Source organism: Paenibacillus physcomitrellae (assembly GCF_002240225.1).
GTDB classification, from domain to species: Bacteria; Bacillota; Bacilli; order Paenibacillales; family Paenibacillaceae; genus Fontibacillus; species Fontibacillus physcomitrellae.
Genome location: NZ_CP022584.1, coordinates 2076171 through 2306856, shown reverse-complemented (window position 1 = coordinate 2306856; position 230686 = coordinate 2076171). Strand labels below are relative to the sequence as shown.

General features: G+C 50.9%; 199 protein-coding genes, 1 pseudogene, 1 CRISPR repeat array, 3 riboswitches and 1 other annotated feature (1 of these 205 running past the window's edge). Of the genes and pseudogenes, 141 read left to right on the top strand and 59 right to left on the bottom strand.

Annotation, left to right across the window (positions count from 1 at the left end; all coding sequences use genetic code 11):
• Nucleotides 1-358: 358 nt before the first annotated feature.
• The 5 genes from CBE73_RS10400 to CBE73_RS10380 all read left to right on the top strand — a co-directional run bounded on the left by CBE73_RS10400 (nt 359) and on the right by CBE73_RS10380 (nt 6544).
• Nucleotides 359-1363 carry a LacI family DNA-binding transcriptional regulator gene (locus tag CBE73_RS10400; protein WP_094094176.1) on the top strand — a complete coding sequence of 335 codons (1005 nt, stop codon included), beginning with the start codon at nt 359-361 and terminating at the stop codon, nt 1361-1363.
• A 136-nt stretch (nt 1364-1499) separates the two neighbouring features.
• Nucleotides 1500-2480 carry an ABC transporter permease gene (locus tag CBE73_RS10395; RefSeq protein WP_094094175.1) on the top strand — a complete coding sequence of 327 codons (981 nt, stop codon included), beginning with the start codon at nt 1500-1502 and terminating at the stop codon, nt 2478-2480.
• A 14-nt stretch (nt 2481-2494) separates the two neighbouring features.
• Nucleotides 2495-3379 (top strand): carbohydrate ABC transporter permease, encoded by an 885-nt coding sequence (locus tag CBE73_RS10390; RefSeq protein WP_094094174.1) that lies wholly within the window; start codon nt 2495-2497, stop codon nt 3377-3379.
• 84 nt (nt 3380-3463) lie between these two features.
• Nucleotides 3464-5101, top strand: a complete 1638-nt coding sequence (locus tag CBE73_RS10385) for a type 2 periplasmic-binding domain-containing protein (RefSeq protein WP_244905540.1) — start codon at nt 3464-3466, stop codon at nt 5099-5101.
• Nucleotides 5102-5188: 87 nt separating this feature from the next.
• Entirely contained in the window at nt 5189-6544 is a 1356-nt protein-coding gene (locus CBE73_RS10380) for a glycoside hydrolase family 30 protein (RefSeq protein ID WP_094094173.1), read from the top strand.
• Nucleotides 6545-6705: 161 nt separating this feature from the next.
• Here CBE73_RS10380 and CBE73_RS10375 read toward each other — a convergent pair whose 3' ends face one another.
• Both CBE73_RS10375 and CBE73_RS10370 read right to left on the bottom strand, forming a co-directional pair.
• Nucleotides 6706-8268, bottom strand: coding sequence for a glycosyltransferase family 39 protein (locus CBE73_RS10375; protein ID WP_094094172.1), 1563 nt, complete (start codon nt 8266-8268; stop codon nt 6706-6708).
• A gap of 235 nt (nt 8269-8503) precedes the next feature.
• Complete coding sequence (locus CBE73_RS10370) at nt 8504-10300, bottom strand: glycoside hydrolase family 36 protein (protein WP_094094171.1); 1797 nt, start codon at nt 10298-10300, stop codon at nt 8504-8506.
• Between the two features lie 309 nt (nt 10301-10609).
• On the opposite strand from CBE73_RS10370, the gene CBE73_RS10365 reads away from it, so the two are divergent.
• From CBE73_RS10365 to CBE73_RS10340, 6 genes are all read left to right on the top strand, one after another.
• Entirely contained in the window at nt 10610-11665 is a 1056-nt protein-coding gene (locus CBE73_RS10365; protein WP_174704700.1) for a LacI family DNA-binding transcriptional regulator, read from the top strand.
• A gap of 76 nt (nt 11666-11741) precedes the next feature.
• Complete coding sequence (locus CBE73_RS10360) at nt 11742-13028, top strand: ABC transporter substrate-binding protein (RefSeq protein ID WP_094094169.1); 1287 nt, start codon at nt 11742-11744, stop codon at nt 13026-13028.
• A 15-nt stretch (nt 13029-13043) separates the two neighbouring features.
• Nucleotides 13044-14099, top strand: coding sequence for a carbohydrate ABC transporter permease (locus tag CBE73_RS10355; RefSeq protein WP_308420960.1), 1056 nt, complete (start codon nt 13044-13046; stop codon nt 14097-14099).
• On the top strand, nt 14077-14922 hold the full coding sequence (locus CBE73_RS10350) for a carbohydrate ABC transporter permease (RefSeq protein WP_157739490.1): 846 nt from the start codon (nt 14077-14079) through the stop codon (nt 14920-14922). The genes CBE73_RS10355 and CBE73_RS10350 overlap by 23 nt, the downstream gene beginning before the upstream one ends.
• 25 nt (nt 14923-14947) lie before the next feature.
• Entirely contained in the window at nt 14948-16336 is a 1389-nt protein-coding gene (locus CBE73_RS10345) for an alpha-L-rhamnosidase-related protein (protein WP_094094167.1), read from the top strand.
• A gap of 5 nt (nt 16337-16341) precedes the next feature.
• Nucleotides 16342-18033, top strand: a complete 1692-nt coding sequence (locus CBE73_RS10340; RefSeq protein ID WP_094094166.1) for an MGH1-like glycoside hydrolase domain-containing protein — start codon at nt 16342-16344, stop codon at nt 18031-18033.
• A gap of 128 nt (nt 18034-18161) precedes the next feature.
• Here the strand turns inward: CBE73_RS10340 and CBE73_RS10335 are convergent, their stop codons facing one another.
• A complete protein-coding gene (locus tag CBE73_RS10335) occupies nt 18162-18785 on the bottom strand; it encodes a GbsR/MarR family transcriptional regulator (RefSeq protein ID WP_229752833.1) in 624 nt (207 codons plus the stop codon).
• 218 nt (nt 18786-19003) lie between these two features.
• Between CBE73_RS10335 and CBE73_RS10330 the strand changes: the two genes are divergently transcribed.
• The 6 genes from CBE73_RS10330 to CBE73_RS10305 all read left to right on the top strand — a co-directional run bounded on the left by CBE73_RS10330 (nt 19004) and on the right by CBE73_RS10305 (nt 24275).
• Nucleotides 19004-19885 (top strand): carbohydrate ABC transporter permease, encoded by an 882-nt coding sequence (locus tag CBE73_RS10330; RefSeq protein ID WP_094094165.1) that lies wholly within the window; start codon nt 19004-19006, stop codon nt 19883-19885.
• A 29-nt stretch (nt 19886-19914) separates the two neighbouring features.
• The gene (locus CBE73_RS10325; RefSeq protein WP_094094164.1) at nt 19915-20757 is read left to right on the top strand and encodes a carbohydrate ABC transporter permease; all 843 of its coding nucleotides are present in this window, start codon (nt 19915-19917) and stop codon (nt 20755-20757) included.
• Nucleotides 20758-20834: 77 nt separating this feature from the next.
• Entirely contained in the window at nt 20835-22205 is a 1371-nt protein-coding gene (locus tag CBE73_RS10320; protein ID WP_094094163.1) for an ABC transporter substrate-binding protein, read from the top strand.
• Between the two features lie 36 nt (nt 22206-22241).
• Nucleotides 22242-23033, top strand: coding sequence for an HAD family hydrolase (locus CBE73_RS10315; protein ID WP_094094162.1), 792 nt, complete (start codon nt 22242-22244; stop codon nt 23031-23033).
• A 21-nt stretch (nt 23034-23054) separates the two neighbouring features.
• Nucleotides 23055-23378, top strand: coding sequence for a DMT family transporter (locus CBE73_RS10310; protein ID WP_094094161.1), 324 nt, complete (start codon nt 23055-23057; stop codon nt 23376-23378).
• Between the two features lie 6 nt (nt 23379-23384).
• The gene (locus CBE73_RS10305; RefSeq protein WP_094094160.1) at nt 23385-24275 is read left to right on the top strand and encodes a metallophosphoesterase family protein; all 891 of its coding nucleotides are present in this window, start codon (nt 23385-23387) and stop codon (nt 24273-24275) included.
• A gap of 143 nt (nt 24276-24418) precedes the next feature.
• Here CBE73_RS10305 and CBE73_RS10300 read toward each other — a convergent pair whose 3' ends face one another.
• From CBE73_RS10300 to CBE73_RS10275, 6 genes are all read right to left on the bottom strand, one after another.
• The gene (locus tag CBE73_RS10300; RefSeq protein ID WP_094094159.1) at nt 24419-24781 is read right to left on the bottom strand and encodes a hypothetical protein; all 363 of its coding nucleotides are present in this window, start codon (nt 24779-24781) and stop codon (nt 24419-24421) included.
• A gap of 109 nt (nt 24782-24890) precedes the next feature.
• Nucleotides 24891-26129, bottom strand: coding sequence for a cation:proton antiporter (locus CBE73_RS10295; RefSeq protein ID WP_094094158.1), 1239 nt, complete (start codon nt 26127-26129; stop codon nt 24891-24893).
• A gap of 1 nt (nt 26130) precedes the next feature.
• A complete protein-coding gene (locus tag CBE73_RS10290; protein WP_094094157.1) occupies nt 26131-26625 on the bottom strand; it encodes a cation:proton antiporter regulatory subunit in 495 nt (164 codons plus the stop codon).
• Between the two features lie 186 nt (nt 26626-26811).
• The gene (locus tag CBE73_RS10285) at nt 26812-27198 is read right to left on the bottom strand and encodes a hypothetical protein (protein ID WP_094094156.1); all 387 of its coding nucleotides are present in this window, start codon (nt 27196-27198) and stop codon (nt 26812-26814) included.
• Nucleotides 27199-27301: 103 nt separating this feature from the next.
• On the bottom strand, nt 27302-28216 hold the full coding sequence (gene murQ / locus CBE73_RS10280) for an N-acetylmuramic acid 6-phosphate etherase (RefSeq protein ID WP_094094155.1): 915 nt from the start codon (nt 28214-28216) through the stop codon (nt 27302-27304).
• Nucleotides 28216-29154 carry a BadF/BadG/BcrA/BcrD ATPase family protein gene (locus CBE73_RS10275; protein ID WP_157739488.1) on the bottom strand — a complete coding sequence of 313 codons (939 nt, stop codon included), beginning with the start codon at nt 29152-29154 and terminating at the stop codon, nt 28216-28218. The genes murQ and CBE73_RS10275 overlap by 1 nt, the downstream gene beginning before the upstream one ends.
• Nucleotides 29155-29475: 321 nt before the next feature.
• Between CBE73_RS10275 and CBE73_RS10270 the strand changes: the two genes are divergently transcribed.
• The 6 genes from CBE73_RS10270 (at nt 29476) to CBE73_RS10245 (ending at nt 35937) form a co-directional block, all read left to right on the top strand.
• Entirely contained in the window at nt 29476-30645 is a 1170-nt protein-coding gene (locus CBE73_RS10270; protein ID WP_094094153.1) for an exo-beta-N-acetylmuramidase NamZ family protein, read from the top strand.
• On the top strand, nt 30632-31777 hold the full coding sequence (locus CBE73_RS10265) for a serine hydrolase domain-containing protein (RefSeq protein WP_094094152.1): 1146 nt from the start codon (nt 30632-30634) through the stop codon (nt 31775-31777). Before CBE73_RS10270 ends, CBE73_RS10265 begins: the two co-directional genes overlap by 14 nt.
• 32 nt (nt 31778-31809) lie before the next feature.
• Nucleotides 31810-33108 carry an ABC transporter substrate-binding protein gene (locus tag CBE73_RS10260; RefSeq protein WP_094094151.1) on the top strand — a complete coding sequence of 433 codons (1299 nt, stop codon included), beginning with the start codon at nt 31810-31812 and terminating at the stop codon, nt 33106-33108.
• A 140-nt stretch (nt 33109-33248) separates the two neighbouring features.
• The gene (locus CBE73_RS10255; protein ID WP_094094150.1) at nt 33249-34190 is read left to right on the top strand and encodes a carbohydrate ABC transporter permease; all 942 of its coding nucleotides are present in this window, start codon (nt 33249-33251) and stop codon (nt 34188-34190) included.
• A gap of 16 nt (nt 34191-34206) precedes the next feature.
• Nucleotides 34207-35031, top strand: a complete 825-nt coding sequence (locus CBE73_RS10250; RefSeq protein WP_094094149.1) for a carbohydrate ABC transporter permease — start codon at nt 34207-34209, stop codon at nt 35029-35031.
• Nucleotides 35032-35091: 60 nt separating this feature from the next.
• Nucleotides 35092-35937, top strand: coding sequence for a MurR/RpiR family transcriptional regulator (locus CBE73_RS10245; RefSeq protein ID WP_094094148.1), 846 nt, complete (start codon nt 35092-35094; stop codon nt 35935-35937).
• Between the two features lie 159 nt (nt 35938-36096).
• Here CBE73_RS10245 and CBE73_RS10240 read toward each other — a convergent pair whose 3' ends face one another.
• Entirely contained in the window at nt 36097-37374 is a 1278-nt protein-coding gene (locus CBE73_RS10240; protein WP_094094147.1) for an ArsB/NhaD family transporter, read from the bottom strand.
• 399 nt (nt 37375-37773) lie between these two features.
• On the opposite strand from CBE73_RS10240, the gene CBE73_RS10235 reads away from it, so the two are divergent.
• From CBE73_RS10235 to CBE73_RS10145, 19 genes are all read left to right on the top strand, one after another.
• Nucleotides 37774-38085 carry a hypothetical protein gene (locus CBE73_RS10235; protein WP_094094146.1) on the top strand — a complete coding sequence of 104 codons (312 nt, stop codon included), beginning with the start codon at nt 37774-37776 and terminating at the stop codon, nt 38083-38085.
• A 141-nt stretch (nt 38086-38226) separates the two neighbouring features.
• A complete protein-coding gene (locus tag CBE73_RS10230; protein ID WP_094094145.1) occupies nt 38227-38901 on the top strand; it encodes a PspA/IM30 family protein in 675 nt (224 codons plus the stop codon).
• 4 nt (nt 38902-38905) lie between these two features.
• The gene (locus tag CBE73_RS10225) at nt 38906-39463 is read left to right on the top strand and encodes a PspC domain-containing protein (RefSeq protein ID WP_094094144.1); all 558 of its coding nucleotides are present in this window, start codon (nt 38906-38908) and stop codon (nt 39461-39463) included.
• A 2-nt stretch (nt 39464-39465) separates the two neighbouring features.
• Nucleotides 39466-40182, top strand: coding sequence for a PspA/IM30 family protein (locus CBE73_RS10220; RefSeq protein ID WP_094094143.1), 717 nt, complete (start codon nt 39466-39468; stop codon nt 40180-40182).
• Between the two features lie 176 nt (nt 40183-40358).
• Nucleotides 40359-41012 carry a cell wall-active antibiotics response protein LiaF gene (gene liaF / locus CBE73_RS10215; RefSeq protein WP_094094142.1) on the top strand — a complete coding sequence of 218 codons (654 nt, stop codon included), beginning with the start codon at nt 40359-40361 and terminating at the stop codon, nt 41010-41012.
• Between the two features lie 18 nt (nt 41013-41030).
• On the top strand, nt 41031-42104 hold the full coding sequence (locus CBE73_RS10210; protein ID WP_094094141.1) for a sensor histidine kinase: 1074 nt from the start codon (nt 41031-41033) through the stop codon (nt 42102-42104).
• Nucleotides 42094-42744: a response regulator gene (locus CBE73_RS10205; RefSeq protein ID WP_094094140.1), complete on the top strand. Its 651-nt coding sequence runs from the start codon at nt 42094-42096 to the stop codon at nt 42742-42744. The genes CBE73_RS10210 and CBE73_RS10205 overlap by 11 nt, the downstream gene beginning before the upstream one ends.
• 251 nt (nt 42745-42995) lie before the next feature.
• Nucleotides 42996-44327 carry an ABC transporter substrate-binding protein gene (locus CBE73_RS10200; RefSeq protein WP_094094139.1) on the top strand — a complete coding sequence of 444 codons (1332 nt, stop codon included), beginning with the start codon at nt 42996-42998 and terminating at the stop codon, nt 44325-44327.
• Between the two features lie 57 nt (nt 44328-44384).
• The gene (locus CBE73_RS10195; RefSeq protein WP_342351913.1) at nt 44385-45191 is read left to right on the top strand and encodes a Nif3-like dinuclear metal center hexameric protein; all 807 of its coding nucleotides are present in this window, start codon (nt 44385-44387) and stop codon (nt 45189-45191) included.
• A 37-nt stretch (nt 45192-45228) separates the two neighbouring features.
• A complete protein-coding gene (locus tag CBE73_RS10190; RefSeq protein ID WP_094094137.1) occupies nt 45229-47328 on the top strand; it encodes an alpha-glucuronidase family glycosyl hydrolase in 2100 nt (699 codons plus the stop codon).
• 224 nt (nt 47329-47552) lie between these two features.
• Entirely contained in the window at nt 47553-48515 is a 963-nt protein-coding gene (locus CBE73_RS10185; protein ID WP_094094136.1) for a carbohydrate ABC transporter permease, read from the top strand.
• Complete coding sequence (locus CBE73_RS10180; RefSeq protein ID WP_094094135.1) at nt 48512-49354, top strand: carbohydrate ABC transporter permease; 843 nt, start codon at nt 48512-48514, stop codon at nt 49352-49354. Before CBE73_RS10185 ends, CBE73_RS10180 begins: the two co-directional genes overlap by 4 nt.
• A gap of 117 nt (nt 49355-49471) precedes the next feature.
• Nucleotides 49472-51232: a cache domain-containing sensor histidine kinase gene (locus CBE73_RS10175; protein ID WP_094096245.1), complete on the top strand. Its 1761-nt coding sequence runs from the start codon at nt 49472-49474 to the stop codon at nt 51230-51232.
• Between the two features lie 132 nt (nt 51233-51364).
• Nucleotides 51365-52993: a response regulator transcription factor gene (locus tag CBE73_RS10170; RefSeq protein WP_068697718.1), complete on the top strand. Its 1629-nt coding sequence runs from the start codon at nt 51365-51367 to the stop codon at nt 52991-52993.
• 81 nt (nt 52994-53074) lie between these two features.
• Nucleotides 53075-54244 (top strand): Gfo/Idh/MocA family protein, encoded by a 1170-nt coding sequence (locus CBE73_RS10165; RefSeq protein ID WP_094094134.1) that lies wholly within the window; start codon nt 53075-53077, stop codon nt 54242-54244.
• Nucleotides 54244-55326 carry a Gfo/Idh/MocA family protein gene (locus CBE73_RS10160; RefSeq protein ID WP_094094133.1) on the top strand — a complete coding sequence of 361 codons (1083 nt, stop codon included), beginning with the start codon at nt 54244-54246 and terminating at the stop codon, nt 55324-55326. The genes CBE73_RS10165 and CBE73_RS10160 overlap by 1 nt, the downstream gene beginning before the upstream one ends.
• A 430-nt stretch (nt 55327-55756) precedes the next feature.
• Nucleotides 55757-56581, top strand: a complete 825-nt coding sequence (locus CBE73_RS10155) for a hypothetical protein (protein WP_094094132.1) — start codon at nt 55757-55759, stop codon at nt 56579-56581.
• A gap of 186 nt (nt 56582-56767) precedes the next feature.
• Nucleotides 56768-58321, top strand: a complete 1554-nt coding sequence (gene zwf, locus CBE73_RS10150; protein ID WP_094094131.1) for a glucose-6-phosphate dehydrogenase — start codon at nt 56768-56770, stop codon at nt 58319-58321.
• A gap of 239 nt (nt 58322-58560) precedes the next feature.
• Nucleotides 58561-60141, top strand: coding sequence for a peptide chain release factor 3 (locus tag CBE73_RS10145; protein WP_094094130.1), 1581 nt, complete (start codon nt 58561-58563; stop codon nt 60139-60141).
• A 56-nt stretch (nt 60142-60197) separates the two neighbouring features.
• Here the strand turns inward: CBE73_RS10145 and sspI are convergent, their stop codons facing one another.
• A complete protein-coding gene (gene sspI / locus CBE73_RS10140) occupies nt 60198-60425 on the bottom strand; it encodes a small acid-soluble spore protein SspI (protein WP_174704699.1) in 228 nt (75 codons plus the stop codon).
• Nucleotides 60426-60668: 243 nt separating this feature from the next.
• On the opposite strand from sspI, the gene CBE73_RS10135 reads away from it, so the two are divergent.
• From CBE73_RS10135 to CBE73_RS10125, 3 genes are all read left to right on the top strand, one after another.
• Entirely contained in the window at nt 60669-61343 is a 675-nt protein-coding gene (locus CBE73_RS10135) for a potassium channel family protein (protein WP_094094128.1), read from the top strand.
• 140 nt (nt 61344-61483) lie between these two features.
• Nucleotides 61484-62278: a TrmH family RNA methyltransferase gene (locus tag CBE73_RS10130; RefSeq protein ID WP_094094127.1), complete on the top strand. Its 795-nt coding sequence runs from the start codon at nt 61484-61486 to the stop codon at nt 62276-62278.
• Nucleotides 62279-62596: 318 nt separating this feature from the next.
• Nucleotides 62597-62854 (top strand): hypothetical protein, encoded by a 258-nt coding sequence (locus tag CBE73_RS10125; protein WP_068697702.1) that lies wholly within the window; start codon nt 62597-62599, stop codon nt 62852-62854.
• A 172-nt stretch (nt 62855-63026) separates the two neighbouring features.
• Here the strand turns inward: CBE73_RS10125 and CBE73_RS10120 are convergent, their stop codons facing one another.
• Nucleotides 63027-64238, bottom strand: coding sequence for an MFS transporter (locus tag CBE73_RS10120; RefSeq protein ID WP_068697701.1), 1212 nt, complete (start codon nt 64236-64238; stop codon nt 63027-63029).
• 207 nt (nt 64239-64445) lie between these two features.
• Here CBE73_RS10120 and CBE73_RS10115 point away from each other — a divergent pair, with 207 nt between their 5' ends.
• Nucleotides 64446-65030, top strand: a complete 585-nt coding sequence (locus tag CBE73_RS10115) for a TetR/AcrR family transcriptional regulator (protein WP_068697700.1) — start codon at nt 64446-64448, stop codon at nt 65028-65030.
• Between the two features lie 77 nt (nt 65031-65107).
• Here the strand turns inward: CBE73_RS10115 and CBE73_RS10110 are convergent, their stop codons facing one another.
• Together CBE73_RS10110 and CBE73_RS10105 are read right to left on the bottom strand one after the other, a co-directional pair.
• Complete coding sequence (locus CBE73_RS10110) at nt 65108-66922, bottom strand: response regulator (protein ID WP_229752826.1); 1815 nt, start codon at nt 66920-66922, stop codon at nt 65108-65110.
• A gap of 14 nt (nt 66923-66936) precedes the next feature.
• On the bottom strand, nt 66937-68799 hold the full coding sequence (locus CBE73_RS10105) for a sensor histidine kinase (protein ID WP_229752824.1): 1863 nt from the start codon (nt 68797-68799) through the stop codon (nt 66937-66939).
• Between the two features lie 354 nt (nt 68800-69153).
• On the opposite strand from CBE73_RS10105, the gene CBE73_RS10100 reads away from it, so the two are divergent.
• From CBE73_RS10100 to CBE73_RS10040, 12 genes and pseudogenes are all read left to right on the top strand, one after another.
• Nucleotides 69154-70080 carry an ABC transporter permease gene (locus CBE73_RS10100; RefSeq protein WP_094094126.1) on the top strand — a complete coding sequence of 309 codons (927 nt, stop codon included), beginning with the start codon at nt 69154-69156 and terminating at the stop codon, nt 70078-70080.
• A 124-nt stretch (nt 70081-70204) separates the two neighbouring features.
• A complete protein-coding gene (locus CBE73_RS10095; RefSeq protein WP_229752831.1) occupies nt 70205-71056 on the top strand; it encodes a carbohydrate ABC transporter permease in 852 nt (283 codons plus the stop codon).
• A 35-nt stretch (nt 71057-71091) separates the two neighbouring features.
• Entirely contained in the window at nt 71092-72705 is a 1614-nt protein-coding gene (locus tag CBE73_RS10090; protein WP_094094125.1) for an extracellular solute-binding protein, read from the top strand.
• Nucleotides 72706-72815: 110 nt separating this feature from the next.
• Complete coding sequence (locus CBE73_RS10085; protein ID WP_094094124.1) at nt 72816-75356, top strand: glycoside hydrolase family 31 protein; 2541 nt, start codon at nt 72816-72818, stop codon at nt 75354-75356.
• Between the two features lie 436 nt (nt 75357-75792).
• Nucleotides 75793-76662, top strand: a pseudogene (gene ltrA, locus CBE73_RS22405) (group II intron reverse transcriptase/maturase).
• A gap of 89 nt (nt 76663-76751) precedes the next feature.
• Nucleotides 76752-77531, top strand: coding sequence for a hypothetical protein (locus CBE73_RS10075; protein ID WP_094094123.1), 780 nt, complete (start codon nt 76752-76754; stop codon nt 77529-77531).
• Nucleotides 77532-77782: 251 nt separating this feature from the next.
• Nucleotides 77783-78019, top strand: a complete 237-nt coding sequence (locus CBE73_RS10070) for a hypothetical protein (RefSeq protein ID WP_068697684.1) — start codon at nt 77783-77785, stop codon at nt 78017-78019.
• A gap of 626 nt (nt 78020-78645) precedes the next feature.
• Complete coding sequence (locus tag CBE73_RS10065) at nt 78646-79017, top strand: reverse transcriptase domain-containing protein (protein ID WP_244905539.1); 372 nt, start codon at nt 78646-78648, stop codon at nt 79015-79017.
• Between the two features lie 100 nt (nt 79018-79117).
• On the top strand, nt 79118-79516 hold the full coding sequence (locus CBE73_RS10060) for a DUF2500 domain-containing protein (protein ID WP_229752617.1): 399 nt from the start codon (nt 79118-79120) through the stop codon (nt 79514-79516).
• Between the two features lie 22 nt (nt 79517-79538).
• Nucleotides 79539-79976: a hypothetical protein gene (locus tag CBE73_RS10055; RefSeq protein ID WP_068697682.1), complete on the top strand. Its 438-nt coding sequence runs from the start codon at nt 79539-79541 to the stop codon at nt 79974-79976.
• Between the two features lie 48 nt (nt 79977-80024).
• Nucleotides 80025-80552 carry a hypothetical protein gene (locus CBE73_RS10050; RefSeq protein ID WP_174704698.1) on the top strand — a complete coding sequence of 176 codons (528 nt, stop codon included), beginning with the start codon at nt 80025-80027 and terminating at the stop codon, nt 80550-80552.
• Nucleotides 80553-81154: 602 nt separating this feature from the next.
• Nucleotides 81155-81640 (top strand): DinB family protein, encoded by a 486-nt coding sequence (locus CBE73_RS10040; RefSeq protein ID WP_094094121.1) that lies wholly within the window; start codon nt 81155-81157, stop codon nt 81638-81640.
• A 122-nt stretch (nt 81641-81762) separates the two neighbouring features.
• Here CBE73_RS10040 and CBE73_RS10035 read toward each other — a convergent pair whose 3' ends face one another.
• The 6 genes from CBE73_RS10035 to CBE73_RS10010 form a co-directional block, all read right to left on the bottom strand.
• The gene (locus CBE73_RS10035) at nt 81763-83508 is read right to left on the bottom strand and encodes a class I mannose-6-phosphate isomerase (RefSeq protein ID WP_094094120.1); all 1746 of its coding nucleotides are present in this window, start codon (nt 83506-83508) and stop codon (nt 81763-81765) included.
• Between the two features lie 21 nt (nt 83509-83529).
• Nucleotides 83530-85992, bottom strand: a complete 2463-nt coding sequence (locus CBE73_RS10030) for a glycoside hydrolase family 38 N-terminal domain-containing protein (protein ID WP_094094119.1) — start codon at nt 85990-85992, stop codon at nt 83530-83532.
• A 23-nt stretch (nt 85993-86015) separates the two neighbouring features.
• A complete protein-coding gene (locus tag CBE73_RS10025; protein WP_094094118.1) occupies nt 86016-86834 on the bottom strand; it encodes a carbohydrate ABC transporter permease in 819 nt (272 codons plus the stop codon).
• 27 nt (nt 86835-86861) lie between these two features.
• Complete coding sequence (locus CBE73_RS10020) at nt 86862-87734, bottom strand: carbohydrate ABC transporter permease (protein WP_094094117.1); 873 nt, start codon at nt 87732-87734, stop codon at nt 86862-86864.
• A gap of 294 nt (nt 87735-88028) precedes the next feature.
• The gene (locus CBE73_RS10015) at nt 88029-89315 is read right to left on the bottom strand and encodes an ABC transporter substrate-binding protein (RefSeq protein ID WP_157739484.1); all 1287 of its coding nucleotides are present in this window, start codon (nt 89313-89315) and stop codon (nt 88029-88031) included.
• Between the two features lie 165 nt (nt 89316-89480).
• The gene (locus CBE73_RS10010; RefSeq protein ID WP_157739482.1) at nt 89481-90449 is read right to left on the bottom strand and encodes an ROK family protein; all 969 of its coding nucleotides are present in this window, start codon (nt 90447-90449) and stop codon (nt 89481-89483) included.
• Between the two features lie 470 nt (nt 90450-90919).
• Here CBE73_RS10010 and CBE73_RS10005 point away from each other — a divergent pair, with 470 nt between their 5' ends.
• The 9 genes from CBE73_RS10005 (at nt 90920) to cas2 (ending at nt 101217) form a co-directional block, all read left to right on the top strand.
• Nucleotides 90920-92002 carry an ROK family protein gene (locus tag CBE73_RS10005; RefSeq protein ID WP_157739480.1) on the top strand — a complete coding sequence of 361 codons (1083 nt, stop codon included), beginning with the start codon at nt 90920-90922 and terminating at the stop codon, nt 92000-92002.
• Nucleotides 92003-92137: 135 nt separating this feature from the next.
• Nucleotides 92138-92680, top strand: a complete 543-nt coding sequence (locus CBE73_RS10000; RefSeq protein ID WP_094094113.1) for a GNAT family N-acetyltransferase — start codon at nt 92138-92140, stop codon at nt 92678-92680.
• A gap of 564 nt (nt 92681-93244) precedes the next feature.
• The gene (locus CBE73_RS09995; RefSeq protein WP_094094112.1) at nt 93245-95680 is read left to right on the top strand and encodes a CRISPR-associated helicase/endonuclease Cas3; all 2436 of its coding nucleotides are present in this window, start codon (nt 93245-93247) and stop codon (nt 95678-95680) included.
• Between the two features lie 33 nt (nt 95681-95713).
• The gene (gene cas5c / locus CBE73_RS09990; protein ID WP_094096240.1) at nt 95714-96433 is read left to right on the top strand and encodes a type I-C CRISPR-associated protein Cas5c; all 720 of its coding nucleotides are present in this window, start codon (nt 95714-95716) and stop codon (nt 96431-96433) included.
• Nucleotides 96430-98370 carry a type I-C CRISPR-associated protein Cas8c/Csd1 gene (cas8c, locus tag CBE73_RS09985; protein WP_094094111.1) on the top strand — a complete coding sequence of 647 codons (1941 nt, stop codon included), beginning with the start codon at nt 96430-96432 and terminating at the stop codon, nt 98368-98370. Before cas5c ends, cas8c begins: the two co-directional genes overlap by 4 nt.
• A gap of 5 nt (nt 98371-98375) precedes the next feature.
• Complete coding sequence (gene cas7c, locus CBE73_RS09980) at nt 98376-99239, top strand: type I-C CRISPR-associated protein Cas7/Csd2 (RefSeq protein ID WP_094094110.1); 864 nt, start codon at nt 98376-98378, stop codon at nt 99237-99239.
• Complete coding sequence (gene cas4 / locus CBE73_RS09975) at nt 99229-99888, top strand: CRISPR-associated protein Cas4 (protein ID WP_094094109.1); 660 nt, start codon at nt 99229-99231, stop codon at nt 99886-99888. Before cas7c ends, cas4 begins: the two co-directional genes overlap by 11 nt.
• Complete coding sequence (cas1c, locus tag CBE73_RS09970) at nt 99885-100916, top strand: type I-C CRISPR-associated endonuclease Cas1c (RefSeq protein ID WP_094094108.1); 1032 nt, start codon at nt 99885-99887, stop codon at nt 100914-100916. The genes cas4 and cas1c overlap by 4 nt, the downstream gene beginning before the upstream one ends.
• Before the next feature lie 10 nt (nt 100917-100926).
• On the top strand, nt 100927-101217 hold the full coding sequence (gene cas2 / locus CBE73_RS09965) for a CRISPR-associated endonuclease Cas2 (protein WP_094094107.1): 291 nt from the start codon (nt 100927-100929) through the stop codon (nt 101215-101217).
• Nucleotides 101218-101384: 167 nt separating this feature from the next.
• Nucleotides 101385-102550: direct repeats of the CRISPR family, unit length 32 nt; unit sequence GTCGCACCCTATGTGGGTGCGTGGATTGAAAT.
• Nucleotides 102551-103153: 603 nt separating this feature from the next.
• Here cas2 and CBE73_RS09960 read toward each other — a convergent pair.
• Nucleotides 103154-103873 carry an AraC family transcriptional regulator gene (locus CBE73_RS09960; RefSeq protein WP_094094106.1) on the bottom strand — a complete coding sequence of 240 codons (720 nt, stop codon included), beginning with the start codon at nt 103871-103873 and terminating at the stop codon, nt 103154-103156.
• A 159-nt stretch (nt 103874-104032) separates the two neighbouring features.
• Here CBE73_RS09960 and CBE73_RS09955 point away from each other — a divergent pair, with 159 nt between their 5' ends.
• From CBE73_RS09955 to CBE73_RS09905, 11 genes are all read left to right on the top strand, one after another.
• Entirely contained in the window at nt 104033-105406 is a 1374-nt protein-coding gene (locus CBE73_RS09955) for a glycoside hydrolase family 1 protein (RefSeq protein WP_094094105.1), read from the top strand.
• Nucleotides 105407-105432: 26 nt separating this feature from the next.
• Entirely contained in the window at nt 105433-106356 is a 924-nt protein-coding gene (locus tag CBE73_RS09950) for an ROK family protein (protein WP_094094104.1), read from the top strand.
• A 30-nt stretch (nt 106357-106386) separates the two neighbouring features.
• Nucleotides 106387-107763 carry an MFS transporter gene (locus CBE73_RS09945; protein ID WP_094094103.1) on the top strand — a complete coding sequence of 459 codons (1377 nt, stop codon included), beginning with the start codon at nt 106387-106389 and terminating at the stop codon, nt 107761-107763.
• 394 nt (nt 107764-108157) lie between these two features.
• On the top strand, nt 108158-108541 hold the full coding sequence (locus CBE73_RS09940; protein WP_217349730.1) for a cupin domain-containing protein: 384 nt from the start codon (nt 108158-108160) through the stop codon (nt 108539-108541).
• 113 nt (nt 108542-108654) lie between these two features.
• Nucleotides 108655-108766: riboswitch (purine riboswitch) on the top strand.
• A gap of 73 nt (nt 108767-108839) precedes the next feature.
• Nucleotides 108840-109856 (top strand): EamA family transporter, encoded by a 1017-nt coding sequence (locus CBE73_RS09935; protein ID WP_094094102.1) that lies wholly within the window; start codon nt 108840-108842, stop codon nt 109854-109856.
• A gap of 264 nt (nt 109857-110120) precedes the next feature.
• Nucleotides 110121-111071, top strand: coding sequence for an ArsR/SmtB family transcription factor (locus tag CBE73_RS09930; protein ID WP_094094101.1), 951 nt, complete (start codon nt 110121-110123; stop codon nt 111069-111071).
• Nucleotides 111072-111314: 243 nt separating this feature from the next.
• On the top strand, nt 111315-112685 hold the full coding sequence (locus CBE73_RS09925; RefSeq protein WP_229752618.1) for an ABC transporter substrate-binding protein: 1371 nt from the start codon (nt 111315-111317) through the stop codon (nt 112683-112685).
• 76 nt (nt 112686-112761) lie between these two features.
• Nucleotides 112762-113652 (top strand): carbohydrate ABC transporter permease, encoded by an 891-nt coding sequence (locus CBE73_RS09920; protein ID WP_094094100.1) that lies wholly within the window; start codon nt 112762-112764, stop codon nt 113650-113652.
• Nucleotides 113652-114458, top strand: a complete 807-nt coding sequence (locus CBE73_RS09915; protein WP_094094099.1) for a carbohydrate ABC transporter permease — start codon at nt 113652-113654, stop codon at nt 114456-114458. The genes CBE73_RS09920 and CBE73_RS09915 overlap by 1 nt, the downstream gene beginning before the upstream one ends.
• 30 nt (nt 114459-114488) lie before the next feature.
• Nucleotides 114489-116930, top strand: coding sequence for a family 43 glycosylhydrolase (locus tag CBE73_RS09910; RefSeq protein ID WP_174704697.1), 2442 nt, complete (start codon nt 114489-114491; stop codon nt 116928-116930).
• A gap of 59 nt (nt 116931-116989) precedes the next feature.
• Nucleotides 116990-118750 (top strand): glycoside hydrolase family 2 protein, encoded by a 1761-nt coding sequence (locus tag CBE73_RS09905; protein ID WP_094094097.1) that lies wholly within the window; start codon nt 116990-116992, stop codon nt 118748-118750.
• An 85-nt stretch (nt 118751-118835) separates the two neighbouring features.
• Here the strand turns inward: CBE73_RS09905 and CBE73_RS09900 are convergent, their stop codons facing one another.
• The 4 genes from CBE73_RS09900 to CBE73_RS09885 form a co-directional block, all read right to left on the bottom strand.
• Complete coding sequence (locus CBE73_RS09900; protein WP_174704696.1) at nt 118836-119378, bottom strand: GNAT family N-acetyltransferase; 543 nt, start codon at nt 119376-119378, stop codon at nt 118836-118838.
• A gap of 41 nt (nt 119379-119419) precedes the next feature.
• Nucleotides 119420-120841 (bottom strand): CynX/NimT family MFS transporter, encoded by a 1422-nt coding sequence (locus CBE73_RS09895; RefSeq protein ID WP_174704695.1) that lies wholly within the window; start codon nt 120839-120841, stop codon nt 119420-119422.
• A gap of 50 nt (nt 120842-120891) precedes the next feature.
• Nucleotides 120892-121563 carry a FadR/GntR family transcriptional regulator gene (locus tag CBE73_RS09890; RefSeq protein WP_094094096.1) on the bottom strand — a complete coding sequence of 224 codons (672 nt, stop codon included), beginning with the start codon at nt 121561-121563 and terminating at the stop codon, nt 120892-120894.
• Nucleotides 121564-121779: 216 nt separating this feature from the next.
• On the bottom strand, nt 121780-122862 hold the full coding sequence (locus CBE73_RS09885) for a LacI family DNA-binding transcriptional regulator (protein WP_094094095.1): 1083 nt from the start codon (nt 122860-122862) through the stop codon (nt 121780-121782).
• 351 nt (nt 122863-123213) lie between these two features.
• On the opposite strand from CBE73_RS09885, the gene CBE73_RS09880 reads away from it, so the two are divergent.
• From CBE73_RS09880 to yunB, 9 genes are all read left to right on the top strand, one after another.
• The gene (locus tag CBE73_RS09880) at nt 123214-124548 is read left to right on the top strand and encodes an ABC transporter substrate-binding protein (RefSeq protein ID WP_174704694.1); all 1335 of its coding nucleotides are present in this window, start codon (nt 123214-123216) and stop codon (nt 124546-124548) included.
• A gap of 16 nt (nt 124549-124564) precedes the next feature.
• Nucleotides 124565-125440, top strand: a complete 876-nt coding sequence (locus tag CBE73_RS09875) for a carbohydrate ABC transporter permease (protein WP_174704693.1) — start codon at nt 124565-124567, stop codon at nt 125438-125440.
• Complete coding sequence (locus tag CBE73_RS09870; RefSeq protein WP_094094093.1) at nt 125427-126266, top strand: carbohydrate ABC transporter permease; 840 nt, start codon at nt 125427-125429, stop codon at nt 126264-126266. The genes CBE73_RS09875 and CBE73_RS09870 overlap by 14 nt, the downstream gene beginning before the upstream one ends.
• A gap of 53 nt (nt 126267-126319) precedes the next feature.
• On the top strand, nt 126320-127258 hold the full coding sequence (locus CBE73_RS09865; RefSeq protein ID WP_094094092.1) for an MTP-1 family protein: 939 nt from the start codon (nt 126320-126322) through the stop codon (nt 127256-127258).
• Nucleotides 127259-127326: 68 nt separating this feature from the next.
• Entirely contained in the window at nt 127327-128403 is a 1077-nt protein-coding gene (locus CBE73_RS09860; RefSeq protein WP_094094091.1) for a BtaManbiosPhlase, read from the top strand.
• A gap of 279 nt (nt 128404-128682) precedes the next feature.
• Complete coding sequence (gene treC / locus CBE73_RS09855; protein ID WP_094096234.1) at nt 128683-130401, top strand: alpha,alpha-phosphotrehalase; 1719 nt, start codon at nt 128683-128685, stop codon at nt 130399-130401.
• Nucleotides 130402-130526: 125 nt separating this feature from the next.
• Nucleotides 130527-132584 carry a PTS system trehalose-specific EIIBC component gene (gene treP, locus CBE73_RS09850; RefSeq protein ID WP_094094090.1) on the top strand — a complete coding sequence of 686 codons (2058 nt, stop codon included), beginning with the start codon at nt 130527-130529 and terminating at the stop codon, nt 132582-132584.
• A 122-nt stretch (nt 132585-132706) separates the two neighbouring features.
• Complete coding sequence (treR, locus tag CBE73_RS09845; RefSeq protein WP_373286357.1) at nt 132707-133441, top strand: trehalose operon repressor; 735 nt, start codon at nt 132707-132709, stop codon at nt 133439-133441.
• 174 nt (nt 133442-133615) lie between these two features.
• A complete protein-coding gene (gene yunB, locus CBE73_RS09840; RefSeq protein WP_094094089.1) occupies nt 133616-134614 on the top strand; it encodes a sporulation protein YunB in 999 nt (332 codons plus the stop codon).
• Between the two features lie 142 nt (nt 134615-134756).
• Here the strand turns inward: yunB and CBE73_RS09835 are convergent, their stop codons facing one another.
• Nucleotides 134757-135791: a M23 family metallopeptidase gene (locus CBE73_RS09835; RefSeq protein ID WP_094094088.1), complete on the bottom strand. Its 1035-nt coding sequence runs from the start codon at nt 135789-135791 to the stop codon at nt 134757-134759.
• Between the two features lie 219 nt (nt 135792-136010).
• Here CBE73_RS09835 and CBE73_RS09830 point away from each other — a divergent pair, with 219 nt between their 5' ends.
• A complete protein-coding gene (locus CBE73_RS09830) occupies nt 136011-136676 on the top strand; it encodes a YutD family protein (RefSeq protein ID WP_229752619.1) in 666 nt (221 codons plus the stop codon).
• A gap of 236 nt (nt 136677-136912) precedes the next feature.
• On the opposite strand, the gene CBE73_RS09825 is transcribed toward CBE73_RS09830, so the two are convergent.
• Together CBE73_RS09825 and ylbJ are read right to left on the bottom strand one after the other, a co-directional pair.
• Nucleotides 136913-137716 (bottom strand): NAD kinase, encoded by an 804-nt coding sequence (locus tag CBE73_RS09825; RefSeq protein ID WP_094094086.1) that lies wholly within the window; start codon nt 137714-137716, stop codon nt 136913-136915.
• A 250-nt stretch (nt 137717-137966) separates the two neighbouring features.
• The gene (gene ylbJ / locus CBE73_RS09820) at nt 137967-139199 is read right to left on the bottom strand and encodes a sporulation integral membrane protein YlbJ (RefSeq protein WP_229752633.1); all 1233 of its coding nucleotides are present in this window, start codon (nt 139197-139199) and stop codon (nt 137967-137969) included.
• Nucleotides 139200-139788: 589 nt separating this feature from the next.
• Between ylbJ and CBE73_RS09815 the strand changes: the two genes are divergently transcribed.
• On the top strand, nt 139789-140184 hold the full coding sequence (locus CBE73_RS09815) for a globin domain-containing protein (RefSeq protein ID WP_094094084.1): 396 nt from the start codon (nt 139789-139791) through the stop codon (nt 140182-140184).
• 41 nt (nt 140185-140225) lie between these two features.
• Nucleotides 140226-140924 (top strand): DUF2225 domain-containing protein, encoded by a 699-nt coding sequence (locus tag CBE73_RS09810; protein WP_094094083.1) that lies wholly within the window; start codon nt 140226-140228, stop codon nt 140922-140924.
• A gap of 56 nt (nt 140925-140980) precedes the next feature.
• Here the strand turns inward: CBE73_RS09810 and CBE73_RS09805 are convergent, their stop codons facing one another.
• Both CBE73_RS09805 and CBE73_RS09800 read right to left on the bottom strand, forming a co-directional pair.
• Nucleotides 140981-141211 carry a hypothetical protein gene (locus tag CBE73_RS09805; RefSeq protein ID WP_094094082.1) on the bottom strand — a complete coding sequence of 77 codons (231 nt, stop codon included), beginning with the start codon at nt 141209-141211 and terminating at the stop codon, nt 140981-140983.
• Nucleotides 141208-141369: a YycC family protein gene (locus CBE73_RS09800; RefSeq protein ID WP_094094081.1), complete on the bottom strand. Its 162-nt coding sequence runs from the start codon at nt 141367-141369 to the stop codon at nt 141208-141210. The genes CBE73_RS09805 and CBE73_RS09800 overlap by 4 nt, the downstream gene beginning before the upstream one ends.
• A gap of 104 nt (nt 141370-141473) precedes the next feature.
• Here CBE73_RS09800 and CBE73_RS09795 point away from each other — a divergent pair, with 104 nt between their 5' ends.
• Nucleotides 141474-143294, top strand: a complete 1821-nt coding sequence (locus CBE73_RS09795) for a M3 family oligoendopeptidase (RefSeq protein WP_094094080.1) — start codon at nt 141474-141476, stop codon at nt 143292-143294.
• Nucleotides 143295-143585: 291 nt separating this feature from the next.
• Nucleotides 143586-144005 carry an O-methyltransferase gene (locus CBE73_RS09790; RefSeq protein ID WP_094096232.1) on the top strand — a complete coding sequence of 140 codons (420 nt, stop codon included), beginning with the start codon at nt 143586-143588 and terminating at the stop codon, nt 144003-144005.
• Nucleotides 144006-144273: 268 nt separating this feature from the next.
• On the opposite strand, the gene CBE73_RS09785 is transcribed toward CBE73_RS09790, so the two are convergent.
• On the bottom strand, nt 144274-144495 hold the full coding sequence (locus CBE73_RS09785) for an alpha/beta-type small acid-soluble spore protein (RefSeq protein ID WP_094094079.1): 222 nt from the start codon (nt 144493-144495) through the stop codon (nt 144274-144276).
• A gap of 251 nt (nt 144496-144746) precedes the next feature.
• Nucleotides 144747-145715, bottom strand: a complete 969-nt coding sequence (locus tag CBE73_RS09780; RefSeq protein WP_094094078.1) for an aldose 1-epimerase — start codon at nt 145713-145715, stop codon at nt 144747-144749.
• Nucleotides 145716-145851: 136 nt separating this feature from the next.
• Nucleotides 145852-146099, top strand: a binding site (T-box leader).
• 80 nt (nt 146100-146179) lie between these two features.
• Between CBE73_RS09780 and trpS the strand changes: the two genes are divergently transcribed.
• Both trpS and cyoE read left to right on the top strand, forming a co-directional pair.
• A complete protein-coding gene (trpS, locus tag CBE73_RS09775; RefSeq protein ID WP_094094077.1) occupies nt 146180-147166 on the top strand; it encodes a tryptophan--tRNA ligase in 987 nt (328 codons plus the stop codon).
• 357 nt (nt 147167-147523) lie between these two features.
• Entirely contained in the window at nt 147524-148462 is a 939-nt protein-coding gene (gene cyoE / locus CBE73_RS09770; protein ID WP_094094076.1) for a heme o synthase, read from the top strand.
• A 111-nt stretch (nt 148463-148573) separates the two neighbouring features.
• On the opposite strand, the gene CBE73_RS09765 is transcribed toward cyoE, so the two are convergent.
• Together CBE73_RS09765 and CBE73_RS09760 are read right to left on the bottom strand one after the other, a co-directional pair.
• Nucleotides 148574-148930, bottom strand: coding sequence for a toprim domain-containing protein (locus tag CBE73_RS09765; protein ID WP_094094075.1), 357 nt, complete (start codon nt 148928-148930; stop codon nt 148574-148576).
• A 106-nt stretch (nt 148931-149036) separates the two neighbouring features.
• On the bottom strand, nt 149037-150191 hold the full coding sequence (locus CBE73_RS09760; RefSeq protein WP_094094074.1) for an MFS transporter: 1155 nt from the start codon (nt 150189-150191) through the stop codon (nt 149037-149039).
• Nucleotides 150192-150513: 322 nt separating this feature from the next.
• Between CBE73_RS09760 and CBE73_RS09755 the strand changes: the two genes are divergently transcribed.
• The 5 genes from CBE73_RS09755 to CBE73_RS22620 all read left to right on the top strand — a co-directional run bounded on the left by CBE73_RS09755 (nt 150514) and on the right by CBE73_RS22620 (nt 158606).
• The gene (locus CBE73_RS09755) at nt 150514-150972 is read left to right on the top strand and encodes a hypothetical protein (protein ID WP_229752620.1); all 459 of its coding nucleotides are present in this window, start codon (nt 150514-150516) and stop codon (nt 150970-150972) included.
• Between the two features lie 34 nt (nt 150973-151006).
• Entirely contained in the window at nt 151007-152146 is a 1140-nt protein-coding gene (locus CBE73_RS09750) for a transglutaminase domain-containing protein (RefSeq protein ID WP_094094073.1), read from the top strand.
• A 254-nt stretch (nt 152147-152400) separates the two neighbouring features.
• Complete coding sequence (locus CBE73_RS09745; protein ID WP_373286358.1) at nt 152401-154455, top strand: peptidoglycan D,D-transpeptidase FtsI family protein; 2055 nt, start codon at nt 152401-152403, stop codon at nt 154453-154455.
• A 344-nt stretch (nt 154456-154799) separates the two neighbouring features.
• Complete coding sequence (locus CBE73_RS09740; protein WP_094094072.1) at nt 154800-156875, top strand: peptidoglycan D,D-transpeptidase FtsI family protein; 2076 nt, start codon at nt 154800-154802, stop codon at nt 156873-156875.
• A gap of 174 nt (nt 156876-157049) precedes the next feature.
• A complete protein-coding gene (locus tag CBE73_RS22620) occupies nt 157050-158606 on the top strand; it encodes an oxidoreductase (RefSeq protein ID WP_094094071.1) in 1557 nt (518 codons plus the stop codon).
• Nucleotides 158607-158668: 62 nt separating this feature from the next.
• Here CBE73_RS22620 and CBE73_RS09730 read toward each other — a convergent pair whose 3' ends face one another.
• Complete coding sequence (locus CBE73_RS09730) at nt 158669-159133, bottom strand: nuclear transport factor 2 family protein (RefSeq protein ID WP_217349729.1); 465 nt, start codon at nt 159131-159133, stop codon at nt 158669-158671.
• 532 nt (nt 159134-159665) lie between these two features.
• Here CBE73_RS09730 and CBE73_RS09725 point away from each other — a divergent pair.
• Genes CBE73_RS09725 through CBE73_RS09715 form a run of 3 tightly spaced genes read left to right on the top strand, consistent with a single transcriptional unit; the run spans nt 159666 to nt 162598 of the window.
• The gene (locus CBE73_RS09725; protein WP_094094070.1) at nt 159666-160412 is read left to right on the top strand and encodes a Cof-type HAD-IIB family hydrolase; all 747 of its coding nucleotides are present in this window, start codon (nt 159666-159668) and stop codon (nt 160410-160412) included.
• A 5-nt stretch (nt 160413-160417) separates the two neighbouring features.
• Nucleotides 160418-160909: a DUF456 domain-containing protein gene (locus tag CBE73_RS09720; RefSeq protein WP_094094069.1), complete on the top strand. Its 492-nt coding sequence runs from the start codon at nt 160418-160420 to the stop codon at nt 160907-160909.
• Nucleotides 160910-160963: 54 nt separating this feature from the next.
• Complete coding sequence (locus tag CBE73_RS09715) at nt 160964-162598, top strand: putative polysaccharide biosynthesis protein (RefSeq protein WP_094094068.1); 1635 nt, start codon at nt 160964-160966, stop codon at nt 162596-162598.
• Nucleotides 162599-162775: 177 nt separating this feature from the next.
• Here CBE73_RS09715 and CBE73_RS09710 read toward each other — a convergent pair whose 3' ends face one another.
• Nucleotides 162776-164125: a DUF2515 family protein gene (locus CBE73_RS09710; protein ID WP_094094067.1), complete on the bottom strand. Its 1350-nt coding sequence runs from the start codon at nt 164123-164125 to the stop codon at nt 162776-162778.
• Between the two features lie 120 nt (nt 164126-164245).
• Here CBE73_RS09710 and CBE73_RS09705 point away from each other — a divergent pair, with 120 nt between their 5' ends.
• The 8 genes from CBE73_RS09705 (at nt 164246) to CBE73_RS09670 (ending at nt 173031) form a co-directional block, all read left to right on the top strand.
• Complete coding sequence (locus CBE73_RS09705) at nt 164246-164596, top strand: thioredoxin family protein (protein WP_094094066.1); 351 nt, start codon at nt 164246-164248, stop codon at nt 164594-164596.
• A gap of 213 nt (nt 164597-164809) precedes the next feature.
• Entirely contained in the window at nt 164810-165739 is a 930-nt protein-coding gene (locus CBE73_RS09700) for a COX15/CtaA family protein (RefSeq protein WP_094094065.1), read from the top strand.
• Between the two features lie 269 nt (nt 165740-166008).
• Nucleotides 166009-167832, top strand: coding sequence for a UbiD family decarboxylase (locus CBE73_RS09695; protein WP_094094064.1), 1824 nt, complete (start codon nt 166009-166011; stop codon nt 167830-167832).
• A gap of 29 nt (nt 167833-167861) precedes the next feature.
• The gene (locus CBE73_RS09690; protein WP_094094063.1) at nt 167862-168587 is read left to right on the top strand and encodes a Cthe_2314 family HEPN domain-containing protein; all 726 of its coding nucleotides are present in this window, start codon (nt 167862-167864) and stop codon (nt 168585-168587) included.
• Nucleotides 168588-168702: 115 nt separating this feature from the next.
• A riboswitch (SAM riboswitch) is annotated at nt 168703-168823 on the top strand.
• 204 nt (nt 168824-169027) lie between these two features.
• On the top strand, nt 169028-170116 hold the full coding sequence (locus tag CBE73_RS09685; RefSeq protein ID WP_094094062.1) for a methionine ABC transporter ATP-binding protein: 1089 nt from the start codon (nt 169028-169030) through the stop codon (nt 170114-170116).
• Nucleotide 170117: 1 nt separating this feature from the next.
• The gene (locus CBE73_RS09680; protein WP_094094061.1) at nt 170118-170786 is read left to right on the top strand and encodes a methionine ABC transporter permease; all 669 of its coding nucleotides are present in this window, start codon (nt 170118-170120) and stop codon (nt 170784-170786) included.
• Between the two features lie 135 nt (nt 170787-170921).
• Nucleotides 170922-171779, top strand: a complete 858-nt coding sequence (locus CBE73_RS09675; protein WP_094094060.1) for a MetQ/NlpA family ABC transporter substrate-binding protein — start codon at nt 170922-170924, stop codon at nt 171777-171779.
• Between the two features lie 475 nt (nt 171780-172254).
• Entirely contained in the window at nt 172255-173031 is a 777-nt protein-coding gene (locus CBE73_RS09670) for an SDR family oxidoreductase (protein WP_094094059.1), read from the top strand.
• Nucleotides 173032-173115: 84 nt separating this feature from the next.
• On the opposite strand, the gene CBE73_RS09665 is transcribed toward CBE73_RS09670, so the two are convergent.
• Nucleotides 173116-173361 (bottom strand): NifU family protein, encoded by a 246-nt coding sequence (locus tag CBE73_RS09665; protein WP_068697485.1) that lies wholly within the window; start codon nt 173359-173361, stop codon nt 173116-173118.
• A gap of 86 nt (nt 173362-173447) precedes the next feature.
• Between CBE73_RS09665 and CBE73_RS09660 the strand changes: the two genes are divergently transcribed.
• Nucleotides 173448-173708, top strand: a complete 261-nt coding sequence (locus tag CBE73_RS09660) for a YuzB family protein (RefSeq protein ID WP_094094058.1) — start codon at nt 173448-173450, stop codon at nt 173706-173708.
• A gap of 119 nt (nt 173709-173827) precedes the next feature.
• Here the strand turns inward: CBE73_RS09660 and CBE73_RS09655 are convergent, their stop codons facing one another.
• Both CBE73_RS09655 and mqnE read right to left on the bottom strand, forming a co-directional pair.
• Nucleotides 173828-174889 carry an NAD(P)/FAD-dependent oxidoreductase gene (locus CBE73_RS09655; RefSeq protein ID WP_094096228.1) on the bottom strand — a complete coding sequence of 354 codons (1062 nt, stop codon included), beginning with the start codon at nt 174887-174889 and terminating at the stop codon, nt 173828-173830.
• 110 nt (nt 174890-174999) lie between these two features.
• Nucleotides 175000-176106 (bottom strand): aminofutalosine synthase MqnE, encoded by a 1107-nt coding sequence (gene mqnE / locus CBE73_RS09650; RefSeq protein ID WP_094094057.1) that lies wholly within the window; start codon nt 176104-176106, stop codon nt 175000-175002.
• A 335-nt stretch (nt 176107-176441) separates the two neighbouring features.
• Between mqnE and CBE73_RS09645 the strand changes: the two genes are divergently transcribed.
• The 3 genes from CBE73_RS09645 to sda all read left to right on the top strand — a co-directional run bounded on the left by CBE73_RS09645 (nt 176442) and on the right by sda (nt 178441).
• Nucleotides 176442-176798 (top strand): HesB/IscA family protein, encoded by a 357-nt coding sequence (locus CBE73_RS09645; protein WP_094094056.1) that lies wholly within the window; start codon nt 176442-176444, stop codon nt 176796-176798.
• A 551-nt stretch (nt 176799-177349) separates the two neighbouring features.
• Nucleotides 177350-178012 (top strand): YheC/YheD family protein, encoded by a 663-nt coding sequence (locus tag CBE73_RS09640; protein WP_094094055.1) that lies wholly within the window; start codon nt 177350-177352, stop codon nt 178010-178012.
• 285 nt (nt 178013-178297) lie between these two features.
• Nucleotides 178298-178441, top strand: coding sequence for a sporulation histidine kinase inhibitor Sda (gene sda / locus CBE73_RS09635; protein ID WP_094094054.1), 144 nt, complete (start codon nt 178298-178300; stop codon nt 178439-178441).
• 193 nt (nt 178442-178634) lie between these two features.
• On the opposite strand, the gene CBE73_RS09630 is transcribed toward sda, so the two are convergent.
• On the bottom strand, nt 178635-179636 hold the full coding sequence (locus tag CBE73_RS09630) for an NAD(P)/FAD-dependent oxidoreductase (RefSeq protein WP_094094053.1): 1002 nt from the start codon (nt 179634-179636) through the stop codon (nt 178635-178637).
• 423 nt (nt 179637-180059) lie between these two features.
• Here CBE73_RS09630 and CBE73_RS09625 point away from each other — a divergent pair, with 423 nt between their 5' ends.
• Together CBE73_RS09625 and CBE73_RS09620 are read left to right on the top strand one after the other, a co-directional pair.
• Nucleotides 180060-181253, top strand: coding sequence for an NAD(P)/FAD-dependent oxidoreductase (locus CBE73_RS09625; RefSeq protein ID WP_094094052.1), 1194 nt, complete (start codon nt 180060-180062; stop codon nt 181251-181253).
• On the top strand, nt 181253-181510 hold the full coding sequence (locus CBE73_RS09620; protein WP_094094051.1) for a hypothetical protein: 258 nt from the start codon (nt 181253-181255) through the stop codon (nt 181508-181510). The genes CBE73_RS09625 and CBE73_RS09620 overlap by 1 nt, the downstream gene beginning before the upstream one ends.
• A 164-nt stretch (nt 181511-181674) precedes the next feature.
• Here CBE73_RS09620 and hemQ read toward each other — a convergent pair whose 3' ends face one another.
• The 5 genes from hemQ to CBE73_RS09595 form a co-directional block, all read right to left on the bottom strand.
• Entirely contained in the window at nt 181675-182424 is a 750-nt protein-coding gene (gene hemQ / locus CBE73_RS09615; RefSeq protein ID WP_094094050.1) for a hydrogen peroxide-dependent heme synthase, read from the bottom strand.
• A gap of 86 nt (nt 182425-182510) precedes the next feature.
• Nucleotides 182511-182849 carry a helix-turn-helix domain-containing protein gene (locus CBE73_RS09610; RefSeq protein WP_094094049.1) on the bottom strand — a complete coding sequence of 113 codons (339 nt, stop codon included), beginning with the start codon at nt 182847-182849 and terminating at the stop codon, nt 182511-182513.
• Nucleotides 182850-182986: 137 nt separating this feature from the next.
• Nucleotides 182987-183583 carry a TasA family protein gene (locus CBE73_RS09605; protein ID WP_094096227.1) on the bottom strand — a complete coding sequence of 199 codons (597 nt, stop codon included), beginning with the start codon at nt 183581-183583 and terminating at the stop codon, nt 182987-182989.
• 119 nt (nt 183584-183702) lie between these two features.
• Nucleotides 183703-184302 carry a signal peptidase I SipW gene (sipW, locus tag CBE73_RS09600; protein WP_308420933.1) on the bottom strand — a complete coding sequence of 200 codons (600 nt, stop codon included), beginning with the start codon at nt 184300-184302 and terminating at the stop codon, nt 183703-183705.
• Nucleotides 184303-184332: 30 nt separating this feature from the next.
• A complete protein-coding gene (locus CBE73_RS09595) occupies nt 184333-185814 on the bottom strand; it encodes a hypothetical protein (RefSeq protein WP_094094047.1) in 1482 nt (493 codons plus the stop codon).
• Nucleotides 185815-186229: 415 nt separating this feature from the next.
• Nucleotides 186230-186314, top strand: a riboswitch (cyclic di-GMP riboswitch).
• A 395-nt stretch (nt 186315-186709) separates the two neighbouring features.
• Between CBE73_RS09595 and CBE73_RS09590 the strand changes: the two genes are divergently transcribed.
• The 4 genes from CBE73_RS09590 (at nt 186710) to uvrC (ending at nt 192007) form a co-directional block, all read left to right on the top strand.
• The gene (locus CBE73_RS09590; RefSeq protein WP_094094046.1) at nt 186710-188218 is read left to right on the top strand and encodes a replication initiation and membrane attachment family protein; all 1509 of its coding nucleotides are present in this window, start codon (nt 186710-186712) and stop codon (nt 188216-188218) included.
• A 43-nt stretch (nt 188219-188261) separates the two neighbouring features.
• Nucleotides 188262-189215 (top strand): primosomal protein DnaI, encoded by a 954-nt coding sequence (gene dnaI, locus CBE73_RS09585; RefSeq protein ID WP_094094045.1) that lies wholly within the window; start codon nt 188262-188264, stop codon nt 189213-189215.
• A 209-nt stretch (nt 189216-189424) separates the two neighbouring features.
• A complete protein-coding gene (gene trxA, locus CBE73_RS09580) occupies nt 189425-189736 on the top strand; it encodes a thioredoxin (protein ID WP_094094044.1) in 312 nt (103 codons plus the stop codon).
• A 237-nt stretch (nt 189737-189973) separates the two neighbouring features.
• Nucleotides 189974-192007, top strand: coding sequence for an excinuclease ABC subunit UvrC (uvrC, locus tag CBE73_RS09575; protein ID WP_268237152.1), 2034 nt, complete (start codon nt 189974-189976; stop codon nt 192005-192007).
• Nucleotides 192008-192083: 76 nt separating this feature from the next.
• On the opposite strand, the gene CBE73_RS09570 is transcribed toward uvrC, so the two are convergent.
• The 4 genes from CBE73_RS09570 to CBE73_RS09555 form a co-directional block, all read right to left on the bottom strand.
• Nucleotides 192084-192896 carry an anti-sigma factor gene (locus CBE73_RS09570; protein WP_157739478.1) on the bottom strand — a complete coding sequence of 271 codons (813 nt, stop codon included), beginning with the start codon at nt 192894-192896 and terminating at the stop codon, nt 192084-192086.
• A 2-nt stretch (nt 192897-192898) separates the two neighbouring features.
• Nucleotides 192899-193465: an RNA polymerase sigma factor gene (locus CBE73_RS09565; RefSeq protein ID WP_094094042.1), complete on the bottom strand. Its 567-nt coding sequence runs from the start codon at nt 193463-193465 to the stop codon at nt 192899-192901.
• A 182-nt stretch (nt 193466-193647) separates the two neighbouring features.
• The gene (locus CBE73_RS09560; RefSeq protein ID WP_094094041.1) at nt 193648-194121 is read right to left on the bottom strand and encodes a plastocyanin/azurin family copper-binding protein; all 474 of its coding nucleotides are present in this window, start codon (nt 194119-194121) and stop codon (nt 193648-193650) included.
• Between the two features lie 15 nt (nt 194122-194136).
• Nucleotides 194137-195846 (bottom strand): cupredoxin domain-containing protein, encoded by a 1710-nt coding sequence (locus CBE73_RS09555; protein ID WP_094094040.1) that lies wholly within the window; start codon nt 195844-195846, stop codon nt 194137-194139.
• Between the two features lie 320 nt (nt 195847-196166).
• On the opposite strand from CBE73_RS09555, the gene CBE73_RS09550 reads away from it, so the two are divergent.
• From CBE73_RS09550 to CBE73_RS09540, 3 genes are read left to right on the top strand one after another with little or no spacing between them, the layout of a single operon-like run.
• Complete coding sequence (locus tag CBE73_RS09550) at nt 196167-197141, top strand: AAA family ATPase (protein ID WP_094094039.1); 975 nt, start codon at nt 196167-196169, stop codon at nt 197139-197141.
• Nucleotides 197141-198238 carry a DUF58 domain-containing protein gene (locus tag CBE73_RS09545; protein WP_094094038.1) on the top strand — a complete coding sequence of 366 codons (1098 nt, stop codon included), beginning with the start codon at nt 197141-197143 and terminating at the stop codon, nt 198236-198238. The genes CBE73_RS09550 and CBE73_RS09545 overlap by 1 nt, the downstream gene beginning before the upstream one ends.
• Entirely contained in the window at nt 198235-199689 is a 1455-nt protein-coding gene (locus CBE73_RS09540; protein ID WP_094094037.1) for a DUF4129 domain-containing protein, read from the top strand. Before CBE73_RS09545 ends, CBE73_RS09540 begins: the two co-directional genes overlap by 4 nt.
• A gap of 145 nt (nt 199690-199834) precedes the next feature.
• Here the strand turns inward: CBE73_RS09540 and CBE73_RS09535 are convergent, their stop codons facing one another.
• On the bottom strand, nt 199835-201547 hold the full coding sequence (locus CBE73_RS09535; protein WP_229752621.1) for a CPBP family intramembrane glutamic endopeptidase: 1713 nt from the start codon (nt 201545-201547) through the stop codon (nt 199835-199837).
• Between the two features lie 170 nt (nt 201548-201717).
• Here CBE73_RS09535 and CBE73_RS09530 point away from each other — a divergent pair, with 170 nt between their 5' ends.
• From CBE73_RS09530 to CBE73_RS09520, 3 genes are all read left to right on the top strand, one after another.
• Nucleotides 201718-203091, top strand: coding sequence for a TrkH family potassium uptake protein (locus CBE73_RS09530; RefSeq protein WP_094094035.1), 1374 nt, complete (start codon nt 201718-201720; stop codon nt 203089-203091).
• Nucleotides 203092-203135: 44 nt separating this feature from the next.
• Entirely contained in the window at nt 203136-203816 is a 681-nt protein-coding gene (locus CBE73_RS09525; RefSeq protein WP_094094034.1) for a potassium channel family protein, read from the top strand.
• Nucleotides 203817-203884: 68 nt separating this feature from the next.
• The gene (locus CBE73_RS09520) at nt 203885-205123 is read left to right on the top strand and encodes a nitric oxide synthase oxygenase (protein WP_229752637.1); all 1239 of its coding nucleotides are present in this window, start codon (nt 203885-203887) and stop codon (nt 205121-205123) included.
• 108 nt (nt 205124-205231) lie between these two features.
• Here the strand turns inward: CBE73_RS09520 and CBE73_RS09515 are convergent, their stop codons facing one another.
• Nucleotides 205232-206158 (bottom strand): LysR family transcriptional regulator, encoded by a 927-nt coding sequence (locus tag CBE73_RS09515; protein WP_094094032.1) that lies wholly within the window; start codon nt 206156-206158, stop codon nt 205232-205234.
• 301 nt (nt 206159-206459) lie between these two features.
• Here CBE73_RS09515 and CBE73_RS09510 point away from each other — a divergent pair, with 301 nt between their 5' ends.
• From CBE73_RS09510 to CBE73_RS09495, 4 genes are all read left to right on the top strand, one after another.
• On the top strand, nt 206460-207131 hold the full coding sequence (locus CBE73_RS09510) for a succinate dehydrogenase cytochrome b558 subunit (RefSeq protein ID WP_094096225.1): 672 nt from the start codon (nt 206460-206462) through the stop codon (nt 207129-207131).
• 15 nt (nt 207132-207146) lie between these two features.
• The gene (gene sdhA, locus CBE73_RS09505; RefSeq protein WP_094094031.1) at nt 207147-208895 is read left to right on the top strand and encodes a succinate dehydrogenase flavoprotein subunit; all 1749 of its coding nucleotides are present in this window, start codon (nt 207147-207149) and stop codon (nt 208893-208895) included.
• 16 nt (nt 208896-208911) lie between these two features.
• Nucleotides 208912-209673 carry a succinate dehydrogenase iron-sulfur subunit gene (gene sdhB, locus CBE73_RS09500; RefSeq protein WP_094094030.1) on the top strand — a complete coding sequence of 254 codons (762 nt, stop codon included), beginning with the start codon at nt 208912-208914 and terminating at the stop codon, nt 209671-209673.
• A 311-nt stretch (nt 209674-209984) separates the two neighbouring features.
• Nucleotides 209985-210587 carry a GNAT family N-acetyltransferase gene (locus CBE73_RS09495; protein WP_094094029.1) on the top strand — a complete coding sequence of 201 codons (603 nt, stop codon included), beginning with the start codon at nt 209985-209987 and terminating at the stop codon, nt 210585-210587.
• A 249-nt stretch (nt 210588-210836) separates the two neighbouring features.
• Here the strand turns inward: CBE73_RS09495 and CBE73_RS09490 are convergent, their stop codons facing one another.
• Entirely contained in the window at nt 210837-211646 is an 810-nt protein-coding gene (locus tag CBE73_RS09490; RefSeq protein ID WP_094094028.1) for a histidinol-phosphatase, read from the bottom strand.
• Between the two features lie 29 nt (nt 211647-211675).
• Entirely contained in the window at nt 211676-212578 is a 903-nt protein-coding gene (locus CBE73_RS09485; protein ID WP_094094027.1) for a LysR family transcriptional regulator, read from the bottom strand.
• 287 nt (nt 212579-212865) lie between these two features.
• Here CBE73_RS09485 and CBE73_RS09480 point away from each other — a divergent pair, with 287 nt between their 5' ends.
• The 6 genes from CBE73_RS09480 (at nt 212866) to tnpA (ending at nt 218532) form a co-directional block, all read left to right on the top strand.
• Nucleotides 212866-213321, top strand: a complete 456-nt coding sequence (locus CBE73_RS09480) for a chemotaxis protein CheX (RefSeq protein ID WP_094094026.1) — start codon at nt 212866-212868, stop codon at nt 213319-213321.
• Between the two features lie 85 nt (nt 213322-213406).
• On the top strand, nt 213407-214186 hold the full coding sequence (locus CBE73_RS09475; RefSeq protein WP_094094025.1) for an SDR family NAD(P)-dependent oxidoreductase: 780 nt from the start codon (nt 213407-213409) through the stop codon (nt 214184-214186).
• 164 nt (nt 214187-214350) lie between these two features.
• Complete coding sequence (locus CBE73_RS09470; RefSeq protein ID WP_094094024.1) at nt 214351-215799, top strand: DEAD/DEAH box helicase; 1449 nt, start codon at nt 214351-214353, stop codon at nt 215797-215799.
• 76 nt (nt 215800-215875) lie between these two features.
• Nucleotides 215876-216625: an ABC transporter ATP-binding protein gene (locus CBE73_RS09465; protein WP_094094023.1), complete on the top strand. Its 750-nt coding sequence runs from the start codon at nt 215876-215878 to the stop codon at nt 216623-216625.
• Nucleotides 216625-217845, top strand: coding sequence for an ABC transporter permease (locus CBE73_RS09460; protein WP_094094022.1), 1221 nt, complete (start codon nt 216625-216627; stop codon nt 217843-217845). The genes CBE73_RS09465 and CBE73_RS09460 overlap by 1 nt, the downstream gene beginning before the upstream one ends.
• A gap of 213 nt (nt 217846-218058) precedes the next feature.
• Nucleotides 218059-218532, top strand: coding sequence for an IS200/IS605 family transposase (gene tnpA, locus CBE73_RS09455; RefSeq protein WP_068693347.1), 474 nt, complete (start codon nt 218059-218061; stop codon nt 218530-218532).
• A gap of 416 nt (nt 218533-218948) precedes the next feature.
• On the opposite strand, the gene CBE73_RS09450 is transcribed toward tnpA, so the two are convergent.
• The 4 genes from CBE73_RS09450 to CBE73_RS09440 form a co-directional block, all read right to left on the bottom strand.
• Complete coding sequence (locus CBE73_RS09450) at nt 218949-219434, bottom strand: hypothetical protein (protein WP_094094021.1); 486 nt, start codon at nt 219432-219434, stop codon at nt 218949-218951.
• Nucleotides 219435-219860: 426 nt separating this feature from the next.
• Entirely contained in the window at nt 219861-219989 is a 129-nt protein-coding gene (locus CBE73_RS22265) for a YjcZ family sporulation protein (RefSeq protein ID WP_217349728.1), read from the bottom strand.
• A gap of 105 nt (nt 219990-220094) precedes the next feature.
• Complete coding sequence (locus CBE73_RS09445; RefSeq protein WP_094094020.1) at nt 220095-221390, bottom strand: aminotransferase class I/II-fold pyridoxal phosphate-dependent enzyme; 1296 nt, start codon at nt 221388-221390, stop codon at nt 220095-220097.
• Nucleotides 221391-221487: 97 nt separating this feature from the next.
• On the bottom strand, nt 221488-222108 hold the full coding sequence (locus tag CBE73_RS09440) for a pyridoxamine 5'-phosphate oxidase family protein (protein ID WP_094094019.1): 621 nt from the start codon (nt 222106-222108) through the stop codon (nt 221488-221490).
• 145 nt (nt 222109-222253) lie between these two features.
• On the opposite strand from CBE73_RS09440, the gene CBE73_RS09435 reads away from it, so the two are divergent.
• Nucleotides 222254-223996, top strand: a complete 1743-nt coding sequence (locus tag CBE73_RS09435) for an aminotransferase-like domain-containing protein (protein ID WP_425320414.1) — start codon at nt 222254-222256, stop codon at nt 223994-223996.
• A gap of 34 nt (nt 223997-224030) precedes the next feature.
• On the top strand, nt 224031-224819 hold the full coding sequence (locus CBE73_RS09430; RefSeq protein WP_094094017.1) for a helix-turn-helix domain-containing protein: 789 nt from the start codon (nt 224031-224033) through the stop codon (nt 224817-224819).
• A 466-nt stretch (nt 224820-225285) separates the two neighbouring features.
• On the opposite strand, the gene asd is transcribed toward CBE73_RS09430, so the two are convergent.
• Nucleotides 225286-226080 carry an archaetidylserine decarboxylase gene (asd, locus tag CBE73_RS09425; protein ID WP_094094016.1) on the bottom strand — a complete coding sequence of 265 codons (795 nt, stop codon included), beginning with the start codon at nt 226078-226080 and terminating at the stop codon, nt 225286-225288.
• A gap of 213 nt (nt 226081-226293) precedes the next feature.
• Nucleotides 226294-227427: a YheC/YheD family endospore coat-associated protein gene (locus CBE73_RS09420; RefSeq protein WP_094094015.1), complete on the bottom strand. Its 1134-nt coding sequence runs from the start codon at nt 227425-227427 to the stop codon at nt 226294-226296.
• Nucleotides 227428-227643: 216 nt separating this feature from the next.
• On the opposite strand from CBE73_RS09420, the gene CBE73_RS09415 reads away from it, so the two are divergent.
• From CBE73_RS09415 to CBE73_RS09405, 3 genes are all read left to right on the top strand, one after another.
• Complete coding sequence (locus tag CBE73_RS09415) at nt 227644-228834, top strand: glycosyltransferase family 4 protein (protein ID WP_229752622.1); 1191 nt, start codon at nt 227644-227646, stop codon at nt 228832-228834.
• 270 nt (nt 228835-229104) lie between these two features.
• A complete protein-coding gene (locus CBE73_RS09410; RefSeq protein WP_094096223.1) occupies nt 229105-229923 on the top strand; it encodes a glycosyltransferase family 2 protein in 819 nt (272 codons plus the stop codon).
• Nucleotides 229924-230050: 127 nt separating this feature from the next.
• Nucleotides 230051-230686, top strand: partial view of a glycosyltransferase family 2 protein gene (locus tag CBE73_RS09405; protein WP_157739476.1) — the 5' portion only. Its footprint extends 522 nt past the window's final position; only the first 636 of its 1158 coding nucleotides appear in the window; the start codon lies at nt 230051-230053; its stop codon lies beyond the right edge, outside the window.

Sequence of the window (230686 nt, the reverse complement as noted above, 5' to 3'; positions counted from 1 at the left end):
CGAGCCCATCGTGCCACAGCGAGTGGTCTATTGTTGCTATCGTGCAGAGTATGGACGGGGACGTCTCTTTCAAAGTCTTTGGTGCGCGCTTTGGGTACGATTGGCGCCGGCGGCTGCAGAATTAGTGATTAAGTTTTTAATGGGCTTATGGTTAAACTTAATAAAGCTTGTTAAGTAAGTATTAAGCTTAATGCGATCACTGTACGGGCCCGAGAGATAGGAAAAAAGCGGATGAGCCTGGAATTGTTCGAACTATGATTCGGATTAAAAAGATAATTTAAATATTTGGGTTGTAATGTAAACGCTTTTATGTTACCCTTTAGAACTATAAAAACGTTTTTATTTTGAGGTGAAAACTTTGGCAAGGATAACTATAAAAGATGTAGCCCGCGAAGCAGGAGTTTCCATCTCAACGGTCTCTAATGCATTGAATGATGTAGATGTACTTAATCCTGAAACGAAAATGCACGTACTTCAGGTAGCACAACGATTGAATTACGTCCCTAATCTCAATGGCAAGCTGCTAAAGTCAGGAAAAACACATATGATCGGATTCTTTACGACAAGTGTGACGGGACCTTACTTTTACAAGCTGGTAGAAACGATGGCACGGGAATGTGACCGCTACGGATACGGGCTTAATGTCTTCGTTACCCGGGATAAGCAGGTTATCATGAATAATATATTAGGCAGCCGGGTTGACGGAGTGATTATTTACGAAGAATTGCGGATAGATGAGAACGATATTGCTGTTATGAAGAAAGATAAAGTCAAAGCTGTTTTTCTGGATCGCGAGATTGAGGATGACACTATGGGCAGTATTATCTTCGATTCTTATATCGCCGGCTATGAGGCTACGAAATACTTGATCAGCTTGGGCCATAAGCATATTGCTTATATCTCCGGGGTTGAAACGATGTTTGACAGTGAGCAGCGGAAGGAAGGATACCTGGCTGCGCTTAAGGAATATCAGCTGCCAATCAAAGAGGAATATATTTTGCAGGGATATTTTGAAGAAGAAAGCACTTATAATGCCATTAAGTCTTTTATCTATCAACATTCTGAACAACTGCCGGACGCCTTTCTAGCAGGGAATGACTTGAGTGCTATCGGATGTATTAAAGCTCTTGAGAATCATGGTTATGAGGTGCCTGCCCAGGTTAGTGTGGTAGGGTTTGACGATATCGATATTGCTCCTTATTTCTCACCTCCACTGACGACAGTAAGGAATCAGATTGCGAGACAGGGGATTCTGGCGATTGAACAGCTGATCCGGATGATTGAGAAGAAGGAACAGGGACACAGCCAAAGGCTAAAGGGTGAGCTTGTTGTCAGAGGCAGCAGTCAGGTCAAGCTTCAGTAAAAATAAAATGGGCTGAACGAGTTGGATTCGGACAGGAGGAGGGAGTTTTAGGGGTTTTTTACATCAAAATAAAAACGTTTTTATCGAAAATGGTTCACTAATCAACAAGGTAAGAGCCTGGAGGGGAGAAGAGAATATGGCCAAATTAGCGGTGACAGAGCCGGTCAACGGCAAACCGAACGAGAAAACAACGATGGGGCAAAAAATCAAGGAATTTGCTGTAGATTTCTGGAGACAACGGGAACTGCAGTCGATGATCATTCCAGGCATTATTTTTATGATTATCTTTTGTTACATTCCTATTTATGGTCTGACTATTGCCTTTAAAAGCTATACGGTCATCGATACGCTGGATTCGGCTCCATGGGTGGGCCTGGAGAATTTCAAGATTATTATGTCCGACCAATATTTTTGGGACGCTGTAGTCAACACTTTGGCAATCAGCTTTCTGAAATTAGGTATTGGGTTCATCATTCCTATTATTTTGGCGATTATGATCTACGAATTGAGTTTCACACGCATGAAGAAATTTGTTCAGACGGTATCCTATTTGCCGCACTTTCTGTCTTGGATCGTACTTGGCGGCATGATGATCAACTGGTTCTCGACAACAGGGCTTTTTAATCAGATCCTGCTGGATCTAGGGATTATTTCAAAGGGCCAGAACATTTTGCTGGATCCGGGCAAATACTGGTGGATCGCCACTTTATCGGATATCTGGAAAGAAGCAGGCTGGGGAACAATCCTGTATCTCGCTATCATGGCCAAAATTGACCCTACCTACTATGAAGCTGCGAAGATCGATGGGGCAAGCCGAATTCGGCAAATCTGGAATATTACGCTCCCTAACATGAGATCCATCATCAGTTTAAACCTGATCTTGACTGTAAGCGGTTTATTGGGATCGAATTTGGACCAAACCTTGGTACTGATGAATTCGCAGAACCGGGAAACGGCGGAAGTCATCAACTCTTACGTATATCGTATGGGCTTGACGCAAGGGGATTTCTCGTACGCTACCGCTGTAGGTCTGGGCGTTTCCATTGTTTCCGTCATTCTGCTTGTCACAGCTAATAAAGTCACCAGTAAGCTGAACGATAATCAATCTGTTCTATAAGAGGAGGCATTTTCATGAATCGAAAGGCGATTAGAGAAGATTTAAACAGCCGCGTCTTTAATGCCTTCAATATAACGCTGCTTGTTATCATTACCCTTGTTATTATTATCCCTTTGTGGAATGTCATTATTTCCTCATTGAGTTCAGGGCAAGCGCTGGCAGAAGGTGGATTTATATTCTGGAGCCCAGAGTTTTCTTTGGAAAATTATCGTGCGGTATTCCAGGACGACAGCATTTGGCAGGCCTTTTTTATCTCGGTGTCCAAGACGGTGCTTGGCGTCGCCACCCACGTTTTCTTCTGTGCGATGATCGGTTACGCGCTTAGTAAACAAAATCTGCGTGGCCGCAAATTGTATGTCGCCATGGGCGTCATCACCATGTTTTTCTCAGGCGGTATGATCCCGATTTACCTGTTGATTAAGTCCTTGGGACTGTTAAACACCTTCTGGGTGTACATCATTCCTGCTCTCTTTAGTTATTACGATGTAGTTATCCTGATGAACTTCTTTCGGAATGTGCCGGATGCGCTTGAGGAATCGGCGAAAATCGACGGTGCAGGCGAGTGGCGCATTTTCCTGAAGATTTTTATACCTTTGTCCATGCCGGCTATGGCTACAATCGCCTTGTTTAATGGCGTCGGCCAATGGAACGATTTCTTGACTACCAAGCTGTACATTACAGATCAGGCCTTATACCCGCTGCAGATGAAGCTGTACGAGATCATTGTGCAGTCCCAGACGCAGTCGATGCAAAATGCTAGCTCGGCCGTGATCGAAACCACCACTAAAGGGGTTCAACTTGCGACAATCGTAATTACTACTCTGCCGATTGTTGTAATTTATCCATTGCTTCAAAGGTACTTTATCTCTGGCATTATGATGGGGGCGGTGAAGGAATAAAAGCATTCTGTACACTGAAACATGGAGTCTAGTCCAAGGGGTAAACGCTTTGATAAAAAAGGGAGGTAAACAAACATGATAAAGATGAGTAAAGTATTGCGGAAAAAAGGGGTTTCGCTGGGTGCCGTTCTGCTGGCAATCATGCTGACAATCACTGCCTGCGGTTCCGGAGGCGGAGGAGGTTCCAAGAGCGCTGCTCTTCCGGATCTGGATGGCCGCTATACACCGGACCCATCGACACCGGCATGGAAGCTTGATACGAAGAAGGAAACAACCGATCTGACCTGGTACGTTAATGCGGACTGGTGGAATACAGACTTCGGTAAAGATACAGTAACCAAAAAGATTAAAGAGGATTTGAATATCAACATTAAATTCATCACCGGTGACGATACAAAACTGAATACCTTCTTCGCCGGCGGAGATATGCCTGACATTATTACGGTCTTTGATTCCAATTCAGCCGTTGCGCAGAAAGCTTCCACATGGGCGCTGCCGCTTAACGATCTGGCCGAGAAATATGATCCATATTTCAACCAGGTAGCTGCTAAGGATACAATGAACTGGTTCCAGCAGAAAGACGGCAAAACGTACGGATACCCCGACTACTCCAATACGCAGGCCGATTATGACAGCGGTACCATTCCGGCAAAAACAGCCTTTATTATTCGCCAGGACGTGTATGAGGCAATCGGCAAACCTAGTATGAAAACACCGGAAGAATTTGAAAGTGCTATGGAGAAGATCAAAAGCCAGTTCCCGCAATTGATTCCGTTTGGCTTTAACTCGATTGGAACAGGTACAGGTTCGCTGGGCGATGTGCTTCAGGATTACCTGGGCGTGCCGCTGGAAGACAAAGACGGCAAGTTCTATAACCGCAACCTGGATGAAGATTACTTGACCTGGTTGAAAACGCTTAACACCGTTTACCGTAACGGCGATATCAGTGATGACAGCTTTGCCGATGACGGTACGGCTTTTGAAGAGAAAGTTAAATCCGGTAAATATGCAACGATCATGCTCGACGGTGTGCCACAGCAAGGCGGCAACCTGCAGACGTTTATGACCAACAACCCTGAGGATAAATACATCGCGGTCGATGGACCACAAAGCACGGTTGGCAACCAGCCAACGCTGAACCAATCGGGTATTACAGGCTGGATGATCAACTACATCACGAAAAAAGCTAAAGACCCAGCCAAAGCGATCCAAGTCTTTACTTATTTGCTGAGTGACGAAGGCCAGGCATTGGTGAACTTCGGTATTGAAGGCGAAACGTACAAGAAAAATTCGGACGGAACGGTAGAATTCCTGCCGGCTGTTAAAGAGCTGCAGTTGACTAACTCCGACAAGTTCAAAAAGGACTACCGGATGGGCGAATTCATTTTCTTCGGACACGACCGTTATAAAGCCCTTAACAAAGACTCCTCTCCTGAGGCGATCAAGCAAATGCAGGAATGGGGCAATGGCAAGCTGAAACCGCATTTCATTCTGGAAAATATCAACCCGGATCAAGGTACGGCGGAGGCACGTTCGTTGTCCGCAATTGACACAACTTGGAATACTACGCTGGTTAGTCTGATCAGATCTAAGACGGATGATGATTTCAATAAAACGCTGGATGCTTACAAGAAATTCCTGGATGATAACAACTGGAGCAAAATTGTAGACATTCGCAGCGAGAAAATGCAGGCTAACAGAGAGAAACTGGGAATCAAGTAATGAGCTAAATGGAGAAGGGCCTTGAAAAGGGCTCTTCTTTACCCTAATTTGTGCTTAACTCTAATTCGAGCATCAGGAGGCGACTTCATGTCCGAGCTATTGATTTACCAGTCCAAAGGAGAAGGCGAACTGTTCATTCAGCAATCCGCGGTGCAGCTGGCGAGCCGTTCTAAACCGGATGGAGAAAAGGTTACTGTAACTTTGGATGAGAAAGAAACCTTTCAGGAGATAGATGGATTCGGAGCATCCTTTACGGATTCGGCCGCTTATCTGATTCATCAAATTCTGGATGAAGGGCAGCAGGCGGAGGTTATGACCCGTTTGTTTGACCCGTCGGAAGGCATAGGATTGTCTGTATTACGAAATCCAATGGGAGCTTCGGACTACGCCAGATCCATTTACAGCTATAATGATAGGCCTGAAGGCGAGACCGATCCGGAGCTGGAGCATTTCTCCATTGCCCATGATGAAGGAGATATTATTCCTCTGCTGCACAAAGCCAGGAAGCTGAACCCTGAAGTGAAGTTATTTGCTTCACCGTGGAGCGCACCCGCCTGGATGAAGACCAGCGGTTCGATGAAAACAGGAGAACTGAAGAAAGAATATTATCCGGCTTTTGCCGAATATTTTGCGCGCTATATCCAAGCTTATAAAGATAAAGGTCTTGATATTTACGCGGTAACACCGCAAAATGAACCGCTTTATGAGCCAAGCCATTATCCAAGCATGAAGATGTTGGCCGAGGCGCAGGCCGAATTTGTTAGAGATCATTTGAAGCCTGCATTCGTCAGTCATGGACTCCATACCAAAATTCTTTGTTATGATCATAACTGGGATCGTCCCGATTATCCAACGACCGTGTTCGAGCAAGCGATGGAGCAGGTGGATGGTGTAGCTTGGCACTGGTACGGCGGGAAACCGTCGGCGCAAAGCGAAGTGTTCGAGAAATTCCCGGGCAAGGAAGTGCATTTCACGGAAGGCTCCGGCGGGGAATGGATTCCTCCTTTCGAACAAGCTTTTAGCAACGTGATGCGTACGGGAATTGAGATTCTGCGCAACCATAGCAAATCCTTTATTCTGTGGAATATGGCGCTGGATGAGCAAAATGGACCCACGGTCCCGGGATTTGGCAACAGCACATGCCGGGGAATCGTGCAGGTTAACCAGCAGACGCGAGAGCTTGTTTATACTTTGGATTATTATGCTTTGGCTCATTTCAGCAAAATCATTCGTCCGGGCGCTTTGCGAATCGCCTCTGAATCGAGTGAGGAAGCGATCCGTTCCGTAGCTTTTGTGAATAAGGATGCCTCCAAGGCTGTCGTTCTCTTCAATGACAGTGAGCAGGAAGAGACGGTTAGCTTAAAACTTAAGGGAGACGATGTGATCGCTTTCCCTATGCCGGCCAAAAGCGCCATCTCCATTCAAATTCCAGCCAGCTATTGATGGATCTTGGATAGAGGCTATGGATTTTGAAGCATTTTGAATCATAAGATAGATAAGTTAAAAACGCTGCATGGAGCCTATGAGGTTCTGTGCAGCGTTTTTGTATTTGCATGAAATGCAAAGCAGGAATAGATCAGATGGAGTGGAGAATAGACCTCTCATCATAAAACAAGCACCACCGTATACCGGCCAAACCGTTTAAAAATAAGGCCGCTGCTTGCTGGCGGAAGTGGGTCGCCTTCGTCAAAAATGTAAGCAGCTTGTTGAGCCTTGTGAAAGAAAGGAGTCCCAAACCGGTATCTTCCAAACGAAGACACTTGCTGAAAGTCTTGGCCGGGATTGGCATAGACCACACTTTTTATAAAGTCGGCTGTCCGGGTCTTTTCGTAAAAAAGCACATAAATATAAGGCATGTTAATTCTGTTTGTGATATAAATCGTACCCGGCGTCGAGGCGGAGGCAAAATCAATCGCATCACCTAAATGGTTGGCAAAAACAGTGCTGATTTGTTTCGGATAATCCCGGAAATAGACAGCTGCGAACGCTGAAAAGTAAATAAGAAATGCGGCTGCGCAAAGAATGCTTAACCCTTTCTTTATTCGGTGAAAGAACAGGACACCCCCGCAGATTAACAAGATAATCGGGTAAAATATAACATTAACCCGGTTAATATTTACCTCTATGATGAGAACCATCAGAACAGCAGAGCCCAGCCACAACAGGATGATGGCTTGAAGAGGCTCTCGGTTGCTGCGCAAAGCCCAGATGGATGCAATCAGACCGAGCAAAGCAAATGGAAGGCCAATAGGATATGCATACCCGAACGGTGAGATTGAATTCCAAGGCAAACCATCACTGCCCGACAGCAGAAGGGATATAAAGCTGTGTATATGCTCCCTTGCCGAGAGAAGGAAATGTCCATCGCTAAAAGTGGTAACGGTTTCAACGCGCGGCACAGTCAATCTGGGTATGGACAATAACGGAGTAATGATAGAAGGCAGATTCAGCCAGTTGATTAACAGAAATAATAGAATAGGTAAGCCTATTATGATAAACAGCAGGAAATTCAGCAGCAGCATTCTTAGGCTAAGCTGTTTGCGTTTGAACAACAAGAAGGCGATCAGAGTGAGGAACACCGGAACGAAGAAATAAGCTGTTCCATAAGCATACAGCGATATGGCCATAACAGTCGTAAAAGCATAGAACCAACGCGGCGACTGAAGCGCTTTTACCAGGCAGTAAACGGCAAACAAAACCAGAGTAGGGAACAAATTAGACTCCAAAGCCCATCTGGACATCATGATGTGCCAGGGATTTATAGCTATAAGCAGCATGGCGACCGGAGCTGCGGCTTGGGAACGGAAGAGATGCCGGGCAAGCAGGCAGAACACGGGCATGGCAGCAATGCCAGCCAACACGCCCAGCAGCCTTACAGACAGCGGAGTAAGACCCATAACCGCGATAAATGGCATGGATAAATAAGCATATAAGGCGTTCTGACCGCTTCCCCACGCAATTAAATGGACAGGCATAGGCATGCTGTTGCGGTCGATTCCATAATGAAGAATGGAAAAGGCATCATATCCGATAGAGGCTTCGTCCTGATTCAGCCCCGGAGGAATCGAGCCTAGCTGCAGAATCCGCAGGAGGACGCCAAGAACAAAAAATAATAGTGTATAACGGTGTTGTTGGCAAAAAGTATAGGCTTGAGATAATCCCCGCATCTTCCTTCACCCCTCCTTCCGGCAGTAAAATTCCCTTAGTTCGATAGAGAAGAATGGTAAGGACCCGGACGTAGATTCACTGGGAGCGTTCACCAGATCGTAAATCCCCCGATTCATAGAGAATAGGGGCCTCAGGCTGCGGCCAAGTTTCTCCTATCCCTGCCGCAGACAAGTCGGTCCACCTTGCAGGGTTATATTTCCTGAGGCACCCATGTCCCTTGCTGGAACGCCTCTCTTACCCCTCAGTTGCTGTAAAGCGGACCAGACCGGCTGAAGGAACGGCTATTTCATGCAGGCCTTTTGTCCAATTCCACGTTTGGGACTGCAGGGTTTGACCGCAGCAATCGAGAACCTCCATACGGCAGGTGATGGCTGAAAGGGAAGAACGGACGACCAATCGGTCTCCGGCTGTTCCGTTAACCACGATAAGCTGCTCAAAAGGGTCCTCGATGTTCACAATGGAATTGGCGTATACGGCAATAATCTGTTTGCCTCCGTTACGAGCTGAGACGAGAGGATACAGCAGTTCCGGATAGTCCGGGCGGAGTTCTCCTTCCAGGAGAACATCGCGGTGCTCCCTGCAGAATGCGGTCCAGAAGCGGAGCATACTCAGGTGCTGACTCCCGATCTGGTCCAGACGCACGGAAATTTGGGGAACGGAAAATAGAATATGGATCATTTGCATAGCCGCATTCGCAACCGAATCGCGGTGATTAAACATGATCATATCGGAATGAACGGCAGTACGGCCTGATAGTAAACGCAGATCCAGCGTGCGTACCCGATTTTGGATGAAATCGTTAGGGCAGTCGCTGGCGCGGAACATATTGCCGTACTTTCGCATCAGCGGACCAATATAGGTCTGCCGGAATTCGATCAGGATATCCGGCTTGATAGCTCTAAGCCGCTCCATCACATCAGTCATTAAGCGGTCAATAGCCTCCGGTACAGAAACGTCATCCTGTCCTGGATGCCCTGTGCTGCAGGCTGCGTGGTTTGAACTGTCATTCAGCCGGAAGCTGTCAACGAAGTCGAGCTTGAGCCCGTCAATGTTCCAATCCCTTACGGCCTGTTCATAGATCTGAATTAAATATTCTCTTACCTCCGGATAACGCGGGTCGAGTACGCCGGCATTCAGCTTCTCGTCAACGCTCAAGAGCTTGTCGGCAAATCGCCCCCAGGCCTTGCTGTTCCGCCCGATAAAGGGAACGGAATACCAGAGCATAAATTTCATGCCAAGCTGGTGAATGCTGGCGACATGTGCTTTCATGTCCGGAATTTTTGCGCTGCAAACCTCCCAGTCCCCGGTATAGGCATATCCCCGCTGATTATCTTCGGTTTGCCAGCCGTCATCGACAATGATCGTATCGCAGCCGATCTCTTTGGCGAGCCGGGCTTCCCGTTCCAGTTCCTCAGCCATTACTTCCTGATGAAACGAATACCAGGTGGAATACATCGGGTTCCAGGCTGTTTCAGGAACGTGGGCGGGTTGGAAGCCGGGCTGCTGTTCCCACCATTCGGTAACTCCTTTGAGCGCTTCATAGTAAGGAAGATCCCTGCAGTCCATACGAAGAGTGGCTGTATATTCATTCGAGCCCCGATTTGGCACTGGCGTTTCAAACAGCGTGATGGAACAGGTGAAGGAGGAGTCCTCCTCGCGGAGGCCGGCTTTAAGAGTTACCTCATTCAGAGCCTCTGTAAAAGCAAAGGTCAGCCGGTTTCGCCCTTCGTGGCTGAACAAGGAAACGACAGGAGCCAGCGATGTATTGCGGGACTGGAATCCTTCGTTCCAATCGATTTGAAAGGCTTTATTCCGGTCGGTGCCGGGATGCCACATGGAGTGGATATCGATGGCGGGGTAGGACCATTCCAGCCGGCAGACCGGAGGCTGTTCATCGCTCTGAGCGGTCAAATGGACATGAACCAGCCACAAACCTTCCTCAAGAGATTCGATTCTTTGGGAAACGGTAAAAAAGTTATCGGTGTTCTGAAACGATACGGTGGGATAAGAGTGAGTAAGCAAACTTTTCATAATGCCTCCTGATGATATCCATTTATTTTGTTCGTTTAGAGTATATATTTTACGAAACGTATAGTAAACAAAAATGCCGAAAAAACCATAAAAATTATATTTTCATAAAGATAAACGTTATAAAATATTTTGTAAGCGATTCAAAATAGGGGTATTGTCGAGAAATTTGATCTATGTTATATTGAAAACGCAATGATACTTCGATTTGTTTAGTAAACAAAAAGCGGATTTGATTGGCAAATTCTCGGCAACATTATAAAATAACAGTGAGGGGTGTTTCCCAAATATGAAGTGAAAAGGTGATTGATTTTGGCGACTATTCGTGATGTTGCGGGGCTCGCAGGCGTGTCTCCGTCTACAGTATCCCGTGTTTTAAATGGAGATCCGTCTTTGTCGGTATTGGAGGAAACGAGAATCAAAATTCTTTCTGCTGCTGAGCAATTGCAATATAAGGCGGTGCAGCGGAAGCCTGCCGTCAAAGCGGCGCAGTTGAAAGACTATAAAATTGGTCTCGTCACTTTCTGCTCCGAACAATTTGAATCCGAAGATCCGTATTATTTATCCATTCGCATGCAAATCGAGAAGGAGTTCAATCAATTGGGCCTTCATATTACCCGCACGATCCGCTGGGTCAATCACGAGTCTTATGAAAGCTTGTCAGGGCTGGATGGTCTTATCGTTATTGGTAAGTTTGAATTTGATCCCTATAATCTGTTCTTCAACCGGATTCAAAATGTCGTGTTCGTCGATTATTCGCCTGATGAGGACCGATTTGACTCTGTTGTAGTTGATTTTAATAAAGTGACGACCACAGCGCTTGATCATCTGATTGGTTTGGGATATACCCGAATCGGCCTGATCAGCTCACGTGATTTTATTAATCGTTTTGGCTCCGACTCAGGCATTGATTCCATTGACCAGCGGCAGAGCAGTTTTGAAGCTTATATGAAGCAAAAGAATTTATACAGGCCGGAGCATGTCCATATCGGAAGCGACTTCTCCATGTCTACGGGATATCAGCTGATGAAAGCAGCCGTTGAGAAAGGGAATCTGCCGGAGGCTTTCCTTATCGGTTCCGATCCTATGGCTATTGCTGCAGGCAGGGCGCTTAAGGAGGCCGGACTAAAGGTGCCCAAAGATGTGGCATTGGTTGGCATTGACGATATCGAAATGGCGGCTTATATGGATCCCCCGCTTACAACGATCAAGATTTACACCGAACAAATGGGGCAGACCGCCGTTAAAATGCTGCTTGAACGAATCGAGGGGAGAGAGGTGCCTCTCAAAGTGGTTCTTCCGTCCAAACTGATCATTAGAAACAGCTGCGGGGCGGAGCGAAAGTTGAAATCGACGGGCAGTGCATAAGCAATAAACAGCTTGCAACCGATAGAGCGGCTGTTATGACGACAGCCGCATTTCTACCATTAGGGGGAGATTATATATGAGAAAATGGTCTATCCTGGTTTTGTCTTTACTCGTTGTATGGGGTTTGACGGCATGCGGCAGCGGCTCGAATAATGCTTCGAACGATGCAGCTGGCAATGCAAATACCGGTAATCAAAGTGACGCTGGCGGTGCAGGGGCAGGCCCGAAAGGGAATATCACATTTGCCTTTTGGGGAGCTCAGACGGAAGCCGATGCCATCAAGCAGGTGATTGATAATTTCCAAAGCCACAATCCGGACATCAAGGTAGAAAGTCAGTGGATTCAGCAGGATTATTTGACCAAACTCCAAACGATGATCGCTGGCGGCACCACCCCGGATGTCATCTTGGTCTCCGGAGGAGATTTACCTGGATTTGCAAGCGCTTTCCAGGAGTTACAAATCGATCCTTCCGTGTTTAGCTCACAGTCCCTGGTTGATGCAATGTCCATTGACGGCAAAACCTATGCAGCGCCATTTATCATCAAACCGAAGGTTATGGCGATCAACAAAGACTTGTTCGCCAAGAACAACATCGAGCTTCCAAGCAAAACCGAACCGATGACGACGGAGCAATTCGACGAAATCGCCAAAAAGATTACCAGCGGCGAAGGCTCCTCCAAAATTTACGGCTCCGAGCCGCTCTGGATCGGCAACTGGATTTATGCCTTTGGCGGCCAATATTATTCCGATGATTTGAGCAAGTCCACGCTGGATTCGCCGGAGGCCATTCAAGCCGGAGAATATATCGTTTCCACGAAACAGGCCGGCACCGTGCCAAGCGATAACGAGAAACAGGGGCAGGACATGATGAACTGGTTCCTCTCCGGCCGAATCGGCATGTATACCGACTTTGGTCCATGGAGTATTCCGCAAATGGCCGATACTGAAGGTTTTGACTGGGACCTGGTTCCATTCCCAGGCAACGGCGGCTCCAAAGAAGTGGATGGCCTGGCGCTGAGCAAGGACAGCAAAAATCCGGATGCGGCCAAAGCCTTCATTACTTACCTGACGCAAAGTGATGAAGCCCAAAAGATTATTGGCGGAAATAAAAGCGCTTACGGCGTACCTGTGCTCGCAAGTGCCATGGATGCTTTCGAGCAAATCTTCCCGGACAAAAATCTGAACGCGTTTGTTTATGCCGCAGACAATCAACATATCCAGGAAGCGCAAAAACGCACGAACGAAATCAACAACGAGCTGAAAGCCATTGACGACCAGACGCCGATCGGCATCGGCAAGCAGGACGTCAAGGTAGTTTTCCCGCAGGTGGCCGAGAAGATCAACAAAATCCTACAACAATAAAGACAGGAGCGGCCTATGAACGGATTAATCGAAACACTTTACCGGTTTTATGAAAACATGGGGATGCCGGCAGTTCTGCTGCCGCTTCTCCCTTTCCTGACTTTGATCGTGATCCTGTACGCGGTTCTGTTTGCGGTTACGAGATTTTTAGTCAAGAAAAAAGTGATGCGGACCAAAACCGCCAGCTTTTATATGTTTGTGTCGGTGTGGGTCGTAGGTTTCCTTCTGTTTACGCTCGGACCGATGATTTTTTCGCTTTATATCAGCTTTACGCAATGGGAGGTCGTCAATCCGCCGGTGTGGATCGGGACCGATAACTACCGGATGTTGTTTAAGGACAGCATCTTTTACAAATCGCTCGGCGTGACTTTTTACTACACGCTGGTCAGCGTGCCGCTGCAGGTGGCTTTGTCCCTGCTGATCGCCCTGCTGATGAATCTGAAGCTGCGGACGATCTATCTGTTCCGGACCATCTATTATATGCCTACTCTGGTGCAGGGGGTTGCGCAGGTCGTGCTGTTTATTTGGATTTTCAATCCGAACGTAGGTCTGATCAATTCGGTGCTGAGAGTATTCGGCATTGAGGGGCCGGGCTGGCTGACGAGCCCTTCCTGGGCCATGCCGGCGATCATCATCATGAGCTTGTGGACGGTCGGCGGAAATATGATTATTTACCTGGCCGGCTTGACGGATATTCCGCAGAGCCTTTACGAACAAGCGGATATCGACGGCGCCACCGCCTGGCGCAAATTTTGGAACGTTACGCTGCCGCAAATCTCTCCTATTTTGTTCTTTAACACGGTGACCAGTATGATCGGCGCGTTCCAGACGTTTACGCAGGGTTTCCTGACGGCTGGCGGGCCAGATAATTCTTTGCTCTTTTACGCTTATTATTTATACCAAAATGCCTTTATGTGGTTCAAAATGGGCTACGGCTCCGCGCTTGCCTGGGTGCTGTTCGTCATCATCCTGATCTTTACGGCACTGGTCTTCCGCAGCAGCGCATTATGGGTTTATTACGAAAATGAAGTTGGGGGGAGGAAACGTCGTGTTCGCAAGCAAAAAGCGTAGTACCACCGTCAAGCGTATTTTGGCCTATCTCATTCTGATCGCCGGGAGCGTCGCTTTTTTGTATCCGTTTATCTGGATGATCGCAGCGTCTTTGCGCAGTCTGGAGGAAATCGCGAAATCCGGCATGAATGTGTGGCCGCAAAACTGGCGCTGGGATAACTATTCCAAAGCGTTGTCCTCCTTCCCTTTTGGCCGTTATCTGGTCAATTCTATTATCACCACCGTACTGCCGATTATCGGCACGGTATTCTCCTGTTCGCTGGTCGGTTATGCGTTTGCCCGCATGAAGGTAAAAGGCAGCGGCCTGCTGTTTGTGCTGGTGCTGTCGACTATGCTGCTTCCCGGCGAGGTTACGATGATTCCGCAGTTTATCCTATTCAAAAAGCTGGGGATGCTCGATTCCCTGTATCCGCTTATTGTTCCGACCTTTTTCGCCTCGCCGTTTTACATTTTTCTGTTTCGGCAATTTTATTCCCGGCTTCCGGTCGGGCTTGAAGAGGCGGCGATCATTGACGGCAGCGGCTACTTCAAGATTTGGCGCACCATCTTTCTGCCTTTGTCCAAACCGGCGCTTATGGCTGTAGGCGTTATGGTGTTTATGGGCTCCTGGAACAACTTTATGGGACCGCTGATTTATGTCAACAGCGATAAATGGAAAACGCTGACCCTCGGGCTGGCCGGGTTCCAGGGCACCTATTCGACAGCCACCAACCTGCTGATGGCAGCAGCTGTAGTGATTACATTGCCATGTATCGTTTTGTTCTTCACCGCACAAAAAGCATTTATGGAAGGTTTGACCTTCTCCGGTTCTAAAGAGAGCTAAATTACAGACAAGGGAGTGGAGTTTAGTGACAGACATTTTGAAGTTGAAAAAAGAGGCCGGCGTTATCGCTTTTCAATCATCGGACGCCGAGCTGAATGAAGGTTTCGTTTGGGCGAAAAACCAGGCTCTGGCTTACGCCCATTTCGGCGAAGACGCCGTCGGGCCTTGGTATGAAGCGGCCCTGCCCGGACGCGGAGCCTTCTGCATCCGGGACGTCATGCACCACAGCGCCGGAGCGGCAGCGCTTGGCCTTGCGCCGCACACGAAAAACATGCTGCTGCGTTTCGCCGAAAACATCTCGCCTTCGCGCGATTGGTGCACCTATTGGGAAATTACCAAAGATGGCGAACCTGCCAAAGAGGATTACGACAATGACCAGGATTTCTGGTATAACCTGCCGGCCAACTTCGATATCATCGATGCCTGCTGGCGGATGTATCTCTGGACGGGCGACCAGGATTACCTCGACCATCCGGTTCTTCGGGAATTTTTCCGACTGACCTTAACGGAATATACGAATACGTGGGACAAAGACGGGGACGGCATTCTGGATTACAATCCGGCATACGGCCGCCGTGGCCTCGCTACCTATAATGAAGCCGGCATCCAGCCGCTTGCGGGGGGAGACATGATCGGCACGCAAATCGCGGCTTACCGGGCCTATGCCAAGATGGCCGGCCTGCGGGGCCGTGAAGAGGAACAGCAAACCTATGCCGCCAAGGCGCGTGAGCTGGAGCAGGTATACGATCGTCTCTGGTGGAGCGAGGAGCATGGCCGCTTCAGCGGCGCGATGCGTCAGGATCGTTCGTTTGTCACACAATACAACGCTGAAGGCACTTTTCTGCCGCTTTATTTTGGAGTTGTGACAGACCCCGCCAAGCTGGAGCGGTCTTTGCAGGACGTTAATGTAAATCTTGTAGAAAACGTAGAGGGAAAAACCTATCTGCCGGATATTTTTTACCGCTACGGCATGAACGGTGAAGCTTTCCGCGAACTGAAGGAGCTTGTTGATCCTGACCTGCACCGCCGCGAGTATCCGGAAGTATCTTATTGCGCGGTAGGCGCTGTCGTCACCGGCCTGATGGGCATTTCCGGCGACGGAGGCAGCACGCTGTCGACGCTGCCGAAGCTGAACGGTTCGCTGGAATGGGCGGAAGTGAGCGGGGTACCCGTCCTGGGTCGCACGGCCAAAGTCCGTCACCTGAAAGAGGAATCAACGGAACTGACCCTTGAGCAAGGGGAAACGCTCCTTTGGAAGGCATCTTTTCCTGGGAAAGCCGATGTTTTATACCATAACGGCGAGGCGGTTCCCGCCCAGACCGTAACTACGCTGCTTGGCGAAACGTTCTCCTCTGTTACCGTTCAGGTTGCCGAGGGAGAAACGCATACCGTATCCGCCAAGCCGAAGGGCTGAAGCCGATGAAGTTTGATCTGCGCGAACAGTCGTTCAGTACTTATGGCTCTTATTTGGCTTTTTCTTATCCTTTTGATCAAAACAGCCCCTTCAGCCAAAAGGTTTGCCTCCGCATTTTGCATGGGGAATTCGAGCGGCAGGACATGTATCCGCTGCTCCTGGAAGATGAGTCGGGTTCCGAGCTTCCTTACGAAGCGACCGGAACACCGGCCGAATGCACGCTAAACGCCGGAGAACGGCAGCTCCGTTTCTGCTATCAGGATGCCGACAACGTCCATTTTACCGGCAACTGCGGGGTGCAAATCACGAAAGCGGAGCTCGGCGGATACAACCGCGCCGTGTACCGGCGGGAGGATCTGTGGGAGCTGGCAGGGGATACCTCATCTCTCATGGTGATTGTCCGGGCCGGGCGGGTGGTCAATGAGTCCGTGTGGAGTCCGCGAGGGACCGGGGATGACGCGATCCGGCTGCGGATCGTTCCGGATGAGACCGGCCGCGTCGATTTTCAAGTTCAGCGGTTCGATTTGACTTACCGGCCCAAACCGTACCTCCCTTACGAGGATAATCGGGCAGCGAAAGAACAAGCATTTTCGCAATTTTTGGGGCAGATGCCGAAGCTGCCCGAGGTTTACAGGGAAGCAGCTGAGCTGGCTTTGTACATCAACTGGTCTTCGGTCGTGGAGCCGGAAGGGTATGTCAAAGCCCCTGCCATGCTTATGACCAAATCGTATATGAATTTCATCTGGAGCTGGGATTATGCGTTTAACGCGCTGGCGATGTGCCAGGGCTGGGAGCAGCTCGCTTACGACCAGTTTCTGGCGATGGTGCACGTTCAGGACGAAGACGGGGCTTATCCGGACTGCTTTAATGCCCGGAAGCTGATCCGCGGCTTTGTAAAACCGCCGGTTCAAGGATTCATATTGGACCGCATGCTGGAATTTGCAGTTCCCCCGCAGGAGGTTCTGGAAACCTTGTATGGCTCGGTGTCCCGGCTGACCCGCTGGTGGCTTGATTTCCGGACCGGTGAAGACGGCCTGCCGCTGTACCACCACGGGAACGATTCCGGCTGGGATAACGGAACGGCGTTTGCAGCCGGCGTGCCGATCCAATCACCCGATCTTTGCACCTGGCTGATCCTGCAGATGGATTTCCTGAAACGTATGGCGCTCCAGCTCGGAAAGCCGGACGAGGCAGACGAATGGAACGCGAAAGCAGACAGCCTGCTGGCGGCCATGCTGGATGTTCTGGTGGAAGGAGATCGTTTTACGGCGTTAAAAGTGCCGGAAAACATCCGAACCGGCTCGAACAGCCTGCTGCTGTTCGTCCCGCTGCTGCTTGGCGAAAGGCTGCCGGAAGAACTGCGGCGCAGCATGCTGGAGGACCTGCTTTCGCCGGGGCGCTTCCAGACCGCGTTTGGTTTTGCTTCCGAAGCCGTGGACAGCGTTTATTTCGTGGAGGACGGCTACTGGCGGGGCGCTGTTTGGCCGCCGCTCGCCTACATCCTGTCCGAAATTTTGCGGATCAACGGCCGTGAACAGGAAGCGCGGGAAAATGCCCGGACGTTTTGCGACAACTGCGTTCGCGCCGGCTTTGCGGAGAACTACAGCGCTTTGGACGGACACCCGCTTAGGGATAACGGCTATACCTGGACCACCAGCGTGTTTTTGATCTTTGCCCGCGATTATTTAGCTGATTAGATGGGGAGCCTGTGACCTGGACAGCAGTGCTTGAAACAGAGAACTTATACAACAAAGCCTTCAAAATCGCAGCTTGCGATCTTGAAGGCTTATTCTTTTTGCAAGACTTGAAGGCGGGGGGGGGAGGATTAATGAAGATTCCGGGGATCAGCCTCATGTGGATCTGGAGTCAGGGTTGAAAGGGAGTCAGCTTTAGATGAATCAGGTTTAAGCGCCACAGCTCTTTGTTTTAGATCATCAAAATAAGTTCCGTTCTGCAGGCCGTCGACAAATTGCTGCAGCCATTCATAGTAGTTGGCGGCGTGTCGCAGCTTGTGCAGATCTTTTAAACCGGCTTGCCGCTCGGCTTCCGGCGTATCAATATCCAAAATGATTTCGGACAGCTGGGGGCTGACCTCGGAAATAACTTGCCTCATGACATCGATTTCCCGCTGCAGCTTGGTTGTAAAAAAGGACTGGAACGCTTTGAAAAAGTCCGTCTCCGCTACATATAAATCTTTCCGTTCCTCTTTCTCGTCAAGCTTGGACACCATTCTGGATTCCATCAGAGAGCGGACTGCATAACTCATGCTGCTCTTGCTCATGTTCATGTATTCCTGCATTTCCTCGAGCGTCATAGGACGATCTTCAAAAAACATAATGCCGTAAAGCTGCCCATATGAATAATTGGCACCATACAAATCCATCGTTTGGGCAATGGCGTCTATGACTTTTGAACGGAGCTCTTCAGAAGGACTGGAGGGCTCTTTCATTTTTCCGGAGTGATCTTTCTTCACAATTCCACCGCCTTGGGTAAAATGCAGTCACCTGCTACTCCTAAATTTTACACAAAATTGATCTAACTTTCACGTAGAGATAACCCTTGTCTCTAAGAATGAACGTACAATATTTTTTGAACAAACAAGAAATATGGCGTTAAAAAGCTTGTTTAAAGATAATATTCAAAAAATACTGAACAAGAGGAGAAGAGATGAAAAGATTCAGATGGGTAGAAGAGCTGAAAGCACTGCTCTTTACCTTACCGGCTATGGTTCCGTTAGCGTTGTTCTGGTTTTTCCCCCTTGGGTACGTCTTCTACCTAAGTTTTATGGAATGGGATTTTATGAGTCCTGTCAAGACCTTTGTAGGTCTGGGGAATTTCAAGGAGCTGTTCGCGGACCCGGCATTCTATCAATCGCTCAGAGTCACCATTTTGTTTTGCCTGGGCAGTGTCATACCGATTGTGGTCGTGGGACTCGGGCTGGCCCTTCTGCTAAACGGAAAGATCAAAGGCGGCCCGATTTACCGGGTGTTATTGTTCTCGCCATGGGTGACCCCAACGGTTGCTGTTTCGATCGTTTGGTCATGGATTTTTGAACCGGATGTTGGACTGGCCAATACCTTATTGAAGGCTGTGGGGTTCTCCGGAGTACGTTGGCTGGAAGATTCCAACTGGGCATTGGTCGGCATTTTGCTGGTTACGATTTGGAAGTCGGCCGGCTGGGCCATGGTCTTCTATCTGGTTGCGCTCCGGAATGTTCCTAAGGATCTGCTGGAAGCCGCCGGGCTTGATGGGGCAAACCGGGTACGCCGTTTCTGGCATGTAACCCTGCCGCTGATCTCGCCGATTACCTTCTTCCTGGTGATCATGCAGCTGATCCAGTCCATACAAGCATATGATCAGATCAATGTGCTCACCCAAGGCGGACCGGCCGGATCGACCCGGACGCTTCTGTATCTCTATTATCAGTCTGCCTTCGAGTCATTTCAAATCGGCCAAGCTTCCTCAGTAGCTGTCACCTTGGTTGGCGGGTGTATTGTCCTGTCGCTGCTTTCTTTCTGGGTGGGGCGCCGGACCGTGCATTATTCGTAAGTCTGTTAGAAAGGAGTGAGCAAACAACCATGACGGGATACAAAATCTTGGGTAAATCTCTCAATCATTTCATGCTGGCCATTGCTTCGGTGGTTATGGCATTTCCATTCTATTGGATGGCTACCAGCGCCTTAAAAAATAACGATGAAATCTGGCAGTTCCCCCCGACCTTATGGCCGCACCAGCCGAGATGGGAACAATTTGCCGAAGCCTGGCACGCAGCCGCTTTTGACCGTTATATCCTGAACAGCGTCTTTGTGGCCGTTTCTATCGTCATCCTGCAGGTGGTGAACTCGGGAATGATGGCTTATGCGCTGACCCATATGAAGTTCCGGCTGAAGGGTTTTTTTACGGCTATTGTGTTATTGGGATATATGATTCCCGCCACTGCGGTCTACTTGCCTGGATATATCGTATTGAGCAAACTCGGACTGCTGGATTCCTATACCGGGTTAATTTTATCCAACTGCGTAAGTGTCTTTTCGATCTTTCTGATCCGTCAGGCCTTTCTGCAGGTGTCTCATGAATTGATTGAAGCGGGACAGGTAGACGGAGCTTCCCATTTCCGAATCCTGAGTACGATTTTATTTCCACTAACGCGGGCATCTTTCTCCGTACTTGGATTGATTACTTTCATCGAGCAGTACAACAATTATTTCTGGCCGATGCTCATTACCAAAAGCTCTAATCTGCAGCTCGTATCGGCGGGCCTGCGCAGCTTTTTTGTGGAGGGAGGTGCTTACGGGCTGAAGTGGCCGCTCATTATGGCGGCAAGCGCCTTTACCATTATTCCTCTGCTGATTCTGTTTACCTTTACACAGAACACCATCATGCGAAGCGTTAACCTGTCTGCCGGTGCTACCAAAGGTTAAGGGGACTAATCCCCGGCTTCCAGCCAAGCTATTACGTCGGTTTTGCAAAAAAAAAGATTAGTGGAGGGAAAAAAGAGATGAAGTTGAAAAAATCATTGTTGAGTTTGCTGCTGCTGTTATCGGTGTTCTCCCTGGCAGCTTGCGGTTCCCATTCAGGGGCCAACGCCGGACAAGCTGATGCAGCGGGTACAGAGTCAAGCTCGTCCAATACCGGTTCGAACGGAGGGGCATCCACCGAGCCTGCCAAGGAACCCGTTACTATTGAATTCTGGTATGGACTTGGCGGCAAGCTGGGTGAGAATATGCAGACCTTAATCGATAAATTTAACGCTTCCCAGCAGGAAGTGATCGTAAAGCCGGTAGTTCAGGCTGATTATTCCGAGACGGAGCAGAAACTTCAGGCGGCGATTGCCTCAGGTAACGTTCCGGCAGCGGTCTTGTCCTCTAACGTCGACTGGGCGCGTAAAGGATATTACGCCTCGCTGGATGATCTGCTCGCGGCAGATTCTGATTTTAATGCGAGTGATGTCGTACAGACATTCCTTGAGCAAGGCAAGGTAGACGGGAAACAATATTTCCTGCCGATGTACGGGACTACGCAGGTGATGTATTTCCGGAAGGACGCTTTGGAGAAAAACGGAATCAAACCGGAAGAGCTGACGACCTGGGAGAAGCTTGGAGAAGCGGCTGCAAAAATGACGGTCAAAGAAGGAGACAAAACCACCTTCTATGGCTGGGAACCGATGTGGGGCGCGGATAACCTGATAGATGCGGTATACAGCAAAGGTGGTAAGATCATCAGTGATGACGGCAAAACGGTACTGATCGATTCTCCGGAATGGATCGAAACCTGGGATATGTTCCGCAAGTGGATTTTTGAAGACAAAATCATGCGTATCCATTCAGGCGGCCAAGGCTGGGAATATTGGTATAAGACGATTGATGACGTCATGAAAGGACAAGCTGCCGGATATACCGGTTCCAGCGGTGACCAAGGCGATCTTGACTTTAATGTCGTAGCCGCTATGGAACAGCCGGGGTGGGAAGGTGTAGGTCCAGGTAAGCCGGTGGCTCAGGCCATTCTGGCAGGCATTCCGGCAAAAGCCAGTCCGGAGCAGCAGCAGGCAGCGATAAAATGGTTTACGTTCTTCATGAGTCCGGAGAATACGGCGTTCTGGTCGATGAATACCGGATACATTGCTGTGCGTCAGTCTGCGCTTGAGAATCCGGATTTCGTAGCCTATAGTGAACAAAATCCGCAGGCAACGATTCCGCTTAAGCAAGCTACGCATGGTTCCGAACCGTTCCAGGATCCAACCGGCGGAAAAATTGTGGATGCCCTGAAGATTGCGGCGGACAAAGTAGAAATTGGCAATACGCCGGCAGAGAAGGCGCTAAAGGAAGCCAAAGAGACGGCACAGCGTGCGCTTGATGCTTTAAACAAATAAAGAGTGAAATCATATATCTCTCGGAAGGAAACATCCATGCCTAAAGTAAAGGTTGGCGGACAGGTTTATAAGATTCAGGCCGTTCTGCTTGATAAGGACGGCACCATTCTTGATTTTGTGTATACCTGGGCACGATGGGGCGAGCTTTTGCTCGCCCGATTCTCCAGGGAGCTGGAAGCAAGGCAGTTAGAACCTCTGGTGAGCGGGATGTTGGCCGGATGGGGAATTCGGAAAAATGAGCAAGGGGCCGTCAGCGGTTATGACCGCAACGGCCCCCTCTCCATGGGGACCCTTGAGGAGCTTCTAACGCTGCTGGCGTGGGAAGGCTTTCGAAGAGGCCTGTCCTGGGCAGAAGCCAAGAGGCTCGCCGCCCGGTGCCGGTTGGAGGCAGATACTGCGCTTGAACAGGAGAAAGCCGTGCGGCTGCTGCCGGGCGTGCTGGAGTTTCTGGAGAACTGCCGGGAAGCGGGAGTGCCGGTTGGGCTGGTTACCTCCGATGAAACGGCTGCCGCAGTTAAGCATCTGGATTGGCTGGGTATTAGCTGTTATTTCTCGGTGTGCATGGGAGCTGATCAGGTTCAGCAAAGTAAACCCTTCCCGGATATGGTGGAAGAAGCCTGCCGGAGAATGGGTATTCGCCCGGAAACCTCCGTCGTGATCGGCGATACAAACGGAGATATGATGATGGGCAAAGCTGCAGGAGCATTAGCGGTTGGCCTTGATATCAGCGGTAGTCCCAAGGGCATGAGTAGAGGAGAATTCCAGGAGGCTGATTGGGTGATCAGATCCTATTCGGAGCTGGAGTTCCTGAAAGAACAAGTGAGATAAGTGCTGGAAGGTGGAAAAGGTATGGGGTGGTTGTTCTTACTATTGGCCATTGTCCTGGAGCTCTCTGGTACATTGTCCATGAAGCTGTCGAACGGCTTCGCCCGGTGGATTCCTTCCATGCTGATGTTTATTTTCTATGGAGCGAGTTTTACATTTTTGAATTATGCGCTGAAATACATGAAGATCAGCATCGTATACGCAACATGGTCGGGCATCGGAATTGTTTTGATCTCCCTGGCGGGAGTTATCGTGTTTCAAGAGAAACTGCCGTTATCTGCAATGTTATGGATCATTATCATTGTTGTCGGGATAGTAGGTTTAAACATGAGTATTAAAGGAGGCTGATCGATTATGATAGATAGAACGAACCATCCAGCTGGAGCAGACGGAGGACCTCTATTATCCTTTCAGGTCATAACCGATACCCATGTGACGGAAGATCCCGGTCATACCTACAATAAAAATCTGGAACGTGCGCTGCTGGATATTGCCGAACAGGCGCCGGATACGGACGGAATCATGCACGTCGGAGACGTTACCGATCACGGTTCTCCTCTGGAATATGAAGAATGGCAGCGTATTTGGAGACGTCATGCCGGGACGCTGCCCCTTCCTATATCCACCACGGGCAACCATGATGTGGGTCTGGGAATCGGCGTCTGGCCGGACCGTCTGGATAAATTTCTGGCCGCAACGGCTATGCCGGGGCCTTACCATGACCATTGGATCAAGGGGCATCATTTTATTTTTCTGGGAACGGAAAAGGGTTTAATGACCTTTTGCTCTTTATCGGCGGAGCAGCTTGAATGGCTGGACCTAAAGCTGGAAGAGCAGGCTGAAGAGGGGAAGCCGGTTTTTGTATTTCTGCACCAGCCTTTGATGAATACCACCTCGGGCTCTTATGAAGCACAGGAATGGTACGGGGTGACGGAAGATCAAGAGCTGAAGGCCGTATTGGCCAAACATCCGCAAGTTATTCTGTTCACCGGACATACTCACTGGGAGATGGAAGCGCCCAACTGCCATTTCGACGGCGGAAGCGGGCAGCTGCCTCATATGTTAAACGCAGCCTCCGTGGCTTACTTGTGGACGGATGAAGATGAACATAAGGCCGGGAGTCAGGGATTTTTTGTCGAGGTTTATCCGGATCATGTTCGGGTTAAAGGGCGGGATTTTGCCGCGGGCCAGTGGATTGAAGCAGCGCAATACCGTGTTGATACTGGCAGTAAGATAAAGATGTAAAGATAATAATTTAAGGATATAAGCTCCAAAGTACATTTCCCCCCAAAAAACACGCTTGCTTGAAGCACGGCTATCGGCCCAAGCAAGCGTGTTTTGATTTGTTTCTGTCAACTTGTTTCTAACAGAGTTAGAACGACGTGAACTCAATAGTCGGTTATTTCGATATCGCAAGCCGGGTCAGCCAGCTTAGCCACGGCCGCAAGCCTGGTGATTTCGAGCCGGTTGGTGTCGCAGCAGAGCAGGGCTTTGGAGCCTGATTGTGACGGTGGAGAAATTAACCGGGCCTCGCGGTTTAACCTTTGTTTGATTGCTAAAGCGACCTCAGTATGCTGGTGGCAGTAGATGCGCGCCGTTTTGGGGGCGGCGAAGCCTGCCTTTTTGATCATGCAAATATAAACGAAGAGTAGAACGGCTACAACAAAGATGAACCCTATGAATGGTTCGCCGTCCGTTGTCTCCAAAGCTTCGATCGGGGAAAGTTCACCCGGATTCGGGAATGTATCCATGATAAGCCTCCCAGTGGCGGAGCAGGAAGCGGGATCCAGAAACTTCAGGAGCTTATTTATTCAGGAGCTGAATAAATTGAATTGTTCTGGAACTGTATTGAGCTAGGCCTTAGCCGGCTGGTTCATCGCCTAAGGCTGCTTTCTCCTCCGTCCGATTTCGTTTCTCCCATTTGAAGATCCGGTTCAGCAGCTTATAAACATGTTTGCTTTCTTTGGTGAGAAGCGGTCCGAGAATCGCCAGAATCAGCACATACAGAGCCGCAAAGGGCTGGATCAGCGGCAGAAGACCGCCGGCTTTGCCCAAATTGGCGACAATGATTGAGAATTCTCCCCGCGATACGATCGTTAAACCAATATTGGAGGAAGCTTTAGCGGATAGGCCGGCGCTCCGTCCGGCAATCATGCCTGCTATAAAGTTGCCGATTAAAGTCACGATTACCGCTCCAAGCGAATACCACAAGGCGCCTCCCAGGGCGAGAGGGTCGATGGTGAGGCCAAAGCTGAAGAAGAAGATCGCCCCGAAAAAGTCCCGAAACGGAATGATCAGGCGTTCTATTCGGTGGACGTGCTCGGTTTCGGCGAGAATCAGGCCAACCAGCAGCGCACCGATCGCTTCGGCAACGTGAATAGTCTCCGAGAAACCGGCTATGATGAACAGCAAAGCAAAGATAATCAAGGCAAACAGCTCATTGCTGGAAACGTTCAGCCATTTATTCAGCAAAGGCACGGCTTTGCGACCGACAATCAGGAGCGTCAGCATGAAGCCAAGAGCCAACAGGGCCGACAATAACACGCCCCCAAGGGTGGTTGACCCGCTGAGCACCAGACCGGATAAGATAGATATATAAACGGCGAGAAAAACGTCTTCGAACATAATGATCCCCAAGATCATTTCCGTTTCAGGATTTGCCGTTCGTTTCAGGTCAACCAGTACCTTGGCCACAATTGCGCTTGAAGAGATGGTTGTGATCCCGGCGACGACCAACGTTTCCTGAAGAGGGAACCCGGCACCCCAGCCAAACAAAAGTCCAAGCGTAAAGTTTATGACAATGTAAATGGTTCCGCCAACGGCAATGGATTTTCCTGATTTGATCAGCCGTCCTATCGAAAATTCCAATCCTAAATAGAAAAGTAGAAACAATACACCGATTCGGCCCATAAATTCAATCAACGGCGCACTTTCGATAAATCGAAAGTCCAGATGCCAGATTTGACCCGCATGTGGTCCGACAGCCATGCCGATGAGGATGTAGAACGGAACGACCGAAAATTTGAGTTTGCCGGATAGGAAACCCCCAACGGCGATCAAAGCTACAGCCAATCCGATTTCAAATATCAGATGGTCCAAATTAACCGCCTCCGTTCAAGAGGACTTGACGGAGCTGCTTCTGATGCTGGCGTTCGCCCAGGGCAACTAACAGCGTGCCTTCTGTAATGACGACATCTGGACCCGGATTGATGGTTTTCCCTTTTTTAGGGTCGATCAAGGCAATGATGGTTGCACCGCTTTGTTGTCTTACATTTAATTCGCCAATGGAAAGCCCGATGCATTTAAAGCCGCTTTCAATGCGGTACCATTCAATGATCAAATCATCCAGTGCCACTTCAATAGTTTCCAGTGCTTTGGGCTTATAGGTGATCCCGCCCACAATAGCGGAGATATGTCTCGCTTCGTCATCATCAAGCGTAACCATGGATATACTTTCATCGGCATCGTCATGATTAAAATGGTACAGCTCGCGTCTTCCGTCATCATGCACGATAATCACCAGCTTGTCGCCGCTGCGGGTGGCTATCACAAATTTCTTGCCGATACCCGGCAGGTCGGTTTCCTTCAAATTCATCTATATCTTCCTCCAGTTTCAAGTTTATATTCCTCCGGTTCCAGCGTTTATATCTTTAGGTGCAGCATCGAAATTCGAAAAATGGCAGCATGAAGGCAGGCCCGTGAATACCTTCAAAAAAATTGGCTTCAAAATCGGGCTTCATTAAACGGGATACCGGAACATCCGAATAGGTTGTAGAGGAATTTAAACCACAAATCTGGAGGTGAATTTAACAGGGTGGAGCATGATTCGTTTGATACGTCCTGAAATAATGGGGCGGAAGGCCATGAGAGATAAGGCCTGATAAGCGGAGCACAGCAAAGATAGAATGAGCAGGAACATCGCTGCAAAGCGCAGGGTATCTTTGAGGACATGCTGAAGGGACGCGCGGACAACGGGACGGAACTGAACGGAATTCTCCATTTCCTCGGATTCTGTCCTGTCACTGGTTTCCGCAATCGGATGAACCCAGGTGAACGAAGAAACGGCAGCCGCCGCGGCGCTGTGGGAAGGGGTCAGGAAAAGGACAAAGGAGAGCGCTAACAAGCACAGCAGCCTCAGAGGGTTGAAACCCAATCGGCGTTGCCTCATAAGCGCTCTCCTCCTTTGCCTTAAATATTTGTATTAAAAGGATAGCATAGATGAACTTGGCACTACAAATGGGCGGGGAGACTTTGGACACAGCTGGGTTCTTCTAAACCTCCGACCGAGCCATTCGAATGGCCTCTTCGACGAATCCGCCTGACTGCACCAGTAGGGTTCTGGCCTGATCGGGATGAGAGTCGGACTGTATCATGACGATAGCTGCTTTGATATTTCGGCCTGAGGCTTCGTAGGCCTGCTCTATTGTATGGTCATCCGCTCCAGTGGCCAAAGCGATGAGACGTTTGGCCCGGTCAACAAGCTTTAGGTTGGATGGCTGCATATCTACCATCAGGTTGTCGTATACCTTGCCGCTGAGAATCATGGATGAAGTGGTCAACATGTTCAGAATGAGCTTCTGTGCCGTTCCGGCTTTCATTCGGGTCGAGCCGAGGATCGCTTCTGGGCCTACCTCGGCCTCGATCATGATGGTAGCAATCTGCTTCATAACAGAGTTGCGGTTATTGGCAATCCCCACTACGGTGCAGCCGAGCTCGGATGCCTTCTTCATCGCGCCGACCACGTAGGGGGTACGCCCGCTGGCCGATATGCCGACGACCACGTCCAAGGCGGTCACTTTCATCTGCTCTACGTCAATCCTGCCTGCCTCTTCATTATCTTCAGCGCCCTCCACGGCATGCTGGATGGCCTGCTGTCCGCCGGCAATCATCCCGACGATTTGCTCGGGAGGCGTTCCGTAAGTGGGCGGGCATTCTGCCGCATCCAGAATGCCTAAACGCCCGCTTGTTCCGGCTCCATAATAAAGCAGTCTTCCGCCAGCGGCAAAGGCATCCCTAATGGCAACGACAGCTTTTGCAATTTCAGGGATACATTGCTCGATGATTTGGGGAACAAGATGGTCCTCCTGATTGATCAGACGTAACATTTCTTCCGGGGGCTGGCGGTCAATATGTCGAGTATTCGGATTCTGCTGCTCGGTCGCCAGCATATGCAATTGTTCTTTCATTATGGTCCCTCCTTCAATCGTAACGCCAGATTCACGGCTCCATAGACAGGTCGATGCTCGGTTTGGATGATGGAGACAGATCCGCAATGCTTCTCGAGCTGTTCTTTATAAAAGTTCAGGAATAACGAAGAGTGTTTGAAGATCGACCCCGTTACTCCTTGGGGGACACCAGAGAATGAGAGGTCCTGTCTGCGAAGTGCCGCTGTCAAAGCTGCTAAATCTTCAGCGGCCGTGCACAAGATGTGCAAAGCGGCTGTATCCTGTTCTTCGGCGGCTTGGATGCAGGCTTCGGCTAGCTCGGCGATATGTTTCTTCTCGATGTGGGATTGATACATGACGCTTCTAAGCTCCGGCGGAGCAGATAGTCCTAACTTTCTTAAGATGAAAGGGGTAAGCAGGGTTGGAGGTTTTACTCCATCGAAGCTTAACATGACGGCTTGAAGGGAGGAGAGGCCGATTTCATAGCCGCTTCCTTTATCCCCCAACAGATGCCCCCATCCTCCAGTGCGGTGATGCTCTCCCGATGAGGCAATGCCGAAAACGATGGATCCGGTGCCGCTGATAGCCATCACTCCTCGGTTCTTCCCGAAAGCGGCCGCAAGTGCGATTTCGGCATCGTTTGTAACCTGGATTCCAATATCCGTATGGCCTTGTTTCTCAAAGTAATGGCGGACATGGGAGGCAACAACGTTTCTTTCATCCTGTTGCTCGGTGCCCGCTAGTCCAAGGCAGATGCCTATGCAGTCTTTCGGTAAGAGACCGTGTTTTTTATAAATTTCTTCTAACATAAGATGAACGACTTCCAATACCCGCTTTAACCCCACCGCTTTTACGTTGCTGGAGCCCCCGCCAAGGGTTATCAGCGTATCCCCGCTTAGGTCGGCCACTTGTAATTCGGTTTTTGTACCGCCTCCATCTATTCCGATGACGTGTCTCATAGTCCCTCCGCTCCAGATATCACATAAGATGTAATTTACATTCATTTTCAATACATTAATAGAATAAGTCAAAAATCCATTTATGTAAAATAAAATTTCAAAAAAATAATTACTTATCGGGATGAAAAATATTAAGAATCACTATAAAATAAAGGTTTATCAGGGTTATATTATAAAATAGATTCTAATATATATGTTTTTGTGTCGTGCAATTTGTTGTTAATTTTGAAGTAAAATTTTATATTGAAATTTTGTTTTATACTGTTATAATTTTCGGTGTAAAGAAAGTTACCATATCTTTGTTGGAGAGGGGGATTACAAATGACAGGAATCGTTCAGACCGGGGCTGACCAACTGACAAGACTAGGGTCGAAGCTTTTGAATGGAAAAAGGTTCGCTTTATTGACCAATCCGACGGGCATTGATTCCAGCTTCCGGTCAACGATTGATCTTTGCCGAAACGTAAAAGGGGGCCAGCTCACTGCATTTTTTGCTTGTGAGCATGGTTTACGGAATGAGAAACAGGCGGGCGTACTGTTTGAAGATGAAATGGATGCGGAATATGACTTGCCGGTATATAGTCTTTACGGGACAAACCGAAGGCCAACCGCCGAAAGCTTGAAAAATCTGGACGCGATCGTCTATGACATCCAGGATTTGGGTGTCAGGTTCTATACTTATTTGACGACACTTGTTTATGTGATGGAGGCCTGCGCAGATTACGGAGTGGAGCTGTTGGTGCTGGATCGCCCTAATCCTCTCGGAGGGAACCGGGTTGAGGGAGGTATATTGGAGGAAGAGTTTGAATCGATGGTTGGTGCCTGGCGGATGCCGATTCTTACCGGAATGACGATCGGAGAGTTTGCGCGTCTTGTAAACGGCCAAATGGAGAAGCCTTGCCGTTTGGAAGTGATTCCTCTTGAAGGATGGAATCGGTCCATGGAGTTTCCGGATACGGGGCTGCCCTGGATTATGCCGTCTCCGAACATGCCGAGTATGGAAACGGTTCGTATATACGGGGGAAATTGCCTGTTTGAAGGTACCAATCTGTCGGAGGGCCGTGGAACGACCAGACCCTTTGAGATGATCGGAGCCCCGTGGCTGGACCATCGGAAGCTGGCAGAAATGATGGCGGACTTAAACCTCCCGGGGGTGCACTATCATCCGGTAACCTTTACTCCCTCTTTCCATAAATATGCCGGGGAACTTTGCAACGGAATTATGACTTATGTGTCGGATCGTGACAGCTTTAGAGCTGTAGAAAGCGGGCTGTCACTGCTCCATCAGATTTTACGGCTGCATCCGGAGAAGCTGGAGTGGCGAGGCAGGGAAGACGGTAAACTTTTTATTGATATTCTAAGCGGTACCGCCGAGGTCAGGCTGAGAGCAGCCGATCTCGAGGGACTGCGGTCTATCCTGAACGGCTGGCGTGCGGACAGTGAACAGTGGCGGGAGATCCGCCGCCCGTATCTCTTATATGAAGAAGCATGATCCGGGCGAACGGTACGAGGAGTGGGAGGCTCTCGGCACGGCATGGGGGCCGGATTACAGAGAGCGTTTCCGGGGCATTTGGCAGCCGCTTCGAGATGCTGTTCAGGAGGGATTGATTCCGGGAGGTGTAGCGGGCATCCGCTATAAAGAGGGTTGTCTATATTATGCAGTCGGGTTGGCCGAGGCAGGAGAAAAGGAACGTCATACAGGGATTCATACCCTGTATGACTGCGCTTCGCTGACCAAGGTGACGGTCACCCTTCCGCTAATCCTGATGTTGTGGGAGCAGGGAAAGCTGGATTTGGATGACCGGGCCTCCATTTATATTCCCGAGCTGAATAGCCCGGAAAGCAGCCGGATTACGGTACGGCAGCTGCTAAGCCATACGGCAGGGCTGCCGCCTACGTGGAATTTCCACTGCAGCTCCTGGAACCTGGAGCAGATCCTGCATTTCCTGGGGAATAAAGTCGAGTTTAGTGGTCCGGAGACCGTATACAGCGACTTGGGGTTCATTTTGCTGGGAGTTATCGCAGAGAGGCTCTTGGGTACTTCTATCAACGAAGCGGCCCGAATGTATCTTTTTTCTCCACTTGAAATGAAGGAAAGCTGCTTTTGCCCGTCCCCGGACTTAAGGTTTCGAATTGCCTCGACAGAATGGAACGAGAAGCTTGGTGGTTTCTGGACAGGCATCGTACATGATGAGAACGCCCGGGCTCTGGGTGGGATCAGCGGACATGCCGGCTTGTTCGCCACCTGCCCTGATTTGTTGAAGTACGCCCAGCTATGGCTTGAGCCTGAACAAACACAGTTTGAAGGGAAACCGATTTTGTCTCGTTTTGTCATCAACGAAGCACAAAAGAGGCAGGGAAACGGTTTGGATCCGGCAAACCGTGGTCTTGGCTGGGTGCTCAAAGGAAACCGCTATGACGTGTCCGGAAGCCGGCTTTCTGATCTTTCTTTTGGACATACCGGATTTACGGGAACCAGTCTTTATATGGATCCGCAGCGTGGGATGGCCGCAGTGCTTATGACGAATCGTGTTCATTTTGGAAGGCAGCAGGATCTAACAGGGCTTAGAACAACGTTTCATGATGCAGCGGCTGAAGCCGTTGATCATTTGACTAAAGAATGAGGCTAAACCCAATATGGAATGGAGGAATAGGAATGAAAAGAATCAAGTCCATGTCAACTGTCCTGCTAACCTTTGCTACAGCTGTCGCTTTGTCGGCATGCGGAGGAAACAACGGGAGTAATGGCTCTGCGGCATCATCCAATACCGGAGGAGCTGCTTCATCGGATGCTAAAGTCACTGTCAGTATTACGTCCTGGAGGGCGGAAGCCAGCGAGCAGGAATTTTATAAACAGCTCCAGGCAGAACTGAATAAGACCGCGCCGGAAATCGTGATTGACTACAAGCCGGTAAAAGCTACGGAATATAATACTTCTCTTAATGTGGCGCTGAGTACGGATACGGCTGCCGATATCATCCATTTACGCCCGTATGCTGCAGGTACCACTATAGCTGATGCCGATTATCTTGAGCCCATTGACGATTTGAAGGGCCTGGATGTGTTTACACCTGAGCAGCTGAAGGCCGCTCAAGGATCTGACGGCAAGCAATATGGTGTGCCTTACATGCTGAGCTCCACTCAAGTTCTCTACAATAAAGATATTTTTGCGAAATACAATCTGCAGGAGCCTAAAACGTGGGACGAATTCATCAAATTAGCGGATACGCTGAAATCGAACAATGTGACGCCGCTTGCCTTCGGTTCCAAAGAAGGCTGGGTATTGTCCCTGATGCACGGTGCTATTGCTCCGCAGTTTTATGGGCATGACTTTGTTGATAAATTCCTGAAAGGCGAAGCCAAGCTGGACAGCCCGGAATACATCAGTTCCATCGAGGCGTTAAAGAGCCTGCAGCCTTATTTCCCGGCCAACTTTGAAGGTCTCAGCATGGAGGATATCCGGACGATCTTTGCTACAGGCCAGGCTGGCATGGTCATCGACGGACACTTCGAAATTGCTTCGATTCAGGCCTTGAACCCTGAAATCAAGATTGGAGCATTCGCGGTGCCGCCGGTGAAGGAGGGCGATGAGCCGTCTGTCAGCACTTGGGTAGACGGCAGCTTTGCCATAAACAAAAACTCCAAAAACAAAGAAGCTGCCCGCAAAGTCCTGGAATTTATGACGACTAAAGAATACGGAAGTATGATCCTCGGCAGCACGAAATCGCCTTCGCCGATTCCAGGTGTATCAACGGACGACGAACTGGTGAACGCCATCTCGGATCTGGCTTCGAAATACGGCCAGCCCTATTTCGCAGTTACCAATCTGAATTCCGGCAATCCGACTACCAAATCAACCTTGGAAACGGATTTGCAGGGCATGTTCCTCGATGCTATGACGCCGGAGCAAGTGGCCGCCGATGTCCAGAAGAGCGCAGATACCTGGTTTAAGTAAAGTATACGTTTTCGACAAAACGTCTTAATCACTGATCATAACGGCCGGATGTTTAGAGGTTATAGGAACATACGGCCGGGATGATCAACGGGTCATTCGGCAATAAAGAGAAACTTATTTGGTCTGCGAGGTGAACAATTGTGGAAGATACGCCAACAGCCGGCGCCCCTCCGAGAAACGGCACATGGAAAAAACATTTGATTCATTTATTTCCGGTACCTGCAATTCTCTTTTATACCCTGTTTATCGTTTACCCTATTCTTGCGGCTTTCACCTACAGTCTGTTCGAATGGAAGGGACTGGTTATGGGCCGCTTTAATAACTTTGACAACTTTATTCGCCTGTTCACCCAGGAGCCTTATCATACGATGTTTTGGCGGGCGCTCAGGCACAACCTTTATTATTTTGTCGTTGAGATGGTGGTGCAGAACGGCATTGCGTTCGGTCTGGCTTATCTCATTTTCCGGAAAATCAAAGGGGCCTCCTTCTTTAAAGTGGCTTATTTTCTGCCTCGTCTTCTGTCCGTTATTATCGTCGGCTTCTTATGGAAGCTTATCCTGAATCCCAACATGGGCATTTTAAATGCTGTTCTGCGCAAAGTCGGTTTAGAATCGCTCACTACTGCATGGTTGGGAGACCCGGATACGGCGCTGACGGCAGTAGTCCTGATCAACTCCTGGTTTGCGATCGGTTTCTATATGCTGATCTTACTCGCGGGTCTGCAGTCCATTCCGGAAGAAGTGATGGAGGCCGCACGTCTAGACGGTACTACGGGCTTCCGGTTAATTCGTTCGGTCGTTTTGCCCATGATGTTCCAGCCTATGGTGATTGTGATCGTGATGACCTTCATCCAGTCTTTCGAAGCTTTTGAATTGGTATTTGCGATGCAGGGCTCTACGGGAGAGCCGTTTTATTCGACGGACTTACTTGCTGTTTTCTTCTATCGCACCGCTTTTGGCGGTAATTCCGGTGACACGGGTTCACTGGGCATCGGTTCTGCGCTTGCCGTTGTTTTGTTTGCGATTATCGCCATTATTTCCGCCGTCTTTATGAAGTACGTCAATCATAAAGAAACGGCCTGACAGAAAGGGGAGGCACATGAGACTAAGGGTAATGAAAAGAAGTGTTTTATATGTGCTGGCTGTGGGTTATGCAATCGTGTCTTTATTTCCCCTGCTGTTGATGTTGATTTCTTCCTTTAAACCTAACGTGGAGATTTTCACCAAACCGCTCGCCTGGCCCAGCAAATTCTCGGTGGTTTCCTATGATAAATTATTTGTAGAATTGAATTATTCCAAGTATATTTTCAATAGTGCATTCGTAAGTGTGGCAACGTTGGTTATACTGGTCGTGTGCAGCGTGATGGTATCCTTTTATATCGCCCGGTTCCGCTTTAAATGGAATGGTCTGTTGTTTTTCTACTTCCTGCTGGGAATGATGCTGCCGATTAAATTGGGTCTGGTACCACTATTTCTGCTGGTTCGTGATCTAGGCCTGATTAACTCCTATTGGTCTATCATTCTGATTCAGGTCGGGGCGGGTCTGCCGATGGCTGTGTTAATTCTCAGCGGATTTTTTCGAACGCTGCCTTCGGAACTGGAGGAAGCGGGACGTATGGACGGCTGCTCCAGCGGCGGTCTGCTGGTTCGCATTCTCGTGCCGCTGATGAAGCCGGCAATCGGAACGGTGGTCATTATCAATTTTATTGGTGTTTGGAACGACTTCTTTTTCCCGATGATTTTTATTCAGGATGAAGCGAAGAAAACTATACCTTTGGGCATGCTGCAGCTGTTTGGTGAATTTACGACCGACTGGAGCGTGCTGTTTGCAGGCCTGACCTTATCTTCGCTGCCAATGATCATTATTTTCGCCTTGGCCTCCCGGCAATTTATGGACGGGCTTACAGCAGGTGCTGTAAAATAAAGGATACGGATCTTAGAGGCTTATAGAGAACCGAGGATAAGAGAGAGGGAGGAAAACTCCATGAATGGCGGATTAGTGCGGCTTAGGGAGCTCGTGAATACCTTAACGTCTTCCGAGCGCAAAGTAGCCGATTTTATTTTAAACGATCCCCAGCGGATTATTGATATGTCCGTCGCTCAGCTTGCCGAGGAAAGCGGCGGTTCTCAAGCCGCCGTGATCCGGCTGTGCAAATCTGCAGGATTTAAGGGGTATCAGGAGCTGAAGCTCAAAGTGGCCGGAGACTTGCAAACCCAGGGCTTCGCAAACGGCTATCAGGAAATTAAACCGGATAGCACGATCGCCGAGCTGATGGAGACCGTTTCCAATAATAATATGCAGTCTATTGTAGATACGATGAAAATTCTGACGCCTGCTTTAGTGGAAAAAGCAGTGGAGACGTTGGTACAAGCCAAGCAAATCTTCTTCTATGGTGTAGGAGCCTCGAATCTCATTGCCCTGGACGCCCAGCAGAAATTCATGCGCATTAACAAACTTAGTATGGCCTTCATGGATCCCGACCAGCAGCTGATTTCTTCCGTCATGCTGACTAAAGAGGATGTGGTGGTCGGCATTTCTTATTCCGGCGAAACCCAGACGGTTGTGGATTGTCTTAAACATGCGAAAGAGCGGGGAGCAGCAGTCATTTCGATTACCCGTTATGGAAACAACCCAGTCAGCGAACTGGCGGATATTCCACTGTATATCTCTTCAACCGAAATGGAGATCCGCAGCGGAGCTACTTCTTCCCGGATTACCCAGCTTAACCTTATTGATATTCTTTATCTGGCGGTATCCAGCCGGAATTATGAGCAGTCTGTCCGGTATCTTGAATTAACGCGTAAAGTGGTCAAGAAAAACCACAAATAACCCTTAAGATAATAAAACTCCGGTTTACGGTCATACATAGGAATACCAAACCAACAAAAAAAACAAGCGGCTATACCCGGTTCCCCCTTACAAGAACTGGAGTAAAGACGCTTGTTTGTATATAGAGGCGGGTGATCCGCAGGTTTTGAACTGGAAAACTCAGAAATATCTCAAATAAATGTAGACAGTGGACATCAGAACGGTAATGATCATTAACGGAAAGCCGTATTTAATGAACTTCATGAAGCTGATCGGCTCATCTTCTTTGGCAGACATCCCTGCTGCAACCAGGTTTGCGCTGGCACCAATCAAAGTTCCGTTCCCGCCAAGACACGCCCCCAGGGATAAGCTCCACCACAAAGGTTCGATCGGGTGAACGCCAAGTTGGGCCATATCCTGAATCAAAGGAATCATGGTGGCAACAAACGGAATGTTGTCCAGAAAAGCCGAAGCGATGGCGCTGAGCCACAGAATCAGCATACTTCCCGCTAATGCGTCTCCCCCTGTAAGCGAAATGGCGCGGTCTGCCAGTCGGGAGATAACCCCCGTATCCACGAGACCTCCCACCAGAACAAATAATCCGATAAAGAAGAACAGGGTCGGCCATTCAACAGAACGGAAAGCACGTTCCATGATGTGTTCGCCGGTAAGGAGCAGCAGCAGAAAAGCCCCTGCCAGTGCTACAGTTGCGGATTCCAGATGCAAAGCTTGATGCAGGAAGAATCCGATAATCACAAGACCGAGAATGCTTAAGCTTTTGATCAGCAGACTCCGGTCGTGGATGATGCCGTTCAAATTATAATTCATCAGCTGTTTCCGGTTCTCTTCTGTAGTCTTAAGCTGTTTCCTGAAGAGCAGGATAAATAACAGGATACTGACAGCCAGGATGATCAGGATGACCGGGGCCAGATTCAGCAGGAAAGCATTAAAAGTCATCTCTTTCACGGCGCTGCCGATCATAATATTCGGCGGATCACCGATCAGGGTTGCGGTTCCGCCGATATTGGAAGCCATAACCTGGGTGAAGATAAAGGGAAAAGCAGGAACCTTGAGCTGCCGGGTGATGCTGAAGGTTACCGGAACCATGAGCATGATCGTGGTTACGTTATCCAGGAAGGCCGAGCCAAGGGCCGTAATAACCGCCAGCATCCAAAGGATACGGATGGGATGCCCGCCGGCCTTTTTCGCCGTCCAAAGACCAATAAATTTAAACAATCCCGTTTCGGCCGTTGTGTTGACAATAACCATCATGCCGAGCAGCAGGCCCAGGGTGTTGAAATCAATGTGTTCCAGCGCTGATTCCTGGCTCAGGATGCCGAATACAATTAACAGGATGCCGCCTAACATGGCGATGATGGTGCGGTGAATCTTTTCACTGATGATGAGGGCGTAGGTTACTAGAAAGATGGCAATCGCCCACCAAGCTTGTGCGTGCATAACAACCTCCCTTAATAACTTCATAAATTAATAATTCATAATATGAGCTGCGAAAGACGGAATTAAACCCGGTATGGAGAGCTGACAGCCTTAAAAAAGATAAAAAGAGCCCGTCAGTGACAGGCTCCTCCAAGTAAAGCTGCATAATTCTATTGTCCGTAGTTCCATTGGTTCCGTAAGTTCTATTTCCGTAAGTTCCATTGTCCGGAAACACGTTCGCATACACTTATATAAGTATAAATTTTATGTTTGAACCTGTAAACCATTTTGCAGCTAAACTTACGGTCTGAGTCGATCCTCGACTTTGGTCTAGGTTCAAAAACCGCCCCCGGTCTGTTTTGGGAAAAGACGCCGAGGTTTAGAATAGAGTCATAAGGTTAAGGGGAGGCGGTGAACAATATGAGAAACAGCGGATCTAAAGGACTTGCGTTTATACTTATTGTAATTGGGGTGCTGGTCATTACCGGCAAATTTATCCCGCTGCTCAGTCATGTATTTGGATTCTTCTTCGGACTGATTATCGCAGCGGCCATGATTGCGTTAGGTTATTACGGGATTCGCCGGGGCAACGCCGTTTTTGGCTGGATCGTTCTGATCATCGGTGTGTTGGTTCTGCTTTCCAAGCTGGCCTGGCTGATCGTGCCGGCCATTGGCATCGGGATAGTGCTGTACGGTATTTCCGTATTCCGAAACGGCAGAAGGCATGGCTAAGGCCAAGCGGGTTTGCGATCCAGGTTTTCTAAACAGCTTCATTTCAGCAAGTAAATGATTCAGACGCGAAATTAAAAACGAAATGAACCGAATGGATTTTATAAGCACAAAATCCGGAAGGGTTAGGAGGGACAGCTCAGCATGGGCGTATTTCGACGGGTTAGAGACATTACATTGGCTACATTAAACGAACGGCTGGAACAAGCGCAGGATCCGGTGCAGATGATTGACCGGTTTCTGTACGAAACCCGGCAGGAGATTGCAGAAGTAGAGAAGCTGTACCAGCAGTGTTCTACACATACCCGGAATTTAAAAGGACAGGTTGAGCAGGCTAAGGCCATGCGTTCCAAAAGGGAAGAGCAGGCTCTGCTGGCTCTGAAAGCCGGGGAAGAGCATCTGGCCAAAATGGCCTTGCAGGAGAAAATGCTCTATGAAGAAAAGCTGGAGCAATACGAAGAACTATATCTTCAAAGCTCTGATTCCTTACAAGAGCTCGAGCTGCAGCTCGGTGAATTAAAAACCGAGTATCAGACAGTGTACAGCAAACGACAATATTATTATGCGCGGATGGAGACGCTGCGGCTGCAGCAGCGCATGAACCAGCGTATGGGAAGCGACCGGGACGTGCCGAAAATGTTCGGCCGGCTCGAGGACCGGGTTTCGGACATGGAGTGGGAGCAGCGCAGCTTACGCGAGCTTCGCAGAAGCGAAACCTCCGGAGAGAGCGGCCTTTTCAGCACAGCAGGCCTACAGTCTACACTGGAGCGCGAGCTGGAGCGGCTGAAGCAGAAACTGAGCAAGCAGGAAGGAGTGTAAGCACGTGAGCAGAGTATATAGATCCCGCAAAGACCGCTGGATTACTGGATTGTGCGGCGGGCTGGCGGAAAGCTTTGGCATCAGCGCGGGCATTCTGCGTCTGCTTCTCGTGATTGCGATTCCTTTTACAAGCGGAGCCGTTATTCTGCTCTATTTGATCGCATCACTGGTAGTATCGAAGGAACCTTATCAGCCGCATGATCCTTTCTACGGCGGTGGCTGGAATTCGGGTTATAACCCAGGTCCCGGTCCTGGTCCTGAAGCGGGTCCTGGACCAGGCGGATATGGACCGGATCGCCGGTTCTCGCATCAGGAGTTCAAGCGGAACTTCGAAGAGCGGTTCTCTGGACGGCGCGGACCATTTGCGCCGCCTCCGCCAAGATCCTCGCAATTCGGGCATGATACCCGCAGAGGTCCCGAAGGCTATGGCCGGGAGGATGAATCCAATCTGGATTACATGATGGGCGATATTGAGAAGAAAGCGATGCAGAAGGAACTGGAAGAGCTTCGTCAGAAGCTCGCTAAATATGAAACCGGGAAGCAAGAGAAAGGAGACGAATAACAATGGGAGTATTCAAGAGAATTAAGGATATTACAAAAGCGTCTGTTAACGAAATGCTGGACAAAGTGGAAGATCCGATCGTCATGCTCAATCAGTATTTGCGCGATATGGAGGCTGAGATCCGTGAAGCCGAGGTAACGGTGGCGAAGCAGATGGCGAACGAGCGCCGTATGAAGCAGCGTCTGGACGAAGCCGTGCGCATTTCCGCACAGCGTGAAAGCCAGGCTGCGGCTGCCTTGAGCAATGGCCAGGAGGAGATCGCCCGCAAGCTGCTGGAGGAGAAAATTTACTACGACCAGAAGCAGGTCGAATTCCATGATCTGCACACTCAGGCTGAAGTGCATGCCCAGGATCTGAAGCAGCAGCTGCATGACATGAAAGACGAGTTCTACAAGCTGCGCAACAAACGCAATGAGCTGGTATCCCGGGCTCAAATGGCCAAAGCGAAGAAACAAATGTCTTCGATCAGCAGCCTGCATACGATTGAGAGCGGCAGCGCTTCGATGGGCTTCCAGCGTATGGAAGAGAAGATTATGCAGATGGAAGCCGAAGCAGACGTGATGCGTACCCCGTATAACGGCGGCGGCAGCAGCCTCTACAATTCGAATCCCGTGGATGTCGAGAAGCAGATGAAGATCGAGGAACAGCTTAACGCGCTGAAATCGAAGCTTGGCGGCGGCAGCACTTCAGCCAAACCAGCTGCGGATTCTGAGGAATAAGTGATTCAGGAAGCTCGATAAATATGTTATGCTGTACAGGCATGGACGATCTGTCTGCTGCTGCGCTTTAAGCCGGCAGGCAGACCGGGATTCTGTACGGACAGAAGAGCCATACGGCACAGAGGTGCTGCTATGGCTTTTCTACAGTTTAAAAATACAGCTAGAGGAGGTGCGGCATGAGAGACAGAACCCGGATGTGGGCGATAACGCTGATGATGATCGGCATCGCTCTGATTGCTTTTAGATGGATGGGCTTCTTTACGATTGTCGCACTTGTCCTGCTGGTGTATGGCGTGTATAAGATTCGGCAGGGGGACAACGTCAGAACCGGCTATATTCTGCTGACCGTGGGCAGCGGCATTATTTTGCTCGATCATCTGCTGCTGGTGATCACGATATTGGCCATTTCGCTTGGGGTCTTCTACGCCAAGGCTAGAAAGGCCAGACCCGACAGGGACTATATGCAAAAACATAACTTTGTGCAAAGCATTCATTGGGACCGGGATCCGTGGGTCCTGCGAAACATCGGCATGATGCACGTGCTCGGCGAACTGGATGTGGATTTATCGCTGGCCATTGTGGAGGACGGAGACCATATTTTGATGTTTCAAGGAGTTGTCGGCGACCTTGATCTCGTCTTATCTGAGGATTATGGCGTGGAGATCGACGCTTTTGTGTTCTTCGGGCGGATCGGCCTGGGCAGGGAATCGGATACCGGCTTAATGAACCGTATTCATTGGCGTTCCCCGAACTATGAGCAAAGCGAACAAAAGGTGAAAATTATCGTCTCTTACCTGGTAGGGGATGTAGATATACGAATTAACAACTGACAGGAGGGTCTAGATCCGATGAGAAGAAGGAAGCCTGTGAATCTCGTTTCACGCAGCATGCGGGACGGGATTCTCCTGTCTCTATTTCTGCTGGCTGTGATTCTGTACGTTCTTAATACATACGGCTATTTGAATTTGGACAGTTCCTGGAGGCAGGCGGTCATTGCCGGATTGACGCTGGCGGTGGTGCTGGTGGTTGTTGGCGCCGCGTATGGCTTCTATGATGTCTACCGGATCAAACGCCGATTGGATCTGCTCCGCAGCTCCCTGCTGCAATGGGAGAAGGGCAACTTGTCCCGAACGGTGCCCAAGCTTGGTGAGGACGAGGTCGGACAGCTGAGCGAGCAGCTTGAGCGGCTCGGCAAACGTTGGGAGGAGCAGGTAACTTCTCTGCAGAGACTCTCTACCAACAACGCCCAGCTTGCGGAACAGGCCCGGGTATCGGCAATCGTAGAGGAGAGGCAACGGTTGGCGCGTGAGCTGCATGATGCGGTATCCCAGCAGCTGTTTGCGATTTCGATGACGGCGACGGCGGTAAGGCGGACGCTGGAAAAAGATTTCGACAAAGCCCAGCGGCAGGTGGAGCTGATCGAGGAGATGGCTTCGGTCGCCCAGTCGGAAATGCGCGCGCTGCTGCTGCATCTGCGCCCGGTCTATCTGGAGGGCAAGGAGCTGACGCAGGGCGTCGAGGAGCTTGTCCGCGAACTTAAAACCAAAGTGCCAATGGACATTGTGCTGGAGATGGACCGTGACCTCAGTTTGGTCAAAGGGATCGAAAACCATCTGTTCCGGATCATCCAGGAGGCGATGTCCAATACGCTGCGGCATGCGAAAGCCGAGCGAATGGAAATCCGGATTTTTAGACGGGGCGATGCGGTGCGGGTTATTTTGCGGGATAACGGGGTCGGTTTCGAACTGGATGATGCGAAGCAGGCCTCCTACGGCTTGTCCAATATGCAGGAACGTATCCGGGAGATCGGCGGTTCGATTCAGTTTATTACGGCGCCGGGCAAAGGAACGAGAATTGAAATCACGGTCCCGCTGCTGACGGGAATCGAAGAAAGAAAGGATGACGTGCAGGATGGAGCTTGAATCACCGATTAAGGTTTTGCTGGTCGATGACCACGAGATGGTGCGGATTGGTTTGGCCGCGGTGCTGGGCACCGAAGAAGGCATTGAAGTCGTCGGGGAAGCCAGCAGCGGGGAAGAAGGCATCAGACTGGCGACGGAATACAAGCCGGATGTGGTGCTGATGGATCTGGTCATGGACGGCATGGACGGCATTGAGACGACCCGCCAGCTGCTGAAGCTGTATCCGGACTGCAAAGTGATCGTGTTAACCAGTTATTTGGATGATGAGAAAATGTACCCGGTCATCGAAGCCGGCGCTTTCAGTTACCTGCTTAAAACGTCGCGGGCAACGGAAATCGCCGATGCGATCCGGGCCGCTGCCCGGGGACAATCCGTGCTGGAATCCCAGGTTGCATCGAAAATGATGAACCGCTTCCGCCAGCCCAAGCCGGCGGCTCCTGCCCATGAGGAATTGACCGAACGCGAAATGGACGTGCTTCGTCTGCTCGCTCAGGGGAAATCCAATCAGGATATCGCGGATGATCTGATTATCGGCGTCAAAACAGTCAAATTTCACGTCACGAACATTTTGGCGAAGCTTGGAGTAGAGGACCGGACACAGGCCGCGATTTACGCCTACAAGAACGGACTGGCCGAGTAGACAAGAACCCGGGAAATTGCGAAAATCAGGCAATAAATGAGAGAAAAAGAGTAGAGGTAGAGAAGAGAAAGACCCAAAGAAAGACAGAAATCCGCAGCAGAACCAGGCCGTTTGGGGCGTATTTAACCCGGACGGCTTTTTATAAAAATCGGACAATTTTAAAACAAATCGTGCATTGCTCTTATACCAACTGCCATCCTGAATTGTTATGCTGATAATGTAAAAAGACAACTTACGGAGGGGTTAAACGAATGATAAGATGGAAGCGTTCTCTTTCGATCCTGGTCATGGCCGTTCTGGTAGGTGCACTTACGGCCTGCGGCAGTTCCGACAATGCCAAGAACAATGCGTCTGGGAATTCCGGTTCGGGCAGCCAAACGGAGGCGTCTGCGGACACGGGCAGCAGTCCGGTGAAGCTGCGCATTATGTGGTGGGGTTCCCAGGACCGGCATGAAGCTACTCTGGCAGCGCTGGACTTGTATACAAAAAATAATCCGAATGTCACCTTTGAACCTGAATATTCCGGTATGGAAGGGTACCTGGATAAATTGTCTACACAGGCTGCGGCTAAAAATGCGCCGGACATTATCCAGCTTGATCCGGGCTGGGTGCCAGACTGGGCAGGCCGTGGTCAGTTAGCCGAACTGACGTCTTCGGAAGTTGACGTCAGCAAGTTTGATCCAAATCTGCTGGTCGGCGGACAGTCTGACGGCAAACAATACGCGATTCCGATGGGATCGGTTGCCTTCGGCATGATTTTCGACAAAGCCGCTATGGATAAACTGGGCATTCAAAGTCCGGACAATGGCTGGACGTGGGACGATTTCTTCACGCTGGCGAAGGAAAGCAAATCCAAGCTGCCTAGCGGACAATATTTCACGCTGGACTACGCAGGCAACTACTTTATGTATTCCGCGTTCCAGTACAGCAAAGGCAAAGGACCTGTTGTTACCGATGACGGTCATTTCAACATCGACAAGGATACGTTCCTTGAGTGGACGAAGCAGTTTGAAGAGCTGCGTAATGAAGGACTGGTACCGCCAGCAGATGTTAATGCCTCTGACAAAGAGTTCGACCCGCAAATGGACTTGATGGTAGCCGGTAAAATTTTGATGCGCTACGGTTTCTCCAACAACCTGGTTTCCTGGGACAGCTTGAAGCCTGGCGCCTATGCGCTGGTGACGATGCCTCGCTCCGATGAAGCCGGCGGCTGGATTAAACCTTCCATGTTCCTGGGGGTATCCGCCGATTCGAAACAACAGGCAGAAGCCAAGAAATTTGTTAACTGGCTGCTGAACGATCCGGAAGCGGCGAAAGTGCTGAAGACTTCGCGCGGTCTGCCGGTGAACAAAGATAACGCAACGCTGCTCGAATCAACCATGAGTGATCTGGATAAAGCAGGCCTTGCTCTGCTCCGGGCAACTGAACCTGATGGTCAGACCTGGACGGCGGGAGCGGGCGGCTGGACGAACTTCATTGATAAGGACTGGGCGCTTGTCCGCGACGAGCTCAGCTTTAAGAAAGTGACGCCTGAGCAAGCCTTTGATGAACTGAAGGATGCTTCTACAGCTTACGAAAAATAATTTAAAAAACGCCAAAGCCCGGAACAGCTGTGTTCCGGGCCTTGCGTTTGAAGTGAGGTGGACGATTTGGCTCTGCCGATCAAAGAGGTGCTGACCTGGCTGACGACCGAGCAGGCTCAAGGACCGGAGCAAACGGTGGACGGACTGAAAGCGGGTGACGAAACCGCCGTGGTAAACGGGATAGCCGTTGCTTTTATGGCCACTCATTCTGTGATCAGCCAGGCGGCAACGCTGGATGCCAATCTGCTGATTACTCATGAAGGCTTGTACTTCAGTCATCACGATCCGGCTGATTTAGATGATCTAGGCCCTGTATACCGGGAAAAGCACAAGCTGATCGAATCGTCGGGCTTGGCTGTCTTCCGGCTGCACGACTACGTCCATCGCTACCAGCCGGACGGCATCACGGAAGGATTGATTCAGGAGCTGGGCTGGGAGCCGTATATCGTGGATAGGCAGCCCGTGTCGGCGATAGCGGAAATACCGCCGATGCCGCTGGAGGAAGTTGCGAGACAAGTAAAGGAGAAGCTGGACCTTCCGTTTGTCCGGGCCGTTGGCGACCCGGCCATGCCGTGCCGCCGTATCGGTCTGCTGGTCGGGTACCGCGGCGGAGGCGGTCAGGCGATCCCTTTATTCGAGCGGGAGCATTTGGATTTGATCATCGCCGGCGAAGGGCCGGAGTGGGAGACTCCGGAGTATGTCCGTGATGCCTGCAGTCAAGGCAGGCCAAAGGCATTGCTGCTGCTGGGACACGCGCAAAGCGAAGAGCCGGGTATGAAGCTGCTTGCGAAGCGGCTTAAGGAGAAATTCGCGGACGTTCCGGTACATTATATCCCGGGCGATCCTTTATTTAAGTGGATATAGCGAATTTAACAGGATACAATCCGAGGAGGAAGAAGCGATGAGTATACCGGAACAAGTACATGGGGAAGATGGTTATTTGGCTTGGCTGCCTTACCGTAGGCAGGAGACCGCCGAGTGGCTTAAGCGATACAAGGCCTACCGCCAGATTGTTGTAGCTGGAGCTCCCGAGGACGGAGGAGCCGCTGTGATTCATTCAGCTGCTGCCGAGCTTGCTCGGGGGCTGGAAGGCATGTCAGGCCTGTCTGCGGCTGTTGTAAATGCAGGAGAGGTGCCGGACTCGGAAGCATACATACAACTGGCGTTGTTTGGCAGTAATCCGGAGATTGACGGGCTGTTTCCAGAGGCCGTCATAACCGAGATCGGTGCTGAAGGTTTTGCAATCCAAACGGATGCTCATACAGGCCGGATCGTGATAGCGGCTGCAGCGCCTGCGGGCCTGCTCTACGGGGCGTTTCATCTGCTGCGGTTATTCGGAACAGGCCAATCCGTGAACGGCTTGAATATCCGGGAGAACCCGGTCAATCCGCTTCGCATGATCAACCATTGGGATAACATGGACGGCTCGATCGAGCGGGGGTATGCCGGTAAATCGATCTTCTTTGAAAATAACCGCTTCAAAGCGGACAAGGAGCGCATCCGCGATTATGCACGCCTGCTGGCTTCCGTTGGCATTAACGCCGTATCCATCAACAACGTTAATGTCCACAAGCAGGAGACGCTGCTGATTACGGACGAGTTTCTGCCGGACGTGGCCGAGGTTGCTGCGATCTTCCGCGACTTTGCCGTGAAGCTGTTTCTAAGCGTGAACTACGCCGCTCCGCTGGAAATGGGCGAATTGCCTACGGCGGACCCTTTGGACCCGGCTGTCCAGGAATGGTGGCAGCACCGGATAAAAGATGTGTATAGCGCGATTCCGGACTTCGGCGGCTATGTGGTCAAAGCCGATTCGGAGAACCGGCCTGGCCCGTTCACATATGGCCGCGATCATGCCGACGGGGCCAACATGCTGGCCGAAGCGCTTGATCCTTTCGGCGGAATCGTGATTTGGCGCTGCTTTGTCTACAACTGCAAGCAGGACTGGCGGGACCGCAAGACGGACCGGGCAAAAGCGGCATACGATCACTTCAAGCCTTTGGACGGACGGTTTAAGGACAATGTTGTGCTGCAGGTCAAGAACGGCCCGATCGACTTCCAGGTACGTGAGCCAATATCGCCTCTGCTGGGCGCGATGCCGTCTACCCATCAGGTGCTGGAGCTGCAGATTACACAGGAATATACGGGCCAGCAGCGGCATTTGTGTTATCTGGTGCCGCAGTGGAAGGAGATACTGGACTTTGATACTTATCTCAAAGGAGAAGGCTCGACTGTGAAGCGGATTGCCAGTGGAGAGCTGCATGGCAGCCGCCTGGCGGGCATTGCCGCCGTCTCGAATATCGGGGATGACACGAACTGGACCGGCCATCTGCTGGCTCAGGCCAACCTGTACGGCTATGGGCGTTTGATCTGGAATCCCGGGCTGACTTCCCCGGAGATCGCCGAGGAATGGATCAGGCTTACCTTCGGCAACGGCAGCGAGCAGCTAATCCGTACGGTTCAGCAGATGCTGCTGGACTCCTGGGGGATCTACGAATCTTATACGGCGCCGCTAGGCGTAGGGTTTATGGTCAATCCCGATCATCACTACGGCCCGAATGTAGAGGGCTACGAATATTCGATGTGGGGCACTTATCATTTTGCGGATTGGCAGGGCATCGGCGTGGACCGGACGAAAGCGACGGGAACGGGATATACCGGGCAGTATGCAGGCTCTAATTGCGAGCGGTATGAATCGCTGGAGACCTGTCCGGATGAGCTGCTGCTGTTCTTCCATCATGTTCCGTATACCCATAAGCTCCACTCCGGGAAGACGGTGATCCAGCATATTTACGACACCCATTTTGAAGGTGCAGAGCAGGCCGAACGTTTTGCCGCCGAGTGGGAAGCCTTGGCCGGAAGCATAGAAGAAGGGCTGCACCAACAGGTGGCTGAGCGGTTGGCCGAGCAGGCTGAGCACGCCAAGGAATGGCGCGACCGGATCAATACGTATTTCTACCGGAGATGCGGGATTGCCGACGAACAGGGACGGACGATTTATTAATCGAGAGACCTTGGGTTTGGGGCCCAATGCCTTGTGCCGAGTGCTGGAGGTCAGGTGCCGGGTGCTGCCAGGCAAAAGGAGAATAAGCGAAGAAGAGGCGCGGACATCGTGCTTCTTCTTTTTTTCGTTATATTTTGAAAGAATTCAAACATTACCCTCATTTCAACAGCTCTGGCTTGCCTATATATTTAGAGTATAAAACTGACTACAGGAAGTGATTGCACATGAACCGTACCGCAGCCGTAACCTCAGGCACGGCCCCCAAAGTCAAGAAGCCCCGGTCTTTAAACCGCAGCTGGAAGACATCCGTGGCAGGTTATCTGTTCATTTCACCTTGGCTGATCGGCTTCTTAGGGCTGACAGCTTATCCGATGTTCTTATCGCTGTATTACTCCTTTACCGATTATACGCTGCTGGAGCCCATTAATTGGGTCGGAACCCGGAACTACGAACGCATCTTCATGAATGACCCGAAATTCGTCCAATCGGTGGGCGTCACGTTCAAATATGTAATCGCTTCCGTTCCGGTGAAGCTGATTGCTGCACTCCTTGTCGCCATGGTGCTGAACCGTGCTGTAAGAGGGATTACCTTTTACCGGACGGCGATTTATTTCCCTTCGCTGATCGGAGGCAGCATTGCCGTTTCGCTGCTGTGGCGGAATATTTTTGGCGTTGACGGCATCTTTAACAAAATCTTGGCTGTGTTCGGGATCGAAGGCAAAGGCTGGATTACCAGCCCCGATTCGGCGCTGTGGACCCTGATTCTGCTGGCCGCCTGGCAATTCGGCTCGACGATGGTGATTTTCCTGGCCGGTCTGAAGCAAATTCCAAATGACCTGTACGAGGCTTCATCCGTAGACGGCGCCAACCGGTTTGTCCAGTTCTTCCGGATCACCTTGCCGATGCTGTCGCCGATCATGTATTTCAACCTGATTATGGCGGTCATCAATTCCTTTCAAATGTTCACCTCTGCTTTCGTTATCACAAACGGCGGACCTGTGAATTCCACGTATGTGTACGCGCTTTATCTGTATGAACGGGCATTCAGCCGCTACCAGCTCGGTTATTCTTCGGCGCTGGCCTGGATCATGCTGGTCATCATCGTTATCGCGGCTCTCATTATCGCCGGCACTTCGCGTTACTGGGTGTTCTATGAAACGGAGCCGGAAGGGAGGAAGCAGAAATGACCAAACAAGGAAAAGCGATGGTCCGCCACGTTGTTATGATCCTATTCAGCGTCATCATGGTCTATCCGGTCCTTTGGTGGATCGGCGCCGCGTTCAAAACGAATCAGGAGCTGAGCTCGCCGAATATTTTCCCTTCCGCTCCGACTTGGAGCAACTTCACGAAAGGCTGGCATTCGGTTCCCGGTCATTCGTTTACCGATTTCTATCTCAATACCTTTCAGCTCGAAGCCGCCGTTCTCGTTGCGACCCTGATCTCCTGCACGCTTGTGGCGTTCGGGTTCGCGCGAATGGATTTCCCGCTTAAGAATTTCTGGTTCTCGCTGCTGATGCTGACCTTGATGCTGCCGGGCCAGGTGCTGATCATTCCGCAGTACGCGCTGTTTCACCAGCTTGGCTGGGTCAACACTTACCTTCCGTTCATCGTGCCGCATCTGCTGGCCGGCGGAGCGGGCGGAACCTTCTTCGTCTTCCTGCTGATCCAGTTTGTGCGGGGCATCCCCAAAGAGCTCGACGAGTCGGCGAAGATCGACGGCTGTTCGTGGTTCGGGATTTACTGGCGGGTGGTCATGCCTTTGACGAAGCCGGCGATCGTAACCGTAACGATCTTCTGTTTCTTGTGGAACTGGGATGATTTCCTCGGCCACCTGCTGTATCTGAACTCCGTGGACAAATATACGGTCGGGCTTGCGCTGCGCATGATCAACGATTCGCAATCGGCCCAGCAGTGGGGACAACTGCTTGCCATGGCGCTCGTTTCGATCCTGCCGGCTACAATCGTCTTTATGTTCCTTCAAAAGTATTTCGTAGAAGGGATTGCCACAACGGGCATTAAGGGATAAAGTGAACTCGAAATCGGGTTTCTCCAGAGGTAAAGCGGGGGTTCTGACGATCTCCTGCTTTGCCGTTTTCTGCTTATGAACCGCCCGGAAGGAGTGAAGCGGCCTGTGCCTGCATCTGTGACTAATCCCTTTAAGAAATACCGGATCGACCGGCTGTTTTTCCAGAGTTTTGCTCTGGTCATCATCATTTTTATCGCTTTGATCGCCTGGACAGGCTACAGCTTGTCTTCCAAATCGCTGGTCAGAACCACCTCGCATTACCAGCAGCAGCTGCTGGACGAGCTGAACAACGAGATTACGACCCGGATGGTGACCATCGAGCAGATCTCGTTGTCCACGTCGCGCGACAATGAGCTGATTACGTTCCTGCGGGACAATGGGGACGAATATGACCGCTACCGCAGGTATCAGGGCGTCCAGCATGCCTTGGCCAATCTCACTTATTCCATTCCGCTGATCCAGGGCATTGATTTGTATATGGAGCACCCGTTTCAGGGAGACGACAAGAGCTACATCCAGTTTCATGATTTATCCGAGCTGAAGAAGTGGGATTTGTCCCAGTATTTGCAGAAAAATGATTTCGCCTGGTCGGAAGAACACGAAGTGTCCAGCTTCCAGGGCCATGTTCCGGTGCTGAGCTTTGCCCGGAAGATCATGTATGAGAACACCTATCTGGGGGTTCTGGTCATTCATATCAAAGCCAAAGAAATTCAGACGCTGCTGGCCGGCCATTCCGAAGGCAGCAACCGGATTATGACGGACGGGGAAGGACGGCAGCTGCTCAAGATCGGCAACGTGCTGGATCAGAAGGAGCTGGAGGGCTGGATTGATACCAGAAGGGAGGAGTCTTCCGGTTACGTCCATATTCAAAGCGGCCAGAAACAGGAAGACTCTCTGCTGGTCTACTCCAGGCTGCCGAATTCCAACTGGACGCTGATCGAAATCACATCATGGAAACAGATTACGGCGAGCAGCTTCAGGCTGGCGGAAATTATCGGCTTCATCGGCGTAATTGCCATTCTGTTTGTCCTGCTGCTGACCCATTTGCTGAGCCGCCAGTTCACCAAACCGATCAAAAAGCTGGTGACGGCGATGCGGATGTATTCGGTCGGCGGGCAGCAGCCGGAGCTTCCGACCGATTACGAAAATGAATTCGGCTACCTGTTCGCCGGTTACCGCAAGCAGAATGAGCGGATTGAGGAGCTTTACCTGTCCCTGCAGCGCCGCTATGAGCAGCAGCGAAAAGCCGAGATTGAGGCCCTGCAGGCCAATATCAATCCTCATTTTCTATATAATATGCTGGACCAGCTGAACTGGATGGCCATCGAAGCCGGACAGGATGAGCTCAGCCGGATTCTGGAACTGACGGGCCGCATGTTCCGGATCGGCTTGTCCAACGGCGACAGCTTTATTCCGATCAGCGAGGAGCTGGTGCATATTGAAAGTTATCTGGAAATCCAGCAGCTGCGCCGCAGCGGAGGGCTTGATTATACGATTGAAGTTCCCGAGGAGCTGGGCGTCTATTACATGCCTAAGCTGACCCTCCAGCCGTTTGTGGAGAACTCGATTGTACACGGATTCAACAAACAATCCCACGGCCATATCCGGATTCGGATGGAGCATGACAACGAACGGCTGCGGATTGTGATTGAGGATAACGGGACAGGGCTGAAACGGATTCCCCCCGAAACACCGCCTCAAGCGCAGAAGCGGCGGACCGGCGGGTACGGCATCCGCAATGTAAAGGAGCGGATTGACGGTTATTTCGGGAACGGTTATGGTGTCAAGCTGTCCGAGCGTCCGGAGGGGGGGACGAAGGTGGATATCGTGCTGCCTTTGCTGGCTCATCCTCCAAACAAAGAGGAAAGCGCTTCATAATCCCGTGTTATTCTGCAATAGATCGTGTATTCGTCATCTGTTAACCCCAGGGGTTCGTTGCTAGGATAGAGATCGAAAATGCGCCCCCATATACCTTGGTCATCACTGCCGAAATTAAGGGAGGAATGCGTCGTGTGGAGAATCGCGATTGTGGACGATGAACGTCATGTGCTTCAGGGCATGAAGCGGGTCATTCCATGGGATGAACTGCAGGCGGAGTGGGCCTGGGAGGCCTTGAACGGGGCGGATGGACTGGAAATGACCCGTCTCTCGCAGCCGGACGTCATCATTACCGATATTTATATGCCCGAAATGAACGGGCTGGATATGATAGAGCGGATCAGACAGGAAGGTTATAACGGCAAGATTATTATTTTAAGCGGTTATTCGGATTTCGAGCATGCCAGACAGGCGCTGAGGTATCAGGTCAGCGATTACGTCTCCAAGCCGATCAGCGTGCCGACTCTGAAAGCCATATTAACCAAAGTCATCAACGAGCTGTCGGAGGAGGAAGAGAGCCGGTTAAGACGGCTGGAGCTGGAGCAGACGATGGTCCAATACAAACCGTTTATCGAAAAAGAATGGGTCCGTTCTGCCGCAATCGGAACTTTGGAGAGGAACCGGGACGGAGCGGCTTATTTGCCGGAACCGTATACTTACTGGACCGACTGCAGCCATGTTACCCTCGGCATTGATCTGGTGCGCAAGGATTGGGCGCGGACTTTGTCCGTATCCGATTGGAATTTGTTCCGGTTTGCAATCGGGAACATTGCCTGCGAGGTCGCACGTCAAGGGTTCCCGAACATGGAATATACGGAGCTGCACAGCACCCGGGCTTTGCTTGTGCTTCACCCGCCAAGCGGGGCCGGGCAGCAGGAAGGTATGACGCAAAGTCTGAGGGGGCTCGGCATACAGCTGATCGACAGCATCAAAAGCTGTCTCAAGCTGGAGGTCCGCATCGGCATCGGGAGATTCAAAGAAGCTTGGACGGATATTCCTTATTCTACGGACGAAGCTTTCCAGGCTATCGAACTAAAGCAGGAGCGGTTAAGCCCGGGTTATGAGCTGTACAGGTATCCGGCGGAGATCCGGACGGAGCAGCCGGATGCGGCCCCGTTGCTGCCGGCGAAGTTTCTGTACAAACTGGCAGGGGCGGTTAAAGCTTCCCAGGAGCTGGAGGCCGTCCAGCTGATCAGCGAATATATTACCGAGCTTAAAGCCAGCAAAGACTTGATTACGAAGGACTATGTGCAGCTTCTGGGCAGCGAGCTTTGGGGGATCGTGACTTATTCCTTGTACGAGTCGGGACTGGCGGTGGAGGAGCTGTTCTCCGGCGACCAAATCGCCAAGGAGCTGATGAGTCTGTCCGAGCCCGATCAATTGACGGAATGGCTGTCCGGCAAAATCGGCGCCATCATCCACGACCGGCAGTGGAAGGGCAGCAGCAAACACCGGCAAATCGTGGATTTCATGACCCGTTACATCCATGAGCATTATGCGGAGGATGTGACGCTGGCCGATTTGTCCGATATGGTGTACATTTCGCGCAACCACCTGTCGATTATTTTTAAAAATATTACGGGCGAGACCTTCAACACGTATCTGACCCGGGTGCGGATCGAGAAAGCGCGGGAGCTGCTCTTGGAACGGAAGATGCTGGTCTATGAGGTGGCCGAACGGGTCGGCTACAAAAACATCCCGTATTTCAGCACGCTGTTCAAAAAGATTACGGGGCAGAATCCTACTGAACTTATTAAATAACGGAATGAAATTTCGGGTGTTCCTATAGAAGTTCATATAAGAGTTAAAGTTACGCTGCTCCGCGGAAGGGAGGAGATAGATATGATCAAGGTTGGGATTATCGGCACCGGCAAAATTGCAGAGACACATTTGAAAGCGTATGCAGAATTTAGTGAACGCTGCCGGGTTGTAGCGCTTGCCAATCCCGGTATGGACAAAGCGGCGGCTTTGCGGGATCGGTTCGGACTGGACTGCAGGCTGGTTCAGGATTATCGGGAGCTGCTGCGGGACGGGGAACTCGATCTGGTCTCCATCTGCGCGCCGCCGCATTTGCATGCGGAGATCGCGGTGAACTGCCTGGAAGCAGGCGTTCATGTGCTGATCGAGAAGCCGATGGCGATGTCTCTCGCCGAATGCGACCGGATGCTGGAGGCTCAGGCTTCGTCCGGGCGTCTGCTGTCGGTAGTCGGACAGGAACGGTTCGTGGACAAGAACGTGAAGCTGAAAGCGGTGCTGGAATCCGGTCTGATCGGCCGGATTGTGCATGCCCAGGTAGAGTCCTACTGGTGGCGCGGCCGCAGCTATTATGATGTTTGGTGGCGGGGATCCTGGGAGAGAGAAGGCGGAGGCTGTACGCTTAACCATGGGGTACACCATATGGATTTGCTGCAGTGGATGATGGGCATGCCGCGGTCCGTCCAGGCCGTTATGAGCAATACGTCCCATCCCAATTCGGAGCTGGAGGATCTCTCCATAGCGGTCTTTGTTTATGATGGAGGCGCTTTGGCGCAAATGACCAGCTCGGTGGTCCATCACGGAGAGGAACGGCAGATGGTTTTTCAGGGAGAGCGGGCAAGGGTGTCAGCGCCTTGGAAGGTTTATGCGTCCCAGGAGCTGGAGGACGGGTTTCCGGTCCGTCATCCGAAGCTGGAGGAAGAGATCGAGCAGTTCGCCGGCGAGTCAGAGACGCTGAAATATGACGCTCATACCGGACAGGTGGACGATGTTTTGACGGCGATCGAGAACGGTTCGCTCAAAGTGCTGATCGACGGTCATGAAGGCCGGAAGACGCTTGAATTGATTACGGCCGTCTATGAAGCCGCGATAACCGGAGGTCGGGTGGAGCTTCCGCTCAGCCCGGACAGCCGCTTCTATACCCGGGAAGGATTTCTGGCGGCAGTATCTGCCTACCCGTTACCGGAGCGTCCAAAGATGTCCGCTCCAAAGGCGTCCGCAATTCCGGCTAATGCTGAGTCAGGAGGAGAAGCGTAATGGTCAAATTCAGCCTGATTGGCGGCGCCGGGTTCAGGGCCCAATATTTTCTGCGAATTGCTAAAGCTTTGCCGGACCGTTTCCACGTCAGTGGCATGGTCGTGCGGGATGAAGCCAAAGGCAGACAAATGGAGGCCGAATGGGGAACATCCACTTATCGTACATTGGATGAACTGCTGGCGAAGGAAACGCCGGATTTTGTCGTTGTGGCCGTGGGCGGGAGCAGCGGCAGCGAATATTTGCTGAAGCTCGCCGAGCTTGGCGTGCCGGTGCTGGCCGAAACGCCGCCGGCTTCGGATTTGAATGAGCTGGAGGCCTTATTGGATCGGGCTGCTTCCTTAAATGCCCGTATTCAGGTGGCCGAGCAGTACCAGTTCCATCCGGTTCAGCAGGCAAGGCTGGCGCTGCTCCGCTCGGGGAAATTAGGACGAATCACGGAGGCGACCGTTTCAATTTCCCATATGTATCACGGCGTCAGCCTCATCCGGCGTATGCTCGGCAAGTCTTTTGAAGAAGTGAGGATCAAAGCGATGCGTTTTGATTCGGAGTGGGTGCAGGGGCCGAGTCGCAGTGGCCCGCCGCAGGTTGACCAAATCGTCGCTATGCAGCGGGATTTAGCCTGGCTGGATTTCGGGGATGCGCTCGGCATTTATGATTTCACGAAGGATCAGCACCGCTCCTGGATTCGTTCCAATCATTTATCGGTGAGGGGCGAACGCGGCGAAATCTTTGACCAGCGGGTGCTGCTTCAGCCGGAGGACCTGATCCCCCGGCAGCTGGAGCTGAAACGGGTCAACAAAGGCGAATATGAGAATCAGGAAGGGTATTTCCTTCAAGGCATCCTGTGCGGAGAGGAGTGGCTTTATACGAATCCGTTCGCTCCCGCCAGATTATACGATGATGAAATCGCGATTGCGGCCTGTCTGCAGCAAATGGCCGATTATATCAGCGGAGGGCCGGCTTTCTACGGGCTTGAAGAGGCGGCGCAGGACTGTTACCTTGGATGGCAGATCGAACGGGCGATCCGGACGGGCGAGATGGTAACGGCGGTGAAGCCGAGCTGGGGGCGTTCATTGTCCTAAATTCAAAAGTTCAGACCGCCTAGGAGGAGGAACAAGCTCAGGCTGAGAGAAACTGGCGGAAACAAACAGAAACAAACAATCAAGCGGAGAAACAGAGTTAAGCAGAGAAACAGCAGCGAATAAAATAGAGAATAACAAAGAACAATCAGAGAACAATCATAGAACAATCAGAGAGTAACAGAGAACAACAGAGAACAACAGAGAACAACAGAGAACAACAGAGAACAACCATAAAACAGCCAGAGGGCCTTAGGGTTCTCTTTTTTGTATGCTTTTTTCTGATAGAAGATAGAAAGCAATTTTCTTCTGACCAAACAGGAATACAATCTCTTAATCCGGTCAATGCTAGTCTCATAGATTCCTATAAACGGATAAATGAGAGGCAGCAGGAGCGGGGCTCCGGCAGGCCGGTGCGGAGGAGAACAAAACGATGAGAACACGAAATGCCGTTGTACTGATAAGCCTTATGATTTCTTTGGTTACAGCTCTATTATTTGTGGTTGGATTTGGCCCCGGTGCCGGAAAATTGATTCAAGCGGCCGGAAACGCGGCTCAGGCCCCTCAATTAGATCAGGCGGATGCGCAGCTTCAGCAGCTGCTGAAGCTTGCCCGTGAGCAGGTGTCCGGCAAGCTGGACACGGTCGTTAAATGGCAGGGAGCCTGGAATAGTGATCTGCAGGCGGAACCAGCGGCTGAACGGCTGGCGCGACAGCTAGGCCTTTCTGCAGTGGGAACGGAGAACGTTCAAGGCCACGAGGTTTATACGTCAGACGGGTTAAAGGGCGGCGTAATGGGTAAACTTTCCTTGATGGAAGTAAATGGGGCGCTCTATGTCATTTACCGGTTAGATGCCGAGGCATCAGCGGCGGATGAGCTTGAGCAGCAGCAGCATGAGGCCGGTCGGGTTTTGCTGAGTAATGGTGTGGCTGCCGCGTGGAACGGTTCCGTTCAAGGCTTGGCGCCGCTTCCTGGGGAACAGGCAGCAACAGCGACTTCATCTGCGGACGGATCGTCCAAAGACGCTTCTGTCATGCTGAGCAGCATGGAGAAGGAGGCGGGGGAGCTTCAAGCGAGCCCAATTGATTCATTTGAAGATGGGACTACGGTTTCCCGAACTTATGAAGTGCCTTCCTTCGGGATTACCACGCTGATTAATGGCCGCAAGGCCGGGCTGCAAATGGCCTCGCATACCGATACGGTGACGGGTCTGCAGCAGGTTTCATATGGTTCGCCGATGCTGACAATTGAGTACTGAGGCGGCGTTCTTTTTCCAAGAAGGAAGAGGATGGAATTGGAAATTCAGATATGCTAAAATACATCACGTAAATCCGGTTGGATGAGCATATCAATGTTTATGGTAAGGCGGCGAATCGATTTCAGTGATGAAAGAGATTCAGGCATCAATTCATTTTCTAATCCACTATAGAAAGAATGAGGAGCCATGGCTGATAATCAAAATGTTGAAGCGCTGCAAACGCCGGGAACAGCCTTTTTTATCTTTGGGGCCACCGGGGATTTGGCGCACCGCAAGCTTTATCCTGCAATTTATTCACTGTACCGCGAAGGGAAAATAGCCGAGGATTTTGCGGTTATTGGCGTAGCACGCCGTCCCCGCACTCCTGAACAGTTCAGGAACGATCTGCGGGAATCCATTACGGAGTTCTGCCGGTACAAAATCAAAGACGAGGAAGAATGGAACCGTTTTGCCGAGCATTTTGAGTACAAATCGCTGGATATTAACAATTTGGACGGTTATGTGGAACTCAAGCAGCATACGGAAGCACTGGAGCAAAAGTTTAACATTCCGGGCAACCGCTTGTTCTATCTCGCGCTGGCACCGGAACTGTTCAGCAGCGTATCGCTGAATCTGAAGAAAGGCGGTATGCTGGACAGCGAGGGCTGGCATCGTCTCGTGATTGAGAAGCCGTTTGGTTATGATCTGCCTTCGGCCGAGAAGCTCAACGCGGAATTAAATGAAGTGTTTAAGGAAGAAGAAATTTACCGTATTGACCATTATCTTGGCAAAGAGATGGTTCAGAATATTGAAGTGATCCGTTTCGCGAATGCGTTCTTTGAGCCGCTGTGGAACAACAAACATATTGCGAACGTGCAGATTACGCTCAGCGAAACGGTAGGCGTCGAGGAACGGGGCGGATATTACGATCATGCAGGGGCGCTGCGCGACATGGGGCAGAACCATATGCTGCAGATGCTCACGATGATTGCGATGGAACCGCCAAGCCGGCTGCTGGCCGAGGACATCCGCGACGAGAAGGTTAAGGTGCTGCGCTCGCTTCGCCATTATAATACGAACGAAGAAGTTGGCGAGAACGTCGTGCGCGCCCAATATACAGCCGGGGAGAAAGGCGGCAAGAAGCTGCCGGGTTACCGGGAGGAAGACAAGGTGGACCCGAATTCCAATACGGAAACGTATTTTGCTGCCCGGCTGTTCGTCGATAATTTCCGCTGGGCCGGTGTGCCGTTCTATATTCGGACGGGCAAACGCCTGCCGGTGAAGACAACGGAAGTGGTTGTGGAATTCAAGAACATGCCGAATAACGTTTATTTGGGGCAAAAGCATTCGCTCGAGCCGAACCTGCTGGTGATCCGGGTCAACCCGATGGAAGGCATTTATATCAAAATCAATGCCAAAAATCCGGGCACGGAGTCCGAGATCAAGCCAACGGCGATGGAATTCTGCCAAAGCTGCCTGGTCGGCATTAACTCGCCGGAAGCTTATGAACGGCTGCTTCATGATGCGGCTAACGGCGATTCGACGTATTTTACCCGCTGGGATGAAGTGGCGACCGCCTGGTCGTTTATCGATAAAATCGCGAAGTCCTGGAAAGAAGGGACGCCTAAGCTGGAAACTTATCCGGCCGGTACTTGGGGACCGCAGGCTACCCATGAGCTGCTGGCTAAGGACGGCTTCAAATGGTGGCCGGTGAACGGTCAGGAGGAAGACAACGTCATTTGGCTGAAGCCGGTGGAATAAGGCGCTTAAGATTATTGGCAAGATAACTGATAACTGGCAAGATAGCAGGAAGAGAACAGGAAAAGGAATATGAACCTGATGCTGAACATCCTCATACGCTTAACGTATGGGGATGTTTTTCGCCTGCATGGGTATCCCGGATGGCAGCAAATGCTGTCCTGTCTTGGCTCGTAAATTGTGATACAATAGATATACATGTGCGTTCGCAATACTTGAGGAATGAAGGGAACCGTGAAGAAATGAACAAAGCTTTGAATGTGCTGCAGCAAGAGGTGGACAAACGCCGTACGTTTGCCATCATCTCTCACCCGGATGCGGGTAAAACGACCCTTACGGAAAAACTGCTGCTGTTCGGCGGAGCCATCCGTCTGGCGGGTTCGGTTAAAGCAAGAAAAGCCAGCAAACACGCAACCAGTGACTGGATGGAAATCGAGAAGCAGCGGGGGATCTCCGTTACGTCTTCGGTGATGCAGTTTGATTATAAAGGACATCGGATCAACATTCTGGATACGCCGGGTCACCAGGACTTCAGTGAGGACACTTACCGGACTTTGACGGCTGCGGACAGCGCGGTCATGCTTATTGACGTGGCAAAAGGCGTCGAGCCTCAAACGATCAAGCTGTTCCAGGTGTGCGCGAAACGCGGCATTCCGATCTTTACGTTTATTAACAAACTCGACCGTGAAGGCCGCAGCCCCTTTGAACTGATGGAAGAGCTGGAGAACGTGCTCGGCATCCGCTCCGTGCCAATGAACTGGCCGATCGGCATGGGCCGTGAGCTTTCCGGCGTCTACGACCGGATGAAGAATCAGGTCGAATTGTTCCAGGGCGATGATCACTCCACGATTCAGGTTAAGAAAGTGGATGGATACGAAGATAAGGTAATCGGTGAAATTGCGGGCGAATACCTGCACGATCAGCTGTGCCAGGATTTGGAGCTGCTGGACGTGGCGGGCGATCCGTTTGATTATGACAAGGTTATGCGCGGTGAATTGACGCCCGTCTTCTTCGGCAGTGCGGTCAACAACTTCGGCGTGCAGACGTTCCTGGAGAACTTCCTGGAGCTGGCGCCCAAACCGGAGCCGCGCAGAAGTACGGCCGGTTTGGTAGAGCCGACGGACGAGAAGTTCAGCGGCTACGTCTTCAAGATTCAGGCTAACATGAACCCGGCGCACCGCGACCGGATCGCATTCCTGCGGATCGTGTCCGGCAAGTTCGAGCGGGGCATGACGGTCAAACATGTCCGCGCGGGCAAGGACATCAAGCTGGCCCAGCCGCAGCAGTTTCTGGCGCAGGACCGTGACATCGTGAATGAAGCCTATCCGGGCGACATTATCGGTTTGTTTGATCCGGGCATCTTCCGGATCGGTGACTCTTTGAGCGAAAAAAGCGAGATCGTCTTTGACGAGCTGCCGACGTTTTCGCCGGAGATTTTTGCCAAGGTCAGCATCAAAAACGCGCTGAAATCGAAGCAGTTCCAGAAAGGGATCGACCAGCTGACGGAGGAAGGCATGATTCAGGTGTTCCGGACGGTCAGCTTCGACGATATTCTGCTTGGCGTAGTCGGCCAGCTGCAGTTCGAGGTGTTCGAATACCGGATGAAAGGCGAATACGGCGTGGACGTGCAGCTTCAGCGCATGCCTTACCAGTTCGCCCGCTGGATCGTAATGGATAAAGTGGACCCTTCGAAATTCCGGATTAACTCGGTGCTTGTGAAGGACAAGAAAGAGAACTATGTGGTTCTGTTCGAAAACGAATACGCCATGCGCACGGCAATGGAGAAACTTCCGGAAGCGAAGTTCCTGGAAACCGCGCCTTGATGATAAACAACAAAATCCCTCGTTCCGGTTTAAGGCCGGAAGAGGGATTTGTTGTTTTACTTCGATGCGGAAGAAGCTTTTAACGCGCTGTCCAAAACGGCGACAAGTTCGTCTTGTTTGGCTTTGTCGATTTTCTGCCAGATCAGCTCGAAAGCTACGCCAAGGCCGGGCAGGGCCGCTTCCTGGGCATGAATAGATCCTTCAATCATCGAACGCAGACCTTGAAGATCGTTGCCGTGCATTTTATGCATGACCGCTTCTCTCAAGCTCATCATAATAGCCATGATGACATCCTCCTCATGGTTCGAAGTAAAGCTTTCAGCCTAACTTCAGGGGTTAGCAAGGCTTAAAGCTGTGCTGCTTCTCAAGCTGTCCCGAGTGCGCAAGCGGGGGTGGCGCTTGATTTTACACACAGGCAGCATTTTTAATGTACCCTCAAGGAGTCCTGGAAATACAAGCAACGTTTGGATTGTGTTAAGATAGAGGAAAGTATACGTGTGTTAATTCAAACAACAGGTGAGGTAAAAATGTCAAAAAAACAGTTTGCCGTTATCGGTATGGGGCGGTTTGGAATAAGCGTGGCCAAGTCGTTAAGCCAAATGGGATTTGATGTGCTGGCCATTGATTCGGATGAAAATAGAACGCAAGCCATAGCGAACCTGGTTACGCATGCGGTCTCCGCAGATTCCACGGATGAGGAAGCGCTGCGGGCGCTGGGGATTCGTAACTTTGACGTCGTGGTTGTTGCTATTGGACAGGATATACAGTCGAGTATTTTGACAACGTTAATTCTGAAAGATCTGGGCGGACCCGTTATTGTTGCTAAAGCGCAAAATGAGCTGCACGGCAAGGTTCTGTCCAAGATCGGTGCAGATAAAGTCATCCATCCGGAGCGGGATATGGGCCTTCGGGTTGCCCATCATTTGACTTCCCCGAACATTATCGATTACATCGAAATTTCCGAAGAATACAGCATCTTGGAGCTGAAGGCGACGCCTTCCATGATCGGCAAGAACCTGATCGAGCTGAATGTCCGGGCCAAATACCGCTGTAATGTCATGGCGATCAAAAAAGAAGGCGGCAAACAGATGAACATTTCCCCGGATGCCAATGATCGTTTGAACAGCGACGATATTTTGGTAGTTGTCGGGCAGAAGGATGATCTGGTGAAGCTGGAACTGGCGATGACCCAAGGGAAATAGTCGGGAGCTACAGAATCGACTGTAACGACTGAACGACTGTAAAGACCGTAGAAACCGTAATATAAGCAAACATCCGTTTTGCCTGCATGAATGCAGGCGGACTGCTAATAATATCAGAAACAGGAGTCGTGAACTGAACGATGCAAATTGAATCGACCCAGAACAGCCGGGTGAAGGAATGGAGCTCGCTGCTGGAGAAAAAACACCGCGATAAACACCGCAAATTTATCGTTGAAGGTGTTCATTTGGTTCAGGAGGCGCTGAAAGCGCACGCTGACATAGAGTGCGTAGCCTTCTCGCTGGAGCGCGGAATTCCATCCGAGCTGGCGCGCGCGGCAGCCGATTCGCTGGGCGTCGAATGGATCGGCGTCTCGGAGGCGGTCATCGCTAAATGTACGGACACCAAAACGCCGCAGCCTGTCTTTGCCGTGATCCGCAAGGAGAACGTCCCGCCGGCCCGGCTGTTTGAGCAGCCGGACAGCCTGGTTGTCGTGCTGGACGGCGTGCAGGACCCCGGCAACGTCGGGACGATTATCCGCAGCGCAGACGCTGTCGGCGCGGCCGGCGTAGTCATCGGGCGCGGCAGCGCCGATGTGTACGGACCCAAGGTCATTCGATCGACGATGGGTTCGCTTTTTCACCTTCCGATTGTGGAGGGGGATTTGAAAGAGCTGCTCCCGCAGGCGAAAGAGCGGGGCGTACGCATCGCCGGGACAAGCCTGCAGTCTGCGCGCAGCTGTTATGAATATGATTTTACCGGAGCCAAGTGGCTCGTGTTCGGCAGTGAAGGCGGGGGACTGTCCAAGGACACGCTGGCGCTGCTGGATGATGCGGTCATCATCCCGATGAAAGGCCGGGCCGAATCGCTGAACGTGGCGATGGCTGCGTCGGTGTTGCTGTTCGAGGCTTCGCGGCAGCGGGATTTTAAGGGATAAAGCACTACCGTGGATTCGAACTAACCGCCGAACTTGACTGTTGTTTGTTTCAAAAAAGACTGAAAATGGGTTGGCTTATGCCGGTCATTTTTCAGTCTTTTTTGTTTGTGAATCTACTAAATTTTCAATAAGCAAAAAATCTTAAATTCTAAGAAAAACAGAGCATTTGAAAGTTGTCGACGGAGACGCTTGTCAACCGGCGAGGGCAAGCTTACCGCTCGTAAAACGCAGCTTCAGAAATGGCCAATTTTCGAACTTTATCTCTTTATCTAGGGGGTGTATTCTGAGGACAATTCATCCAGAAAAGAGGTGAAACAAATGGAAGAATTCATGAGAAATTTCGAGGCCAAACATAAAGTAGAGGTTCTGCGTGATGAATCTTTATATTGGGATCCAGATAAGTCGGTTTATGTCTGGAATCCGCTTGTTGTTCAAGTAGACGTTCCACAACTCAGATCCTTTGTGGGAAGATGGGGGCGAAGTGGGAAGTTCGGGCCTGTAAGCTACCTTGTTAATGGAAAGGGTAAAATTGAGTTCAGAGGAGGATACGGGAAAGATATGGATCCCATGTTATAAAAAAGTTAAGGCAGCTATGGCTGAAGCAATCAAACGACTGCCAGAGAACCCCATTATGGTCTGGTGATCCATGACCTAATTCTCCAATTGCATTACCGCAAAAGGACAAAATATAGGGAGAAGAACCCTGGTGGTTCTTCTCCCTATATTTTTCTTCTATTTCCTCTCCGGGTCAGCTTTCCTCCACCTTGCTCCCCAGCGGTTTTCTCTCCGTCAGGTAATAAAGCAAAGCGATGACCGGCAGGATCATGCCGATTAAGGCCGCTAACTTCCATCCGCCGTGCGAATAAGCCCAGCCGCCCACGGATGAGCCGATGGCTCCACCAATGAAGAAGATCGACATGAACAAACCGTTCAACCGGCCTCTGGCCTCGCTGCCGATGGAGAAAATGGCCCGTTGTCCGAGCACCAGGTTGCCGGAAACCGCCATGTCCAGCGTGATGGCAGCAATGACAAGCAGCAGCAGAGCGACAAAGGAATGACCCTGTACCAGAATTGCCAACAGGAAAGACAATACGGCTACAATTAAAGCGACAGCGGTTAAGACACGGGACATCCCTCTGTCGGCTAACCGGCCGCAAATCGGAGCGGCGACCGCTCCGCCGACACCGGCGAGTGCAAACCAGGCAATGCCCTGCTGCGAAATGCCGAATTCATCAGCCAAATGCAGCGGAACAACCGTCCAGAAGAGACTGAACGAACCGAACAGGCAGGCTTGGTAGAAAGCGCGCCGGCGCAAAATCGGCGTATTCTTGAAAAGCGTGCCCAAAGAGACAACAAGCTGCCCGTAACTCAACGAATGGGTTGGCAGGCGTTTTGGCAGCACCCGTGCCAGCACAAGGGCAAGCACCGCTACCAGAACAGCAGAGATCGCAAAGATAGCCTGCCACCCCAGCAGGCTGGCAACAAAGCTGGCGACCGGGCGGGCAAACATGATGCCGAGCAGCAGTCCGCTCATGACATTGCCGACAACCCGGCCTCTTTGCTCGTCAGAAGACAGGTATGTGGCATAAGGCACCAGAATCTGAGCAACAACTGAACCTAAGCCAATCACCAGCGAGGCGGCCAGAAACAACCCCGAGTTGCGGACAAAGGTGGCTACAAGCAGCGCCGCCACGACGATCACCAACGACCCGACGGATAAGCTCCGGTTCTCCAATATGTCGCTAAGCGGGACGATAAACAAAAGTCCAAGCACATAACCGATCTGCGTGATGGTCACGATCAGTCCTGCCGCTGAAGCGGAAAGTCCTGTAGCTTCACTGATTGGACCCACCAGAGTCTGCGCATAATAAAGGTTAGCGACGATAATTCCGCACGAGACGGCCAATAAAAAAGACAGCCAGCCGGGAATGTTTTTGTGCTGTTGTACTGAAGCGTTCATAAGAAAAAGGCCTCCTTAAATGTATTAATCCCTGTACGTAATCGGGAAAAACGTTTATTAATTAAATAATGAACGTATAGTTTATTAATTCGTGACTTCATCATATACTGAACGACGCGTATTGTAAATAGTTTTTTTATTGTTTAGTATAATAACTAACTGCATTTATTTATTCGTACGGTGGGTTTGTTAAGGAGGAGAATGGATTTGACAGGAAAAAGAGGACGTCCGCGCAGTATAGAAACCGAAAAATCCATCTTGCAGGCTTCCTTCGAGTTGCTGCTGGAAATGGGATTTGCTTCGGTAACGATTGAAAAAATCGCCGAACGGGCAGGGGTCAGCAAAGCGACGATCTATAAATGGTGGCCGAATAAAGCGGCTGTGGTCATGGACGGATTTCTGTCGGGCGTATCCAAAAGATTGCCTGTACCCGACACAGGTTCCGTATACGAGGATCTACTGAAGCATGCGGCTTATGTCGTTTCGTTTCTGACCAGCATCGAAGGAAAGGTTCTGTCCGAAATCATCGGCGAAGGCCAGTCCGATCCGACGCTGGCTGAGGCTTATCAAACGCGGTATTTTGCCCCTCGGCGTGCAGAAGCCAAACAAATAATTGCGCGGGGGATCGAACGGGGGGAACTGAACAAGGAGATCGACATGGATTTGTTTATTGACCTGATCTACGGGCCGTTTTTCTATCGGCTGATCATGACGGGCGGCGAATTAAACGAAGCTTATGTCCATCAGATTGTGAATGCGGCCTTTTATGGGATCCGGACCAAAACCCCTTAGACAATAACATAGTGTTCCCTCTTTAACGAAAAAAGGCAGGAATCCTGGACTGGCCAGTGATCTCTGCCTTTTTCGTATTAGAAGCTGCCCTGCTGCTCTTTCTTATATTCATTCGGCGAGCAGCCGACGGCCTGCTTAAACAGCTTGGAGAAATACGAATAGTTCCCGTATCCGACCTTGTTGGCTACCGCGTATACCGACAGGGAAGTAGTCTCCAGCAGCTGCTTGGCGGCGGCAATACGGACCTGGATCACATAGCTGCCCAAGGAAATGCCCGTTTCTTTCTTAAACAATCTCGCCAGGTAATCGGGGTTCAGGTAAACGATTTCGGCAAGATCATTGCGCGACAGCTCATCTCCATAGTGGCTCAGGATATGCTGTTTGATCTCCTCGACTACGGACGTGGCCCGTTCCGTAAAGTCCCGGTACTCCATCGCGGTAGTGACCAAATCCTGAACGAAAGCTTCCATGTCCTCAATCGAATTAAGGGATTGGGCCAGCAGCTGCTCGTGCGTTTTGCCGGTGTACAGCTTGTGGGCCTGAATGCCTTTCATTTTCAGAAAAGAATAAACGAGCTGCACCAGATCCAGCCGGAACAAACTGAGCACGGACACGTTCAGCATGCGGTGGCTGAGCCTTCCCCTTAAGTAACGGGAGGTTTCGGCCAGCAGAACTTCAGGCTGGTTGCGGTTCAGCAGCTCCTCCCAGTGGGCCAGATCAGGCGCGGCATATTCGGCTGGCTCCCGGGCAAGCTCCAAATAATCCTGCACATCGTATATTTCGTTCCGGGCTTGTACCATTTCGCTGTCCATGGTTAACAGCTGCCGGATGCAGAGGCTGACGCCTTCCATCTGCGAGGGCAGCGCAATCGTGCAGCAGGCCTCGCATTTGAGATAAGGGCGGGCCTTCTGGAGGAAAGAGGCGCATAACTCCCGCAGCAGGTCCTGCTCCGGAGCCCCCTTCCATTTCAGCATGGCCATCCAGTGGTCGTCCTTGTATTCAAGCATCGTGTCCACGGAAAAAGACGGCTGCTGAAACAGCTCATAAAACACATTTTGCAGCGCGAAATCGAACAACCCTTTCTCCTGGCTGCCCATGCTCCCGTTATGCGGGAACAGATGGAACATCAGGGGCTGCACCTTATCATCCAGCCGGTAATCGAGGTTCTGTTCCCGGATGGACTCGGCAAGTACGGCCGGTTTAATCAGGGAAGAGGAGCTGTCGCTAATGAGCTTCCTCCAGAAATGCTCCAGCATTTTGGACTGGTTGCGCTGCCAGTATTGGCCTTCCTGGATCGCCCGCTGGGCGCTCTGCTGCTCCTTCACGCGCTGAACCGCCTTCTGGATGATCAGCATCAGCTTATCGAATTCAATAGGCTTCAGGAAATATTCAAAGCTTTGCAGCTCGATCGCTTTCTGGGCGTAATTGAAATCGGCGTAATTGGTCAGCAGGATGGCCTGCACACTGTAGTTCATTTCCCGAATCCAGGCGAGCAGCTCCAGACCGCTGCCCTGCGGCATCTCGATGTCGGATATCAGGATATGAACCGGATGCTGCTGTAAAATTTCCCGAGCCTGGGCGACATTATGCGCCGTATAGACCTGTTCAATATTCAGGGAGCGCCAGTTGATCTTGCGCTCCAGCGCGGTCACGACAAAATAGTCGTCGTCCACGATCAGCGCGCGGAGGGCGGGATAAGGAGCCGGAAAGGCAGAAGAGGACAAAGGGACAGTGTCCGATTGTGTGTCCGGTCCGTTTCTGTCGCTCTCGTTCCGGCGATCGACCTCGTTTGCATGGCTGTCCTTTTTTATGCCACCGGCTTCGCTCCTTCCGTCCCCCCGGACCATTATTGTCGTTCCAGCCGGATTTGCATCCGCGGGAAAAGCGTTCATAACATACACTCCTTTTATTCCGGCGGGTAAACCGGAAGATCAATCGTCACGCAGGCCCCGCCGGTTGCCAGATTCGAGAAGGTGACGGAAGCCTGCTGCCGGTAAAGGGACTCCAGCCTTTGCAGCGTGTTCATAATGCCGATATGCGTGCCTTTGGACTGATCCAGCGGGCGTCCTTGACGCAGCGCCTCCAGAACGTCCGGCGGGAAGCCGGGGCCGTTGTCGGCAATCTGAATGAGGTTCCGCGGCGGCGCAGAAGCCGGGTACTCCTGTTCCTTAACCGGCGGATCAGCTGCTGCCTTGCGCTGGAGCTTCAATATAATTTGGGCCTCGCGGGTCCGGGATACACCGTATTTGACCGCATTTTCGATAAAGGTTTGCAGCACCAGCGGCGGAATCAGGCCGGCGTCCGTCTGGGCGCCAGTATCATTTCCACGCTTGCCTTGGTCCGCGCCCTTGCCCTCGTTCTCGCTTTCGCCAGTGTCCTCAACAGTGTCCCTTTCAATCCGGAAAGAGAGGGCGTTCTGATAACGGTGCCTTTGAATGTCGAGATACGTCCTGACATGGTCGATCTCATCCTCAAGCCGCACGAAATTTTCCCCGTTCTGAAAAATATACCGAAAATATTTGGACGTCGACATCGCCATATTTTCAATCTCCTCATACATCTGCATCTGCGCCATGCTGTAGATGCTGGTCAGGCAGTTCAGGAAGAAATGCGGGTTGATCTGCAGCTTCATGTAATCCAGCTGGATGCGCTGCTTCTCAAGCTCCCGTTCATACAGGTCAATCTTGAACTTCTTGATCTGGCCCACCAGATGCTGGAACTGGGTGTTGGCTTTCTCCAGCTCAATAATTTTGCTGCTCTCCATGTCGATCGTCTCCCCATCCTCCGTCCAGAAGGACAGATTATAGGAGAAGCGTTTGATCGGGGTCAGCACCTTGCGTCTGAAGTACATCAGGATAAAAGCCAGATTGCCGGCAATGATCAAGGCCAGCAGCAGGATCAGCAGCTGGGCGATGACGATCTTCTCGAAGGTGCCAAATTGAATGACCAGCTTCACGTGGAAGGTGGCATTCGTAAATTCGCCGTCCACCGTCGTCCGGGTCTGAATCAGATTCAGGAAGGAAGGCGGCGACTGGCTGGCCTGGGCTTCTTCAGGAGTCAGCCGGGTTCCATTATTCAGAATGGGGCTGGTCAGGCTGGTTCCATCTTCGGCGACAAACGAAGCCAGGCCGTCTTCGCCAAGGTTGATCTGCCGCAGCGGCGAGATCAGGTTATCGGCCGAGATGAGCGCGATCATGTAGCTGTCCTGATAAGGAGCGATGCTGATCATGTAATATTTTCCCCGTACCATCACCGGCGTCCATTTGGAATAAAACCGTTCATAAATCTCGTTGTCCTGCACATTGGAGCTCAGCAAATCGGACGTAATCTGCTCTTTCAGATCCTGGTAATCGCCGTAAGGAATACTGATCGGCGCGTAGTTCAGGAAATAATCCTGATTCTTCAAATACAAGAAAAAGTTATACTCCTGGCCATAATTCCTCTGCAGCTCCGTAAACCGCTTATGCAGGCTTTCGCCTGCCTTAAAAAACTCCCAGCTGTTCAGCGGATAGCCGGTCATGGTCGTCACGCTTTCGTCGTTGGCCAGCGTCCATCCCATATAGTGGCTGATGTAGGCGAAATCGTGGTTGATCCGGTTGATGTACAGATCTGCCGTGTCCTGCAGATAGCGGGTGGACTGCTGCTTGACGATGGATATGGTAGCAAGGCTGATGACGAAATCGAGCACCAGCACGATAAACGAGATCAGAAACATGATTTTGACGTAATGACGGATCGGATATTGTTTGTTCGCTTTTTCGGCAGCCATAGGTTCAGTTATCCGCATCCTTTCGTGGGGCGCATTATGAATGCGCTTTAAATTCATTATAAAAAGGTTTGCAGGATTCGACTATAAACTTTTCCGGCCTGGAAGGCGCAAAGTCCGGATAGTGCAATGGAAAGTCTGGATAACGTCAGGGAAAACGGTCCGCAGCCCTACTCTTCCGGCGCTGCCGATAGCAACCGGACCCGAGAAGTCCGGATAACGGCTTCACAAGGTCCGGTAAAGCGGGACGCACCGCCTATATACTGAAGGTGTTCCCGAACGGATGACTCATCCAGGCACGGAACACCGGTGATTTTCCCCGGGTCACATTTAAATAAAGAAAAAGGAGGGGATGTCATGAGAGCCGGTCAACCTGCAGTCTCAGGACAAAAATGGGGACAGATCCGAAGAAATTGGGGCTTGTATTTGCTGCTGCTTCCCGCTGTGGTGCTGTCGCTGCTGTTCGCTTACAAGCCGATGTACGGCGTGCTGATTGCTTTTAAGGATTACAGTCCGGCGCTGGGCATCGGGGGCAGCCCGTGGGCAGGGTTCAAATATTTTGATAAGTTTTTTCATTCGTACCAGTTCTCGACTACCATTAAAAATACGCTGATTATCAGCGTGTACAGCTTAGTTACGTTTCCAATTCCGATTCTGCTGGCGCTGATGGTTAACCAGATGCGGGGCAATCGGTTTAAGAGGTTTTTCCAGACAGTGTCGTATATGCCGCATTTCATCTCCACGGTGGTTATGGTCGGCCTGATGCTGATTCTGCTGTCGCCAAGCAGCGGTCTTCTTGGAAGCGTATACCGCTTGTTCGGCGCTGAAGCGCCCGATCTGATGGGTTCCTCCGGCTGGTTCAGCAGCTTGTATGTCTGGTCGGACGTGTGGCAGCATGTCGGCTGGGACAGCATCATTTATATCGCGGCTTTGTCTGCGGTAGATCCAAGCTTGTACGAAGCCGCAACCGTGGACGGTGCAAGCCGGTGGCACAAGGTAAGATATATCGATATTCCGATGCTGATGCCTACGGCCATCACGCTGCTCATTCTGCGGGTGGGCGGACTGCTGGGTGTAGGGTTTGAGAAGGTCTACCTGATGCAAAATGACCTCAACATCACGTCCAGCGAGATTCTGTCGACATACGTGTATAAGATTGGCCTGCTGAGCAGCCAATACAGCTTCTCCTCGGCGATCAACCTGTTTAATACGGTTATTAACTTTATTTTGCTGATCCTGGTCAACCAGATTTCCAAAAAGTTCAGCGAAAACAGCCTGTGGTAGAAAGGAGGAATGAAGGATGGCGATGTTGGAGGCAGAACTTAACAAGAAGGCGGGTTCCGAACAGCTCAATCACAAGAAAACCAAAAACCCGAAAATCAAAAACAACCGTTCCTCGGATACGGTTATGGAAGTGCTGCTGTACATCTTTGCGGTATTGTTCCTGATTATCCTGATCTACCCGCTGTATTTCATTATTATTGCATCCTTCAGCGATCCGTCTTCGGTGGCGAACGGCCAGGTGTGGTTTTATCCGAAAGGGTTTACACTGGATGGATATACCGAGCTGTTGAAGCATAAAAACATCTGGGTCGGCTATCGCAACACGATTCTGTATACGATCGTCGGCACGGCGATTGGACTTGCGGTCAACATCGCGGCGGCCTACGCCTTATCGCGCAAAGATCTGGTGGGCCGGAAGTTTTTGTCCTTGTTTTTTATCTTTACGATGTTCTTCAGCGGCGGGTTGATTCCAACGTTCCTGACCGTCCGCGATTTTCACATGTACGATACATTCCTCGTGATGGTGCTTCCTTTTTCGGTGATTGTCTACGATATTATCGTGGCCCGGACTTTTTTTCAGACGAGTATTCCGGGGGATTTGTGGGAAGCGGCGCAGATCGACGGCTGCGGCAACCTGCGGTATTTCTTCCAAGTCGTCCTGCCGCTCTCGAAAGCGATTATTGCGGTGCTTGGCTTATGGATTGCGGTCGGCTATTGGAACTCATATTTTAACGCTTTGATTTATTTGAAAAATCCCAATCTGTATCCGCTGCAGCTCATCCTGCGCAACATTCTGATCACCAATCAGATGCAGTCAGGCATGGGCACGGGCGAAGCGGCGCAAATTGCGTTACGTCTGGCCAGCATGATGAAATATTCGGTTATCATCGTGGCAACAGTGCCGATTCTGTGTGTCTATCCGTTCATCCAGAAGTATTTCAACCAGGGGGTGATGATCGGCGCTGTGAAGGAATAAAGGCAGGTTCTATAAACTAGAATGGGGGATTTCATATGGGCAAATGGTTAAACAAAAAGTCCGGCAAAATGCTCGGCGCAGTTGTGCTGGCAACATCGCTGGTCGTAGGGCTCGCCGGCTGCGGCGGCTCGAACAACGCGAACAACACGGCGGCCAGCGCAACCGACAGCTTCAATAAAGAAGGGCTGCCGATCGTTAATGAGCCGGTTACCTTGAAAGTGCTGACGATGCGCTGGGGCAATATGGGCGATACGTTTACGCAAAATCAGTGGCTGAAGGATCTTGAGAAGAACACCAACGTCAAAATCGAATGGCAGGTCGTTTCCTCAAACGACTGGGCCGAGCAGAAATCGATCATGCTGGCGAGCGGAACGCTGCCGGACATCATCCTTGGCGACCAGACGTTCTCCGATTCCGATATCGTTAACAACCTGAGCTACTTCCGTCCGCTGGACGATTATATCGACCAGTACATGCCGAACCTGAAAGCGGCTATGGCGGAAACGCCGGAGCTGAAGAAAATCAGCACGTTCCCGGACGGCAAAATCTATTCGCTGCCAACCCGGCTGCCATCCCGTCCAAAAACGAAAAACCAGCCGGTCATCAACAAAACCTGGCTCGACAAGCTGGGACTGCAGGTGCCGGACAATACCGACGACCTGTACAACGTTCTGAAAGCGTTTAAAACCCAGGATCCAAACGGCAACGGCAAAGCGGACGAAATTCCGTACACCGAAACCGGCCTGGGCATGGACTTCCTGAATCCGTTCGGCATTACCGACATCAATGCGAACAACATGATGATCAAGGACGGCAAGCCGGTGTATTATCCGATTACCGACGAATATAAAGAAGCGCTGAAATACGCCAACAAGCTGTATGCGGAAGGCTTGCTGGACAAAGAGCTGTTCACTCAGGACGCCAGCATGACCTCGGCGAAGCAGCAGAATGCAGACGCACCGATCGTCGGTTTCACGAACCAATGGACGCCTGACGCCGTATTTGGCAAATGGAGCGACCAATACGTAACGATCCCGCCGATCGCCGGACCGGACGGCAAACGCTACAACCCGGGCGATCCGAACGGCATGAGCTTTAACCGCAACGAGCTGCTGATCACCACGTCCTGCAAATATCCGGAAGTCGCTGCACGCTGGGCTGACCAGTTCTACACGAACGAAGCCAGCATCCAGAATTTCTGGGGCGCCATCGGCACGGTCATCAAGAAAAATGATGACGGCACGTATTCCCTGATGGACCCGCCGGCCGGCACAAGCGCGGACGCTTGGTATTGGGATCAATCCCTGCGTGACTTCGGACCTAAATACGTAAGCCCATCCTTCGAGCAAAACATCAAGCTGAGCGAAAAAACCGGTGACGGCCTGAAGCTTCAGCTCGACAAACTCGGCAGCGACTACGTAACAACACCATATCCGAATGTTATGTACACCGCTGATGAATTTAAAGAGCTGCCGACGTTGACCACGGACATCGATACTTATGTGTCCACGATGCGTGCGGTTTGGGTCACCAAAGGCGGCATTGACGAAGGCTGGGATGCCTACGTGAAGAAGCTGAACGACATGGGGCTGGACCAGCTGATGAAGATCCGCACCGACGCTTATGACCGGTATATGAGCGTGAAGTAACGTTTATCAAAGCCGTTCCGCGGCGTGTCTGCGGGGCGGCTTTGTCTTAGCTATGAAGCTAAACCTAGTAGAGAAAATATGATTTTTTTCCATAGAGAGGAGTTAGAGAGATGAATCCAATCATACAAACCAAACAAGAAGCAGGGCTGCCGGAGCATTTGAAGCTTGAGGTTCAGCCGGCTGCCGATCAGGAGGCGGTCGTGGCCGATGAACATTACCGGTTTACGGTGCTGACGCCGCAGCTGATCCGCATGGAATACAGCGAAAGCGGCCGGTTTGAAGACCGGGCGACGCAGACGGTGGTGAACCGTTTATATCCGGTGCCAGAATTTGAGGTCATCGATCAGGAGCACCGGCTGCAGATCATGACGAAGTATTTGCGGGTCGAATACGACAAAGGACCGTTTACACGCCACGGCCTGAGTATTCAGGTCCGGAACGGGGATGGGCATCTGCTGAGCGTCTGGCGTTACGGGGATGCTGAGCTTAATTGGGATGGAACGGGGGCTAATCTAGGCGGTACTGCGCGTACGCTGGATAATGCCGACGGGGCCATTCCACTGGAGCCGGGATTGCTGTCGCGTTCCGGTTACTCGGTGATCGACGACAGCCGCTCTCTTGTGCTGAAGGAGGACGGGCAGGTAGAGCCGCGGGAAGCAGCAGGAGCAGCCGGGCTGGACCTCTATCTGTTTGGTTATGGGCATGAATATTTAGCCTGCTTAAGAGATTTCTATCATTTGTGCGGCCGAACACCGCTGCTCCCGCGCTATGCGCTTGGCAACTGGTGGAGCCGGTATTACCGCTATACGGAGGACGAATACAAAGTTTTATTCGAGCGGTTCGGGCAGGAGCAGATTCCTTTCTCCGTGGCCGTGCTGGACATGGACTGGCATCTCGTCGAGATTGACCCGCAGTACGGCAGCGGATGGACGGGGTATACGTGGAACCGGGAGCTGTTCCCTGATCCGAAGGGCCTGCTGGAATGGCTGCATCAGAACGGACAACGTGTAACATTGAACGTGCACCCGGCCGACGGGGTAAGAGCGTTTGAGGAGCCTTATCTGGCGATGGCCGCCGACCTTGGCGTGGATATTGAACAAGGCGAAGCTGTCGAATTCGATATCACCGACCCTAAATTTCTGCAGGCGTATTTCAAATACCTGCACCATCCGCTGGAGGAGGAAGGGGTGGATTTCTGGTGGATCGACTGGCAGCAGGGCGGAGTTACCAAGGTGCCGGGCCTGGATCCGCTGTGGATGCTGAACCATTATCATTTTCTGGATAGCGGGCGCCGCGGCAGCCGAAAAATAACCTTCTCCCGTTACGCAGGCCTCGGCAGTCACCGGTATCCGGTCGGTTTCTCCGGGGATACAATCGTGACATGGGAATCGCTGGACTTCCAGCCGTATTTCACGGCTACAGCCTCTAATGCCGGTTACGGCTGGTGGAGCCACGATATCGGCGGGCATATGCTCGGTTATCTCGACGACGAGCTGGCGGCTCGTTGGGTGCAGTTCGGCGTGTTCTCGCCGATTCTGCGCCTGCACAGCTCGGCCAGTCCTTTTAACAGCAAGGAGCCTTGGCGTTTCAATCCTATCGCGGAACAAGTGATGAAGCAGCATCTGCGCCTGCGCCACCGTCTGCTGCCTTACCTCTACACGATGAACCGTTACGCCAGCCGCGACGGTCTTCCGCTGGTGCAGCCGATGTATTATCGGCATGCGAAACAACACGAGGCTTACGAAGTGCCTAACCAATATTACTTCGGTACCGAGCTGATCGCCTGCCTGGTTACCCGGCCGATGCACCGGGAGATCGGCGTGGCCGAAGTTAAAGCCTGGCTGCCGGAAGGGCGCTGGATTGACTTCTTTAAGGGCCGGGTCTATGACGGTGGCAGGAAGCTTTCGCTGTACCGGGATTTGGAGCATATCCCGGTATTGGCGAAGGCGGGCGCTATCGTGCCTATGGCCGATTTCCCCGAGTTCACCCATTCAACCGAAAATCCGGCGCAGCTGGAGGTCCGCATTTTTGCGGGAGCTGACGGGCGGTTTGAGCTATGGGAGGATGCCGGAGACACGGCGGAGGATCGGGATGAGAACTGGTGCCGGACGGAAATGGTATGGACGTGGGAAGCTGCGGAAGACGGGCAAGGCAGCTCCTTGACGATTCTGCCGGCCGAAGGGAACCTGAGTGTTGTTCCTGAACGACGCAGCTGGAAGCTGGTGTTCTGCGGGGTAGCGGAGACTGAGGTTAAGGTATTGCTAAATGAGGTTAAGGGAGCCTGCGCTGGCGGTGTTAGCGAGACTAATGGAGCCGCGGAATCTTCCAATGGAGCTAAGGAATCTGCCAGAGTTATTGATTCCAGTTATGACGAGCAAACTCATACGCTGACGGTCATGGTGCCGGAGGTATCCGTGAATGAATCTTTGACGGTTCGTTTGGCAGATGCCCGTTTGGCGGAGAACCGAGTGGTGGATGAGGTATTTGCACTTCTGGATCGTGCTCAGATACGCTTCCAGCTGAAGGAGCAGATTTATAAGCTTGTGAAGGAGACGCCAGCTCCTTCCCTGGCGTTGCCGTCTTTAGCTGCGATGGAGCTGGAGCTGGCGCTGTATGGAGCTTTGTGTGAGATTTTGTGTGCGAGGTATTGAATTGAAGTGAAGGCTTACTAGTGCCCTAAGTGAAAGGCGTCCTTCTAAGTGAATCGGGAGGGCGCTTTTTTTTATGTGCGCCCGGCATGGGCGATAACTCGGCGGTGGAAGTCCGCTACAGGCTTGGCAGTAGGAACTGTTAGCTGAAGGCAAGGGTGTCCGTCGTGAGACGGAATCTGAAGGAAGCCGGAGGCAAAACCTCGGTCTGACGAACAGAAATCACATACAAGGCATGGTGGGACGGACGAGCTTGCATATCAAAGCGAAGTCCAATACTGCCCGAGTCACATCATGTAAATGTGGCAGATAGATGAGGGGAAAGTTATCGCTCTTACCTGGGGAGATCTCACGGACGTGGAGTAGGAAAAAAATCCCAAAGACGGCGTAAAGCTTGCTGTGAGAAGTCAGCAGAAGCCATAGTACCGGAATCGATAGGATGACCGTAGAGGCCGCGCTAGGGTGGTTGCAAGAAAATAGAGAAGAACTGCTAGGTCGCATCCGGGAAGGAACGTATAAACCGAGTCCGGTAAGACGCAAAGAAATCCCCAAACCAGATGGAAGTGGCGTACGCAAACTGGGGATCCCCACTGTGGTAGACCGAGTCATCCAGCAAGCGATAGCTCAGCAATTAGGGCCGATCTTCGAGCCGTTGTTCTCGGAAGGAAGCTATGGCTATCGACCAGGGCGAAGTGCCCAGCAAGCCATCCGAAGAGTGAAGAGCTATGCGGAACAAGGATATAGCTATGCGGTAGAGATTGACCTCTCGAAATACTTCGATACGTTAAACCATGAGTTACTGATGAAGCTTCTGTGACAACAGATTCGGGATAAGCGAGTAACCGACCTCATTAAGAAGTACTTGAAAAGCGGAGTCCTGGAAAACGAAATATGCCGGGAAACGGAAGAAGGCTCTCCGCAAGGAGGGCCTCTATCCCCGCTTCTGGCGAACATCTACTTGAACGAATTTAACCAAGAGATGAAAAGCCGAGGAGTGAACGTGATCCGATATGCAGATGACATCGTGGTGCTAGCGAAAAGTAAACGGGCAGGCACCCGGTTACTTGAGACGAGCCGAAAGTATCTAGAGAACAAGTTAAGACTCCAGATGAACACGAAGAAGAGCAAAGTGGTGAGCGTGGTTGCGCAGAAGCATTTCAAATTTCTGGGTTTTGCCCTAGGGAAGAGCGGAAGCGGCATGTATATCCGCACACATCGGGATGCCCTAGCCAAAGCAAAGAAGAAACTGAAAGAGTTAACAAAGATATTGGCTGAGTTTTATGTTTTTTACTTAAAATCTAAATTTTAACAAAAAAAGATATTTAAATATATTAAAGTTAATATTATCCTATTTATGAAATGTATTTTAAAAATATGGAGAAGAAAGGAAGTTGAGAGATGAAAGCTGTACTAAAATTACCAGTAATGCTCGTTTTGCTGGTAACAGTATTTTCTGACAGTTCCATGTCGGTTCTTGCTGAAGGGAAAGATGCAGTATCTGATGATACAGAAGTAACAAGAATATTTTTGGTTGAAAATGGTCAACAAAAAGAGCTGAGTAAAGAGGAGTATAATCTTCTTCTTCGCCAAAATGAGCAAAAACTACAATCCATAGAGTCACAGAAAAATAGTCTGAAATCTGAGATTTTCAATCCACAGGTTTCAAAAAATGAAAATAATAATACAATAACTCCATTTGCACTACAAGATTACAGTTATTATTTAGAATCAGGCCGTGCATTCGGTGTTTACAATTATAATTTAACTAGAAGGATTTCTGTTGCTGTTTATAATGAAACCTCTAATGAGGTTACAAGAACAATTACTTTCTCGGCTTCTCAAGGATATTCTGCCAATGTCTCTTTTTCAACTTCTTATGGTGAAGATGCCTTTAGTGCTAGCACTTCTCTTGGAGCTTCATGGAGCAAGACTATTACAAATTCTGACTCGATTTCACAAAGAATTCCTCCCAAAAGATATTCTTGGATGGAATTCACGCCATATATGGATAACTCATGGGGAACTATGCATGAAGAAGTTTGGAACTTTGATGGATTTTCTAATGTAAACCTGGTAAACAAAACATATTTTCTTGATCTTTATGCTGCAAGACCAGGGAATGCTGGATTACCAGATGGCATCTACACAGTAAAGGAAGGTAGCACTCCGCCTGCCTGATCATTGAGGTTAGAAAGGCTTTTCGGGGTATTAAAGGCTGTCCCAAATATATAGTTGGTTGTTTTGTGAGATACATCATCTCAAAGAAGGGATTTTGAGTGGCCACGTCGAATCTAACATTTAGTATGGAGTTCGACGTGACTCTTTGTTCGTATTGTTGTGTTACAGTAATGATTCCTCTTATAGGAGTTTTCATTTCTTTCGAAAGAAAAAATCCCTTTTTTTTAGGGAGAACTAACTAGGAGAGCTTAATGAAAAAACGTGGTGCAGGAATATCACTATTGGGCATTGCGGCGGTGCTATTTATTTTTAGAAATAGCGTGCATCTGCTTGTGGCAGCAATCATGGGAAGGAAAGATGGGGTTATTGGTGAGGGGATGTTTGACTACGCTTTAAGTGTTACCAAAACCTATTCTGTTCTTCCAGAAATAATAGCTTTGATCTTAGGAGTCATTTATTTAATTTGGGCAGAAATAAAAAAAGAATAGTAGTGCTGCTTTTTTATTAGTTGACAAATTAGTGCTTTTTATCGAGTGTATGTTTGCATCATTTTTATTTAAACTATAAAGTCCTTGTAATTATTTCTACCTCTAAACTCCCAATTGCTGGAGACAAGGGACGAAGAGTACGGAGACGCTCTGATAAAAGCTTTACTTGAACCGCATGCGTATGTGCGAATGGAAATTGAATAATGTGTTTTTAAAAGCCGATTTTTGCATGGATTCTTCGTGCAGAGATCGGCTTTTTTGCATGTGCGCCCGGCATGGGCGATAACTCGGCGGTGGAAGTCCGCTACAGGCTTGGCAGTAGGAACTGTTAGCTGAAGGCAAGGGTGTCCGTCGTGAGACGGAATCTGAAGGAAGCCGGAGGCAAAACCTCGGTCTGACGAACAGAAATCACATACAAGGCATGGTGGGACGGACGAGCTTGCATATCAAAGCGAAGTCCAATACTGCCCGAGTCACATCATGTAAATGTGGCAGATAGATGAGGGGAAAGTTATCGCCCTTACCTGGGGAGATCTCACGGACGTGGAGTAGGAAAAAAAATCCGAAAGACGGCGTAAAGCTTGCTGTGAGAAGTCAGCAGAAGCCATAGTACCGGAATCGATGGAATGACCGTAGAGGCTGCGCTAGGGTGGTTGCAAGAAAATAGAGAAGAGCTGCTAGGTCGCATCCGGGAAGGAACGTATAAACCGAGTCCGGTAAGACGCAAAGAAATCCCCAAACCAGATGGAAGTGGCGTACGCAAACTGGGGATCCCCACTGTGGTAGACCGAGTCATCCAGCAAGCGATAGCTCAGCAATTAGGGCCGATCTTCGAGCCGTTGTTCTCGGAAGGAAGCTATGGCTATCGACCAGGGCGAAGTGCCCAGCAAGCCATCCTAAGAGTGAAGAGCTATGCGGAACAAGGATATAGCTATGCGGTAGAGATTGACCTCTCGAAATACTTCGATACGTTAAACCATGAGAAACTTTTTACATAGAAGAAAAGACACAATAAGAATGATTGTACGCAGATGTAAATAAAGGTAAAATATAACTGCTGTTGATGGCAGGTGATATTAAAAGGAAGGGGGAGACACGTTGAATCATTTTGGTGAACCTAATAGCTTTTTCGATTTCTTTCAAGAGATCCCCTTATTTGCCCGGATCTTTATAGGATTACTTTTCTTTATAGTAATTGGCGGGTTTGTCTTCATCATCATAAAAGGTCTATCTACCTGGATTTCAAATAATGCTTTGGCAATAGTACAGAAGAAATGTAACGTTATCGATAAGAGAACAGAAGTATGGGGAGGTTCTGGAGATTCAAGTACCAGTACAAATTATTACATCACCTTTGAATTTGAAGACCATACTCGAATAGAGCTATATGTGAGAGACAAAGATTTTGGATTGATTTCAATAGGCGATCAAGGGGAACTCCGGTATCAAGGAACTAGATTTAAAGAATTTATACGATCGCAGCAGAATTCTTTGTAGACCTTTTAAGGGGAGGGAGCCAATGAGGAAGCTAAAATTCAATCTTCTAGTAATTATTATAGTATCATCTTTCAGTTTATACGGATGCAACAGTAATTTAAGCAAAGATCGAGTAGAAGATGGTCTTGTAATGAGTGGACTGACTACAAGTTACGGTGGAGAATTAGATCTTACAGTGGTTTCTTATAGCTTTAACATTTGGAACAAAACGGGGCGAAGTATAACCCTTAAATCAGTTGAACCTATTCTACAGGAAGATCTTATTAGTAGACTAGACAGAACTCCCCTTATAAACGAAGTGAATAAAACCATCACTGGCGGTTCGGAAGAGCTAATTAAAGGTTCATTTAACGTAGATACCCAAGGTTTGGACAAAGAGGGGATTTTAGCCCTCAACCTGGATTTGAAGAGGTTCAAAATCATTACTGAGCAGGAATTAGGAGTTGAAATACGGGAGTGACTAGCAAGTAAATTACCTGATGAAGGGAATTCACAGATGCGGATCCCAATGCCTGAAACCTTGGAAAAGCTTGTGCTGCTGGATAGAGAATTGAGCACAACCTACGGCCGGACAATAGATGATTATATAGGTTTGTATATAAATTTTGATGATGAACATAGATATTCTTGTACTCCGGATGACTCTATCCTATTTGGAAGAACCGGTGTAGATGGGGATCACTTTGCTTTTTATACGTCAAGAGGTTCGATTGTAGACTTGGAAGAAGCGCCTATACTTTTTATACAGCCTATGCGCTTTGGATATGAAGTCAATTTAGCTGCAAGGAACCTTAAGGATTTGTTATCCCTATTCATTAGCATTAAAGAGCTTTATGTTCTGGAGCGCTTTAGGTTTTATAAAAGTAAGTCAGACTTTATAAAGGATTATAATGCTTATTACGTGGACCAGATCTATCCCAGAGAAAACGAGCTTAATTTTATAGTTAGGTTGCTACAAGAAAGAATTAAAGGGATTAAAGAGATAGAGGATGTATATGAATATATTACTGAATTGAGGAAGCAAATCATTTTATGAATTTATAAGTGACAGGATATTGATAAATGGAGAAGACCAGACTCACACGACCCGGCCGAGGACAGAACAATCTAAGCGGGGTCATTTTTCGTGAATATATTAAAGTTAATCGAAATTCAGGTCATTAACTATTTATTTAATCAATCTGAAGATGGGCGGTATTTTTATGGCTATTTTACTTTGGATCATTTTCACTTTTATCAGCTGCTTCATTTTGTATGTAGTTATAAAAACAGCTATTAATCATTCGGTGTTAGCCACTACTGAAAGTGAAATTCGAAACCTCCAAAGGCAGCATCATGAATTAATAAAGCAGCTGGAACTTTTGAGGAAAACCATTGCTGATCAGAATAAAGGCAATAACGTGGATAAGAAGGTTTGAAATTTTAAAACGAACTACATAGGAAAGATGATGAATCCATGAATAAGAGTGAAAACACTCAAGAAGTATTTATTGCTCCGTGATTTTTGGAAAGTGTTTTGTGAGCTATTGTTATTAATATTTTATGCATTTAAGATTTATATAAGGGTTTAGACCAAACTGTTAAACCAATTTGTATCGACTAAAGCTAAGGCAAATGATCATTCGCAGGGGGAACAACATGGAGATATTTTTCCGTTATAACTGGATGGTAAGGGAACAATGGTACGCATGGTGTGAAGAGGTATCGTATGATGAACTGATTCGGCAGCGAACAGGCGGTGTTGGGAATATTCTGCAGACTTTGTTCCATATCGCGGATGTTGAGTGGAGCTGGATTCGATTACTGCAAGGGAAGGAAGACTTCCAGGAAGATTTTGAGGAATATAAAACACTAGAAAAAGTAAGAGGTTTAGATTCCCAATTCCGCACAGAGGTACAGAAGTTTGTTGAATCTTGGGACGACAGTATGGAGAACCGTCCACTTTATGACCTTCAGTCTGATGGAACGCTGGCTATAGACACTTGGGGTGAAGTCATGCTCCATATCATCGCCCATCAAATCCACCACATGGGACAATTATCGGTTTGGTCAAGAGAAATAGGCAAGAAGCCTGTATCTGCAAACGTTATTGGTAAAGGTCTCATGAAACCTGATCTACCTTAACGGGCAGCTCCGGATCGAGTCGGCAACTACTTACGTTAGAAACACCAAGTCCCCCTAGAGGGGGACTCAATTGAGTTTACGTAAAGATCTTGATAAACCCGTGATTTTCTGGCGGGACGAACTTAGCGGACCGATGCAACGATGATCATGACCGTCTCCCCTTCTGAAATTCCCGAGGGCCGGACCGAGTAAGCATCCAACGCTGCCGGGACAACGGCAGTTTCGGCATAGTGTACGTCAAAAGGCGGAAATGCGCCGGTTTTGCTGGAAATCGTAATCTGCCCGCCATCCACAAGGTTCAGCATTTGTACGCTGTCCTTGCAGGCAATCTCAATCGACTCTGAAAAGGTGTAGCGGAAAGTATCGATGAATTGCCGGGTGTGCAGACCTGTTCTCTCTACTTTATGGTGCCCTGATTCCTCCAGCACCTCTTCTTGATGAATGAGATTCTTTTTTACCCAAGGAGTATCCCAATCCCATTGTATATTCTTTAACCCGTGCTCCAGATGGGTGGGGCGGGGGAGACCATCCAGGCCCATGCGGCCCCAATCCCAAAGTTTAAAAGTAAAAATATAAGGGGTGGCGCTAATTTCCAGCACCATGGTATTCTTGCCCGAGCAGTGGATAGTGCCAGCAGGAATAAGCACGTGATCATGTTTTTTGACCGGGATTTTGTTCACATACTCCTCTGCCGGGAAGAGCGCCTCGCCGCTTTTCGCGCGGTACAGGTCGCTCGCCATGCGTTTGCTGTCCACATTCTCTTTCAGTCCTAGATAAACACAGGCATCTCCGTCTTCAGCGGCGTCCAAGATATAGTAGCTCTCATCTTGGGTATAGTGCATCCCGAAGGTCTGCCCAATGTATTCGGTCAGCGGATGGACCTGGAGGGACAAATTCCCGCCCTCTATCGTGTCCAGCAAATCAAACCGGATCGGGAATTCTGCTCCGAACCTGGCATGAACCCGCTCACCCAGCAAATGGCGGGGGCAGAACAACACCAGGTCAATGGCCGGAATCTCCAAGGTAACCTGTCCGAAACGAAACTGGAGGCTGTTCTCTTCCGGAACACCATCAAAACTCCAGGCATAGTTCGGCGGTCCCTCGGGCAGCCCGAAATTCTCCTTCATCCACTGCCCGCCCCATACACCCGGATCGAAATAAGGCTTCAGACGGAATGGCCGCGAAGCGGCCGTTTTGAGAGCGGACCGGAAGGCGTTCCCGGAAACCATGTTTGGATGGCCCGGTGAGGTGGTTTCGATCAGATAATCCAAGCTCCCCAGCAGCTCGCTTTTATGACGGTCCGCAATACGCCATTCTACAAAGAAACCACGTTTGTATTTTTCCAAGATTGGCGCATCGGGATTGTCGGCCAGCCAGTTCGTCATTCCCCGGCGATAGCGCAGCTGGATTTCCCAACGGGGCAAATCGAGGTATACCAGCATATCCCCTTTGGTCACGAGAGATGCACCAGTCCCATAGAGAAATATGGGGCCATCGGATCGTTCGATTTCTGTCCGCAACGCATCCAGAGAGGCGGGGTCAAAGCAGTTTTCCAACCTGCCATAGAACATGACACCGAAAACGGGGTCTTGCGGCAGGCTGAGTGCAAGCAGCTGTTCCAGCTGCTGCGGCGGCAACAGGCAGGTTTCACAGTCCACCATCAGCGCCGGAGACAAAAGCGCCAGCTCCTTAGCTACTTCCTCCTTGTCTGTACCGGGATAAAGATCAAAAACAAATACCCGGCAATGATCCATATGCCGCCCTAATTCTTTCCGGATGGCTTCCCACCCTGAAAAAGCATGGTTATCCCAGCCTTGGATGTCCAATGCCGGCTCCAATTCATAGTTGTGGTATTTCCCGTATTTCATATCTATAGTGCTCCTTATTTGTTAAATATAGAATGCGAGCAGGCCCTCGTTATAAGCTTCGCAAATGCGCATAGCGGCTTCAGTTGTCTGCTGCTCCTGGGTGGAAAGCGTAAAAGCAAATTCATAGAAGCCGCCCAAGTCCACTTTGAAGTTAGTCTCCCAGTAGTTGTTCATTGCCCAAGCAAAGGTTTCCCCGCGGTTCAGTTCCCAATTGTTGCCGTCACAAAGCTGGATAGGTTTGGCTTCAAGGGGGCCAAACGTCATCAAAGGCGTGTCTTTGACGGCTACCACGACCTGCCGTTTACCAGCCTGCATCACGAGTCCGTTTTGAATCAAATAGAATTCCATATTGCTTCCCGGCAGCTGATCAATTCCCGGGCGAATCATGCACCCGGTTTTGTCCACATATTTCACCTCATCGTCGCCCGCGGTGAACGGCAGCGATACATAAAGGTTTTCCGGCTCCCACACACTATCTTTGTGGACGCGCACCATGGCTTCGATTTTATTGATTTCCCGGTACAGCTTGAGGAACACCATGTAGAACCGCGTGCCCTCCAGGCTGTAGTCGAGCTGCAGAGAGACAAACAATGGCCCGCTCTCGACAATCTGGATATTGGTCAGGCGAGACTCATATCGTCTGGTTGCCGGGGACTTGCGGTTGCGTCCCATTCGCCGGCGTTCCTCTGTAGGGGTGGTACGAATATCGGTAACCTCGTAGATTCCGGTAAAAGGGGCGTAAGCGGCATCCTGCCGGACTAGATTCTTCCCGCTCGTACGGTCTATGATCGAGGTAATCCCCCGTTTTTGATCGAACTCTACCCGGTAGTGCTTGGTCTCCACGCAGGCAACATCTTCCCGCAGCGAACCGGGCTGCAGTACATCTGAAATTCCCTCCGCGCCAATATGCGCATGGCTTTGGGAGGTTTGATTAGAATACCGGCCAGTCGTACGTATCCCGACACAGCGTTCCTCTTTGGGCCCCAGGCCGATCGGGATTTCGATCTCGTAGGCTCGGGCGATTCTCTTTGCCTGGTGTTTGATGACTTCATCGGTCGCCAAATCATAAACTTCAATTGGAACATCAAGGCTATAGTTCAACCCATCCACATACTCCCAAAACTCAATATAGATTTTAGCGGTAGTCTTTAGCGGAATGTCGTGTGGATTCAGGATCCGAAAGTGCTGCGGCCGGTCCTGCCGGATGGCCACCTCACCTTTTTTCGCTAAAATCCTGTCCAGATTGTCCGCTGTCTCAGTATGGCCATTAATGGCGTATGCTGATTTCTTTTGCTCCAGCTCCCCCACCAAGGTTTCCCAAGGTTCCGATACGGAGGAGGAGTAGCCCCAGGTGTGCTCGCTATAGAGGATGAGATTTTCCGCCGCTTTCTGCATCAATCCGGCATCACCAAGAGTGGAGTTTGGATCCAGCTTTTTGCAGAGGTTGTACTTCCGCTGGCCGTCCCGAAACACCTTGACAACCGCCGGTGTGGAGCCGACTCCGTCTGCCCACCAATCGTTCCAATCCCCCTCGTAAACCGGGATGTTCTCCCATGCCGCTTCCAGATGATCAAAGAACTGGTCCAGTGTGGCCATGTGAACTTCCAGTGTGTCGGCGTACTTCCGGTTCAGCCAAGCAACCCGATCGGCGATCTTTAGGTTTGGCGGAGCATTGTCGGTAATCGCCCCTGAAATCATGAAGGGAACAAAATCGCCAGGGTAGCCTTCATCCTCCAGATTCCGCAGGTAGCGCTCCAGCCGTTCCTCCAGGATAGCCTGCTCGACTTGCTCCGTATCCTCGGGGCTGGTGGTCATGATCTGATTCCCTCTAAGCTTCTTGCCCACTTCATCGTGAATCATATAGGTGGAAGCCGCATGGGGTGAAAAGCAAAGCTCGTTGCCAAAGTGGTAATGCTCGCCGTTCCATACCAGCACCTTCTTTCCGGACGGACCCTGCCAGTAAAAAGGAGTTTGTTTTTTATTTAAGGGGAACATTCCATGATGGGGATGGAGGCAGGAAAACAGGCGCTCCACGCCGCACTCCCGCAGCACATCGGCATATCCCCAGGCAAACCCGTTGATATCGGCGCTCATGCCGCTGCGGACTGGATAACCGATCTGCTCACCATAGGTCTTGGCTTGAATCGTACAATCGTATAGGATATCTCGACTGACTAGCTCAGTTAAATTCAAATAATTTCCTGAAAGTCCGATCCGTCCTTCTCGTACATATTTTTCAAAGTCCGCAATATAGTCCGAAGGCGCATGATCATAAAAGTTTTTGACCTGCCAGTGATTTTCACACTGCCAAACAAAGCCTTTGCGATCCTCGTTGCCGGTTCGGTCAACCTCCCTCAGAATATCCACGGCCTGCTTTATAAAATCGTAATGATAATGGATAATTTTATCCTGGCGCTCGGTGTAGCCAATATCGGTGTGAGAGTGGTGAATGAGGAACACCTTCCATTTTTTCGACAGCTTCATACAATCAACTCCGTTCCTTATAGTTACTTGCTCTGGTATGCATGCCCGGCTTCAAAGTGTTTGTTGAGCAGGAAAAACAGCAGTAGGGTAGGGATAGATGCTGCCACGCAGGCCAGAAGAATAACCGGCACATTTGCTTTGTCCATAAGGGTAATTGCAGCCATTACCGGACGGATTTCCCGGGATTTAGTGAAGGTCAGTCCAAACATGAGCTCGTTCCACACCCAGTTGAATTGGGTAAGGAACACAACAGCCAGCGGGGCAGTAGACATGGGAACAAAGATGTGCCCCAAAATTTGAAAGCTGTTGCAGCCGTCGATTTTTGCCGATTCGCAGATTTCCTTTGATATGCCAAGATAATAATTTCGCAGTACAAACATGCAGAAGGGCACACAGATTGCGGTATAGAACAAGATCATCCCCAATTGGGTATCGTAGAGGTTCGTAGCCGTTAATCCTTTGTAAACCGGAATCAAAAAGATCTGGAAAGGGAATATGGTCCCGCTGTAGATAAATAGGAACCAGACCATGGGCCGTTTGATCTTGAGATGGGAGATGGCATAGGCTGCCAGGGTGGCAATGATCACTGCTGCCCCGGCCGAGACCGTAGCATACAGGAGGCTGTTGAGCATTCCCTTGACTATGCCGAAGGTGCCGGCGATTCCCTTTAGATTTTCGGCGAGGCTTATTCCATGTGGCAGATCCCAGAAGTTGCTCAGGTTATATTCCTGCTTTTTCTTTAAGGTCCCGAAAACGGCGAAAACGGCCGGGAATATCCATAAAATAGATAGAATAATCAGAACTGCGTTTACGACTATTCTTCCATGGCTTGCTTGTTTCATATTGAGGGCTCTCCTTTCGCGCTTCGTTCAGGCAGTCTGGTCGGTGTCGCCGAAGGTGTTGCGGATATTGAAATAGGAGACGATCAGGATGATAACGGTAAGTACCACAGCTACTGCCGCACCCACACCGAACTTGCCGTGTATAAAGGACTCCTGGTACATCGTTAGCGCCAAGGTTTCGGAGGTTCGGTAAGGGCCGCCTTTGGTCATGACCCAGATCGAGTCGAACACCTTAAAACTATTCACAAGAGACATCAGCAGCACAACGACCGTGGTAGGCTTGAGAAGCGGCAGAATCACCTTGTTATAAAGCTGAATCGTCCGCGCACCTTCAATCTTGGCAGCCTCAATGGGGGAATCGGGAATGGTGGCCAGCCCGGTGATGAATAGAATGGTGTTCAAGCCTACGCCTTGCCACGTTCCCATCAAAATCATGATAAATGTATTTACATAAGGGATGGCCAGCCAATCCCGAACCAAACTCTCAAAGCCGAGCAAACCGAACAACTGAGGAATGCCGTATTTGGAGAGAATGGCCACCATGATAATGCCCCCTATGGTGCTAGACAGGGCAGTAGGATAGTAGAAAATATTTTTAAACCCGCCGACCCAGGAGCTGTTGGTAATCAAAATGGCCAACAGCAGCGGAAGCGCCAGCGTGAATAAAAGGGAAAACACAACCCAGATAACGGTGTTCATTAATGATATTTTAAAATTTGCATCCCGGAACAGATAAAGGTAGTTTTCCAATCCCACAAACCGCATGGTTGAAAATCCGTCGTATTCATAAAAGCTGAGACGAATGGTATACACAATGGACGTGACAAAGAAGACGGCAACCAGTAAAACCGCGGGCAGCAGGTAGAGATAATTAGTCCAGGCGAAATTGATCTTCTTCAAAGGAACCCCCCTCCCTAAAGTTTTGTGAGCGTTACTTCCAGAATGGGCTTCGGACAAAACTCGCTTCGGAAGCCTACGCTTAGTTTTGTAAGCGTTACTTCCAGAATGGGCTTCGAGCAAAACTCACTTCGGAAGCATGCGCTTAGTTTTGTGAGCGTTACTTCTTGAATGAGCATCGAACAAAACTCGCTTCGGAAGCTTACGCTTAGGCTGTAAAGCCGTTTGTATTTTGTGAGCCGGTAAGACAAGAGGGCAGCAGATAGACTGCTCTCTTGTCCGCCGGTCATTCGGAATTTAGCCGAAGACTTTGTCCGCCTTGGCCTGAATGGCATTCAGCACATCGTCAATATCCGCGCCGCTGTACATAAAGCGAGAGAGTTCATCAAGGGCGGTATTGCGTAAATCCTCGGGAGTATTCTCATAAAAGCGGAGCATGAGCTGGTAATGGGCAGAATCTCCAGTCATGTCCAAAATATGCCGAATGGTCTGGTTGTCCACGGATATCGTACTTATGTTGGCAATGCCGTGGTCGTTGACCATCACAGTTTGGGTGGCAGGTTTGTAGAAGCTGCGCAGAGCGGCAAGAGCCTGCTCCTTAGAAGCGCTAGCCTCAGTGACCACAATAGGTGAGGCTTCAAAGAAGATGGTACCCTTCCCGCCATTCATGCTGGGAAGGACAAAGGCGTCAATATCGGTTCCGGGCTCCATGCCGTAATCGCTCTGTAAATCGGTTACGGTAGGGCTGTCCTCCAACATCATGGCGACGACGCCTGTAGCAAACTCTTTATGGAGGTCGCTGTAGACAATGGGTTCTCCAAAATAACCTTTATCAAACATCTCTCTCCAGATCGCCATCACTTTCTTCACAGCATCGTCTGTATAGGGTTTGGTGCCATCACAGAGATCTGAATAAAGCTGAGGATCATAGGCCGCAATCAACTGCTGGAACCAAATGAAGCTGGCCCAAGAATCATTTTTCAAGCCGATGGGGGTGACGCCGCTGGCCTTGATCTTCTCGCAAGCATCCAGAAATTCGTCGAATGTGGTGGGAACAGCCACGCCGGCAGCCTCAAAGACTTTCACATTATAAAGTAAGGACGTGTAGCGGAGACTGTAAGGAGCGGCGTAGACCTTTCCGTCCACCGTGAAGGCTTCCTTGACATCAGCGGAAACTCCGTCGGCTATGTAGTTATCCCACTCCGCAGACAGATCAGCCAGCTTGCCGTTTTTGGCCAGAGTCTCCAATTGGGGGCCGCTCCACCAGGTAAACAGGCCCGGAGCACCGGGATCGTCAATCGTTTGCTGTATAGAAGTCTGATAGGCCGCTACATCAGGATAATTGGTGAACACGACATCGATCCCCGAATCCTTCTTCCAGGCTTCGGACAAGCGAGCAGCCTTTTCAGCATCACCCAGTTTATCCAGCCAAAATTCTACTTTTCCGCTGGTCTGGGCAGGCGTATTCCCGGTTTTAGCCGAATTTTCGGCGTTTCCGGCGGTATTGCCTCCACCGCATGCGGCAAGGATACCCGTCATAAGGAAAACGGCAAGAATTAGGGACAGCGTTTTTTTGCCAGACATTGAATCATCCTCCTTAAAGTTTTGTGAGCCCAAGCTTCCTGAATTGACTTCGAACAAAACTGGCTTCGGAAGCATGGGCTTAGTTTTGTGAGCCCAAGCTTCCTGAATTGACTTCGAACAAAACTGGCTTCGGAAGCATGAGCATATGGTTAATTTCAATCAGCGTTAAATTCCTTGGCTCACGGCAGTTGCCTGATACCCTTTCAAGTAAGCCGCGCCAATGATTCCGGCATCATTGTTCAGTTTGGCGATCGTAATTTGCGGCAGCGGCACCTGCTTGCAGTACACTCCCTTTTTGACATTGGCAATGATGGGCAATAACAGATAGTCGCCTTCGCTGCTGATTCCGCCGCCAATCACAATCATCTGGGGTTGAAAAACATTAATAAGGTCGATGATCCCCTCCGACACAAAATAGTAGTATTGGTCCAGCAGCTTTAAGGCAGTCGGATCGTTTTGCCTGGCGGCATCAAAGATGTTTTTTCCGTTGAATTGGCCGGAGCGTTTCTTGACCTCAGCCAGAAGGGAATCCGGAAATTGCTCTGCCATCTCCTCAGCCATACGAACCAGCGCAGTGATGGAGGCATAGGATTCCCAGCATCCTTTTCGCCCGCAGGTGCAGGGCATCCCCCCGGACACAATGACCATATGTCCGATTGCATTGGCCGCCGAGTTAAATCCGCTATGGATGCGTCCCCCGAGTATAATTCCCCCGCCAACGCCAGTGCCCAGCGTAACTGTAATCGATGAACTTGTCCCTTGGGACGCTCCACAAAGATACTCTCCCAATGCAGCGCAATTGGCGTCGTTGTCCACATAGATTTCCTTTGGCACATATTTCTGCAGTGTCTTTACAAGCGGTACGTTCTCCCAGGCAATATTATTGGAATAAATAACTTCACCCTTTTGCTGATCCAATATTCCCGGGCAGCCAAGACCAATCGCTTCAACATCATCGAGCCGGTATCCGGTTTGGTCCAGAACAGAATAAACCGAATTCGCGACATCATGCAGCACATCTGTATATGGCCGTCCACCCCCTGTATCAAAGCTTACTTTTGAAAGAATGGTTTTGTTCTCTCCTACCAGTGCACAGGATACCTTAGTACCGCCAATATCTACTCCTATCCGCATAGCAACATCCATCACTCCATTCGAATCCCCGTAAGTTCATTCCGGATCGCTTGGCCTATAGCTGCGATTACGTAAAGAAATAACATTTAGTAATTATTTCTTACTAATCGGATTATAAAACCGCTTACATAACGGTGTCAACCTAATATTTATTGTTTTTAAACCTCAAAATTTTCGCCTTATATGTAGATTTAATTCGAATAATTACAGTTAATAATTTAAATTTACTATTAGTTTATTTAGTGGTATAAAATGCTGTTATACTGGTAAAAGATTCGTAGTTTTACCAAATTCAGAGTTCATGTGATATAATACGAATCATATACTTTCAAGATGTAACCGGATAAATATTATGAATACATATGGAGATGGCATCAATGCGGGGCGTAAATCATCAGAATATGACCGAAACCAATAAGTTTCTCATCTTAAAAACCATCGCAACATGCGGCCCAATATCCAGGATTGAGTTGAGCAAACAAACCCAGCTTAGCAAAATGACCATCACTTCGCTGATTGCTGATTTTTTGCAGGAGGGGATCGTACGCGAATGCGGAACTACCACATCAACCGCCGGACGGCGCCCGACATTATTGGAAGTGGTCCCCGATAGTTTGTTGACCCTGGGCATTAGCGTAGGACGGGACTCTTTGCAAGTCGGAATTATAAACCTGACCGGTGCCATTGTTCTTCATAACCAGGTTCCGATCGGGCAATTTACCACCGAGGACAGCTTTATAAACGGCTTGCTGGCCATGTGCGAAGTCATACTGCAAAATGTACCCTTTGAGAAGGTGTGGGGCATTGGAATTGCAAGTATTGGTCCAATCAATATGGCGGAGGGAGTCATCGTTGATCCCCCTGATTTTAACATTGACATGATCCATATTGTTCCCCGGCTGAAGGAACGGTGGAATCTCCCTGTTTATATTGAGAACGATATGGCAGTGTCTGCGCTTGCAGAGATGTATTACGGAGGCGGACAGCTGTATAACAATTTTGTATACGTGGGTGTAACAGCCGGTATCGGCGGGGGAGTCATTATCAATCAGCGCCTGTACAGCGGCACGAACGGGCTGGCTTCAATTATCGGTCATATGATTGTGCTGACCGATGGTGAATTATGCGCATGCGGACAGCGCGGCTGCTTGGAGGCCATGAGCAGTGTACGCGCAACCCTCAATTGGGCTCATAAGAACGGCGCGCCGCACGATATGGATTGGATGCAGCTGCTGATAAAGGCAGAAGCCGGTGACCCGGTCTGCTCCGCAGCATTGGAACGGATGAACCGATATCTTGTGAGCGGCCTGATCAACATTGTACATCTATATGACCCGGAGTGTATTTTTATCGGAGGCGACCTGTGGTTTGCAAAAGACCATCTGTTCCAGTATTTTGAGCAGGAGGTAAATAGCCGGATGATCGCTGCGGGCAATCGCCGTAAAGTCCGGATTGCACGTTCAAAGTTCCCTGGAAACGCGTTTTTTATCGGCACCGCCGCCCTCGTCATGGAAAACAACCTTGAGTACCGCAGAGTCAATGGAAACGGATGATGCAACGGGTAAATCTGGCCGTGGTATGCCGGAACATTAAAAAAGATCTCCAATATCCTGGCCAAAAGGGCAAGATAAGGCGATCTTTTTCTTTTACTCTATTGAGTTGAAGTAATGGAGGAGAGGTTGAAGAAAATGATCTATTTTGAAACTTCCAGATTGCGTTTCCAAGATTGGAAGGAGACCGATATAGAACCTTTCAGCCGACTTAATGCAGATGAGGAAGTTATGAAGTATTTTCCCAAAACTTTATCTGTGGAGGAAACAAATCTGTTTTATAAAACGATAAAATCTGAGTTTCAAGAATGCGGCTTTGGGCTGTACGCTGTTGAAGTAAAGGAAAACAATGAATTTATAGGATTCATAGGATTTCACAGGGCAGCCTTTGAAGCTGATTTTACGCCTTGCATCGAGATTGGTTGGCGATTAAAAAAGGAGGCCTGGGGGCAAGGTTATGCGACCGAGGGAGCAGCTGCTTGCCTGGACTACGGGTTTAACACATTAGGTTTGGACGAAGTTTATAGTTTTACAGCCGATATCAATCAGCCTTCCAAAAATGTGATGTTGAAAATCGGCATGAGCTTCGTTAAAATGTTCCGTCATCCAAGGATCGATGGAAGTAATCCATTGAGTGAACATGTTCTTTTTCGTGTAAGAAAAGCTGAGGGGTTGCAGTAAGAAGACTTATTAGATAGGTAAATTCCTGGCAGAAAGAAAGCACGAGCTAATTTGGGATTGATTAGTTGTCGATAGAAAAACATCGGTGCGAATGTGAAGCGAACATGATTTTCCAGGGGGATTCGCACCAAAATAAATTACATTATTTGTATATACATGAATTGCATTTCCATTAATCTATCTCTTATACTTTGATTGAAAGAAAATTCATGCTTATTCATGGCTTTTTTACATCAATATTTGTAAAAAGCGCGTCGCACCCTACGCGGGTGCGTGGATTGAAATGCCTATTGAACTCGGATTGCGAAAAAATACTCTTGTAAATCAACTTTATTACAGGTCTAAGAAATTCTCTTAGGACCTGTTTTTTTATGCCTATATAAAGGCCTTTAGTTGCCGAATACTAAATCACTTCAAAAAAAGTAATAAACAATAGAAAGTTGTAGAATTTTGGAAAGGAAAATAAGATCCTGTGCAGAAATATTTATATAGTTCTTTGGGAGCGCTCATCACCTCGATTAGATATGTCGTTTGAACTATTTTTGTTTATAGAGGAGGCGGAGTATGAAATTTATAGCTCATATACGTGAAAGTGACGGAGAGAATCAGCTGCTTAAGGCACATTTGCTGGAAGTAAAAGCTCTTGCAGAATCTTATGGGGCAAAGATCGGGGTTGCCCATATTAGCGGTCTTGCCGGTCTACTTCACGATATGGGGAAATTTACGAAGGCCTTTGTAGATTATCTCATTGAAGCGGTTGCTCATCCCGAGGCTCCTCCTAAGCGGGGCAGCATTGACCATTCTACAGCAGGTGGCAGACTTCTTTATAACGAGTTTCATACAGGGCGGATTGACCGGGAAAGAGGGATATTAGCTGAAGTCGTAGGTAACGCGATTATCTCGCACCATTCTTATTTGCATGATTATTTGAATCCAGATTTGGAGTCTCCCTATTTGCGGCGGGTCAGGGACAAAGAGGATATTATCGACTATGACCGAAGTGTAGCCTTGTTCTTTGAACAGGTAATGAACAAAGAAGAGTTCCAGGCGTATGTTGACAAGGCCGTGCTGGAACTGCGACGGTTTTTATCTATTCCTTCGTCTTTCAGTCCGGAAGCTAAATATATGTTTTTAACGAAGTTTGTTTTTAGCTCTCTGATTGATGGGGATCGTACTAATACGCGGCGGTTCGAGGATCAAGTCAGTGCTGAAGAAGAGAGTAACCCTCCTGCTAAGGAACTGTTTCAAAGTTATTATGATAAACTGATGGCCGAAGTCCAGACACTGGCTAGCAGACCTGGTTCCAATTCTTCTATTAACCGTTTAAGAAGCGAAATGTCGGAACAGTGCGACAAGTTTGCAGACAAGTCGTCAGGCATTTATACCCTATCTATCCCGACTGGAGGCGGAAAAACGTTAGCCAGTCTCCGCTATGCCCTCAAACACGCTGCTAACAATGGGAAAAAACATATTATTTATGTGCTTCCCTACACCACCATTATTGAACAAAACGCAGCTGAAGTGCGCCGGATTTTGCAAGATGAAGTCCATATTCTAGAGCATCATTCCAATGTGGCCGAAGAGATCGACAAGGACGATGAACTAGAGGATGGGTTTGTGAACACAAGCCAAAAGCTGAAACTGGCCAAAGATAACTGGGATTCACCAGTAATTTTCACGACAATGGTGCAGTTTTTAAACGTGTTTTTCGCCAAAGGCAGCAGAAACATTCGAAGATTGCATAACTTGAGCGAGGCAGTCATTATTTTTGACGAGGTTCAGAAGGTTCCCGTGTCTTGCGTCTCTTTATTTAATGAAGCTTTGAACTTTCTAAAGGACTACGGTCATTCCAGCATTGTTCTATGCACAGCAACTCAGCCTGCATTGGATTTTGTCGAGCATGAATTGCACATTAACCCGGATGCGGAGATGATTCAGAATTTGGATCAGGTGATTGCGGAATTTAAACGTGTAGAGATCCGGGATGAAACTCTAAACGGGACTTATACGAATCAAGAACTAACAGATTTTATAAGAAACAAACTGGATGAGAAAAGGAATCTGTTAATCATTTTGAATACGAAAATGGTGGTTAAGGATTTGTACCAACGACTCCTAATTGAGCTACCGGACATGCCCGTCTACCACTTGAGCACCTCCATGTGCGCAGCTCATAGAAAGCAGATTCTAAACCAGATTCGAGTCCACTTGAAAAATAAAGAGAAGATCGTCTGTATCAGCACGCCGCTCATCGAAGCCGGGGTCGATGTCAGCTTTGAATGCGTCATTCGATCTTTGGCCGGACTGGATTCCATTGCCCAGGCGGCCGGAAGATGCAACCGGCATGGTGAAGATGCGCTACAGCAGGTATATGTGATTGACCATGCGGAAGAAAACCTGAAGCATCTGGATGAGATCCGCATAGGCAAAGATATTACAAAGCGTATGCTTGTTGACTTGCAGCGAGATGCGGACAGCCATGGAGGTCATCTGCTGTCAGTCCAAGCGATGACTTTTTATTTTCAAAAATTTTATACCGATGTCCAAGCGCAATTAAATTTTCCGGTTTCAAAGCTAGATGTCGATATGACAGAACTTCTCTTTGCCGGATATCCACAGAATAACTATTTTCAGAACTACTGCCTTAATTATCAAAAGAGACCGCCTCTCTTTCTAGTTAACAGCTACCGTACGGCAGCTGAACATTTTCAAGTGATCGAAGACCTTACTACATCGGTTATTGTCCCTTATGAAGAAGGGAATGAGATCATTGCTGAATTAAACGGAGCAGAGCGTATTGAGGACTTCGGCAGATTAATGCGTAAAGCACAGCAATATACGATCAATCTCTATCCCCATGAGCTTCAAGCTCTTGACCGCAGCGGAGGTTTGGAAAGATGCTTCGACGGACAGATTTTGGTGCTGAAAGATGGAGCGTACAACGAGGAGTATGGACTGGATTTGGAAAATGAGAGCTGGGCTGGATTGCAGATGTTTTAATAAGTTTTCTTTTAAAGGAGGTGATTATAAATGATCCGAAACAGCGTGGAATTCTCCGTATATGGTGATTACGCCTTATTTACTGACCCGCTGACGAAGCTTGGCGGTGAGAAGTTGAGTTACCAGGTTCCAACCTTTCAGGCGATAAAGGGAATCGTCGAGAGTATTTACTGGAAACCTACTATCCTTTTTATTATCGATGAGATCCGGGTCATGAACGCAATCCGCATGGAGTCTAAAGGGGTTCGTCCTATCGATTACAGCGGCGGGAATACGCTTGCGAATTATACCTATTTGAAAGACGTGCATTATCAAGTGAGATGTCACTTTGAGTTCAATATGAATCGCCCGGATATGGAATTTGACCGCAACGAAAATAAGCATCACAACATCCTTAAGCGGAGTGTCCAGGCCGGCGGGCGCAGGGATATTTTCCTCGGTACACGGGAGTGTCAAGGGTACGTAGAACCTTGCGTATTTGGTGAGGGCGAGAGCTTTTACGACAAATACGGTGAGATTCATCTGGGGACGATGGTACACGGCATCAATTATCCGGACGAAACCGGCAGGAACCAAATGGAGGTCCGGCTGTGGCAGCCGGTGATGAAGGATGGAGTTATTACGTTTCCAAGACCGGAGGAATGTACGCAGGTTCGCGTGATTTCCGAAATGAAACCTAAGTTGTTCAACGAGTCGAATGTGGAGTCGGCAGAACAATTGTTAGCCAGTTGGGGAGAGGAGGAGAACCGATGAGCTGGCTGCTTAGCCTGTATGAAACCTATGAATCCAACCTGGACCACGTTGGCGAGACGGCGCTTAGAAATGAACGAGAATATACGCTTTTGCCTGTCTCGCATACCACGCAGAATGCCCACATTGAAGTCCTGGTTACAGAGAATGGAGAGTTCCATTCAGCGAAAGTCATTGGCAAAAGTGATGCAAGCACCTTGATTCCCTGCACGGAGAAATCGGCAAGCCGGGCGGGAGCCGTAATTTCGCCTTATCCACTGCATGACAAGCTGAGTTATGTCGCTGGTGATTTTGTAGCCTATGGCGGCCAGGTCAAAGGAGAAGAGCCTTTTGAAACTTACATACACGAATTGCAAAATTGGGCGGAATCTCCTTATGGACATCCTAAAGTAATCGCGATTTATCGTTATCTTCGGCAAAGGACGTTGATTCGAGATTTAGTAAGTTTGAGTTCAACCCCTGTCCTGGCTGTAGATGAGAACAATCGTTTAATCGAGAAATGGGATAAAAAGTACGAAACGCTTTATCCAGAGAAGCCGACTATTTTTGGTGTTGTAGCTGGGGACCAGACAAGTGCTTTTGTGCGTTTTAACGTCTATTCACCAACTCGCCAGCTTGACGATGTTTGGAAGGATAAGGAAGTTTATGATTCTTTTATCGCTTACTATGGGGAGCGGCTTGGCGATGAAGATCTTTGTTATGTGACGGGGAAAAAGCTTCCCAGTACCGACCGGCATGCGAACAAAATTCGCAATGCGGCTGACAAAGCCAAGCTCATCTCGGCAAACGATGATACGGGCTTTACGTTTCGCGGACGTTTTGTGCAGAGCCATGATGCGGCTAGCATCAGCTATGAAGTATCGCAGAAAGCACATAATGCCTTAAAATGGCTGATTAACCGTCAGGGCAAAACGATTGATGACCGGGTATTCCTGGTTTGGGGCAACGATTCACTCTATATCCCTGATCCGGCAGAGGATACCTTTGCACTTGATCCGGAAGCGATGCCGGAAGTAGCTCGTATGTCCAACACGAACGAAGCTTTGGCCCGTGAAGTCTCCAAGGCCTTAGATGGGTACAAAAATAAGCTGGGAGACAAGACTAAGGATCATTTTCAACCGGAAGTTAACATTTTGGTCTTGGATTCTGCAACAACGGGTCGTATGGCGGTCTTGTATTTCAGGAATATGAACAAGGAGCTGTATTTGGACAAGCTCGCTGAGTGGCACACCTCCTGTGCTTGGCTGCATCGTTACCGGAAAAATGCACAAGGCGATTTTGTTGCTTTCTTTGGAGCTCCAGCCACCCGGGACATTGCTTTTGCGGCTTATGGGCCTCGAGCAGGCGACAAGATTGTTAAAGGGCTGATGGAGCGTATGCTTCCTTGTATTGTAGATGGTACAAGAATTCCTCAGGATATTATTAACAGTGTCATCAACCGGGCCTCCAACCCTGTTGCCCTGGAGAACTGGGAATGGGAGAAAACGCTTAGTATTGCCTGCGCTTTAATCAATAAACATTTATCGGATAAAAAGGAGGGGATCGGCTTGGCGCTGGATGAAAATAACGACGACCGCAGCTACTTGTTTGGACGTATGCTGGCTGTGGCAGATGTGCTGGAAAGACGTGCGCTTGGTAAAGAGGAGAAAAGGGCTACTAACGCTATACGGTATATGAATGCTTTTTCCAAGCATCCGGAGCGCACTTGGCGAGTTATTCAAGAAAGCTTGCAGCCTTATCAAGCCCGTTTGGGAGCAGCAGCTACCTACTGGACAAAAATCATCGATGAAATCGGATTTAAGTTTAAGCCGGAGGATTTTAACAACAAACCGTTAACTGGTAAATATCTGCTGGGCTTTTACAGTCAGAGACACGCTCTATATCAAGGCAAAAATCGTGACGATGCCGCTGAAGCGGAAGAAACCCATATTGAGGAGTGATTGGAATGAGTAGTTTGGATCATAAAATTGATTTTGCTGTTGTTCTGTCGGTGACCAGTGCAAATCCTAACGGCGACCCGTTAAACGGGAACCGTCCAAGACAAAATTATGACGGCTACGGAGAAATTTCCGATGTAGCACTCAAACGGAAGATCCGGAATCGGCTGCAGGATATGGGCGAAGCTATTTTTGTACAATCCAACGATCGCAAGACGGATGAATACGGCAGTTTGCGAGAACGTGCAGCGGGCAACTCCAAACTTAGTGAAATCCTGAAACCTAAGTCAGTATCAGGTGATGAATTTGCCAAAGTTGCTTGTCAGGAATGGATCGACGTTCGCAGCTTTGGACAAGTGTTTGCTTTTAAAGGGACTAGCAGCGGGAGCGGCGTTTCCGTTGGCGTAAGAGGTCCGGTATCCATTCATACCGCTCGAAGTGTGGACCCGATTGATATTACCAGCATGCAAATCACCAAAAGCGTGAATTCAGAGCCAGGCTCAGACCGGGGTTCGGATACAATGGGGATGAAGCATCGCGTTGATTTTGGTTTGTATGTTTTTTATGGCAGCATCAACACGCAGCTTGCGGAGAAAACCGGCTTTACCAACGAAGATGCAGATAAAGTCAAAGAGGCGCTCCTGACCTTGTTTGAGAATGACTTATCTTCGGCTAGACCTGAAGGCAGCATGGAAGTGCATAAGGTGTACTGGTGGGAGCATGACTCCAAATTGGGGCAATATTCATCGGCTAAAGTACACCGTTCGCTGCAAATCAGATCCAAAAAGGAAGAACCAAGAGAATTTGAGGACTATGCTGTCGAGGTCTATGAACTTGATGGGTTAAAGGTCGAAGTTCTGGATGGACGCTAATCACGACGATGATTATTTGATGCTGTCTGGTATTCAACACTTCCAATTCTGCAAAAGACAGTGGGCACTCATCCATATCGAGCAGCAGTGGGAAGAGAATGTGCGTACGATTGAAGGACAGCATCTTCACCGCAAAGCGGACCAGCCGTTTGTCAGAGAGAAACGCGGGGATAAGCTCGTTGTTCGAGCATTACCCGTTAAGTCCGACGAATTGAAAATGACAGGCATCTGCGACGTGGTTGAGTTTACTCAGGATGATGATGGCGTTGAAATTAGCGGAGCGGAAGGAAAATACAAGGCTTGTCCTGTGGAATATAAACGGGGCAAGCCCAAAAAAAATGAAGCGGACCTGTTACAGCTTGCAGCGCAGGCGATTTGTCTGGAGGAAATGCTGCTTTGTCCTGTTCCGGTTGGCTTCATGTTCTACAATGAGATCAAACATCGGGTTGAGGTGCCGTTAACGGTTGAACTAAAGGATCGGGTAAGAAGCATTTTGTTAGAAATGCGAGATTATTATGACAGAAGGTACACGCCTAAAGTCAAAACAGGATCTTTTTGCAACAGCTGTTCTTTGAAATCGGTATGCCTGCCGGAGGTTTTGAACAAGCGTTCGGTCAAAAGCTATATCGAAGGGAAAATGAAGGAATGAAGAAGCTGCTGAACACTTTGTTCATTAATCAGCCGGACGTTTATTTATCGCTGGATGGCGACAATATTGTTCTTTTGAAAGAGCAGGAGAAGCTGGGACGGCTGCCGCTGCATAACCTCGAATCTATTGTTTCTTTTGGTTACACGGGAGCCAGTCCGGCTCTTATGGGATATTGTGCAGAACGGAATATTTCTATTGTCTTTATGACGATAAATGGGAGATTTCTGGCGAGAGTAATTGGAGCAAGCAGGGGAAATGTAGTTCTAAGGAAAAAGCAGTATGCCATCTCAGAGGATGAGGCCTTATCGGCCAGGGTGGCTCGCAATTTTATATTAGGTAAAGTGTATAACCATAAATGGATGCTTGAGCGAATGACCCGGGATTATCCTCTGCGCATTGATGTGGCTCAATTTAAGGAGACTTCACTCCACTTGTCCGGGTTGATGCTGGGTATCCGCGAATGCGAGGAACTGGAACGGTTAAGAGGGCTGGAAGGGCAAGCAGCGGTCAGCTATAATAAATTTCTCGATTCCATGATTCTGCAGCAGAAAGAGGATTTTTTCTTCCATACCCGTTCTCGCAGACCGCCTTTGGATAACGTCAATGCTATGCTGTCTCTGGCTTATACTTTACTCGCAAATGATATGGCTTCCGCACTCGAAGGTGTGGGGCTTGATGCTTATGTAGGTTTTATGCACCGTGACCGCCCGGGACGAGCTTCCTTGGCCTTGGATGTTATGGAGGAGCTGCGGGGTATTTATGCCGATCGGTTTGTTTTGTCGCTGATCAATAAAAAGGTATTGAACTCAGGAGATTTTATACGTAAAGAAAACGGAGCCGTCCTCTTGACGGAAGAAGGCCGTAAAAAGTTTCTGACTGCTTGGCAAAGCCGAAAACAGGACAAGATCACCCATCCTTATTTGGGAGAAAATATTTCCTGGGGACTTGTACCGCATGTTCAAGCCCTGCTGCTGGCGCGTTATTTGCGCGGCGATCTGGATGAATATCCTCCATTTTTGTGGAAGTAGGTGTTGGACGATGATGGTAGTCATTACTTATGATGTTAGAACCGTTGACTCCTCAGGACAAAGAAGACTGCGGCAGGTGGCTAAAGTATGCCAAAATTATGGCCAGCGCGTGCAAAATTCTGTGTTCGAATGCATCGTAGATGCTGCAGAATGGGCAGCGCTTAAACTCAGGTTAATTGAGTTGATTGATCCAGAGCAAGACAGCCTGCGATTTTATCAGCTTGGGAACCAATACAAAAATAAAGTAGAACATGTAGGAATCAAGACTTCGCTTGATTTGGAAGGACCCCTGATTTTATAGTGCGAATGTGAAGCGAACATGATTTCCCTGGGGGATTCGCACCAAGAAAAACATGATTAATTTCATTTTATGGTAAAAATAAACAAATATCTTATGGGAAAAGATTGATTTTGGAACAAGTTGAGTTCAAAAATGCGATTTTTACCCTTAATTTGTTAAGAATCGCTGTCGCACCCTATGTGGGTGCGTGGATTGAAATTCGTGTCAAGGCCGCATTATCCACGCTTTCGTACGTCGCACCCTATGTGGGTGCGTGGATTGAAATCAACCGGTTGTCGCCCGTTAAATTGCCGTACGCACGTCGCACCCTATGTGGGTGCGTGGATTGAAATGATCGCGTTAATCGTATCTAAAACGTTGTCATCGTCGCACCCTATGTGGGTGCGTGGATTGAAATATTTTCACTTGGAACGGCGCGTTCGAGAATGTAGTCGCACCCTATGTGGGTGCGTGGATTGAAATCACTTTTGCTGCGTCAATCTGCGCCTGGATATCGGGTCGCACCCTATGTGGGTGCGTGGATTGAAATGGTTATTCCTACGCCGTAGCCCTCCGCGATATAGGGTCGCACCCTATGTGGGTGCGTGGATTGAAATTTGACTGTCCGCTACGTCCAAAATCTCAATAACGTGTCGCACCCTATGTGGGTGCGTGGATTGAAATATCGAATATGATAATTGAGCCGTGAACGTCAGCGTCGCACCCTATGTGGGTGCGTGGATTGAAATCCAACATAAAAAAAGCTCTTATACTTGGAGACAATGTCGCACCCTATGTGGGTGCGTGGATTGAAATTTTATCCGAGTCATTGAAGCGTTGATTCCGCGTCCGTCGCACCCTATGTGGGTGCGTGGATTGAAATAAACAACGGCTATACATCGGAGTTGGAAATGGCGTCGCACCCTATGTGGGTGCGTGGATTGAAATTGCAGGCTGACCGCATCCAGGTCAGCCACCACAATGTCGCACCCTATGTGGGTGCGTGGATTGAAATCGTACTAAACAGGCCGATGGTTATTATTTACTTCCGGGTCGCACCCTATGTGGGTGCGTGGATTGAAATTGGAATGCGTATCCTCGAAAAATAGGAAAAGTCGAGTCGCACCCTATGTGGGTGCGTGGATTGAAATCGGAATACGATTCAAACTAGCAATGGCCAGTGGGTAAGTCGCACCCTATGTGGGTGCGTGGATTGAAATCCTGTAAACACGCCGGTGAGAAAGTCCATCACGCCTCGTCGCACCTTACGTAGGTGCGTGGATTGAAATCGGACGACGCAGTGTACGAATACGCGAACGAATGTCGCACCTCACGTAGGTGCGTGGATTGAAATGCATAAAACCTAATAGATTCCAGCTGCACCCACGTAGTCGCACCTCACGCAGGTGCGTGGATCGATTAGCTCCATGGATTATCTTCAAACTGCCCTGGTTCACCTCATGTGCGTACATAGGGATTTGAAGTATTACTTTTTAACTTCTTTCCAGGCAATCAGCAATTCATATTATTAATTATAGCTTTACGCAGTTATGGCCTTTACGCAGCTACATCAGCTTAAAATGGAGTAAGCCCCATTTAATAAAGCAAGTAGGGCTGAAGATAAGAGACTTAGCGGAGATCATCAAATTGAACTTGCTGGAAGCAGTGGAGGCCTTATTTCAAAGGGGAAGCGCTTTCCATATTCCCATTCAGGGAATCTCTTTTCACATCGTTTCTTTCTTTATCACTAGCGGGATTATCGACAGGGTTTAAACGATCGACGATTGGATCAGATGGTTTAGCTTGGGATGAAGAATCGTTTAAGACAGTGCTATAACGCATACGAGCAGCATGGATGCAATTGCTAATATAACAACTCCTTTTCTTTTCCCTCCTTTTAAATAAATGGTCACTCTGATCACAGCGAAATTATACTTTTAATCCAATTAATGAAATTCTAAGTTGATAGTTCACCTGCCAATCCCATTTCCCCCATCGCAAACTCCCGCGGACTGCACGAATGAACCTCCCGAAATACCTTGCAGAAATAAGACAAGCTTTGATACCCCAGCATTTCCGCAATTTCGGATTCTGAATATTCCCCGTCGCGGAGCATGTTTTTGGCTTCGTTCATTTTCATTTCCCTTACAAAATGCGTCAGCGAAACCCCGGTCTCTTTCTTAAAAAGCGAGGAAAGGTAGCTGGGATGAACGCCGATTGCGGCCGCGACGTCCTGCAGCCGGCAGGTCTCGTACAGATGCTGCCGGATATACCGGACCGCTTTCTGGATCGGCAGGCTGTATTTCTTTTCGCTGCCCAGACGGACCTGTTCGACGTAATGCTGCGAAATCTCCAGAATCATATCCTTCCAGTTCTGAATATCCGCCCGGTTTTCAATTTCATTGATATAGTAATCGCTCAGCGCATAACAGCGTTCATCGTCGGCGCCCAAGTCCGCCGCATAACGGCAGGTGACGGCGACAAAACAGATCAGGTGGTTTTTGATGGCGCGCAAGGGCTGCTGGGCAAGTGGGAATTCCGACCAGGAATACTCAAACTGCGTATCGATGCCTTTAAGAAAGGCGTTAAAGGCTTTATTTTCTTCGGCCCGTGAATAATGCCCGTACCCGGACATCAGCATCTGTTTCATGGCAAGCTCGGCTTGTCGTCTGCTCATCCTTATTTACCTCCTTGAAATCGTGTTATAAACCTTAAAATATTACAACTATTATGCGGCACGATTGCTAATATGGCAATATAACCGCTTACAATTACGGCGGCGGGTCACTTTGACGGGCTGCCGGAAGTTAAATTTTTCAGGAAAAGGGGATTGGACATGAGCGTATTTAAGGAGAATTTTTTATGGGGCGGTTCCGTCTCGAGCATGCAGACAGAGGGAGCCTGGAACGAAGGCGGGAAAGGGCTGACCACTTATGATGTACAGGAAAAAACCAAATCAGGCTCCGACTGGAAGGTCGCGATTGATTTCTACCATCGATATAAAGAAGACATCGCTTTGTTCGCCGGCATGGGTTTCAACTCATACCGTTTCTCGCTGAGCTGGGCTCGCATTTTGCCGGACGGGGAAGGCGAAGTGAATGAGGAAGGGCTTCAATTTTATGAAAATGTGATCGACGAGCTCTTGAAATACAACATTGAGCCGGTCGTTTGTTTGCACCATTTTGATATGCCGCTTGCTTTGATGCAGAAATACGGCGGATGGGTGGGAAGAGAAACCCTCGAAGGCTTCAAAAAATACGCCCAAACCGTCATTCAGCGTTTCGGCAAACGCGTGAAATATTACCTTCCATTTAACGAGCAGAATGCCGCTGCTTTGATGCAAACCTATTATCTGCCGGAATCGATGTCCAAAGAGGAGAAAAACAGACAGCAGGCCATTTGTATGCATCACATCTTCCTTGCTTCTGCATCCGTTGTGCATCTGGCCCGCGAATATGCACCTCATGCCCAGGTAGGCGGGATGGTGAACTTTATGCCGGTCTACCCGGCTACCTGCAAGCCGGAGGATGTACTGGCGGCGGAACGCGGCAACCGGAACTATAACTATCAGACGCTGGATATCCTGGCCTACGGCGAATACCCGGCGGATCTTCTGGCCGAATGGGAACGGACGGGAAGCACGCCGCCATTCACACAGGAGGATCTGGATTACCTCAAACAAGGCAAAATGGATTTTCTCTCTCACAGCTATTATCAGTCTGCCACCATTAAAGCCGGATTGAACACGGACGGAGCTTCCATCCTGATGAGTTTGTTCCAGGTACCGGTCAAAAATGAATATCTCGAGGTCACCGAGTGGGGTTGGGCCATTGATCCGGTCGGTCTCCGGCTGACGGTCAAAGAAATTCATGAACGTTACCGCCTCCCGGTGTTCACGATTGAATGCGGAATAGGCGTAGATGAAGAGCTGAATCAAGACCTGACGGTTGAAGACGATTACCGGATCGATTATTTCCGCGAACATCTGAATCAGCTTAAGCTGGCCGTGGCCGAAGATGGCGTGGATCTGATGGGCTTCCTGACCTGGGGACCGATCGATATTTTGAGCTCCCAGGGCGAAATGAAGAAACGTTACGGGTTTATTTACGTGAATCGTACGGACACGGATCTGAAGGATCTTAAACGTTATAAGAAAAAAAGCTACGACTGGTTTAAACAAGTGATTTCCACCAACGGGGAAGTTCTCTAAACAGCAAGCTAAAGGCGGTAAACGAGATGAACAAATTGGTTTTTGACATAGGAGCTACAAATACGAAATTTGCATTGATGACGACGGAAGGAGAGGTTCTCGCCAAGGAGAAAGTGCCGACGGTCTACGACTCGGCGGGAGCCTTTTTTGCCAATCTGGAACAAATAGTCGCGAAATACCGCGGCAGCGGCGACGCCATCGCGATCAGCACCAACGGGCGAATGGACGCGGGCGGAGACATCTACCGCGCCTACATCCCGCAAATTTTGCAGGGCGTCAACCTGAAGCAGGAAATGGAAGCTCGAAGCGGGCTTCCTGTTACGGTACTGAACGACGGCTTTTCCGCCGCGCTGGGCGAATGGTGGAAAGGCTCGGGACAGGGAGCCAATAACCTGCTGGTGCTGGTGCTGGGCAGCGGCCTGGGCGGCGGTCTGATTTTGAACGGGAAGCTGTATGAGGGGAGCAAACGGAACGCGGCTATGGTTTTTGGCATGCTGGGCGCGTACGGAGGCGGCAAAGCCGAGCTGACGAGTGCCACCACTTCTTTTGCTCTTCTGCTATACCAGTTATCCGCCATGAAACAAATCCCGATTCAGGAGATGACGGGCCAACGTTTTTTTGAATTTGCCGCGGAAGGAGACCCGGCCGTTCTCGGTATGCTTGAGCTTTACTGCGAAGGGATTGCCGCCCTGATCTTCAATTCGGCGCTGCTGCTGGACTTGGAAATGACGGTGATCACCGGCGGTTTATGCGAGCAGGAGCTGGTGATGGCGACCATCCGGCGCAAGCTGGATGAAATCACCGGGCGGGTATTGGAGGGCGAACCGGGCCGCTTTTTCGAAATGACCGGCGGCGACCGTGACGATTACCGGATTCCGGTGAACAAAGGCGCGTTGTCCCTGGATGCCAATGTTTATGGGGCCCTGTACCACCATCTGCACACAACCTGATGATTGAATGCATGTTTAGGGGGAGCATATATGGACAAAGAGGTTCTGCAAAATAACAACGTCTCATCCGACCAGTTGAAAACCGGAAGATTGCTGGGGTATGGCATAGGCGATCTGGGATACAGCTTGGTCTGGATTTTGACCAGCACATTTTTATCCTATTATTATACGGATTCGGTCGGTATCGCAGCGGGAGCGGTCGGTACTCTGCTGCTGCTGACCCGCGTTCTGGACGGCATCAGCGACATCGCCATGGGGATCGTCATTGACCGGACGAAATCCAAACACGGCAAGGCGCGGCCCTGGATCTTCAGGATGGCCCTTCCGCTCGGGATCTCGACCGTTCTGCTGTTCTCCGTGCCTTCCGGTTTGAGCACGGGAGGCAAGATCGTTTTTGCCGCCGCAACTTATGTATTGATGAACTTGATTTATACCGCAGCGAATATTCCTTATAACACGCTTCTTGCGTTAATCACGCAGAACCAGTATTCCAGGTCGCTGGCCAATATTTTCCGGATGTTTTTTGCGATCGGGGCTTCGATCATTGCTTCATCGGCGACCATCCCGCTAGTCAAAGCTTTCGGCGGCGGACAATCTGCTTGGGCGACGGTGGCCGTCCTGTACAGCATCGTTATGATTGTTATTTTGTTTTTCCTGTTCCGCTACACGAAAGAAGTGGTGGGCAATGCCGGCGAGGTCAAAGACAACGTCCCTTTGAAAGTAGGGATCAAAGCGCTGTTTTCCAATAAATATTGGCTGCTCATGCTGCTGATCGGCGTATTTACCTATATCGGATCAGGCCTGCAGGGGGCGGGCATCTATTATGCGCAGTATATTTTAGGCAACTCCAGTTATTTAGGGATCATTAGCACGGCGGGACTGCTTCCGGTCTTGATCGGCATGCTGTTTATCGCCCCACTGATTAAGAAGTTCGGCAAACGGAATATCGCGATTTTCGGTGGCTTGCTCGGTTTGGTCGGCAATATTATCAAACTCACCAATCCAAATAGCCTGACCTGCTTTATAATTGGCAGTGTTGTAAGCGGTTTCGGAGGGGTGCCGCTGACCGCGGTACTTTATGCGATGGTTAACGATACCGTTGAATACGGGGAATGGAAATCCGGAGTCCGCACAGAGGGACTGGTGAACAGCGCCGCGAGCTTCGGCATTAAGGTCGGCACCGGTCTCGGCACAGCCATGCTGGGGTGGCTGCTTCAGCTGGGAGGGTATGTCGGCGGGGCGGCAACGCAGTCCCATTTGGCGAATTCCATGATCTTGGCCTTGAATATCTATATCCCGATGGTGATCGGGATCATCACCTTGATCTTCCTTTGGATGTATAAGCTGGACAAAAAATACCCGGTCATTCTGGAGGACTTGAAGCAGCGGAAATCTTCGATTAGTTAAGCAGGGATATAGAACGAGTATATGGAGCGTTATCTGATATGGATCGGTAGTTATCTATGAAGAGGTAAAAAGATTAGACGTGACCGGTTAATAGATCGCTGTAAACGATCGCCGGTCACGTCTTTATTTTTTCGAAAACGGCCTGTGCCTCGGGCAGCCCAGCCTCACTCGCGCCCGAATGGTACGCTCAAAAAAATCCGAAATGGATGGTTACGCCGCCCGGGTTTGGCGATATATTCGAAGGGAATACCCCCCCATCTTAAAATATCCGGCGCCTTGCCGGTCAGTTTTGAAATCGATTTCGGAAGGGCGCTGACTCCTGCTGGGGTATGCCTTGTTTAAAGCGTATTTGCAGACTGCAAAACACTATTCATTTTACCAAGGAGGAACAAGCATGATGGAAAATCTGCACAATGAAATCAAGCTCATCGCCAAAGACATTCACAACATGGAGTGGGATGAGCTGGTCAAGGAAAATACCGACATCAGAATGTACGAGAAGAAATTGCTCAACGATCCTGACACGGGCATGCTCATTAACTATTGCTATTATCCGCAAGGTTTTATCACCCCATGGCATATCCATGACAAAATGTCTCACGGCATGTATGTCCTGGAAGGGACGCTTTATACCAGCCAAGGTTCTTTTGGACCGGGAAGTTTTGTCTGGTTCCCCGAAGGGATCGTGGCCGAGCATGGAGCCGCTGCCGAAGGCGGGGCTACGGTATTGTTTATCACTAATGCACCGTTTAACATTACGTACCTGGATCAAGAATAGAAATCAACAGCTGCCCTATTAAAAAAATCGCCCAGAAGAAGAAGGTTGACAGCTCCTTACTTGCCATGTAATATATGAAAAGTTGTTGCTTGAACTTTATGCTGCGAAAAACGCAAGCTATTCTATATTCCTTTCGTATAACCTCGCAGGCCGATTCGTGTACACAGGGCGAGGGTTTCTACAGGAAGCCTTAACTTCCTAACTACGAAGCTATGAAAAGAGCTTAACGCTCCTTTCAGGCTGCGGGGTTAGGATTTTTTGCGTTTTGGATTCTTATTACCAGGGGGTTATCGAATCTATGAAATATTATATTGCCGTTCTCGCGGGAGCGATGAGTTACGGCATTTTATCTACGATAGTGGTGCTCGCTTACGGGCAGGGCTATGATTTGGGGGAAGTGGTGGGAAGTCAGCTTTTGACCGGGTTTATTCTGTCTTGGCTGCTTGCTTTCTTCACGAAATTCAGACAGGGCCGCAAGGCTTGCGAAGCGGGACGGCGTAATGGGCAAGGCGAAGAACAGGCCCAACAACGTCAACGTCAAGGTAAAAACGCAGGCCAAGCAGAGGTCTTGGCCGCAGCTGCCGGGGGGTTCCAGCAGCTGACCTGGAAGCAGCGCCTGCTGCTGATGGCGGCCGGTACGCCGACCGTCATTACCGGGCTGGTGTATTACCATTCGCTGCGGTACATTCCGGCCTCGCTGGCGATCCTGCTGCTGTTCCAGTTTACCTGGATCAGCGTATTGATTCAGGCTGTGCTCAAACGCCAGCGGCCTAATAAGGTCACGCTGCTGACGCTGCTGGTGCTGTTCGGCGGTACACTGCTCGCCGCAGGTTTCCTGGAGCAGGGGCTGAGCGAGTTTAATATTTGGGGCATCGCGTTTGGTCTGATGTCAGCGGTAAGCTACTCGCTGTTTGTCCTGTTTAGCGGCAGGGCCGTTCCTGCCGCACATCCGGCTTACCGGAGCGCCTGGATGGTAACGGGCGGCTTCGTCCTTTTGTGTATCCTGTTCCCGCCAACGTTTCTCTTCAACGGATTGATCTGGAGCGAGCTGCTCGTGTTTGGCCTGCTGCTCGGCTTCTTCGGGGCTTTCCTGCCGCCCGTGCTGTTTGCAGTCGGCGTCCCTCATACCGGCGGGGATATGGCCGGCATTCTCGGGGCGGCGGAGCTGCCGGTAGCGGTGCTGATGTCCTCGATTGTGCTGGGCGAGCATGTAAGTGTCCTGCAATGGGTTGGAGTGGTCATTGTTCTTATCGGCGTGGTTCTGCCGGAGTTGTATAAATACCGGTTGACCCGCTCCAGGATCAGTTATTCTTAACAAGCCGCTGGCACCGGAGATTTTTCAATCATTCATCCTATTCATTCATTTATTCCATAATTGATTCATTGAAGCATTCCTTAACCGGAATGCTTTTTTTCTTCCCAAAATTCCTCTTGTCCTCTCCTGTTTGATACAAAAAGTTCATTTTATTACCGAATTATTGATTTTGTTAACCGGTTTAAAGTAGTATTATGGTCATAGAAGTATTTTGACCTAGAAATGATAAGCAGCAGACGTCGAGTTCAAGAGGAGTGCAAAGTCATGTTAGAGCTAAGTTTTGACGATCCCGAACAGCTGGTGACGGTGGCGCATGCTTTATCGACGCGTTCGCGCGTGGATATTCTGCGTTTGCTGGTGTCCCAAAACCTTAATGTCATTGAGATTTCCGAGCTGCTCAAGCTTCCGGTGTCCACGGTGGCCAACAACATCCGGGTGCTGGAGGCCGCCAAATTGATCAATACCGAACTTCTCCCGGCTTCAAGGGGAGCGATGAAGGTGTGCAGCCGGAATTATGACGATATTCATATCGCGTTAAATCAGGAGAAATCGATTCCCAAAGGCGACATTAGGGTCTATGAGGTGGATGTGCCGATCGGCCATTACAGTGACTGCGAGGTGGTGCCGACCTGCGGCATGGCCAATGCCGAGGGGATGATCATCCGCGAGGACGAGCCGGCGAGTTTCTATCATCCAAAACATATCAGCGCCCAGATCATGTGGTTCCGCAAAGGTTATGTGGAATATTTGCTGCCGATGGAGATTCCTGCCGGATCGCGCATCGAGGCGCTGGAGCTGTCGATGGAGATGTGCTCCGAGGCCCCTAATTACGACAATAACTGGCCGTCTGACATTTCCGTCTGGATCAACGGCATCGAGATCGGCATGTGGACCTGCCCGGGCGACTTCGGCGACCGCAGAGGCAAGCTAAATCCATCCTGGTGGCTGGACTGGTCCACCCAATACGGCCTGCTCAAGACCTGGAAGGTCGACCGGGAGAAGACGACGCTGGACATGGAGAAGGTTTCTTCCGTTAACCTCAGCCAGCTGAATCTGGATCAGAGCCCGAAGGTCCGTTTAAGAATCGGCATCAAGCCGGATGCGGTCCATCAGGGCGGGATCAATTTGTTCGGCAGGCAGTTCGGCGATTACGAGCAAAATCTGGTCATGAAGGTGCATTTTGTGCCCGAGGAAGAAGAAGGAGCCCAGGCCTAAGCAGCTTATTAGCTTGCTCGTAAGCTGTTCATAAGCTGACAAAATCTCTTTATAAAAGGCTGTTAGTTGCAGGATTACTGTAGCTAACCGCCTTTTTTAATCTTTATAATTACAAAATAATTGTTTGAAAGCGTTGACATAGGACTTAACAGGGCCTATAATCGCCTTAAAGATACAAAAATTATGTAATAAAACAGAATTGATGTTTGTATCTTTCACTTTTAAATTAAAGGGGAGACACGAATGAAGAAGAGAAGTTTCGGTTTTATGTTGCTGACGCTGCTGCTATCGTTTTCCGTTGTTTTGAGCGCCTGCGGAAATAGCGGCGGGGGAGGCAATGCGAGCAGCGGCGGGAACGAATCCAGTTCCAATTCCGGCAATGGCAGCAACGCGGCTTCCGGCAATGCAGGTGACGCTTCGGACAGCGGCGGAGAGAAGGTAACTTTATCTTTCTGGACTTTGTTCGACGGCGGCGACGGCGACAACATGCAGGCTCTCGTCGATGAATTCAACAAAACCCACCCGAACATTCAGGTTAAAAATACGAAGTTGGTATATGCAGAATATTACACCAAGCTGATTACCGCCGTAGGCAACGGCAACGGCCCCGACATCGGGATCTCCCATGCTTCGCGGCTGCCTGACTTGATCGATCAAGGCGTCGCTACAGATTTGAACGCCGCAGCTGAAGCTGCCGGCGTGGATTGGAGCACGTTCAACCAGAACCTGCTCAGCGCGGATACGGTGGACGGCGTGCATTATGCCGTGCCGATCGATACCCACCCGTTCATTATGTACTACAATAAAGCGCTGCTGAAGCAAGCGGGCTTGCTGGGGGATGACGGCAAACCGGTTATGGAACAATCGGAAGACGGATTCATGAACTTTTTGAAGACGCTTAAAGAGAAGCTGCCTAGCAAGATTACACCTTTCGCGTTGTCTAACGCAAATGACGACCCTTACCGTTTCTGGTGGGCTTTGTATTCCCAACAAGGCGGCAACGACGTTATTTCCGATGATTTGAAATCTGCGGATATCGATAAGGATAAAGGCATAAAAGCAGCTGACTTTATTCAGAAATTATATACCCAAGGATACATCAAGAAAAACGATCCGGATTTCTACAAAAATTTCCAAAGCGGCACTGCAGCTATCATGATGACCGGCGTATGGGCAACAGGTACTTGGGAATCCACGAAAGGCTTAGAATTCGGAGCGATGCCGATTCCGAAGATTTTTGATCAGGAAGCCACTTGGGGCGATTCGCATACCATCATTCTGCCGACGACTTCGAAAGAAGATCCGGCTAAACGGAAAGCGGCCATGGTATTTGCCAACTGGGTAGCCGATAACGGCCAAATCTGGGCCAAAGCGGGACATATCCCTTCCAAACCGTCCGTATTCGAAAAACCGGAGTTTAAAGCTATGCCTTACCGCAGTGATTATGTTTCCGTTGCCGATACCGTTAAATTCAGCAAACAATCCACGAAAACGCAACAGATTCGCGACAATGTTTCCTACAAATACTTGAACGAAGTATGGGCAAACAAAATGACGCCGGCGGATGCGATGGACAAAATGCAAACCGATATCCAAAAAGTCTTGAACGACTAAACGACAATAGAAACGATCACAAGCCTGGCGGAACCTTTGCGCGGGCTTGTGATCTTATTGAACGGGGGAAAGGCAAATGAAAATGAAAAAGCTTAGAGCGGATGTCCTTGCCCTGTTATTCCTCCTTCCTTTCTTAATTGTTTATTGTCTGTTTACCATTTGGCCCATGGTTAAAGGGGTTCAAATGACCTTTTACAAATGGACTTTAATCAAGAAGATGGGGTATATCGGCTGGGATAACTACAGGAACGTCATACACGATAAAGAAGTTTGGCAGGCATTGTGGCATTCGGCGATCTTTGTTGTCCTGTCAACGCCGACCATGATCGTGCTCGGCATCCTGCTTGCTCTTATTGCCAACCGGAAATCGGTTTTGCAAAAGTTTTACCGCAGCATATTTTTCATCCCCAGCATATTGTCCGTTGCGGTTGCTTCTTATCTCGGCTTGTTTGTTTTCCAGCCCTATACGGGGCTGGTGAATTCAGCACTTCATCTTGTTCATATCTTGCCGGAAAACACGGAAATCTTCTGGCTCACCGAAACGGGCTTAGCATGGATTACGGTTACGCTCGTTACATTGTGGTGGACTGTCGGATTCAACTTCATTCTTTATTTGTCGGCTATGCAGGAAATTCCGGATGAGGTTTACGAAGCGTCCAAACTGGACGGAGCAAACGACAACCAGATTTTCTGGCGGATTACGATTCCTTATTTGGCGCCGATCACCAAGATGATCACTATGCTGCAGATTATCGCGTCCTTTAAAGTGTTTATGCAAATTTACATTATTACCGGGGGCGGTCCTTTGGACAAAACCCGGCCGATCATCCAGCTCATCTACCAAACGGGCTTCAAGAAGAACAATCTCGGTTATGCGGCCACCATGTCTTATGTATTGTTTATCGTTCTTCTGGTGCTATCCGCGCTGCAGTATTGGATCAATAACCGGAAAAGGGGAGATCTCTGATGAAATGGCTGTATCGCATCGTTTCGGTGGCAATGGCCTTTTTATTCGCCATCCCGCTTATCTGGATGCTGGTTGTATCCATCAAACAAGAAGGCATGAAGATCATTACTGTGCTGGACTGGTTCAAACCTCCATTCTCCTTTGCGGTTTATCATGAAATCCTTACGGGAACGAAGTTGACCAACTGGATGGGCAACAGCATTTTGGTGGCGGTTATCGTCATGGTTCTGACGGTAATTATCGCCGCTATGGCCGGTTTTGCCTTGTCCAAAATCCCGTTCCGCTACAAGACGTTTATGTTCTTCCTGGTGCTTGCGGGGCTTCTCATTCCGGGCGAAGCAACGATTATCCCGCTTTACCAGGTTGCTAAAGATATGCATTTGCTGAATTCCTATCGCGGAATTATTATCCCGGCGCTGGCTTCGCCGATAGCGGTAATCGTGCTCAAAAGCTTTTTTGACGGCATTCCGAACGATTTGCTGGAGAGCATTCAAATGGACGGCGGAGGGATTTGGAAAATATTCACGCGCATCGTTCTGCCGCTGACGCGTCCGGCGCTGGCTTCCATGGCGATTTTGACCTTTATCGGCTCCTGGAACAACTTCCTCTGGCCGTTCCTGTCGATTACGAACGACAACCTGTTTACGCTGCCGATGGGGATTCCGACGCTGATGAGCCAATATTCGGAGGATTACGTGAAACCGATGGTTGTCAACGCGATCGCTTCGGTGCCGATCATCGTATTGTTCGTGATCTTCGAGAAGCAAATCGTCAAAGGGATCAGCATGTCGGGGATCAAAGGATAAGCGACCTTGGGACGAAGCGGAGGAATGCGGATGTTTACAAACAAATGGTGGGCCGGACTTCTGGTCCTTGCTTTAAGCACCGGCATCGCAGGCTGCGGAACGGGTAACGAAAAGGCAATTGACCCAGGCGAACATACTTACGCCAACCCGGTGTCGCTGGACGGCGAGTGGGAACAGTACGGCCTCGGAGACCCTTTCGTATTCTCCTTTAACGGTTATTATTATCTGTATGTCAGCACAAGGGATACCGATACGGGAGTGAAAGTTTGGCGCTCGAAGAACCTCGTGGATTGGGAGTATAAGGGGCTGTGTACGGAAGAACCGGAGACTGCGGCGGCGTACGCGCCAGAGGTGCGGTACTGGAATGGTAAATTTTATATGTATACCTCGCCCGCTGGGCAAGGGCATTACGTGCTTACAAGCGATAGCCCGCTGGGACCTTTCCGGCTCTCAACCGAAAATTTCGGGCGGACCATCGACGGCACGACCTTTGTTGACGATGACGGAAAATGGTATTTCTACTATGCCGGAGCAAACGGCATCCAGGCGGCGTCTATGACGGACCCGCTTACCCTGGCGCCCGAAGAAGTGCAGACCGGCGCGTTTATGGGCGGCTGGACGGAAGGCCCCACCGTATTTAAACATAATGGAAAATATTTCATGAATTACACCGGGAACCATGTGTTCAGTTCCGGGTACCGCGTCAACGCTGCCGTCAGCGATAATCCGCTGCAGGGCTTTGCGGGTTTTGAGGGCAACCCCGTTCTTCTGCGGTCCGAAGGGAAGACGGTTGGGCTCGGCCATAACTCGGTGGTTACGGGCCCGGACCTCGATACGCAATACATGTTCTACCACAACCTTGAAGGTCCCGGCATCGTTGGGCCGCTGCGGCATATGAACATGGACCGCATCGTTTGGAACGGCGACCGTTTCAGCGTATGGGGGCCGACGTCGAGCCCGCAGCCGGCGCCACTTCTGCCTGCCTTTGCCGATTATTTTGACCGCTCGTCGTTAGGGGGCGACTGGTCGGCAAAAGGGCAGGGCAAATGGACGATAGACGCGGACAAAGGCATGGAAGGCGATTCCCTTGGCCGGCAGAAGGATTCGGTTTTGCTGGCCAAACCGGACACCGGAGCCGGTTATACGGCCGAATTCCATGTTCAGGTCAAGGAAGGGGAAGCGGCGGGAGCCGTGTTCTCCTACAAGGATAGCAAGAACTTCGGGGAAGTTCTGCTGGATAAGAAAACCGGCGAAATCACCGCCAAAGTCTATCGCGCAGGAACGATCGTGGGGCAGCAGAAAGCCCTGCTGCCGCAAAATTTCGATGCCGGAAAGCTGCAAAATCTCCGCATCGAAGTCAGCGGCAAACAGGTGCGCATTTTTGCGGCAACGATGAGGCTGCTGGACCTTGAGCTTCAAGCCGATGTAGGCGGCGGAAAAATTGGCTATGTGTTGAACGATGCCAAAGCCGGCTTCGGTTACACCGCTTTCAGCAACTTTGTGGACGGCAGCGGCATCCGGGAAGCATATGCGCCGGTTCCGGGGGAAATAGATGCCGTTGATTATGCGCATGCAGGCAAGCATAGCGACGCTAAAATCGAAACAAAGGATCGGGGCGGTTATGACGCCCTGAGCCTGAACAGCGGAGCCGAGCTTAGTTATCAGGTCAATGTGGAGGAAACCGGACTTTACAGCCTTCATTTTCATATTCTGCCGGCTTCGAAAGAGGTTTCCTTCCGGGTGACGGACGAGAAGGGACAGCAGCTTGCTTCCCTGAAAGCCGAAGCCGGACCTGACGGAGAAGAATGGCAGACGATTTCTGCTCAGGGCATCAAACTGGAAAAAGGGTTCCATCAGTTGAAGGTGCAAATGGAGTCGGGAGCAATGGACTTTGCATGGTTTAAAGCGGCTGCTTATACGCCCGTAAAATCGGCAAGCGAGGAGTTCGACAGCAAAAATCCATTAGGTTGGACCCGCTACGAAGGAGAATGGTCGATTAAGGAAGGGCAATTGCGCGCTTCATCCATTTCGCCGGCCAAGATTTTGTATGGCGACTATGGCTGGTCAGACTATACGGTAACGGCCGATTTCACGGTTCCTGAGGCAGGAGGCCAGACCGGCATTTTGATCCGGGCGACCGATCCGGCAAATGGGATGGAACGGAACCAGAACCGGGATGATTTTCTGCGCGGCTACTTTATTTATCTTGACGACCAAGGAATCCATTTAGCCAAACATGACTATTCGACGGTGCCGCTTGCAGATGCGGGATACGACTTGCCTGCGGCTGGGCAAACGTTCCGTTTAAAGGTGTCGGCCCGCGGGCCGGAAATCAGCGTGTATGCGGATAACGGTTCCGATCCGGTATTGACTTATATAGACAGAAGCGAACAACCTTTCCTGCAAGGGAAAATCGGCTTTAAATCAGTGGGAACTTCCTCCCGCTTTGACCGAATAACCGTAGAAAAATAATTGGCCAGGCTCCGCAGGCCTGATTCTTACTAATTCACAGAAAGCTTGGTGCAAATGATATGACAACAAAAGCATACCGCAAACAATATCCGCGTCCGCAGTTTGTCCGCAAGGATTGGGCGAATTTGAACGGAGAATGGGATTTTGCCTTTGACGACCAGGAGGCCGGGGAAACCGGCGAGTGGTACGCCTCTTTTCCGGAAAGCCAGATCATTAAAGTGCCGTTCACTTATGAAACGGCGGCAAGCGGGATCGGGATCGAGGCTCCGCATTCCCGGGTCTGGTACCGCAAAAAGCTGGAGCTGCCAAAAGAGGCGGAAAACAAGCGGACGATATTGCATTTTGAAGGCGTGGATTACAAAGCGAAACTATGGGTGAACGGTACTTTCGTGGGCCAGCATGAAGGCGGCTACGCCGCTTTTTCCTTCGACATTACGCCTTATGTCGTGCGCGAATCGGAGAACAACCTCGTAGTCAGCGTAGAGGACAGCATGAGCTGCACGCAGCCGAGGGGGAAACAACGCTGGATGCGGGACAGCTTTGAATGTTTCTACGTACAGACTACGGGAATCTGGAAGACGGTCTGGCTGGAATTTGTCAATGAAGCGCGCATCGATTCGGTCAAGATGACGCCGGATATCGATCGGCAGATGATTCGTTTCGACTTTCAAATGCAGGGCCAGGAAGGGAAAAACAACCTGCGCCTCGAAGCGGAGATTACGCTGAAGGACCAGCCGGTCCGCTCGGTCAGCCTTTCGGTGGATAGAGCCTGGCTCACCTTGGAAACCAGCGTGCTGCACGAAGCCGGCGGGCCTTGGAAGCAAAGCTTGTGGTCGCCGCAAAACCCGAATCTGTACGATGTAGAGTTTGTGCTGTATGAAGGGGAACGGGAGATCGACCGCGTCGCTTCCTATTTCGGCATGCGCAAAATTTCGATCGAAAACGGCCAGATCCTGCTCAACAACGGACCGCTGTATCAGCGCTTGATTCTGGATCAGGGCTACTGGACCGATAGCCATCTGACCCCGCCTTCCGAGGAAGCGCTGATCGAGGACATCGACGCGATTGCCGCCATGGGCTACAACGGCCTGCGCAAGCATATGAAGATCGAAGACGCCCGGTTCCTGTACTGGTGCGACGTCAAAGGCATGCTGGTCTGGTCTGAAATGGCGGCCACTTACGAGTTCAACGATGAAGCGGTTGAGCGTTTTACAAGAGAATGGCTGGAGATCGTGCCGCAGCAGTATAACCATCCGTGCATTATTACCTGGGTGCCATTTAACGAATCATGGGGCGTACCGCAAATCGGCCATGAAGTGAAGCAGCAGCAATTTACGGAAGCGATCTACCATTTGACCAAAGCGATTGATCCTTATCGTCCTGTTGTGACCAACGACGGCTGGGAGCACACCGTTTCCGACATTTTGACCCTGCATGATTATGTGGAGCGCGGCGAGGATTTCCTGGCCATGTATAAGGACAAAGACGTGGTGGTGAACAACGGGGTAGCCTTCAACCAGTGGAAACATGCTTTTGCCGAAGGCTACGGCTACAAAGGCCAGCCAATCATCATCAGCGAATTCGGCGGCATCGCGTTCCAGACGGACAGCGGCTGGGGGTACGGCAACCAGGTATCTTCCGAGGAAGCTTTCCTGGAGCGGTTCGCCAGCATTGTCGGCGCGATCAAAGCGACGCCTTACATTTCCGGTTTCTGCTATACGCAGATCACCGACGTACAGCAGGAGGTTAACGGCCTCTTGACTGAGGACCGGAAACCGAAGGTGCCTCTGGAGAAGATCCGCGAGATTAATTTGGGCTAATCACAGGTTCGATGAAAAAAGAAAGCTGGCCTTCGGCGTTGCCGGAGGCCAGCTTTTTGTGCTGCAAGCGGGTGCAGGGTGCGTGCTACCCTAAGATTTTATAGAAATACAGGGTGGTCCCGATCTTAGGGTTAAACGTTTGTTTCATCGTATCCGCCCCGCCAAGCTTCATGCCCTGCTTCAGGTAGAAGCGGCAGGCGTTCAGATTGTCGTCCTGGGCCTCCAGCATGATGCCGCGCAGTCCCTGCTCCAGCGACCATTTTTCCCCGGCTTCAAAGAGCCTTTTCCCGATCCCGCGGGATCGGTGGCTTTGGCGGATTGCGATATTTTCCACGTAGGCCATGCGGTTCCAGTCTTTCACCAGACGGATCTGTCCGACGCAGATGTCCTGATCATAAGCAAGAAAAATGATTTTATCTGATTTGCCGATATAATCGTCGCAGTTTAGCTTGTCGTTCGGGAACTTGATTTCATAGGGGACCTCGAACAGTTCCTCCTGTACGGACCACTCGTGATTCAGAAAAGTAGGCACCAGCCGGCCCGGCGCCGGAAAAGGATCGTTTGCCGCGTTTAAATCCCGGGTTTGGCTGTGCTCCATCGGTGTGATGCGGATTTGCTGGGATTCCATGAAAGTCCTCCTTGTATGGACACCTCTATGGGTATCCCTTTCTATTCGGGGAACACGTACCGTTTCCCTTTAGACGGCGCAATCCCGACCAAGATCAGCACGGCTGCTGCGGCGAACAGCAGCAGCATCGGCATGTTCCAGGAATTGGCGGCATCATGGATGGTGCCGAACAGGAACGGCCCGGTTGCCGCCAGCAGATAACCGATCGACTGCGCCATGCCGGAAATTTCGGAGGCTTCCTGCGCCGTACGCGTCCGCAGGCTGAAGAACATCATCGCCAGGCTGAACGATGTACCTCCGGCTACACCAAGCAGAAGGACAGATAACGAAAGGATGCCCAGATTTCCCTGCGCAAGCAGAATGCCGGCGAAGCCGAGGAAATAGAAGCAGCCCGTTCCAACCATCAATCCCAGCTGGCTGCTCATCCGGGCGGCAATAATCGGAATGATAAACGTAAACGGAATAAGACCGATTTGCAGCAGGGACAACATAAACCCGGCTTGTTCATGGGATAAGCCTTGGCCCAGCAGCATGTCCGGCAGCCAGGCGACAAATACGTAGAAGACCAGCGATTGCAGTCCCATATATAACGTGATGTTCCAGGCCAGTCCGGAACGCCAAACGCTGCGTGGGCTCCCGGACCTTCCAGCGCCTAAGGCCGGTTTCGCAGAAGCGGGAGCTGCTGGCGTAGTGCCGGAACTGCCCACAGGCCGGGCAGAATCGCCGTTTCCTGTACGGGCAGCCGAGACCTGTACGGCGGCCGCTTTATTTTTGCCCTGTTTGGCATTATGTCTAAGCTGCGGCAGCCAGAACAGAATGGACAGCAGGGCAATCAGCGTAATCGTCAGCAGGGTGCCTCTCCAGGAGAGTGAGGTGCTGCGGGCGATCGGCACGCTGACGGCAGATGCCATAGCAGCGAATACGTTCATCGAGATGGAATAAACGCCGGTCATAATGCCAAGGCGATGCGGAAATTCCTTCTTGATCAGCGCGGGAAGCATAACGTTGCCGACAGCGATGCCAAGCCCGGTAACGACGGTACCCAGCAGCAGTGAGGCTTCGTTTCCGCCTTGGCGGATCAAGCTGCCCGCCAGCAGCACGATCAGGGCGGCGAACAAGGTATGCTCAATGCCGAATTGCCGGGCCAGCTTGGGGACGAAAGGGGATAATCCCGCAAAAGCGAGCAGCGGCAGCGTGGTCAGGAACCCGGCCAGCGTGCCTGAAATCGGAATATCCAAACGAATTAAATCCAGCAGAGGACTAACGGAAGTAAGAGGCGTTCGCAGGTTGGCAGCGATAAGAATGATGCCGACCAGCAGCAGCGCCACGCTTCTTTTTACATCATTTTGCTCGGCCTCCAGCTCGGATAAGAGGCTTCTGGATGGCTGAAGCGAAGCGTTGCCGGTCTGTGACCGGCGCTCAGCCTGTTTACGGGTTTGAGGGGTCATATCTATTTCTTCCATAAGTATGGTTCTCCATTTCTCTTTAATTTGTATATTAATAGATGGAATCTCTATGAGATTAAAGTCTTTTCCTTGAAAAAGGCGATATAGCGGTCGACTTCCAAAGCCGCTTTGTCCGCATCGCGTTCTTCAATGGCTTCGACGAGCACCAGATGTCCGATTTGAGAGGATTCCCCCCATTCGGTCGTTTGGGCAATAGAGGTTAGGATCTCGGCAAAAAGGCTCAGATAGATATCGGTCAACAGGACGTTATGGGAGGCCGTTACAATCGCCTGATGAAGTTTCCAGTCTGCCTGAACAAATTGTTCCAGAATTTGATGCTGGTGGGCCGTTACACACAGCTGGGCATACTTTTTGATTTCTTCAAGGTCTTCATCCGTCCGGTTAACGCAGGCCAGCAGAACCGCTTGCCGGTCCAGGGCATGCCTGACCTCAAGCGTTTCGAGCAGGGTGGAACGGTGAACTCTTTTTTGCATAATTGCATCCAGCTCGCTTGTAGCTATCACAAATGTACCGTCCCCCTGCCGGGTATCCAGCAGTCCCACATGTACGAGAGCACGGACGGCTTCCCGCAGCGTGTTGCGGCTGACGCCCAGCTTCTCCATCAGCTCGGTTTCACTAGGAATCCGCTGTCCCAGCTGCCAGGTGCCGGAGGAAATCATGTTCTCCATTTCGGCGTACGCTTGCCCCGATAACGAAGTCCGACGCAGTTTGTTGATCATAAATCAAAACTCCTTATTAAACGTAGGATGTTTGAACCAGTTCGTTATTTAGGATAAAACAAAGGGATTGAAAAGTAAAGATTTTTATAAAAAATAAGATAAAATTAGCTCTAGTCGTTTGAAGACCAGAGCCAAAGAAAAACCAATGAGACATAATAGATAAAGGCCTTCCGAATAACGGAAGGCCTTCTTAAGTTTAGACAAGATTAACTGCTTTTATTCAGACGGTTTCTCAGGAGGCGGAGCTGTTGACTCCCGGATCAGCAGCTGCGTCGGCAGCAGAATTTCCGTATAAGGCTGCTGCGGATTCTCAAGCCGGCTGAACAGCTGCTTAAGCGCATAGCTGGCAAACAAACTTCGATTCACATCCAGCGTGGTGGTTGAGGGGGTGCATACCTGCGACAGATAACCGTTGTCGAAGCTGACGACCGACACCTCCTCCGGAACCTTAATGCCCAGATGCTGCAGGGCAGACGTAATCATAAAACCAAAGCCGTCGTTGACGCAGAACCAGGCGGTCGGCCGTTCCTTCATTTCGGCGATTGTTCCATGTACATAGCTGCTGTCCTCGACGGCATCCTGAATCAGCCAGTCTTCGCGAAGTTTGAGGCCGGCTTCAAAGGCGGCGAGACGCATGCCTTCAAGCCGCTCATAATGACTGGGAGAATAGTCGATATCCCCCATAAATCCGATGTCCCTGTGGCCCAGCTCAATCAGATGCCGTACCCCTTCATAAGCGCTGAACCGATTGTTGGTCAAGATGCTGTCGGCTTCCAGCGACGGATGGTGGTGATCGATCAGGACGGTAGGAATGCCGGTGTCCAGCACGGCTTGTACATAAGACGTCGTGATGTGGCTCAGAATGAGAATACCGTCTACCGAACGGTTCTCCAGGAAGGCGGGCAGCCGAAGCGCCTCCGCGTCTTCCGGGCTGATCGATTGAATAATGAGTTCATAGCCGTATTTTTTCAGTTCTTTGTCTACACTTAAATAGATGTCTCCAAAAAACGATTTTCTGGAGAAAGCATAATCCGAAGCAATAAGGGCGATGGTGCCGCTGTCCGGAAGAATGGCAGAAGGACCACTGGAAGGACCGATGGAAGAAGGGTGAGCGGCAGCTTCGTCCTGCTGGCCCCGGCGGCTTTTTCCATAGACGTACCCCATTTGTTCGGCAGTTTCCCTTACCAGTGCGCGCGTTGCTTCACTGACTCCGTCCTTCCCGGCCAGCGCCTGGGAGACAGAGTTTTTGGATATATGAAGATGGTCTGCGATATCCTGCATCGTAACTTTAGTTTTCAAAATGGATTCAACCTCCGTCAAGCAATAACCGGGTATTAAACCGGTCTTGCATTCGTTTTCATTTTTTCAGTTCCGCAGACGGCTGTCAAGCATTCCCTGGCCTTGCCTGAGGCATCTTTAGAAGAAGTGATTTCCTCACCAATATTGTAACGTTACAAAATTGATTTGTAAACTAATTTGTAATTCTAATTTTTGGGATTGGATTAATCGATTATACTTGACAAAACTATGACAGAAAGTGATAATGAATGACATAAGCGCTTACATTAATGAAAAATAACCATTTTGTAATGTTACTAACCTGATTTTTTTACTAAAATCAAATTACTTAATTATGGGGGTCATGTTCGAATGATTAAAAAATCACTTGGTGTACTGCTGACCGCTGCACTTGCCACCACGATATTATCTGCCTGCTCGACAGGTCAAAGCTCAACGGGAAACAGCGGAAGCGGAGGGAGCTCCAGCGGGGTAACAACCATTGAATTCTGGGCTGCACCTAACCCTACGCAGCAGGCTTATTGGCAGGAAATGGCCAAAGCTTATGAATCGGAACATTCTAATGTGAAAATAAATGTGAGTGCGATCAAGGAATCGCCTACATCCGAAGCCAGCATTCAATCGGCCATCGCGGCCAAGAGCGCACCGACGATGTCGGAGAATATCAACCGCGGTTTCGGCGCCCAGCTCGCAGACAGTAAAGCGCTGGTTCCGCTCGATACGCTGGACGGCTTCCAGGACATCATCAAGGAACGCAATATGACCAATACGATCGAGCCTTGGAAGTTTGCGGACGGCCATCAATACGTGCTGCCGATCTATTCCAACGCCATGCTGTTCGGCTGGAGACTCGATGTGCTGAAGGAGCTTGGTTACAACGAGCCGCCGCAAACCTACAGCGAAATCGTCGAGCTGACGAAGAAGCTGAAAGACAAATACGGCGACAAAAAATATCTGTGGGCCAAAGCCGATCTAGCCGATCCTACAGCCTGGAAACGCTGGTTCGACTTCTACATGCTGTATGATGCAGCTTCCGGGGGCAATAAGTTTATTGAAGGCAGCCAGTTTACCGGCGACCAGAAAGCCGGCGAAGAAGTGCTTACTTTCGTAGACAATCTGCGCAAAGAAAGTGGACTGCTGGCCCGTCAGGTGACCGATCCGTTTGAGAACGGCGTAGGCGTCTTTACCGACGTAGGTCCTTGGACATTTACGACCTGGAAAGAAAAATACCCGAACCTGAAATATGGCGAGAACTTTACTTTGTCGATGCCTCCAGTTCCGGACGGCATGGATCCTAAAGACAGCAAGACGTTTGCCGATACCAAAGGTTTGGTCGTTTACGCCTCTGCGACGAAAGAACAGCAGGCGGCTGCTATCGACTTTATCAAATGGTTATATGCCGACGCGGCCAACGACGCGAAATGGTTTGAGCAGACCAACCTGCCGCCGGCGCGCGACGATTTGACGACGAACGATTCCTTTAAAGCCATCCTGGATCAACAGCCGGAACTTAAGCCTTATGCGGAAAATGTGCCAAACGCGATTCCGCCGATGGATAACGCGAAATACAACGATCTGCAAACCATCATCGGAACCGAAGCTTTTAACAAAGTCGTTAAAGGGGAAATTTCTCCGGCAGACGGTTGGGCCAACATGAAGAAAGCGATTGAGAGCGCCCTTCAATAAGGAAGGATGACCGATTATGGATCAAAGAAACAATAAAATGGGCTGGTTATTTACCAGCCCCTACCTTATCTATTCGCTGATATTCTTTTTCGGGCCGCTGATCTGGTCGTTTTTCCTGTCCGTTACGGATTGGAACCTGATTGCGCCGACCTTTAACATCATTGGGTTTGAAAATTTCATGGATGCCTTAAAATCGCCTAGCGTTCATTCGGCATTCTGGGTCACTTATAAATTTATGCTTATCTTTGTGCCGATCGTAACGGTGCTGGCGATTGCGGTCGCTGTGCTGGTGCACGGACTGCCGCGGTTCAAAAGCCTGTTCCTGATCGGTTTTTTCCTGCCCTACCTGTCTTCGGGCGTCGTTTCGTCCCTGATCGTGAAAGGGCTGCTGTCGTATACGAGCCCGCTGAACGTCTTTTTGCGGAAAATAGGCTTGGATATCGACTGGCTGGGCACACCATTATCCGCTTTATTTATCGTCGGCCTCATTCTGGCCTGGAAATTCACGGGTTATTACGCGCTGATTCTGACTTCCGGCTTGGAAAGCATCGACAAGGAAGTGTATGAAGCAGCCGCCATTGACGGCGTTACCGAGCGCCAGCGCTTCTGGCGCATTACGCTGCCGCTGCTGTATCCGTCGCTGTATACGACGCTGATCCTCGCGTTTGGCGTAACGTTCGGGATTTTTACCGAGGTGTACCAATTGACCGGCGGGGGTCCAAACAATGCGACCAACACCTGGCAGATGGAAATTTTCAAACAGGCGTTTACGAACCTGCAGGCCGGTTACGCTTCGGCGGTAGCTTTGCTGGCTTCGGTCGCCACCTTCATTTCGATCTTTATTATTCGTAAATTACTGGAGATTTGGGGGAAGAGAAATGGTTGGGTCTAATCGAAATCGCGGCGTCAGACGAACGGTCCGGTATGTGCTCGCCATTGCCCTGCTTCTTGTGATGGTTTATCCCTATCTCTATATGGTGCTCAATTCGTTCGCGGACTGGACGCAGATTGATAAACAGCTGCTGCCGACGAAGTACAGCCTGAAATCCTATGAGTGGCTGTTCACGGGAGGAGAGACGGGCATTACCCGTCCTTGGCTGCATGCTTTTCTGAACAGCGTCATCGTTTCGCTGGCCTCAACGGTGCTGATGATGATCTTCGGCGTGATGGTCGCTTACGCGTTGTCCAAGCTGAACTTTTTCGGACGGAACGCGATCAACAACTTTGTGTTGTTCCATATGTTTTTCCCGGCCATCATCCTGCTGATCCCGACATTCCTGATTATTCAGAGAGTAGGGCTGTATGACAGTTATTTGGGGCTGATCCTGCCTAAAGCGGTCAGTTTATGGGCGATTTTTATGTACACCAACTTCTTTAAAGCCGTTCCGACTGTCTTTATCGAAGCTGCGCGGCTGGACGGAGCCTCGGACCTTAAGATCATGTACAAGATCATGCTGCCGATGTCCAAGTCGATCACCACCGTCATCTTCCTGTTCCTGCTGATGGAACGGTGGACGGAGCTGCTGTGGGACATGATCGCTGTCAAAAGCGACAGCATGCTTACGCTGAACGTGCTCATTTCGCAAATGTTCGGGCCTTACGGCTCGTATCCGGGTCCGCTCTACGCGGCATCCGCGCTGCTGACACTGCCGATTATCATCATGTTTATTATCTTCGGCAAGAAGTTCCAGGAAGGCATGCAGTTCAGTTTGAAATAAACAAAACGTTAAACAGATAAGAAGGCCAATGGGGTAGGAGGAAGGAATCAATCATGACTAGACCAAAAGAAACCTTGGACTGCGTAAAGCTGCTCGATGAATACCAGCGTAAGCAGGCCAGAGCGGAGAAAGCCGAACGCCTGCTGTTTGAAGGGGTGGAAGGCAAAGATGTCTACAATATTGCCGCTCCTTTTGAAGATCAAGGCGAAATGGTGCTGCCGGGCCGCGTCGAACCGCGGGACAGCGAGCATTCGCAGGTGATGTTTTTCGTGGAGCGGAGCGGGAAGTGGCAGCCGCGCGAAGGCGCGCCGGTCTTTGACCTGCAGGACCCGTTCCACACCCGGATCGGCGGAGAGCTGATCATAGGCGGGGTGCAGATTTATCCGCATCCGGACCAAGCAGGCATGCTGATGTGGCGTACGGTTTTTTACAGCGGGAACAGCGTGAGCGAGCTTAAAGAATTTTTTAAGGGCCCGGACGGCATGAAGGACTTGCGCCTTGTAGAGCTGGCTGACGGCAGCATCGGCATCTTTACCCGGCCGCAGGGCGAGAAAGGCGGACGCGGCAAAATCGGATTTGCCCGGGTTCGTTCCCTGAAGGATTTGACGCTTGAGGTCATTAACGATGCACCGCTGCTGGAAGGGCAGTTCAGCGACGAGGAATGGGGCGGCGCCAATGAAGCCCACCTCCTGAAGGATGGCCGGGTAGGTGTGCTGGGGCATACCGCCTGCTACGACAAGGCCGGCGACCGCCATTATTATCCGATGGCCTTTGTGCTCAATCCAAGTGACGGCTCTTTCACCGATATGGAGCTGATTGCCGTACGCGACCGCTTTCTGCCCGGACCGGCGAAACGGCCGGACCTGCAGGATGTCGTCTTCAGCGGCGGCCTGGTCCGCAACGCAGACGGCACGGCCGTGCTGTATGCCGGCATCAGCGATGCCGATGCGCAGCGTATCGTGATCGACGATCCTTTTGCCAAATTCGAATAATGCTGGACGAGAAAGGGAGCGCCGGACTTTATTTCGTTAACTAAAGTGACTACAAGGAGCTAAATGCCATGAATATATACCGTTATGAACAAAATCCGCTGATTACGCCGGCTGATGTCAAACCGCACCGCGAAGGCTTTGAAGTGATCGGCGCGTTTAACGCCGGGGTGGCTGAATATAAGGGAGAAACGATTTTGCTGCTCCGCGTGGCGGAGCGGCCGGTCAGCCCAGATCCGAACATCGTGCTGGCTCCGGTTTATAATCCGGAGAAGCAGGATCTTGAGCTGGTGGAGATCCGGCTGGACGATGAAAGCTATGATTTCTCCGACCCCCGGGTCATTGTGAAGAAAACCGACGCTCCGGCGTTTGAATATCTGACCTCCCTGTCTTATTTGCGGATAGCCCGCAGCAAAGACGGGCGGCATTTTACCATCGACGACGAACCGTTTATTTACCCGTCCAATTCGCTGGAGATTTTCGGTATCGAAGACCCGCGGATTTCACAGATTGGAGATACCTATTACATTTATTTCTCGGCGGTTTCGCCGGTAGGCATCGGGGAGGCGATGGTGTCGACGAAGGATTTCCGGACCTGGACCCATCATGGCCTGATTTTTGGCCCGGACAACAAGGACGTCATTATTTTCCCCGAGCGCATCAACGGTAAATATTACGCGCTGCACCGCCCGACGACCAAAAGCGTAGGCCGCCCGGAAATCTGGATTGCCGAATCGGACAATCTGCTGTATTGGGGCAACCACAAACATCTGATCGGCCTGCGCCAGGATATGTGGGACAGCGGCCGCATCGGCGGCGGCGCCGTTCCGATCCGCACCGAACGCGGCTGGCTGGAGCTGTATCACGGGGCGACCAAAGACCATCGGTACTGCATGGGCGCCGTTCTGCTTGATCTGAACGATCCGACCAAAGTGATCGCCCGTTCCGGCAAGCCGGTCATGGAACCGGAAGCGGATTATGAAACCAAAGGGTTCTTTGGCGATGTGGTGTTCTCCTGCGGGGCGACTGTTCACGGGGACGTGATCCGCATGTATTACGGCGTGGCCGATACCTCGATGGCTTGCGCCGAGCTGAGTCTGAATGAGATTCTCGAGAGTCTGGAGCCTGCGGAGCAGCTGGCGCGGTAAGACGAATAGAATGGCCGGAATGAACTAAGCTTGCAAGAAGGACCTCCCTAAAGACCAAATAGGGAGGTCCTTTTTTATATGCCTTTTCCTTCCAGTCCATCTTTATGAAAGGGCTTTATTTGCTGTTGACAACATGTATATACAGGATTACAATGAATTCGTATCGAACTTGTATATACAACTTTTCCTTAATTCGATCATAACAATAGAAGATATAAATTGGATTTCAACTTTTTCCATGTAAATTCGATTTATATGCAGAGCGGGGGGAATTCGACCATGCATCATGGGCAGACTTCGGATTGGTGGAAGAAATCAACCGTATACCAGGTTTATCCCAAGAGCTTTAAAGACACAACAGGCAGCGGCACCGGAGACATTCGGGGACTGACAGAGAAACTGGATTATTTGCAGGAGCTTGGCATCGACATTGTCTGGCTTCAGCCGGTTTACGTTTCTCCACAAAATGATAACGGTTACGATGTGGCGGATTACTGCAGCATTGATCCGGCATACGGAACGATGAACGACTTCGACGAATTGTCAGCCGAGGTTCGCAAACGGAACATGCATTTGATGCTCGATATTGTAGTCAATCATTCTTCGACGGAGCATAAATGGTTTAAGGAAGCGAGAAAGTCCAAGGATAATCCGTACCGCGACTATTATATTTGGCGGGACCCGGCTCCGGACGGCGGGGTGCCTAACAATTGGCAGTCCAAATTCGGCGGTCCGGCCTGGCAGTATGATGAAGCAACCGGACAATATTTCCTGACGTTGTATGACAAAACGCAGGCCGACCTGAACTGGGAGAATCCCGCGGTCCGGGAAGAGGTTGTCAAGCTGATGACCTTCTGGGCGGACAAAGGAGTCAGCGGTTTCCGGCTGGATGTCATCAACCTCATTTCGAAGAATCAGGATTTCCCTGATGACGACGGCAGCGTGCCTCCGGGAGATGGACGGAGATTCTACACCGACGGCCCGAGAATTCACGAATTCCTGAAAGAGCTGAACCGCCGCGTATTTAAGCCTTATGGGCTGGTTACGGTCGGCGAAATGTCCTCGACTTCGCTGGAGAACTGTATTTTGTATTCCAATCCGGAGCAGGAAGAGTTGTCCATGACGTTTAATTTCCATCATTTGAAGGTGGATTATCCAAACGGTCAGAAATGGGAGCTTATGCCGTATGATTTCGAGCAGCTTAAATCGCTGTTCTCGCGGTGGCAGACCGGCATGCAGGCAGGCGGCGGCTGGAACGCGCTGTTCTTGAACAATCATGATCAGCCAAGGGCGCTGTCCCGATTCACGGACGATGGGCTATACGGCGTGGAAAGCGCCAAGCTGCTGGCCATAACGCTGCACGGCATGCAGGGTACGCCTTATGTATTTCAAGGTGAAGAGATCGGCCTGCCGAATCCGCAGTGGAACAGTATTGAGGAAATGCGGGATATCGAATCCCTGAACATGTTCCGGATTTTGCAGGAGCAGGGGAAGTCGGCAGAGGAGGCTTTCGCGATTATCCGCGAACGCTCCCGCGATAATTCCCGTACGCCGATGCCGTGGAACGATGGACCGGGCGCCGGCTTCACGACCGGAACACCATGGATCAAGCTGGATGAACGGTATCCGGAGATCAACGTACAGAACCAGCTTGACGATCCGGACTCGGTATTCCAGCATTATAAGAAGCTGATCGCTTTGCGGAAGAAGATGCCGATCTTTACGGAGGGCACCTTTGTCCGTTTGGATGAGCAGCATCCGCAGGTTTTTGCTTACGGTAGATTAGATGAAGACGAGGCGCTGCTGGTTGTCTCCAACTTTAGCGGCAATCCGGCAAAATACAGCTTACCGGAGTCCATGGCCTCCGAGTGGCTGAAGCCGGTGGGAGCATCCGAGCTTCTTGCGGGCAGCACCCAAACGGCTCCGGCTCTGGAGCAGGAAATGATTTTACCTCCATATGGTTCGTATATGTGGTTCATCCGCCGTCAGCAGAGCTGACGGACCGGATGGAAGCGGGAGAACAGCGGCTGTGTGCTGTCCAGTGCGATGTTCGTACCTTGCAGGGCAGCGGCAGACGCCTGGCTTTCCCACAGAATTTGCAGAAACTCTAAGGAGTGATCCTAATGTCACTGGACAGAACAAACGTTGAGAAGATCGTTCAAGCCGTCGGCGGCGCTGAAAATATTGAAACGGCGACACACTGCGTCACCCGTCTCCGTTTTGTGCTTCATGATGAAAACGCTGTAAATACGGAAGCGCTGGAACAAAATGATCTGGTCAAAGGCCATTTCTCCACCCAAGGCCAATTCCAGGTCATTATCGGCCCCGGCCTGGTTGATAAAGTTTATGAAGAAATGATTGCGATCACAGGAACGAAACGCGCCTCCAAGGACGATGTGAAGAAGGCGGCAGGCAAGAAACAAAACCCGCTGCAGCAGGCGATCAAGACGCTGGCCGACATCTTTATTCCGATCCTGCCGGCAATCGTAACTGCAGGTTTGCTGCTCGGCATTAATAACATCCTGACTGGCAGCGACATTTTTTTTGCCGGTAAATCGCTGGTTCAGGTTTATCCGGCCTGGAATGATTTTGCTTCCATTATCAATTTGATTGCGAATACGGCCTTTACGTTTCTCCCGGCCCTGATCGGCTGGTCGGCCGTTAACCGGTTTGGCGGCAGCCCGCTGCTCGGGATTGTGCTCGGCCTGATCTTGGTGCATCCGGATCTGCTGAACGCCTGGAGTTACGCGCAGGCTAAAGTGGACGGTACGGTGCCATCCTGGGATCTGTTTGGCTGGCATATCCAGAAGATCGGTTATCAGGGACAGGTGCTTCCGGTTCTGGTCTCCTCCTATATCCTGGCTAAGATCGAACGTTATCTGAACAAACATGTCAAAGATTCAATCAAACTCCTGGTCGTTGCCCCGGTCACGCTGCTGATTACCGGCTTCCTGGCCTTTACGATCATTGGTCCGGTCACCTTCGCCATCGCCAACGCGATTACGGACGGCGTGGTTTATATCTTTAACAGCTTCCCGGTACTCGGCGGATTGATCTACGGCGGTCTGTATGCGCTGCTGGTCGTCACCGGCATGCACCATACCTTCCTGGCCGTAGACGTTCAGCTGATCGGCTCGCAGGGCGGTACATTTCTTTGGCCGATGCTGGCCCTGTCCAACATTGCCCAAGGCTCTGCGGCACTTGCGATGCTGTTTGTGTTCCGCGAGCAGAAGAGCAAAGGTTTGGCCGTGACGTCCTCGGTATCGGCGTTCCTGGGCGTAACGGAACCGGCTTTGTTCGGGGTTAATATCCGGTACAAATATCCGTTTATCTTTGGTATGATCGGTTCGGCTCTCGGCGGCATTCTGCTGTCGGTCAAACATGTGCTTGCTTCCTCGATTGGTGTGGGCGGCATTCCGGGTTTCCTGTCTATCTTTGCCCAGCAGTGGGGCGTGTTCTTTATCGGTATGGCGATTGTGCTGGTAGTTCCGTTTGTATTGACCGTAGCTTTCGGCAAGATTTCGTCAAAAAGAAATCGCCTGGCTCCGGCAGCAGCAGCTGCCGAGCAAACGGCCAGCCATACCGCAGCTACCATGGAAGTGTCCGCTGCTTCGGCTTCGGCAGCCCCAAGTTCTGGTCCTGCGGCAAGTCATGTGGCGCAAGCTTCAGCCCAAGCCGCAGCGGGCGTGAGCAGCCAAACTGCCGCCGGTACAGTTCTTGAGATTGCGGCTCCGGTTGAAGGCTCCTTGCTCAAGCTTGATCAAGTCCCGGATCCGGCATTTGCCAGCGGGCAAATGGGTCCCGGCGTGGCCATTGAACCGGCGGACGGCCGTGTAACGGCTCCTTTTGACGGCACGGTCATGCATATCACCAAAACAAAACACGCCTTGATGCTGGAGCATGCCAGCGGCGTGCAGATCCTGATCCATGTCGGCATTGATACGGTGAAGCTGAAAGGCGAAGGGTTCACCACTCATGTTGGGACCGGTGATCAGGTCAAGGCAGGTCAGCTGCTGCTTGAATTTGATCGGGAGACGATTAAAGCGGCAGGTTTGTCCCTGGTTACGCCGGTCATTATACCGGACGGACAGCCGGTGGTCGACAGTGTAGAAGCGTCGGCTGCAGGGCTGCAGGTGAACGGAGCTTCTTCCGTGCTCAAGGTGTATTTGTCAGCTAACTGAGCTGCAAAGTAGGATTGAAGGGCAATGTGGAATTTAAGTGCAAAAATAGAAAAAAGTTGTGAGCTTGCAGGCACTGCCCTATAAGGGTCTGTGCCTTTTTACTTCAGGCGGGTTGTGGTAAGATGGGAACGGTGATTATCGTGGTTAAAAATATTTTTCTTCATATCTACAAAGAATACGCCGAACGCATTCAGGCCGGAGAACTGGAGCCCGGGGCAAAGCTGCCTTCGGAAAGCGAACTGGCCGCCGATTACGGGACAACCCGGGAGACGGTGCGCAAAGCGCTGAATCTGCTGGTTCAGAACGGCTACATTCACAAGATGAAGGGCAAAGGCTCTTACGTGCTGGATGTGCATCGGATGGATTTCCCGATTACGGGCCTAATCAGCTTCAAAGAGATGGCAGAGAAGCTCGGGAAGCCGACCCGCACGGCTGTTCATCAGACGGCCAAGGTGAAAGCGAATCCCGAAATCGCGAGAGATCTGCAGATTGAGCTGGGCGACCCGGTCTGGGAAGTGATTCGTTCCCGCGAAATCGACGGGGAGCGGATTATTTTGGACAAGGATTATTTCCTGCCTGCTATTGTGCCCAAGCTGACCGCTGAAATTGCCGCCACGTCGATCTACGATTATTTGGAGAACGAGCTTGGACTGGTGATCAGCTACGCCAAGAAAGAGATCTCGGTGGAGGAAGCGACTGAGGAAGATCGGAAACTTCTGGATTACAAAGGATTATCCCATATTGTGGTCGTTAGGAACTTTGTTTATCTGGAGGATACGACACTGTTTGAATATACCGAATCCCGTCATAGACTGGATAAATTCCGATTTGTCGATTTTGCGCGCCGGGTTCATTAAATTGCTTATCTGCACTCAACAGAGTCAAATTAAGAAGCATTTCACAATTTCTATGGAAAAAATGGACAGGCAGGGCGCCGGTTCCCGGAAGGGGGACTTGGCAGCCCTGTCTTCTTTTTTGCCGCTTGGCCGCATAATCTGGTAAAGGAGCTACAGTGCCGGGAGGTTATCATCATGCGGATAGGTGGCAGAACGATCAGGTTCAGAAGGCGCAGATGGGGCAGCCGCCCTGCTTGGGTAAACTTGCGGCCCAAACCGAAATCGAGCGGAGGCTGGAAGTCCGGCGGGGGCTCGAAATCGGGCGGTGGCGGCTGGAAGCCGGCAGGCGGTACACCCCGGAAGGAAATTAAATTCAAGAAGAAGTGGGTCTGGATAATAGCCTCCATGGTGGTCCTTCTATTGTTTGTTCAAATGTTTAATTATGTGGAGCGAAGAATGGACGGACCGCTGATGGAGCTGGCCAAAATCCGGCTCAAGCAAATCGCAACCGAATCGCTTAATGAAGCGATAAGTGAGCAGGTGGCGAACGGTAAGCAGTATGGGAACCTGGTGGACTGGAAGACGGATGCGAACGGTAAAATAACCGGCTTTGTGCTGAATTACAAATCCCATATGGAAATTACGTCGGACACGGTGCAGACGGTCAAACGGACGCTGGACCGCGTCTCCAAGCTGAATGAGAAAATTCCACTCGGCCAGGCTCTGGGCAGCACGATTATTGCCTCCTTCGGCCCGCGCATCCCGATTCGCATGGAGCCGCAAAGCGATGTGAAGGTTGATTTGAACACACGGAAACAGGACGCCGGTATCAACACGATTCTGGTTGAGGTTTATTTGCACATCCGGACCGAGGTTTCCGTGGTGGTGCCATTCAATATGGGGCCGCAGGTCGTCGAAACCGATATTCCCGTTTCTTACCTGATGGTGGTAGGCGATGTCCCGATGTACTATTACGACAACAAAGGCCAGCCTGTCGGGGAAAATGGCGCCAACGCGCCTAATATTGCACTTCCGTCCCAGCCTTCCGGTACCGGTGCTGCATCCGGTTCGTCAGCGGGTTCCCCGTCAGGTTTGTCATCCGGCTCCTTATCTGGAACCGAAATAAGTTCAAGTCCCGGTTCAAGCACGGACCTTCAGTCCGGCTCCGGAGGGACTTCCACCGTTACTCCTTAATACTTCTCCTTAATGATTTCTCCTTAAATCCTTAATCCTTAAGTAAGAAGAGGGTCGCCCGGCAACAATCAAATGCCGGGCGACCCTCTATTCTTGCCATCAGAAAGTTTAATCCTGCTGTATTCCAGTCATCCGCTCCCAATCACTTCCGTCTTCGTTCCTCATTCTCCCACCGTTTCAGCAGCGGATAAGGGTCGAAAGCCCATTCGTAATGCCCCGTATCCTTATAAATCCCATAATGCAGATGCGGTGGGAATTTACCGGAAGTGCCCGGCTTGCCATACCCGCTGCTGCCTACCCAGCCGACCACCTGGCCTGGAACGACCGTGCTGCCGACTTCGATGTTCTTGTCAAAACCCTGCAGATGGGCGTAATAGTGATACCGGTTCTGAATGTCCCGGATGCCGATCCGCCAGCCGCCAAAGCGGTTCCATCCCTTCGTCTCCACGATCCCATAGCAGGCGCTTCTGACGGGAACACCGTAGGAAGCAAACAAATCGGTTCCTTCATGTATGCGGAGTCCGCCGAAGCCGCGCCGGTCTCCCCAGGTGCTGCGGTAACTGTAGATGCTAGAAAGAGGCAGCACAAAGGCGGTTTTGTTTAAATCCAGCGTCCCGAACGTTTGATACAATTTGGCGAACTGGCGAATCCGGGTGATCGCCCGTTCGTTCTGATAATAACGCCATAAGGAGATCTGGAGATCCTCCTCCGTTAGCCCATAACTCTTCATATAAGCTGCAAGGCTGTACAAGGCATCCATGTCATTGTCCGGATTCGCTTTGCCGTCTCCGTCGGCATCCCTGCCCATGCCGCCGAACAGAGCGATCGTGATCGGGTTGGTATCGCCCGGATCAGGATTGATCAGGCCGGCCCAAAACTCCGGCTGGGGGTCCAGGCTGATCAGCTTGTTCTTCAAACGTTCCTTTCTGGACTTGGGGGTCAGGGTCCGTTCATATTGATCCAGAGCCGCCAAATAGGTCCAGGGAATTTGGGTCAGCTGGCTGATCTCCTGGATCATCATCCTCCGCTCCTGCAGCGTCCGGGCTGCGGCAGAGGCGGAATCCGGCTGCTGATCGGTCCCGGCTCCAGCTGCGTTTGGACAGGCCCATGAGAAGGCCAGCAGTCCCGCCATTGCAGCCAGCCCCCATTTTCGTTTGATCACCGAAGCATATCGCATCTTTGTCCCTCCTTATTTGAACGCATAGAAACAAACTCCGAAAATTGATTCTTAGTTAATTTGGTGCACGGGACGGATTTTTATCCATGGACAAGCTGAGTAATTATGCCGCTTTCATGGTATAATGTGGGCAGTATATCCAGCGCGGCAGAGACAAACCGGCTGACGAGCCGAAGGTGCGAGTCGGCAGGGCGCTTAACGGAACAAGGGGGGACACCGGTGTTTATACAAATCGGCAATAAAAGTTATGAATTGATTCAGGATAACCGGAACGGCTGGAATCCGGAAGCCTTCAAGCTGCGCTACAGCGAGGTGCTGGACCGCTATGACTATATCGTAGGAGATTGGGGTTATAACCAGCTCAGACTTAAGGGTTTCTATAGAGATAACCATCCGAAAGCCAACCGGGATACCGCTATTTCGGGCGTGGTTGATTATATTAATGAATATTGCAATTTCGGCTGTGCTTATTTTGTGCTCCAGAAGACGAAGGAACCAATCAAGGAGGCTTTGATCCAGAGCAAACTGGATTCCGATGAACCAACGGCTGACGGGCAGTTTAAAGAACAGCAGCCGCTGCGGGAGCATCTTTCTTCCCGTGAGCATCATGCCAAGATGAAGCAGGCGAAGGAAGCCAGCAAAGCGGCAGCCCGCGAAGCGCGGGAGGCCCGGGAAGGCAAAGAGCTGAAGGAGGGCAAGGATCCGAAGGAGCCGAAAGCACCTAAAGACTTCAAAGACTCTAAGGATGCCAAAGACTCCAAGGACTCCAAGGACTCTAAAGAGCGCGAGCAGCTGGTGAACAAGGAACATCGGGAACCGAAAGCGCAGCGCGAACGGACGCCCCAGTCCCGCCAGCCGGAGGCCGAAGAGAGCAGTAAAGAGTAATAAAGACCCGTAAAGACCAGGATGTTTAACGTGGCTCGGACGGACGAACCAGCCTTTAAAGCTGTAAATGGGGCCGGGCTGTAAATATAGTCGTAAAGACAGAAACTTCTGGCGAAATGGGTCGCCTGAAAAGTGATCTGATTGTAACCAATCAGCCTTAACAAAAAATAAAACAAGCAGGCTCAAAGCGGATCGCTTTAGGCCTGCTTGTTTGTCTTTTTCTAAGACTATAGAGGTTAATCAAGAAAAGCGTTGCGCACCCGTTCCCAGAACGGGAATGGGCGGTAGCGGACGAAGCTGATCTTCTGACGGGCCACCCGGCATTTGACGGACAACAGATCATTCAAATGCAGGCTGATATGGTCCAGCGTGATGGTCAGGTTCTGTTCCTTGCGGGAATAAATATCGCAGTGATGGTGTTTGGGCAGCACCAGTGCCGACCCCATCGTCCGGAATACCCGGTTATTGATCGATGCAATTTCGGCAATTTGCAGCGCTTCGATGGTAGGATGCAGCATGGCTCCGCCGAGACTTTTGTTGTAAGCGGTGCTCCCTGACGGAGTAGAGATGCAAATCCCGTCGCCCCTGAACATTTCAAACATCTGGTCATTGATGTCTACCTGGGCGACAAGCGTCCCATCAGTGCCTTTAAGCGTAAATTCATTTAAGCAGATATAAGATAAGGTACCGGATTTCTTCGTAATTTCAACTTCCAGCAGGGGATAGTTCACGATTCGCGGCTTCATAGTGCCCGGAGCGCCTTTACCGCCCATCAGCGCAACCAGTTCCGGCAGTTCGTCCGCTTTCCAGTCGGCGTAGAAGCCGAGATGCCCGGTATGCACACCTACGAAAGCTATAGAGGGGATCCGGTCAATAAACGTATGAAAAGCATGCAGCATAGTTCCGTCTCCCCCGATAGAGACAACAATTTCCGGTGATTTGGCATCCAGCTCAAACCCGTGCTCTCCGCCAAGTTTGTGGAACTGTTCGGCCAGCTCAACCGAAAGGCTGTCTCCGCGGTCTAGAACGTAGTATCTCAAGTGAAAAAGCTCCTTTACCCGGGTGTGATGTATTCGTACATATTCCTTCGCCTAACATTATACCTTAAATGGACATGAATTCGTAACAATTTAGCAAGCGGTTATTTGCCAATCCGATAATAATCAATAACGTCCACAAAAACAATATCAGGATTGGATGATACCGATGCCTTTATTTTGGACAAAAATAAACAAAAAAAGGCCGCCAAATAACAAGCGGACCTTTATTGAGAGCCGAACATCCAGAGCCTTAGGTTCTGTGGGTTCGGCGTTTGGCGCTCCATTTCTGAATGAGAATGGCTAAAATAGATAAAATAAGCATGACCGCAAGCCCTTCCATGCCATAAGTGAAATTGCCCGCGCTCGCCCGCCAGGCATAGGAATGGGAAGTGCTGGAGGCGAATGCCGAAGCCCCCTGTTCCGGTCCAAAGAACGGCCAGATCAGCAGAAGCAAAGCAGCGGATAGAACCGCATGAATGGAACGGGCTGCCAGAAAAGGCAAATAACGCAGATCCGTTGCGTTCAAAATGCTGGCCACCTGGGCATGGACGGACAATCCCCCCCAGGACAAAATAAACACCGCTGCAGCGGCTTTAAAGGCGAGAGGGATTCCTTCTGATGCGGCGGCCGCATTTTTGGCCCCAAGCGTCACTTCAAACAGCCCGCTCATGAAAGGCTCCGCCAAAGCCGAAGGCAGGCCCAGCGCCGGCAGAAGGCCGCGAAGGATTTCGTACAGGAAATCCATCACGCCGGAAGCAGTGAGCACCTCGAGGAAGACGGAGAAAAACACAACCAGCCCCCCGACTACAGTCATTAAGCGGAGGGAAGTTGTGATCGCCTGACTGAGCAGCTCTCCGAGCTCCCGTCCGTCTGCCATGCGGGCTTCATGCATCGCCAGCAGGGCTGCTTTAAGGCGGGAAGGGCGGGGGGTTACCGGACCGGCAGCAGCCGTCTCCGTTTCTGAGGACTCATTAGCAGCGGAACCTGCTGCGAGTTCGCTCTTCTGCATAATCGGCCCGGCGTCATGACGGCCGTAGAACTGCATGATCAGGCCGATGATCACCGATCCGCCGTAATGGGCAAGCGCCAGCACCCCAGCCATCTGGGGGCTGTGAAAGAACCCGACAGAAACCGCACCGATCAGGAAGATCGGATCGGAGGAAGTCGTGAAGGACACCAGCCGTTCGCCTTCGACCCGGCTGATCAGGTTCTGTTCCCGCAGCTTCACGGTCAGCCGGGCGCTTACAGGATAACCGGCTGCAAACCCCATAGCCGCGACAAAACCGCCGCTTCCGGGAATACGGAATGCGGGCTTCATAAGAGGGTCGAGCAGCTTGCCCAGGAAATGAACGATGCCGAAGCCCAGCAGCATCTCGGAAATGACAAAAAAGGGAAACAGCGAAGGGAACAGCACGTCCCACCAGATGGACAGCCCTCTGACCGCGGCGTCCCAGGAGGATTGGGGGAAGGCCAGCATAAGCATACAAATGGCGATGAGCGCCAGCAGGATGAATGGTAGTCCAAGTCTGGAAATCTGCACCTTTAAACGCCTCCACCAGCATGTTTTTTATTTCGATCTTCCTTAGTTTTATGAAAGCAATAGGACAAACAGTACAAAAAAATCAAGAAAGCGCTTGCTAAATGGCTGATTTTTTAATCGCAGTATGCTAGAATGGACAATATAAAGCATCGCGATCTCTTATGATTCCAACAAATCCTGATGAGCGGAGTGATGTATATGAGTTTGGTAGCAGGTTTACTCGTATGTGCGTTTGTATATGTCATACGCGCCTCTCTAGTCCGTTCAGGTGAAGAGGATTGGCGCAGTTATTGAGATGAATAATCAAGAGGGTATTTTAGAGCGCTGGCTAGCGCTCTTTTTTTTGCGTAAAGAGGTTATAAATCTCGAAAATTCTCCTGTACAGAGAGCCGCGGAAGGTCTTTGTTTCGTTTGAGAGACTTTCGGGACATGGCCCGCGCTTTATAGGGGGATTTTGTCTGTACAGGGGCGTTTTTCGCCGAATTCTTTGCTATAATACAAAATAAAAGTTCAGGAAGGTGGTGATGTCGGCATGAACCTAGAACAGGGACAAACCTTGTATGAAAGATTGGGCGGCGCGGAGACGATCCGCAGACTGGTGGAGGCTTTTTATCCTCGAGTGCAGCGGAACCCGCTGTTAGGACCTCTTTTTCCGGAAAATATTGATCCCGTCCTGGAGAAGCAGTATATGTTTCTGAGCCAGTTCTTTGGCGGTCCATCGCTGTATTCCGATGCTCACGGCCACCCGATGATGCGTGCCCGTCATCTGCCGTTTCCGGTAACGCCCGAACGGGCGGAGGCTTGGCTCGCCTGCATGGGAGAAGCCCTGACGGAAGTTGGCATTGAGGAGCCGCTCCGCAGCTTTGTGCTTCAGCGCTTGTCGGGCCCGGCCATGCATTTTGTAAACACCCCGTCATCTCAAGAATAACACAGCAATTTGGCTCCAGAGCCGGAAAGAGGGAACAGGCCATGCAACTTGAGCCTCTGTATACGACTAAAGCGACATGTCTTATGTGTGAACAGGAATTTACGACTTCCCGGGTACGCCCGAGCTTCAAGCGGGCCATTCGCACGGATACCGATTTCTGCGGTTATTATCAGAATGAAAATCCTGATTTCTACGTTGTGAAGGTGTGTCCGCACTGCGGGTTTGCTTTTACTGAAAATTTCAGGGAGCGAATCAGCGACAAACAGAAAATTGATTTCAACAACACCATTGGCGGGCGTATGCATCCGCGTGATTTCGGAGGTCAACGGGATTGGGAAGCTTCACTGGAGAGCTACAAGCTGGCTTTGCTGTGCGCGCAGTCTATCGATGAAAAGGAACGGCTGATTGCCAGCCTTCTGCAGCATATCGCTTGGTTGTATCGTTATAAGGAAAATACGGAGCAAGAAATCCGTTTCTTAAAGTATAGTCTGGAGTCTTACATCAAGGTATATGAGGTGGAAGGCGCTGGTGCAAACGATGCCCGGCTGATGTATCTGATCGGCGAGCTTAACCGCAGAACGGGTAATTTCCCTGAAGCCGTCCGCTGGTTCTCCCGCGTCATTAATGACCAGAAGATTATGGATGCGGCAATGATTCGCGCCTCGCGCGAGCAGTGGGCCCTTTTGCGGGAACAGATGCTGGCAGCCAAACATGAACTGCCTGAGGAAATGCAAAAATAAACCGCCGGCGTTTGCCGGCGGTATAAGCTGGGAATATGACGGCATTTGCAGGGCGGTCACCGGATAACGGTGTCGGTTAACAGATAATCGTCATCACTGTCCAGGACAGTCACCCTATGGAAACAGCAGGGGAAGACGAGCAGTTTCTTTTTCCCCTCACGAACGCTGAGCACTTCCTTTGGTTTCATGGGAAGCAGGACATTGTTCTTTCCGCAGAAAGGACATTCGGGTACATAAACATCACCCATTGAAATATCATAAGGCAGCGCTTTGTTGAATGGAATCATTGATCTTCTTGTTTATCCTTTGAGGCTTCTTCTTTGGCGAGTTCGGCCAGCTTCTGCATCAAAATATGCTGCGGCATATGCATGAGCTGTTCAATCGGAACATGTAATTTCTCGGCCAGCTTAACAGCTGTATCCGCGGATATTTGTAAAGGTCTCATCAGTATTGCCTCCTTCGTGCCCTTTGCGCGGGATATACCTATAGTTATACACTCTGTTACACGGAAGTATCAACCTATCTAACTGGGAAAGGATGTTTACGAAGATGAGTAATTTGAAGCAACCTGTGAGTCTGACCTGGGATTTGGAGTCTGTTTTTCCGGGAGGATCGGAATCAGCTGAATTTTTGGCCCACCTGAACACTGTAGAGAAGGGGGTTCAGGAGCTTGAGCAATTTGTAAAGCAATGGAAGGCGCCTGGGACGCTGGAGGAAACCCGATCTTTTGACGGGTTTATCGACAAGCTGCAGAACATATTCGCCAAAGCCGGTCAGGCAGGAAGTTTTGTCAGCTGTCTTACCGCCCAGAATACGGCTGACAAGAAAGCCATTCAGCTGACTGACAAAGTCACTTCGCATAGAGCGCGACTGAGCGCTGTTCTCGCTCAATTTGAAAGCTTGCTGCGGGCCACTTCGGATCAAGTTTTTGCCGGCTGGATTGCCCGTGAGGAGATCGCTCCGATTGCCTTCTCCTTGAATGAAACCCGCGAGAAAGCCAAAGACAAGCTTTCTCCAGAGCTTGAGAGCCTGGTCCTTGATCTGGCCATCGACGGCTATCACGGCTGGGGCGAGCATTATGACACGATCGTCAGCAAATTCAGTCTGCCTTTCGTGAACGAGAACGGAGAAACGATAAATTTGTCCGCCGGACAAGCTCATAACAAACTTCATGATCCGGATCGCAGCGTTCGTAATACGGTATTTGCCAAGTGGGAGGAGAAGTGGGCTGAGCTAGGCGATTACGGTGCCGATACGCTGAACAGGCTTGCAGGCTTCCGTCTCAAGCTGTACAACAAACGCGGCTGGGATGATGTGCTGAAAGAACCTCTTGCTTACAACCGGATGACCCGTCAGACGCTGGATGCCATGTGGCAGGCGATTACGGAAGCGAAACCGGTATTCGTAAAATATCTGGAGCGCAAGGCCAAACTGATGGGCGTAGAGAAGCTGGGCTGGGCGGACGTAGAAGCTCCTCTGACGCTGGGCACTCAGAGTGTGGACAACATTCCTTATGGAGAGGCGGCCGAGCTGATTGTGAAGGAATTTGGCGGCTTCAGTCCCAAGCTGGCGGATTTCGCTACCCATGCTTTTAACAGCAGCTGGGTGGAAGCGGAGGATCGTCCCGGCAAACGTCCCGGCGGCTTCTGCACAACTTTGTCGGAGAGCAAAGAAACTCGCATTTTCATGACCTTCGGCGGTACTGCCTCGAACGTCTCCACCCTTGCGCATGAGCTGGGTCATGCTTACCACTCCTTCCTGCTGAAGGACATGCCTTTGTTCAGCCGGAATTATGCGATGAACGTGGCTGAGACGGCCTCTACCTTTGCAGAGAACATTTTGTCTTCAGCACAGGTTGGCCGGGCGGAAAGCCGAGAAGAGAAGCTGATGCTGCTCGAAGAGAAGGTTCAGCGCAGCGTGGCTTTCTTCATGAACATCCATGCCCGCTTCCTGTTTGAAACCCGTTTCTACGAGAAACGCAAAGAGGGGCTGCTGAGCGCGGAAGAGCTGTCTGTGCTAATGGAGGAGGCCCAGAAGGAGGCGTTCTGCGGAGCGCTCGCTTCTTACCATCCACATTTCTGGTTGTCCAAACTGCATTTCTATATTACGGGTGTTCCTTTCTATAATTTCCCGTATACGTTTGGTTTCTTGTTCAGCAACGGCATATATGCCCGCGCCAAAGCGGAAGGTCCAACTTTCGCAGCTAAATATGACGCGCTTCTGGAAGATACAGGCCGTATGACGGTTGAAGATCTGGCCAAGAAACATCTAAATGTAGATTTGGCTGCGCCGGATTTCTGGCGGGAGGCTGTCGGTGTTTCGGTAGCGGATGTCGAGCAGTTCCTCGAAATGACCGAGGGAATGAATTGAATGAAATGAAACGGTCCTTCGGGGCCGTTTTTTTTGTAGCTTTTTTCTGTAGTTATTTTGTACTGATTCCCATGTTGGCACGCATTTTCTCTTGTGCAAATTCTGTCGCTGCATTGTTGCTTTACCTCTATCTCTGTCGAACAAATGGCGATAAACACGAATTATATTTGGTCCAATAGGAATAATTACCCAAATATGTACCATATTTCTGTTAAACCATCGGATAATAGAATATAATGTTGCATAAGCCCTAAATTTAGGGAAATAACCAATGTTGAGGGAGTGGGGAAACTGAAGACAGAGCAGCTTTCATTAGCCAGACAGCTTGATCTAGTATTCAAGGAATTGGAGTCTGAATTAGGCGGATTGACCTCCGGGACCGTCTTTATCCAAATCCGCAATAATGTGGTGGGTAAATTCGGTATCAGGCATAACCCCATAGCCGGAAGGAATGGTCAACTGTCCGGAGAAGGCGGAGGATTAAATGCGGTGCAGCTCAGCTCTTTCAGAAATATGGCAATCGAAGCTCTGAAATTCAAGAATTCGTGGACGCATGGAGAAATCAGCTATGAATTTGCGTTAAGACAAGGAACCATAGTTGTGGATGCCACATTAGAATCAAACTATAATATGGCGAATCTGATGATTCGTTATCCGAGAACAAACAGTCATACATACGGAGCATTCGGAGAAATGAAGGATTTATCTTAAAGCACATGATAAGTTTGAACATGGAGTTTGACATAAGAAGAGGGTAGAGGTACAGGTTTAACGGATTCGTATAAACGGATTCGGAATAAACAAATTAGGTAAAATAAGAAACAGACGGTATACCGGAAGGCATACCGTCTGTTGTTTCAGTGAAATATAAGAAAAGTATAAGCCTCACAATACCTTTATTCTTATATTTCAGTGCAGAAACGCTGCCGCCTTATCGGGCGGCAAAGCGTTGTCTACTCGTACTATAAGGAATAGCGGTTTACATGGAAGATTTACCCGACAAAGATTGTTCCGCCAATTGTACCAAACGCTTTGTGATATAGCCCCCGAGGGAACCAGTTTCACGGGAAGTGTAGTTACCGTAGTAACCGTCTGCTGGAATTTGTACGCCCAGTTCTTGTGCAGCTTCCATTTTCAATTGTTGAAGAGCTGCAGTTGCTTGAGGAACAACCAAGTTGTTGCTGCTGCGTCCTTGTGCCATGTTTGTCACCTCCTTCGTTCGTTGTGAGGTTAGTATGAGCCGTAGGACGGAAAATATGCGCACAAGTTTTCAAATAATCAGCATCCAATTCCTTCCTGTAAAATCAACGATTTATCCTCCCGGAAACAAGGTTCGCAAGCTAGGGAGGACAACAACAAAAACCCGCGCAGAGCGCGGGTTTCAGTACAAATGGCAGCTATTAAACTTAGCAGCTTAGCATCAGCCAAGCGGATCTTTGTTTGTTTAGTTGTTTAGCTCGGATAGATCATTTGAAGATTTAATTGCAGTTCCAGCTTTTCTTCCGGTTTGATCTCAATCAGGCCGCTTTCCTCATGAGGGATGTCCAGATTAGGCGCATCCGGCAGCCAGGTATAAGGCTCAATGCACAGAAACTGGTCGGCTTCGCCTTTCGTATAGAGAACCCAATGTTTGAAATAGGCCGGATCGGCGGAATATTTCAGGCCATATCCGTCTTTGCGCATCAGCAGTGCTTCAGCAGGCTTGCCGCCGATTTGCAGCGGCGTATCAAAGTTAGTGCCTTTCAGGTTCAGCTTGTCGTTCAGAGCTTCCAATTCTCCCAGAGGAGCTGTTTCGCCTGTCGTGATAATTTCCTCATCCGTCATGTACAACTTGCTGACCGGAAGCTTCAAATCCCAATTGTCAGGTTCTCCGTCGATCAGGAACCAGGTGTGAAGGCCCAAGCCAAACGGAGCTGCATGTTCACCCAAATTGGTGATCCGGAACGTTTGAGTAAGCGATGCGCCTTGAAGTCGCAAAGTCATTTCCAGCTTAAGTGGAACGGGATACTGGCGCATCCAGTTCGGATCGTCGGTCGTTATAAATTCCGTAGTGACGGAGCAGCCGTCTTCATCTTCTTCAATATCGCTGACACACCAGCTTTGCGTACGATGAAGGCCATGAATATGGTTGTCGTTAGCGGTATTTTGATCAAACTGATACGTTTGTCCCGCATAGGAGAATCGGCCTCTGCGAATTCTTCCCGGCGGAATGAGCAAAGGGATACCGAAATGGTAAGGCTTCTGCAGGTAAAAGTCTAGTTCGCTTTCCTCCGGCCGGCGCAATACCTCGCGCTGCTGTACCAGGTCTCTTACCCCGATAATGTTGTTGCCGAGTCTGGGCAGCAGCGTGACTTCAAGTTCGTGGCTATGTAAAATGTACGTGTCGTAACCATTCCATTGCCCTTTGGTCACTTTTTTCATATCTTTGCTCCTTTTCCCAAATAAAGATTCTGAAACGGGTTAAACTAATCATAACATTTTTGGCTCTGCCCGTAAAAATCGATTTGACTTGCCGGGTACTGCCGGATATGATGAACTATATCAAATTCATTTCTAACACAAAGTGATGACGGGGACAAGTAAACGCGTATAAATTCCTTGCAGAAAGCCGGTGGGTGATGCGAACCGGCGGAAAGTATGCGGCGAATGGACCCCTGAGCTTCGGGAGGAACGGAAGGCCTCTAGGCCCCAAGTATTTCCGAACGTTTATCCGCGTTAAGGATTTAAGGCCGATGTTCGGTTCCGCAGCTTACGGGCGGACTTTGTCGGCGAATTAGGGTGGTACCACGGTCTCACGTCCCTTGCGGATGTGAGGCCTTTTTGATTTTCGGGAGCAATGAACATTTGAAATAAAATAATTAAACGCTTAAGGAGGCCATTTAACCATGAAAACCGTATTTTCTGGCATTCAGCCGAGCGGCAAGCTCACCCTCGGCAATTACATTGGCGCGATTAAAAATTTTGTAAGTCTGCAGCATGAGCACCAGTGCAACTTTGTTGTTGTCGATATGCACGCGATTACCGTGGCCCAGGACCCGGCCGCGCTGCGGGAGCAATCTGAATCCGTGGCTACTCTGTACATTGCGGCGGGCATTGACCCGTCCAAATCCAATGTTTATATGCAGTCCCACCTGCCTCAGCATGCCGAGCTCGGATGGCTGCTGACGACGCTCACCTCGATGGGTGAGCTGGAACGGATGACGCAGTTCAAGGACAAATCCGCAGGCAAAGAGACTGTTGGAGCCGGCTTGTTCGTCTATCCATCGTTGATGGCTGCGGACATTCTCTTGTTTAACGCTGATCTGGTTCCGGTAGGTGAGGATCAGAAGCAGCATTTGGAGCTGACCCGCGACCTTGCAGGGCGTTTCAATCACCGGTTCGGCGAGTTCTTCAAGCTGCCTGAGCCGTATATTCCAGAAGTGGGCGCGCGGATTATGTCTCTGGACGATGCATCCAAGAAGATGAGCAAAAGCAATCCGAATGAAGGCAGCTACATCGCGCTGCTGGACCCGCCGGATGTGATCCGCAAGAAGATCAGCCGCGCCACGACCGACTCGGGCCGTGAAGTCAAATTTGATCCGGCCAATAAACCGGAGGTCAGCAACCTGATCGGCATTTACAGCCAGCTGTCAGGTTTGTCGATCGCTGAAGTTGAGCAGCGTTACGAAGGCCAGATGTACGGCCCGTTCAAGAAAGATCTGGCCGAAGTCATTGTCTCTGTGTTGGAGCCGCTGCAGCAGCGGTATCATGACATCCGCCAGTCCGGCGAGATTCGCGAAATTCTGCGCCAGGGCGCAGAACGGGCGGAGGCTGTGGCTGCAAAGAACCTGAAGGAAATCCAGCATTTGATGGGATTTTTGCCTAGAGGCTGAATTTTGGCCTGATCGGGATTCAGGCTAAAACGGTTTCATAACGGCTTCAAGAAAGAAACGAGGGGGCGCCGCTTGCGGCGCCTTTTTTTGATGCGGCCTAAATAACGGTAAAGCAAAAACTAGAGTTGCATGAACGGGTCTATTTTCCTTAGGAGAATGGGCATATTATAGAGATAATAGGACGGACGGCATGCCTTCCGTCACGAAATTGTCAAACAAAAAACACCTTTTTGCCAACAGATTTAAACATGATTCGTGATTGATATGATAAAGTTTATAGAAGAGGTTGTTTTAGAACTATTTTTTTGTCGTTTGAAATGACCATTTGTTGCAATTTAATATTTAGGAGGCAGTAAAATGGGCAAACCATTAAGATATGAAGCGGGAAGGGATTCCGCAGCTTTGTCCGTAAACTCCGCACCGGAATCGGAGTCGGCAACGTGGCGCGATTTTGTCGCTTTGACTAAACCTGGCATTATTCGTTCCAACCTGATTGCGACCTTTGCGGGTTATTGGCTGGGCGCGCATTGGCATATCGACATCGTCAAGCTGATCATCACGATGATCGGTACGGCTCTGGTTATGGCCGGGGCTTGCGTATTCAATAACTATTATGACCGGGAAATGGACACCAAAATGGAGCGTACACAAAACCGTGCGCTGCCGCTTGGCAAGCTTTCCCCAAGAACGGTGCTGATCTATGCCGGTATTCTGAGCGCGGTGGGACTTGTCTTACTGTTCCTGTTCTCCGGGGGTTTGGCCGGTTTGTTCGGCATCGTGGGTATGCTCGTATACGGCGTAGTTTATACGATCTGGCTGAAACGTTCCTCTACCTGGAGCACCTCGATCGGCGCGATTTCGGGAGCGATGCCGCCGGTAATCGGTTATGTCGCCGCTTCCGGCCAAGTTGATCTTGGCGCCTGGATGATCTTCGCGATTCTCTTTCTGTGGCAGCCGCCTCACTTCTGGGCTTTGGCGATCCGCAGAGTCGAGGAATACCGGGCCGCAGGTTTCCCTGTACTTCCGGTTGTTAAAGGCGTTGAACGCACCAAAATTCAAATGATTCCATACATTGCGCTGCTGCTGCCGATTCCATACCTTATGTATGCGAACGACATCACCGGCATCTGGTTCCTGATCATCGGCACGGCGCTGTCGGCCATCTGGCTGATTATGGCGCTTGTAGGCTTCATGAAGCAGGACGTGGAGAAATGGTCGAAACGGGTATTTATTTTCTCGATCAACTACCTGACTCTGAGCCTGATCGTAATGTTCCTGGATACAGTTCATAAATAAGCTTGATTGGTGATTGGTGACAACAAGAAAGACGCACCTTCGGCATGCCGAAGGTGCGTCTGTTTTTTTACATTTAATACAGTTGGTATTCATGTCCGGATGATTTTCGTTCTATTCCAGTTCGGGCAATGCCGGGGGATACAGAATGTATTCTTCAAGTCCTGCTTTCTCCAGCTGGGCAATCACATATTCATCGGGAGTGCCCTCGACACCGGCGTACCCGCGCCTTGTGTATATTTGTTCGGCGTCCGGGAAGGCGTCTCTCAGGATCGCCCTGATCTTTTTCCCGGAGGAATCATTATCCATAAACAGGTAAATCTCATCGTTCCTGGCCTGTTTGCGGAGCTGTTCCAGCTTGAGGCTGCTCATGGAGCCAAAGGTGCACAGAATGTTGATGTCCTCTTTGAGCAGCCGGCGCAGCTTGCTGCGGTCATTTTTACCTTCGACAATAATGGTAATCTCCGCCATGTCATCACCTCGCTGCCTATAGTGTAAACGCAATCCCCCTTTTCATGCAAAGGACGGTCACAGTCAGCGTGGTCAGCTGAATTTCGGCCAGCCATAAGCCTTTCATTCAGTCAACCGGAATAGGCTGTTTAGGCATGCGGCGAGTGGGCGGCAGCGCGATCAGCAGCAGCATAAGCACAATGAACGCCAGGAAATACGGAGAGAAGCTCAAGTGAAGCTGACCGGCGACAATCGGCCCAACGAAGGAGCCCAGCGACATGGCGATCGACTGGAATGAAAAAACGCTGCCCATCCGTTCGCCGCCGCTTACTTCAATAAATAAAGAAGAGATTGCCGGGAAAATAATTCCCTTGGACATCCCCATCACAAACAGTACCACAGGCATCGGGATTTTCTCAGGCATCGTTAAGCCGTAAAAGCACAACGCCAGCAGCAGAATACCTGCCAAAGCTCTCAGATAAGGGGATAATCGATGCAGGAAAAGCATACTCAGCGTCACCAGCGAGCCGAGACTCAGGATGGAGAAATAAATGCCCGTATGCAAAATGCCTTCCGAAGTTCCGCCGTCATGGAGGGGAAGCTCGAAAAACAAAATGCCCTGCGAACAGGCCACGCCAAGCGGCAGCAGGTAATAAATGAGCGGCACGCCGGGAAGCAGGCTGGAGTTGTCCGCTGAAGCCGCGTTCGCTCTTGAGATTTCAAGCTGCATCTCCACCGCTTTGCCGCGGATGGTGAACAAGGCGAGCAGGCCAGCTGAAATCAGGATCCAGCCAAGCGATTGGAAAGTCAGGGAGAAGCCGGCAAGCTTCACCAGAAAAGCCCCGACGGCAGGTGACAGCACTGAAGCCAGCGTATGGGTAACGCCGTGTCCGGCCATCAGCTTGCCTTGGGTTACCGCATCCTTGGAAAGGGAAGCCAGCAGCGCCAGACAAGCCGGAGACAAAAAGGCGAGAACAAACCCACTGATTGAACGGAGAACCAGCAGCTGCCAGGGCGCTGTGACGTGAGCCTGCAGCAGCAGGATGACCCCGGCTGCAATCAAACTGAAGACGACATAACGTTTACTTCCGTGTTTATCCACCCCTTGTCCGGCGATCAGGTTGCCGGGCAAATGGGTCAGCGCGTAGATGCCCATCATCCAGCCGATAAAGGCGGGAGCCGCTCCCAGCGACACTGCAAAAGGCGTTAGAATCGGATATTGGGCATGCAGGTCAAAGAAAGCAATGAACATAAAGAAATAAAGCCCTATAGCGATTTTCATGGTGTCCCTCCTAAAAGTTTTGTGAAGCTTAGCTGCTCCGAATCATCTTCGCAACAAAACTCGCATCGGAAGCATACGCTTGGTTTTGTGAAGCTCGGCTGCTCCTCTTTTTCTAATCCGTTCGTGAAAGTGGGCCATGCTCTACTTGTACGCCCTGGTCTGCGAAGTTATGCCAATTTTGAAATACAGACGAAAGAGCGTTTTGTCCCCGCCAGGGTTAAGCTGGGCTAGTATTTGGCGATCATGTATAATGGATAGTGCATCTATGGCACTAGCGAAAGAGATCAGGTTCGCCAATTTAGATACAGGGGTGTTGGAACACATGAGTTTTCAAGATTTGGATTATCAGGTATGGGTTGATTATTTTAAACAGAATTGGCTGATTATCGTGGTCGGCCTGGTCGCTTTATTTCTGGTGGCTAATCTGGTCAAAACCGTGATCAAATGGGTACTGATTATTGCAATTGCAGCTTTTCTGATCGTATACAGCGGCATTACGCTGAACGATATCGGCAAGGCGGTTTCTACGGTCAAGGACCAGACGATGAGCACCATGCAGTCCGAAGCCCTAAATTTGATGAAAAATGAGGCCAAGGAAGCTAAATTCACGCAAAACGCGGATGGTTCCTTCAGCATTACGACACCGAATCTGGAAGTGACCGGTGAAAGCAGCAGCGACAAGGTAAAGGTATGGCTGCACGGAGTGTCTCTCGGGGAATGGAGCCGCGGCGATACGCTTGAAGCATTTATTCAGGAAGCTAAACGCAGCAGCGGCCAATAATCACAAAAATTAACATCGGAAAGGAGGGTCCCGCGTGACCATACTTCAACAGCTGCAGGGATATAATCTGGTTAATCTCATTCTTATCCTCGTCATCGCGGGCTCTATCCTGCAGGGCGTGCTGAGGGGAACTTCCAAATCGGCGGGCAGATTGCTGTCGCTAGTCGGAGGCGGAATTATGACCGCGCTCAGTCTGGCGGCTTCCATCCCGCTGACCGCTTATCTTTCACCAAAGGTGCAGCAGTGGCTGACGGATCACGCTCAAACGCCGGATCGTGAGCTGAGCGGTGCCGAGCAGGTCGTTTACACGCTGGCCGGGGCGATCCGGGAGTTCCAGCTTGTCCGTTATGTCCTTGTTTTCTTCATCTGCTATTGGCTGATCCGCTTTGTGCTGGGTCTGCTGGGCATGTTCCTGCCCGGTATGAAGTGGATCGGTGGACTAGGGAGGAAAGAGCTTCGCTCCGGCTTAACGAGCCGCCTGTTCGGCGGGATCATCGGAGCGGTGATCGGAGCGTTCCGCGGGATTGTCCTGATCGCGCTGCTGTTTGTGATCGTCTCCCTCTTCCCGAATAGCGGGTTCAGCAAATACGTCGAAGCTTCGCCCGTCTACCGGCAGGGAGCCGAAGTTATTCTGGAGCCGCTCTCCGGCAAACTGATTAAAGGCAAGCTCCCGGTTTTGACTCAGGACGTGCAGAATGAGCTGAACGGTATTTTTGAACGGAAATATGAAGTGATCGACGCCCGGATTCCCGACGACATTGACGCAGCAGCTGCGCAAATTGTAGAGGGGGCCGATTCCGACCGTGAGAAAGCAGAGAAGCTTTATAACTGGATTGGGACCCGGATTCAGTACGACTATGACAAGGTTGAGGCTTACGAGAAATATAATGACTGGCATGAGCAAACGCCCGAAATGACCTTTAAGACGCGCAAAGGCGTCTGCATCGACTACGCCCGTCTGTATGCCGTAATGGCCCGCTCACAAGGCTTGGATGTGAAAGTCATTACCGGACTTGGATATGACGGTCAGGGCGGCTATGGCTCCCATGCCTGGAACGAGGTCTATGTAGACAACACATGGATTCCATTAGATTCGACGTGGGCAAAGAGCGGCAACTGGTTCGATCCCCCGAAATTTGCGGAAACGCATGTTCAGCAGAAGGTGCTGGGATAAAGTTTTGAATTGAAGGTTAATCTTACTCTCATCGCACACAGCGAGCTGGGCTTCCTTGAGAAGGAAGCCCAGCTGTTTTTGTATAACCAGTCATCGGCTCAGCAGAGTCCTTGCGTACGAAGTCGGCTGTAATCTACCATGATGGAGCAGATAATTTACAGGACGTCCCCCTGACTATTTAGCTGGAATTTGTGTTAAAATGTTACAATAACACTTCTTCATCGGAACGGATGGGGACTACCGGGGGCAGCGCTATGGCTATGAAACCGAACAGGTACGGCGAGGACTTGCAGGCTCAGGAAATCTCAATGCAGCGTAATTTTAATTTTCGCCTTAACCTTTTTTTCTTCAGCGCCTTTGCGATCTTTACAGTTATTATTGTCAGATTAGCCATTATCCAGTTTGTTGAGGGTCCTACCCTGACTTCGCAGGAAGCCAGCTTGACGGTAAGGGATATCCCGCTTCCGCCTGACCGGGGTACGATCTGGGATGCAACAGGGACCAAGCTGGCCTATTCAACGCCGGTCCAATCCCTTTACATGACGCTTATGAAGGATTACAGCAGCGTGACAGGAGCCAAGAACCGGCCGGAGGCGGTGGCCCTGGCAGCCGATATTGCCCGGGTATTCGCTCTATACGGCGATCCGGCCCAGCCGAAAATGACGGCCGATGACGTTGTGGCCGCGATGGATCTTGACTCTAAAATCAGCGGGGGTTACGCTCCCCGGCGAATTAAAGAAAACTTAAGCGAAAAGGAAATCGCTTATTTTATGGAACACAAAACAGACTTTCCGGGGATTGACGTAGTGGAAGAAAGCATCCGCCATTATGATCCCGACCGGGTAGCTGTGCAAACGATAGGTTACACCAAGAAGTTTAAGGGCGCTTCCTACAGTCTGCCGCTGTACGAGCAGCTGAGGTCCATCAGGTCTTCTGATCCTTCGATGCAGTATATCGATACCGAAGACGTGGGGTATGACGGGCTTGAGTATCAATATCAGGCCGATCTGCGGGGACGCAACGGATTCAAAAGCGTACCGATTAACGCGCAAAATATGGTCAGCGGCGTTGCGGATATTACCCCTCCCGAGAAAGGAGCGGATCTGCATCTGACGCTCAATAAGAACGTCCAGCTGAAGACCCAGCAGGCTATTCTGGATCAATTGAAATGGCTGCATAGCAACCCGGTAAGCGGCAAACTCCATCCGAACGCCCAGACCGGATACGCGGTGGCGATGGAGGTTGATACCGGCAATATTATAGCCATGGCCAGTATGCCGGATTATGATCCGAATACCCAGGAGGGCTGGGCCATTGACAACTATCAGAACGGAACGATTACGCCGTACAGCTCGGGGCGTTCCGGGCATAATCTGGAGTCCGTGGTTTTGCTGGGCTCCACGATCAAACCGTTGTCCGTGCTGCTGGGCTTAAACGAGAAGCTGTTCACGACGACAACGCCTTACCAGGACCGGGGGATTGCTGAATTCGGCAAGGACGGTTCTACGGTCCGCAACTCGGAAGGCCATGTCTATGGTTACTTGAAGAGTCCGGCGGATGCGATCCGCCATTCCTCTAACGTTTTTATGGTCGATATGGTCGGCAAGAAGCTGTACAGCAAATACGGCTCCGAAGGCATCGCCAAATGGGACGCTTATATGAAGGAGTTTGGCCTGGGTGTTTCAACGGGAATCGACTTGCCTAACGAATATCTGGGAACGCTGGAGTATAAGAACGAAGCAGAAACCGTGCTTTCCCGCCTGGTTTACGCTTCCTGGGGCCAGCAGGGCAAATATACGACGATGCAGCTAGCGCAATATGCCGCCATGCTTGCGAACCGCGGCAAACGGATGGAGCCGCATCTGGTGAGCAAAATTACTGATAGCAGCGGCAAGGTGCTGCGCACCTTCCAGCCTAAAGTGCTGAACGAGGTGCATTTCAACTCCAGCTACTGGAAAGAAGTGATCAAAGGTATGGCGACGGATGTCAGCTCCTTTTCCGGCTTCCCTTATGATTTTGCAAGAAAGACGGGAACCTCGACCCAAGATGTCTATATTAAAGGACAGAGAATCCAGACGGATAACGGCGTCTTTATTGCTTTTGCTCCACGGGAGAATCCGAAGCTGGCCGTAGCGGTTGTTATTCCGGAGGGCGGCTTCGGCGCTTACAGCGCAGCGCCTGTAGCGCGTCAAATCTTTGATGCGTATGATCAGGAATATGGGCTAGATGGTGTTCCGAAGAAATCACTCAAAAAGAGTCCCCCGGCGGGGGCAGGCAACGGGGAGAAGGCAGAAAAGCCCGGCGAATAAGAATTTCCTGCCGTATAAGAAATCCTGGGCGAAATAAGAAAGGTTACAAAACGGCTGCCTTACGGCGGCCGTTTTTTTGTTTTTTTACATGGAAGCCTGAAACTGATTAAGGGGGTTAATCGTTGTTTTAATTAAGAGGGAATAACTGCACACCATCAGGCCGTTAGGCGGCTGGAGGAGGGAGGGATCTGTTGGGTTTATCTCATGACTTCCATTTTCCCCCACATTTCGTGAAAGTTCGCAGTTTTCGACACTGCTATGGTAGAATAGAGTCCGGAATCATTGCCTAGAAATATTAGATTACAAGATTATAAGAATTATAGAAAGCAGAGTGAAGGAGTCGCATGAAGAAAGCTTATCAGGATGATCCGCAGAAGCAGGAAGCGGCGCGTCAGCGTCATTTTAATATTCGTCTGAACGTGTTTTTTTTCAGCGCATTTATCATTTTTACCGTTATCATTGTCCGCCTTGCGATTCTTCAATTTGTAGACGGTCCAAGCCTGCAGGCGCAGGAGAGCAGCCTTACGGTCAAGAAGGTGCCTCTGCCGCCGACCCGCGGTACGATTTATGATGCTGCAGGGGTTAAGCTTGCTTATTCCACACCGCAGCAGTCCTTGTATATTACGCTTCTTAAGGACTACAGCAGCACAACCGGTGCCGGCAACCGGCCGGAAATCGTGGAAATGGCGAAGAAGATCGCTAATGTATTTAACACCCTTGGCGAATCAAAGACAGAGAAAGTAACGGTCGATCAAATCGTCGATGCCATGGATCTTGATTCCCGGCTGAGCGGCGGTTATGCGCCCCGGCGCCTGAAGAGCGGACTGACTGACAGGGAAGTTGCCTATTTTCTGGAGCATAAGTCCGAGTTTCCCGGCGTAGACGTGATTGAAGAAAGCGTAAGAAATTACGATAAGGATACGGTGGCTGTTCAAGCTATCGGCTACATCAAGAAATTTAAAGGGGCCTCCACGAGTCTTGATAAATATAAACAGCTACGGGATATGGCATCCGATGATCCTGGCCAGCAGTACACCGATAATGAGGATGTTGGTTTTGATGGTCTGGAGTATCAGTATCAGGACGTTCTTCGCGGTAAAAATGGTTATAAAAGCATTCCGGTCGATCCACGCAACATGGCCGACGGAGTTGCGGAAATCACACCGCCCGAGAAGGGCGACGATCTGCATCTGAACATCAACAAGAACATCCAGCTCAAAACCGAGCAGGCCATCATGGATCAGCTTGATTGGCTGCATAACCATCCGGTCAGTGGTCAATACCATCCCAATGCACAGACCGGTTTTGCTGTTGCGATGGAAGTCAATACTGGTAAAGTGGTGGCCATGGCCAGCATGCCGGACTACGATCCAAACGTTTGGGGAAGCGGCGGGATTTCTCCGTCTGATTATGAAGCGATCCAAAATGTGTACCTGAACGGAACAATCCGCTCGTTCCCGTCCGGCCAGAAGGGCGTTCACCCGGAATCGGTCGTGCTGATGGGTTCGACAATTAAACCGCTGTCCGTCATGATCGGCCTGAACGAAGGGCTGTTTACAACAACAACCCCTTATAACGATACCGGTATTGCCTATTTCGGTAAAAACAACTCGGCTTCCGTTCGCAACTCACAGGGCCACGCTTACGGTTACTTGAGTACGCCTGCCGATGCGATCCGCCATTCCTCCAACACCTTTATGGTCGATATGGTCGGGGAGAGAATGTGGAAGAAGTTCGGCGACGACGGCATTACGCTTTGGGATAAATACATGAAGGAGTTTGGCCTGGGCGTCTTAACCGGCGTCGATTTGCCGAACGAATATAAAGGCTACCGCGAGTATGTGAACGAAAAAGAAACCTCGCTGTCCCGTCTTGCTTACGCTTCTTTCGGCCAGCAGGGGAAATATACGACCATGCAGCTCGCGCAGTATGCCGGCATGCTGGCGACCCGCGGCAAACGGATGGAGCCGCAGCTCGTTGATAAGATTACCGATTCTGACGGTAATGTTGTCCAGCAGTTTACGCCGAAAGTGCTGAATACAGTGAAGTTTAAAGACAGCTACTGGAACGAAATTCTGAAGGGTATGGCCACCGATGTTCATGAAGCATTTAACGGCTTCCCTTACGATTTTGCCCGTAAAACAGGGACCTCGACGCAAACCATTTATGGCGACGGCAAAAAATACGACGTCGATAACGGCGTGTTTATCGCCTTTGCTCCACGCGAGAATCCAAAGCTGGCCGTAGCCGTAGTTATTCCGGAAGGCGGCTTCGGCGCTTACAGCGCAGCACCTGTTGCGCGTCAAATCTTTGATGCCTATGACTACGAATATGGTTTGGACGGCATCCCTAAGAAAACGCTGGAGTCCCAGAAACAAACTTCGACGGAGAACGGAGAGAAGACAGATTCCAAAAATTGATCACTTCGCTGTAGAGTATGAAATAAACAGGCTTCAAGCGGGAACCTCTCGTCTATTAAGATGAGGGGTTCTTTTTTCTAACCATGAAAAAGTTTTTGTATCAGGTCGCTTGACATGGAGTAAACTCCACACGATAAGATGCAGGTGGAAAGAGACAGGAAGGGCTGAGGCGGATTGGAAGGCAAGGCAGGCGAGTGGGCGATTGGCAGGGAAGGCAGCGGGAAGGAGGAGCAGACGGAAGTGGAAAACACCTATACGATTGCGGAGTTATCGCGGAATACCGGCTTCAGTTATGATACGATCCGGTATTATGAGAAGATCGGACTGCTTCCGCCGGCGAAGCGCAAGAAGAATGGCCAGAAGGCATACGACCAGCAAATGCTGGACGGCCTTGTGATGATCACTCATTTGAAGCGTACTAGCATGCCGCTCAAGGAGATTGAGCAATATATCTCGCTGGCTAGAGGCCGAAATTACAGAAGCTGCCTGGAGCTGCTCCAGGAGCATAAGGCCAAGGTTGAGCAGCTGATGGCGGATATGCAATCAAGCCTGGAAATGATCGATCTAAAGCTGAACCGTTATCAAAACCTGATCAGCCAGTCGGAATCGGGGCGGAGGCCGACAGGCGAAGCAGAAGCAAGAGCAGAAGTGGAAGCTGAAACTGAAATAAAAACTGGAATAAAAACAAAACCAGAAACAGAATCAGGAGGAGATTTAACGATGTTGAATGTAAACGACTATCCCGTTACCCCCCAACTACCGATTTCATCGGGCTTTGGGGCACAAACAACAGCCAAGGAAGCACTTGGCGGACGTGACCTTACCGGCAAGACGGTCATTGTGACCGGGGGATATTCCGGCATTGGTCTGGAGACCACCCGCGTGCTGGCTGAAGCTGGCGCAGCGGTAATAGTGCCTGTTCGCACACCTGAGAAAGCCCGGGCTTCACTTGCTGGCATTCCGCGGGTGGAGATGGAGGAGCTTGATTTGATGGACCCGGCTTCTATCGATGCTTTTGCCCGGCGGTTCCTGGATTCAGGGCGTTCGCTGGACATCCTCATCAACAATGCCGGTATCATGGCGGCTCCGCTGGTGCGCGACAAGCGGGGATACGAATCCCAGTTCTCCACTAACCATTTGGGTCACTTCCAGCTGACGGCAAGGCTATGGCCGGCGCTCAAACAGTCGGGAGCCGCCCGGGTGGTATCGCTGTCCTCGGGAGGGATCCGCTTTGGCGGAGTTAACTTTGAGGACCCTAACTTTGAACAACGGGAATACGACCGCTGGCAGGCCTATGGCCAGTCCAAGTCGGCCAACGCCTTGTTTGCCGTCGGACTGGACCGGCGCGGCTATGCCCAGGGCGTCCGTGCCTTCTCGGTCCATCCGGGACGGATTCTGACCGATTTGGCCCGCTTTATGACCGAAGAGGATCTGAACGCCATCGGAGCTTCAGAGGATCAGGGGCACCGCAGCACGGTCGTTCCTGATGGATACAAGACGGCCGAGCAGGGGGCTGCAACGACCGTATGGTGCGCCGCGAACACTCAATTAGAGGGCAAAGGCGGCGTATATTGTCTGGATGTGGATATCGCCGAGGTCGTTCCATCTCTTGAACTGGACGGTGTAACCCAGGTGCTGGACGGAGTGCTCCCTTGGGCGATCGACCCTGAACTGGCGGAGCGGCTTTGGCAGATGAGCGAGGAGATGACCGGCGTCAAATTTTCGGTCTGATTAGCTTTGATTCGTCTGATTCGTTTGATTTGCTTTGATTTGATTTGCTTGTCAGGCCGTGTCTACAATCCGAGCTGGGATAACCCGGGATAATGGTCAGGACGGCGACCGAGCGGCCAATGATATTTTCGTTCGGATTCTCGGATTGGCAGGTCATTGATGGAGGCGTAGCGGGTCCGCATGAGTCCGTTTGCATCAAATTCCCAGTTCTCGTTCCCGTAAGAGCGGAACCAGAATCCGCTGTCATCATGCCATTCATAAGCAAAACGCACGGCAATCCGGTTATCTGTGAAAGCCCATAATTCCTTGATCAGCCGGTAGTCCAATTCCCTGGTCCATTTACGGCGCAGAAAGGCGATAATCTCTCCCCGGCCGGTCACGAAATCGGCGCGATTACGCCATCTGCTGTCCGGTGTGTAGCTTTGGGAGACATGCTCCGGGTTTCGGGTGTTCCAGCTGTCTTCAGCAAGTCTGACCTTGGCGATTGCCGTCTCTTGTGTGAATGGCGGCAGTAGAATGTTCATCATGTTCCGTACATCTCCTTCATCCGTTTGTTACAGTCAGCTTATGCCTGAGAAGCTTGGAGCATTCGAAGCGCAAGAGCGCCGATTATAAAAAAAAGCTGTTCCTGAGAACTGTTCCTTGAGAGCTGTTCCCGCCGGGAGCAGCTTTTTGCTTTGGCTGGCCAAATGAATCCACGGGAACCGTAGAGTAAACAAGTTGAGGCCCAGATATTTTTCCTGCACGCAACAAATTTAACCTTAAGCAATATTATGTAGGAAGTTAAGACTAAAAATGTTCAGCCGACTATCTCCGAAGGAGGGAGAACGATGACTCTTTTACAGGCCAAAAAAAGTCCGGCTCAGCGTGTCAAAATAACGATTGGTGTGATCGTCGCAGCGGTTCTGTTGTGACGGGCGCAGGACGGGCTGCGTGTTAATAGGGCTGCAAGCAGGTTGCGGTTGGTGGCTGGAAGCGTCCTGTGGTAAAATGACGTTACGTGTGAAATAGCGAACAGATATAGAGATGGACCAAGGATAGGATAGAGGAGATGAGCCAATGAAATACCGCTTACTTGCGCTTGATATGGATGGGACGTTATTGACGGACAACCACCAGATTTCCCCTGAAACGACTAAATGGATTCATAAGGCATTGGATGCCGGCGTTCATGTCTGCTTGTCTACGGGAAGATCTTACAGCGAAGCTGCGCCATTCGGTGAGGAGCTTGGACTGGATACCCCGATGATTACGGTGAATGGCAGTGAAATCTGGAGAAACCCGAAGGAATTGTACCACCGGGAATTGCTGGGTCCTGAGCTGGTCGAGAAGATGTATCAGCTTTCACGGACCTTTAACATCTGGTTCTGGGCTTACTCTGTTGAAGGGTTATTTAATGAAGAGAACTGGTATGAGGGTGTCGTTGAAGAGAAGGAATGGCTGAAGTTTGGTTATAACGTTCATGACGAGCAGCTTCGCCATAAAGTGCTGATGGAGCTCCAGAACATTGGAGGCCTTGAGATCACGAATTCCGCCCCCTGGAATTTTGAGGTAAACCCGCAGGGTATCAGCAAAGCCAGCGGCATTCGCACCGTCTGTGAACTGATTGGCGTCGAGATGTCAGAAACGATTGCCGTAGGCGACAGTTTAAACGATCTGGCGGCCATTCAGGCAGCGGCTGTCGGGGTTGCCATGGGAAATGCGCAGCTGGCTGTTAAAGAAAATGCGGATTACGTGACGTCTTCCAACAATGATGATGGAATTGCGGAAGTCATCCGGAAATTTATTTTTGCCGAAGAGGTGTAGAACACATGTGGCTTGATGTCATCGGCTGGATCTTAGTCATCGCTTTGTTTGTAACAGGACTTGCCGGGGCGATTGTTCCAGTGCTGCCCGGTGTGGTCGCCGTATACGCGGCCTTTTTTGTTTATGGCGGTTTTTTTGGCTTTCAGCACTTCGGCTGGGTATTCTGGTCGCTGCAGTCGTTGATTGTAGTAGTGCTGCTTGTTGCGGATTATCTGGTTGGAGCCTGGGGCGTCAAAAGGTTTGGCGGCAGCAAGGCTTCCGTCTGGCTAAGCACGATCGGAGCCATTATCGGCCCGTTTGTCATTCCAGCCTTTGGACTGGTCATTGGCCCGTTTGTAGGCGCGGTCATTGGCGAGCTGCTGACGGGGGCAGGCATTAAGCAGTCGCTGAAAGCCGGCGTGGGCTCCGTTGTCGGATTGTTCAGCAGTATGGCGGTCAAGATTATTCTGCAAATCGTCATGATCGTTGTATTTTTCATCTGGATCTTCAGTTTTTAATGTCCGAAGAAAGACTCCGCGCTGGCGGAGGACTTGGGAAAGAGGGAATTCTGCTTGTCTAAGAAGGAATCATTTATTAAGGGAACGCTTATCCTGGCCGTAGCCGCGTTAGTGGCCAGGGTGCTGGGCATGGCACAGCGGGTGCCGCTTGAGCATATTTTCGGAGCTGCGGGGAATTCGTCGTTTACGATTTCGAATACGGTTTATTTGCTCCTGTTAACGGTTGCGACTGCAGGTATTCCGAGTACGCTTAGTAAAATGGTCTCCGAGCGCTACGCTTTGCAGCGCCCGGGTGAAGCTAAACGGATCTATCAGGCTGCGCTGATTTTTGCTGCCGTTACCGGAGTTCTGATTACTGTGCTTCTGTATGTCCTGGCGCCGGTGTACGCCAGATTAATTTCGGCTCCGGAAGCCACGCCGGCTATTCGCGCAATCGCTCCTGCCCTGCTGTTATTCCCGACTGTAGCCATGATGAGGGGGTATTTCCAAGGGCGCAACAATATGAGCGCCGGAGGGATATCCCAAATCGTCGAACAAATCCTCCGCGTTATCACAGCGATTGGGATCGCCTTAGTGATGGTCAGCGCAGGGTATGCGGATAAATGGGTTGCCGCTGGCGCTTCCTTCGGGGGCGTCCTGGGAAGTATCGGTGCTTTTGCTATCATGCTGTATTATGCCTTTAAGTTGAAACGTACCGACAGGGAGCAGCCTCTGGAGGACCTGTCCACCGGAGAGCCGCCTCTTCCTTTCATGAAGATTTATGGGAATATATTTAAATTATCTATTCCCATTGTTCTGTCATCCATGGCTATACCGGTCGTCTATTTCATAGACAGCTCGATTGTAAAGCCGATGCTGATTGGACAAATCGGATTTGACCAAGCGACTTACCTGCTCGGCATTCTCGGCAGCCGGGCGCAAAGCATCGCCGGGATTCCGCCGATTCTATCGATAGCGCTCAGCACGTCGCTGATCCCGATCATCTCCGGCGCGTTTGCGCGGAGGGACATGCCTTATCTGGAGAAGCAGGTCACGCTGGCGATGCGGATCTCCGTCATTACGGGCATGCCGGTCGTGCTGGCTTTGTGTACGGCTGCTTATTCGGTCAACGGCCTGCTGTACAGCTCTTTGGACGGCAGCGGCATGATTGCCCTGCTGACGCTCGGGACTATTTTCCAAATTACGATGTCGACCAGCAGCGCCATTCTGCTCAGCATGGGTAAACCGAATCTATCGATGGTTCACGTGCTGATCGGGATTGTGGTCAAGCTGGCGGTCAGCTTTGCGCTGGCTCCGGTATTCGGCATTTACGGTATCATCGCCGGAACCGGGATTTGTTTCCTGGTTATCACGCTGCTGAATATCCGTTCCCTGAAACAAATCGTTCCATTCTCCATTCTGGGCAAACGCTGGGCGGGTTTCCTGGTTACGGTGGTCGTGCTGGCTGCCGCAGGTTATGGTTTGAATGAAGCCGGCATTCAGCTGGTCAACGTGATGCCTCACCGGCTTGCTTTCTTCATTACCTGCTGCATCGTGGGCGGGGTAACGGTTGCGCTTTATCCGGTCATGCTCATTCTGCTGCGCGTCATTCGCCGGGAAGAGCTGGACAGCTATCCAAACGCGATCCGCAGGCTGCTTCGGCCTCTCATGCGTTTCGCACCGGGTTCCGCGAAACGTTCGGAAGGCTGACCCTTGAGAGAAGTTAACCTGGACAAGCCTGAGCAAGCTCCACAGGCAAGCTCCACAACCGGACAAGCTCGATAAATGGGCAAGCTCAACCCACAACTGAAGCAATACGGAAAATAAGGCGTACATTCACCTGCATGAGGTGAGTGTGCGCCTTTTTGTTTTACCCACGCGGTTCATTCATTGGCTTTCCGCCTTGTCCCATCTCCGCGCGCCGGCGACGGCGTCATGCACATAGGCACGTTTCAGAATATCCATCCGGTGGCCGGCCGTAATCTCGCAAAGCAGCGGGAGAACGGGAATATGGATATCGCCAAGGGCCGAGCCGTCCTGGAACCAGTCCTCTCTGGAAATCGGTTCATATGGGGTATCTTCAAAGCAGTCCAACAAAGGCGGGGAATAAATCAGGGTCCCGTCCGGCCGGAAACGGTTCTGCAGCAGCTCCGCCCCTTGTCTTGGCAACGTCCGGGCTTCCCTTGCGCTTGGAGAGAACAGATCCGGCCAATAGTCGGCCCGTGAGCCGGTATGAGGGATAGAAAACGCAAACTGTTCTGTTCCCAGCCGAACCTCAGGCAAGCCGAATAAGAGGGCATACAGATGCTTGCCCAGATGGATGCGGGCATTTAAACCGGCGAAATGACTCATGATCCGGCCTCCCAGCCGGGGCTGCTCTCTTCCGCTGCGACTCACGGTGCCGTACGGAAACACGACCTGGTTCACTCCGCTCAGACCGCCGAGCAGAAAAGGCGCTTTGTGTGTTACCGTCTGCTGGAAGAAAGGATGTTTGACCACTCTTTTTTCAATATAATTCTGTTCATTGATAATGAGCCCCACCGCCAGCAGGCTGCTGGACCGGCTGAGCCAGAAATAATCCCAGAAAGGCTGCATGAACCGGGAGACATGAAACTGGGGGAGCAGGTGGAAGAGGCTTTTGCCAAACCGTTTGCTGTGCGCATAGAGCAGAAGCTGGGGATAGGCATCCTGAAAAATCAGCGCATTGCTCCGTTCCAGGAACCGGTATGTGCGGTAAACGTCGGTATCTCCCAGCAGCAGGTCGGCCTGCCCGCCTTTCAGATCGCTCATGTTCCAGCCCGCATTGCGGGAAACCATATGAGCCAGGAAGGCCCAATGCAGCTCGGGAAAGTCTCTGTAGAGCTTGAGATAGGCAGCAGTCCGGGTTACATTGTTCCGGTTGTTCTGGCGGACGGCTAATTCGATATCGGCCACAATCTCCTGGTCCTCCGGGCTTAAATAGGCTGAACGATGACTGCTCTGAGGGTTCTGGCCTCTTGGCTCCTGGCGGCCGAGCTGCCCGCTTCTTCTCAGCAGTTCTTCCAGGGAGGAGCGAACAAAACGGGCGGCCGTTTCATTCCAGTCCAGGTTCCTTTTGACCAGCAGCAGCCGTCCGGACGAAGCCAAATCGACCGCTCTGCCGGATGCCGAATGCCAGGCTGCTTTAGGCAGGGACAGCAGGATGCGCCTCCATATGTCCCAAGGTTTCTCTTCCCTGTGTTCTTCTGAATGTCTCACATACTGCCCCCGCTTTCCGTAGGTTTCCTGATAGTTTCATTATGGCCAAACGATTTGACTTCCACTCCAAGGTTTGTTCTACTTAGAGAAAAAGAAACATAAAGGAAAGGATGATATAGCATGCTTAAAGTGACAACAGCGGAGCAATTCCATGAATTAACCGGTTCGGAAGGTCTTACGGTGGCGGTATATAAAGCCGACTGGTGCGGAGACTGCAAATTCATCGATCCGTTTATGCCTGAGGTGGAGCAGGAATACGCAAGCCGCCTCAAACTGATTCAGGTGGATGTGGACGAGCTGGAGGAGATCAGCCGGGAACAGAATATCTTGGGCATCCCGAGCTTTATCGCTTATTCGGGCGGCAAAGAATTGATCCGGTTTGTGAACAAGCTGCGGAAATCCCGGACCGAAATCGAAGATTTCCTGAATAAGGCCGTTGCCGTACACGAAACGCTGAAAGCTCAAGCATAAATGTCACAGCAGGGCTTCCAAACGGCCTGAAATAGATAGACAGTGTTGAACATTTTGTCACAAGTCACCTGTGATATGGGCTTTGCCATCCGGTATAATGAAACTTGGAATGAATCTGTTTCATCTTCCGATAGCTGCTTGAAGCAGGACAAGTCGGTATGAAATGGATTCGGTTGGCAAAGCTTTCTAATAAAATATAGTGCAGGTGATAGAATGACAACCAAACAGTTGAAATGGCTGGCTTACGCGGCTACCTTGTTTGTATTTCTGGCCACCTTCGGCGGCGGCGTCGTGACCAAAACGGAATCCGGACTTGGCTGCGGCAGCCAGTTTCCGCTCTGCAACGGCAAATTTGTGCCCGCGCATACGCTGGCCTCGATCATTGAATATTCGCACCGCGGGGTGAGCGGTCTGGCCGGCATTTTGGCGCTTGCCGCTTTTGTGGCTTTTATGATTTGGCGCAGAAACCGTTTGGATCTTCGTATTTACGCTTTTCTGGCTTTATTGTTTGTTATCATTCAAGCGGCCATGGGTGCTTTGGCAGTCGTGTTCTCGCAGTCGGCGCCGATTATGGCGCTGCATTTGGGCTTTGCTCTGATCTCGTTCGCAAGCTCTGTGATGCTTTCGCTGGGGATCAGGGAACAGGACAAGCAGGAAACGGCGGCTCCTACTGAAGCTCCGCGCAAAGTTTCCAAAGGACTGCGCAACCTGAGTATTTTTACAGCGATTTATACCTACCTGGTTGTCTACACGGGAGCTTACGTGACCCATACCGACTCTGCTGGAGCCTGCTATGGCTTCCCGCTGTGCAACGGCAAGCTGATTCCGCCACTCGCCGGCGGGGAGGGCATTCAGTTCATGCACCGCGCAGCGGCGTTTCTGCTGTTCGTCGTCATCGCGGTTCTGGCACATTTTGCTTACCGCAACAAGTCGGGCAACCGTGAGGTTCGCGGACTCGGACTTGCCTCCATTATTTTGATCGTGCTGCAAATATTCGCCGGGATTTCGGTAACTTATACGGTTAATGATTACAACTGGTATTTGTTTACGTCGATCTCCCATATCCTTATTATCGAGGTATTGTTTGGCCTGCTGTGTTATATGGCGGTGCGCACCTCGCTGCTCAGCCGGGGCAGTAAATAAATAGCCGTTACTTGCTTAGTAAGCAAGTCCGGTTTATGTTCCTATTTGCCTTGAAGACCCGCAGCCGGTTCGCCGCTGCCGGGTCTGTTTGTTTTTCGGGGATATCAGAGAGGATTATTGCAGGATTCCCTTTAGAAATATGGTATAGTTGGAAGGGGTTTTAGAAGTTAGAACTGGTTATGGAAGTGGAGTTTGTCTTTCACTGATTCCGATAAAGTTAGAAATTCGCTTAAGTTTATATAGACAGCATCTCTTGGGAGGGAAATGGTTTGAGTTATAGAAATTTACGCCAGTGGATTGAAGCGCTCCGCAAAGAAAACGATCTGGCCATTATCGAGGCGCCGGTCGATCCTTATTTGGAGTTGGCCGAGATTCACCGCAGAGTCATTGAGGAAGGAGGCCCTGCGCTGCTGTTCACAAACGTGAAAGGAACGCCGTTCCCGGTGGCGACCAATTTGTTCGGAACGGAGAGACGCGTGGATATGGCGTTTGGACCTAGACCGGAGCAGCTCGCGAACCGGCTGGTCGGGGCACTGGACAAGCTGATGCCGCCTACGCCAAAGGCCGTCTGGAATGAACGGGGATTAATTTGGGACGCTATCAAGATGGGCTGGGGGACGGTTCCGAAGACCGTATCGAAAGCAGAGGCGCCGATTCTTCAGGTCTGCCGGACGGAGAATCCGTTGGCTGTATTACCGAAGGTGACCAGCTGGCAGGAGGATGGCGGGCCGTTTATTACGCTTCCGCTGGTGTACACGGAGAATCCTCTCAAAGCCGGTGATCATAACCTGGGGATGTACCGGATCCAGCTCTATGACGACCAGACTACCGGCATTCATTGGCAGATTCACAAGGGCGGAGGGTTCCACCACCATGAGGCCGAGAAGCTGAATCAGGCCCTGCCGGTAACGATTCTGATCGGCGGTCCGCCGGCCCTGATCGCTTCGGCCATCGCGCCGCTGCCGGAACATTTGCCGGAGCTGCTGATGACCTCGTTTGTGATGGGCGAACGCCTACCTATGGCGGAGAATCCGCTGGGCGGACACCGCATTCCGGCCGAGGTCGAATTCGCCATTCACGGCTCTGTTCCGCCGCATGAACGCCGTCCTGAGGGACCGTTTGGCGACCATTACGGCTATTATTCGCTGCAGCATGATTTCCCTGTGCTGAACGTTAAACATATGTGGCACCGCAAGGATGCCATTTATCCGGCTACGATTGTCGGTAAACCACGCCAGGAGGATTATTACCTGGGCGACTTCCTGCAGAAGCTGCTGTCTCCTGCATTTCCGCTTGTGATGCCTTCCGTGCACACGGTGTGGACCTATGGTGAGACGGGGCACCATTCACTTGCATCAGCGATCGTGAAGGAGCGCTATTCGCGCGAAGCACTGGTGGCCGGCTTCTCCATTCTCGGACAAGGCCAGCTGTCTTTGACCAAATTCCTGATGCTGACGGATGTCCATCTGGATCTGGCGGATTTCCGAAAGCTGCTGCAAACGGTACTGGAGCGGTTTAACCCTGCGACTGACCTGTTAATATTTAATAATACGTCCCATGACACGCTGGACTATACCGGCAAGAGACTGAATCATGGCAGTAAAGCCATTCTCATCGGTGTGGGCGACCCGGTACGGGATCTGCCAACGGAATACACCGAAGGCGAAATTGCGGAAATCGACCATATCGCCCCTTATCATAAGGGTTGTCTGGTTGTTTCCGGGGCATCCTATGAACGTGAGCCGGAGCTTGCAGCCAGGGTTCTTGGCCGCCTGCGCGAACGGGGCACCGCATGGCCGCTAGTTGTGCTGGTGGACGACGCCGAAACTGCAGCTTCCAGCACCAACAAGTTTCTGTGGACCGTGTTCACCCGTTTTAATCCGGCAACGGATATTTATTCGCAGGCCGATGTGCATCAGCACCATCTGGCTTACAGCCTGCCGCTGGTCATTGACGCCCGCATGAAGCCGGGATATCCGGACGAGCTAAACCCGCGTGAGGATATCGTCAAGCTGGTGGACGAGCGTTGGAAAACGTATTTCAAGGGTAATAAGTTAAAGGCCCTCTTAACCGGGCTAAATTCCATTCTTTAGCGATACGATCACCAAGAGGAGGGAAGGCTATGCTGCGCACTTTACTCGGAGAACCTCCGCGCGAGAATGAAGGTCTGATCGCGGATGCGGTAGACGCCATGGTCAAAACCGTTCAGCTGGCCGAACGGGAAATTGGACGCAGCCAGGATCCTACCCATGATTACCGGAAAATGGAGATTTTGACGCGGGGGCTGATCTCCTCTATCGACGAGCTGGAGCAAAGCGCTTTTGCGGCCGGCTTTTTCCGGGAAAAGGTGAAAACGGATTTTATCGACGATATGGATCCTCTGGAGAAAAGTGATTATGCCAGATACGTTTATTTCTACAAGGACGGCTTTATCCGATTATTCTCCCTGCTTGATAAGCTGGGCTGTGTGCTGGATGATTTCTTTGAGCTTCATACGGAGAAGGTGAAGCCGCACTATTCTTATTTTACCGTTCTAAGACAGTTTCCTTACTTGAAGGTACATACGGGATTGGGAACAGAGCTGGACGAGATAAGAGAAGCGTACCAAGAACCGATATCCGTGCTGCGGAAGCGTAGGAATACCGAGATCCATTTCATGAACATGGAAATGCAGGACGATTTGTGGCAGAGACATCAAACGCTGCATGGCAAAATCGAGCTTGAAGATCTCGACCGTTATATGAAGGATCTCTGGCTGGGCTACGAAATGGCGTGCAAATCGCTGATCGCGGTATTTTCGTATATCAATCAGCTGTTCGATAAGAATGAAGCCCATAGCCAAGATTGAAAAGGGTTGTTACCGGTTTCCAGAAACAGGTTGAAAATTTTCTTTGACAAAACATGTGAGACTTACTATACTAAGTTCTATCATCAACTCGTAATATTCAACCACAATTCCATATTTCTTATCAAGAGAGGCGGAGGGAAAGGCCCGATGAAGCCCAGCAACCGATTCAAATGTCATACATTTGGATGTCATGGTGCTAATTCCTCAGAATGCGCAGGCATTCTGGCAGATGAGAAGGTCTGATCTCTGAAGATTTAGAGAGCCCTGAGCATCTGCTTAGGGCTCTTTTTGATATTTTTGATTCACAACAGTCATAGATTTCGGAGCCGCAGCTTGCTTATTCTGTGCATGTAAGAGAAGGACAGGGCTTGGACGGCTGTATATTCCGATAAAAATCATCTGCTTAATTGGTTTGAGTGAAAGAGGGCTGAACAGATAACATGATCGAATTAAAAAATCTTACAAAGATCTACGGATCCAAGTCGAAGTCGACAACGGCGTTGTCGGGATTGAATTTGACCGTGGACAAAGGCGAAGTCTTTGGCGTGATTGGTCATTCAGGCGCGGGGAAAAGCACACTCATCCGCTGCATCAACCTGCTCGAGCGCCCTACCGGCGGTGAGGTTTGGGTCGGAGGCCGCAACTTGACGGCTTTGGGAAAAAGAGAGCTGCAGCGGGAGCGCCGCCGCATCGGCATGATTTTTCAGCACTTTAACCTGCTGTCCTCGGCTACGGTTTATGACAACATCGCTTTCCCGCTTCGCCTGGCCGGGACGGATAAAGCCAAAGTGAAAAGCAAAGTGGAAGAGCTGCTGAATCTCGTCGGCCTTGAAGCGCACAGCGGGAAATATCCCGCCCAGCTTTCGGGCGGACAGAAGCAGCGGGTCGGCATCGCCCGGGCTCTCGCCAGCGATCCGGACGTGCTGCTGTGCGACGAAGCGACTTCGGCGCTTGATCCGCAGACGACGGATTCGATCCTGAAGCTGCTGCTTGATATTAACCGCAAACTGGGATTGACCATTCTGCTGATCACGCATGAGATGCATGTCATTCAAAGCATCTGTGACCGTGTGGCGGTCATTCATGAGGGCGGCATCGTGGAGCAGGGACCGGTTGCCGAAGTGTTTCTTAAGCCGAAGCATGCGGTCACCAAAGACTTTATCAGCCGGGACGTTGCCGGTGCCAGCGGCAGTTCAGTTGAAGAGGGGCTGCCGAAAGCCCGAGTATCGAGCTTTTCCGGTTCACCGGATCAGCCGGAATCCTTGGTAGCGAAGCTTCCTCATGCAGACGGTGCAGACGGTGCCGTCTACCGGATTACCTGCCTGGGCGAGAACACCTACGGCACGGCCTTGTCCGAGGTGGTGCTGAGCACCGGCGTACACTTTGCGATCCTGCAGGGCACGGTTTCCACGATCAAGGAGGTTCCTTACAGCCAGCTGACGGTGAGTTTTACCGGAACTAGGGAAGCTGTTGAGCTTGCTGTATCCAAACTGCGGGAGCGGGAATTTGATGTGGAGGTGCTGAGTTAGCATGCTGGGATTGGACTTTTCGCAAATCGACTGGGAGGAAATGAAGCAGGCTTCCTTCGACACCTTGGCGATGATGGGCTATTCGCTCCTCTTCACGATCGTGATCGGACTTCCGCTTGGTGTCCTTCTGTACATGACGGCGCGTTCAAATAACCAAGTTATCAAATCTATATATAGTGTGATTTCTTTCGTCGTCAATATCTTAAGATCTGTTCCGTTCATCATCCTGCTGATTTCCTTGCTGCCTTTAACGAAGCTGATTGTCGGAACAGCGCTTGGAGTTACCGGAACAATACCGCCGCTGGTCATCGGCGCTGCGCCTTTTTTTGCACGGCTGGTAGAGACCAGCCTGCGCGAGGTGGACCGCGGCGTCATTGAAGCTGCTTATGCGATGGGCGCCTCCACCGGACAGGTGGTTCGGCGGGTGCTGCTGCCGGAGTCGCTGCCGGGTCTGATTGCCGGAACGACCATTACGGCGGTCACGCTGGTGTCCTACACGGCGATGTCGGGCATGGTTGGCGGCGGCGGCTTGGGCGACCTGGCAATCCGGTTTGGTTATTACCGGTATGAGAAGGAAGTTATGATCATCGCCGTGCTGTTTATGATCGTGCTGGTGCAAATTCTGCAGATGGCCGGCGACCGGCTGGTGCGTCATTTTACAAGGAAATAAGCATTAGGTATTCAAGGGTTCAGGGAACTAAGGATTTCAAGGGATTCAACGAATTCAAGGAATTAAGGAAACAACACATAGATACAGAGCAATCATCCTTATTCAAAATTTATGGTTCAAATGGAGGGTATTCAGATGAGAAAAATTACGCTTGCCTTGCTTACGCTTACGATGGTGGCTGTTCTCGCCGCCTGCGGCAGCAACAACCAAAACAATGCTTCATCCGCTTCGGAGGCATCCAATGCACCCCAATCCGCAGCGGCTTCTGCCGAACCGGTTAAATTGGTAGTCGGCGCAACAGCCGTACCGCATGCTGAAATTTTGGAGCATATCAAACCGGCTTTGGCCGCGGAAGGCATCGACCTGGAGATCAAGGAATTTACGGACTACGTGCTGCCAAACAAAGAGCTGGCCGACAAAACACTCGACGCCAACTACTTCCAGCATCAGCCATACCTGGATGACCAGAACAAACAGCTGGGCACCGATCTGGTCGGCGTTGTAGGCGTTCATGTGGAGCCGTTTGGCGCTTATTCCCACAAATATAAAACAGTAGAAGAAATTCCTGACGGCGCAACAGTTGCGATCCCGAACGATGCGACTAACGGCGGCCGCGCGCTGCTGCTGCTGGCTCAGAATGGCCTGATCACACTGAAAGACGGAGCCGGCATCGAAGCGACTAAGAAGGACATCGTCTCCAATCCGAAGAATCTGAAGTTCAAAGAGCTTGATGCGGCTATGCTGCCTCGTACGCTGGATGAAGTGGATCTGTCGCTGATCAACACGAACTATGCATTGGAAGCAGGTCTTGTGCCAACCAAAGATGCTTTGTTTATTGAAGACAAAGAATCCCCGTACACTAACCTGCTGGTAGCCCGTCCGGACAACAAAGATTCAGATGCGATCCAGAAGCTCGCTAAAGCGCTGACTTCCGACGACGTGAAGAAGTTTATTGAAGATAAATACCAAGGCGCGGTTGTTCCTGCGTTTTAATGAAAAATAACGGCATACGCAGGCAGACGCCTGCTGCTGTTGAAGCGGTTTTCCCTTTGGCCTGAACGGCCTGGGAAAACCGCTTTTTTGCATAGCGAAGAGGCGGCTTTCGATCCTCGGCAGGGGGATGAGGCGCTTTGCCTTGTCTTGTCGTGGGAAAGGGGCCCCTTGCTTTCCACCATAGGGATGCGAAGCGTTTTACCTTCCCTTGTAGGCCTGTGAAGCGACTTTGGCTCCCACTTATGTTAAGCGGTTTTACTTTCTCCTGTCAGGATAAATCAGCCTTACCTTCCTTTTTCAGGACATGCAGCGTTTTGCTTCTCTTTCATGCTGCTGGCCTGCTGCCCGCCGCTAACACGCCATGCGGTTGTGGAGAACATTTTTATCTCTTATACTATAAGAATTGGGGACAATAAGAATTGTGGTATTCTAACAATTGCTAAGCAAATAGGAAAAACGCCGAGGAGGTTGGAATTTGGACGCTAGGATTGCCCTTATCACAGGCAGCGCAAAAGGCCTGGGAAAACGCACGGCGCTGGCTTTGGCGGAGCAGGGCTATGACATTGCGCTGAATTATGTCCACAGCGAGCGGGAAGCCGGAGAGCTGGAAATGCAGATCCGCCAGCTTGGCGTACGGTGTATTTCGGTTCAAGGCGACATTTCCAAGCATGATGAAATTATAAATCTGGTTGAGACGGTAAAGCGGGAATTGGGCGCCATTGATATTCTGGTGAACAATGCAGGACCGTTTATCCGGGAGCGAAAGCTGTTCTCTGACTATTCCTGGCCTGAAATTCTTTCGCTGATTGAAGGTAACCTGACGGGCACGATGCTGCTGGATCATCTGGTGCTGGAGGGGATGCGTGAGAAAGGCTGGGGACGGATTATACACTTCGGCTTCGGACATGCGGCAGAATCAAGGGCTTGGCCTCATAGGTCCGTTTACGCAGCAGCCAAAACGGGTCTGGTATCATTCACGAAGACGCTGGCCGTCGAAGAAGCGCCCCATGGCATAACGGTTAACATGGTATGTCCGGGGGATATCCGAGGAGATAATAAAGAGAAATCCATTGCCGAGGTTTGGGGCCTGCAGGACGGGGAAACGCCGCGCGGAAGACCAGGCAGCGGGGAAGATGTAGCCCGTGTTATCGCCTTCCTCTGCCTGAGGGATTCAGACTTTATCACCGGCAACATCATGGATGTATCGGGTGGTCTTGATCCGATCCGGCCCCTGATCAAGCCGCAGGGATAAGCGGGGGCGATGCGATTATTCAGTTTAAAAGCAAACAAAAAGTCTTGGCATTCCGGATGGAACACCAAGACTTTCTATAAATAATTAGAATACCTGTACGACCTCTTGTACACCTTCGACTTCTTCGAACAAAGCGCGTTCGATACCGGCCTTCAGCGTAATCGTGGAGCTTGGGCAGCTGCCGCAGGCACCCATCAATTTCAGCTTAACAATGCCGTCCTCAACGTCTACCAGTTCAACGTCACCGCCATCGCGCTGCAGGAACGGACGAAGTTTGTCGAGAACCTCCAGCACTTCATCGTACAATGTATCTTGTGCATTTGTGCTCATTGATATCAACTCCTTTCAGAACATAATATTATTATAGTACAAATTAGTCTAAATTAAAATGGTGATAAAGTGAGGGGAATAACAGCATGAGACCCATCATTGAATTTTGTGTCAGCAATATGCATTTCGGAACCGACGAAGTGATGGAGAAGCTGGAGGAGAATCCGGACTACGACGTCATTGAGTACGGCTGTTTAAATAATTGCGGTTTATGTTCTGCAGCTCCATACGCTTTAGTTAACGGAGAAATCATCGAAGCGGACAATGCGGACAAGCTTTATGAACTTATTATGGCCAAAATCAAGGAGATGGAAGCCTGGGATGCGCTGGATTTCGATCTTGATTAAGTCCTTTTGATCTTCGTCTTAACCCGGTATCGGTTCGTGAGGACGATTGCTGACCCTTATTAAAACAACAAAATCCCCTTCCGGTTGGCCGGAAGGGGATTGTTTGCATTTTATGGAGCCTAACCGAGATGGCGTTTGGATTTCCAGAGCACTCCGCTTTTGAGAATACGCGGAACCCGTCCGGTTACATAACGTTTGCCCATCAGACCGAAGCCGGCTTTTTTGCCCAGCGAGCCGAGGGTGCCTTTCAGCTTGATAGCAGAAAGCTTTGGCGTTTCTCCGTGCCACTGTGCAAGTGCTACATGAGCGATCTGTTCGCCCTGACCTTCAGCAGCTTGAGCACTTGGTGCAAACGGCAGGCTTGCGCAGTCGCCGCAGACGAAAATTTCCGGATATTCCGGAATCTGATGGTATTCATTCAGCAGGACGCGTCCGGAAGGATCTTTGGCTACGTTCAGCTTCTGAACCAGCTCAACAGGCTGAATGCCGGCAGTCCAGATGGTTACGTCGGACAGGATTTCTTCAGAACCGTTATGAATGATTCCCGGTTCAAGGGAGGTAATGCCAATGTGCGAACGTGTTTCAACACCATGTTCATGGAACCATTTGGATACGTAGCGGGATAACGTCTCAGGGAATGCGGAGAGGACGCGAGGCCCGCGGTCCAGAATGGTAATATTTAAATCCGGCCGGCTTTCGCGCACTTCAGCGGCTACTTCTACGCCGCTCAGGCCGCCGCCTACAATATGCACATTGCCGTAAGGTTTCAGGTCATTGATTCTGCGATAGGTTTCGCGCGTCGCTGAGAACGATTGGATCGTTGAGGACACCTCTTTGGCGCCCGGAATACCGTGGAAACGATCGGTACAACCCAGTGCAATGACCAGCTGGTCGTATGGAAGCGGATCTGCAGCTGCAAAAATAATCTGCCGGTTCTCCAGATCCACGGAAGAAACCTCACCGTATTTGATTTGCAGCCCTTCATGCTCCGGAAAAGGAACACGCAGTTCCAAATCGGAAGAAGTTCCTGCGGCAAGCGCATAATACTCGGTTTTCATACTTTGGAACGGCATACGGTCCACCAGGGTCACCTGCACGTCGCTCGGAATATTGCCTTTAAAAAGATGGTTGGCCACGGTAACGCCGCCGTATCCGCCGCCAAGGATAACGAAATGTTTCATAGTATAATGAGTCCCCTTCATTTTGCCGCCGTAAATCTGCGGCACACTAATTTAGAACACCTTCTATATAAAACTTTAATAAAAAGCTGTCTACAACTAAAACATCCTGATTATTCGTACACCTGAATTTCGTTATAAAACGTATCTCTTTCAACCGGAATACGTCCTGCCCCTTTAATCAGCCAGATCAGTTCCTTACGGGTCATGCCTTCTGGTGTTACGGCTCCGGCCGCATGGCTGATACGTTCCTTAAGGATTGTTCCGTGAACATCCGAAGCTCCGAAGCTGAGAGCTACCTGGGTCAGCTGAGTGCCGATATTAATAAAGTAAGCTTTAATATGATCGATATTATCAAGCATCAGACGGCTGATCGCGATGGTTTTCAAATCCTCGTAAGCCGAGTTACGGCGCATGATGCTGGCGTTTTTGTTCTTAGGCTGCATGGATAGGGGAATGAAGACCATAAATCCGTTGGTCTCGTCCTGAAGCTCGCGGATCTGGATCATGTGACGGATACGGTCTTCATGAGATTCAATCGAACCGTAAAGCATCGTGGTGTGTGTTCTCATGCCCAGTTTATGAGCGGTACGATGGACGTCGAGATATTGGTCGACATTGGCTTTGTCCACTTTCATTTTCTGCCGGTATTGGTCGGACAAAATTTCTGCGCCGCCCCCGGTTAACGTTTTTAATCCTGCCTTTTGCAGTTCCTGCAGCACTTCTTTGATGCTCAGGCCGCTGAGCCGGCTGAAGAATTCAATTTCGGCTGCTGTATAAGCTTTCAATGTGACATTCGGGAACCGTTCGTTTAAGGCTTTAAGGGAATCCACATAATATTGGAAAGGCACATGGTTATTATGGCCGCCGACGATATGGAATTCACGGACCTCGGGATGGATATTTTTCTCTACGTATTCAATCATTTCCTGACCGGATAACGTATAAGCTCCTTCTTCACCCTGGTCTTTACGGAAGTTACAGAATGCGCAATAAGATTCGCAGACGTTTGTGAAGTAAAGGCTCATATTTTCAATAAAATAAACTTTCTTTCCGTTCTTGCGCAGATTCACTTCGTTTGCCAATTGGCCGATCGTCAGCAAATCGTCGCTTTGATAAAGATAAACTCCGTCCTCTAAAGATAATCTTACCCCGTTTTTGACTTTTTCAATAATCTCAGCCATCTTTTCATCCTGGTGTGGGAGTGCAACAACGGACATGTGATTTCCTCCATTCCTAAGTCTCTATAATTCATTGCTTATTGTGAAATAATGAACAGATCTCTCAAGGAAAATATATTTCCTAAAAATTTAGGGCATGACAAAATTCCGACAATTATCACTCGTCCTATTATAAACCTCTGTTCTTACAGGGGCAATAAGGGTTACAGGACGAAATTTCGGGAACAACCGAGGAAAATCGAGTAATTTCACTCTAATTTAAAGGTTTTAAACATGTATATGTGAATTTTTATATAGGTATTCGTTGTGGTTGAGACCCGCGGTCAGAAGGCGTATACTATAAATAGAAGTAAGGTAAAGGAGGTTCTACATTTATGATTAATATTAGCGAAACTGCCCTAGATAGAATTAAAAGTACTTTAGCCGAACAGGAGAATCCGGACTTGTTTCTGCGCCTTGGCGTCAATCCAGGAGGCTGCAGCGGTTTTTCTTATGCGATGGGATTTGATGACCAGGAATCCGACCGTGACGTGTTTATGGAGGTTTCAGGTCTGAAGGTGGTAGTGGATAGAAGCGATGTCCGTTACCTGAACGGTCTTAAAATCGATTTTGAAGAAACCGGTATGGCCGGCGGCTTCACCATTGAGAACCCGAATGCGATCGCTTCCTGCGGCTGCGGCCAATCGTTTAAGATGAAAGATGAAGAAGGCCGTCCTGAGGTTTGCGATTAAGAGCCTCGAAATCGGTATCAGCTTTGTATGAATGTTAGAAAGGTTTTTCCCGCAAAGATCCACAGGGTCCTGGCGGGGAAAGCTTTTTTTATGCTAAAAATTATAGGGAGAAGCTGCGGATATAGACCCAAACACTTAAAAATAACACAAAAATTTAAAAATATTAGATATTTTAAGATTAAATCTGTATTTTCAATAAGGTAAGGATAGGATATAATGCTTTTTGGAACAAATGTGCAGCCGATGTAATTGATATGTCTAATTGTCTAACCCAAATGGTCTGACCTAACATTCCGTTCCTTATTAGCCCGAATTCACTTATAAAATGTAGCCATACCTACCACACGAATTTACCCTTTGATCAGGCGCATTGAAGCAGACTCAGTCGATCAAAGGCCTTTTTTATGTACCCCGCTTATTTTTACTACCTATGATCTACTAAACAACTCTCCTGAAAATCAGGCGGAAAGCCGTGGACAATCATCCAAGAAGAAGCCGGTTGTCTCGAGTATATATAACCATGCCCTGTTAAACAGAAAGGGGAGGTTAGTATGCCAGGAAGACAACTCGCCGACAAGTGGCTCAAGACGGAAGCTCTGCTTGCGGAACCATCCATCGCCGGACACATTCCGCAGACCCGACTGTATGATGCATCTAATTTAAAGAACATGCTTCATCATTTCGGCATGGTCGTTATTAAGCCTGTTCGCGGCGGCGGCGGCTTCGGCGTCATCAAAGTAGAGTGGAACGGCAGAACGTACAGCTTTACAAAAGGAACCATGAAGAAGGTATATCGCTCATTCAATGCCTTGTTTGCGGCACTTGCCAAGGCGAAAGTGAAACGAAAGTATTTGATTCAGCAGGGCATTCGTCTTGCCCGGATCTCCGGCAGACCGATTGATTACCGGGTGAAGGTGGTCAAGGTCGGGGATAGCTGGCAGTACCGTTCCATGGTGGGCAGATTGGCGCGGCCAGGCTTATTTGTCACCAATCTGTGTAAAGGCGGACGCCAGTTAACAGCCAGACAAGGTTTAAGCCGGTGTTTCTCCGGAAAGAAAGCTGCATTCAAACGGAAGGAAATGCGTGAGCTTACCAATACAAGCATTGGGGTGTTGGAGAACGCTTTTCCAGGCATCGGGGAATTAGGATTTGATTATGGTGTTGATGTGAGCGGGAAGATCTGGATTTTTGAGGTCAATACACGTCCGCAATAGGTAAGATTTACTGTTTTTTACGTTTAGTTTCTTTTTTTATGGGTAAATTTTTGACAGTTGGCCTAACGAAAAGCCGTTCAAAGAAAAAAATTTTTGACGGCTGAAATCTTTATTTAACCTGTGAATAACTTTTGTCCACATTATCCTCATTGTTATTTGAGGAGATTCGAGATTTACCAACAAATTATTCACAGGATTTCCACAGTTGTTTGTGGATAATGGAACACTTGTTCTGTATATGTATTCTTGCTATGATAGGGAAAAAAAGGAAAGGGAGTGTTAAAAATGGCGCTGTTAACAGATGAGATGCTGCTGGATTCCTATCGGATGGCGACCGAACTCCAATTGGAGAGGGAATTCATTGCACTGCTGTTGGCGGAAATTCACAAGCGCGAGCTGAATGTGGAAGCAACCCCACTTGTTCATTAAATTATGCCGTTAGATGACAAAGTATGCCTGATGGACTTCATTCAATTTGATTTCATTGTGGTTGAGGTTTTGCATGCCGTGTCCGTTTTGAAACGGATCATAAATAACAGGGTATCCAGATAGGACAGATCAAACGGTCCTTTTCCGGATACCCTTTTTGTTGTAGCTGTTATTGAACTGATCTGAGAGCAGACTACAATTTGAGATTGCTGCTGTGCCCAGGGGACAGCTTGGCCTCTGGATCAATATATACTTTGGCGTTGTTTACGGCTGTTGGCGCTTCACCAAAGCCGACTGCGATCAGTTTGAGCTTGCCCGGATAAGTGGTAATATCGCCCGCTGCAAAAATCCCCGGGATCGAGGTTTCCATTCGGGAATCCACCACGATCGAGTTGCTGCTGATTTCAATGCCCCATTCGGCAATCGGTCCAAGCGAGGACACGAAACCGAAATTGACGATGACATCATCGACTTCGATCTCCTGGGTTTCCTTCGTCTTGACGTCCGAAAGCGTTACAGATGCAATCCGGTCCGTCCCGTGCAGCGCCGTAATTTCCGTTGGCGTGATTATCTTGACACCTGAGGCGTACAGATTTTCTACACTGTGCTCATGCGCACGGAACTTGTCCCGGCGGTGAATCAGCGTCACCTGCTGGGCAATAGGCTCCAGCATAAGCGCCCAGTCTACGGCCGAATCGCCGCCGCCGCTGATCAGCACCTTGCGCCCCTTAAACTGATTCAGATCACTGATAAAATAATGAAGGTTTACGCTCTCGAAACGGGAAGCCTCGTCCAGTTCAAGACGGCGGGGTTCAAAGGCGCCGACACCTGCCGTAATGATTACGGCTTTGGCATGATGGACCGCTTTATCCGTTGTGACGATGAATTGGTGTTCGTCTTGTTTCTCGACATGCTGGACTTTCTCTTCAAGACGTATTTCAGGATTAAACAGCTTAAGCTGTTCGTTCAGGTTATTGACGAGCTCCTGTGCCGTCACTTTTGGAAAGCCGGCTACATCATATATATACTTCTCGGGATAAAGCGCGGCCAGCTGGCCTCCGAGCTGCGGCATGCTTTCAATTAATTTAACGGATGCTTGACGCATACCGCCGTAGAAAGCGGCGAACATGCCCGCAGGTCCTCCGCCTATTATTAACAAATCAGTGAAATCACCGTTATTTTCAGGCACTGACACGAGTAATCACTCCTTCAAACAATAATTTAATCAGGTCTATTGTATTATAATCCGGGAGACATAAGTTGCGAATTTTCGTCTTTTTCATGAATTTTTCATCATTTTCTGCGACAGGCCGCCTCTTTGGAGGAGCGGAAAATAGGACTTGATCTTTTGTAAGCTTGCCTTTAGAATGCAATGGAACTTACCCGTATATCCGCCATTTTACCGGAATTATAACGTTTTTATGGCTTGATTTTCCGGCTTTGGAGCACGTAAAAAGAGCCGGATCGGCTCGAAGTCCCCGTTTTCGTTAAAATAGGCTGGATCCGCGAAGAAACAGTGGAATTTCAAGTGTGAATTTTCACAATTTTTTTGTGATGCACTTACAAATTTACCAAAAGACAAATTAAGCAGGAGTTGCCGGAAGGAGTCAAAACCAACATGAGCACCATTCCTAAGATTGTAATCTTGGGTGCAGGTTACGGAGGGATTTTGACCGCACAACGATTACAGAAGGAACTTAACTACAACGAAGCGGACGTAACGCTCGTGAACCGACATGACTATCACTATTTTACGACTCATTTACATATGCCGGCTGCCGGTACCGATTCAATCGAGCACACCCGTGTGCCGATTTCCAAGCTGATCGACGAGTTCAAGATCGACTTGGTGAAATCGACCGTACGCGAAGTACGGCTGTCCGACCGGAAGGTGATTCTGGAGGATGGAACCTTGTCGTATGACTATTTGGTCATCGCACTTGGGGGCGAACCGGAGACCTTCGGTATCCCGGGTATGGAAGAGCACGCTTTTACGATTAGAAGCATTAATTCTGTGCGGATGATCCGCCAGCATATTGAATATCAGTTTGCCTTGTACAAAACGGATGAATCCCGCAAAGATCGTTTGAATTTCGTAGTGGGAGGAGCCGGCTTCAGCGGCATCGAGTTTGTGGCCGAGCTGGCCGACCGTATTCCGCGGCTGTGCCGCGAGAACGACGTTGAGCCTTCCAAAGTTCATATTTATAATATAGAAGCTGCTCCGAGTGCGCTGCCGGGCTTTGATCCGGAATTGGTGGAGCATGCGATGAACGTGCTGGAGAAGAAGGGCGTCAATTTCAAGCTGGGCACAGCGATTCAGGAATGCCGTCCGGACGGGGTTGTGCTGGACACCGGAGAAACCATCAAAACAGCGACGGTAGTATGGACCGGCGGTATCCGTGGGAACCGGATTATCGAGGCCTCCGGCTTTGAAACGGTACGCGGCCGTGTGAAGGTGGATGAGACGCTCCGCGCCCCGGGAATGGAAAATGTCTTTATTATCGGGGACAATTCCTTAATGTTTAACCCGGAAGGTCGGCCTTATCCGCCGACGGCTCAAATTGCGATGCAGCAGGGAGTTGTCTGTGCGAAAAATATCGTGGCCGCCATTCGCGGCGGAGCCTCCCGGCCGTTCGAATTCGTTAACAAAGGAACCGTCGCTTCGCTCGGCAAAGGGGAAGCGATTGCGGTCGTGGGCGACAAGAAAATGACCGGCTGGAAAGCGGTCCAGCTCAAAAAGCTGGTCGATCTGCGATACCTGTTTATTATCGGGGGAATCCCGCTGGTTCTTAAGAAAGGAAGATTTCTGTAATGCGGCATTGCAGCGTTCAGGTACGCGGGCTGCTGACCCGCGAGGAGCTGGACCGTTATAACTCGCTGATGGAGGTCGGCTCTTATCTGGAGGGCAATGAGCGTTATGATTTGGCTTATACGATTCAGAAGGAAGTCGATATTCTGATCTTACCGGCTATTGAACGGTTGAAACAGAAGAGCCGCGACCGGGATCGCGAAACGGCAGAATTTCTGGAGTCCATTCGGCGGCTGCAGGAAGAGGAAGACGAGGACTGAAATTCCCGCAAGTGAGGAAGGCGAGAGGGCTAGGGAAAGCGATCCTGAATCCGAGGGACGAGCGAGCGGGCCTCTGGCCGCGTATAACCCCATAAAATAAAGGTCGGGCGATGCAGAAGCATCGGCCCGACCTTTTATTTTTCTAACAGGCTGGCAAGCCGGTCTTATAATTTCAGCAGCTGTTCGAAGCCTTCGAGTGTCAGCAGGTTGCCCACATAAAAGGTTCCAAACTCTCCGTAACGGGCGCTGACCTCGTCGAAACGCATTTCATAAATCAGCTTCTTGAATTGAAGCGCGTCATCGGAGAACAGCGTAACGCCCCATTCCCAGTCATCCAGGCCGGCCGAGCCGGTAATGATCTGCTTCACCTTGCCTGCGTAACTGCGGCCGATCAAGCCGTGGCTGCGCATCAGCGTTTGGCGTTCTTCCATGGAGAGCATGTACCAGTTGTCGGCAAGCTCCCGCTTTTTGTTCATCGGATAGAAGCAAATATGTTTCGTTTTGGGCAGGATCGGCTGGAGGCGAGCCATTACTTCCGGTTTCTCGTGAGGATCGGTGCCGTCGCCTTTGCCCAGGTAGTTGCTCAGCTCGACCACGCTGACGTAAGAAAACTTTTTGGCCGTGTAGTCGGCAAAAGTGGATTTATCGAATTCGGTTTCGAGAGCGTTCAGCTCTTCCAGCGTTTCCCGCAGGTGAACGATCACGAAATCGGCTTTTTGCCCAACGATGCTATAGATAGCAGTGCTGCCTGTTTTAGCTTCTTCGGTATCCGCCCAGTTCTGCAGAAACACGCGAAGATCATCAAGACCTACGGCACGTTCCTCGTCGTCGGCCGCTTTCCATGCCGCCCAATCAATGGACCGGAAATCGTGCAGGGCATACCAGCCATCCAGGGTTTGAGCTGCTTCACTCATGAAATCACTCCTCAAGAAAGATATGTAATATTGTAGCTAATGCAAGAGCCGGGAGCAAACGACTTCACGATATTTTCATAAAGTGTTCAGTTCTCCTTTTGGTTAAGCTTCCATTTCTGAAATTCGAGAAACTGCTTGAATTCCTCTTTGCTAATGCCGGAGTTCATGGCTTCGTGAACAAGGGAAGCCCATTCCGGATCAAGTGATTCTTCCTCAGCGTGTTCGCCGTAAAGCAAATAGGCGACGGAGGAATCCAGAGCTTCCGCTACCTTTTCGATAAATTGAATGGAAGGGTTAGACTGGATGTTTCTTTCTACATTGCTTAAATAAGATTTGGCGACATCCGCTTTCTCGGCCAGCTCCGAAAGGGATAATCCTTTGGCCAGACGAATTTGCTGGATGCGCTGTCCCAATAGTTCTGCCACTTTAAGACGCCCTTCCCGAACATTTTAGTAGTCATTATATCAAAATTCCGACGAGGCATATAGAGCAGGGGATAAAGAAAAAGCGCCGCCCGTGTAGGGAGGCGCTTGCCTGATGCTTATCTGCATTTTAAACCCTATTATTTCTCGTCCCCGCTGCCTTGTTTGCCCGTAAAGGTCCATTTCAGCTGCAGCGAGTCGCCCTGGAATTCGTTCTGATCTTTGCCGTTGTCCACAAACTCGAACTTTACAGTGAGAGTGTCTTCGCTGTTGGCTTTCAAACCTCCGCGCTCTTCAAAAAACGGGATAAAGATTTTGTTCTCTACGGCGTCAGGAGTCATTTTCTTCAGATCGGCGAGAGTAGTCGAGTAGACGACCGAGTCGCCTTTGTCCTGGTTGATCAGAAATTGAACATTGATAAAATCGCCAAGATCGGCGATGTTGACGGGAGCGCCTTCTTTGTTAGTTACGGTGTAATCGGTGGCCAGGGAGACATGGGCGATATCAAGCGTACCTTTGTTGACGAGTTTGAAGTTTCTTTGCGCCGTATCGCCAGGTTTCAGGTTGCCTACATTGATGACAGTAGTAGGGTTTACGCTAAGATCTAAAGTACCGGCCGCAAAAGTACCGCTGCTTTCAGCAGTGGAGCTGAAATAAGCGTATGTACCTCCACCCATCAGTGTCAAGCCAAGAGCTGCTGTTGCTACGCTAAGTGCCAATGTTTTTTTGATACCCATAATCATCAATTCCTCCTCAAATTTACCCTCTATAAGAGTTTTATATATGATTCCTTAGGTCTGCTATACAGACTTCGGGAGAATCACCGTATTCGGTTTGCAGCAGGTTGCTGCATCGGTTAAGACAAGGATTTTGGAGCAGGGCCTGAACCCGTCCCCGTATCAGAACCGGTGCTGGTGCCTTCCTTTTTCTCCAGGCGCGAGATGACTTTCCAGGAGGAGAACAGCGAAAAGGCGAACAGCAGCAGGCCTGGAACCACAAGCAGCAGCAGGCTGCCGGCTTTGGAGTTGGCGAAGGTCATGGCATAACCCGCATAGGGGAGGGTGAAGCCGGAATATTCGCCGATGACATCTCCGGAAGGGACGGCATCCAAATCGGGCGCATCATTATTATCGCCTTTGGTTTTGTACATGACCTGATTTAAAGAGCCATTTTGGGTCACGTCGACAATGCGGTGAGTGATGATTTTATCCCCGGATTTAAAGGAAATAACATCGCCTGGGGAGAAACGGGTCATATCGCCGCCCGGCTTGACGGCTATAATCGATCCGGTTTGAATGCCCGGCTCCATGGAGCCGGAGAGCACCGTTTTGATCTGGTAGCCAAAAAAGTTGGGTGTACCGCCGCTGGCCTTGGAAATCACGACGGCTACGGCCATCACGATGAAGGCAAGGAGCAGCAGGGTTGAAAGCATGCTGCTAAACAATTTTCGAACCATGTTCATTCTCCTCTACGAATTCATTTAAATTTATGGGGACGGTGCCGCTGGAGTCTCTGTCTCCGGACTGCTGGAAGCTTCAGGGCTGCTGCCTATGTTTTCGTCCGCTGCTGCAGGCGCCGGAGCTGCAGGTTCGGCTGGAACGGCTTCTGCAGGCGCTGAGCTGGAAGGCTCAGACTCGGAAGCGGGCGGAGCAGAGGGTGACGGATCGGAAACTGACGGATCGGAAACCGGCGAATCGGAAGTCTGATCAGAGGTGGAGTCCGGAACGGGATCGGAAGCTGTGTCGGAAGCAGACTGATCTGGATCCGCCGGATCGGAAGCCGTATCAGAAGCCTGGTCAGGAGCAGGCTGATCGGAATCAGCCGGATTGGAGGCAGGATCTGAATCAGCCGGGTCAACAGCCGACGAATCGGAACTAGGATCCGAAGCTGATGGATCAGAAGTAGGATCAGGAGCCTGATCAGAAGCAGACGGGTCTGTTGGATCAGCCTCGGGCTTCAGTGCGGGATCGCCTTCCTCTTTTTCTTGTTGAGCTAGCTTCTCAAGACGAGCCTGTTCTTCAAGGCGTGCTTGCTCTTCAAGACGGGCCTGTTCGGTTTCAATTGCCGCGCGAAGGGCGGAGATTTTGGCTCCAATATCGCTTAATTGCCCGTTTATCGCCGAGATCCCCGATTCCAGCTGACTCGTTATCTGCTGGTTATGAGAAATGAGGGTTTCATTTAGCGGCTGGTTCCCGACAAGATCGCCCGGTTCCAGCAGCGAGTAGGCTTTGGCAAGGGGGCTTCCGCTGTCCTGCAGGAACGCTTCAAGCGCATCCGGATCGCCTTCTGTCCGGCTGCCGGCGGCTTGGACTTCCCTTAAATAAGCCAAAAGGGATTGTATTGCTGCAGACAAAGATCCGGATAAGAGGGGCTCACGGTTCATTTGAGCCGAAACCGCATCTAATTCTGCAGATTGCCTGATTTCCGTGCAATTCGGCTGATTATCGCGCACAGCCTGCATAAGCTCCTGGAGCAGTCCGGCTGCCGAACCGGCGAGCTGCTGAAGCTCCATCCATGCGGCATCATTAGCTGCCAAGCGGGCGTTCAGCATGTCCAGCCTATTCAGCAGGCCTTCACGCTGTGCGTCAAGTCCGGCTTCTGCTGCTTTCATCTCTTCAAGACTTGAGCCTGAAGACGCGGCGAAGACAGAAGACAAGGCAGCGTCAGGCATGCCGTAGTCCATGACGGCGTTCAGCTGCAGCTGTTCACGCTGCAGGCCCGCCTGCGCCAGCACATCGGATAGACGGGTTAAGAGGGCTTCAAGGTCGGAGGGGAAAATGCTGCAAATGGCAAGCTCCCCGTTGGTTTCCTGGAAGCTGTTAAAATTCCCATAGGTTGTACCGGTCTGATGCGAAAGACCAACGAACAGGCTTGATAAAACCATTCCGGACTGAAGGGAACGGGTAATCCAGGTTTTTCTCCGTTTGTCCCTTCTTTTACGCTGTGCGGCCATTCTGGTACGGCGCATACCCATCATTCCCTTCTTGCGAACGTTTATCTCAAGTATTGTTCGTTATTAAGAACGTTTCTGGGACTAATCATACAGCCTTCAGGCCAATAAAATAAAACGTCAAGAAAGATGAAATATTCTCAATAACGAACGATTATCTAAATCAACCTTTCGTTTTCTCGCTTTTCCTCTCTGAATTGCAATATTTAAAACATTTTAATTCGCTATTAAGAACAAAACTAGAAGGGAAGGATTTCATTAAAGCGGATGGACAAGAGGCTGCGACAAAATGTAAGCAGTCCGCGTAAAATTAGCCGGATTAACGGCAAAAAAGGACAAGGATGGAGGACGAGAAATGACAAACTTTTGCGGAGGGTTCATATTATAATAAAAAAGGACAAACACTGGACTGCATTATGGATAGTGAAAATAACCAGTTGAAGGGTAAACCTGCTGAAAGGCAGGGGCACAAAGTCACGGGTCTAAGGTAGCGATACTACGACGGCCGGATTGCCTGGGAACTCTGAAGAAGTATAGGAGGAGTTTTTCTGGATAAACCGGCCCAGGTTCTTGAAATCAACCCAAACGAAGCTGATGTTCATAAGGATTGGTTTTTTCTAATGCTGTCCGCCAAAAAGTCAGGCATACCGATTGAAGAGGTCAGAAATTTTTTAGCTGAGAAAAAAGCGAAGCCCTAGATTTCTAATAACTACTGGATAACCTCTGTGCAGAAAAAAGTTTCTCGAAGCGAGAGAACGTTTTTCCGTCAGGGGTTGTTTTATTTTTCAAGGGGATAAGGTTGGATCCGGGGATTTTTTTGGATTCGGAATTGTTTATATTTAGCGATTCAAGTCGAAAAGTTTTGTGATAGAATAGAGAAACGACGTTTTAGCCGGAAAGGAGCGATAGCGTTTTGCGCATTCATAATCTTCATCATTTTACGGAAAACCACCGTTACTGCGTATATCGCGACTTTGATCTTGGTACCGTTGGACAAAAAATGCTCAGTCTGATTTACCAGCCGATGGTAGGCGGTTTTGCCGTTGCACTCTATCATTTTTTGTTTGGGCAGGTATCTCTGGAACAAGTTGGTTATTCGAAGCTGGAACAGCAGCGCCATCTGTTCTTATCTCTAGGCATAGAACCAAGTGAGAAAGGGCGCAAGCTGCTGATTGAACAAGCCTCCAAACTGGAGGCGGTCGGGCTGCTGCAGTGCAGCCGGGTCTATGTTCCGGAAAGCGAAGATTACTTATATGAATACGAGCTTCAGCCGCCGCTGACACCGTCGGAATTTTTCAAAACCCAGCACCTGACGCTTCTGCTCCGGGACAAACTGGGGAAATTCGCGGTGTTGTCGCTGCAGGAGCAAATGTTCAGCCGGGAAGCTGCCGAATATGGCCGGGCTACCAATAAAGAAAATTTGACCGTGCCTTTTTACGATATTTTTCAATTAAATACACATACGATCGATTACGAGCTGGAGCAGGCGATTTCGGAAATGGCGATTTCGAGACAGCCGGAGAGAAAACAGGAGGAGCCGCTGTTTAATTACGCGGACATCATCATGCGTTTCCCTCGCGGTTCCGTTAATCGCAAACATGTAGAGTCCCTGCGTTTCGATCAGGACAAAATGGGCGCCGTCAACTACACGGCCCGTAAATATGACCTTAACATACAGGATTTGTGCCGGCTGCTGGACGAGGACGGGATTTTTGCCGCGGATGGCAGTCTGCAGCTTGACGCGCTTCAGCACAAAGCCAACCTCCATTTCCGTCAGGGCAAGAAACGCCAGGAGGAACGCAGCGCAGCCATGGGCAAAGTGGTGGCGCTGCGCCAGGAGAATCAGGAAGCCCAGGAAATGCCGGAGGAATACTCCGTGCAGATGGAATTTTATTTGGAGGTGCCGCCTCAGCTGCAGGGGAAATGCGATGTGCATCAATATAACATGATGCTCCGCAATGAGCCGCACACCCGGCTGCTGCCGAAATTTTTTCCGGGGACGGTACCGGATAATCTCCTTGATATTTTTGAGAAAATCGATATGAATTATAAGCTGCCCGGTGAAGTTATCAATGTATTAATCCATTATTTGATGATGCTGCTTACAGCAGGAGGCGAACAGCGGATCAACCGCAAATTCGTGGAAACGATCGCTTCCAATATGCTGCTTAAGCAGGTGACGACCTATGAGAAGGCGGTCAGTTACATCCGGGAGCAAGAGAAGCTGAATAAGGCTGTGAAGGAAGGCGGTACTTCCGCTGCCGCCGGTGGGCGTAGCCGTAATTATTCCAGGGGCAATAAACCGAAACCGGAAATTCCCATCGTGCCAAGCGCGGTGAATACAGATAAAACCTTGTCGGAAGAAGAGTTTGCCGAGCTGCTCAGAATGGCAGAGCAGATGCAAAACGGCCAAAAGAAATAAAACCGAACAATTTGAATAGATTAGGAAACGGAGGAGCGGAAACATGGAATCGTTGGGCGAACTGCTGTCCCAAATACAAAGTCCGCAGCTCAAAGCCCGTTCCGAACGTGTCATGAGAGAGCTGTTTGAAGATCCGCTGATTGCCGAACTGCTGCAGCTTCATCCGGAGCTGGATCGCAGCCAGCTTACGCTTCATCTGGGCAAGCTGTACCAGTACGTCAAAGACAGCCGCAGCTGCGCGGCTTGTCCGGGGCTCGAACGCTGCCCGAACGATTTTCAAGGGCATTATACGAAGCTGACGGTGGAGACGGTAACGGCTGCACCTGATTTGTATGAGCGCAAGGTGCCCTGCTCCAAACAGCTGGCTTTCCAGCATGAGACGGAGGTTCGGAAGCGAATCAGAAGCTTTTACATTGACGAACGGGCGCTTAAGGAAGGGTATAACGCTGTTGAGATTGTGTCCAAAGACATGAACAGGGCCCCTGCCGTGGGTCGGGTGCTGCAGTATATTAACGAAGTCCAGGCGAACGGTCTGTCCAGCAAAGGGCTTTATTTGAAAGGCCATTTCGGCACGGGAAAAACATTCCTGATGTCCTACCTGCTTCATGAGCTGGCCGAATCCGGCTACACCGGCGTAATTGTGTATATGCCTGAGTTTGTGGAAGAAGTCAAATATGTCATGCAGGACAACCAGCGGCTTAAGGAAATGGTAGACACGATGCGCGAGGCCGATCTGCTGGTCTTTGACGATATCGGCGCAGAGAACCTGAATCCCTGGGTCCGGGATCATATTCTGGGTTCTATTTTGAATTATAGAATGAACCGCCGGCCTACTTTTTATACGTCCAATTATGACCTGCCTGATTTGGAGAAACATCTCAGCTTTACAAGCAAAGATGGCGAAGAGGCTTATAAAGGCCAGCGGCTGATGGACCGGATCGCTCCGTTTGTGGATGTAGTGACAGTGAACGGGAGCAACCAGCGGCGGGCAACGTGAAGATCGCGTGAAGATGTGTTTTCACAAGTCGCTTCCCATTCCCTATTTGCTGAAAAAATGTTATAATGACCCCGTGTCGTATTGGACACAATATAATTTATCAAGTGAAGTTTGGGTTTTGCCTACGTTTTGATGGGGGTAATGAATGATAATACCGCCTGACAGGGCAAACTTTGCAGAGCTCAATACTTTTATAGGAGGAGATACAAATGGCAATCGTTAATGTTTCCGATTCAACGTTTAAGAATGAAGTGGAAGGCCAAGGCACTGTTTTGGTTGACTTCTGGGCTCCTTGGTGCGGACCTTGCAAAATGATCGCTCCAATTCTGGACGAACTGGCTGGCGAGGTTGATGCTACAATCGCGAAAGTGAATGTGGACGAAAACCCTGAATCCGCATCCCGTTTCGGCGTTATGAGCATTCCGACTTTGATCCTGTTCAAAGACGGCCAACCGGTTGACAAAGTAGTAGGTGTCAACTCTAAAGAAGCTTTGAAGAGCTTGATCACGAAACACCAATAAGATTCAGCTAATCAAGATTAAACATGAATAGCTGAACAGAACGCCTCCGGCCGAACCGGGGGCGTTCTTTTTATTGCTGCAGCTTTGTTGATGGGATAAATTGCACCGGCAGCTGGGCCGGGAATGCTTGGCCGTTCTCTTTCGCGAGAACGCAGGTTCGGGTATAATATAGAGGTTAAGCTTAATTTGATCCTGATTAGGGATTTCAGACATTCCATGCGGAGAGGAGAACGTTGCGTGGATTCACATATAGAAAATATACAGGGGCAGGAGAAAGCGCTGGAGGCGATCCGCCACAAGCTTGCTCTGCTCCCGGATCTTCCCGGCTGTTATCTAATGAAGAACCGGGAAGGCACGATCATTTACGTAGGTAAGGCCAAAGTGTTGAAAAATCGGGTCCGTTCCTATTTTACAGGCAGCCATAACGGCAAAACCCAGCGGCTCGTCTCGGAAATCCGTGACTTTGAATATATCGTAACCGGCAGTAATATGGAGGCGCTCATTCTCGAGTGCAACCTAATCAAAACACATATGCCGCGTTATAACGTCCTGCTGAAGGACGACAAAACGTTCCCTTACATCAAGATCACAAACGAACAGCATCCGCGGCTGGAGGTGACCCGGAAAGTGGTCAAGGATAAGGCCAAATATTTTGGTCCGTATCCGAATGCCTATGCCGCTCAGCAGACCAAGAAACTGCTCGACCGGATGTATCCGCTGCGCAAATGCAACGTCATGCCAAAGGAAGTCTGCCTTTATTACCATATGGGCCAATGCATGGCTCCTTGCGTGCAGGAAGTGGGCAAAGAAACGTACGAGGACATTACCCAGGAAATTACCCGTTTCCTCAGTGGCGGCCATGAAGAGATCAAGAAAGAGCTGCAGCGCAAGATGGAGGAATCCGCGGAAGAGCTGAACTTTGAGCGTGCGAAGGAACTGCGGGATCAGATCATCAATATCGATGCGCTGATGGAGAAGCAGAAGATTACGATGGCGGATGCCCGGGACCGCGATGTATTTGGGTTCTCAGTCGATAAAGGCTGGATGTGTGTGCAGATTCTGTACATGCGCCAAGGGAAAATGATTGAACGCCACGCCTCAAGTTTTCCGTTCTACGGAGACGCCTACGGCGATTTTCTGTCTTACGTCACTCAGTATTACAGCGATAACCCGGCGCTGCCGCAGGAGATTCTGCTGCCTGAACCGCATGAGGACGAAGCAGCAGCCGGGCCGGCTGCACTTGCAGCTTCTTTGTCCGAGTCTGATGAGGAGGGCGCTGAGACTCAGGCCAACGCCGAAGGTCTGGTGGCGGAGAGTGCTGCTGCTTATACGGCTACAGAGGGCGATACAGAACAAGACCAGGATCAGGAACTAGAACAGGAACAGGAGACCATGCTGGAAGGCGGGGTGGAGGCGTCCGGCGGAGCGGCTTCTCTGCAGGAATGGCTGGGCGTCAAAGTGCTGCTGCCGCAGCGCGGCTTGAAGAAGCAGATGGTGAAGATGGCGACGGACAACGCCCGAGTAGCGCTCGACGAGAAATTCCGTCTCATTGCCCGTGACGAGGAGCGGACGTCCAAAGCGGCGGACAATCTGGGTCAATATATTGGACTGGAGTCCATACACCGCATCGAGGCTTTTGATAACTCCAACATTCAGGGAGCCAACCCGGTTTCAGCGATGGTTGTGTTTACGGACGGCAAACCGGATCGAAAGGAATACCGTAAATACAAAGTCAAAACCGTTCAGGGACCGGACGATTACGAAACGATGCGCGAGGTTATCCGGCGCCGTTATGAACGTGTATTGAAGGAAAATTTGCAGCAGCCCGATCTAATCGTCGTTGACGGCGGCAAAGGACAAATCTCCGCTGCGATCGATGTGCTGGAGAACGAGCTGGGGCTGTTTATCCCGGTCTGCGGTCTTGTCAAAGATGCCAAGCATAAAACGGCCCAGCTGATGGTCGGTGATCCGCCGGAACCGGTTCGTTTGCCGCGTGACAGCCAGGAATTTTACCTGCTGCAGCGGATCCAGGATGAGGTTCACCGGTTTGCGATTTCGTTCCACCGTGAACAGCGGGGCAAATCGATGGTCACCTCGAAGCTGGATTCGATCCCCGGGATCGGGGAGAAGCGGCGCAAGCTGCTGCTGAAGCATTTTGGCTCCATCAAGAAAATGAAAGAGGCCTCCGTCGAGGATTTCCGGCCGCTGTCGATCGGTGACAAGCTTGCCGCCCGCATTATAGAGGCTTTAAATGAAGAAGAGCCGTCCTGAGGACGGCTCTTCTTTCTGTTCTTTTTCTTTGGCTTCTTTGCTCCTTAGCTTCCTAGATCTCTAGCTCCTCAACTCCTTAAATAGAAGAAAACATTTTCTCTCCCCGCGGCTGGCTTCCTTTGTCATCCGGCTCTAACGTGATGCCGATGGCATCGAATTTGAGGTTACTCGATTTCATCGGCATGGAGAGGACGCCCAGGCTGGTGTTGTTTCCTTCCGTACGGACCCGGAATGTCCCGGCACTTGTCCGTACGCCATCCTTAATCAGCCAAACCTGATAAGCCTGGCTGGCGGCGGTCTCCGGCGCTCCATAGACATAGACGACAAACTGCTTGCTGTTCCCGTTGTCCACGATGCACGCGAAGCCGTATGCCTGAGCATACTCTGCAGATTGGGTATGCAGCGGAACAGCCATTTTGATCTGGGAAGCGGACACGCTCAGCGCTTTCTCAACAGGCATCGGATCTGCGGCCTGCTCGTTATACATCTTATAGTTCCAGCTTGCGCTGGCCAGGAACAATACCAGCATTATGGAAGCCGCTGCGGTCATAAACCGGCTTCTTCGCACGGCGCGCCTTCTTGCCTGCTCGCTTCCAGCGATATGGAACATTTTCACCGGTGCCTTCTCCTGCTCCTGCACGGGCTCAAGCTCCGGCTGGTCTGCGGCAAACGCAGCGTTCAACACCTGCTCCTTCAAATCCTCCGGCGGACTCATCCATTTCATATCTGCAGATAACGCCTCCCATGTTTCCCGCAATTCTTTCATTTCGGCCTGGCAGGCCTCACAGCCTGGAAGGTGACGCTCAAAAGCAAGCCGTTCTTCCTCCGTACACCCATTCGTGACTACATCCAGGCATAAATCGCATAACGGTGTGCGTTCCTCGTTCACTCTCATCCTTCTCCTTCCACAATCAAATGTCGGCGCAGTACTTTGAGCGTCTGATGCAGCCTGTTCTTGACCGTTCCGAGCGGTTCCCGGTAATGAAGCGAAAGCTCCTTCAGGGTATATCCCTGCCAATAAAAATGCTCCAGCAGATCAATCTGCTGACGGGAAAGGAAGCGATAAGCGGCGCGGATCTGCCTTTTGAGCGATTCCCGCTCTGCGCTTGCTTCCGGAGATACCCCGTCATCGGGAATTTGATCAAACTGTTCAGGGACAAAGGAAGTGACTCCCTCGTTAATTCGTCGTTCCTTACGAAGCCAATCTGTCGCTATATTCCGGGTGATGGTCACCAGCCAGCTTGTGAACCGGCCTTTCTCGGGATTATAGCCGGATTCCGTGGTCCATAAACGGATAAAGACGGATTGGACAATTTCCCTGGCGGCCTGTTCATTCCGGACGGATCTGATGGCAAAGGAATAGATGAGGCCCCCATGCCGGTCATAAAGAATAGATAATGCTTCCTGCCGCTTTTCCTTGACGAGCAGCATCAATTCGTAATCAGAAAGGTTATGCATGTCGATGCCTCCAGAATCGGCTTTGAAAAATAGATAAATAGCTTGCCTTCATCGTACCAGAAAATCCGACATTAAAGATGAATAAAAAGATAGGCAAAAGCAAGAGAACCTGGAAGGTACTCTTGCTTTATAAGAATGCGGTTACGATCGATGAATTGGAAGCTTGCTAAGTGCATGACAACTCATGCCTTGACGACGATTTTAGCCTGCATGCCCGGATGGGCTGAGCAGTGATAGCTGATTTCGCCTTCCTTATCGAAGGTAATCGTCTTTGACTCATCCTTGCCCAGCAGCCCGGTATCGAAGGAGTTGTCATCCGCCGTGGCTGAATGGGCGACGTCATCATGATTAGTGAACGTAACCGTATCGCCGGGATGGATTTCCAGCGTCCCCATCGAGAAGCTGAAATTGCTGATGTCAATGGCGTGTTCCGTGCCGGCTGCTGGATTTGACGAGTCGGCTGAGCCGTCAACAGGTTCGGATGCCGGGGTGCCGGGTTCCCCGGCTTCTGCCGGGGCGGAGGCTGAGGAGGCGGGAGCGGCAGAGGCTCCCGCCTCCTCAGCGTTATTGGCGCTGCCTGAATTGCCGCAGGCAGACAGCACAAGTAATGCAGCGAAGACAGGAACTAAAGCGGTCATAGCGGTTTTCTTTTTCACGCGAATTTCATCCCCTTATTGGACAATAATGGTCCCCGTCATCGAAGGGTGCACCTGGCAGTGATAGCTGTAGGTACCCGGTTTATCGAGGGTAATCGTATAGGATTCACCGCTGGCCAGCAGCGGAGTAGCGAAACTGCCGTTATCAGCAGCGGCGCTGTGCTCCATGTCATCCAGATTGGTAAAGGTAATCTTGGAGCCGGCTTCGACGGTCAGCGGAGCCCCGAAGGAGAAATCCTTGATATTCACCGTATAAGTTTTGGCCGTTTGGCTGGCTGTAGACTGCTGGGAAGGCTGCCCGGCTGGCTGATTCGGCTGGGAATCATCTTTGTTTCCCGACGCCGAATTCATCCCCGCTCCCATGCCGTCTCCCATGCTGCCTGTAAAAGTCTCCGGATTCACTACAAACCAGACGTTCTCCACATTTTGACCGGTTGTATTCCCATGATTCTTATCGTTGATGAAGTAATAAAGCGGGTATCCTTTGAAGGTCGCTTGTTTGCTTCCGTCGGGACGGGTGATCGAACCGAAATCTTGCTCTTTAAGCAGAGAAGGCAGGCTTCCGGAAGCGTCAAACGCCGGCCAGGCCACCAGGCAAGGTCCGTCGCATACGCTCATTTGCGGCATATCTTGTGTCAAATAATATAAAGTTCGGCCTTCGCTGTCTGTCAGATATTTGCCCAATTCGGCGTTGGCTCCAAGCATAAGGCGATAATCTGGTTTGGCTGCGGTCCAGATGCCGTTCACGCCTTCCCCCAGCACGTCTCCGGCTTTGCTGTCTTTAATGAATCGGTACAGCGGCCAGCCTTTATACATCCATTGCTTGGTGCCGTTGGCATGAGTAACCAATGTGAAATCGGACGGATTTAGACCGGCAGGAATCTGCAGCTGATCCGAGTCCAGAAACGGCCAGGTAGCCAGGCATTGTCCCTGACAGGCATCCAGATTTCCGGCATCGTTCGAGAAGAAATATAAAGTACGTCCCTGACTGTCGGCCAAATAACGGCCGAGCTTGGCATCGGTGCGGAGCGTGATACGGTCACCGGCCGGCAGCGAGGCCGTCGCGGCAATAACACCGTTTTGCTGCAGCGATCCAAACAGCGTTTGGCCGGACTGGGTGTTCGCGGACAAGGCTTCAACCAGTGCGGTTGCCAGATGGCCGTTGGTCAAAGCGGGCACGCCTGCTATTTGATTCAACCCTTTGCCTGCGGCAAAAGCTTCGGTATCGTTATAATTAAAATCGGTGCCGGCTTTGAAGCCGAGCGTTTCGAGCAGCACTTTGTACAACTGCTGGGAGCTGATTTTGGCCAGCGGATCGAACCTATTGCCGGTTACGCCGTTCCAGCCGTATTGCGGATTGGCATGCAGAAAGGCAAGAATTTGGCGGTTGTCCGCGTTCACCAGTTTGGCGTCAGCAAAATTGGCGCTGCCCTTGAACGCTTCGGCTTGAGTCAGCTTGCCCTGCAGCCGCAGCGAAATGATTGCAGCCTGGATTCTCGTCGTGTCTTTGGCTAAATAATCGCCATTCACTCCTTGACCGTCGCCGAGCAGCAGCTTGAACTGGGCCGCCGTTTGGCCATCCGTGATCAGATGAGTGCCTGCGGGCTGAACGCTGGCCGCTCCCCCGGCGGTATTGGTGCTGTCTGCAGCCGCTGCAGACAAGGCCGGCAGTATAAGCGTGGTTCCGAGTGCGGCCGCAGCCAGCAGATTTTTGATTTTCCCCATGGTCTATAACCTCCTAGTTTTAACTTTCATGTTAGAGAAAACGATTTAGCCTAAATTCCGGTTTGATCACCTTTTAAAATATTTATTAAAAAATTTGAGAATCGAACGGGAAGAGGAGACAGGGCTCCCGGATGAGTGCAGAAATACAGAGGTAAAACACCTCTGCCAGCGCTTCATTTTTTGTGGAGTAGTGAAATAGGAAGGGGGCGGTGATAGAATAAAACAAATGGACCTTATCTTTTTTATTGCAAGCGCTTCAATTTCATAAAAATAAGATTGTTGGAACAGGCAATCGCTTCCGGAAGGATGGTAGAACAAACATGAACGTGGAACCCGTTCGCGAGCTGACGACAAAACTGAGAGAGAATATCGGCAAGGTGATTGTAGGGAAGGAAGATGAGGTGGAGCTGCTGCTGACGGCCCTTCTGGCATCCGGGCATGTGCTGCTTGAGGATGTGCCAGGAACCGGTAAAACGATGCTGGCTAAAAGTTTGGCGGCTTCCCTGTCGCTGAGCTTTCAGCGGATTCAGTTTACGCCTGATTTATTGCCTTCGGATTTGACGGGCATTCATTTCTATAATCAAAAAGAAGGCGAATTTCAATTCCGGCCGGGTCCGCTGTTCTCCAGCATTATTCTGGCCGATGAAATCAACCGGGCGACTCCCCGCACGCAGTCCAGTCTCCTCGAATGTATGGAAGAGCGGCAGGTCAGCATTGACGGGGAGAGCATGGAGCTGGGCAGGCCGTTTATGGTGCTGGCCACGCAGAACCCGGTGGACAACCAAGGAACGTTTCCTCTCCCAGAGGCTCAGATGGATCGTTTCATGATTCGTATGAAATTGGGATATCCTTCTTCGTCGGAAGCACGGGAAATTTTGAAACGAACAGCCGGCGTGTCAGGCCTGAGTCCGGATCGGGCCCAGCCGGTTACGTCCGCCGAGGAGGTGCTGGAGGCCCAGCGCTTGTGCGCTCAGGTTGAGGTGAATGAGGATTTGATGGGCTACATCGTTGCGTTAGCCGAAGCAACCCGAACCCACGCCGAAGCGGCACTGGGCATCAGCCCGCGCGGAACCCAGGCTCTGCTTCGTTCGAGTCAAGCCTTTGCCGCGCTGAAGGGAAGAGAGTATGTGCTGCCGGACGACATTAAACATCTGCTTATTCCGGTTTGTGCCCACCGGCTTGTGCTGAAGAAGCGCTACGGAGCGCAGCAGGAGGCCGCCCGTCGTATTCTGCTTGAAGTGATGGAACAGGTTGCGGTTCCGAGCGAAACCGGACTGGAAAGCGGCGTGAAATAATGGCGCTGCTGTGGCTGCTGTTGGCCTGCGGCCTGACGCTGGTGCTGCAGGGATTGATCTTGGGCAGAAGTTCATTAAGAAAGCTGACTTATGAGCGGCATTTCAGTACGGAGGCCTGTTATACAGGAGATCGGATCGAAATGGTTGAGATCATCGAGAACGGCAAAATCCTTCCCGTTCCTTGGCTGCGCCTCGAAGCGATGCTGCCTTCTTCGCTGATCTTCAAACGAAGCCGTGAAATGACAATCAGTGAAGGGAATATTTATCAGAACCACACCAGCTTGTTCACCATCCGTCCCCGAACCCGGATCACACGTACGCACCAGATTCAGTGCGTCCGACGGGGCATTTACCGAATTGATTCCGCGACGATGACCGGAGGGGATTTGTTTGCCTTGTTCACGCCGACACGGCAGATTGTTCTCGGCAGACGTCTGGTCGTTTATCCGGCGCTGCTCGGAGAGGACGAATTGCCTTCCTCCTGGAAGACGTGGCAGGGCGAGCTGGCCGTGCGGCGCTGGATCGTTCAAGATCCGTTCCTGATCACCGGCATTCGCAGTTATGCCCCAGGGGATTCCATGAACCGGATTCACTGGAAGGCAACGGCCCGCACGGGGGAATTACAGGTCCATCAAAACGGCTTTACCGCCGATCCGCAGGTGATGATCCTGCTGAATGTCGAAGAGTCCGAGCACATGTGGAATGTGGTGACCCGGCCGGAGATTGTTGAAGAGGCGTTCTCTTACGCGGGTACCTGCGCGGCATCGCTGATTCATCAGGGGATGGCCGCAGGTTTTGGCCATAACGCCTGGGTCCGGCCGGAGAACCAGGCGATGCTGCGGCTTGAACCGGATTACGGGGCGGCTCAGCTGGAGCAAATCCTGGAGGCAATGGCCGCGGCGGAGATGAAGATCCGGATGTCCTTTTTCGAATATTTGCGTCTGGAGGCCGGACGTGAACACGAGACAGCCCTTGATTATCTGCTGGTTACCGCGCATGTGTCTGAGCCGGTCCGTGAAGGCATTCGGCTGCTGGAACAGCAGGGACACCGGGTCACGCTTGCCGGCTGGCCCGGGGATAAGGAGGCGGCGGTATGAACCCGTTAAAACCTGCAGCCCATACAACCCAAGAAAACCGTGCAACTCCAGACAGCCATGCAATCCCAGAAAATCATGGAACTTCAAAAATCCATGCAACCCTGGCAGCCTCTGGAGTCTCACATCCGGGGAATCCGGCGGACCAGTCTGCGCCGCCTTTATCCGCCTCCCGCAAGCGCCGGTTTAGCGGACTCGGGAAAACGCTGAGCTTCTCATTGCTGGAAGCCGGAGCGGTGTATCCCTTTATTGTGCTGCTTACGGCGTATGCCGTGCATCAGTCTCCGCTGTTGTTCCTGCTTGTGCTATGGCTTGCTCATGCCGCGGCTGTGCTGCTCGGTATAGCCCGTGCGCAGGGCAGCATGGCCCGCTCGCGCCTGGGCACGTCCTTATTGATAGCCGCGGCGCTGCTGCTGCCCGCAGCTGTTCTCGGCATCGGGCTCCCGGCTGTGGTGGCCGCGGCGGCTCTGCTTGCGGCTGCGGTCCGCGGGCTCGTTGCAGGCCGCAAGCAGTGGTTGGCCTCTGCACCGCTTCGGCTGCCGCTGATCGGTCTGGGCGCAGCTCTGGTGATGTACATTACGGCGGGTCAGGTCGCCGTCCTGGAGCCTCACCGAACTTCAATGTATGTGATTGCAATGCTCGTCTTGTTTATGCTGCTGCTGCGCTGGAACGGGGAGCGGGTTTATTATGCTTCTCACGCCCAGGAAACGGACCTTCCGTTATTCCGCCGGATTCTTGCGGTGAACCGTTCGTTGACGTGGGTAGTCATTGTGGTCATAGCTGTGCTCGGCGGCTGGAGAGGATTTGGCAGCCTTATTTTACTGCTGCGTGACGGGCTTCGTTCACTGCTCTCCTTCCTGGAGTCCGATGCGCCGCCTCAGGAACCGCCGCCTATGCCGGCCGAGCCGGCCCAAATGCCAAACCTGGCCGGTATGGACGAGGGTCCGGCCCGGAATCCGCTGTGGCTGGAGATCGCCGGCTATGTCGTTCTGGCTTTGATTGGACTGTTGGTCACAGCGCTGCTAGGATTCGGAATATACCGGCTGATCCGCAGATGGCTGCCGGAGCGAATCCGGCGTTTGCTGCGCAGTCTCGCTTACCGGCTGGGTCTGCTGCGTTCGATCCGTCAGATGCCGGCCGAAGCTGTTGATTTCGTGGATGAGGTGGAGAGAATAGACCGCCTCCAGACCGGCTCCCGGGGCGTCCGAGGTTTCATGCGCCGGCGGAAAGGCTTCGGCGATGAAGACGGCAACGATCCGCGGCGGGCCTATGAAAGCCTGATTCGCCGGGCGGTAAGGAAAGGGTATACCTTCCGTCCGAGCCGCACGCCGGCTGAGAACGGGAGCTCGATGACTTCAAATCTGGCATGGACAGAACGTTCTCCTGAGGATGTGCAAACCATCATTGAACGTTACAACGCGGTTCGATATGGACGCGGCAAACCTGAGGAATAGGCAAGAGGGTAGGCAGGAGGAATAGGCCTCGGCTCGCCATTCCGAGCAGGCAAATACGAAAAGACGCTGCCAACCTTTAAGGGGTCATCCCTAGAGGTTGGCAGCGTCTTTTTATATGATTCTTTTTAAGCTTAATAAGCTTTTCTTAATATAAAGGTTTGCCTTCATCCAAACGATCGGACAGAGATCCCTGAGTTCCCGTTGTACCGATTGTACCCGGGGTTCCAGTTGTACCTGGAGTTCCCGTTCCAGGTTTCGAAGGCCGGAATACGGAGATCAGATAACCGACGATCGCTGGCATGGCAAAGGTAATGATGCCGATCAGCACATTGCCGGCACTGCCCATTGTGATCAAGCTCAGGCCCATGAGCAGACTGTCGAACACGACATGCGCGAACATAACCGCAATATACCCGTGCCGCAGGAAAATATAGCTGAACAGCAGGCCGATAATGGTCAGCTCAATCGGTCTGGAAACGACCGGATAAATCGGGTAAAGCGTATGGCCGAACGCCCAAATTAGCGTGGTAATGAGGCTGGCCGCAAAGGTGCTGCGCACGATCTTCTTCAGCATCGGAATGCCGAACAACCGGTAAACGGCTTCTTCGCCGATGCCGGCCATCCAGGCCATCAGCGGGAACAGCCAAGGATAAACCATGTTGTACGGCGACTGTGTTTCATCGGTCGTTGACCAAGTATGCAGGGTCAATCCGAGCGCGACATAGATCAGGGACTGAACGCCCAGCAGGATCAGCGCCCAGGCATAACCGTTCAGTGCGCTGCGCAGAACGTGACTGCCGTATCCGGCTTCCTGGGCGCGCAGCCACATGTTGCGGCCTTTCTCTCTCCAGAGGCCGTCGCCTCCGACTAAAGAGAAATAAATCGAGGCCGTCATCACCAGCGTGGTCATCAGCTGAAACACCATGGCAAATGTCAGCGTCGCGCCGCTGATACCTTCCGCTTCAAAGGCGGGCAGCATATTCAGCGTGCTGGCAACATTAATGAACAGATAAAACAACGTTAAGAAAATGCCGCGCTTGAAAGAAGCGTACGGCCGGGTTCTGGCACTGTAGACGATCGCCAAAATACCGAGAATAAAGCTGAGGAAGGCATAACCGCCAAATGTAAGCCAGGTAGCCAGCTTCGACTGTTGATTCACATATTCAGTGTGACTGGCCGGAACGGTGAAGCGGGATTCCAGTGAGGAAACCTTATTATATTCAAAGTGGAAAATAAGCTGTCCCTGAGCTTCGCCTTCCTTGTAGCCCTGTACATTATAAACGAGGCCAACCCCGCCTGAATCAGCAGGCTGGAGTTGTTCAGGCTTAAAGCCGAGCGCGAGCACAAAAGGCGCGGCCAGCTTTTCTTTTTCCTCCTGAGTAAGGTCACCTTCCATCGACTTTACTGTGGCAGTCCCCTCTGCGGATTTCAGCAGCTCATCCCTGACGCTCTTATTCCACTGCTCGCCGCCATAAAATCCGACGACATTGCCATCCTTCATGTTCACGTCGACGTACAGGGCATCCAGATGGTTGTCCGGGTGTTTGAACTTTACACGAAACAGCTCAGCAGGGAATTGTTTGCTGTATTGTTCATTATATTTGGTCAGTAGATTCTCTTTGGAGAAATACCCGTATACATCGGATAATGTAGCATAAGTAACGTCAGCCTGATCCTGCCGGATGTCCGGGAACTGCAGCGTATTTGCCGCAAAATCGGATGCAGCCTGGACGGCCTTGGTTTTGCTGATCGTTCCGCCGCCCTCGGATGAGCCGCTGTTCAGCGCAGGAACCAGCTGCGCATATACAAATAGAATCAGTCCGATGACAGCAAGCGTCCATAATACTTTTGGTTTCAAGAAGCCAACTCCTTTGTTTATATTTCCTTCCAGTAACATAACACATGTGCGCTAAAGCTTGCCAGATTGCAGGGAAAAGGGTTAAGGTTGTATTCGGGTTCAAAAAGGGTAAATTTATATATATGAATTTTAGTAGAATAAGGGTTATCCTAAGCTTTGTATATCTGTGAATGTATGAATGCTGCAAGAAGCTAAATGAAAAGGAGAAGCCTGATTTGAAAAAACGCAAATTTTCACCGCCGCAGATCCTGGTGCTGGGCTTTACCTTCATTATAGCGATAGGCACTTTTTTGTTGATGCTGCCGATTTCTATTCATCAAGAAGGAAGATTATCCTTTATTGATGCCTTGTTTACGGCTACCTCCGCGACATGCGTGACCGGCCTAGCCGTCAAGGATACCGGGACCTTTTTTACACCATTCGGCCAGATCGTGATCCTTGCTCTGGTTCAAGTGGGCGGACTCGGTTTTATGACAATGGCAACGCTGTTCTCGCTGGTGCTGAAGCGGCGGATTTCCTTGAAAGACCGGCTGCTGCTCCAGCAGGCGATGAATCAGAATACGATGGAAGGTATCGTACGCTTGATCCGCAAGGTGATCGTGTATTCTATCATTATAGAAGGTACAGCAGCTTTGGCGCTGACCTTGCGCTGGGCCATGGAGATGCCGTTTCGCCAAGCTGTTTATTATGGTGTCTTTCATGCGGTCTCGTTATTTAACAATGCCGGTTTCGATCTGCTGGGCAACTTCCAAAGCTTGACACAGCACGTTTCTGATCCGATCATCAACCTTATAAGCATGGTGCTTATTATTTCCGGAGGAATTGGTTTTATCGTCATTTCGGATCTGGTCGATTATCGTAAGAACCGCGGGCTTTCCCTTCATTCTAAGGTAGTATTGTCCATGTCCGGCGCTTTAATCGTCATAGGCGCGATCGTGATTTTTGTGTTTGAATTTACCAATCCCCAAACACTCGAGCCGCTAAGCTTGGAAGGTAAGATCTGGAGCTCGCTGTTCCAGTCGATTACGCCCCGTTCAGGAGGAGTCGTCACCGTGGATATTGCTTCGATGCGTCAAGCGACCCAGTTCTTCATTATTGTGCTGATGTTTATCGGTGCTGCTCCGGGTTCGACAGGGGGCGGGATCAAGGTCACGACTTTTGCGATTCTGATCGGGGCGATGTTCTCCATGATCAGGGGACGCGATGACATCGTGATGTTCCGGTACCGGATCGTACAAGAACGGATTGTTAAGGCTTTGACGATTACGCTGCTGACTTTGTTTCTGCTGATCTTTATCGCGATGGTGCTGTCTACAACGGAATCAGCCAATTTCCTGAGCATTTTGTTTGAAACGACCTCGGCTTTCAGCACCGTGGGGTTGTCCATGGGGTTGACAACAAATCTGACGGTCTTTGGAAAAATTGTGATTTGTATTACGATGTTTATCGGGCGTCTGGGTCCGCTTACTCTAGCTTATGCGCTTGGCCCAAAAAAAGGCCGGGAATTGTACCGGCATCCGGAAGGCCAAATGATTATTGGATAATGATGATTGTAATGATTATTGGATAAGGAGAAGAAAGATCAACTATGAAAAATCAGCAATTTGTCGTCATCGGCCTCGGCCGTTTCGGTTCAAGTCTCGCGCTTGAATTGATGGATTTAGGGTATGAAGTGCTTGGTGTAGACCGGAATGAAGAGATTGTCGATGAAATGAGCAACTTTCTTACCTATGCGGTGGTGGCGGATGCGACGGATGAGGATATGCTTCGTTCACTGGGCATCCGCAATTTCGACTGCGGTATCGTGGCGATCGGAGACGATATTCAAATGAGTATTCTCGCCGCGATCCTGCTCAAAGAAATGGGCATCCGCCAGGTTGTTGCCAAGGCCATTTCCGTACTGCACGGCCGGGCTCTGGAGAAGCTTGGCGTGGACCGGGTTATTTTTCCTGAACGCGATATGGGGATTCGGGTTGCCCATCAGCTGGTGACGCCAAATTTGCTGGATTACATTGAACTGTCCAAAGATTACAGCATCGTAGAACTGACGGTACCGTCCGCGCTTGACGGAAAGACGATCGGGGAGGTCAATGCCCGTTCCCGTTTCGGCTGCAGCATTGTCGCGGTTCAGAAGCCCGGCGGGTGTCTTATTGCCCCTACGTCGATGGACTTGATGAACACGAATGATATAATGGTGGTTATAGGCAACAATAACAGCATTCATGAATTCGAGACTGCCATAGACGAATATGAACAGGAGTCTTTATAAGCGGTGCGCCGGCACTTGCCGGTAAACGGCTTCAAGCTTTTGTCCGGAGAAAGGGATGTTTGGAAGTGTTGAAAAATCATACGGCTGCGGCTCTGTTGGAAAATGCCGCGGCCTTCATCCGGTCCAGCTATTCGGAGCTGGGTAAAGACCCGGCAGAAGCCGAACGCCGGATTAACGAAATTACGTCAAGTCTTGTGAAAACAGGCACTTACTGTCATACTGCCGAAGAATTGGCATTTGGGGCCAAAGCGGCCTGGCGCAATAGCAGCCGCTGCATCGGCCGTCTGTTCTGGGATTCGCTGGTGGTGCGCGATGCCCGTCAGCTTGAGACGGCATCGGAGGTGGCGGAGGCTATTTTTGAGCATATGCGCACCGCTACCAATGGAGGCAAGGTCAAGCCGACGATTACGATTTTTCGTCAGGCTATGGAAGGACGGGAAATCCGCATCTGGAACCATCAATTCATTCGTTATGCCGGTTATGAGACGGAAGATGGCGTGCTGGGCGACCCAGCTTCGCTGGAACTGACCCGTGAGGCGCTTCGCCTCGGGTGGGAGGGGGCAGGCACACCGTTTGACGTGCTGCCGCTGATCATTCAGATCGACGGTCAGGAACCAGAATGGTTCCCGCTGCCGGAGGAGCTTGTGCTGGAGGTGCCGCTGACCCATCCGGACAACCCGGCTTTTGCCGGGCTGGGCCTGCGCTGGTACGGCGTTCCGTTTATTGCCGATATGGCGCTGGAGATTGGCGGTCTGCGCTACACCGCAGCTCCGTTTAACGGCTGGTACATGGAGACGGAGATCGGTGCCCGCAATTTGGCTGATCAGAGCCGATATAACAAGCTGCCCGAGGTGGCGGACGTGTTTGGCCTGGACCGGAGCAGCCCGGCTACGCTGTGGAAAGACAGAGCGCTCGTGGAGCTGAATGTGGCCGTGCTGCATTCGTTCAAGCGGCACGGAGTCAGCATCGTGGATCATCATACGGCCGCGCAGCAGTTTGTCAGATTCGAGGAGCGGGAAGCAGCGGAAGGCCGGGAGGTCAACGGCCGCTGGACCTGGCTGATCCCGCCGCTGTCTCCGGCGGCGACGCCGATTTGGGACAGGCCTTATCAGGAACGGGAGGTCTCGCCAAATTATGTCTACCAGGATCGGCCGTACGGGCCGGGGAGCGGCGAAGGAAGCGAGGGAGCAGGTGACAGAACAAGTGCCGGAGCAAGCCGTAAAATAGAAGGGGCAGATCCAGTTGGCACGTCTCATTCGGACGACGAAGGACGACCGCCGAAGCAGGGCTGTCCGTTCCATTTTTGAGCGGAATAAATGATTAATGATTAATGATAAGCGATAAATGATAGAGCTTAAAAGGATGCCCCCTTTGCAGAGGCATCCTTTATTTTTATGCGCGCGGATAGCGTCTTCTCACATTAAAGATTCTTCAGCCGGAAAGGACAGACTGCTGCGGAACAAATCCTTGATCTCCGCTGCCCATTCCAGGGCTTGGCTGCCGTTCTCGGGCTGCAGCGGATAGATGAGGCAGGTGGCGCGCCGCGTTTCGCCCAGTTCCTTCATCGGCAGCGAAACGAGCTCGTTATCACGCAGCAGCTGCGGCCGCAAATAAGAACGGGGCAGCAGGGCGGCGGCTTTGCAGATCGGCAGCAGCCGCACGATGGCTTCAAAGGAGTCGATCTCCATTCGGGTGTCGGGGTTCACCGCATATTTGCCGAACAGGTTGTCGACCAGCCTGCGATACCATGTATCTTTGGAGAAGGTGATCATCGGCAGTTCGTTCAAATCCTCCATCACTACAGCACGGCCGGTCCGCGTCAGCTTGTGCTTGCGGGGCACGACCAGCATCAGGTGATCCTGAAACAAAGGGACGCACTGCAGTCCGGGATCGGAGATCGAAGAGGCGATGACGCCAAGATCGAGTTTGTTTTCCTTCACCTGGGACACGATTTCATGTGTTTTGCCGGTGACCAGTTTCAGCTCTGTATCGGGATATTTATCCATCAGCGCTTCAATCAGCGGCGGGAGCGTCGTTTGAATCGTGGTCAAACTTGCCCCTACGGTGGCAATGTTCCGGACGGGGCTTTTGAAACGAGAAATGGACTGCATAAATTCGTTATGGCGCGAGCGTTGTTCGACGGCATAGTTGTAAGCGGCCAGGCCTGTTTCGGTCAGCTCCAGCCTTTTGCCCTTCCTCTCGAACAGGACTACCCCGAGCTCTTCCTCAAGCTTGGCGATTTTCCGGGACAAGGCCGGCTGAGACAAATTTAACAGCTTTGACGCCTTGTTTAAACTCGACTGCTCCACAACGGTGGCAAATACCCATAAATCCTCGTTCATGCCTGTCGCTCCTCTTTTGAATGGCTGTCCTGTTTCCCCGCTATATAACTAAAAGTTATAACGATTAATAAATATATTGCAATTCCATTATAAGATAAAAAAGAGTAACATTAAAGCGACACAAGTTGTTCACATGTAATGTCCGGAATTCGCTCCACGATTTGGATCGAATTTTATCCGCAAAGATCGGTATGAAGATCGGTATAATGTGGCGTTTCGTGACGGCTTGCATCGAAAATATTCAAAAAATGTAACCGCCATCATCGGCAAAGACGGAATCGTGAAAGGGGTAAACGCATTTATGAAAGGGTTTTATTCCAGAAAGCTGCACTCGCTCTTGGGGATCATTCCGTTAGGTTTTTTTCTGCTTGAGCACATGATCACCAACTTCTCGGCTGTAGAGGGCGGACCGGAGGGATTCAGGGACGCGGTAAAGTGGATCAACAGCCTGCCGCTGGTGCTGGTGCTTGAAATTTTATTTATTTGGCTGCCGCTTCTTTACCATGGTGTTTACGGCACTTATATCGCTTTTCAGGCCAAGCCGAATAACAACCGCTTCAAGCACGAACGCAATCTCCGGTATACGCTGCAGCGGGTGACGGGGATTATTGCCTTGTTCTTTATCGGCTGGCATATCTGGCAGACGCGGATCCAGGTTTCCCTGGGCAACGTGACGCATGAAGGTCTGGGTAAATGGATGCATGACATCGTAACGCAGCCGTTTTACTTTACTATTTATCTGATCAGCGTGATCGCGGTATCCTTCCATTTTACGAACGGACTTTGGTCGTTTATGGTCAGCTGGGGCATCACGGTCGGTCCACGCGCTCAGCGGGTTTCTTCTTATATTTGCATGGGATTGTTTGTTATTGTAGCCGTTATGTTTACCTGGTCGTTGTTCGTGTTCCGCGGGATTGAATTTGAAGCGGACGGCACGGCCATGCTTCAGACACTGAAGACGTTCATAGGATAAGGAGTGGCATAAGACATGGCTAAGAAAAGCATTATCGTCGTAGGTGGCGGCCTGGCCGGCCTGATGGCGACAATCAAAGCGGCTGAGGCGGGCGTTCAGGTAGCCCTGTTCTCGCTGGTTCCGGTAAAACGTTCACACTCCGTTTGCGCCCAAGGCGGCATTAACGGTGCGGTTAATACAAAAGGCGAAGGCGACTCCCCTTGGGAGCATTTTGACGATACGGTATACGGCGGCGACTTTCTGGCGAACCAGCCTCCGGTCAAAGCGATGTGCGAAGCAGCGCCGGGCATCATTCACCTGATGGACCGCATGGGCGTCATGTTCAACCGCACGCCGGAAGGCCTGCTGGATTTCCGCCGTTTCGGCGGCACCCAATATCACCGCACGGCTTTTGCCGGCGCAACAACCGGGCAGCAGCTGCTGTACGCGCTGGATGAGCAGGTACGCCGCTTCGAATCCGAAGGTCTGGTTACGAAATATGAATCCTGGGAATTCCTGAAGGCCGTCATTGACGATGAAGGCATCTGCCGAGGCATTACCGCGCAGAACCTGAGATCCATGGAAGTGGTGACCTTTGCGGCGGATGCGACGATTTTGGCGACCGGCGGCCCCGGCATTATTTTCGGCAAAACGACCAACTCGGTGATCAACACCGGTACTGCGGCAAGCGCCGTGTATCAGCAGGGCGTAGATTATGCGAACGGCGAATTCATCCAGATTCACCCTACGGCGATTCCCGGCGATGACAAGCTGCGCCTGATGTCCGAATCGGCCCGCGGCGAAGGTGGACGGATCTGGACTTACAAGGACGGCAAACCGTGGTATTTCCTCGAGGAAAAATATCCGGCTTACGGCAACCTGGTGCCGCGCGATATCGCCACCCGCGAAATCTTCCATGTGTGCGTAGACGAGAAGCTGGGCATCAACGGCGAAAATATGGTATACCTCGATTTGTCGCATAAGGATCCGAAGGAGCTGGACGTCAAGCTCGGCGGCATCATCGAAATTTACGAGAAGTTTATGGGCGACGACCCGCGCAAAATCCCGATGAAAATTTTCCCGGCGGTCCACTATTCCATGGGCGGCCTGTGGGTGGACTACAACCAGATGACAAGCATTCCGGGGCTTTTTGCGGCAGGGGAATGCGAATACCAATACCACGGCGCGAATCGTTTGGGAGCCAACTCCCTGCTGTCGGCGATTTACGGCGGCATGGTTGCGGGTCCGAAGGCGGTCGAATACATCCGCGGCCTCAAGAAATCGGCGGAGGATGTATCCTCTACGGTCTATGAAGCGGCCAAGAAAGCGGAAGAACAGAAATACGAAGGCATCCTGGCCATGAACGGTACGGAAAATGCTTACGTCATCCACAAAGAGCTTGGCGAATGGATGACTGACAACATGACCGTGGTGCGCTACAACAATAAATTGGAAGCCACCATCAACAAAATCAAGGAATTGAAAGAGCGCCATAAACGCATCAACATCAACGATACTTCCCGCTGGAACAATGCGGGTGCTGCCTTCACCCGTCAGCTCGGCAACATGTTGGAGCTGGCTGAAGCAATGACGACAGGCGCTCTGCTGCGCAACGAAAGCCGCGGCGCGCATTACAAGCCGGATTTCCCGAACCGCAACGACGAAGAATTCCTGAAGACGACCCGGGCGAAATTTACCCCGGACGGACCGCAGATTTCCTACGAGGATGTTGACGTTTCGCTGATTCCGCCGCGGATCCGGGATTACTCCAAGGACAAACACTAAGAAGGAGGAACAGGACATGGCCGAAACGACCACAACTAAAAAAGTGAAGTTTATCATCACCCGCCAGGACGATCCGAAATCCCCGTCCTATACGGAGGAGTTTGAGCTTAATTACCGTCCGGGCATGAACGTGATCAGCGCTTTGATGGAAATACAGCGTAACCCGGTGAACGCAGGCGGCAATTCTACCGCTCCTGTCTGCTGGGAATCCAACTGTCTGGAGGAAGTCTGCGGAGCTTGCTCCATGGTGATCAACGGCAAACCGCGCCAGGCCTGCGCCGCGCTGGTCGACAAGCTGGAGCAGCCCGTCCGCATTGCGCCGATGAAGACGTTCCCGGTCGTCCGCGACCTGGTCATCGACCGCAGCCGCATGTTTAACGCCCTGAAACGGGTGAAAGCATGGATTCCGATCGACGGCACCTATGACCTGGGTCCGGGCCCAAGAATGGCGGAGAAGAAACGCCAGTGGGCTTACGAGCTGTCGAAATGCATGACCTGCGGCGTCTGCCTGGAAGCCTGCCCGAACGTGAACGACAAAACCAACTTTATCGGTCCAGCGCCGATCTCCCAGGTTCGTTTGTTTAACGCCCATCCAACGGGCGAAATGAACGCCGAGGAACGGCTGGAGGCGCTGATGGAGGACGGCGGCATCGAAGGCTGCGGCAACTCGCAGAACTGCGTGCGCTCTTGTCCAAAAGGCATTCCGCTGACTACCTCCATCGCCGAAATGAACAAACAGACGACTAAACATATGTTCAAACGCTGGCTGGCAAACTAACCGCTGGTGTACCCGTCGTTTAAAATGAGCTTATCCTGAATAGGATCATAAATAAGTTCCTAAATAAGCTCCTAAATAAGATAAGCTCCGCAGCTGAACCTGGCTGTGAGGAGCTTATTTTGTTTTTTTATGACAAGCTCTCCTTAGTCAGGGGTAATAAGGACCAGGGACAGGTACCAAGGGGTCATTTTACGGATTGTGTTTGTCCCTGCGTTGTTTTATATTCTCTTTATGTCTGAGAAATCGCCTGTCTGCGTTACCAGATTTCCTTTCGCTCATGAATCCAGCCTGGATGAAAAGGAGGCACAGGAATGTCCAGTTTGCTCAAGCAAGAGCTTAGAAACCGATTCCCCATACTGCAAAGCGAACGTCTGCTGCTCCGGAAAGTGCTGCCGCAGGACGAAACGGCTTTACATCGTTTGCTTAACGAACCGCTCGTTCAGCGTTACATTACCTTTCGGCCGGAAACGGCGAGCCATGCCGGACGGCTCAGACGTTATTTTGAGGACTGCAATCTGGCGCTGACTTCCCTGCATTTTGTGGTGACGGAAAGGGATTCCGGCAGCGTTGCCGGCTTGTGTTCATTTCAGCGGTGGAATGAGGAAGAAGGAAGCGCAAATATAGGCTATATGATCGCTCCCCCATATTGGAACCGGGGAATGGCTACTGAAGCGGCAGGTATGCTGCTGGAGTTTGGCTTTGAGCGTCTGGGGATGAAACGAGTTTATGCTTCTTGTGATGCGGACAACGAGGCTTCCGGAAGAGTGCTGCATAAATGCCGATTTGAACCGCTGGGCCGAAGCATCCGGGCTTCGTGGAAGAAGGAAAAGGAATCCCGTCCGGCTCGCCATTTCCTGCTGACAGCGGATAAAAGACAAAAATTGTCCGTGCGTTATGCTTTGTTACACAATTGAAATATTACTGTGATTTAAACCTAACACAAAGCGGTTAATATGAAGACATGACCCCCTTTTGAATATATATTACTTTTGGAACCTTGCCACCGTGGCTGGGTTCTCTTTTTTTGTCAGCGAGCTGCCCCGGATGACAGAGAGACAAACATGTTCCTGACGAAAAAAAAGAGAGGCGTGTTCACAACCGTTACGACCGGTTCATGCTGCACGTCTCTCCATATGTGGCCTTCAGCCTTTATAGGCAGAAGTTTACAAGGCGACCGTTTGTTTCTGCTTCTGTTTGTAATAGACCCAGGTTGTGAAGCCGATCTCTTTCAGTCTGGCGGCAACCTGTTCCCATTCGTCCCCTACGCGGGAAGGGATGTGAGCATCCGAGCCAAAGGTCACTTCGACGCCGTAATGCAGGGCGCGCTCAAGAATGGCGTCAGACGGATACCAGCCGCCGCTGAGCTTCGTTTTGCCGGATGTATTGATTTCAATAGCTACTCCACATTCGGCAATCGTGCGCAGCGTGTCATCAATCGCTTTCTCGGCCGGAATTTCGGAGAAAGGCGGATAATTTCCTTTCATGGCGTCGATGTGACCCAGAATCTGGAACATACCACTGCGCGCGGATTGGCGGATCAGATCGTAATAATTTTCCTTATGAACAATCTGTTCTTTAGGAGATAAATTTTTCCAACGCGATTTATTAAAGATACTGGTATTATCACTGCTGTGTACGGAACCGATAATATAATCAAAGGGATATGCAGCCAGCGTGGACCGGTAGAGCGAAGCATGCTCCGGAAAGAAATCGGATTCGATTCCCAGCAGCACATCTATTTGGCCCTCGTACTCCTTTTTTAGCTTTAAAACTTCGTCTACATAAGACTTAAGCTCCTGCTTGCCCATGGCAATGCGGGGAAAAGGCTGCTCTTCGGCACTTGCGAAATAAGGGGTATGATCGCTGATGCCGATAACCTGAAGGCCTGCAGCTATACCGGCTTCAATATAATCCCGGATATTGCCGTCGGCATGACCGCAGCGAAAATGATGGGTATGGAGATCAAATTTCATAGCTTGTTTCCTTTCTTAAACAGAACCGGTCAATCAGACCCGGTGAATTTGGTTTCCGGCATGCCTTTCAAATCGCCAAGGAATTGCTGCATGGCCGAGTTGATGTAACGGCTCGATTTGTAGATGACACCTACCGGATGAGTAACCTCCAGCTCTGGGATAGGAACGATTTGCAAAGTGCCGAGCCGGAGTTCTCTGGAGATGGTCTGCTTGGAAATGATGGCGGCGCCGAGGTTGATTTCAACCATCCGCTTGACTTCTTCGCTGCTTGACAGCTCCATCACTACATTGGGCTCCATATTATGATCCCTGAATACCTGCTCGACAAACCGCCGCCCGACTGTATCCGGAGAGAGCAGAATTAAGGGAAGGTCCCGCAGCATTTCAAGCTCGGGTTGTTCTTCCTTGGCAAGCGGATGAAGAGGAGACACGACGACTTCAAAGGTATCGTAGTACAGGACGGAAGCGTGGATCTGCGGGTTGTGCTCGATCAGATACCCGATACCGATATCGACAAGCCCTTGCTCGACATGCTGGTAGATTTGGGATGATGCCATGGACTGGATAGTCGTTTTGATGAGCGGGAATTGATCCTGGAAATAGGAAAGGATACGCGGCAAAATCTGAATCGCGATGGAGGTCGTTGTACCTAGGACGATATGCCCTTGAGGCGTCTGTTCCATATCCGACAGTTTTTGCTTCAATTCTTCGACAATGTCCAAGATGCGTTCTGCTCTCTCCAGAAAGACCTGGCCCCTGTCGGTGAGTGTTACCGGCTGGTTCCGGTCAACAAGCACGGTTTTGAATTCATCTTCAAGGCTTTTGATCTGAGCAGATACGGCGGGTTGTGTCAGATTAAGCAATTCACCGGCTTTGCGAAAGCTTTTTGTCTTTGAAATCGTGATTAAAGTTTCCAACTGGCTGATGTTCATAGTACCCCTCCTTGCATCACTACGACTCTAAACCAAATGGTCCGAACCTGGGTCAGCTTTTCATAATATTATAGGGGTTAGCACGTTTTGGAGCAATGGGAATCGGAATTAGCTTTTTAAGCAATTTTATTTGTATCTGTACAATGGACAGACAGAGGAAGTTTTATGTACGAAATTTGTTGAAAGTTAATGATTTATTTGTTTTGATCAAGTATAATCTAAATAATTAAGAGCGGGACTTAGGATGCACATCATAACAGTTCCAAGTGAAAAGGGGCGCATTTTACGTGAAAGCAGAAGTGATTAATCCTTTTTTGGAATCTGCACGGCTTGTACTTGAACAGGTCATCCAGATTTCGCCTTCCACCGGAAGTCTTGGCGTAAAAGAGATCGCTCCCATCCAAAATCATATCTGGATCCAAGTTGGGATGACAGGCCAGTTCAGCGGCAATGTTGTATTTGGCCTTCAGGAACAAGTGGCTCTCCGGATTGTATCGGTCATGATGGGTGGTTTTGTCCTTACGGAGATGGACGAAATGGGGCAGAGCGCCATTTCGGAGCTTGGCAACATGATCAGCGGAAATGCCAGCACCATATTGTCGAATCAAGGTTATGTTGTGGATATTACTCCACCTAAAGTCATGAAATCGGAAGAGAATGCGCACGAGACGCGCAAAGCACTCTGTATTCCACTACATATGGATGGTATAGGCGAATTGGATATTCAAGTCATGATCTCGTAATATAGATTCTGCAACTGGCGGCAAGTGAAGCGGGGGCTTCAGGACGGAGGATTGCCGCCTTCTATAGCAGAAAGGATGCGAGAGCATGGGCATGCTTAAAGAACAGCGGATTGTCATTACCGGCGCTTCCAGCGGAATCGGGTCGGAAATGGCCCGTCAGCTGTCCAAGCGTGGAGCTTTTGTAGTACTTGCAGCCCGTAATCAGGACAAGCTGGAACAGGTAGGTGCCGGATTATCCGGACCTTTCGGACTTGTAAGACTGGATGTTTCTTCAGAGGAATCGGTAGCTGAAGCTTTTCAGAGGATTAACGATACGTATGGATCTGTGGATTGCCTGATTAACAATGCGGGCTTCGGCAGGTTCAAGCCTTTTACCGAAACGCCGATGAACGAGTTCGAATCGATGATGGATGTGAATTATATGGGTGTGGTCCGCTGCACAAAGGCTGTTTTGCCCGGGATGCTGGCAGCTGGCAAGGGCCACATTGTTAATATCGCTTCCATCGCGGGCAAGCTTGGCACGGCGAAGTCATCCGCCTATTCGGCCAGCAAACATGCTGTGCTTGGTTTTACGAACGCGTTGAGGCAGGAGCTGCGGGGAACAGGCGTTACGCTTTCTGCCGTAAATCCGGGACCGATTGATACGCCTTTTTTTACAGAGGCGGACCCGGACGGAAGTTACGTCAAGAATGTCGGCTGGTTTATGATGAAGCCGGAGAAAGTGGCCAAGGCCGTTGTGCAAGTGATTGAGAGAAAGAAAACCGAAGTGGACCTGCCTTGGGCGGCGGGGATCGGGACGAAGCTTTACCAGCTGTTTCCGCGGCTTGCGGACAAATTGGCTGGCGGTGTCATTAACAAGAAATAACAAGGATTTGCGAAAGGCGCTTCCGGAATGCTCCGGGGGTGCTTTTTTTTGGTCATAGGAAGAAATTGGATGATCAGCGGGATGCGGCCGCGATTTGATTTGGAGCGGCACGTATTATCGCATATAATGGAAATAACGACTTTTTAGAATAAAGGTGGACCTACATGACAACTCAAACATTTATAAATATCGGGGTCGAGCAGAGGCTGGCAGAACGATTGGCCGAATTCGGCATTACAGCGCCGTCTCCCGTTCAGGAAAGTGCGATTCCGGCTGTACTCGAAGGCTGCGACGTGCTCGCTCAGTCACAGACGGGTACGGGGAAGACGCTCGCTTACCTCTTGCCTGTGCTGCAGCGGATTGATCCGGAGCGCAAGGTGATGCAGGCGCTTATTCTGGCGCCGACGCAGGAGCTTGCGATGCAAATTTTGCGCGAAAGCCAGCGTTATGCAGAAGGAACGGGCATTGAAGCGCAGGCGTTAATCGGCGGGGCTGCGATCGGCCGGCAGGTGGAGCGTTTGAAGCGGCATCCACAGCTAGTCGTTGGAACGCCGGGGCGTGTCCGTGAGCTGCTCGCGAGCCGGAAGCTGAAGCTGCATGAGACGCGGATGCTCGTCGTTGACGAGGTAGACCAGTTGTTCCAGCTGGGCGGAGCAGGTGACGTGGATCAAATTCTGAAGGCGTCGCTGCGCGACCGCCAGCTGTTGTTCCTGTCTGCGACTGTAACGGACGAAATCCGTTCCCTGGCGGCCCGTGAAATGAAAGATCCGGTGGAGATCGGCATTGAACCGGAGCAGCGGACTTCGGCAACGCTGGAGCATCTGTATTTTGTCTGCGAACAAAGGGACAAAATTGATCTGGTGCGGAGAATTATCCGGACCTATGATGTGCCGAAGGTGCTGGTGTTCGTTAACCAAATCGATTCGATCGGCGAAGTGGAAGCCAAACTGAATTATGTGGGATTAAACGCCGGAGCGCTGTATGGGGATGCGGATAAGACGACACGCAGCCTGACGCTCCGCAGATTTCGGGAAGGCGAATACCGCGTGCTGGTCGCGAGCGACGTGGCTGCGCGCGGTCTGGATATTGAGCAATTGGGGATGGTCATTCACCTTGATCCGGCAACCGATTCCGAGAACTATGTGCACCGGGCTGGACGGACAGGCCGTATGGGACGTAAGGGGCTGTCCATTTCGATTGTCGCCCCTCAGGAAACCTTTATTATCCGCAAGTTCGCCAGAGAACTGGGCATTTCGTTTGGACTGCGCGGATTGGCCGGCGGCCGCATCACGACGCCTAAAGAAGAAGCACGGCCATTCCGCCGTGAAGTGAAACCGCTGCGGGATCCGGATACGGAGAACAGAGGACGCCGGGGCGAAAGCGGAACACGCGGCTTATCCGGCAGAGGCGGGGACACGGAGGGCTATAGAGGTTCGGAAAGAGGTTCGGACACGGGCCGCGGGGCGGCAAGGCCGAAACCTTCGTCTGCCCGCAAAGCGGGGGCCAAGACGTCAGCCGTTAAGCCGGCCGGCGAACGGAAGCTGGATCGGCACCGCGACCGCAAAAATAAAGGGGCACCGAAGTGGCTGAAGAACAAACCGCCTCGGGATTAATTTTTTTGCAGGGTGAATTTTAGCAGGATAAAACCAGGGGCGCAAGCTGAACAAGAGAAGGAAAGGGAGGCCAGCCTTGATGCAAAATCCGGTTTTGGAAATTGAAGCTTTAAGCGGCGGCTATAATTTGAAACGCCCGGTGCTGCATGACGTCGGCATTAAGGTCATGCCCGGGGAAATGGTGGGACTGATCGGTCTCAACGGAGCGGGGAAAAGCACCACGATGAAGCATATCCTCGGCCTCATGAATCCGGAAAAAGGCGAAATCCGGGTGGACGGGACGACCCGCGCCCGGGATCTGGAGCAGTATCAGGGAGCGCTTGCTTTTGTGCCCGAATCACCGCTGCTATACGAGGAAATGACCGTGCGGGAGCATTTGGAATTTACCGCCCGGGCTTATGGTGTAGAGCGCAGCGATTATGAGGTTCGGGCGGCAGAGCTGTCCGCACTGTTCCGGATGGAGGACAAGATGGACAGTCTCTCCATCCATTTGTCCAAAGGAATGAAGCAGAAAGTGATGATCATGTGCGCTTTTGTAGCCAGACCGAAGCTGTACATTATCGATGAACCTTTCCTGGGCCTGGACCCGCTCGGGATTCGCTCTCTGCTCGACTTTATGATGAAGCTGCGGAGCGAAGGGGCATCTATTCTGCTAAGCTCTCATATCTTATCGACCATTGAACATTATTGCGACCGTTTCGTTATCCTTCATCACGGGCGCGTAATTACGCAGGGAACGCTTAAAGAAATTGCTATGGCGGCAGGCATGCAGGGACAACCGCTGGAGCAGATTTTTTATTCGCTGGTACAGGACGGGCGTTCCTGATGAATCTCGTTGAGCTTCGGCGCAAACGGAGCGGCCAATTCTGGGGCGGTATCCTGCCTTATCTGGGATATGTGCTGCAAAGCGGTGTGGCGGTGTTGTTCCTGTTCTGCCTCATTGCATTCGCGGCCTGGTATACAGCGTTCATCCGGAATTTGCCGGAAGGACTGCCGATCCGCTGGATTGCGCTGGTGCTGCTGGCCCCCTTCGCGATTGGCGGCGGCTTTCGCACATTCCTGCAGCCGGCTGATACGGTTTTTCTGCTTCCTCAGGAAGCTCGGATGAACCGCTATTTTGCTCCGGCCTGGCGGGGCGCGGTGGTCCGCAAATATTTGATATTAGCTGTGTTAATTATAACGTTTTGGCCCTTATACATAACGGCTGAGACCCAAGGGAAGCCATTTGGCTGGACGGCTTTGCTGCTGGCAGGCTGGTCGGTCGTGATGAGCTTCGGCAGCTGGCGCGAGCTGACCTTTGTGTCCCGGCCTACCGCCGGGGTGTACCGCTTGCTGCGATGGGTTGTCGGCGTTCTGGCCGTAGCTGCCTGGTTCTGGCATCCGGCCGGCAAAGCCCTGCTGTTTATCATCGTGCTGGCTGCTGCTTATCTGGCGTCGCTTTATCTGCCGCCCAGGCTGCGTGTACCATGGGAGCTGCTAATTGCAGCGGAGAAAAATCACGCCGCCCGCGCCATGATGGTGCTAGGCTGGTTTGTGGAAGTGCCCGGCCGCGAGCAGCGGGTGCATACCCGCCGCTGGCTGTCGAAGTGGGGCAGCCGGATTCCCTGGGAGCCTGGGCAGGCTTACCGTTATCTGCTGACCAAAAGTTTTGTGCGCAGCGACATGTTTATGATCGTGCTTCGCGTGGCGGTGGTAGGTGCTTTGCTGGCTTATCTCAGCGGACAAAATTGGCTTGGGGGCGCGGTATATCTCTTTTTTGTATTTGTGGTAGGTGTGCAGCTGTCCGAACTTCGCAGGGTGCACAGCGAGTCGTTTTGGCTGCAGCTCTATCCGGTTCCGGCAGGCAGCCGCAAGGCTAATGCGGTCCGGCTGATTTTTCAAATTCAGCTGGTCTATGCCGTTCTGATGTGGCTGGTATTCTTGCCTTCGTTCACCGAGGGGAAAGCCGCGCAGGCCGTGTATGTGCTTGCCGGGGGGCTGGTGATAACCTTCCTGCAGCGTGTTTATGGCAAAAGAACCCGAAAAGGCGAGGAAGAAGAGGAGTAAAGCAAGCTGAACCATCATAGATTCCGGAGAATCCGGTCAGGCAGAGGTGGAGTGAATCCGCCTCTTTTTTTTTAGGCTTTAGCCTGTTGAGCGCGTGAAACGCGCGAAATATAAAACCACCCGCTATGCGGGTGGAGGGATCTAGGGTTACACCAATAAGACCATCCCGATAAAATTGAGATGTTCAGGCTCAATTTGAAAGGATGGTCTTATATGGCAAATAAAAATTTTAGTTTAGCGCACACAAAGTGGATGTGTAAGTATCACATTGTGTTCACCCCGAAGTATAGACGTAAAGAGATTTACAATCAAGTGAGAAGAGATCTAATTGAAATCATGAAACGTCTATGTAAATACAAGGGAGTAGAAATATTAGAAGGGCATATGATGCCGGATCATGTACACATGCTGGTGGCGATTCCGCCGAAAATATCGGTGTCTTCCTTTATGGGCTATCTAAAAGGGAAAAGCGCACTCATGATCTTCGAGAAGCACGCCAATTTGAAGTATAAGTATGGGAACCGGAAATTCTGGGCGGAAGGCTACTACGTAAGTACAGTGGGGCTAAATGAAGCCACCGTCGCCAAATACATTCGAGAGCAAGAGGCACATGACCAAGCAGTAGATAAGCTGAGTGTAAAAGAGTATGAAGATCCATTCAGCAGCAACAAGAGCAAGAAAAAGTAAAACCAGTTTAACTGGTAAGTGAAAGAGGCAAATAACACTGAGCCTGAACGCTTTGTGGTCAGGCTAGCGTCTTTAGGCGCAGTTTGGCAACAGGGGGTTATACCCCTAGTGCAAACCACCCGTTGGACGGGTGGTTCTGATTTGTTGGAAAAACCGGAAAAATGTCATACTTTTCTAAAAAATGAACCACCTCTTTGAAAAAATGAGCCATAGGATTCGCCAAATCCAGGGCGTTATAATAGGAAAGCAACTCAAAATGTATTCGCTTACAAGAAAAGCAGGAAGTTCATTTTAGTTCCAATCAGCGTGAATCAATCGAAACAAGGTCGAATAAGGCGAAACCTCAACCTGTGAATAAATAAAATCCCCGAGCTTTGAAGCTGCGGGGATTTTTTATGATTTTTAACAGATCAATTTTAGAAAGCATAATAGGACTGTGCACAGTCGAACAAAAGGTCGCGTGTTAAGCCTGAAGGTAAGCCGGAAGGGCTACCGCTCATTGGGCTATCAGAATTGCCGGCAGCAGCCTGCAGCTTCCCGGTCAAATCGGTTAAAGCGGCTTCCGCCAGCCTGCGGCGGGCAATTCCCCATTCATCCCGACTGGCGCTTACGTAACGAAGAGCTTCAGAAACGCCGGCCTTCTTCAAACCTTTATAGACAGAAGCAAAACGGATCAGATCAAAATGTGGATGGACTCCCGGCAGGTGAAGCTCGGCCCGGCCAACAACGCCCCCGCAGGTCAACTGCAGCAGGACAAATACTTCATCAGCCTGAATCGGATACATCGTCTTCGTAACAAAATAGGGGTCAAAACGAAAAAGTTCGATCGTGCCGATTTTGTTAGTGGTTAAACGGTTGACGTATTCGTCCAGCCTAGGCGGGGGTTCCAGTTTGTTAATCATTTTTGATCAGATCTCCTTTAACAGTATGGTAAGGTTTGTTTGACTTAATAAGGTAAGGGTACATAAAAAAAGCCCGCAGCGGGGAATGCTCCCTGGCTCCCGCTTAGGCGCAATAAGTTCTCTATTCAACGTTTAAATTGTAGAGTCTACACATTTAAAAACAACAATTTGGATTATGTCATGAAGTACACGGAATGTAAACCGAAAATTTCGACTTTATTCATTGAATTCAGGCGTTATCTTGCAATTTTTGCGTTTAAAATGGGTTTTTTATTTGGATTTCTCCCGATTACTAACACATATTCATTAATTCTTCATTCCTGCTCCTCTAGAAAAATAAAAGCAGACGGGCCTGAACCCCGTCTGCCTAGTTGGCAGAGCTGCCTGTGATTCGCAATCACGCACAGCCCCAGCCTAAATCTTTAATTAGAGGATGAATGCACGGCTGATGATAACGAGCAGGATAAACAATACCAGGATTGCACCTGTGCTTGTGAATGCTCCCAAACCATAACCGCCGCCGTAACCGCCTCTTACTTCTTCTACTCCGTTCATGTGCCATTCCCCTTTCCGCTGTTGATGTTAATTACAGGAGTATCATATGTGCGGAGGGGGAGGGCGGTATGGGCCTTTGCCTTCTGTCCTGAATTTTATCCCATTTTATTGTTTCTGCAAATCCTTCACGCCTTGATAAATCAGATCAAACAAGTCTTCAAGATGTTCTTCGGCAATACAGCTGAATGCGATCCGCAGATCCTGTTCGCCCAAGGCGATCGTGCCTACGCCATACTCGCGCAGCAGGTGCTGGCGCAGCGGTTCTGCGCTTACTGTCTTAAGCTTAAGACACATAAAATATCCGGAGTTGAAAGGATAGTACTCCCACAGATCCCCGTATTTGCCGCTGTCGAGCAGGGCTTTTACTTGGTTGGCCCGGCCCTTCATGACCGCAAACTTTGCTTCTTTCTGCGGAAGGAATTCATCCGACTTCAGAGCATGGAGCACAAAGGTCTGGGAAGGATGGGCCCCGCTTGAAATGGTGGCGCGGATGATGCCCAGCGTCTTCTGCTCCAGCGCCGAAACCGCCTCGGAAGTCCCGGCATAAGTAATGAATCCGACCCGGAAACCCCAAACGTATTCCTCTTTGGTAGCCCCGTCAACTTTAACGGCAAGAACCCGCGGGTGAAGGCCAGCCAGCTTGCCGAACAGAGACTCCTGCAGGGAATCCTCGAAAAAGAGTCCAAAGTAGGCGTCGTCCGTAACTACGACGACATTCACGCCCGCTTCAGCAGCGGCCTCAATGGCAGCTACGATTTCATCGCCTTCCTGTGCCCCCGGCGTATAACCGGTTGGGTTATTCGGGAAGTTCAGAATGACAACGGCTTTACCGCCTGCCGGTACAGACAGAAGGGCTTCACGCAGTCCCTGGCTGTTGAATTTCATCTCATCGGTGAACAGCTCATAATTGACGATGTTGGCGTGGCGGCGGATGCCGAAGGTAAGCTCGTAATTTTCCCAGTTCTTGTCCGGGTAAATTACGGCATCTCCTTCATCGACGAACAAATCGGCTACAATGCTCAGCCCGTGGGTCAAGGCATTGGTCACGATCGGCTGCCCGAAGGACTTGCCGGACAGGGACGGATTTTCCTTCAGCATTTTATCCCGCCATACCGAGCGCAGCTCGGGTTTGCCGGCAGGAGGGGCATAAGGATACAGATCCTTCGGGTTATAGGCCGAAAGAGTATCCTGAATAACGTTCAGGTGCATAGGCCCGCCGTTTTCCGTGGCGATTCCGATCGTGGCGTTATATTTTTTGGCCTGGCTGGAGGCTTCGGCCGATTGACTTAAAATCCCTTCTTTAGGGAAATAAATTTCTCGACCGAGTCCGGATAACATTTCATATACATAAGGACTATCTGCTTTCAGGCGGTCGTTTAGCTGTGACGCTAGAGGGTTCATCACTTTCCATCCTTCCAACTTCTGTATTGGTCCTAAAATTCGTTTTGACTGCCTAACATTATAACATCAGGCCAGGCAAGCGTCACGAATCAAAGTGCTATTTTTCGGTGTGGAAAGGACAATATTTTTGCATGAGCTCTGCCGTATCCGCATCGTATGCTCCGCCTCTTGATTTCAGTCCGTTCAGGACCTGAGCGCGTTCTCCCTCTTGCAGATTCTGGCCAAATTTGAATTTGGCAGTCAGCCCGGACGGTACAAGCTTAAAGACGGCCACGGCTTTAAGCTGTCCCTTGTACCGCTCATCCTCCGCATCAATAGAGGCATAACCGCCTTCAGGCTGAAGCTTGCGCATAAAAAGAGAGAGGGCTTCCGCTTTCTCAGCCGGATCGTCGACCTTTTCATAAATGCCTTCGGCCATTACGCTTTTGAAATAAGAGGTGGCGGGACAAGCCAGATCGGGGTCGCTCCAGTAGGACGGGATCAGCGCGTATTCCTTGGCGACGGTAAAGCTGATCCGGTTGTCGGCTTTCATCTGCTTCATCTTCTCGCCGGCAAGGCTGCCGTGGAAATAAAACACACCGTTTCCGTAGGCAAAATTCAGCGGTGTCACCCGGCAGCCGCCCTCTGCTGTCAGCGTCCCCAGGAAACCGAAACTCATTTCGGCCAGAAAGTCCTCAATCTCTTCCTCCTGATTGACTTTAAATTCTTTTCTTCTCATGCCAGGCTCCCCCTTATATCCGCTTAATATCCGGTTAATAGAAACTAAGTTTAGAAGAGAAATTGACAATAAAAAAGAACCAATTTAGAGTTATTTTACTAGTCCAATGTAGGGAGGTGCCTGCAGGAAAATGCCTGATTTCACTTTGCCGTGGGAACAAGCGCTATCTACGTACCGCTTTAAATATTTGGCGCTTTACCATGCTATTCGCAGCAGGATTCGGGACGGCTCATTGCCGGAGGGAACGAGACTTCCGGCCTCCAGGGAGCTGGCGGAGCTGTATGGGCTGTCCCGGGGCAGTGTAGCCCAGGCTTACGATATGCTGCTGGCAGAAGGATATGTAGTGGCCCGGGTAGGCCGGGGAACCTTTGTAGCTGCCCATTTTGCGGAGCCTGGAAAAGAATCTGCGGAGAAGGGCGCAGCGGCAGAAAAGGCCAGCAAGGACAAGAACGACAAGAACGACAAGAACGACAAGAACGAAGGAACGGATCTTTATTCTGCAGGACAAGCGGCCGCGGAAGCGAATGACGGGAAGGAGGGGCCTTCTGAGGAGCTCTCCAAGGAGCTCTCCGAGGACCTTTCGGGGAACAGCAGCGCCAAATCCGGATTGAAGCTGTCCCCTTGGGCGGCAAGGCTGACGGAGCTCTATATGCAGGCGGAGGCCGGGAGACAGACCGGGCGGATCGAGCAGGCCGGGCAAACTGGACAAACTGAACAGACCGGGAAAGTCGGGCAAGCTGGAAAAATCGGGCAACCCGGGCAGGCCGGGCGGGAGGACAGCTCCGCCTCCTCCCGCGTTTCTTTCGCCAGCGGCGGGGAGAAGCCGCCGGCGGAATTCCCGCACGCAGCCTGGCGCAGCGCGCTGGTGCGGGCCTCCTCCGCCGCTTACGACAGCGCGGCGGACGTCTTTGGCGATGCGGGGCTCCGGGCCGCGATAGCGGCCCATCTGCGCGCAAGCCGCGGCATCGCCGCAGACCCTGCATCGATCTGCTGCTTCAGCGGATCGATGCAGGCCATCGCGCTCCTGAGCCAGCTGCTGCTGGGCGAAGGAGCGCAGGCCGTGCTCGAGGATCCCGGATATCCCGGGATCCGGCTGGCCGCCGCCGCTGCCGGGGCGGCGGTCCTCCCGGCCGAAGTGGACGGCCGGGGCATCATCCCGCGCGATTGGGATGCGCGCGTGCTGTTTGTGACGCCGGGCCGGCAGTTCCCGACCGGCGCCGTGCTGGCGCCTGAGCGGCGGCGCGAGCTGCTGGCCTGGGCCCAGCGGCGGAACGCGGTCATCGTCGAAGACGACTTTGACAGCGAGTTCCGCTGGGCCGGCCAGCCGATGGAGCCGCTCATGGCGCAAGACCGGGGTGAACGGGTCGTCTTCGTCGGCACGTTCACCAAAACCTTGTTCCCCGCGCTGCGCATCGGCTACGCGGTGCTCCCGATGCCGCTGGTGGAGCCTGTGCGGCGCGCCAAAGCGCTGTTCGAGCCTGCTTCGCCGGCTCTGGTGGAGCAGCGGACGCTGGCCCGGTTTATGGCCCGCGGCGACTATGACAAACATCTGCGGCGGATGCGCCGGATTTATGGCGCGCGTTATGAAGTATTCCGCCGGGAGATGGCTGCCCGCCTTGGCGGTTTGTTTGCGCCGCTTCCGCTGAACAGCGGCCTGCATGTGTACGCCGAGTGGCGCCGGAGCCCGGACGATTACCGGCTGTTCTCGGCCGCCTGCAGGCAGGAAGGAATCCTCTTCCGCGACGTGGAAGTGTACTGGACAGGATCACATCCTCCGGCAGCCTGCTTCTTTTTCGCCCATTTACAGCCGGAAGAGATCATTTGCGGCATAGGTCAAATGGAGGAGATTGGCCGCAAAATTTGGGGTGACGGCGTTTCCGTAGTATAATAGCAAGCAAAAATGACTCCTAGGAGGAAGAATCATGCTGAATACTTCTCCTTCCTCTTTTGTATTAAAGCGGGCATTCGCCAAAATCGTCTGCGAACCCGGATGGAAATGGCAGAAGCGGGAGAAGCCGCTGGAGAATTTTGATCTGTTCTATGTATGGAGCGGAGAAGGGACGCTGATTCTGAACGAGCGGCCGACCCAGATCGGCAAGGGAAGCTGTTTCCTGTTCCGCCCGGGCGACTACACCAGCGCTACCCATAATCCTCAGAAGCCGCTTGTGCTGACTTACATTCATTTCGATGTCAGAGGGTCTCTGGAGGAAATCCCGTCGCGCTACCGCAAGCTGGAGGAGACGCTGGATTTTGAGTTCATGCTCTCCAGATATGTCCGGCTGTTCCTGAATCAGGACACGTATGGTGCCGAGGAAGAAGCCCGTCTGCTGCTCAAGCAGATGATGATTTACCTGCTGCGGGAGGAACGCCATGATCCGGCGCCTCAGACGGTCAGCCATCATCTGGACGAGTCGATCCAGGAGATCGCCAATTATGTGCTCCAGCATCCCGGCCTGCCTCACCGGACTAAGGATTTGGCGGCAAGAGCGGGACTTTCGCCGCGTTATTTTTCAATCAAGTTCAAAGAGATCACGGGTTCGCCCGTTCAATCCTATATTATAAAATGCCGTATCGACCGCGCGCGCCATCTGCTGCTCCATGCGGGAATGAATGTGACCGAGGTGGCCGAAGCGCTCGGCTATCGGGACATCTTTTTCTTCAGCCGCCAATTCAAGCAGTATACGGGCAAAAGCCCCTCCGAAATCCGCTGAAGCGGCCATCCGGGTTCAAAGTCCCGGAAAAGGGGGTAATTTCTAATTATTCTTTATTGCCCCGGATCACATGGCCTGAAAGGAGGTGAAATTTATGAGCAGAAGACGGCGGATGCGCAGCAGAGGGTTTGCAGGCAGCTCAAGTATATTCAGAAACCGTCTGCGCCGCATGAAATCGGCGGCCGAACAGGTTATTTCCTGGTTCTGAGGATTGCCCATTACTTAGTTCTCATTGCGATTTTCCATATATCATAACCACCAAGAAAAAAGCAGCTTTCGCCCGTCGGGCGGAAGCTGCTTTGGTTTTTTTGGACTCAATAGTAAGATTTGATTCTTGGACTCGATAATAAGACTTTTTTTCGACTCAATATTAGGACTTGTTTGTTGGACTTCAGGTTCGGGAAACACGGGCACGCTGCTTCTGCTTCCATTCCCGGCCTCCGCTACCCATTTCCGTTCCCGGCTTCTACTTCGCCCGCTTGAGGAAATAACCGAGCAGCGCCCCCATTTTGACGGCTGTACCGGGCTTCAGGGTGTCCAGCGGCTCAAAGGTACCGCTTTCCGTCAGCAGAACGACCGTAGAACCAAATTCAAAATAAGCAAGATCGTCGCCCCGTTCCCAGGTTTTGGCGTCAGGATCGGTGTATTTGATACTGCTCACGTTCATGGCGCCAACTTTAACAAGCGCAACTTCGCCCGGATCATGAGCGATGTAGGTGACCAGCCGTTCATTGCGAACGAGCACGGATCTCAGATGCGTCATGCCGAAGTCGTTAACAGGATAAACCTTGCCCCTGATATGTTCCGTTTCCAGCTTGGTCCCGGCAACGGGGGCATGGATCCGGTGGTAGTCGGTAGGACTCAGATAAAGAACAAAGAAATAGCCGTGTTTGTATTTCTCTAGCCTTGGCGAGCCGTTAAGCAGATCGGCAATCGTATAATTTTGGCCTTTGACGTTAAGCAGGGTTCCTGCATCAATGGGGCCCATAGCCGTAATCAAGGAATCGACAGGACTGACCAGCGCGCCGGCTTCCTCATGTATCGGCCGCATGCCCGGCTTTAACCGCCGCGTAAAGAACTCGTTTAATGTCCGGTAATCGGCCAGCTGTTTCTCCGCTTCATGCAGAGGGATATTGTACATTTTCGCAAAAAAAGGAATCAGCGGCCGGCTGGCGGCAGACCGTGAGAAACGCCCGGTTAGAGAGGCGATCCACTTCCGTGAAGAAAGCTCCGTAAAAAACCGCATCATGGTTTGAGCCATAAAACGCTCCTTTCAAAAATTCAACCCTCCAGCTTATACGCCAAAGGGATAACTCCGCTAATATTGACACAGATCAGCACGTAAATCAACAAGGACGGTGCCAAGGAAGGACAAAGCCGCCCTCCGGTGCGTCATAGACGCTTCGGAAGGCGGCTTATAAGGTCAGGAAGCCGAGCCGATTTTAAGTGGGAATCTATTCGGGCGGCATACCGCTTAAGGGAGGAACAAGGCTGGAGGCTGACGATCGGGCTGGTACATCAGCAGATGGCGGGCGAAGGCCATCGGCCGACGATAACTGTCCCGCCAAACCGCGTCCATGCCCGCTTCCCGAAATCCGTAACGCTGATCGCGGCCGTTGCATTCTATGAAGTAGATGCGGCCATCGGCTGTGATTCCGATATCCATGCCCAGATCGGCGAGAAGCGGCAGCTTGGCAGAGAGGTGCTCCGCGACTTTAAACGCCAGAGAGCGGGCTCCGGCAAGCGCACTTGCCGCCATGCCGGACGGCATAACGGCGCGCAGTATATTTTCAGCGGGATAGGCGCTTCCTCCCTGTGCAATATTGGAGAGAAATCCGCCCGGAGCGGCCAGCTTGGCAAACTGGCCCGTGATGCGCCACTTTCCGTCAAGTCCACGCTGCACGGTGATGCGCAGGTCGAAGGGCCGGCCGTCGAATTCAGCCAGCGGCAGCCTTTCCTGTACCAGATAAGGAACCCGGCGGAGCTGACGGATAACCGGCAGAGGCCACATCATTTTGCTGCCTTTGCCCAGCCGTGTTTCTATCCACCGCTCTGGGCGTTTCCCCCGGCTGCTGCGGTGAAGCAGCCGCCAAATGCCCATGTCCTGCCGCAATCGCATAATTCCCTGTCCGACGGAGCCTCTGGCAGGCTTTAAAATTAAATCATTATATCGCTGCATCATAAATGCTATGCCGCTGAGAGTAGCGGGCATCGTATGAGGCTGGCAGCCTGCTAACGAGGGATTTCCCGCCAGCAGCAGGTGGATTTCGTCTTTGGAATAGCGCGTATTAGCATTAAAGACGATAATTCCCTGACTGCCGAGCCGGGTTATCTTCTGCCTCGCTCCGGTCCCGGAGTAGATTGCCCGGTTATGGATCACCCGCGGGGTAGGTATAGCGGCACGGATGTATTCATCCCCCCGCCGTACATAAGCAAGGCTCGTTTCTCGATCGGTCCGAATGTCCTCAAGCCTCAAATAGCAGGGGGTTAAACCGTAAGCGGCTGCCCCGTCTTCATAAAGCGTAAGAGCTTCTTTCCCGGTACGGCCAACCGGTATGCCCCGGTGCATCTTTGCATTAAGCAGAATGCCGACATATTCGGGATGCAATATCCCTTCCCCCTTCCTGCCGGATTATCCGGATAGGATGATTGGCTTGGTTTATTTTATGTTCAGGACAGGTTGAAGGCATGGACGAATGAAGGGTTACAGCCGCCTGATTTCGCGGGACTGCCGCCGCTGCAGCGGTATTTTTGCGTAAGAGTCACCACGGCGGGGTTCGTATCGTATAACTACATCATAATGATGATTGGCAGAAGGGAGCTAATGGCTTTGAATCCTCACAAGGTTGCGGTAATTTCGCCGGGATCGTTTGTCATTCCATCAGGACGAAGCAGTTCGGTGGAACGTGTAATCGAAAAAGTGGTCCCGCTGGCTGCAGGAAACCTGGATATCCGGGTATACGGCAGAACAGGGGAAGATGGACCCGTGAAAGCGATGCTTGGAACGGTGCCCTGCTGCAGAGTGCCGGGAGGTTCGGCCTATTTGCCGTCCATTCTTCGTCATCTCCGGGCATGGCGGCCGGATTCGGTTGATGTGCATAACAGGCCGATTCTGGCCAGCAGGCTGAAGCAGCGCATGCCGCAGGCCAGAATTTATTTATCGCTGCATTCGACTACGTTTGTTCAGGATAAACATTTTCCGCGGACCTGGGGAGAAACGGCGCTTAATCAGCTCGACGGTATTATCTTGAACAGCCGTTATCTGCATAGAGAGCTAAAGAACCTTTTCCCCGGATTGTCGGCCAAACTGGAAGTGAATCATCTGGGGGTCAGCCTGGAGGATTTTGTTCCGCGCTGGACGCCAGTAGGGGAAGGTTTAAGAAAGGCAAGACTAGAGGAATACGGCTGGAGCGGCCGAAAAATCATTTTATACATCGGACGGCTGATTCCGGAAAAAGGGGTACATCACCTGCTGCAAGCTCTTCCTAAGCTGCTGCTGCAAGAGCCGCAGGCGCTGCTTCTGGTCGTTGGCGGGGCGTTCTACGGAAGCCTTCGGGAAACGGATTATGTTCGCGATTTGAAGAAAATGGCCGAAGCTTATCCCGGACAGGTGGAATTTCTTCCGTTCACCCCCTACCCTCAGGTAGCGGATTGGTACAATCTCGCGGATATTGTAGTTGTCCCCTCCGGGGAAGACGAGGCGTTTGGGCTTGTTAATGTGGAGGCGATGGCGGCCGGCATTCCTGTTGTTGCCACCAGAGCGGGAGGTATACCGGAAATTGTTGAAGACGGATTGTCAGGTTTCCTGGTCAATCCGGAGCACATGAACGATGAATTGCCGGCATACCTGCTTAAACTTCTTGGCAGCGAGGAGCTGCGGCGGGAGATGGGACTGAACGGGCTGGACATCGTACGCAGCCGGTTCCGCTGGCAGCATACGGCAGCCCGGTGGATCCGGATCATGTCGCAGGAACATGACCAGGGAGGCTGGGAAGATCGGGAAGCGTATTTATAACGGTGCGGGTGCGGGAGAAATTTTAAGGGCGGTCGGCAGGAGACGGCAGTGAGCCAAGTTCAGGAAGCAGATCAACATCCGGTTGAAAGGAAAGAACAGGAGGAAGGCGGGTGCCTTTCTCCTGTTCTTTTTGCTGCAGCGGAATTAAATGGCCTCTTAGGCAAAGCGGCGCCCGCCCCTGTACGTTTGCCGTTGCGTGGCACAGCCGAAAGCATAAGCTATCGTATATGCCATCCATTCTGCATAACTGACAAAGGTGGGATCTCGAAGATGAACAAACGCAAAGTCCGTTCCAGAGTCAATCCGAGAGGCGGCAAACGAAAGAAGCTGACTGGGGCTGCTGTCATTACCTGTCACCCGGAGCCGGTCGTTTCGGTCATCATCCCGGTCATGAACGAAGTTCGGACGCTCGCCGGCGTCATCCGAGAATCCTCCCGTGTACACCCGAAGACGGAGGTCATTGTAGTGGCCAACGGCTGCCGGGACGACAGCGCGGAATTGGCGCGGAAGCTGGGGGCGAAGGTTCTAGAATTCGAGGAACCACTCGGGCACGACGTACCAAGAGCAGTCGGGGCCAAAGCGGCTCAAGGAAATGTGCTGCTGTTCGTGGACGGGGACATGGCTGTACGGGCCGATGAGCTGAAGCCCTTTGTTTCAGAAATTCTGGAGGGCGGGGATTTAGCGCTGAACGATTACAGCGGGCCGGTTAAGACCGGCAGCATTCATCCCGTAGTCAGCTCGAAGTATATGCTGAATTCGCTGCTTGGCCGGCCGGACCTGAATGGGGTGTCCCTAACGGCCGTGCCCCACGCGCTCAGCCGGAAGGCTGTGTCAAAGATCGGATTTGATACTTTGTCTAATCCGCCTGTGGCCTACGCGGCAGCGATTCTGGACGGACTTCGGGTGCGGGCCGTGCATTATGTAAATGTTGGCAGCCGGAATCGCAGGCGCAGGCGCTCGGGACAAAAGGATCTCCTGACCCCGCTTGTTGCCGGTGACCATATGGAGGCAGCCTGCCGGATTCTGGAGCTGCGGGGACCGCGCGGCGGATTTTCCGACCTGGGCAGGCTCCGGGAAAGAGCAAGGTGATTACATGACAACAACGGCAAAGAGAAGAACACATACAGCTTCCAAATCCTTTGGGGCAAGGCCAAGGGCTTCCGCCAAGAGGGGCCGAAGCGGCCCGGCAGCTTTAAGACGGCGGAGAAGAAAGCGGATGTTAGCCCAGAAAAGGCGCGGCAGCTCTGCAGCCCTCCGCCTGAGCCGGCGGCGCTCCCAGCAGTTTTCCTTGGCTGGACGCGGGCGGCAGGCAGGACTCTCTGAGGCTTTTGCGGCTGGAAGAATGGCCGGGCTTACCTCCAGGTCCGCTGGAATGACCGATGGATCAGCGGCTTCCGTCTCGGAGCGTCCGATTGCAGCTGATTCTCCGGCTGAGTCGGTTCCGGCGAATCTGGTGCAGGAAAGTCCGGTGCAGGCTTTTCGCCGTTCCTTGTCTGAATGGTTCAGCGCTCGTTCCGCTAAGGGGCGGCCATCTTTCCGCGAGGCGCTGTCTCTCGGGCTCGCTTACCGGGATGGATACGCCAAGGCAGCCGGCCTGTTACCGCCGGCTTTAGGTGTGCCGGTGCCTTTGAAGGGAAAGGCTTCCGTGGTGATCACGGCTTGTAATGAAGAGAAAACGCTGGGGCCGCTGCTGGATGAATTGGACCGTCTGCCGCTTTATGAACGGATTGTCGTGTTGAACGGCTGCACGGACGGGAGCTTTTTCGAGGTCAAGAAACGGGAGAACGTCATCATCGCTTACGATCCTGAAAGGCTTGGACATGATGTCGGCCGGTCTATTGGCGCTTCCCTG

Coding starts and splice junctions, on each gene's coding strand:
- CBE73_RS09875 (WP_174704693.1), top strand. CDS start 124,565: ATGGATCAAAGAAACAATAAAATGGGCTGGTTATTTACCAGCCCCTAC.
- cas1c (WP_094094108.1), top strand. CDS start 99,885: ATGAAGAAGCTGCTGAACACTTTGTTCATTAATCAGCCGGACGTTTAT.
- CBE73_RS09935 (WP_094094102.1), top strand. CDS start 108,840: ATGAAATATTATATTGCCGTTCTCGCGGGAGCGATGAGTTACGGCATT.
- CBE73_RS09955 (WP_094094105.1), top strand. CDS start 104,033: ATGAGCGTATTTAAGGAGAATTTTTTATGGGGCGGTTCCGTCTCGAGC.
- CBE73_RS10130 (WP_094094127.1), top strand. CDS start 61,484: ATGCAAATTGAATCGACCCAGAACAGCCGGGTGAAGGAATGGAGCTCG.
- cas2 (WP_094094107.1), top strand. CDS start 100,927: ATGATGGTAGTCATTACTTATGATGTTAGAACCGTTGACTCCTCAGGA.
- CBE73_RS10300 (WP_094094159.1), bottom strand. CDS start 24,781: ATGGATACATTCCCGAATCCGGGTGAACTTTCCCCGATCGAAGCTTTG.
- hemQ (WP_094094050.1), bottom strand. CDS start 182,424: ATGAGTGAAGCAGCTCAAACCCTGGATGGCTGGTATGCCCTGCACGAT.
- CBE73_RS10220 (WP_094094143.1), top strand. CDS start 39,466: ATGGGAGTATTCAAGAGAATTAAGGATATTACAAAAGCGTCTGTTAAC.
- CBE73_RS10325 (WP_094094164.1), top strand. CDS start 19,915: ATGACGGGATACAAAATCTTGGGTAAATCTCTCAATCATTTCATGCTG.
- CBE73_RS09805 (WP_094094082.1), bottom strand. CDS start 141,211: ATGATTCCATTCAACAAAGCGCTGCCTTATGATATTTCAATGGGTGAT.
- sdhA (WP_094094031.1), top strand. CDS start 207,147: ATGGCTAAGAAAAGCATTATCGTCGTAGGTGGCGGCCTGGCCGGCCTG.
- CBE73_RS09460 (WP_094094022.1), top strand. CDS start 216,625: ATGAATCTCGTTGAGCTTCGGCGCAAACGGAGCGGCCAATTCTGGGGC.
- CBE73_RS09555 (WP_094094040.1), bottom strand. CDS start 195,846: ATGGGGAAAATCAAAAATCTGCTGGCTGCGGCCGCACTCGGAACCACG.
- CBE73_RS10320 (WP_094094163.1), top strand. CDS start 20,835: ATGAAGTTGAAAAAATCATTGTTGAGTTTGCTGCTGCTGTTATCGGTG.
- yunB (WP_094094089.1), top strand. CDS start 133,616: ATGCGGATAGGTGGCAGAACGATCAGGTTCAGAAGGCGCAGATGGGGC.
- CBE73_RS10085 (WP_094094124.1), top strand. CDS start 72,816: ATGAATCCAATCATACAAACCAAACAAGAAGCAGGGCTGCCGGAGCAT.
- ylbJ (WP_229752633.1), bottom strand. CDS start 139,199: ATGCTTATGCTGGCCTTCCCCCAATCCTCCTGGGACGCCGCGGTCAGA.
- CBE73_RS09995 (WP_094094112.1), top strand. CDS start 93,245: ATGAAATTTATAGCTCATATACGTGAAAGTGACGGAGAGAATCAGCTG.
- CBE73_RS10205 (WP_094094140.1), top strand. CDS start 42,094: ATGGAGCTTGAATCACCGATTAAGGTTTTGCTGGTCGATGACCACGAG.
- CBE73_RS09545 (WP_094094038.1), top strand. CDS start 197,141: ATGGCGCTGCTGTGGCTGCTGTTGGCCTGCGGCCTGACGCTGGTGCTG.
- CBE73_RS10030 (WP_094094119.1), bottom strand. CDS start 85,992: ATGAAGCTGTCGAAAAAATGGAAGGTGTTCCTCATTCACCACTCTCAC.
- CBE73_RS09490 (WP_094094028.1), bottom strand. CDS start 211,646: ATGAAATTTGATCTCCATACCCATCATTTTCGCTGCGGTCATGCCGAC.
- CBE73_RS09945 (WP_094094103.1), top strand. CDS start 106,387: ATGGACAAAGAGGTTCTGCAAAATAACAACGTCTCATCCGACCAGTTG.
- CBE73_RS09870 (WP_094094093.1), top strand. CDS start 125,427: ATGGTTGGGTCTAATCGAAATCGCGGCGTCAGACGAACGGTCCGGTAT.
- CBE73_RS09930 (WP_094094101.1), top strand. CDS start 110,121: ATGTTAGAGCTAAGTTTTGACGATCCCGAACAGCTGGTGACGGTGGCG.
- CBE73_RS09450 (WP_094094021.1), bottom strand. CDS start 219,434: ATGATTAACAAACTGGAACCCCCGCCTAGGCTGGACGAATACGTCAAC.
- CBE73_RS10370 (WP_094094171.1), bottom strand. CDS start 10,300: ATGAAAAGTTTGCTTACTCACTCTTATCCCACCGTATCGTTTCAGAAC.
- CBE73_RS09620 (WP_094094051.1), top strand. CDS start 181,253: ATGCGGCATTGCAGCGTTCAGGTACGCGGGCTGCTGACCCGCGAGGAG.
- murQ (WP_094094155.1), bottom strand. CDS start 28,216: ATGAAAGAACAATTGCATATGCTGGCGACCGAGCAGCAGAATCCGAAT.
- cas7c (WP_094094110.1), top strand. CDS start 98,376: ATGAGTAGTTTGGATCATAAAATTGATTTTGCTGTTGTTCTGTCGGTG.
- CBE73_RS10380 (WP_094094173.1), top strand. CDS start 5,189: ATGTCCGAGCTATTGATTTACCAGTCCAAAGGAGAAGGCGAACTGTTC.
- CBE73_RS10165 (WP_094094134.1), top strand. CDS start 53,075: ATGATCAAGGTTGGGATTATCGGCACCGGCAAAATTGCAGAGACACAT.
- CBE73_RS09595 (WP_094094047.1), bottom strand. CDS start 185,814: ATGCGCCGTACCAGAATGGCCGCACAGCGTAAAAGAAGGGACAAACGG.
- CBE73_RS09495 (WP_094094029.1), top strand. CDS start 209,985: ATGTCCAGTTTGCTCAAGCAAGAGCTTAGAAACCGATTCCCCATACTG.
- CBE73_RS10015 (WP_157739484.1), bottom strand. CDS start 89,315: ATGTCTGGCAAAAAAACGCTGTCCCTAATTCTTGCCGTTTTCCTTATG.
- liaF (WP_094094142.1), top strand. CDS start 40,359: ATGAGAGACAGAACCCGGATGTGGGCGATAACGCTGATGATGATCGGC.
- CBE73_RS10200 (WP_094094139.1), top strand. CDS start 42,996: ATGATAAGATGGAAGCGTTCTCTTTCGATCCTGGTCATGGCCGTTCTG.
- sdhB (WP_094094030.1), top strand. CDS start 208,912: ATGGCCGAAACGACCACAACTAAAAAAGTGAAGTTTATCATCACCCGC.
- CBE73_RS10265 (WP_094094152.1), top strand. CDS start 30,632: ATGAAGAAGCATGATCCGGGCGAACGGTACGAGGAGTGGGAGGCTCTC.
- CBE73_RS09755 (WP_229752620.1), top strand. CDS start 150,514: ATGAGTTTTCAAGATTTGGATTATCAGGTATGGGTTGATTATTTTAAA.
- CBE73_RS10125 (WP_068697702.1), top strand. CDS start 62,597: ATGGAAGAATTCATGAGAAATTTCGAGGCCAAACATAAAGTAGAGGTT.
- sda (WP_094094054.1), top strand. CDS start 178,298: ATGGCGCTGTTAACAGATGAGATGCTGCTGGATTCCTATCGGATGGCG.
- CBE73_RS22265 (WP_217349728.1), bottom strand. CDS start 219,989: ATGAACGGAGTAGAAGAAGTAAGAGGCGGTTACGGCGGCGGTTATGGT.
- CBE73_RS10270 (WP_094094153.1), top strand. CDS start 29,476: ATGACAGGAATCGTTCAGACCGGGGCTGACCAACTGACAAGACTAGGG.
- CBE73_RS10075 (WP_094094123.1), top strand. CDS start 76,752: ATGAAAGCTGTACTAAAATTACCAGTAATGCTCGTTTTGCTGGTAACA.
- CBE73_RS10250 (WP_094094149.1), top strand. CDS start 34,207: ATGAGACTAAGGGTAATGAAAAGAAGTGTTTTATATGTGCTGGCTGTG.
- CBE73_RS09815 (WP_094094084.1), top strand. CDS start 139,789: ATGAACCTAGAACAGGGACAAACCTTGTATGAAAGATTGGGCGGCGCG.
- CBE73_RS10240 (WP_094094147.1), bottom strand. CDS start 37,374: ATGCACGCACAAGCTTGGTGGGCGATTGCCATCTTTCTAGTAACCTAC.
- CBE73_RS10070 (WP_068697684.1), top strand. CDS start 77,783: ATGAAAAAACGTGGTGCAGGAATATCACTATTGGGCATTGCGGCGGTG.
- CBE73_RS09550 (WP_094094039.1), top strand. CDS start 196,167: ATGAACGTGGAACCCGTTCGCGAGCTGACGACAAAACTGAGAGAGAAT.
- CBE73_RS09660 (WP_094094058.1), top strand. CDS start 173,448: ATGAGACCCATCATTGAATTTTGTGTCAGCAATATGCATTTCGGAACC.
- CBE73_RS09900 (WP_174704696.1), bottom strand. CDS start 119,378: ATGGAATCCCAGCAAATCCGCATCACACCGATGGAGCACAGCCAAACC.
- treC (WP_094096234.1), top strand. CDS start 128,683: ATGCATCATGGGCAGACTTCGGATTGGTGGAAGAAATCAACCGTATAC.
- CBE73_RS09910 (WP_174704697.1), top strand. CDS start 114,489: ATGTTTACAAACAAATGGTGGGCCGGACTTCTGGTCCTTGCTTTAAGC.
- CBE73_RS10185 (WP_094094136.1), top strand. CDS start 47,553: ATGAACCGTACCGCAGCCGTAACCTCAGGCACGGCCCCCAAAGTCAAG.
- CBE73_RS09415 (WP_229752622.1), top strand. CDS start 227,644: ATGGCTTTGAATCCTCACAAGGTTGCGGTAATTTCGCCGGGATCGTTT.
- treR (WP_373286357.1), top strand. CDS start 132,707: ATGGGAACGGTGATTATCGTGGTTAAAAATATTTTTCTTCATATCTAC.
- CBE73_RS10155 (WP_094094132.1), top strand. CDS start 55,757: ATGAGAACACGAAATGCCGTTGTACTGATAAGCCTTATGATTTCTTTG.
- CBE73_RS09675 (WP_094094060.1), top strand. CDS start 170,922: ATGAGAAAAATTACGCTTGCCTTGCTTACGCTTACGATGGTGGCTGTT.
- CBE73_RS09625 (WP_094094052.1), top strand. CDS start 180,060: ATGAGCACCATTCCTAAGATTGTAATCTTGGGTGCAGGTTACGGAGGG.
- CBE73_RS09785 (WP_094094079.1), bottom strand. CDS start 144,495: ATGGCACAAGGACGCAGCAGCAACAACTTGGTTGTTCCTCAAGCAACT.
- CBE73_RS09765 (WP_094094075.1), bottom strand. CDS start 148,930: ATGGCGGAGATTACCATTATTGTCGAAGGTAAAAATGACCGCAGCAAG.
- CBE73_RS09745 (WP_373286358.1), top strand. CDS start 152,401: ATGGCTATGAAACCGAACAGGTACGGCGAGGACTTGCAGGCTCAGGAA.
- CBE73_RS10390 (WP_094094174.1), top strand. CDS start 2,495: ATGAATCGAAAGGCGATTAGAGAAGATTTAAACAGCCGCGTCTTTAAT.
- CBE73_RS10145 (WP_094094130.1), top strand. CDS start 58,561: ATGAACAAAGCTTTGAATGTGCTGCAGCAAGAGGTGGACAAACGCCGT.
- CBE73_RS10105 (WP_229752824.1), bottom strand. CDS start 68,799: ATGGCTGCCGAAAAAGCGAACAAACAATATCCGATCCGTCATTACGTC.
- CBE73_RS10375 (WP_094094172.1), bottom strand. CDS start 8,268: ATGCGGGGATTATCTCAAGCCTATACTTTTTGCCAACAACACCGTTAT.
- CBE73_RS09725 (WP_094094070.1), top strand. CDS start 159,666: ATGAAATACCGCTTACTTGCGCTTGATATGGATGGGACGTTATTGACG.
- CBE73_RS09485 (WP_094094027.1), bottom strand. CDS start 212,578: ATGAACATCAGCCAGTTGGAAACTTTAATCACGATTTCAAAGACAAAA.
- CBE73_RS09440 (WP_094094019.1), bottom strand. CDS start 222,108: ATGAGAAGAAAAGAATTTAAAGTCAATCAGGAGGAAGAGATTGAGGAC.
- CBE73_RS10110 (WP_229752826.1), bottom strand. CDS start 66,922: ATGAACGCTTTTCCCGCGGATGCAAATCCGGCTGGAACGACAATAATG.
- trxA (WP_094094044.1), top strand. CDS start 189,425: ATGGCAATCGTTAATGTTTCCGATTCAACGTTTAAGAATGAAGTGGAA.
- CBE73_RS09445 (WP_094094020.1), bottom strand. CDS start 221,390: ATGAACCCTCTAGCGTCACAGCTAAACGACCGCCTGAAAGCAGATAGT.
- CBE73_RS10395 (WP_094094175.1), top strand. CDS start 1,500: ATGGCCAAATTAGCGGTGACAGAGCCGGTCAACGGCAAACCGAACGAG.
- CBE73_RS09915 (WP_094094099.1), top strand. CDS start 113,652: ATGAAATGGCTGTATCGCATCGTTTCGGTGGCAATGGCCTTTTTATTC.
- tnpA (WP_068693347.1), top strand. CDS start 218,059: ATGGCAAATAAAAATTTTAGTTTAGCGCACACAAAGTGGATGTGTAAG.
- CBE73_RS09920 (WP_094094100.1), top strand. CDS start 112,762: ATGAAAATGAAAAAGCTTAGAGCGGATGTCCTTGCCCTGTTATTCCTC.
- cas4 (WP_094094109.1), top strand. CDS start 99,229: ATGGACGCTAATCACGACGATGATTATTTGATGCTGTCTGGTATTCAA.
- CBE73_RS09540 (WP_094094037.1), top strand. CDS start 198,235: ATGAACCCGTTAAAACCTGCAGCCCATACAACCCAAGAAAACCGTGCA.
- CBE73_RS09865 (WP_094094092.1), top strand. CDS start 126,320: ATGACTAGACCAAAAGAAACCTTGGACTGCGTAAAGCTGCTCGATGAA.
- CBE73_RS09430 (WP_094094017.1), top strand. CDS start 224,031: ATGCTGAATACTTCTCCTTCCTCTTTTGTATTAAAGCGGGCATTCGCC.
- CBE73_RS10095 (WP_229752831.1), top strand. CDS start 70,205: ATGGAAGTGCTGCTGTACATCTTTGCGGTATTGTTCCTGATTATCCTG.
- CBE73_RS09685 (WP_094094062.1), top strand. CDS start 169,028: ATGATCGAATTAAAAAATCTTACAAAGATCTACGGATCCAAGTCGAAG.
- CBE73_RS09470 (WP_094094024.1), top strand. CDS start 214,351: ATGACAACTCAAACATTTATAAATATCGGGGTCGAGCAGAGGCTGGCA.
- CBE73_RS10360 (WP_094094169.1), top strand. CDS start 11,742: ATGAGAAAATGGTCTATCCTGGTTTTGTCTTTACTCGTTGTATGGGGT.
- CBE73_RS09410 (WP_094096223.1), top strand. CDS start 229,105: ATGAACAAACGCAAAGTCCGTTCCAGAGTCAATCCGAGAGGCGGCAAA.
- treP (WP_094094090.1), top strand. CDS start 130,527: ATGTCACTGGACAGAACAAACGTTGAGAAGATCGTTCAAGCCGTCGGC.
- CBE73_RS09680 (WP_094094061.1), top strand. CDS start 170,118: ATGCTGGGATTGGACTTTTCGCAAATCGACTGGGAGGAAATGAAGCAG.
- CBE73_RS10135 (WP_094094128.1), top strand. CDS start 60,669: ATGTCAAAAAAACAGTTTGCCGTTATCGGTATGGGGCGGTTTGGAATA.
- CBE73_RS09605 (WP_094096227.1), bottom strand. CDS start 183,583: ATGGGTATCAAAAAAACATTGGCACTTAGCGTAGCAACAGCAGCTCTT.
- CBE73_RS10235 (WP_094094146.1), top strand. CDS start 37,774: ATGAGAAACAGCGGATCTAAAGGACTTGCGTTTATACTTATTGTAATT.
- CBE73_RS10160 (WP_094094133.1), top strand. CDS start 54,244: ATGGTCAAATTCAGCCTGATTGGCGGCGCCGGGTTCAGGGCCCAATAT.
- CBE73_RS10100 (WP_094094126.1), top strand. CDS start 69,154: ATGAGAGCCGGTCAACCTGCAGTCTCAGGACAAAAATGGGGACAGATC.
- CBE73_RS09940 (WP_217349730.1), top strand. CDS start 108,158: ATGATGGAAAATCTGCACAATGAAATCAAGCTCATCGCCAAAGACATT.
- CBE73_RS10090 (WP_094094125.1), top strand. CDS start 71,092: ATGGGCAAATGGTTAAACAAAAAGTCCGGCAAAATGCTCGGCGCAGTT.
- CBE73_RS09530 (WP_094094035.1), top strand. CDS start 201,718: ATGTATGAATGCTGCAAGAAGCTAAATGAAAAGGAGAAGCCTGATTTG.
- CBE73_RS09700 (WP_094094065.1), top strand. CDS start 164,810: ATGACAACCAAACAGTTGAAATGGCTGGCTTACGCGGCTACCTTGTTT.
- CBE73_RS10065 (WP_244905539.1), top strand. CDS start 78,646: ATGACCGTAGAGGCTGCGCTAGGGTGGTTGCAAGAAAATAGAGAAGAG.
- dnaI (WP_094094045.1), top strand. CDS start 188,262: ATGGAATCGTTGGGCGAACTGCTGTCCCAAATACAAAGTCCGCAGCTC.
- CBE73_RS10025 (WP_094094118.1), bottom strand. CDS start 86,834: ATGAAACAAGCAAGCCATGGAAGAATAGTCGTAAACGCAGTTCTGATT.
- CBE73_RS10040 (WP_094094121.1), top strand. CDS start 81,155: ATGGAGATATTTTTCCGTTATAACTGGATGGTAAGGGAACAATGGTAC.
- CBE73_RS10275 (WP_157739488.1), bottom strand. CDS start 29,154: ATGAGACACGTCATCGGAATAGATGGAGGCGGTACAAAAACCGAATTA.
- CBE73_RS09835 (WP_094094088.1), bottom strand. CDS start 135,791: ATGCGATATGCTTCGGTGATCAAACGAAAATGGGGGCTGGCTGCAATG.
- CBE73_RS10230 (WP_094094145.1), top strand. CDS start 38,227: ATGGGCGTATTTCGACGGGTTAGAGACATTACATTGGCTACATTAAAC.
- CBE73_RS09760 (WP_094094074.1), bottom strand. CDS start 150,191: ATGAAAATCGCTATAGGGCTTTATTTCTTTATGTTCATTGCTTTCTTT.
- CBE73_RS10315 (WP_094094162.1), top strand. CDS start 22,242: ATGCCTAAAGTAAAGGTTGGCGGACAGGTTTATAAGATTCAGGCCGTT.
- sipW (WP_308420933.1), bottom strand. CDS start 184,302: ATGGTTCGAAAATTGTTTAGCAGCATGCTTTCAACCCTGCTGCTCCTT.
- CBE73_RS10010 (WP_157739482.1), bottom strand. CDS start 90,449: ATGCGGATAGGAGTAGATATTGGCGGTACTAAGGTATCCTGTGCACTG.
- CBE73_RS09860 (WP_094094091.1), top strand. CDS start 127,327: ATGAATATATACCGTTATGAACAAAATCCGCTGATTACGCCGGCTGAT.
- trpS (WP_094094077.1), top strand. CDS start 146,180: ATGAAAACCGTATTTTCTGGCATTCAGCCGAGCGGCAAGCTCACCCTC.
- CBE73_RS10190 (WP_094094137.1), top strand. CDS start 45,229: ATGAGTATACCGGAACAAGTACATGGGGAAGATGGTTATTTGGCTTGG.
- CBE73_RS10210 (WP_094094141.1), top strand. CDS start 41,031: ATGAGAAGAAGGAAGCCTGTGAATCTCGTTTCACGCAGCATGCGGGAC.
- cyoE (WP_094094076.1), top strand. CDS start 147,524: ATGGGCAAACCATTAAGATATGAAGCGGGAAGGGATTCCGCAGCTTTG.
- CBE73_RS09640 (WP_094094055.1), top strand. CDS start 177,350: ATGCCAGGAAGACAACTCGCCGACAAGTGGCTCAAGACGGAAGCTCTG.
- CBE73_RS09780 (WP_094094078.1), bottom strand. CDS start 145,715: ATGAAAAAAGTGACCAAAGGGCAATGGAATGGTTACGACACGTACATT.
- CBE73_RS10245 (WP_094094148.1), top strand. CDS start 35,092: ATGAATGGCGGATTAGTGCGGCTTAGGGAGCTCGTGAATACCTTAACG.
- CBE73_RS10385 (WP_244905540.1), top strand. CDS start 3,464: ATGAGTAAAGTATTGCGGAAAAAAGGGGTTTCGCTGGGTGCCGTTCTG.
- CBE73_RS09925 (WP_229752618.1), top strand. CDS start 111,315: ATGAAGAAGAGAAGTTTCGGTTTTATGTTGCTGACGCTGCTGCTATCG.
- cas8c (WP_094094111.1), top strand. CDS start 96,430: ATGAGCTGGCTGCTTAGCCTGTATGAAACCTATGAATCCAACCTGGAC.
- CBE73_RS10120 (WP_068697701.1), bottom strand. CDS start 64,238: ATGAACGCTTCAGTACAACAGCACAAAAACATTCCCGGCTGGCTGTCT.
- CBE73_RS10290 (WP_094094157.1), bottom strand. CDS start 26,625: ATGAATTTGAAGGAAACCGACCTGCCGGGTATCGGCAAGAAATTTGTG.
- CBE73_RS09890 (WP_094094096.1), bottom strand. CDS start 121,563: ATGATCAACAAACTGCGTCGGACTTCGTTATCGGGGCAAGCGTACGCC.
- CBE73_RS09905 (WP_094094097.1), top strand. CDS start 116,990: ATGACAACAAAAGCATACCGCAAACAATATCCGCGTCCGCAGTTTGTC.
- mqnE (WP_094094057.1), bottom strand. CDS start 176,106: ATGTCCGTTGTTGCACTCCCACACCAGGATGAAAAGATGGCTGAGATT.
- CBE73_RS10180 (WP_094094135.1), top strand. CDS start 48,512: ATGACCAAACAAGGAAAAGCGATGGTCCGCCACGTTGTTATGATCCTA.
- CBE73_RS09705 (WP_094094066.1), top strand. CDS start 164,246: ATGCTTAAAGTGACAACAGCGGAGCAATTCCATGAATTAACCGGTTCG.
- CBE73_RS10050 (WP_174704698.1), top strand. CDS start 80,025: ATGCCTGAAACCTTGGAAAAGCTTGTGCTGCTGGATAGAGAATTGAGC.
- CBE73_RS10000 (WP_094094113.1), top strand. CDS start 92,138: ATGATCTATTTTGAAACTTCCAGATTGCGTTTCCAAGATTGGAAGGAG.
- CBE73_RS09960 (WP_094094106.1), bottom strand. CDS start 103,873: ATGAGCAGACGACAAGCCGAGCTTGCCATGAAACAGATGCTGATGTCC.
- CBE73_RS09565 (WP_094094042.1), bottom strand. CDS start 193,465: ATGCATAACCTTTCTGATTACGAATTGATGCTGCTCGTCAAGGAAAAG.
- CBE73_RS10260 (WP_094094151.1), top strand. CDS start 31,810: ATGAAAAGAATCAAGTCCATGTCAACTGTCCTGCTAACCTTTGCTACA.
- asd (WP_094094016.1), bottom strand. CDS start 226,080: ATGGCTCAAACCATGATGCGGTTTTTTACGGAGCTTTCTTCACGGAAG.
- CBE73_RS09665 (WP_068697485.1), bottom strand. CDS start 173,361: ATGAGCACAAATGCACAAGATACATTGTACGATGAAGTGCTGGAGGTT.
- CBE73_RS09880 (WP_174704694.1), top strand. CDS start 123,214: ATGATTAAAAAATCACTTGGTGTACTGCTGACCGCTGCACTTGCCACC.
- CBE73_RS09690 (WP_094094063.1), top strand. CDS start 167,862: ATGCTGCGCACTTTACTCGGAGAACCTCCGCGCGAGAATGAAGGTCTG.
- CBE73_RS10330 (WP_094094165.1), top strand. CDS start 19,004: ATGAAAAGATTCAGATGGGTAGAAGAGCTGAAAGCACTGCTCTTTACC.
- CBE73_RS09795 (WP_094094080.1), top strand. CDS start 141,474: ATGAGTAATTTGAAGCAACCTGTGAGTCTGACCTGGGATTTGGAGTCT.
- sspI (WP_174704699.1), bottom strand. CDS start 60,425: ATGGCTATTATGATGAGCTTGAGAGAAGCGGTCATGCATAAAATGCAC.
- CBE73_RS09740 (WP_094094072.1), top strand. CDS start 154,800: ATGAAGAAAGCTTATCAGGATGATCCGCAGAAGCAGGAAGCGGCGCGT.
- CBE73_RS10035 (WP_094094120.1), bottom strand. CDS start 83,508: ATGAAATACGGGAAATACCACAACTATGAATTGGAGCCGGCATTGGAC.
- CBE73_RS10310 (WP_094094161.1), top strand. CDS start 23,055: ATGGGGTGGTTGTTCTTACTATTGGCCATTGTCCTGGAGCTCTCTGGT.
- CBE73_RS09730 (WP_217349729.1), bottom strand. CDS start 159,133: ATGATGAACATTCTACTGCCGCCATTCACACAAGAGACGGCAATCGCC.
- CBE73_RS09510 (WP_094096225.1), top strand. CDS start 206,460: ATGAAAGGGTTTTATTCCAGAAAGCTGCACTCGCTCTTGGGGATCATT.
- CBE73_RS10055 (WP_068697682.1), top strand. CDS start 79,539: ATGAGGAAGCTAAAATTCAATCTTCTAGTAATTATTATAGTATCATCT.
- CBE73_RS09515 (WP_094094032.1), bottom strand. CDS start 206,158: ATGAACGAGGATTTATGGGTATTTGCCACCGTTGTGGAGCAGTCGAGT.
- CBE73_RS10355 (WP_308420960.1), top strand. CDS start 13,044: ATGAACGGATTAATCGAAACACTTTACCGGTTTTATGAAAACATGGGG.
- CBE73_RS09895 (WP_174704695.1), bottom strand. CDS start 120,841: ATGGAAGAAATAGATATGACCCCTCAAACCCGTAAACAGGCTGAGCGC.
- CBE73_RS09950 (WP_094094104.1), top strand. CDS start 105,433: ATGAACAAATTGGTTTTTGACATAGGAGCTACAAATACGAAATTTGCA.
- CBE73_RS09655 (WP_094096228.1), bottom strand. CDS start 174,889: ATGAAACATTTCGTTATCCTTGGCGGCGGATACGGCGGCGTTACCGTG.
- CBE73_RS09810 (WP_094094083.1), top strand. CDS start 140,226: ATGCAACTTGAGCCTCTGTATACGACTAAAGCGACATGTCTTATGTGT.
- CBE73_RS09475 (WP_094094025.1), top strand. CDS start 213,407: ATGGGCATGCTTAAAGAACAGCGGATTGTCATTACCGGCGCTTCCAGC.
- CBE73_RS09720 (WP_094094069.1), top strand. CDS start 160,418: ATGTGGCTTGATGTCATCGGCTGGATCTTAGTCATCGCTTTGTTTGTA.
- CBE73_RS09800 (WP_094094081.1), bottom strand. CDS start 141,369: ATGAGACCTTTACAAATATCCGCGGATACAGCTGTTAAGCTGGCCGAG.
- CBE73_RS09525 (WP_094094034.1), top strand. CDS start 203,136: ATGAAAAATCAGCAATTTGTCGTCATCGGCCTCGGCCGTTTCGGTTCA.
- CBE73_RS09645 (WP_094094056.1), top strand. CDS start 176,442: ATGATTAATATTAGCGAAACTGCCCTAGATAGAATTAAAAGTACTTTA.
- CBE73_RS10340 (WP_094094166.1), top strand. CDS start 16,342: ATGAAGTTTGATCTGCGCGAACAGTCGTTCAGTACTTATGGCTCTTAT.
- CBE73_RS10335 (WP_229752833.1), bottom strand. CDS start 18,785: ATGAAAGAGCCCTCCAGTCCTTCTGAAGAGCTCCGTTCAAAAGTCATA.
- CBE73_RS10305 (WP_094094160.1), top strand. CDS start 23,385: ATGATAGATAGAACGAACCATCCAGCTGGAGCAGACGGAGGACCTCTA.
- zwf (WP_094094131.1), top strand. CDS start 56,768: ATGGCTGATAATCAAAATGTTGAAGCGCTGCAAACGCCGGGAACAGCC.
- CBE73_RS10285 (WP_094094156.1), bottom strand. CDS start 27,198: ATGAGGCAACGCCGATTGGGTTTCAACCCTCTGAGGCTGCTGTGCTTG.